This is a genomic window from Candidatus Poriferisocius sp. (genome assembly GCF_965219775.1).
Taxonomy (GTDB): Bacteria; Actinomycetota; Acidimicrobiia; order Acidimicrobiales; family Bin134; genus Poriferisocius.
Genome location: NZ_OZ244793.1, coordinates 173,015 through 403,700, shown reverse-complemented (window position 1 = coordinate 403,700; position 230,686 = coordinate 173,015). Strand labels below are relative to the sequence as shown.

At 67.8% G+C, this 230,686-nt stretch carries 208 protein-coding genes, 2 tRNA genes and 1 pseudogene (2 of these 211 cut by a window edge); 61 read left to right on the top strand and 150 right to left on the bottom strand.

Annotation, left to right across the window (positions count from 1 at the left end; all coding sequences use genetic code 11):
• Positions 1 to 162, bottom strand: the beginning of a protein-coding gene (locus ACOQPQ_RS01860; RefSeq protein WP_420637741.1) for a hypothetical protein. It extends 267 nt beyond the left edge of the window; only the first 162 of its 429 coding nucleotides appear in the window; its start codon is at positions 160 to 162; the stop codon falls past the left edge of the window.
• Between the two features lie 1,061 nt (positions 163 to 1,223).
• Between ACOQPQ_RS01860 and ACOQPQ_RS01855 the strand changes: the two genes are divergently transcribed.
• On the top strand, positions 1,224 to 2,024 hold the full coding sequence (locus ACOQPQ_RS01855) for a hypothetical protein (protein ID WP_420637740.1): 801 nt from the start codon (positions 1,224 to 1,226) through the stop codon (positions 2,022 to 2,024).
• Positions 2,025 to 2,184: 160 nt separating this feature from the next.
• Here the strand turns inward: ACOQPQ_RS01855 and ACOQPQ_RS01850 are convergent, their stop codons facing one another.
• The 3 genes from ACOQPQ_RS01850 to ACOQPQ_RS01840 form a co-directional block, all read right to left on the bottom strand.
• The gene (locus ACOQPQ_RS01850; RefSeq protein ID WP_420637739.1) at positions 2,185 to 3,108 is read right to left on the bottom strand and encodes a sterol desaturase family protein; all 924 of its coding nucleotides are present in this window, start codon (positions 3,106 to 3,108) and stop codon (positions 2,185 to 2,187) included.
• 75 nt (positions 3,109 to 3,183) lie between these two features.
• Positions 3,184 to 4,050, bottom strand: coding sequence for an SDR family NAD(P)-dependent oxidoreductase (locus ACOQPQ_RS01845; RefSeq protein WP_420637738.1), 867 nt, complete (start codon positions 4,048 to 4,050; stop codon positions 3,184 to 3,186).
• A 141-nt stretch (positions 4,051 to 4,191) separates the two neighbouring features.
• Positions 4,192 to 4,374: a hypothetical protein gene (locus ACOQPQ_RS01840; protein ID WP_420637737.1), complete on the bottom strand. Its 183-nt coding sequence runs from the start codon at positions 4,372 to 4,374 to the stop codon at positions 4,192 to 4,194.
• Positions 4,375 to 5,020: 646 nt separating this feature from the next.
• On the opposite strand from ACOQPQ_RS01840, the gene ACOQPQ_RS01835 reads away from it, so the two are divergent.
• The 4 genes from ACOQPQ_RS01835 (at position 5,021) to ACOQPQ_RS01820 (ending at position 10,912) form a co-directional block, all read left to right on the top strand.
• On the top strand, positions 5,021 to 6,874 hold the full coding sequence (locus tag ACOQPQ_RS01835) for an ATP-dependent nuclease (protein WP_420637736.1): 1,854 nt from the start codon (positions 5,021 to 5,023) through the stop codon (positions 6,872 to 6,874).
• Positions 6,849 to 8,339 carry a UvrD-helicase domain-containing protein gene (locus tag ACOQPQ_RS01830; RefSeq protein WP_420637735.1) on the top strand — a complete coding sequence of 497 codons (1,491 nt, stop codon included), beginning with the start codon at positions 6,849 to 6,851 and terminating at the stop codon, positions 8,337 to 8,339. Before ACOQPQ_RS01835 ends, ACOQPQ_RS01830 begins: the two co-directional genes overlap by 26 nt.
• 329 nt (positions 8,340 to 8,668) lie before the next feature.
• Positions 8,669 to 9,829, top strand: a complete 1,161-nt coding sequence (locus ACOQPQ_RS01825; protein WP_420637734.1) for an AAA family ATPase — start codon at positions 8,669 to 8,671, stop codon at positions 9,827 to 9,829.
• A 135-nt stretch (positions 9,830 to 9,964) separates the two neighbouring features.
• Positions 9,965 to 10,912, top strand: a complete 948-nt coding sequence (locus ACOQPQ_RS01820; RefSeq protein WP_420637733.1) for an isopenicillin N synthase family dioxygenase — start codon at positions 9,965 to 9,967, stop codon at positions 10,910 to 10,912.
• 1,006 nt (positions 10,913 to 11,918) lie between these two features.
• Here ACOQPQ_RS01820 and ACOQPQ_RS01815 read toward each other — a convergent pair.
• The 6 genes from ACOQPQ_RS01815 to ACOQPQ_RS01790 form a co-directional block, all read right to left on the bottom strand.
• Entirely contained in the window at positions 11,919 to 12,551 is a 633-nt protein-coding gene (locus ACOQPQ_RS01815; RefSeq protein WP_420637732.1) for a hypothetical protein, read from the bottom strand.
• Positions 12,548 to 13,969: an AAA family ATPase gene (locus tag ACOQPQ_RS01810; RefSeq protein WP_420637731.1), complete on the bottom strand. Its 1,422-nt coding sequence runs from the start codon at positions 13,967 to 13,969 to the stop codon at positions 12,548 to 12,550. The genes ACOQPQ_RS01815 and ACOQPQ_RS01810 overlap by 4 nt, the downstream gene beginning before the upstream one ends.
• A 101-nt stretch (positions 13,970 to 14,070) precedes the next feature.
• Positions 14,071 to 14,952 (bottom strand): VOC family protein, encoded by an 882-nt coding sequence (locus ACOQPQ_RS01805; RefSeq protein WP_420637730.1) that lies wholly within the window; start codon positions 14,950 to 14,952, stop codon positions 14,071 to 14,073.
• A 37-nt stretch (positions 14,953 to 14,989) separates the two neighbouring features.
• Entirely contained in the window at positions 14,990 to 15,796 is an 807-nt protein-coding gene (locus ACOQPQ_RS01800) for a 2-keto-4-pentenoate hydratase (RefSeq protein ID WP_420637729.1), read from the bottom strand.
• Positions 15,796 to 16,674 carry an alpha/beta fold hydrolase gene (locus tag ACOQPQ_RS01795; RefSeq protein WP_420637728.1) on the bottom strand — a complete coding sequence of 293 codons (879 nt, stop codon included), beginning with the start codon at positions 16,672 to 16,674 and terminating at the stop codon, positions 15,796 to 15,798. Before ACOQPQ_RS01795 ends, ACOQPQ_RS01800 begins: the two co-directional genes overlap by 1 nt.
• A 19-nt stretch (positions 16,675 to 16,693) precedes the next feature.
• Positions 16,694 to 17,881, bottom strand: a complete 1,188-nt coding sequence (locus tag ACOQPQ_RS01790) for a hydroxylase (protein WP_420637727.1) — start codon at positions 17,879 to 17,881, stop codon at positions 16,694 to 16,696.
• Between the two features lie 141 nt (positions 17,882 to 18,022).
• Here ACOQPQ_RS01790 and ACOQPQ_RS01785 point away from each other — a divergent pair, with 141 nt between their 5' ends.
• The 7 genes from ACOQPQ_RS01785 (at position 18,023) to ACOQPQ_RS01755 (ending at position 27,327) form a co-directional block, all read left to right on the top strand.
• Positions 18,023 to 18,973: a TauD/TfdA dioxygenase family protein gene (locus tag ACOQPQ_RS01785; protein WP_420637726.1), complete on the top strand. Its 951-nt coding sequence runs from the start codon at positions 18,023 to 18,025 to the stop codon at positions 18,971 to 18,973.
• Between the two features lie 165 nt (positions 18,974 to 19,138).
• Positions 19,139 to 20,956, top strand: coding sequence for an ABC transporter substrate-binding protein (locus ACOQPQ_RS01780; RefSeq protein ID WP_420637725.1), 1,818 nt, complete (start codon positions 19,139 to 19,141; stop codon positions 20,954 to 20,956).
• A 48-nt stretch (positions 20,957 to 21,004) separates the two neighbouring features.
• On the top strand, positions 21,005 to 21,955 hold the full coding sequence (locus ACOQPQ_RS01775) for an ABC transporter permease (protein ID WP_420637724.1): 951 nt from the start codon (positions 21,005 to 21,007) through the stop codon (positions 21,953 to 21,955).
• A gap of 83 nt (positions 21,956 to 22,038) precedes the next feature.
• A complete protein-coding gene (locus ACOQPQ_RS01770) occupies positions 22,039 to 23,034 on the top strand; it encodes an ABC transporter permease (RefSeq protein WP_420637723.1) in 996 nt (331 codons plus the stop codon).
• On the top strand, positions 23,031 to 24,047 hold the full coding sequence (locus tag ACOQPQ_RS01765) for an ABC transporter ATP-binding protein (RefSeq protein WP_420637722.1): 1,017 nt from the start codon (positions 23,031 to 23,033) through the stop codon (positions 24,045 to 24,047). The genes ACOQPQ_RS01770 and ACOQPQ_RS01765 overlap by 4 nt, the downstream gene beginning before the upstream one ends.
• Complete coding sequence (locus ACOQPQ_RS01760; RefSeq protein WP_420637721.1) at positions 24,044 to 25,042, top strand: ABC transporter ATP-binding protein; 999 nt, start codon at positions 24,044 to 24,046, stop codon at positions 25,040 to 25,042. The genes ACOQPQ_RS01765 and ACOQPQ_RS01760 overlap by 4 nt, the downstream gene beginning before the upstream one ends.
• On the top strand, positions 25,039 to 27,327 hold the full coding sequence (locus ACOQPQ_RS01755) for an arylsulfatase (RefSeq protein ID WP_420637720.1): 2,289 nt from the start codon (positions 25,039 to 25,041) through the stop codon (positions 27,325 to 27,327). Before ACOQPQ_RS01760 ends, ACOQPQ_RS01755 begins: the two co-directional genes overlap by 4 nt.
• Before the next feature lie 148 nt (positions 27,328 to 27,475).
• Here the strand turns inward: ACOQPQ_RS01755 and ACOQPQ_RS01750 are convergent, their stop codons facing one another.
• From ACOQPQ_RS01750 to ACOQPQ_RS01720, 7 genes are all read right to left on the bottom strand, one after another.
• Complete coding sequence (locus ACOQPQ_RS01750; RefSeq protein WP_420637719.1) at positions 27,476 to 27,991, bottom strand: RES family NAD+ phosphorylase; 516 nt, start codon at positions 27,989 to 27,991, stop codon at positions 27,476 to 27,478.
• On the bottom strand, positions 27,988 to 28,749 hold the full coding sequence (locus ACOQPQ_RS01745; RefSeq protein WP_420637718.1) for a hypothetical protein: 762 nt from the start codon (positions 28,747 to 28,749) through the stop codon (positions 27,988 to 27,990). Before ACOQPQ_RS01745 ends, ACOQPQ_RS01750 begins: the two co-directional genes overlap by 4 nt.
• Positions 28,750 to 29,087: 338 nt before the next feature.
• Positions 29,088 to 29,588, bottom strand: coding sequence for a TIGR03618 family F420-dependent PPOX class oxidoreductase (locus tag ACOQPQ_RS01740; RefSeq protein WP_420637717.1), 501 nt, complete (start codon positions 29,586 to 29,588; stop codon positions 29,088 to 29,090).
• 1 nt (position 29,589) lies between these two features.
• Positions 29,590 to 30,021 carry a Zn-ribbon domain-containing OB-fold protein gene (locus ACOQPQ_RS01735; protein WP_420637716.1) on the bottom strand — a complete coding sequence of 144 codons (432 nt, stop codon included), beginning with the start codon at positions 30,019 to 30,021 and terminating at the stop codon, positions 29,590 to 29,592.
• Complete coding sequence (locus ACOQPQ_RS01730) at positions 30,021 to 31,223, bottom strand: thiolase C-terminal domain-containing protein (protein ID WP_420637715.1); 1,203 nt, start codon at positions 31,221 to 31,223, stop codon at positions 30,021 to 30,023. The genes ACOQPQ_RS01735 and ACOQPQ_RS01730 overlap by 1 nt, the downstream gene beginning before the upstream one ends.
• Before the next feature lie 39 nt (positions 31,224 to 31,262).
• Entirely contained in the window at positions 31,263 to 32,807 is a 1,545-nt protein-coding gene (locus ACOQPQ_RS01725) for an AMP-binding protein (protein ID WP_420637714.1), read from the bottom strand.
• A gap of 300 nt (positions 32,808 to 33,107) precedes the next feature.
• The gene (locus ACOQPQ_RS01720) at positions 33,108 to 34,427 is read right to left on the bottom strand and encodes an ABC transporter substrate-binding protein (protein WP_420637713.1); all 1,320 of its coding nucleotides are present in this window, start codon (positions 34,425 to 34,427) and stop codon (positions 33,108 to 33,110) included.
• 208 nt (positions 34,428 to 34,635) lie between these two features.
• Here ACOQPQ_RS01720 and ACOQPQ_RS01715 point away from each other — a divergent pair, with 208 nt between their 5' ends.
• Positions 34,636 to 35,427: an enoyl-CoA hydratase/isomerase family protein gene (locus ACOQPQ_RS01715; RefSeq protein ID WP_420637712.1), complete on the top strand. Its 792-nt coding sequence runs from the start codon at positions 34,636 to 34,638 to the stop codon at positions 35,425 to 35,427.
• 324 nt (positions 35,428 to 35,751) lie between these two features.
• On the opposite strand, the gene ACOQPQ_RS01710 is transcribed toward ACOQPQ_RS01715, so the two are convergent.
• The 16 genes from ACOQPQ_RS01710 to ACOQPQ_RS01635 all read right to left on the bottom strand — a co-directional run bounded on the left by ACOQPQ_RS01710 (position 35,752) and on the right by ACOQPQ_RS01635 (position 48,859).
• Positions 35,752 to 36,123 carry a metal-sulfur cluster assembly factor gene (locus ACOQPQ_RS01710; protein WP_420637711.1) on the bottom strand — a complete coding sequence of 124 codons (372 nt, stop codon included), beginning with the start codon at positions 36,121 to 36,123 and terminating at the stop codon, positions 35,752 to 35,754.
• A complete protein-coding gene (locus ACOQPQ_RS01705) occupies positions 36,120 to 37,184 on the bottom strand; it encodes an amidohydrolase family protein (RefSeq protein ID WP_420637710.1) in 1,065 nt (354 codons plus the stop codon). Before ACOQPQ_RS01705 ends, ACOQPQ_RS01710 begins: the two co-directional genes overlap by 4 nt.
• A gap of 39 nt (positions 37,185 to 37,223) precedes the next feature.
• Positions 37,224 to 38,360 (bottom strand): thiolase family protein, encoded by a 1,137-nt coding sequence (locus ACOQPQ_RS01700; protein ID WP_420637709.1) that lies wholly within the window; start codon positions 38,358 to 38,360, stop codon positions 37,224 to 37,226.
• Positions 38,357 to 38,797, bottom strand: coding sequence for a Zn-ribbon domain-containing OB-fold protein (locus ACOQPQ_RS01695; protein ID WP_420637708.1), 441 nt, complete (start codon positions 38,795 to 38,797; stop codon positions 38,357 to 38,359). Before ACOQPQ_RS01695 ends, ACOQPQ_RS01700 begins: the two co-directional genes overlap by 4 nt.
• Positions 38,794 to 39,210 (bottom strand): nuclear transport factor 2 family protein, encoded by a 417-nt coding sequence (locus ACOQPQ_RS01690; protein WP_420637707.1) that lies wholly within the window; start codon positions 39,208 to 39,210, stop codon positions 38,794 to 38,796. Before ACOQPQ_RS01690 ends, ACOQPQ_RS01695 begins: the two co-directional genes overlap by 4 nt.
• Before the next feature lie 29 nt (positions 39,211 to 39,239).
• Positions 39,240 to 40,394 carry an o-succinylbenzoate synthase gene (gene menC, locus ACOQPQ_RS01685; protein WP_420637706.1) on the bottom strand — a complete coding sequence of 385 codons (1,155 nt, stop codon included), beginning with the start codon at positions 40,392 to 40,394 and terminating at the stop codon, positions 39,240 to 39,242.
• Positions 40,394 to 41,461: a branched-chain amino acid ABC transporter permease gene (locus ACOQPQ_RS01680; protein WP_420637705.1), complete on the bottom strand. Its 1,068-nt coding sequence runs from the start codon at positions 41,459 to 41,461 to the stop codon at positions 40,394 to 40,396. Before ACOQPQ_RS01680 ends, menC begins: the two co-directional genes overlap by 1 nt.
• Positions 41,458 to 42,345 carry a branched-chain amino acid ABC transporter permease gene (locus tag ACOQPQ_RS01675; protein ID WP_420637704.1) on the bottom strand — a complete coding sequence of 296 codons (888 nt, stop codon included), beginning with the start codon at positions 42,343 to 42,345 and terminating at the stop codon, positions 41,458 to 41,460. Before ACOQPQ_RS01675 ends, ACOQPQ_RS01680 begins: the two co-directional genes overlap by 4 nt.
• 1 nt (position 42,346) lies before the next feature.
• The gene (locus ACOQPQ_RS01670; RefSeq protein WP_420637703.1) at positions 42,347 to 43,054 is read right to left on the bottom strand and encodes an ABC transporter ATP-binding protein; all 708 of its coding nucleotides are present in this window, start codon (positions 43,052 to 43,054) and stop codon (positions 42,347 to 42,349) included.
• Complete coding sequence (locus ACOQPQ_RS01665) at positions 43,051 to 43,854, bottom strand: ABC transporter ATP-binding protein (protein WP_420640344.1); 804 nt, start codon at positions 43,852 to 43,854, stop codon at positions 43,051 to 43,053. The genes ACOQPQ_RS01670 and ACOQPQ_RS01665 overlap by 4 nt, the downstream gene beginning before the upstream one ends.
• A 17-nt stretch (positions 43,855 to 43,871) precedes the next feature.
• Positions 43,872 to 44,354 (bottom strand): pyridoxamine 5'-phosphate oxidase family protein, encoded by a 483-nt coding sequence (locus ACOQPQ_RS01660; RefSeq protein WP_420637702.1) that lies wholly within the window; start codon positions 44,352 to 44,354, stop codon positions 43,872 to 43,874.
• 2 nt (positions 44,355 to 44,356) lie between these two features.
• Positions 44,357 to 46,045, bottom strand: coding sequence for an AMP-binding protein (locus ACOQPQ_RS01655; protein WP_420637701.1), 1,689 nt, complete (start codon positions 46,043 to 46,045; stop codon positions 44,357 to 44,359).
• Positions 46,046 to 46,169: 124 nt separating this feature from the next.
• Positions 46,170 to 47,054, bottom strand: coding sequence for a helix-turn-helix transcriptional regulator (locus ACOQPQ_RS01650; protein WP_420637700.1), 885 nt, complete (start codon positions 47,052 to 47,054; stop codon positions 46,170 to 46,172).
• A 216-nt stretch (positions 47,055 to 47,270) separates the two neighbouring features.
• Positions 47,271 to 47,355: transfer RNA gene (locus tag ACOQPQ_RS01645), tRNA-Leu, on the bottom strand.
• Positions 47,356 to 47,459: 104 nt separating this feature from the next.
• Positions 47,460 to 48,341 carry a YceI family protein gene (locus tag ACOQPQ_RS01640; RefSeq protein WP_420637699.1) on the bottom strand — a complete coding sequence of 294 codons (882 nt, stop codon included), beginning with the start codon at positions 48,339 to 48,341 and terminating at the stop codon, positions 47,460 to 47,462.
• A gap of 53 nt (positions 48,342 to 48,394) precedes the next feature.
• Positions 48,395 to 48,859, bottom strand: coding sequence for an adenylyltransferase/cytidyltransferase family protein (locus ACOQPQ_RS01635; RefSeq protein WP_420637698.1), 465 nt, complete (start codon positions 48,857 to 48,859; stop codon positions 48,395 to 48,397).
• A 117-nt stretch (positions 48,860 to 48,976) separates the two neighbouring features.
• Between ACOQPQ_RS01635 and ACOQPQ_RS01630 the strand changes: the two genes are divergently transcribed.
• A complete protein-coding gene (locus ACOQPQ_RS01630) occupies positions 48,977 to 49,714 on the top strand; it encodes an SDR family NAD(P)-dependent oxidoreductase (protein WP_420637697.1) in 738 nt (245 codons plus the stop codon).
• 63 nt (positions 49,715 to 49,777) lie between these two features.
• Here ACOQPQ_RS01630 and ACOQPQ_RS01625 read toward each other — a convergent pair whose 3' ends face one another.
• From ACOQPQ_RS01625 to gap, 5 genes are all read right to left on the bottom strand, one after another.
• A complete protein-coding gene (locus ACOQPQ_RS01625) occupies positions 49,778 to 50,884 on the bottom strand; it encodes an acyl-CoA dehydrogenase family protein (RefSeq protein WP_420637696.1) in 1,107 nt (368 codons plus the stop codon).
• Between the two features lie 37 nt (positions 50,885 to 50,921).
• A complete protein-coding gene (gene secG, locus ACOQPQ_RS01620; RefSeq protein WP_420637695.1) occupies positions 50,922 to 51,155 on the bottom strand; it encodes a preprotein translocase subunit SecG in 234 nt (77 codons plus the stop codon).
• A gap of 100 nt (positions 51,156 to 51,255) precedes the next feature.
• A complete protein-coding gene (gene tpiA, locus ACOQPQ_RS01615) occupies positions 51,256 to 52,032 on the bottom strand; it encodes a triose-phosphate isomerase (RefSeq protein WP_420637694.1) in 777 nt (258 codons plus the stop codon).
• Complete coding sequence (locus ACOQPQ_RS01610) at positions 52,025 to 53,170, bottom strand: phosphoglycerate kinase (RefSeq protein ID WP_420640343.1); 1,146 nt, start codon at positions 53,168 to 53,170, stop codon at positions 52,025 to 52,027. The genes tpiA and ACOQPQ_RS01610 overlap by 8 nt, the downstream gene beginning before the upstream one ends.
• Positions 53,171 to 53,181: 11 nt before the next feature.
• Positions 53,182 to 54,192, bottom strand: a complete 1,011-nt coding sequence (gap, locus tag ACOQPQ_RS01605) for a type I glyceraldehyde-3-phosphate dehydrogenase (RefSeq protein WP_420637693.1) — start codon at positions 54,190 to 54,192, stop codon at positions 53,182 to 53,184.
• Between the two features lie 95 nt (positions 54,193 to 54,287).
• On the opposite strand from gap, the gene ACOQPQ_RS01600 reads away from it, so the two are divergent.
• The 5 genes from ACOQPQ_RS01600 to ACOQPQ_RS01580 all read left to right on the top strand — a co-directional run bounded on the left by ACOQPQ_RS01600 (position 54,288) and on the right by ACOQPQ_RS01580 (position 60,238).
• Complete coding sequence (locus tag ACOQPQ_RS01600) at positions 54,288 to 55,925, top strand: AMP-binding protein (protein WP_420637692.1); 1,638 nt, start codon at positions 54,288 to 54,290, stop codon at positions 55,923 to 55,925.
• A 15-nt stretch (positions 55,926 to 55,940) separates the two neighbouring features.
• Positions 55,941 to 56,402, top strand: coding sequence for a PaaI family thioesterase (locus ACOQPQ_RS01595; protein ID WP_420637691.1), 462 nt, complete (start codon positions 55,941 to 55,943; stop codon positions 56,400 to 56,402).
• A 43-nt stretch (positions 56,403 to 56,445) separates the two neighbouring features.
• Complete coding sequence (locus tag ACOQPQ_RS01590; RefSeq protein WP_420637690.1) at positions 56,446 to 57,606, top strand: zinc-dependent alcohol dehydrogenase; 1,161 nt, start codon at positions 56,446 to 56,448, stop codon at positions 57,604 to 57,606.
• Complete coding sequence (locus ACOQPQ_RS01585; RefSeq protein ID WP_420637689.1) at positions 57,603 to 59,126, top strand: class I adenylate-forming enzyme family protein; 1,524 nt, start codon at positions 57,603 to 57,605, stop codon at positions 59,124 to 59,126. The genes ACOQPQ_RS01590 and ACOQPQ_RS01585 overlap by 4 nt, the downstream gene beginning before the upstream one ends.
• A 530-nt stretch (positions 59,127 to 59,656) precedes the next feature.
• On the top strand, positions 59,657 to 60,238 hold the full coding sequence (locus tag ACOQPQ_RS01580; RefSeq protein WP_420637688.1) for a M23 family metallopeptidase: 582 nt from the start codon (positions 59,657 to 59,659) through the stop codon (positions 60,236 to 60,238).
• Between the two features lie 25 nt (positions 60,239 to 60,263).
• On the opposite strand, the gene ACOQPQ_RS01575 is transcribed toward ACOQPQ_RS01580, so the two are convergent.
• From ACOQPQ_RS01575 to uvrC, 3 genes are read right to left on the bottom strand one after another with little or no spacing between them, the layout of a single operon-like run.
• The gene (locus ACOQPQ_RS01575; protein ID WP_420637687.1) at positions 60,264 to 61,256 is read right to left on the bottom strand and encodes an LLM class F420-dependent oxidoreductase; all 993 of its coding nucleotides are present in this window, start codon (positions 61,254 to 61,256) and stop codon (positions 60,264 to 60,266) included.
• 9 nt (positions 61,257 to 61,265) lie between these two features.
• Positions 61,266 to 62,138: an RNase adapter RapZ gene (gene rapZ / locus ACOQPQ_RS01570; RefSeq protein WP_420637686.1), complete on the bottom strand. Its 873-nt coding sequence runs from the start codon at positions 62,136 to 62,138 to the stop codon at positions 61,266 to 61,268.
• Positions 62,139 to 62,186: 48 nt separating this feature from the next.
• On the bottom strand, positions 62,187 to 64,055 hold the full coding sequence (gene uvrC, locus ACOQPQ_RS01565; RefSeq protein WP_420637685.1) for an excinuclease ABC subunit UvrC: 1,869 nt from the start codon (positions 64,053 to 64,055) through the stop codon (positions 62,187 to 62,189).
• A 273-nt stretch (positions 64,056 to 64,328) separates the two neighbouring features.
• On the opposite strand from uvrC, the gene nadA reads away from it, so the two are divergent.
• Positions 64,329 to 65,423, top strand: a complete 1,095-nt coding sequence (nadA, locus tag ACOQPQ_RS01560) for a quinolinate synthase NadA (protein WP_420637684.1) — start codon at positions 64,329 to 64,331, stop codon at positions 65,421 to 65,423.
• A gap of 67 nt (positions 65,424 to 65,490) precedes the next feature.
• Here nadA and ACOQPQ_RS01555 read toward each other — a convergent pair whose 3' ends face one another.
• Both ACOQPQ_RS01555 and ACOQPQ_RS01550 read right to left on the bottom strand, forming a co-directional pair.
• A complete protein-coding gene (locus ACOQPQ_RS01555; RefSeq protein ID WP_420637683.1) occupies positions 65,491 to 66,660 on the bottom strand; it encodes an aromatic ring-hydroxylating oxygenase subunit alpha in 1,170 nt (389 codons plus the stop codon).
• A gap of 66 nt (positions 66,661 to 66,726) precedes the next feature.
• A complete protein-coding gene (locus tag ACOQPQ_RS01550) occupies positions 66,727 to 68,271 on the bottom strand; it encodes an AMP-binding protein (protein ID WP_420637682.1) in 1,545 nt (514 codons plus the stop codon).
• 149 nt (positions 68,272 to 68,420) lie between these two features.
• On the opposite strand from ACOQPQ_RS01550, the gene ACOQPQ_RS01545 reads away from it, so the two are divergent.
• Positions 68,421 to 70,781, top strand: coding sequence for a CoA transferase (locus tag ACOQPQ_RS01545; RefSeq protein WP_420637681.1), 2,361 nt, complete (start codon positions 68,421 to 68,423; stop codon positions 70,779 to 70,781).
• Between the two features lie 6 nt (positions 70,782 to 70,787).
• Here the strand turns inward: ACOQPQ_RS01545 and ACOQPQ_RS01540 are convergent, their stop codons facing one another.
• From ACOQPQ_RS01540 to ilvB, 5 genes are all read right to left on the bottom strand, one after another.
• The gene (locus ACOQPQ_RS01540) at positions 70,788 to 72,308 is read right to left on the bottom strand and encodes a hypothetical protein (RefSeq protein WP_420637680.1); all 1,521 of its coding nucleotides are present in this window, start codon (positions 72,306 to 72,308) and stop codon (positions 70,788 to 70,790) included.
• A 64-nt stretch (positions 72,309 to 72,372) separates the two neighbouring features.
• Positions 72,373 to 73,689, bottom strand: coding sequence for a bifunctional o-acetylhomoserine/o-acetylserine sulfhydrylase (locus ACOQPQ_RS01535; protein ID WP_420640342.1), 1,317 nt, complete (start codon positions 73,687 to 73,689; stop codon positions 72,373 to 72,375).
• A 164-nt stretch (positions 73,690 to 73,853) separates the two neighbouring features.
• A complete protein-coding gene (gene ilvC / locus ACOQPQ_RS01530) occupies positions 73,854 to 74,882 on the bottom strand; it encodes a ketol-acid reductoisomerase (protein ID WP_420637679.1) in 1,029 nt (342 codons plus the stop codon).
• A gap of 61 nt (positions 74,883 to 74,943) precedes the next feature.
• Positions 74,944 to 75,468, bottom strand: coding sequence for an acetolactate synthase small subunit (gene ilvN, locus ACOQPQ_RS01525; protein ID WP_420637678.1), 525 nt, complete (start codon positions 75,466 to 75,468; stop codon positions 74,944 to 74,946).
• Complete coding sequence (ilvB, locus tag ACOQPQ_RS01520) at positions 75,465 to 77,177, bottom strand: biosynthetic-type acetolactate synthase large subunit (protein WP_420637677.1); 1,713 nt, start codon at positions 77,175 to 77,177, stop codon at positions 75,465 to 75,467. Before ilvB ends, ilvN begins: the two co-directional genes overlap by 4 nt.
• Positions 77,178 to 77,507: 330 nt before the next feature.
• On the opposite strand from ilvB, the gene ACOQPQ_RS01515 reads away from it, so the two are divergent.
• The gene (locus ACOQPQ_RS01515; protein ID WP_420637676.1) at positions 77,508 to 78,071 is read left to right on the top strand and encodes a hypothetical protein; all 564 of its coding nucleotides are present in this window, start codon (positions 77,508 to 77,510) and stop codon (positions 78,069 to 78,071) included.
• 54 nt (positions 78,072 to 78,125) lie between these two features.
• Here ACOQPQ_RS01515 and ilvD read toward each other — a convergent pair whose 3' ends face one another.
• Complete coding sequence (gene ilvD / locus ACOQPQ_RS01510; RefSeq protein ID WP_420637675.1) at positions 78,126 to 79,802, bottom strand: dihydroxy-acid dehydratase; 1,677 nt, start codon at positions 79,800 to 79,802, stop codon at positions 78,126 to 78,128.
• A gap of 135 nt (positions 79,803 to 79,937) precedes the next feature.
• On the opposite strand from ilvD, the gene ACOQPQ_RS01505 reads away from it, so the two are divergent.
• Positions 79,938 to 81,275 carry an MATE family efflux transporter gene (locus tag ACOQPQ_RS01505; protein ID WP_420637674.1) on the top strand — a complete coding sequence of 446 codons (1,338 nt, stop codon included), beginning with the start codon at positions 79,938 to 79,940 and terminating at the stop codon, positions 81,273 to 81,275.
• A gap of 13 nt (positions 81,276 to 81,288) precedes the next feature.
• Here ACOQPQ_RS01505 and ACOQPQ_RS01500 read toward each other — a convergent pair whose 3' ends face one another.
• The 4 genes from ACOQPQ_RS01500 to gatC all read right to left on the bottom strand — a co-directional run bounded on the left by ACOQPQ_RS01500 (position 81,289) and on the right by gatC (position 85,919).
• A complete protein-coding gene (locus ACOQPQ_RS01500; protein WP_420640341.1) occupies positions 81,289 to 82,428 on the bottom strand; it encodes a nitroreductase family protein in 1,140 nt (379 codons plus the stop codon).
• A gap of 260 nt (positions 82,429 to 82,688) precedes the next feature.
• Complete coding sequence (gatB, locus tag ACOQPQ_RS01495) at positions 82,689 to 84,140, bottom strand: Asp-tRNA(Asn)/Glu-tRNA(Gln) amidotransferase subunit GatB (RefSeq protein ID WP_420637673.1); 1,452 nt, start codon at positions 84,138 to 84,140, stop codon at positions 82,689 to 82,691.
• Entirely contained in the window at positions 84,137 to 85,555 is a 1,419-nt protein-coding gene (gatA, locus tag ACOQPQ_RS01490) for an Asp-tRNA(Asn)/Glu-tRNA(Gln) amidotransferase subunit GatA (protein ID WP_420637672.1), read from the bottom strand. Before gatA ends, gatB begins: the two co-directional genes overlap by 4 nt.
• Positions 85,556 to 85,613: 58 nt before the next feature.
• Positions 85,614 to 85,919 carry an Asp-tRNA(Asn)/Glu-tRNA(Gln) amidotransferase subunit GatC gene (gene gatC, locus ACOQPQ_RS01485; protein ID WP_420637671.1) on the bottom strand — a complete coding sequence of 102 codons (306 nt, stop codon included), beginning with the start codon at positions 85,917 to 85,919 and terminating at the stop codon, positions 85,614 to 85,616.
• A 74-nt stretch (positions 85,920 to 85,993) separates the two neighbouring features.
• Between gatC and ACOQPQ_RS01480 the strand changes: the two genes are divergently transcribed.
• Positions 85,994 to 86,425 carry a hypothetical protein gene (locus ACOQPQ_RS01480; RefSeq protein ID WP_420637670.1) on the top strand — a complete coding sequence of 144 codons (432 nt, stop codon included), beginning with the start codon at positions 85,994 to 85,996 and terminating at the stop codon, positions 86,423 to 86,425.
• A gap of 31 nt (positions 86,426 to 86,456) precedes the next feature.
• On the opposite strand, the gene ACOQPQ_RS01475 is transcribed toward ACOQPQ_RS01480, so the two are convergent.
• Complete coding sequence (locus tag ACOQPQ_RS01475; RefSeq protein WP_420637669.1) at positions 86,457 to 88,388, bottom strand: protein kinase domain-containing protein; 1,932 nt, start codon at positions 88,386 to 88,388, stop codon at positions 86,457 to 86,459.
• Positions 88,389 to 88,538: 150 nt separating this feature from the next.
• Here ACOQPQ_RS01475 and ACOQPQ_RS01470 point away from each other — a divergent pair, with 150 nt between their 5' ends.
• Complete coding sequence (locus tag ACOQPQ_RS01470; RefSeq protein WP_420637668.1) at positions 88,539 to 88,958, top strand: hypothetical protein; 420 nt, start codon at positions 88,539 to 88,541, stop codon at positions 88,956 to 88,958.
• 53 nt (positions 88,959 to 89,011) lie between these two features.
• Here ACOQPQ_RS01470 and ACOQPQ_RS01465 read toward each other — a convergent pair whose 3' ends face one another.
• Positions 89,012 to 89,887 (bottom strand): hypothetical protein, encoded by an 876-nt coding sequence (locus ACOQPQ_RS01465; protein WP_420637667.1) that lies wholly within the window; start codon positions 89,885 to 89,887, stop codon positions 89,012 to 89,014.
• Positions 89,888 to 90,035: 148 nt separating this feature from the next.
• Between ACOQPQ_RS01465 and ligA the strand changes: the two genes are divergently transcribed.
• The 17 genes from ligA (at position 90,036) to ACOQPQ_RS01380 (ending at position 112,757) form a co-directional block, all read left to right on the top strand.
• On the top strand, positions 90,036 to 92,249 hold the full coding sequence (gene ligA, locus ACOQPQ_RS01460) for an NAD-dependent DNA ligase LigA (RefSeq protein ID WP_420637666.1): 2,214 nt from the start codon (positions 90,036 to 90,038) through the stop codon (positions 92,247 to 92,249).
• A gap of 92 nt (positions 92,250 to 92,341) precedes the next feature.
• Entirely contained in the window at positions 92,342 to 93,544 is a 1,203-nt protein-coding gene (locus ACOQPQ_RS01455) for an RCC1 domain-containing protein (protein WP_420637665.1), read from the top strand.
• Positions 93,545 to 93,556: 12 nt separating this feature from the next.
• A complete protein-coding gene (locus ACOQPQ_RS01450; protein WP_420637664.1) occupies positions 93,557 to 94,204 on the top strand; it encodes an HAD family hydrolase in 648 nt (215 codons plus the stop codon).
• 150 nt (positions 94,205 to 94,354) lie between these two features.
• A complete protein-coding gene (locus ACOQPQ_RS01445) occupies positions 94,355 to 96,919 on the top strand; it encodes an RCC1 domain-containing protein (protein ID WP_420637663.1) in 2,565 nt (854 codons plus the stop codon).
• Between the two features lie 190 nt (positions 96,920 to 97,109).
• Positions 97,110 to 98,039 (top strand): sugar phosphate isomerase/epimerase family protein, encoded by a 930-nt coding sequence (locus ACOQPQ_RS01440; protein WP_420637662.1) that lies wholly within the window; start codon positions 97,110 to 97,112, stop codon positions 98,037 to 98,039.
• Between the two features lie 36 nt (positions 98,040 to 98,075).
• On the top strand, positions 98,076 to 99,116 hold the full coding sequence (locus ACOQPQ_RS01435; protein WP_420637661.1) for a substrate-binding domain-containing protein: 1,041 nt from the start codon (positions 98,076 to 98,078) through the stop codon (positions 99,114 to 99,116).
• Positions 99,117 to 99,304: 188 nt separating this feature from the next.
• Positions 99,305 to 101,533 (top strand): ABC transporter permease, encoded by a 2,229-nt coding sequence (locus ACOQPQ_RS01430; RefSeq protein WP_420637660.1) that lies wholly within the window; start codon positions 99,305 to 99,307, stop codon positions 101,531 to 101,533.
• Positions 101,534 to 101,591: 58 nt separating this feature from the next.
• Entirely contained in the window at positions 101,592 to 102,371 is a 780-nt protein-coding gene (locus ACOQPQ_RS01425) for an ATP-binding cassette domain-containing protein (protein WP_420637659.1), read from the top strand.
• Positions 102,372 to 102,412: 41 nt separating this feature from the next.
• Positions 102,413 to 103,393, top strand: a complete 981-nt coding sequence (gene iolC / locus ACOQPQ_RS01420) for a 5-dehydro-2-deoxygluconokinase (protein WP_420637658.1) — start codon at positions 102,413 to 102,415, stop codon at positions 103,391 to 103,393.
• Between the two features lie 19 nt (positions 103,394 to 103,412).
• Positions 103,413 to 104,387, top strand: a complete 975-nt coding sequence (locus ACOQPQ_RS01415) for an NAD(P)-dependent oxidoreductase (protein ID WP_420637657.1) — start codon at positions 103,413 to 103,415, stop codon at positions 104,385 to 104,387.
• Entirely contained in the window at positions 104,384 to 105,559 is a 1,176-nt protein-coding gene (locus ACOQPQ_RS01410; protein WP_420637656.1) for a Gfo/Idh/MocA family protein, read from the top strand. Before ACOQPQ_RS01415 ends, ACOQPQ_RS01410 begins: the two co-directional genes overlap by 4 nt.
• A 13-nt stretch (positions 105,560 to 105,572) precedes the next feature.
• The gene (gene iolD / locus ACOQPQ_RS01405; RefSeq protein ID WP_420637655.1) at positions 105,573 to 107,465 is read left to right on the top strand and encodes a 3D-(3,5/4)-trihydroxycyclohexane-1,2-dione acylhydrolase (decyclizing); all 1,893 of its coding nucleotides are present in this window, start codon (positions 105,573 to 105,575) and stop codon (positions 107,463 to 107,465) included.
• Positions 107,466 to 107,490: 25 nt separating this feature from the next.
• Positions 107,491 to 108,942 carry a fatty acid desaturase gene (locus ACOQPQ_RS01400; protein ID WP_420637654.1) on the top strand — a complete coding sequence of 484 codons (1,452 nt, stop codon included), beginning with the start codon at positions 107,491 to 107,493 and terminating at the stop codon, positions 108,940 to 108,942.
• A complete protein-coding gene (gene iolG / locus ACOQPQ_RS01395; protein WP_420637653.1) occupies positions 108,939 to 109,946 on the top strand; it encodes an inositol 2-dehydrogenase in 1,008 nt (335 codons plus the stop codon). Before ACOQPQ_RS01400 ends, iolG begins: the two co-directional genes overlap by 4 nt.
• Positions 109,947 to 110,028: 82 nt before the next feature.
• The gene (locus tag ACOQPQ_RS01390) at positions 110,029 to 111,012 is read left to right on the top strand and encodes an SDR family oxidoreductase (RefSeq protein ID WP_420637652.1); all 984 of its coding nucleotides are present in this window, start codon (positions 110,029 to 110,031) and stop codon (positions 111,010 to 111,012) included.
• Positions 111,009 to 111,866 (top strand): 5-deoxy-glucuronate isomerase, encoded by an 858-nt coding sequence (gene iolB / locus ACOQPQ_RS01385; protein ID WP_420637651.1) that lies wholly within the window; start codon positions 111,009 to 111,011, stop codon positions 111,864 to 111,866. The genes ACOQPQ_RS01390 and iolB overlap by 4 nt, the downstream gene beginning before the upstream one ends.
• A gap of 42 nt (positions 111,867 to 111,908) precedes the next feature.
• On the top strand, positions 111,909 to 112,757 hold the full coding sequence (locus tag ACOQPQ_RS01380; protein ID WP_420637650.1) for a 2-deoxy-5-keto-D-gluconate 6-phosphate aldolase domain-containing protein: 849 nt from the start codon (positions 111,909 to 111,911) through the stop codon (positions 112,755 to 112,757).
• Here ACOQPQ_RS01380 and mnmA read toward each other — a convergent pair.
• The gene (gene mnmA / locus ACOQPQ_RS01375) at positions 112,730 to 113,878 is read right to left on the bottom strand and encodes a tRNA 2-thiouridine(34) synthase MnmA (protein ID WP_420637649.1); all 1,149 of its coding nucleotides are present in this window, start codon (positions 113,876 to 113,878) and stop codon (positions 112,730 to 112,732) included. The two genes, ACOQPQ_RS01380 and mnmA, sit on opposite strands and share 28 nt — an antisense overlap.
• A gap of 17 nt (positions 113,879 to 113,895) precedes the next feature.
• Positions 113,896 to 115,035, bottom strand: coding sequence for a cysteine desulfurase family protein (locus tag ACOQPQ_RS01370; protein ID WP_420637648.1), 1,140 nt, complete (start codon positions 115,033 to 115,035; stop codon positions 113,896 to 113,898).
• Between the two features lie 91 nt (positions 115,036 to 115,126).
• Here ACOQPQ_RS01370 and ACOQPQ_RS01365 point away from each other — a divergent pair, with 91 nt between their 5' ends.
• Entirely contained in the window at positions 115,127 to 115,582 is a 456-nt protein-coding gene (locus ACOQPQ_RS01365; RefSeq protein ID WP_420637647.1) for an SRPBCC family protein, read from the top strand.
• Here the strand turns inward: ACOQPQ_RS01365 and ACOQPQ_RS01360 are convergent.
• The 3 genes from ACOQPQ_RS01360 to murA form a co-directional block, all read right to left on the bottom strand.
• Positions 115,579 to 116,223: a rhomboid family intramembrane serine protease gene (locus tag ACOQPQ_RS01360; protein WP_420637646.1), complete on the bottom strand. Its 645-nt coding sequence runs from the start codon at positions 116,221 to 116,223 to the stop codon at positions 115,579 to 115,581. The genes ACOQPQ_RS01365 and ACOQPQ_RS01360 overlap by 4 nt on opposite strands.
• Before the next feature lie 74 nt (positions 116,224 to 116,297).
• Positions 116,298 to 116,570, bottom strand: a complete 273-nt coding sequence (locus ACOQPQ_RS01355) for a NifU family protein (RefSeq protein ID WP_420637645.1) — start codon at positions 116,568 to 116,570, stop codon at positions 116,298 to 116,300.
• A gap of 150 nt (positions 116,571 to 116,720) precedes the next feature.
• Positions 116,721 to 118,016: a UDP-N-acetylglucosamine 1-carboxyvinyltransferase gene (gene murA / locus ACOQPQ_RS01350; protein ID WP_420637644.1), complete on the bottom strand. Its 1,296-nt coding sequence runs from the start codon at positions 118,014 to 118,016 to the stop codon at positions 116,721 to 116,723.
• Positions 118,017 to 118,103: 87 nt separating this feature from the next.
• On the opposite strand from murA, the gene ACOQPQ_RS01345 reads away from it, so the two are divergent.
• Positions 118,104 to 119,684 (top strand): MFS transporter, encoded by a 1,581-nt coding sequence (locus ACOQPQ_RS01345; RefSeq protein WP_420637643.1) that lies wholly within the window; start codon positions 118,104 to 118,106, stop codon positions 119,682 to 119,684.
• A gap of 51 nt (positions 119,685 to 119,735) precedes the next feature.
• Here ACOQPQ_RS01345 and ACOQPQ_RS01340 read toward each other — a convergent pair whose 3' ends face one another.
• Positions 119,736 to 120,335 carry an alpha/beta family hydrolase gene (locus tag ACOQPQ_RS01340; RefSeq protein WP_420637642.1) on the bottom strand — a complete coding sequence of 200 codons (600 nt, stop codon included), beginning with the start codon at positions 120,333 to 120,335 and terminating at the stop codon, positions 119,736 to 119,738.
• Positions 120,336 to 120,362: 27 nt separating this feature from the next.
• On the bottom strand, positions 120,363 to 121,178 hold the full coding sequence (locus ACOQPQ_RS01335; RefSeq protein WP_420637641.1) for a hypothetical protein: 816 nt from the start codon (positions 121,176 to 121,178) through the stop codon (positions 120,363 to 120,365).
• Positions 121,179 to 121,266: 88 nt separating this feature from the next.
• Here ACOQPQ_RS01335 and glpX point away from each other — a divergent pair, with 88 nt between their 5' ends.
• Positions 121,267 to 122,226: a class II fructose-bisphosphatase gene (glpX, locus tag ACOQPQ_RS01330; RefSeq protein WP_420640340.1), complete on the top strand. Its 960-nt coding sequence runs from the start codon at positions 121,267 to 121,269 to the stop codon at positions 122,224 to 122,226.
• Between the two features lie 56 nt (positions 122,227 to 122,282).
• On the opposite strand, the gene ACOQPQ_RS01325 is transcribed toward glpX, so the two are convergent.
• From ACOQPQ_RS01325 to ACOQPQ_RS01220, 22 genes are all read right to left on the bottom strand, one after another.
• Positions 122,283 to 123,086 carry an SDR family NAD(P)-dependent oxidoreductase gene (locus ACOQPQ_RS01325; RefSeq protein WP_420637640.1) on the bottom strand — a complete coding sequence of 268 codons (804 nt, stop codon included), beginning with the start codon at positions 123,084 to 123,086 and terminating at the stop codon, positions 122,283 to 122,285.
• A gap of 17 nt (positions 123,087 to 123,103) precedes the next feature.
• Complete coding sequence (locus ACOQPQ_RS01320) at positions 123,104 to 123,361, bottom strand: F0F1 ATP synthase subunit epsilon (RefSeq protein ID WP_420637639.1); 258 nt, start codon at positions 123,359 to 123,361, stop codon at positions 123,104 to 123,106.
• A 46-nt stretch (positions 123,362 to 123,407) separates the two neighbouring features.
• Positions 123,408 to 124,835, bottom strand: coding sequence for a F0F1 ATP synthase subunit beta (gene atpD / locus ACOQPQ_RS01315; protein ID WP_420637638.1), 1,428 nt, complete (start codon positions 124,833 to 124,835; stop codon positions 123,408 to 123,410).
• A gap of 22 nt (positions 124,836 to 124,857) precedes the next feature.
• Positions 124,858 to 125,802 carry a F0F1 ATP synthase subunit gamma gene (locus tag ACOQPQ_RS01310; RefSeq protein WP_420637637.1) on the bottom strand — a complete coding sequence of 315 codons (945 nt, stop codon included), beginning with the start codon at positions 125,800 to 125,802 and terminating at the stop codon, positions 124,858 to 124,860.
• 46 nt (positions 125,803 to 125,848) lie between these two features.
• A complete protein-coding gene (gene atpA, locus ACOQPQ_RS01305) occupies positions 125,849 to 127,474 on the bottom strand; it encodes a F0F1 ATP synthase subunit alpha (protein ID WP_420637636.1) in 1,626 nt (541 codons plus the stop codon).
• Between the two features lie 23 nt (positions 127,475 to 127,497).
• Positions 127,498 to 128,022, bottom strand: a complete 525-nt coding sequence (atpH, locus tag ACOQPQ_RS01300) for an ATP synthase F1 subunit delta (RefSeq protein ID WP_420637635.1) — start codon at positions 128,020 to 128,022, stop codon at positions 127,498 to 127,500.
• A gap of 66 nt (positions 128,023 to 128,088) precedes the next feature.
• A complete protein-coding gene (gene atpF / locus ACOQPQ_RS01295; RefSeq protein WP_420637634.1) occupies positions 128,089 to 128,841 on the bottom strand; it encodes a F0F1 ATP synthase subunit B in 753 nt (250 codons plus the stop codon).
• Positions 128,838 to 129,095 carry an ATP synthase F0 subunit C gene (gene atpE / locus ACOQPQ_RS01290; RefSeq protein ID WP_420640339.1) on the bottom strand — a complete coding sequence of 86 codons (258 nt, stop codon included), beginning with the start codon at positions 129,093 to 129,095 and terminating at the stop codon, positions 128,838 to 128,840. The genes atpF and atpE overlap by 4 nt, the downstream gene beginning before the upstream one ends.
• A 21-nt stretch (positions 129,096 to 129,116) precedes the next feature.
• Positions 129,117 to 129,881, bottom strand: coding sequence for a F0F1 ATP synthase subunit A (gene atpB, locus ACOQPQ_RS01285; RefSeq protein WP_420637633.1), 765 nt, complete (start codon positions 129,879 to 129,881; stop codon positions 129,117 to 129,119).
• Between the two features lie 64 nt (positions 129,882 to 129,945).
• Positions 129,946 to 130,383 (bottom strand): ATP synthase subunit I, encoded by a 438-nt coding sequence (locus ACOQPQ_RS01280; RefSeq protein WP_420637632.1) that lies wholly within the window; start codon positions 130,381 to 130,383, stop codon positions 129,946 to 129,948.
• Positions 130,376 to 130,666, bottom strand: a complete 291-nt coding sequence (locus ACOQPQ_RS01275) for an AtpZ/AtpI family protein (protein ID WP_420637631.1) — start codon at positions 130,664 to 130,666, stop codon at positions 130,376 to 130,378. The genes ACOQPQ_RS01280 and ACOQPQ_RS01275 overlap by 8 nt, the downstream gene beginning before the upstream one ends.
• Before the next feature lie 74 nt (positions 130,667 to 130,740).
• A complete protein-coding gene (locus tag ACOQPQ_RS01270; protein ID WP_420637630.1) occupies positions 130,741 to 131,871 on the bottom strand; it encodes a glycosyltransferase family 4 protein in 1,131 nt (376 codons plus the stop codon).
• A gap of 36 nt (positions 131,872 to 131,907) precedes the next feature.
• Positions 131,908 to 133,155 carry a serine hydroxymethyltransferase gene (glyA, locus tag ACOQPQ_RS01265; RefSeq protein ID WP_420637629.1) on the bottom strand — a complete coding sequence of 416 codons (1,248 nt, stop codon included), beginning with the start codon at positions 133,153 to 133,155 and terminating at the stop codon, positions 131,908 to 131,910.
• 112 nt (positions 133,156 to 133,267) lie between these two features.
• Positions 133,268 to 133,723, bottom strand: a complete 456-nt coding sequence (gene rpiB, locus ACOQPQ_RS01260) for a ribose 5-phosphate isomerase B (protein ID WP_420637628.1) — start codon at positions 133,721 to 133,723, stop codon at positions 133,268 to 133,270.
• A 114-nt stretch (positions 133,724 to 133,837) separates the two neighbouring features.
• A complete protein-coding gene (locus ACOQPQ_RS01255; RefSeq protein ID WP_420637627.1) occupies positions 133,838 to 134,407 on the bottom strand; it encodes an L-threonylcarbamoyladenylate synthase in 570 nt (189 codons plus the stop codon).
• The gene (gene prmC, locus ACOQPQ_RS01250) at positions 134,392 to 135,288 is read right to left on the bottom strand and encodes a peptide chain release factor N(5)-glutamine methyltransferase (RefSeq protein WP_420637626.1); all 897 of its coding nucleotides are present in this window, start codon (positions 135,286 to 135,288) and stop codon (positions 134,392 to 134,394) included. Before prmC ends, ACOQPQ_RS01255 begins: the two co-directional genes overlap by 16 nt.
• 13 nt (positions 135,289 to 135,301) lie before the next feature.
• On the bottom strand, positions 135,302 to 136,387 hold the full coding sequence (gene prfA, locus ACOQPQ_RS01245) for a peptide chain release factor 1 (RefSeq protein WP_420637625.1): 1,086 nt from the start codon (positions 136,385 to 136,387) through the stop codon (positions 135,302 to 135,304).
• A 70-nt stretch (positions 136,388 to 136,457) separates the two neighbouring features.
• A complete protein-coding gene (locus ACOQPQ_RS01240) occupies positions 136,458 to 136,724 on the bottom strand; it encodes a type B 50S ribosomal protein L31 (RefSeq protein WP_420637624.1) in 267 nt (88 codons plus the stop codon).
• A 13-nt stretch (positions 136,725 to 136,737) separates the two neighbouring features.
• Positions 136,738 to 138,582: a transcription termination factor Rho gene (rho, locus tag ACOQPQ_RS01235; protein ID WP_420637623.1), complete on the bottom strand. Its 1,845-nt coding sequence runs from the start codon at positions 138,580 to 138,582 to the stop codon at positions 136,738 to 136,740.
• Positions 138,583 to 138,831: 249 nt separating this feature from the next.
• The gene (gene apgM, locus ACOQPQ_RS01230) at positions 138,832 to 139,977 is read right to left on the bottom strand and encodes a 2,3-bisphosphoglycerate-independent phosphoglycerate mutase (RefSeq protein WP_420637622.1); all 1,146 of its coding nucleotides are present in this window, start codon (positions 139,975 to 139,977) and stop codon (positions 138,832 to 138,834) included.
• Between the two features lie 117 nt (positions 139,978 to 140,094).
• A complete protein-coding gene (gene thrC / locus ACOQPQ_RS01225; protein WP_420640338.1) occupies positions 140,095 to 141,495 on the bottom strand; it encodes a threonine synthase in 1,401 nt (466 codons plus the stop codon).
• Positions 141,496 to 141,541: 46 nt separating this feature from the next.
• Positions 141,542 to 142,876, bottom strand: coding sequence for a homoserine dehydrogenase (locus tag ACOQPQ_RS01220; protein ID WP_420637621.1), 1,335 nt, complete (start codon positions 142,874 to 142,876; stop codon positions 141,542 to 141,544).
• A 146-nt stretch (positions 142,877 to 143,022) separates the two neighbouring features.
• Between ACOQPQ_RS01220 and ACOQPQ_RS01215 the strand changes: the two genes are divergently transcribed.
• The 3 genes from ACOQPQ_RS01215 (at position 143,023) to ACOQPQ_RS01205 (ending at position 148,208) form a co-directional block, all read left to right on the top strand.
• Positions 143,023 to 143,385, top strand: coding sequence for a hypothetical protein (locus ACOQPQ_RS01215; protein WP_420637620.1), 363 nt, complete (start codon positions 143,023 to 143,025; stop codon positions 143,383 to 143,385).
• Between the two features lie 120 nt (positions 143,386 to 143,505).
• Complete coding sequence (locus tag ACOQPQ_RS01210) at positions 143,506 to 143,775, top strand: WXG100 family type VII secretion target (protein ID WP_420637619.1); 270 nt, start codon at positions 143,506 to 143,508, stop codon at positions 143,773 to 143,775.
• Between the two features lie 56 nt (positions 143,776 to 143,831).
• Positions 143,832 to 148,208 (top strand): FtsK/SpoIIIE domain-containing protein, encoded by a 4,377-nt coding sequence (locus ACOQPQ_RS01205; protein WP_420637618.1) that lies wholly within the window; start codon positions 143,832 to 143,834, stop codon positions 148,206 to 148,208.
• A 26-nt stretch (positions 148,209 to 148,234) separates the two neighbouring features.
• On the opposite strand, the gene lysA is transcribed toward ACOQPQ_RS01205, so the two are convergent.
• Both lysA and ACOQPQ_RS01195 read right to left on the bottom strand, forming a co-directional pair.
• Positions 148,235 to 149,503, bottom strand: coding sequence for a diaminopimelate decarboxylase (gene lysA / locus ACOQPQ_RS01200; protein ID WP_420637617.1), 1,269 nt, complete (start codon positions 149,501 to 149,503; stop codon positions 148,235 to 148,237).
• A gap of 8 nt (positions 149,504 to 149,511) precedes the next feature.
• Positions 149,512 to 151,146: an arginine--tRNA ligase gene (locus tag ACOQPQ_RS01195; protein ID WP_420637616.1), complete on the bottom strand. Its 1,635-nt coding sequence runs from the start codon at positions 151,144 to 151,146 to the stop codon at positions 149,512 to 149,514.
• A gap of 173 nt (positions 151,147 to 151,319) precedes the next feature.
• Between ACOQPQ_RS01195 and ACOQPQ_RS01190 the strand changes: the two genes are divergently transcribed.
• Positions 151,320 to 151,392 (top strand) — tRNA-Arg (locus ACOQPQ_RS01190).
• A gap of 190 nt (positions 151,393 to 151,582) precedes the next feature.
• Here the strand turns inward: ACOQPQ_RS01190 and ACOQPQ_RS01185 are convergent.
• A complete protein-coding gene (locus ACOQPQ_RS01185; RefSeq protein ID WP_420637615.1) occupies positions 151,583 to 152,857 on the bottom strand; it encodes a DUF222 domain-containing protein in 1,275 nt (424 codons plus the stop codon).
• A 396-nt stretch (positions 152,858 to 153,253) separates the two neighbouring features.
• On the opposite strand from ACOQPQ_RS01185, the gene ACOQPQ_RS01180 reads away from it, so the two are divergent.
• Positions 153,254 to 153,571, top strand: coding sequence for an AAA family ATPase (locus ACOQPQ_RS01180; RefSeq protein ID WP_420637614.1), 318 nt, complete (start codon positions 153,254 to 153,256; stop codon positions 153,569 to 153,571).
• Between the two features lie 107 nt (positions 153,572 to 153,678).
• Here ACOQPQ_RS01180 and ACOQPQ_RS01175 read toward each other — a convergent pair whose 3' ends face one another.
• Positions 153,679 to 157,296 carry a S8 family serine peptidase gene (locus ACOQPQ_RS01175; protein ID WP_420637613.1) on the bottom strand — a complete coding sequence of 1,206 codons (3,618 nt, stop codon included), beginning with the start codon at positions 157,294 to 157,296 and terminating at the stop codon, positions 153,679 to 153,681.
• A 492-nt stretch (positions 157,297 to 157,788) separates the two neighbouring features.
• Positions 157,789 to 160,494: a S8 family serine peptidase gene (locus tag ACOQPQ_RS01170; protein WP_420637612.1), complete on the bottom strand. Its 2,706-nt coding sequence runs from the start codon at positions 160,492 to 160,494 to the stop codon at positions 157,789 to 157,791.
• Between the two features lie 15 nt (positions 160,495 to 160,509).
• Here ACOQPQ_RS01170 and ACOQPQ_RS01165 point away from each other — a divergent pair, with 15 nt between their 5' ends.
• Together ACOQPQ_RS01165 and ACOQPQ_RS01160 are read left to right on the top strand one after the other, a co-directional pair.
• The gene (locus ACOQPQ_RS01165; RefSeq protein ID WP_420637611.1) at positions 160,510 to 161,598 is read left to right on the top strand and encodes a hypothetical protein; all 1,089 of its coding nucleotides are present in this window, start codon (positions 160,510 to 160,512) and stop codon (positions 161,596 to 161,598) included.
• A gap of 320 nt (positions 161,599 to 161,918) precedes the next feature.
• Positions 161,919 to 163,049 (top strand): Coenzyme F420 hydrogenase/dehydrogenase, beta subunit C-terminal domain, encoded by a 1,131-nt coding sequence (locus tag ACOQPQ_RS01160; protein ID WP_420637610.1) that lies wholly within the window; start codon positions 161,919 to 161,921, stop codon positions 163,047 to 163,049.
• Between the two features lie 51 nt (positions 163,050 to 163,100).
• Here ACOQPQ_RS01160 and ACOQPQ_RS01155 read toward each other — a convergent pair whose 3' ends face one another.
• On the bottom strand, positions 163,101 to 163,469 hold the full coding sequence (locus ACOQPQ_RS01155; protein ID WP_420637609.1) for a hypothetical protein: 369 nt from the start codon (positions 163,467 to 163,469) through the stop codon (positions 163,101 to 163,103).
• Positions 163,470 to 163,582: 113 nt separating this feature from the next.
• Positions 163,583 to 164,257, bottom strand: coding sequence for a uracil-DNA glycosylase (locus tag ACOQPQ_RS01150; protein ID WP_420637608.1), 675 nt, complete (start codon positions 164,255 to 164,257; stop codon positions 163,583 to 163,585).
• 94 nt (positions 164,258 to 164,351) lie between these two features.
• Here ACOQPQ_RS01150 and ACOQPQ_RS01145 point away from each other — a divergent pair, with 94 nt between their 5' ends.
• The 3 genes from ACOQPQ_RS01145 to ACOQPQ_RS01135 are packed head-to-tail and all read left to right on the top strand — an operon-like array spanning position 164,352 to position 166,273.
• Positions 164,352 to 164,996 (top strand): MSMEG_4193 family putative phosphomutase, encoded by a 645-nt coding sequence (locus tag ACOQPQ_RS01145; protein ID WP_420637607.1) that lies wholly within the window; start codon positions 164,352 to 164,354, stop codon positions 164,994 to 164,996.
• 28 nt (positions 164,997 to 165,024) lie between these two features.
• The gene (locus ACOQPQ_RS01140) at positions 165,025 to 165,513 is read left to right on the top strand and encodes a DUF3090 family protein (protein ID WP_420637606.1); all 489 of its coding nucleotides are present in this window, start codon (positions 165,025 to 165,027) and stop codon (positions 165,511 to 165,513) included.
• 4 nt (positions 165,514 to 165,517) lie between these two features.
• Positions 165,518 to 166,273 (top strand): SCO1664 family protein, encoded by a 756-nt coding sequence (locus tag ACOQPQ_RS01135; protein WP_420637605.1) that lies wholly within the window; start codon positions 165,518 to 165,520, stop codon positions 166,271 to 166,273.
• Positions 166,274 to 166,321: 48 nt separating this feature from the next.
• Here ACOQPQ_RS01135 and ACOQPQ_RS01130 read toward each other — a convergent pair whose 3' ends face one another.
• Both ACOQPQ_RS01130 and ACOQPQ_RS01125 read right to left on the bottom strand, forming a co-directional pair.
• Positions 166,322 to 167,287, bottom strand: a complete 966-nt coding sequence (locus tag ACOQPQ_RS01130) for an electron transfer flavoprotein subunit alpha/FixB family protein (protein ID WP_420637604.1) — start codon at positions 167,285 to 167,287, stop codon at positions 166,322 to 166,324.
• A gap of 8 nt (positions 167,288 to 167,295) precedes the next feature.
• Positions 167,296 to 168,075, bottom strand: coding sequence for an electron transfer flavoprotein subunit beta/FixA family protein (locus ACOQPQ_RS01125; protein WP_420637603.1), 780 nt, complete (start codon positions 168,073 to 168,075; stop codon positions 167,296 to 167,298).
• Between the two features lie 87 nt (positions 168,076 to 168,162).
• Between ACOQPQ_RS01125 and ACOQPQ_RS01120 the strand changes: the two genes are divergently transcribed.
• A complete protein-coding gene (locus ACOQPQ_RS01120; protein WP_420637602.1) occupies positions 168,163 to 169,086 on the top strand; it encodes a diacylglycerol/lipid kinase family protein in 924 nt (307 codons plus the stop codon).
• A 124-nt stretch (positions 169,087 to 169,210) separates the two neighbouring features.
• Here ACOQPQ_RS01120 and ACOQPQ_RS01115 read toward each other — a convergent pair whose 3' ends face one another.
• From ACOQPQ_RS01115 to ACOQPQ_RS01090, 6 genes are all read right to left on the bottom strand, one after another.
• The gene (locus tag ACOQPQ_RS01115) at positions 169,211 to 170,521 is read right to left on the bottom strand and encodes a hypothetical protein (protein ID WP_420637601.1); all 1,311 of its coding nucleotides are present in this window, start codon (positions 170,519 to 170,521) and stop codon (positions 169,211 to 169,213) included.
• A 140-nt stretch (positions 170,522 to 170,661) separates the two neighbouring features.
• Positions 170,662 to 171,786, bottom strand: coding sequence for a DUF4062 domain-containing protein (locus ACOQPQ_RS01110; RefSeq protein WP_420637600.1), 1,125 nt, complete (start codon positions 171,784 to 171,786; stop codon positions 170,662 to 170,664).
• Between the two features lie 114 nt (positions 171,787 to 171,900).
• Positions 171,901 to 173,001, bottom strand: coding sequence for an RDD family protein (locus tag ACOQPQ_RS01105; RefSeq protein ID WP_420637599.1), 1,101 nt, complete (start codon positions 172,999 to 173,001; stop codon positions 171,901 to 171,903).
• A gap of 379 nt (positions 173,002 to 173,380) precedes the next feature.
• A complete protein-coding gene (locus ACOQPQ_RS01100) occupies positions 173,381 to 173,884 on the bottom strand; it encodes a nucleotidyl transferase AbiEii/AbiGii toxin family protein (RefSeq protein WP_420637598.1) in 504 nt (167 codons plus the stop codon).
• A gap of 101 nt (positions 173,885 to 173,985) precedes the next feature.
• Positions 173,986 to 174,801, bottom strand: coding sequence for a hypothetical protein (locus tag ACOQPQ_RS01095; RefSeq protein WP_420637597.1), 816 nt, complete (start codon positions 174,799 to 174,801; stop codon positions 173,986 to 173,988).
• Between the two features lie 143 nt (positions 174,802 to 174,944).
• Positions 174,945 to 175,661: a glycerophosphodiester phosphodiesterase gene (locus ACOQPQ_RS01090; RefSeq protein WP_420637596.1), complete on the bottom strand. Its 717-nt coding sequence runs from the start codon at positions 175,659 to 175,661 to the stop codon at positions 174,945 to 174,947.
• A gap of 103 nt (positions 175,662 to 175,764) precedes the next feature.
• On the opposite strand from ACOQPQ_RS01090, the gene ACOQPQ_RS01085 reads away from it, so the two are divergent.
• Positions 175,765 to 176,064, top strand: a complete 300-nt coding sequence (locus tag ACOQPQ_RS01085) for a WhiB family transcriptional regulator (RefSeq protein WP_420640337.1) — start codon at positions 175,765 to 175,767, stop codon at positions 176,062 to 176,064.
• Here the strand turns inward: ACOQPQ_RS01085 and ACOQPQ_RS01080 are convergent.
• A complete protein-coding gene (locus tag ACOQPQ_RS01080) occupies positions 176,051 to 177,544 on the bottom strand; it encodes a sensor histidine kinase (protein WP_420637595.1) in 1,494 nt (497 codons plus the stop codon). The genes ACOQPQ_RS01085 and ACOQPQ_RS01080 overlap by 14 nt on opposite strands.
• A 26-nt stretch (positions 177,545 to 177,570) precedes the next feature.
• On the bottom strand, positions 177,571 to 177,801 hold the full coding sequence (locus ACOQPQ_RS01075; protein ID WP_420637594.1) for a DUF3107 domain-containing protein: 231 nt from the start codon (positions 177,799 to 177,801) through the stop codon (positions 177,571 to 177,573).
• A 332-nt stretch (positions 177,802 to 178,133) separates the two neighbouring features.
• On the opposite strand from ACOQPQ_RS01075, the gene ACOQPQ_RS01070 reads away from it, so the two are divergent.
• Positions 178,134 to 179,420: a DUF222 domain-containing protein gene (locus tag ACOQPQ_RS01070; protein ID WP_420637593.1), complete on the top strand. Its 1,287-nt coding sequence runs from the start codon at positions 178,134 to 178,136 to the stop codon at positions 179,418 to 179,420.
• Between the two features lie 159 nt (positions 179,421 to 179,579).
• Here the strand turns inward: ACOQPQ_RS01070 and ACOQPQ_RS01065 are convergent, their stop codons facing one another.
• The 27 genes and pseudogenes from ACOQPQ_RS01065 to ACOQPQ_RS00935 all read right to left on the bottom strand — a co-directional run bounded on the left by ACOQPQ_RS01065 (position 179,580) and on the right by ACOQPQ_RS00935 (position 208,218).
• Entirely contained in the window at positions 179,580 to 180,353 is a 774-nt protein-coding gene (locus ACOQPQ_RS01065) for an SURF1 family protein (RefSeq protein ID WP_420637592.1), read from the bottom strand.
• A gap of 18 nt (positions 180,354 to 180,371) precedes the next feature.
• Complete coding sequence (gene dapB, locus ACOQPQ_RS01060) at positions 180,372 to 181,154, bottom strand: 4-hydroxy-tetrahydrodipicolinate reductase (RefSeq protein WP_420640336.1); 783 nt, start codon at positions 181,152 to 181,154, stop codon at positions 180,372 to 180,374.
• Positions 181,155 to 181,210: 56 nt separating this feature from the next.
• Positions 181,211 to 183,916, bottom strand: coding sequence for a polyribonucleotide nucleotidyltransferase (locus tag ACOQPQ_RS01055; RefSeq protein WP_420637591.1), 2,706 nt, complete (start codon positions 183,914 to 183,916; stop codon positions 181,211 to 181,213).
• A gap of 167 nt (positions 183,917 to 184,083) precedes the next feature.
• On the bottom strand, positions 184,084 to 184,353 hold the full coding sequence (rpsO, locus tag ACOQPQ_RS01050; RefSeq protein WP_420637590.1) for a 30S ribosomal protein S15: 270 nt from the start codon (positions 184,351 to 184,353) through the stop codon (positions 184,084 to 184,086).
• A 169-nt stretch (positions 184,354 to 184,522) separates the two neighbouring features.
• Complete coding sequence (locus tag ACOQPQ_RS01045; protein WP_420637589.1) at positions 184,523 to 185,632, bottom strand: LLM class flavin-dependent oxidoreductase; 1,110 nt, start codon at positions 185,630 to 185,632, stop codon at positions 184,523 to 184,525.
• Positions 185,633 to 185,682: 50 nt separating this feature from the next.
• Entirely contained in the window at positions 185,683 to 186,636 is a 954-nt protein-coding gene (locus ACOQPQ_RS01040) for a bifunctional riboflavin kinase/FAD synthetase (protein WP_420637588.1), read from the bottom strand.
• 94 nt (positions 186,637 to 186,730) lie between these two features.
• Positions 186,731 to 187,690 (bottom strand): tRNA pseudouridine(55) synthase TruB, encoded by a 960-nt coding sequence (gene truB / locus ACOQPQ_RS01035; protein ID WP_420637587.1) that lies wholly within the window; start codon positions 187,688 to 187,690, stop codon positions 186,731 to 186,733.
• Positions 187,687 to 188,118 (bottom strand): 30S ribosome-binding factor RbfA, encoded by a 432-nt coding sequence (gene rbfA / locus ACOQPQ_RS01030; RefSeq protein WP_420637586.1) that lies wholly within the window; start codon positions 188,116 to 188,118, stop codon positions 187,687 to 187,689. Before rbfA ends, truB begins: the two co-directional genes overlap by 4 nt.
• A 37-nt stretch (positions 188,119 to 188,155) precedes the next feature.
• Positions 188,156 to 188,449, bottom strand: coding sequence for a DUF503 domain-containing protein (locus tag ACOQPQ_RS01025; protein ID WP_420637585.1), 294 nt, complete (start codon positions 188,447 to 188,449; stop codon positions 188,156 to 188,158).
• 24 nt (positions 188,450 to 188,473) lie between these two features.
• Positions 188,474 to 190,324 (bottom strand): translation initiation factor IF-2, encoded by a 1,851-nt coding sequence (gene infB / locus ACOQPQ_RS01020; protein WP_420640335.1) that lies wholly within the window; start codon positions 190,322 to 190,324, stop codon positions 188,474 to 188,476.
• Between the two features lie 912 nt (positions 190,325 to 191,236).
• Positions 191,237 to 191,359: pseudogene (locus tag ACOQPQ_RS01015) on the bottom strand (translation initiation factor IF-2 N-terminal domain-containing protein); the annotation flags it as partial.
• Positions 191,360 to 191,468: 109 nt separating this feature from the next.
• Entirely contained in the window at positions 191,469 to 192,644 is a 1,176-nt protein-coding gene (gene nusA, locus ACOQPQ_RS01010) for a transcription termination factor NusA (protein WP_420637584.1), read from the bottom strand.
• The gene (gene rimP, locus ACOQPQ_RS01005) at positions 192,641 to 193,123 is read right to left on the bottom strand and encodes a ribosome maturation factor RimP (RefSeq protein ID WP_420637583.1); all 483 of its coding nucleotides are present in this window, start codon (positions 193,121 to 193,123) and stop codon (positions 192,641 to 192,643) included. Before rimP ends, nusA begins: the two co-directional genes overlap by 4 nt.
• Before the next feature lie 260 nt (positions 193,124 to 193,383).
• Positions 193,384 to 194,796 (bottom strand): proline--tRNA ligase, encoded by a 1,413-nt coding sequence (gene proS, locus ACOQPQ_RS01000; RefSeq protein ID WP_420637582.1) that lies wholly within the window; start codon positions 194,794 to 194,796, stop codon positions 193,384 to 193,386.
• Positions 194,797 to 194,839: 43 nt separating this feature from the next.
• Positions 194,840 to 196,063, bottom strand: a complete 1,224-nt coding sequence (gene ispG, locus ACOQPQ_RS00995; RefSeq protein WP_420637581.1) for a flavodoxin-dependent (E)-4-hydroxy-3-methylbut-2-enyl-diphosphate synthase — start codon at positions 196,061 to 196,063, stop codon at positions 194,840 to 194,842.
• 51 nt (positions 196,064 to 196,114) lie between these two features.
• Positions 196,115 to 197,410: a M50 family metallopeptidase gene (locus tag ACOQPQ_RS00990; RefSeq protein ID WP_420637580.1), complete on the bottom strand. Its 1,296-nt coding sequence runs from the start codon at positions 197,408 to 197,410 to the stop codon at positions 196,115 to 196,117.
• Positions 197,411 to 197,413: 3 nt separating this feature from the next.
• Complete coding sequence (gene dxr / locus ACOQPQ_RS00985) at positions 197,414 to 198,589, bottom strand: 1-deoxy-D-xylulose-5-phosphate reductoisomerase (RefSeq protein WP_420637579.1); 1,176 nt, start codon at positions 198,587 to 198,589, stop codon at positions 197,414 to 197,416.
• A gap of 21 nt (positions 198,590 to 198,610) precedes the next feature.
• Positions 198,611 to 199,891, bottom strand: coding sequence for a phosphatidate cytidylyltransferase (locus ACOQPQ_RS00980; RefSeq protein WP_420637578.1), 1,281 nt, complete (start codon positions 199,889 to 199,891; stop codon positions 198,611 to 198,613).
• 26 nt (positions 199,892 to 199,917) lie between these two features.
• On the bottom strand, positions 199,918 to 200,493 hold the full coding sequence (frr, locus tag ACOQPQ_RS00975) for a ribosome recycling factor (protein ID WP_420637577.1): 576 nt from the start codon (positions 200,491 to 200,493) through the stop codon (positions 199,918 to 199,920).
• Positions 200,494 to 200,535: 42 nt separating this feature from the next.
• Positions 200,536 to 201,258, bottom strand: coding sequence for a UMP kinase (gene pyrH / locus ACOQPQ_RS00970; RefSeq protein ID WP_420640334.1), 723 nt, complete (start codon positions 201,256 to 201,258; stop codon positions 200,536 to 200,538).
• A 23-nt stretch (positions 201,259 to 201,281) separates the two neighbouring features.
• On the bottom strand, positions 201,282 to 202,073 hold the full coding sequence (gene tsf / locus ACOQPQ_RS00965) for a translation elongation factor Ts (RefSeq protein WP_420637576.1): 792 nt from the start codon (positions 202,071 to 202,073) through the stop codon (positions 201,282 to 201,284).
• Positions 202,070 to 202,996, bottom strand: coding sequence for a 30S ribosomal protein S2 (gene rpsB, locus ACOQPQ_RS00960; protein ID WP_420637575.1), 927 nt, complete (start codon positions 202,994 to 202,996; stop codon positions 202,070 to 202,072). Before rpsB ends, tsf begins: the two co-directional genes overlap by 4 nt.
• Before the next feature lie 197 nt (positions 202,997 to 203,193).
• Positions 203,194 to 203,826, bottom strand: a complete 633-nt coding sequence (locus ACOQPQ_RS00955) for a murein hydrolase activator EnvC family protein (protein ID WP_420637574.1) — start codon at positions 203,824 to 203,826, stop codon at positions 203,194 to 203,196.
• 96 nt (positions 203,827 to 203,922) lie between these two features.
• Positions 203,923 to 204,831: a tyrosine-type recombinase/integrase gene (locus ACOQPQ_RS00950; RefSeq protein WP_420637573.1), complete on the bottom strand. Its 909-nt coding sequence runs from the start codon at positions 204,829 to 204,831 to the stop codon at positions 203,923 to 203,925.
• Positions 204,832 to 204,918: 87 nt separating this feature from the next.
• Complete coding sequence (gene dprA / locus ACOQPQ_RS00945) at positions 204,919 to 206,139, bottom strand: DNA-processing protein DprA (protein WP_420637572.1); 1,221 nt, start codon at positions 206,137 to 206,139, stop codon at positions 204,919 to 204,921.
• On the bottom strand, positions 206,126 to 207,661 hold the full coding sequence (locus ACOQPQ_RS00940; protein ID WP_420637571.1) for a YifB family Mg chelatase-like AAA ATPase: 1,536 nt from the start codon (positions 207,659 to 207,661) through the stop codon (positions 206,126 to 206,128). The genes dprA and ACOQPQ_RS00940 overlap by 14 nt, the downstream gene beginning before the upstream one ends.
• Positions 207,662 to 207,786: 125 nt before the next feature.
• Positions 207,787 to 208,218, bottom strand: coding sequence for a c-type cytochrome (locus ACOQPQ_RS00935; RefSeq protein ID WP_420637570.1), 432 nt, complete (start codon positions 208,216 to 208,218; stop codon positions 207,787 to 207,789).
• On the opposite strand from ACOQPQ_RS00935, the gene ACOQPQ_RS00930 reads away from it, so the two are divergent.
• Positions 208,218 to 208,349 carry a hypothetical protein gene (locus ACOQPQ_RS00930; RefSeq protein ID WP_420637569.1) on the top strand — a complete coding sequence of 44 codons (132 nt, stop codon included), beginning with the start codon at positions 208,218 to 208,220 and terminating at the stop codon, positions 208,347 to 208,349. The two genes, ACOQPQ_RS00935 and ACOQPQ_RS00930, sit on opposite strands and share 1 nt — an antisense overlap.
• A 30-nt stretch (positions 208,350 to 208,379) precedes the next feature.
• Here the strand turns inward: ACOQPQ_RS00930 and ACOQPQ_RS00925 are convergent, their stop codons facing one another.
• The 22 genes from ACOQPQ_RS00925 to ACOQPQ_RS00820 form a co-directional block, all read right to left on the bottom strand.
• Entirely contained in the window at positions 208,380 to 208,784 is a 405-nt protein-coding gene (locus ACOQPQ_RS00925) for a YraN family protein (RefSeq protein ID WP_420637568.1), read from the bottom strand.
• 68 nt (positions 208,785 to 208,852) lie between these two features.
• On the bottom strand, positions 208,853 to 209,197 hold the full coding sequence (rplS, locus tag ACOQPQ_RS00920) for a 50S ribosomal protein L19 (RefSeq protein WP_420637567.1): 345 nt from the start codon (positions 209,195 to 209,197) through the stop codon (positions 208,853 to 208,855).
• A 105-nt stretch (positions 209,198 to 209,302) separates the two neighbouring features.
• Positions 209,303 to 210,028: a tRNA (guanosine(37)-N1)-methyltransferase TrmD gene (gene trmD, locus ACOQPQ_RS00915; RefSeq protein WP_420637566.1), complete on the bottom strand. Its 726-nt coding sequence runs from the start codon at positions 210,026 to 210,028 to the stop codon at positions 209,303 to 209,305.
• 28 nt (positions 210,029 to 210,056) lie between these two features.
• Complete coding sequence (gene rimM / locus ACOQPQ_RS00910; RefSeq protein ID WP_420637565.1) at positions 210,057 to 210,512, bottom strand: ribosome maturation factor RimM; 456 nt, start codon at positions 210,510 to 210,512, stop codon at positions 210,057 to 210,059.
• A 37-nt stretch (positions 210,513 to 210,549) separates the two neighbouring features.
• On the bottom strand, positions 210,550 to 210,909 hold the full coding sequence (locus tag ACOQPQ_RS00905) for a KH domain-containing protein (protein WP_420637564.1): 360 nt from the start codon (positions 210,907 to 210,909) through the stop codon (positions 210,550 to 210,552).
• The gene (rpsP, locus tag ACOQPQ_RS00900) at positions 210,906 to 211,415 is read right to left on the bottom strand and encodes a 30S ribosomal protein S16 (RefSeq protein WP_420637563.1); all 510 of its coding nucleotides are present in this window, start codon (positions 211,413 to 211,415) and stop codon (positions 210,906 to 210,908) included. Before rpsP ends, ACOQPQ_RS00905 begins: the two co-directional genes overlap by 4 nt.
• Before the next feature lie 74 nt (positions 211,416 to 211,489).
• Positions 211,490 to 212,920: a signal recognition particle protein gene (ffh, locus tag ACOQPQ_RS00895; protein ID WP_420637562.1), complete on the bottom strand. Its 1,431-nt coding sequence runs from the start codon at positions 212,918 to 212,920 to the stop codon at positions 211,490 to 211,492.
• 62 nt (positions 212,921 to 212,982) lie between these two features.
• The gene (gene ftsY, locus ACOQPQ_RS00890; protein ID WP_420637561.1) at positions 212,983 to 214,008 is read right to left on the bottom strand and encodes a signal recognition particle-docking protein FtsY; all 1,026 of its coding nucleotides are present in this window, start codon (positions 214,006 to 214,008) and stop codon (positions 212,983 to 212,985) included.
• Positions 214,001 to 215,299 carry a S1C family serine protease gene (locus ACOQPQ_RS00885; RefSeq protein WP_420637560.1) on the bottom strand — a complete coding sequence of 433 codons (1,299 nt, stop codon included), beginning with the start codon at positions 215,297 to 215,299 and terminating at the stop codon, positions 214,001 to 214,003. Before ACOQPQ_RS00885 ends, ftsY begins: the two co-directional genes overlap by 8 nt.
• An 80-nt stretch (positions 215,300 to 215,379) precedes the next feature.
• A complete protein-coding gene (gene smc, locus ACOQPQ_RS00880; protein ID WP_420637559.1) occupies positions 215,380 to 218,868 on the bottom strand; it encodes a chromosome segregation protein SMC in 3,489 nt (1,162 codons plus the stop codon).
• Between the two features lie 70 nt (positions 218,869 to 218,938).
• Positions 218,939 to 219,784 (bottom strand): Fpg/Nei family DNA glycosylase, encoded by an 846-nt coding sequence (locus tag ACOQPQ_RS00875; protein WP_420637558.1) that lies wholly within the window; start codon positions 219,782 to 219,784, stop codon positions 218,939 to 218,941.
• A 21-nt stretch (positions 219,785 to 219,805) separates the two neighbouring features.
• Positions 219,806 to 220,483 (bottom strand): ribonuclease III, encoded by a 678-nt coding sequence (gene rnc, locus ACOQPQ_RS00870; RefSeq protein ID WP_420637557.1) that lies wholly within the window; start codon positions 220,481 to 220,483, stop codon positions 219,806 to 219,808.
• Positions 220,484 to 220,545: 62 nt separating this feature from the next.
• Positions 220,546 to 220,845, bottom strand: a complete 300-nt coding sequence (locus ACOQPQ_RS00865; protein WP_420637556.1) for a phosphopantetheine-binding protein — start codon at positions 220,843 to 220,845, stop codon at positions 220,546 to 220,548.
• 68 nt (positions 220,846 to 220,913) lie between these two features.
• Positions 220,914 to 221,909 carry a phosphate acyltransferase PlsX gene (gene plsX / locus ACOQPQ_RS00860; protein WP_420637555.1) on the bottom strand — a complete coding sequence of 332 codons (996 nt, stop codon included), beginning with the start codon at positions 221,907 to 221,909 and terminating at the stop codon, positions 220,914 to 220,916.
• A 31-nt stretch (positions 221,910 to 221,940) separates the two neighbouring features.
• Positions 221,941 to 222,120: a 50S ribosomal protein L32 gene (gene rpmF / locus ACOQPQ_RS00855; protein ID WP_420637554.1), complete on the bottom strand. Its 180-nt coding sequence runs from the start codon at positions 222,118 to 222,120 to the stop codon at positions 221,941 to 221,943.
• 140 nt (positions 222,121 to 222,260) lie between these two features.
• Complete coding sequence (locus ACOQPQ_RS00850) at positions 222,261 to 222,767, bottom strand: YceD family protein (protein ID WP_420637553.1); 507 nt, start codon at positions 222,765 to 222,767, stop codon at positions 222,261 to 222,263.
• A gap of 74 nt (positions 222,768 to 222,841) precedes the next feature.
• On the bottom strand, positions 222,842 to 223,432 hold the full coding sequence (locus ACOQPQ_RS00845) for a hypothetical protein (RefSeq protein ID WP_420637552.1): 591 nt from the start codon (positions 223,430 to 223,432) through the stop codon (positions 222,842 to 222,844).
• On the bottom strand, positions 223,425 to 223,904 hold the full coding sequence (coaD, locus tag ACOQPQ_RS00840; protein WP_420637551.1) for a pantetheine-phosphate adenylyltransferase: 480 nt from the start codon (positions 223,902 to 223,904) through the stop codon (positions 223,425 to 223,427). Before coaD ends, ACOQPQ_RS00845 begins: the two co-directional genes overlap by 8 nt.
• A gap of 39 nt (positions 223,905 to 223,943) precedes the next feature.
• Positions 223,944 to 224,468 carry a 16S rRNA (guanine(966)-N(2))-methyltransferase RsmD gene (gene rsmD / locus ACOQPQ_RS00835; protein ID WP_420637550.1) on the bottom strand — a complete coding sequence of 175 codons (525 nt, stop codon included), beginning with the start codon at positions 224,466 to 224,468 and terminating at the stop codon, positions 223,944 to 223,946.
• A 6-nt stretch (positions 224,469 to 224,474) separates the two neighbouring features.
• Complete coding sequence (locus tag ACOQPQ_RS00830) at positions 224,475 to 225,170, bottom strand: GNAT family N-acetyltransferase (RefSeq protein WP_420637549.1); 696 nt, start codon at positions 225,168 to 225,170, stop codon at positions 224,475 to 224,477.
• A gap of 51 nt (positions 225,171 to 225,221) precedes the next feature.
• Complete coding sequence (gene recG / locus ACOQPQ_RS00825) at positions 225,222 to 227,399, bottom strand: ATP-dependent DNA helicase RecG (RefSeq protein WP_420637548.1); 2,178 nt, start codon at positions 227,397 to 227,399, stop codon at positions 225,222 to 225,224.
• Positions 227,396 to 229,090, bottom strand: a complete 1,695-nt coding sequence (locus tag ACOQPQ_RS00820) for a DAK2 domain-containing protein (protein ID WP_420637547.1) — start codon at positions 229,088 to 229,090, stop codon at positions 227,396 to 227,398. Before ACOQPQ_RS00820 ends, recG begins: the two co-directional genes overlap by 4 nt.
• Before the next feature lie 126 nt (positions 229,091 to 229,216).
• Between ACOQPQ_RS00820 and ACOQPQ_RS00815 the strand changes: the two genes are divergently transcribed.
• Together ACOQPQ_RS00815 and ACOQPQ_RS00810 are read left to right on the top strand one after the other, a co-directional pair.
• Complete coding sequence (locus tag ACOQPQ_RS00815; protein ID WP_420637546.1) at positions 229,217 to 229,465, top strand: hypothetical protein; 249 nt, start codon at positions 229,217 to 229,219, stop codon at positions 229,463 to 229,465.
• On the top strand, positions 229,462 to 230,686 hold the 5' portion of the coding sequence (locus tag ACOQPQ_RS00810) for a phosphoenolpyruvate carboxykinase (ATP) (RefSeq protein ID WP_420637545.1). It continues 434 nt past the right edge of the window; only the first 1,225 of its 1,659 coding nucleotides appear in the window; the start codon lies at positions 229,462 to 229,464; the stop codon falls past the right edge of the window. The genes ACOQPQ_RS00815 and ACOQPQ_RS00810 overlap by 4 nt, the downstream gene beginning before the upstream one ends.

Genomic DNA, 230,686 nt, shown 5'->3' with positions numbered 1-230,686 from the left:
CGAACACCACTTCTCATCGTCATTGAGCCAGTAGGCCACGGGGAGCCGCAGATAGGGATGCCGTGATTCAGCAGGATGGACATAAGGATCCCCCGAACCGTCTTCTCGGAGCAGGGTGATGTTGGCAAGGCGCCCGGTACGGCCCCTCGAAACCAGCTTCATCCCCTCAAGCCGCCGCCAGATCTTCGAAACCGTCTGGGGCGAGGCCGTCTCGGAGCAGTGGCGAAGGGCCCGGGCCCAAACACTGGCGCTGCGATGAGAATTGTAGGGCGGCGAACTAGCGACCGCTTTGAGCATCAGATACAGATCGAGCCCGCGCTGGTCGCCGTTGTGGAGGAGTTGGGCGAGGACGCCAGGTGCAGGGGTAGACTGGGGGCCGAGTTGGACGAACTCGCGTCGAATCGGCACGGAGGCATTCAGCCCGCGGCGTCTCGCTGATGCGAGTAGGCTGGCGACCGTCTCGCGAGGTGTCGCAACATGATCTAATGACATGTTTGTAGTATGCCACACAGAGTAGCGTTTGCAACACAACAGCCTCAGGAACAGATGTCGCACGAGCGGTATTTATACAAGATCAGATCCTACTTCAGTGTCGCAGATCAGCTAGAAGGCCAGTCGTATTTCTTAGGGCCAGCCGACGCCGCAACGAATGATCACTACAGGAATTGCAAGAATTCGTAGCCGCCACAGATAAACCCCTCGCCGATTCAAGATCTTGCCGTTTGTCCGGCGTCGGAGTTCACCGGCCCGACGGCAACGGCTGGCGGCGCTGCAAGGCCCAACACCCAATTTCGTGACGGCCTGGCCGTTCGACTTGACCGAGAACCCTACATCGCGTGCGCGCTGGCCCCTTCTTGCCGCAGGAGGGAGCGAGTAGGCAATCGGCCAAAGGGCCTCTACTGGCCCGCTGTGTAGCTCAACCAGGCTGGTCGGCATGCCCACCACGACCTCATCGAGGGTGAGAGCATCCACATCACCCACGCCACTTTCCAGATGCGGTATCACCACTGAATCCATCTCACCACTGCGCGGCTACGCTGGCCGCCGCGCGGTTCCATTGGCCGCCATCGCCCGAATCCAAGAGACCATCGACAGCGCGCCTTCGGTCTTTGTGCTCTCCGTTGACGGGGCCGGACTCATGAGATGGCGTGGATGGGGATTGCGTTGGCGTCGGACGCGCTCGGCGCATCTGAGTGCCACAGGCTTCCCTAGAGTTGAGTCCCTTGTACGTAGCGATGACCATGCTTGTCCGCCGTCTCGCTGAGGGGGCGCTCGAGGGGACTTCGGTTTTAGACTCGGCATGCCCGGTACCGTTCTTCGGGGATCTGCCAGGTGCCTCGGTGGGGACCGTGGGACTGAATCCCAGCAACCTTGAGTTTGTCGACCGTGCTGGAGCTGAGCTCGCTGGTGCAGAGAGGCGTCTTCCGACGCTCAGCTCGATGGGGTGCGGGAGCTGGAATGAAGTCGACGCCCTGCAAGTCCAATCGATGGTCGCTGCCTGCTGCCGCTACTTCCACGGGAACCCCTACCACCGGTGGTTCGGTTCATTGGAGCGGATGCTGTCGGACTCCGGTGCGTCGTTCTACGGCCAACGTAGGAACATGGCCTGCCATCTTGATCTGGTCCCCTACGCCACCACAACCAAGTGGGGCAACCTCCCGGTGGCAGAGAGGCAACACCTGGTGAGGCTCTCCGCTGAGCCAATGGGGATGTTGCTGCGCGACTCCAGTCTCGGTCACCTCATCCTCAACGGACGCTCGGTCGTAGCTGCTTTCGAGCAGGTCGCAGGTACCGACCTGGAGGATCATGAGATGCCCGAGTGGGATCTCCCTAGGTCGAGAGGCGCCCCGGTGAAGGGTTACGCCTACACCGGCACGATTCGATCAGTGGGGGGCGTGAGCCTCGGACGCGACATCTACGTCGCCGGCTTCAATCACAACCTGCAAAGCAGCTTCGGAGTGACCAAGCGCGCCATCATGGCGATCGGTGCCTGGGTCGCCGACTTCATGGAGCCGAAAAGATGACGCGTGCTGGGGCAAGGTCGGATGGTGGAGCGTACGTGGTAGCTCATCACTCGGTGGTTTCGGTCTGGCTCAAGGGGTTGTGGCGAGGGCGTCGAGAGTCGGGACTCGAGACGCAGCCCACGCTGGCCAAGCTGAGGCAGTAACGGATACGACGGGAGTTTCATCCGCTGGCGACCGGGGCTCCTTCGAGGGCGGCCCTGGTCCGGGCCTCTTGGTGGGTTTGCCAGCCCGGTGGCCTCACGATGCAGTTGAGGACCTCTCGTGGGCCCGACGCCGTTCGAGTCTTGGTCCACAGGCGAGTGAAGCCGTTGAACCACACAATGAAGGGGTTGAACGAGTTAATCGGCTTCGTGATTCCGTAGATCGGGGTCTCGTGCTCCTCTTGGAACTGGCCGAATATGCGATCCCAGATGATGAGGATCCCGCCGTAGTTCTTGTCGAGGTACTTCCGGTCGGAACCATGGTGTACCCGGTGATGGGACGGCGTGTTCATGAACTTCTCCAGGAACCCGAGCTTGCCGATTTCGGGGTTGTGGATGAACGCCTGGTAGCCCTGGTTGGAGACGGCGGCAATGATGATGAGCCTCCAGTCGAAGAACAGGGCGAGCGGCAGGTGGGCGATGTCGTTCACGACCTTGTCGAGGGGGCCGAACCGGAACGCCATCGGGGTGTTGAAGTACGGGGAGCTGTGATGCACCGAATGCGTCGCCCACAAGAGGTTGACCCGGTGGAAGGCCCAGTGGATCAAGAAGTAGACGAGGTCCGCGGCGACGAACACCGCGATGAGCGCCCAGATGTTCATCCCGGTCTTCCAGATGGCCCAGTTGTCGTGGATGTGGCGCCCCACCGTGGCCAACAGGGTGAACACACTGACCAGGCCGAGCATGAAGAACGTCGCCCCCGACGAAAGCGAGTCGAGCGTGTAGGGCTTCATCGGCTCGCCCCGTCGCCAGCGCGCCCGGAACTCCCAGATCACGAACGCCGCGACGACGATGATCATGAAGAGCCCGAACCACTGGTACCACTCCTCGACGCGCCAAAAGAACACCAACTCGGATCCGCTCAGGCCATCGGTGTCCATCATGTGGCCAACTCCCCTACCTCGCCCTGGAGTGATCGCGCATCAGCGCCCGCTCCTCGCCCGACAGGCCCAACATGGTCATGGTCGGTCGCCTCCGGGGGCGATCAGGTAGGCAGTGTCGAACTCATGTGGCTGCCAGCCCTCGAGCAGACCGCTTCCGTCCAGCCGCATAACGGGTCGTTGCAGCCGGTGAAGCAGGGAGAGCGCGTACTCGACGCGGCCGGTGAACTCCTCGGGGTCTCCGGTGAGCAGCGCCCAGGCGGCCTCGGCCATCGTGTCGACGGGCTCGTTGGGGTAGGCCGACAGATCGACGAGGGCATCGCTGCCTTCGGTGATGACGGACGTGTCGGGCGAGAGGCAGTTCAGCGACACACCGGTGCCGTACAGCTCGGCAGCCGCACCGACCGTGGCCCGCTCCAGCCACGCCTTGGAACCACCGTAGGAGGTCGCGCCCCCGATCTGGGGTGCGACTTTGAACGGCGGGCCGGGAGGCATGATCGCCGTCTGCGACGTGAGGTTCAGCACCGAACCCGTGCCCCGCTCGATCATCCCCGGCAAAACGGCCTGGGCCAGCAGCCATGGTGCCACCACGTTCACCCGGAACGACACCTCCATCCGCTTGCGGGGCGTCTCGAGGTAGCTCGGGTAGAACGCCGCCGCCGCGTTGTTGACCAGGTAATCCACCGGACCGAGCACGATTTCGACCTCGCAGACCAACCCGTGGGCGTCGAAGTCCGGGGCCGAGAGGTCGGCGACGACGGCGTGGGCGCGTCCCCCCGCCTCCGTGAGGCGATCGACGGTTCGCTGCAACGACCCGTCGAGATGCGAGTCCCCCTCGGCCAACGTCCGGGCCACGCAGGCGACATCACAGCCCTCAGCCACCAGCCGCCGAGCAATGCCCGCACCGATGCCTCGGCTCGCCCCGGTGACGATCGCGACCGGCATTAGGAGGCGACGGCCAGGAGGTCGTCGTTCTGCTCGCCGACGTAGCCCATGTGGTCGGCGGTGAGTGCGAGGTAGATGGTCAGCGACCAGATGGCGTCCGATGGTGGAAGTCTCATGGCGACGACCCTACCGACCTGATCATCACCCGACCGTCACCACCAGCGACACCACCTCCGCCGGACCCACCTTGTCGACACCGAGCACTCCCGCCAAGCGTCTCGACCACACCAGCCTCCCGCTCCGCAGCACCCTCCACGCCTTCCCGCCAATGGTGCCCATCGACATCATCCGGGCCACGCCCGAGACCAGCTTGGAGGCGCTCATCGGCGCGGTGATCGCCGGCGTGGAGTCGTTCGCCAACTTGGCGGGGGCGCCGCCCAAGCGGCTCCACTTGGTCCGCATACGTGGTCAAGGAGCGGTACCGCACACGCCCAGGCCATCGCCGAGCACCTACGGGGTGGATGAAATCCCCGTCATCCTGCGGCACCGAGAGTTCACACCCGACGGCTGGCTCAGTCTTTGGATTGACAATGTCTTCGACCTGAACCTCGATCTCAGGGTCAATGGAACCATCGATTCCTTCACGGCTTCCCTGCCGGACCGATGCGCCTGCGACTCCTCAGTAGTGGTTTCGCCAGACCAGACAGCTGGGTGCCGGACTTTGCGCGGGTTGGGACCAGCGGAACCAGCATTCGCGTGCGCGTCGCAAGGGGCGCCTCCGGGAGCAGGAGCGTAATCGGGGGACTACCCAACCCCATGGAAGGGGAACGAGCAAACCTAACGCCACCAGGCCAACGCCCCCACCAGAGAGACGATCACCGAGCACAGATCGCGAGAAACCCAAAGCACTCACGGCCGTTCACCGCCCTGGAACCGCCGCAGATGAGAACCTGAGTCCAAATCCGCTGAGCCGTCTGTGCGTGCGCGACGATGGTGTTATGGAACAGCACGTCATGCACCACGAGCAGCGATGTTTCTGAGGCGCGTCGAGGTCAAGGGCTACCGGGCCGCCGTGGGTGGTGATCTCGTATGCGAGTTCCCCGGTCGTTTCAGTGTGCTCGTCGGAGCGAACGGGACAGGCAAGACCACCGTTTCTGAGGCGATGTATCTCTCCCACCGCCACGTGTTCCCTCAGATCCCTCGGCCTATCGCTGCGGCTCTCGAGCCGCGAGCAGAACGCTCTGTCGCGGTCCACTTCCAGTACGAAGACCCTGAGCCCCATCCACGATGGTCGATCGAGCGCAACAACGGCGAGGAGGCTCCGTCTCTTCGCCGTCAGCTCGAGCCATCAATGGGGCGCGTGCGGGCGAAGACGATCGAGGATGCACACGATGATGCGATCGACTCACTAGTCCTACTGTTTCTCAGGGCCGATCGACGTCCCATAGATGAACTGGCTGGACGAGAAGCCCGGCTCATCGTTGAGGCCCTTCGAGCTGAGATGGAGAGGCGCAGCGGTCACCGACAACTCACCGCGGTGCGGACGACCGTCGGCGCACTCTTGGATCAGCTCCGCGATGACCCACTCATTCAGAGCCTGGAACAACGGGTGCGAAGCGAGGTCAACGAACTCGCCGGCGCGGTCAGTCCGCACTTCCCGTTCCTAGGCAGAGCACACGTTGACGACGATCTGCTTGCTCGGGTTCTCGAGTTCGTCCTTGCAACGGTCGATGAGCGACACCTGGCCGAGCGTCTAGAAATATCGGCACTTGGCTACGTCAATCTTCTACACCTCGCGGTCATCCTGTCTGCGATTCCTGGAGGGGAACACAAAGCAGAGGAGTCACCCAAAGACACCCCGGGCATGGCCCAAGCTGGGGAGCCCGACGGTGATGCCACCGATGCCCAGATCGATGAGATCGAAGCAGCCAACGAAGAGTCCGAGACGGAGCTTGACTCGCTCTTTCCCCCATCGCCACACGTCACGGTGGTCATCGAAGAACCCGAAGCACATCTACACCCACAGCTTCAGCACGGGCTTGCACGCCACCTTCGACGTGTAGTGGAAAATCGGCCAGAGTTGCAGATCGTGATGACGACCCACTCCAGCGAAATCATCAGTGCCGCCAGGTGTGAGGAACTCGTGATCCTCCGTCGGTCCGGCGAGACGACTACGCCTCGGTTGCCAAGTGAGCTTCCGCTCGGTGAGAGCGAACGGGCACGGGTCCTGCGAATGGCCAACCGCCATCTCGACGTGACCAAGTCAGCGGCGCTCTTTTCGCCTATCTCTGTCGTCGTTGAGGGCATTACGGACGCACTTCTGCTCCGCGCTTTCGGCCATCGATGGGCGGCCAGCGATGAGCACAAGTCGCGGTTCATTGACTCGGTAACCATCACGATCGCAGGAGGCCGGATCGGCGACTGGATACCCCGGTTCCTAGCGACTCGCGACTTTGAACTCGTCGACGGGCTTGTCATTCTTGGCGATGCCGACAAACTGGGGACCCCCAGCTGGCTCGATGACTTCGACGAGCAAGTGGTTGCCTGCTTCCTCAGCGACCCGACCCTCGAGCCGTCCCTCGTCGCGGGCAACGAGCAACTTGTTATGGCAGCCCTCAAGAACATCGGAGCCGACTTGGGCAAGCTCAACCCTTCGACAGTCGCCGAGTACTTCGCCAAGGAGGGGCCTGGGTCCGGCAAGAAGGCAGACTTTGCCGAAGCTGTGGTTGACCTGCTTGAGACAAATGGCATCGAAGCGACTGCACCAGTCCACTTCTCCGACGCGTTTGACTTTCTTTGGGGACGATTCGTCGCGCGCAACTCGGGAGTGTCTGAAGACGAAGAGGAAGCGGACGCCGATGAGCCGACCGAGGCTGAGTGTTGAGCAGCGCAGCGCACTGCTCAACACATCGCAGCTGAGCTTCGTCGAGTCCGCCCCCGGCTCGGGCAAGACGACCGTTGCGGTAGAACGATTCGGAGTGCTTCACCACGCTCGTAGCAATGGGCTCGAGCCAAGAGGAATCATCTCTGTCTCTTTCGCCAGGAGCGCGGTAGCAGAGTTGCGAATCCGAACAGCAGCTCGTTGGGGCACCAGGAGTCTTCACTCTCCAAATCGGGTGGCCACGATGGACAGACTCCATCGCTGTGTGGTCGAGTACCTGCTCCTGACAGGCCTCGTCACCTGGCCGGTTGAAGTGAAGCGGCCCCAAGTGATCGATTCCTGGGCTAGACAGCGTGGCGCCACTCGAGTGTCGCCGGGCGGGCAGCAAGACCAACGCTGGGAGATCGGGATGAACGGCACGACCCTCGCTGCGGACTACCGGCGTGTCGAACGGGCTTGCTGGGGCATGCCCTACAGAAGGAAGGACGACTGGATGGAGCGCCTGTTGAATGGCGTCTGCACTCACGACGAGATCCGTCAGATTGTGGGCCTAGCTCTCGGGAAGCCTGATCTTCGACATGCTATCGACACCTACCTCGCGCGGACGTACCACCATCTGATCGTCGACGAGGTATTCGACCTCAACGGCCTTGATGCACACCTCGTGCGCCGGTGCATCGAGGCCGGGTTGAACGTCACCCTCGTCGGAGACCCGTGGCAGGCGCTCTACGAGTGGCGAGGCGCCCGCCCGGACATGGTTCACGACCTCCTCGATGACTACCCGTTTGACCGATATTCCATATCCAATTCGTTCCGCTTCAAGACGAGCGAGTCCATAGAACTCGCTCGATCGCTGAGGGCTCGAGAAGCCGTATCGATTCCGAACGCAATGACTCAGCCCGACGTCGTACTCGCAGCCGAATGGGACCACATTCCCGCCTCTGGGCCGGATGCGATTCCGTTGTCATTTGGTCAACTCGACTGCCAGACTGATGCGGCAATCGCCCTTCTCCTTAACGTTGTTGCACAGGCAAGGCTCGGCGTCGCAGCACTGGGGCAAGCAGAGGCTGCTCGGTGCCTCCGGCGCGACCGTGAAGAGATTGATCTGGACGTTCCCCTGCAACAGCTACGAGACCCCGCGGTCCCCCGTGAGGAAGTGATGGAGGCGCTTCGCGTCGCCACCAAGGTCGGCGGGGAGCGCAAGCCCGCCCTCCCTGCAGCACGACGCTCCAGCCGCCTAGACCGGCTTGACCTCCTCAGGTACTGGCTCCTTACCGAGAAGTGCTACGTCCCTGGGTTGACCTTCCACCAGGCGAAGGGCAAGGAGTGGCCACACGTTCATATCGCTCTCAATGTTGAATCCCGTGCAGCGTTGGCGCAGGGACTCGACCCGCAGATCGAGGACCATCGGAAGATCTACGTAGGTTCCACTCGAGGCATCCTGAGCACGCAGCTCCGCCCGCTCTAGCGGCCTGTCCAGACACCGAGGCGACTGTCCGGTCGTCCCGACCGCTGCGCATTCACACGCCCGAAATTTCGTAACGCCAGCCAGCGGTTAGGCACAGCAGCTCGGCGAGGTGGTCAGCGGTCCTTGGGAGGGCGGAGCTGCTGAGCCTCACCCCGGGGAAGAAGGCAGCACCCACGGCCTCCGGGCTCAGTCCGCTGCGGGTGCGGTGATGGGCTCCTAGAGCCGCCCCTTCGTGGACATGGCCAGGGGTGTGACCACAGTTTTTACCACTTGCTTGTGGTTCCTAGAGCACTATTTCCATTGACTGACCGATTCATACTGGTAAGGTCATGGCTATTGGAAATGACTCTTACCACTCACTTGAAGCGGCTCTCGTAGACCTGGTGAGGGTGGGCGTGGGCGGCAACGGAGCGGGTGTACGACAACTCGCCAACCGCATCCTTCGCTCCCTCCCGGAAGACCTGCCGAACAGAGAGCACCTCCGGCAGCGACTCGGAGAAGCAATCGTCGACGGCACGGCGCGAGCAAACCTGAGATCGGTGTCGGCTGAGCCACGACCAACCGAGCACCTCGTCGAGTGGTCGTCGCCGGACACCGCAGCCCTCCCGGCGATCTTCCTGGAGGAATCGGTACAGAGACTCCTTGACCAGTTGCTTGCTCAGTGGACTCAGCGGGAGCGCCTGGCCGAAGCGGGCCTCGCTCCGGCCAACACCGTTTTGCTGAGCGGCCCGCCCGGCGTGGGCAAGACACTCCTCGCTCACCACGTGGCCGCCGGTCTCGAACTGCCGCTGGCGACGGTCAACCTCGCCGAGGTCATCTCCAGCTTGCTAGGTGGCACAGGCAAGAACATGCGCGACGCCATGGGAGTCGGTCGAGACACGGACTGTGTGCTTCTGATCGACGAGTTCGATGCGGTGGGCAAACGACGCGACGACTCAACCGATGTCGGTGAGTTGAAGCGCATCGTGAACGTGGTGCTGATGGAACTCGACAACTGGCCTGCCAACCGCCTACTGATCGCTGCCACCAACCACGCCCACCTCCTCGACACTGCCGTATCCCGAAGGTTCGAGATGATCATCGATATCGATCATCCGAGGGACTCAGTTCGCAGACGCTTCCTCGAATCCCTGCTCGAGGGCTCCGGGGTTCCCGAGTGGGTCGCCACAATGATGTCCGACGCGACGGCCCGGCTGAGCCCGGCTGACATCGGGCGGGTATTCCGGTCCGCTCGTCGCGAGGCGCTCACCTCGGATGTGCCGTTTGATCGGTCGCTCCTCGAGCGCGTGCTGGAATCTGCTTCGCACGACTTCGACCGAGACCTTGCCATGAGTGAACTCAGTTCTCGGTGGAATCTCTCGAACCGCGAGATTGCAAGGGTCTTCGGAGTCTCCCACCCAACAGTTGGATCCGCCATCCGCCGTGTGTCCGAAAGAGCGACGGCATCCGCCTCACCCAAGCCACCACCAGAACGCAGGTCACACGACTGAGCGAACCCCACCAGCGAGCGGTTCGACTGGCCGCCTCCGAGCGAATCCCAAAGACCACTGACAGGTGGGCCGGTCTCACGCCTCCCCCGCCGGAATTGCTTCATCGATCTTGGATGTCGCTTAGCCTTGCCTCTCATGACGGCTCCTGCCGGTTCGATGAGGCTGGGAGTGGTTGATCTCGATGCGCCGATTGGGACGCAGGCTGCAGCGATGGACCGGGCGTGTTGCGACCTCGGCTTCTTCCGAGTTCCGATCGACGTCGTCGACGCCGAGGTCCGTGACGAGGCGTGGTCGGCGGCGATCCGGTTCTTCGACCTCCCTGACGAGGTCAAGCGAGCGATTGCTTTTCCCGAACCCGGCTACCCCTACGGCTACTCGGGGTTCAGGGCCGAGACCCTGGCCCGGTCGCTCGACGACGGCGAGGCGGAGCCCGACCTCAAGGAGTCGTTGGCGGTCGGCCCCGACTGCGGAGCACCACGCAAGCCACTGCCCGCAGAGGAGTGGATCTACTCCCCAAGCCTCTGGCCCGAACAGGTGCCCGAGATGCGGGCCGCGTGGACCGCGTACTACCAGGCGCTGAGCGCCGTCGCCGAGCGGCTGTTGCAGGTGATGGCGCTCGCTCTGAACCTGCCCGCGACCTACTTCGAGAGGTTCGTCGACCGGCCGATCACGTCCATGCGGGCGATTCGGTACCCGGCAACCTCGGCGCCCACGGGCCAGGCGCTGCGCGCCAGCGCCCACACCGACTACGGCACGTTCACGATCCTGCGCACCGACGATGTGCCGGGGCTGGAGGTCCAGGACGCGGGCGGCCAGTGGCGGTCCATCACACCCGACCCCGACTTCTTCGTCGTGAACCTGGGCGACACGATCGCACAGTGGACCAACGACCGGTGGCGTTCGACCCTGCACCGAGTCGTGCCGGGCACCCTGGAGCGGCACTCGTTCGCGTTCTTCCACATGGCGAACTGGGATGCCCGCATCGAGTGCCTCCCGACATGTCTAGAGCCGTGCGAGGAACCACGCCACAGTCCGGTCACCGCCGGGCCATGGCTCATGCGCAAGTTCCAGGCCACCGTCTGAATCGCCGAACACTCTCAGCAGAGTCGGAGACCTTCGGGGAGTGTGCCAGCTCGGGCTCCTGGCTCAAGAAAGGCGCCATTGCGGAGCACGCCTGGGTCGTTGCGGTGCGCAGCGCCTCGGTAATCCAGAAGTCCTTCTCAAGATGGGCTGCGGGAATCCCAGCGGTCTCCTCAATGCGCGACGCAGCGACGCCGATCGCACCAGGGTCGGTGAGCAGTTGCCAGGTCATGCAGCCGTTGGCGGGATGAGGCTTGGTTGCCCAACGATCAGCTCCTTCCATCGCTCGCGTGTGGCGCGGTGCGGCTCATCGCCGATCTGTTCCTCAACCATCTTCATCCGGATCGAACCCTCCGCGGCCAGCCGAGACGCGGTCACTCCAACCGACTCCCACGGACCGTCGACCACTGCCGGCCCTGCCCGCAAGACCTCGATGAGCGCTACCTCGGTGGGCGAGAGGTCGCGGAGCCGACGCGAGAAAGTGCGCTGACAGAACGTCACGGACCTCCACCCCTTGGGCGCGCGGATGGGAACCGCCGTGGCAAAGATCGCGGGAACCTGTGTCGTCAACCCCAACCAGCGCGCGGCCGCCACCCCCGCGGGGCCAGAACCGGGACCTGCGACCTCAAGCGCAACATCACCTGGCGAAGGACGAGACATGCCGAACGCAGTATCGGCACCCTTCCAATAGAGACCCTTGCGAACCCTCGACAGGGCACCAGCAGCGCACAGACGCGACAACGCAGTGTCCACCGGCCCGCGAGGCGCGCTGAAATCGCTGCCACGCACAAACGATCGCTCGGGTAGCGCAGCGACATCAGACGCCACCGTGGAGAACACTGATGGCTTCATGACAAAATAATGTAACGATTTTCCGTCACAGTGCAAGACCCGGGCGTGGACTGCACCGGGGATCCAAGCCGAATTCCGGGAGACTGCAGGCCGGACTTGCCGGCCATGTCAACCAGCTCGACGTGGGTGAACCCCGAGCACCCTGAGCTTCCGACCGCTAGGAGAAGCTCGCCAGCGCTTCGTCGAGGGATGCTTCGAGGGCGCGCCACGCGCACAGGTCTTGCACCGGACCATGAATGTCCAGTCGCTCCAGTAGGAGCCGACGGTGCTCCCCAAAGCGACTCTTGAACAGCTTCATTTTGCGGCCCTCAAGGCCTGAGGCAGCCTCGAGTACTTGCCTGAGCGTGGACTTCGGGTCGGGGAGCTTCTCGACTCTTGCCATCTGCGGTAGCCCGATGGGCATCCTGCCGTCGGGCTTGCCGGCTACGCGCCGAATGGCCGACTCGTCGAGCAAAAGCCACGCCTCGGTCATGCGAACCGGCACGACGGGTACGGCCGGAAGATCGGCGCGGACTTCGCGAACCGCCCGGCGTACTTCGTCGACCCGGACCTGCGGGTCTTGTTTCTCGGCGTCCCGGTGAACGAACACAAGATCGAACCCAGCCTCATCGAGCTGAAGTACTGCATTCAAGCGGTCAGCGACCCCATGCCCCGGATGCTTCGGGAGGCGCCTCAGGTCAGGAGTGGCTACCCGTACCTCGACACCGCGCTCAGCGCACATGGTCTCAAGGTGATCACCGAGAGGGACGTCGGACGATCCGTCAGCCAGAAAGACAGCACGGCGGATCATGCAGGGATGCTGTCGAGCCTGAGCTGTGAACCCGGAGGACTGGTCAAATACGGAAGAATTTCGGCCTTCGCGACTGGTGGCTCGGCTGACCGCTCGGCTCTCCACGTTTCGCTCAGCGGTGCCAGTCGCAGCACCCGGGCAACACCGTCCGCATCCTTAACGGCGCGAGTGGTTGCGAACAACAACTCCGCTGGTTCCAACAACTGAACGAGCGCGGGCGAGTGGGTGTTCACGATCACCTGGCGGAGGGGATTGTCATCGCCAGGGGGCTCCGTGGGATCAACAGCCAGGTCGCGCAGCAACTCGGCCATCGCCTCCAGGTTGGCAGGGTGGATCCCGTTCTCCGGCTCCTCCATGCAAATGACTCCTTCCGCTTCGGGATCCTCAAGCAGAACGGCCAGCGCCAGAAACCTCAGCGTGCCCTCCGACAAGGACCTGGCCGGGAGTTCAATCCCGTTCCGCTCCCTGAGCTTGAGAGTGAAGAGCTCCCGGGTGTCGTCGGTGTCGACGGAGATGCCCTTGACCCCTACGCCGGTGAGCGAGCCGAGTCGTGATGCGACCCGCGAGTAGATGGCCGAGGGTTCCGGTTCCCGTCCCTCCGCAGGGCGCCGAGTAGCAACTCTGAACAAGGTCCCGGGAAGATGGCGCCCGTTGACGGCCATCTGGCGCAGATCTCTGTATCCGTCCGAGGCGCGAAGCGCCGACGGCTCAAGGGCCAACCGTCGCCAACTCTGCATCTCACGTCGTGTTGCGAGAATGGTCGGATGCTCCGCACCGGTGATCGTGCTCACGACGGTCGCAGGCGCACGAGTCGCAGACGCGGGCTTCGGCTTGCCCCGGCTGCCACCGTCTTGATGGATTGTGATGATGCGATCGCCATCACGGTCTTCGGTAGAGATGATCGGGCTGCGGCGCTGTCCGGTGACGACCGCATCGCGAAACTTGGAGGCCCTGTGAGGGAACCCAAGGCGCTTGGGTCCCTCGCTGATTTTGATTGGTAGGAGCGACTCTCGAGCAAGGACCAGCCTCCCGAGCTTCTCAAGCCCACTCGGAGGTTCGTAGCCAATCTCAATCTCGTACCGGACGAACGTGATCGAGGCCTCGGCAACGCGGCCGAAGTCGTCCTCTACGGACCTCGGTAGGATCATCTCTGCCCCGAAGAACATTCTCGCGCGGCGGTCAGCGGCACCGCGCCAGAACAGGTCGCGTGGGTCGCCGGTACGGTCATCGCGAGTGGATCTCACCTCTTGGGCGGCTTCCATCAGCGTCCGAGAAGCAAGCAGGCTGAGAAACTCTATGGCGTCGAAGACGTTCGACTTGCCCGCACCATTCTCACCCGCAATGCAGGTGAACGGACCGAAGTCAATGCTCAATGATCGGAGGTTCTTGAAGCCGTCCACCTCGAGGCGAGTGAGCACGGATCGAGCCTACCCCGCCGCCCTGCCGTAGGGCCGCTCCCGGCACGCGGAGCGGATTGTTGGCGGGTCGGCGGGCCGGCACGGCAATCGCCGGCGTTGGGTCAGGGCCCGTCAGCGGGGGTCGGGAAGGGCCGGTGGCCCCAGAAGCTCGGGCGGGAGATCTGGTAGGTGCCGGCCTGCTCGGGATCCTCGACCCGGAGCCCACCCCATCCGAACTCGACCATCATCGGGTCGGGCGCTTGGCAATAGAAGGAGATCATCTCGTCGTTGGTGTGGCGTCCCAGGCACATGCGGACCGGCACTCCCTGGTCGAGGCAACGGTCTTGCGCCATACCGACATCGTCGATGGTGGCCGCTTCGACCATGATGTGACCGAGCGGATGGGTCCGAGGCAGACCGGCACCGATGCCGATGGTGTGGTGGCGCGGGTTGCAACCCAGGAACGCCATCGACATCCCACCGAGGTGCCAGGTGTTGCGCAGATGGAAGCCCAGCACCTCTCGGTAGAAACTCAGGACCGGCTCGAATTCTTCGACCTTCAAAACGGCGTGTCCGAATCCCATGTCTCCGGTCACGAAACTCGACACGAGGGGGGTCACCACCGGAAGGTCGTTGCGGATGGGGCCGTGGTAGAATTCCAGCGGCGTGCCCGCGGGATCCTCGAACGAGACGAAGCCGGTCACCAGACGGGCGGCGGCTTCCTCGTCGGAGCCCCGTCTCACGGCGACACCCGCCTCTTCGAGGCGAGAGACCTGCGCCCGCAGGTCAGTGTCATCGACGACCTCGAAGCCGATGGCGTCGACTCCCGCGGCGTCCGCTGCGGAGACGACCAGGCGGTAGGGGTAGTTGTCCCACCGGAAATAGGCCGCGGTCGCGTCGGGGCCGTGCGTGGGCATGAAGCCGAGCACGTCGGTAGCGAACTTCCGCCACTCGTCCACATGGGGACTGGCGAGCCGGACGTAACCGAGGGACAGGACGGACATGGTTGGCTTCCTTTTCGGAGGGGTCAGCAATCAGGTCTCATACGAAGCTCGCAGTGACGCTCCCGAGACCGGAGATCGACGCGTGGTACTCGGTGTCGCGCCGCGCGGGGACGAGGGGACCCAGGCTGCCGGAGAGGACCGTCTCGCCGGCCAGCAACGGCTCCCCTCGGGACGCGACCTGGTTGGCCAGCCACACCACCGCGTTGACCGGGTGACCCAGGCAGGCGGAACCTCGCCCCTCGCTCAACCGCTCCCCCGCGCTCGTCAGCGTCATCGCCATGTCCTTCAGGTCGTCGAGGTCGCGAAGGAGCCGGGGCGCGGATCCGGTCACGTACACGCCGGCCGAGGCATTGTCGGCGACGGTGTCGAAGATCGTGATGTCCCACTCGGCGATCCGGCTCGCGCAAACCTCGATCGCGGGCACCACGAACTCGGTGGCGCGGAGGACGTCGACGGCGGTGATGGGCCGGTCGGACAGATCGGCGCCGAGGACGAAGGCCACCTCGGCTTCGATCCGAGGCTGCATCAAGGTGTCGTAGGGGATCGGCTCGGCGTCGCCGAAGGCCATGTCGGCGAACAGGACTCCGAAGTCGGGACAGTCGACCCCCATCTGTTGCTGCACCGCCGCCGAGGTGAGGCCGATCTTGCGACCCACCCGACGTCGGCCGCGTCCGGTCTCCTCGTGAACGAGGCGCTGGACGCCGTACCCGTCCTCGAGGGTGCCCTCGGGCAGGAGGTCGCGAAGGGGAGCGCACGGGGTCGAAGTCGCCGCCGCGTCGATGAGCTGTTCCGCGCACACGGCCCACACCGGCCGGCGGTCCGCCACCGCTGCGGACGTGCCCATCAGGAACTCCCCGACCGGTCGCGGGTGAGGAACTCGATGACGACCAGCTCGAACTCCTCCTTGCGCTCGATCATCGTCCAGTGTCCACAGTTCGGGAAGATGTGGACTTCGCAGTTGCGGATGAGGCGCATTGCCGGGATGAACCCGTCCAAGGGTGTGACTCGGTCGTCTCGCCCCCAGGTGACCAGCGTCGGCGCCTGGATGCCGCGCAGCGTCACGAACTCATTGGTGTTGTCGAGCATCACGTCGCGCAAGAACGACAGCATCTTCCGGCTGTAGATCTGGCGAATGCCGGCCAGGGCCTCGGGCTCGGTCGCCGCCGCCCAGCGGCGCTCGATCATCTCTTCGGTGAGGATCGCAGGATCGAACACCATCGATCGCATCCAGGCGACGAGCAGGTCGCGGCTCGGGCTCTCCACAAAGTCGACGAGGCGGCTGATGCCCTCCGACGGTAACGGGCTGAACAGTGGGAGTCCGACCCCGCCGATGGTCACCAGCCGCCGCACCTGGTCGGGGTGGGCGGCCGCCACCTGGGAGGCGAACTTTCCACCGAGGGAGTTCCCGAGCAGCGAGAACGCGTCCAGGCCCAGGCCGTTGGCGAAGGCAACGACGGCTTCGGCCCCGTGCTGAACGGGATTGGTCGGCGGGGTGTAGCTGCGACCGAAGCCCGGCAGATCCAGCACGAGGCAACGGAAGTGGGGAGCGAACGCCGCGAGGTTCTCGCCGAAATTCGCCCAGCCGGTCACCCCAGGGCCGGAGCCGTGCAGCATGACCAACGGCGGGCCATGGCCCACCTCGTGATAGTGCAGGACGCCGTGGTCGACGCGCAGCGTTCGGCTGGTGTCCTCCTCGGTGAACGGTGTCCTCGGTGCGTTCATGGGCTCAGAACCAGCGCACTCAGATAATGACCGCGGCCGGACCGGAGGGCGGCAGCCCCATCAGGACCCCTCCGGCCAGATCGAGCAGCGGGCCTCGGGTGAAGATGCCGTGATGGAGCCCGGCGTGCATGCCCCGCCAGAAGCGCTGCACCGGCTTGTCCAGGCGGATCGCGTTTCCGCCGCAGATGCCATAGACGGTGTCGGCAGCCTCCGCCGCCCGCCACGCGGCGCGGACCTGGTCGCGTCGCAGCACAACCCGCTGGTCGATCCCGATCGTGTGGCCCGCCTGAGACGCTTCGAATGCCTCGCCCACGTTGTGGACCAACTGGATTCGAGCGCTGGCGATGTCGGACGCCGCTTCGCCGAGCACTCGACGGGAATGGGGGTCGTCGGCCTGCACGACACCGAGGTTCGAGACCCGACCCGCCTGGTACTCGATGCCTCGCAGCAGGACGCCCTCGGCGATACCGATCAGGCCCGCTGCCACCCCGCAGGGAAAAATGGCCGACCATGGCATGTTGAACAGCGGCTGGCCGCTGCGACCCGATTCCTCAGCAGCGCGACCGTCGAAGAGTTTGGCCACATCGAGCGTGCGATAGTCGGGCACGAACGAACCATCGACGATGACGTCCTTGCTCCCGGTTCCTTCGAGTCCGATCGTGTTCCACGAGTCCTCGACGATCTCGTAGTCGGCACGGGGCAACATCACGTGAACGCTGCCGGTCGGTGGGTCGTCCGGTCCGGCGGAGGCCTCCTTGACCATCGCACCCAGCACGATCCAGTCGCAGAGATCGGTTCCCGAGGAAAACGACCAGCGGCCATTGACGATGAAGCCGCCGTCCGTCGGCGTGGCAACGCCCGAGGGGGCGTACGGCGATGCGACCCAGGTGTCGGGGTCGACACCCCAGACCTCCTCCTGCAACCGAGTGTCATTGAGGGCCAGCTCCCAGGGGTGAACGCCGACCACACCGGCGATCCAGCCCGCCGAGGGACAGTGGTTCCCGACGTCCATCACGGCGTTGAGGAAGTCGCGGGGGTCGGCCTCCAGGCCCCCGAAGTCTCGCGGCTGCAACATCCGAACGACTCCGGTCTCCTTCAGCAACTTCCCCGTGTCATCGGGCAGCCGCCCGAGCGCATCGGCGTGGCTCGAGTGTTCGGCCAGGTAGGGCCCGAGTTCAGCGATCTGATCGATGGTGGGATGGGCCACGGGCGGCTCCTCCGGGTGGCGACGGGTCAGGGGGCAACGGCGCGGCTAAGCGCCTGGCAACTTTCGGGACAATGCGGTAAGCATAATGCGAATGGGCGGGCCGCCCATTGCGACGTTGAGCACGACGGGACGCAGACCTACATGAGCGTGATCACTGAATCCCAGGAAACGATGGATGCGGGTTACCGGCTCGAGGTGCTGCCGATGTCCCAGCACACGGGTGCCGAGATTCACGGTGTCGATCTCCGCGAACCGATGGATGAGGCCACGGTTCGCGCCATCCGCACCGCCCTTTTGCGGTGGAAGGTCGTGTTCTTCCGTGACCAGGAACTCACCCGAGACCAGCACGTGGCGTTCGGCCGCCGATTCGGACAGGTGAGCCCCGGCCATCCGACTCTGACACCGCGATTCCCGGAGCATCCGGAGATCGTGATGATCGAAAAGGAACACCACCGCGACAACCCCGACGCCAACGAGATCGAGCACCGCTGGCACAACGACTTGTCGTACATGGCCGCGCCGCCGATGGGTTCGATTCTTCGAGCGGTCTCCGTGCCGCCGTTCGGTTCCGACACCGAATGGACGAATCTCGCAGCGGCGTACGCCACGCTCTCTCCCCCCATCCGTGAACTCATCGACGAGATGACCGCGGTCCACCACAACGTCTTGCACGTGGTGCGGGGGGAACCGAACAAGCTCGCCCGCGACTTCATGTCCACCCGACTCCGCGCCCGGCACCCCGTGGTCACCCTGCACCCCGAGACGGGCGAGCGCCAGTTGTACGTCAACCCCGACTACACCAGCCACATCGTCGAACTCACCCGACAGGAGAGCGACCATCTGCTCGCCATGCTCAACGAACACGTGTGCAGCCGCGAGTTCACGGTTCGGTTCCAGTGGCGACCGGGCAGCATCGCGTTCTGGGACAACCGGGCGACGGCCCACATTGCGCCCGCCGACGTGACGCCGGGCCATCGGCGTGTCATGGAGCGCATCACGCTCGACGGTACTTCGTTCGTCGGCCCGACCGGCTTCGAGTCGGTGACGGTGGACGGGTCGGGTGCTGCTGTGCCCGACAACGGGAGTCCGTGAGCAACCCGGACCACACATTCACACGGAATCGACAGTTGGCCTCGTCGTTGCAACGACGAAGCCGGACGGGGAGGAACAATGCAGGGTCAAAGTGGTCGTCAACGGCGACACGGCGGGGCGTTTCGCGGCGGGCCACGTCGACGGGCGTGGCTTCTGTGCGCGCTGGTGCTCGCGCTCATCGCCGCGGCCTGCGGGTCCGACGGCTCCGAGGGACCCGACGGCGATGCCCCTGTAGGCACCGACACCGTCGCCCCCGAAACGTCCACCGACGCCGATCCGGCACCCGACGACGGCGACGATGGTGACGACGGTGACGACGGTACTGAAGGCGACGTCGCCGGCGACGACAGTGCTGCGGGAGAGGTCGCCGGCGACGAGGACTCCGAGGACGAGGGCGCAAGCGGCGACGACGCGTCTGATGCCCCCCTACAGGCGGTGGCCGGTGGAGAGATCACCGTGGGACAGTTCTCGCCGCCCCGCGGGTTCGACCCCATCATCGGGGGTGCGGCGCCCGGCGCGGTCGGCGGGATAGAGATGATGATGCTCTACGACACGATCGTCTCCTGGAACCCGGAAACCGGCGACTACGAGCCTCGCACCGCGGAGTCGCTCACACCCAACGACGACTTCACGGTGTGGACCCTGGTGCTCAAGGACGGCATCCGGTTCAGCGACGGCACCGCCTACGACGCCGAGGCTGTGCGGGTGAACGTCGAGCGACACCTCAGCCCGGCATCCCGTTCCCAGTCGCGCACCGCGCTCGCCGTCCTGCTGGACTCGATGACCGTCGTCGACGATCGCACGATCGAGTTCGCGTTGTCCCGACCTTGGGTCGGGCTCCCCTTCGTCTTCAGCATCGACGCCGGGATGATCGTCTCCCCCACCGTCCTGGAGAATCGGGGCGACGAATTCAACTCCGATCCCGAGGGCGCGGGCGCGGGACCGTACGTGCTCGCCGACTACCGCCCGGGAGAGGCCGCAGTCTACGAACGCAGTTCCACCTACTACGGCGAGCCGGCACTGCTCGACCGGATCACCTTCGTGCCGACGCCGGGGGGCCAAGAAGCCGCGTACGCCGCGGTGCGGTCCGGTGACCTCGACGCCGCCTACTTCCGCTCCGCTCGAGCACTCGCCGACGCCGCCGATGACGGACTCACCGCCCACACCGCCCGGATCGCGGCGGGGAACCTGCTCGACATCAACTCCGGGGTGTTCGTCACGTGTCAGGGAGGTCAACCGGCCGGGTGCGAATCGTCAGCCGACGGGGAGCGCGCACAGACCGATCCACCCGGTCGCGATCCCCGGATCCGCCGGGCCATCGCCGCCGCCGTCGAGACCGACCAGGTCAACCAACGCGCCTACGACGGGCTCGCGAAAGCCGGAACCGCTCTGTTCTCCGAAGACTTCCCCCTGTCTCCCGGGGTCAACGGGCCCGCCTATGACCCCGAACTCGCAGCCCAACTGGTCGAGGAGGCCAAGGCCGACGGTTGGGACGGCAAGATTCGCCTCTACTCGGTGACCGACGATGTCGGCCAGGCGCTGGGGTTGACGGTCGGCGCGATGCTCACCGCGGTGGGCATGGAGGTGGAACTCGACACCTCCTTCGAACCGCTTCCGCTGATTCTGGAGGTCCAAGTCCTGCGGAACTACGACCTCGTCATCTGGGGCAGTGGCATCGGGGAGAACCCCGACGGGATCTATGTGACGCACCTGGGCGGATTCAGCACCGGGGCCCAGCGGACCAACGCTCGTGGATTCTCGTCACCCGATCTGGACGCGGCCATCGGGGCCTTGGGTCTCGCCGACACCCCTGAACTCGTGACCGAGGCCTACGCCCTCATGGCCGCCGCCTGGCGCGAGGAGGTTCCCGGCCTGCCGCTGAACGAACTGCGCAACTCGCTGATCACCCGGCCCGACCTGATGGGCGTACAGCGAACGTCGCTGGCGTCTTTCCTGTTGGACAAAGCCTGGCTTGCCGGCTGACGATCATCGCCCTTCGCGGACGTTTCGCGTCGAGAAGGCGCCTCGGACATGGTGAAGTACGTCGCCACCCGCGTCGCCATGATCATCCCGGTGCTGCTGATCGTCAGCACCGGCACCTTTCTGCTCATCGAGTTGATTCCGGGCGATCCTGCCGTGGCGGTGCTCGGCCCGAACGGCACGCCGGAGGACTACGAGCGGATCCGGACGGAGATGGGGCTCGATGAACCGCTGATCACCCGCTACGTGGAGTGGCTGAGCGACATCGTGCTCCGCCAGGACCTCGGCTCCAGCCTCGTTCCCCCGGTCGAGCCGGTCACCGATCGCCTGGCCCGTGCGTTCCCGGTCAATGTCGAACTGGCGCTGCTCGCCCTGGCCATCGCAATCGCCGTGTCCCTCCCCCTGGGGATCCTGTCGGCCTACAAACAGGGCTCGGTGCTCGATCGCCTCGTGACGACGGCGAGCTTCGGGCTGATCTCGATACCGAGCTTCCTGGCCGGCATCGTGTTGATCCTGCTCTTCGCCATCCAGTGGGGGATCTTCCCGCTCGGGCCGTGGCAACGACCCACCGAGGCCGGGTGGGCGGCGAACCTCCACCACGCGATATTGCCCGCCATCACCCTCGCCCTGGCCGAGATCGGGACTTTCGCGCGCCTGGTGCGCAACGACATGATCGATACCCTCCAGCAGGACTACGTCCTGTCGGCCCGGGCCAAGGGCATGGGGACGCTGCACGTGCTCATCAGAGAGGCGTTGCGCCCGTCGTCGTTCTCCCTCCTCACCCTGGCCGGGGTCAACCTCGGCCGCTTGATCGGGGGCACGGTGATCATAGAAGCCCTCTTCTCGCTGCCGGGTCTGGGCCGGGTGATCGTCGAAGGGGCGCTCACGAGCGACTACACGCTGGTTCAGGGCGCAGTGCTCATCGTGGCGCTCAGCTACGTGCTGGTGAACCTGGTGGTCGACCTCCTCTACTACGTGCTCGACCCGCGGGTACAGCGATGACCACTCGTCTCCGGTCCACCGGACGGCGCGCCGAGCCGCGCCGGGCGAGGGTGGGACGAGGCCGCCGCGCCGCTGAGGGGGTCGTGCTCCTGGCTGTCGGCACGGCCGTTCTGTGGCTCGCCCTGGCGCCTCTCGGGGCTCTGCCCGGTCCGGTCAAGATCTCGGCCGTCGTCATCGGGGTCGCCGCGATGTACCTCGGGCTCCGGGAGGTGGGACGGGCGGTCTGGGGTCCGGAGTGGGACGGGGTGATGTGGCTCGCCATCGGGTGGCTCGCAGGGCTCTCGCTCGCCGCGGTGTTCGCCGACGCGCTGCCCCTGTCCGAGCATGTCGACATCTCCAAGACCCTGGCCGAACCGGGCAACACCCGACCTGACCTGCTGTCCGCGCATCCACTGGGCACCAACAACTTCTCGCTGGACCTGCTCGCCCGGTCGATCCACGGTGCGAGGATCAGCCTGCCCACCGCCATGCTGGCGATCAGCGTGACCCTGATCGTGGGTGGCTCGACCGGGATCATCGCCGGCCTGAGGCGGGGTTGGTTCGATCGCACCACGGGCATGCTCACCGACTCACTCCTCGCCTTCCCGGCCATCGTGCTCCTCGTGGCCCTCGCCACCATCGCGGGCATTCCCGACTCAGCGCCGGAAGCGATCTGGAAGAGCGGGGTCGCGCTGGGTTTCGTGGGCATCCCGACAATGGTTCGGCTGGCCCGTTCGCTCACGCTCGGCCTGGCCAACAGTGAGTTCGTCCTCGCCAGCCGAGTCCTCGGCGCCTCCCGCCGCCAGGTCGTCGTCGCCGACGTGTTGCCGAACGTCGCGCCCGCCCTGTTGTCCTACTCGCTCATCCTGATCGCCGTGCTGATCGTGGCCGAAGGCTCGTTGGCCTTCATCGGCCTCGGACTCCAACCGCCCACCCCGACGTGGGGAAGCATGATCGCAGAGGGCGACTTCACCACTTTGGCCGAACACCCGCACATCCCGCTCGTGCCCGGCGCCTTCATGCTGATCACCGTGTTGAGCCTGAACCTGCTCGGCGAACGGGCCACCGCCAAGTGGAATCCGTCGGAGTCCCAACTGTGAGCCTGCTGAGCGTCGCTGATCTTGCGACCACCTTCGACGCCCCCACCGGTCCGATCCGCGTGGTCGACGGGGTTTCGTTCACGTTGGCGCCGGGCGAGACCCTCGGCGTCGTCGGCGAGTCGGGATCGGGCAAGACGATGCTCGTGCGCTCGATCATGAACCTGCTGCCCCGGTCGGCCCACATCGCACCACAGAGCGAAATCCGGTTGGACGGCCGGGACCTCACACACATGAGTCGGGCGGAACTCTCCCGAATCTGGGGGCCCGAGATCGCCATGGTCTTTCAGGATCCGCTCACTGCCCTCAACCCGGTGCGCCGCATCGGCGTGCAACTCACCGACCCGATCCGGCGCCACCTCGGTCTGTCGAAGCGCGCCGCCCGGGCCCGGGCCGTCGATCTTCTGAACGAGGTCGGCATCCCCGAGCCGGAACGCAGACTCGACCAGTACCCGCATCAGCTCTCGGGGGGAATGCGTCAGCGGATCGTGATCGCCATTGCGTTGAGCTGCCAACCTCGACTGCTGATCGCCGATGAACCCACGACAGCGCTCGACGTCACCGTGCAACGTCAGGTCCTCGAACTCCTGACCCGGCTCCAGGCCGAACACCGGATGGCGATGGTGTTCATCACCCATGATCTGGGTGTCGTATCCGGTGTCGCCGATCACATCGCGGTGATGTACGCCGGACAGTTCGTCGAGACCGGCACCGCGCACGAGATCTTCGAGTCGGTCCACCACCCCTACACCGACGCCCTGCTTCGTTCCATCCCATGGGTGGAGCGGCCGAGCACAAGCGAGCTGTTCGCCATCAAAGGTCACCCCCCGGACCCGCGCCACCTTCCCCCCGGCTGCCGCTTCGCTCCCCGATGCGCCTATCGACGCGACGAGTGCCTGACCGGCACCGTCGAACTCACGCCGGCGACGCGCCCCCCGGCCGAGGTGCGGTGCCGGTTCCCGCTGACGCCGACCGACGAGGAGGGGCTGTCGGGCCACGAGCGGGGTGCCCAATGACCGGCACCGGTCACGCCCACCTGGGCCCGCGGGGCACCGAGTTGCTCCGAGTCGAAGACCTGGTCGTCGAGTACTCGACGCCGAAGGGCACCGTGTATGCGGTGTCGGGAGTGAGCTTCGATGTCCGGCCCGGCGAGACCCTGGGACTGGTAGGAGAGTCCGGGTGCGGCAAGTCGACGACCGGCCGGGCCCTGTTGCAGCTCCCGCCACCCACCTCCGGCACCGTGGAGTTCGAGGGTGTCGAGTTGACCGACCTCGACGAGCGAGCGCTGCGGTCGCGGCGACATCGAATCCAGATGATCTTCCAAGACCCACGGTCGTCGCTGAACCGACGCCGACGGGTGCGCGACATCGTCGGATTCGGACTCCGGCTCCAAAAGCAGCCGCGCCGAGACATCGAGGCAGCGGTCGACAACGCCCTGGCCGCCGTCGGACTCGACCCGGCGACCGTCGGCGACCGGCGGCCACCCACATTCTCGGGTGGACAGTGCCAACGGATCAGCATCGCTCGTGCGTTGGTCCTCGAACCACGACTGCTCGTGTGCGACGAACCGGTGTCGGGACTCGACGTTTCCGTACAGGCACAGATCCTGAATCTGCTCGCCGAAATGAAGCGCAGCTACGCGATGTCGCTGCTGTTCATCAGCCACGACCTCGGCGTGGTCAAGGCCGTCAGCGACCGCGTGGTGGTCATGTACATGGGCCGGATTTGTGAGGTCGCCACCACGGAGGCCCTCTTCGACAGTCCTCGACACCCCTACACCAGGACCCTGATGGACTCGATCCCCCGTTTGGGCGTGAGGTACGAAGCCCGGCCGGCGGACGTGGCCGTGGAGCTGCCCTCCCCGCTCGACCCACCCAGCGGCTGTCGCTTTCGAACCCACTGCCCCCTCGCCACCGATCGCTGCCGCGACGAAACCCCGACCATCCGCAGGATCGCCGAGGACCACTTCGTGGCCTGCCACCACGCCGAGCCCCTGGAGACCGCATCATGAACGACAACGATCCTGGCCGGCCGCAGCCCTTCGGCGGCCACATCGCCCGTCTCGCCGGCGACTCCACCCCGTGGTGGCCCGCACCGGTCCGGCCGGCCGAAGAAAGCCCCAACATCATCGTCGTCCTCATGGACGATCTCGGCTTTTCCGACGTCGGGCCCTACGGCTCGGAGATCTCCACCCCCACGCTGGACCGCCTCAGCGCCGGGGGCCTGCGCTTCACCAACTATCACACCGCCCCGCTCTGCTCACCAGCTCGGGCGTCCATTCACACCGGGCTGAACCCGCACCGGGCCGGATTCGCCGGGGTCGCCAACTTCGACCCGGGCTTTCCGGGATGGACCATGGAGATCGATCCCTCGATCGACACGCTGCCCCGGCTGCTCCGCAACGCGGGATACGCAACCTTCGCGGTGGGCAAGTGGCACTTGACCCGCGACAGCGCGATGCACGACGGTGCACCCCGCTTCTCGTGGCCGCTGCAGGTCGGCTACGACCGGTTCTACGGCGTACTCGAGGGCTGGACCAACATGCACCACCCGCATCGGCTGGCGCGCGACAACTCCCCGGTGGCGATCGACACGTACCCCGACGGCTACTACTTCACCGACGACATCACCGACGAGGCGATCACTTACCTGAAGGCGCTGCGATCCCACGACTCGACCCGCCCCTTCTTCTTGTACCTGGCCCACGGGGCGGTCCACGGACCGCTCCAGGCCAAGGCGAGCGACATCGCCGCGCACCGGGGCCGCTACCGGCAGGGATGGGACGAGGTCCGGGCACGCCGATTCGCCCGGCAGATCGAACTGGGCCTGTTCGACGAGGGCACCGCGCTACCGCCCCGCAACCACGAGGCCGGCTACGAGGTGGAGCCTTGGGCCGGCCTGTCCGCCGCGGCACAGGACATCTACGCGAGATACATGGAGGTCTACGCCGCCATGGTCGACAACGTCGACCAGAACCTCGGCCGCCTCTTGGCCACGGTCGAAGCGCTGGGCGACCTGGACAACACCGTCGTCTTGTTCACCTCCGACAACGGGGCGACCCGGGAGGGCGGGGCCCAGGGGACGCGCAGCTACTACCGGCAATTCGGAAACCCGGCAGGGTTCGGGCGCGACTTCGACGTCGAGCGTGATCCCGAGCTCATCGGCGGTCCTCGAGCGATGGTGCACTACCCGCGCGGGTGGGGGATGGCCTCGAACACGCCGTTTCGGCTCTACAAGTCCTGTACCCACGCCGGCGGGGTGCGGGTTCCCATGATCGTTTCCTGGCCCAAGGGCATCGCGGCGGACCGGGCAGGCACGATCCTTCACCAGTACCAGTACGTCACCGACCTCCTCCCGACGATCCTCGACCTTGCTCAGGTCGAGACGCCGGACGACCTCGACGGCGCCGGATTCGCACCGGCCATCACCCAGGGGGCCACCGAGAGCACCCACCCGGAGCAGTACTCGGAGTGCTTCGGCAATCGGAGCTTCTACCGCAACGGCTGGAAGCTCGTCACGCTCCACCGGCGTGGGGCGCCCTACGACGACACGGAATGGGAGCTCTACGACATTACGAGCGACCCCACCGAGGTCAACGACGTCGCCGCGGAACGCCCGGATGTCGTGGCGGAACTGGCCGCCGCCTGGGAACGCACCGCCTGGGACAACCAGGTCTTCCCGCTCGACGACGGCCTCGGGCTTCTCCAGGTCCTGCGCCGACCCGACGATGCGTCGCTCAACGAACCCGTCCGTCTTCTGGCGGGCACACCGTCGCTCGAGCGCTACCGGTCCCAGAAGCTCGTCACCCTCCGTGACTTCGACATCGAGATCGACATCGTGCACCACGACGCCGCCGACGGTGTCCTCGTCGCCCACGGCGACCAGGGAGGCGGCTACGTGGTGTACATCGAGGGTGGCATCTTGTGCTTCGGCTACAACGAGTACGGCGTCGAGAAGATCGCCGCCGCGGACTTCCTCCCGCCGGGCCGGCACCGGATCCGCATCTCGGCTCGTTGTGGTGAGCCCTACACGTTGGGCTTCACGATCAGCGTGGACGGCCAGCCGCAAGCCACCCTCGACGGGGTCGAGATGCTGATGGGCTTCGCCCCGTTCCAGGGCATCGACGTCGGCATCGATCGCCGCTCCCCCGTCCTCTGGTCAACCTTCGCCGATCACGGGGCCTTCCCCTACACAGGCGTCATCGAAGCCGTCACCTATCTCCCCGGCCCCCCGGCCCCCTACGACCCCGCCGAACTCGTCCAACAAATGCGCAACGCAGGCAGACGCACCGAATAGCTCCCCGTTCACGCTTCGGCCAGATACCCCCACCGCACCATCGGCCGCACCACACCCGCCGACGCCTACACCCGGCTGCCCAATGCCGGGCCCCCCGGCCGCCGGCGAAACTCGCTGGGCATTCCCGTTCTCATCGGCTTGAGCTCGCTCACCACCATCGATCGAAGGCGCGACGCGTGACTTCTTGCGCGGTCCGGTCGCGGGGGAACCAGGCAAGTTCGCGCACTCCCCCGTCAGCAGCCGATCGACAGTCGACGCCGTCGAGGCCGGCGTCGAACGCCGCCCGCCCGAGTGGTTGGCACACCCGATGGGGAATCGGGTCGCCTCGCGCGTCACGGGGGAAGCTGTTCGGTAGACCAAAGCTGACCAGGCCATCGTCGGTGTAGGCGTCCGCGGCCTCGCCGTCCGGCACCGCGACGTCGACGAGGACCGGTGCGGTCACCGGATCGAGATCCTCTGGCCCATAGGGCAGGCCATCGAACAACCGCGCGACGTTGGCGCGTGCTGTGGCGATGTCCGCGGCCAGATAGAGGCACGCAAGCCCGGGAGGGTTCCACCGTTGGCCCGGAGCAACAGAAGCGAACGAAGCATCGAGCGGGTCGGACCAGTCGGGATCTGCAACACGGTGGTAGGAGCCCCCGACCGGAACCGTTAGAATGTTCACGCGACCCGGCCGTAGTCGAAGCTCTCCCTGACGGATTGCAGGAGCCACTCGTGCTCATCCGCTGCGATCAACTCGAGCATGGTTCGGCCGCCGTATGCGTCAGCCCGACGTCTGGCCACAACCGCAGGCATTCCGGCACGCAAGCGATGGCGGAGAATGTCGGAGATCTCGCTGATGGCGCCGATCTTCCCGGACCGGTCGACGGGCGGCCCCGCGAAAAGCCACTTGTCGACGGCCTGGCGCTTCACTCCCATGAACTCAGCGACGTCACTGCTCGTCAGTTCCAGAGTTGTCATCGCCCGCCTCAGCGGCGAACTGCGCTCCTGTTCATACTCGACCTGGTCCATCGACTGGAGAAACCAGCGGAAGCGATGTTCATCAATGTCCGGCCGGGCCCTAACGCACTCCTGGGGAAGTCCAGCCGTGAAGCCGCGAAGACGGTCGACCAAGACCGTGACCAAACCGATTCCGTCTTGCGACGGCGCGACCCAAGGCAGTTCGGCAGTGTCGCGACGAAGCAACTCAAAGACGACAACGGACGGCGGAAGCGCATCGGGATTCCGCGCCGGCAGCGCGGTCAGCACCTGCGCCGCCTCGTGAACAAAGACCCAGTAGCGCCGCACCGAGGCCCGATCTCCCCCAACAAAGAGCTGAGGCATCAGCCGGTCAAGCGCGGCGACAATGTCGGGCATCACATCCGCCGCAGTGTTCGATGCTGCCGCAAGATCCTGTTCAAGCAGCTCTTCGATCTGCACCATACCCGGAGTCTATAGCAACTATTCAGCAACCACAATGGGTTGCAAAAACGCTTGCCAGCCGGAGCACCGCCTTGAGTCGCAGGCTACTCGGCGGGATGCAGGCAACCGCCCCCGCGCGGTCGAGACATCGTGCGGGACCGAATGGCGCGCTCGCAGGATGGGGCGTCGAAGCGAATCTACAAGAGGCAAGTGCTGCCTTGTATGCAAGCAAATGCTGGCTCTACGTCCCAGCTACGTCGCGTAGAGCCGCATAGGCTCTACGCGACGTAGTTGGGCGTGGGGTGGTGTAGGCGCTCTCGGGCTGCCCGGCGTGGACTCCGCCGACGGCTGAGACCCCCTTAGTCCTCCTGCTTCGCGGTGTCGGCTAGCGCCTTCTGCCAGGGAGTCGCCATCGGTAGCCCGAGGTCGTCCCGTTCGCTCTCCACCCATGGGCCAACGCCCTCGACCCGATCCACCTTGACACGGACCAGAGCGTGTGCTGGGGCGTCGGGTTGACGGAGATCAACGAAGAAGGCGTCGCGACCCAAGTAGAGCTGCGCATTCGCGTCCATGAGATCGGGGGACTCTCCTGGATGGATGGTCGCGGTGCCGTGAATCAACATGTACATCCCGAGACCCACGTGGTTTTTCTCGCGAGCGTCGATGGCGAGCACCGCTCGTGGATCCCGCTTGAGGTTGTACATCTTCTGTCGAGCCATTCCGCTGCCAAAGACGACGTCGTCACCAACCGCCGAGACCCAAACGGCCGACGTCTGCGCGCTGCCATCTGGATTGATGGTGGTCACGAAAGCGTCGAGCGGTTTCGCCAGTAGTTCGTGAGCGTATGAGTTGAGCTTCATGTCAGTACTCCTGGGGTCGTGGTTCGAAGACGGGCAGTGTGAAGCTGTCGGTGACGTCCTCATAGGCGACATTGACGGGCATGCCGATGACGAGATCCTCGTGGCGAATGCCGCGGATCGTGCTCACGATCCTGGGGCCTTCGTCAAGGGCGATCAGCGCGATGTTGTACGGCACCCAGGATTCGACGAGCGGATGCGCTGCGTGTCGGACCACAACGTAGCTGTAAACATGACCGCGTCCTGAGGCTTGCACCCATTGGACCTCGAACGAGTGACACTCCGGACAGATCGGAGAGGGTGGGTGCCACTTCGTACCGCAGACCCCGCAGCCCTGGATGAGAAGCTCGCGACGTCGCGCCCCATCCCAGAACTCGTCGCTGTCGTGCCCACGCTGTGGCTCGATGCGGGTCGGTGGACTATCCCCGGCGCTCATCAGTTCCTCAATATCAACGAGCTCGCGCCGGCGGCGGTGACAAAGGCGTATTGGGCGCCCTGAACCTGGTTGGCTGCGGATCCCCTCAACTGACGCACTGCTTCGGTGACCGTGTTGAAGCCGTTGATGTATCCCTCGGACAGCAACCCGCCATGGGTGTTGATCGGTAGCGAGCCTTGGAGGTTCTGCTCGCCGGAGGCGAGAAACTCGGCTGCGGTGCCTCGCTCACAGAAGCCAAAGTCCTCGAGCGCCAACGGGACCATCACCGTCGATGCGTCGTAGATCGCCGCAATATCGACGTCCTCAGGAGTGATGTCGGCTGCCGCGAATAGTTCGGCGGCTACGTAAGACGGCAGGAAAGACGCGAGGTCCTCTTTGTAGAGGTGGAGAGGCTCAGAGTAGCGCGACATGTGCTGCTGGGCTGCTGCGATCTGCACTGGCGGCTGGCGAAGGTCTCTGGCGCGATCGGCGGTTGTTACAATCGCTGCAACGGCACCGTCGGTCTCGAGGCAGAAGTCGTAGAGGCGCAAGGGATCGGCCAGAATCTGCGAGTCGAGGTAGTCGGCGAGCGTCAAAGGTCTTCCACGCAAGATGGCAGAAGGGTTCGCGTGTGCCAATTCGCGCTGGGAGACAGCTACGGCTCCCAGCATCCGAGCGGTTTGTTCGTCGTCCAACCCGTAAGTTTGGCTGTAGCTCCGGATCCACATCGCCATTTGGTGTGCGGGGGCCAGCAAGCCGAACGGTCCGGTGAGGGGGCTCCCTACCGTGATGTCGCTGCGGGCGATGCCGACACACGTATCAACGGTGTCGATGTAGTGACTTCCCTGGCCGAATCGCGTTCCTGACCTTCCGTTCAACGACCGATAGCAAAGCACATGGGTTGCCTGCCCGGCGCAGACCATCGCCGCAGCGTGGGCAATCACTCCGCATGAGCCAGAGCCTCCGTAGCCGAGCTGTCCGAAGTAGCGGAGGTCCCGCAGGCCCAGCGCCTCCACCAGATGCGCTTCCTCGGTGGCGTCCTTCTGGTACCGAGCGACGCCGTCAATGTCTGCAACGGACAGGCCGGCGTCTTCGACTGCGGAGAGTGTGGCTTCAAGCGCGAGAACGTGCTCGCTCCGTCCTGAGTTCCGTGAGAAGTCGGTTTGACCGATGCCGGCGATGGCGGCACGTGGACTGCTCACGACTCGTCTCTCGGGCTGCATGGATCCATCGGAACCCGCTGAGACGCAGCGCGACAGGGCTCAGACGGCATGGTCGTGCCCCTCCCAGTAATGGTCGCGAATCTCACGCTTGAGCACCTTGCCGGGTCCGCTGCGCGGCAGTGCCTCCCAGACGTCCACCGATTTCGGCGCCTTCACCGACCCGAGCCGTTCCTTGCACGCTCCGATCACGGCCTCCTCGGCCACGCGAGAGCCAGGGCGAACCTCGATGACGGCCTTCACAGCTTCACCCCACTTCGGATCGGGGACACCGACGACGGCTACATCGACTACCCCGTCGAGCTGATGGATCACCTGTTCGACTTCAGTCGGATACACGTTGAACCCGCCGGTAATGATCATGTCCTTCTTGCGGTCGACGACGTAGACATAGCCCTCCTCATCACAGACCCCGACATCGCCAGTCAGGTGCCATCCGTTGCGCCGCACTGCTGCGGTCGAATCGGGGTCATTGAAGTAACCAGGGCTGACGCCCTGTCCCCTCAGTGCGATCTCACCCCGCTCGCCGCAGGCGCACGGGCTGCCATTGTCATCGAGAATCGCAAGGCTGGTGAACGCCGTTGGGCGACCACAGCTCGCCAGCCGCTCCGGGTCCTGGCGCAAAGCGTCGGAATGCTCGGGTGCAGTGAGGATCGTGGCGAAGGGGTGCTCACTTTGGCCGTAGACCTCGGCCATCACCGGGCCGAAGACATCAATGGCCTCCCGAAGCTTCTCGGTGGCCATGGGTGCTGCCGCGTAGACGAAAGCACGCAGGGACGAATAATCATATTCGCGGACTTTCTGGTGGGCGAGGAGCTTGTAGATCGCAGTTGGCGGGAAGAATAGGTGAGTGACCTTGCGTCCTTCTATAGCATTGAGCACCGCCTCGGGATCGACGCCGTCGAGCATGTGAACCGTGGCTCCCGTCGCCAGGAAGCCAAGTGTCATGATGCCGGCGCCGTGGGTAATGGGCGCCGAGACCAGGTACACCGCGTGATCACAGCCGGGAAGGGCTGTGAGCTGGTTCGCCACCAAGGCCTCGAGGTTTGCGTTCGTCAGCATCACGGACTTTGCAGGCCCGGTGGTACCCCCCGTTGGGAGTAGGTACGCCAGGTCCTCGGGTGCATGAGGCAGCGAATCGGTCGTCTGGCCGACGCCAATGGCATCGCCAGACCAACGCTCCGCGGTGTCGTGTGTGTCGATCGTGATGATGTGGTTCAGCGTGCTGACCGCGTCGCTGAGTTGGCGGGCCTGCGCCTCGTAGCGGCTGTGGTAGTAGAGGATCTCGCACCCAGTCGACTCGAGCACTGCGGCATTGTCGGCCACGGCATTGGCCGTATTGACGGCGACATAAGTGCAGCCAGCTCTTGCGATCCCGAGTATGGCGATGAGCGCCGAGGGATGGTTAGGGCTGTAGACGCCGACCTTGGCGGTCGGCGTCGCCCCGGTGCCCGCGAGCTCACGAGCGACACCGTGTGTTGCGCGTGTCACCTCCCCGTAGGTCAGCGACTGATGATCTGTCGTGAGACATGCGCTCCCTCTGCCGGCGAGCATCGCGCCGCGGTCAAGGTAGTCACAAGGTCGCATCTCAGCCTCCTACATTTGACGGGGTCAGCGTTAGGCGCGGCTCGCTACTCGTGAGCGCGTAGGCGGAGCCAATCCATCTGCCGACGACGCCAGTTCCGACCTCGTTCAATGGCCGCGCAACGAACTCGCGGGCACCCTGGCCAGGCCATCGGCGCGGCGGCTCACTTTGGTCACGCTCGGGTCCGTTGCGTTCTCCGTGATCGGTCGATCCACGGCTGTTCCCTTCCGCGGTCAAGCAGGGCTGGACTCGTGGGACAGCAGGGAGGGGGCCGCCGCGACTTTCACGCGGAGCACGTGCCCCTATTCGAGCAACTGCCAGGACTCGCCTTCGAACTGGATCAGCTTCAGCTCCTCGATCGGGAAGTGATCTGTCCGCGTCGTGTTCAAAGTAATCCCGGGTAGGACGGTGTCAAGCTGGACTCCGTCAAGGCCGAGCGCGGCATCCAACACCGAGGAGCGGGTCGGCTCAGAGTTCTCCAATACGCTGACGGTGGCCTGTGCCTGGGCGAAGCCCCAGACGGCAAATCCGTCGTTGGGATCAATGCCAGCGTCGTTCATGACCGCCTGGTACAGCTCCATACCTGCATCGCCCTCCCAGGTCGGGTCGGACGCGTCCTTGAGGTAAGAAGCCGAGACCAGCCCCTGAGCGTTTTCGAGGCCCGCAGGTTCGAGCACCGAACCCACACCATTGGACACGAAGGTCAGATACTGGGCCTCCAGCTCCCATCCGAGCTCCGCCGAACGGCGGATTGCCTGGCTCGCGTGCGAGGCGGTTGTCACGATCATGAACGTGTCTGCGCCAGAGCTAGCCAGCCGGCTCACCTGAGCGTCCACCGAAGGCTCGGTGTTCTCGAACACTTCACTCGCCACGAGCTCGATGCCCGTTCCCTCAATCGCAGTCTCGAAGCCTTCCAGGAAGTCCGTCCCCGCGTCGATGTTGACGTACAGGAGCGCTGCCTTGGCGTCGGGATTCGTGTCCTTGAGGTACTGCACGAAGGTGCCAGCTTCGGAGATGTGCGTGGGGTTGAAGGCCACGGTCCAGGGGAACTCCTCGTAGTCAGCGCCGAACGTTGAAGCTCCGGAACCGGAGAATAGCTGCGGTACACACTCCTCATTGAGGAACTCGCGAATCGAGAGGTTGGCGGCTGTTCCGACCGCTCCTGCAACGATGAAGACCTCATCTTGTTCGACAAGTCGTCGTGCGTTGGTCAGAGCATTTGCTGCCTCTGCCGCATCGTCGAGCCCGATGAAGTCAATTGTCCGGGTGACACCGTCGGCCATCGTGACGCCACCGAACTCGTCGTTGAGGTAGTCGTAGTAAGCCTCCTGTGCGAGCTGGGTCACACCAACGGCAGCAGCGTTCCCTGATAGAGGAGCGGTCGAGCCGACCTTCACGCTCGTGTCGGTCACTCCAGTGGACACGGCCCCGCAATCATCTCCTGCTGCGCTGTCAGACCCCGTCGTAGCGTCTTCGGCATCGCCTTCGTCACCGGACGCCTCGTCCTCAGGTTCGGGCGCTGCCGTGTCGTCGGCCGGCTCACTAGCGCCGGCACCTGAGCTCGACGCGTTGCTGTCATCGTCGTCCCCGCATGCGGCTGCGACCAAGGACAGCAGGATCATGAGGGCCAAGAGCCGCAGCAACAATGCACCGGACCCCTTCCTGGCGGACTTCCGAGCTGACATGGGTTCTCCCTCTCTTGACTCCGCCGGGACGGATGCCCGGCTCAATGCGAGCCAACCAAAGGGAGGGAGCACCCTGCCAGTGGAGGTCGATCCTATGAATAGCGCTACCAGGCACGCAGGCGCGGAATGTCATAAGAACTGAACGATGGACAACGCAAGTGTACTCGTGCAGGCCCGCCACGGTGACGACCACGTCGTCGAGATCGTGATCAACCGCCCTGAGGAACTGAACACCCTCAACAATGACTTAGCGTCAGAGGTGATTGACGCATGCCGGACTGTGCGAGCGGACGAAGACGTGTGGGTCGTCCTATTGCGGGCGTCTGGTGAGCGTGCGTTTTGTGCCGGTGCGGACTTGAAGGAACGCAACTCGATGACTCCAGACCAGTGGTGGGAGCAGCGGGCGTTGTTCCGGGCCATGTATGCGGAACTCCGCAATATCCCGCAGCCGCTGGTGGCAGCCGTGCAGGGCTACGCTCTCGGCGGCGGCACGGAGCTAGCCATCAGTGCAGACATAGTTCTAGCGTCGGCCAGCGCGGTGTTCGGCCTGACCGAACCGCGGCTTGGCATTATCCCGGGCGGTGGCGGCACTCAATTGCTCCCTCGGCTGGTGGGCCTGGCGCGAGCAAAGCATCTGCTCCTGACTGGGACGCGGTTCAGCGCCGAGGAAGCGTTGCGATGGGGCCTAGTTGCGGAGGTCGTCGACTTCGGCGCTCTCGACGCGACCACCGATGCGTATGTGAGCGACCTATTGGCGTGTAGCCCAGTCTCGACGAGAGCGATCAAACGCGCCGTACACGAAGGTGCTGACGTGGCGCTCGTGGACGCGATGGGTATCGAGAACGAGGCCTACGAGCGGGTTTTGGAGTCCGATGACCGGTTGGAGGGAATCGCAGCGTTCAACGAACGACGCCAGCCTGCGTGGAGCGGACACTGACCGGCTCCTCGGAGCCACCCCAGACCGCAACTTGGTTGCCGCCAGTCCGGCGCCGTGCCTCTCTACTTGCCTGATCCAGCGCTTGACGGCAGTGGATGCGGACCTGCGGTCCGGCGTCGAGCAGGCCAGCTCCCAAGAACCGCCGGGACTACATTGTTCGACGGACGAGCATCTGGCTCCCAGAGCGGGTTCAAGACCGAATGGTGGGGCTCAGTCAAACCGCTCGCATCCAGGGCTCGGCCCCTTGAGCGCGCCGGCCAGCCCTCTTCCATGCGCACCGGGCCTGCGCCTTCGTTCCGCCATTGCAGAATCTCCGATAGTCCACTACCCATAAAGGGGTCGCACGGGCTCGCCCGCAGTCTCGGTGCGCCGTTGTTTCAGCCGGACGAGCGCAGCCGGTTCGATGTCGGCCTCGGTCCATGTCAGCTCATCGCTGATCCGTACTCTCACCGAGGAGACACCAGGCAATTGGGCCACCCTGTCCTCCACCTCTGTCGCGAAGATCGGAGCGAACAGACACTGCGGAGCGGTCACCCTCAACGTCACTGTGGCAGCACCACACTCATCGACGGCGATGTACTCGACCAACCCCATTTCCACGAGACTCAACGGTGTTCCAGCCGATTGGCTACAGGGGTCCATGACGTCGTGCAAGACCCTTCGGACCTGCTCTACGGTTTCGGATGGTGCGCTCATGCCGCTTGCCGCAGTGCGCTCCAGGGCGCGGCGAGCTTCCCGAGGCCGGTGAACTGGTCGTCGATTGCATTCACTCGGTCGGCGAGATCGAACCCGTGCATCCGTGCGAAGTTCTCACCGAGAATTTTGGCCTTGCGCTCCATGGTGAGCTCAGGATAGCCGTACCCCTGCACCAGGTGTTCAGGCATCACAAAGGCCGCAAGTGCCTCAACCATAGGGCGCGGATGGGCTGCCATGGCGCCGGTGGCCCAGATGATCTGATCTTCGGCGCCTGAGCGCAGTAGGGGGCCAATGATGTGCGCAAAGCGTTCGGGTGCCAGCCCAGCAAAGGCGGACGGCCCTTCGAGGTTGATGTAGACGTTCGAGAAGTTCTGTGCGAGCATCACCGTCTCCTCGACGAAGGCCCAGCCGCCGTGGACGATCTCGAAGTTGAGGTTCTTGAAGCTCAGGATGGCGCGTTCGAGGTCATCCAGCTTGAAGGGTTCGATGGGGCTGGGACCGAAGATCCATGCCTTGTGGATCGCGACTGTCTTGATCCCTCGATCGACTGCATGTTGCAGGATAGGGAATGTGATCTCTTCGTCATCGAGCCGAAGGCGGGTAACCTTCCCTTCCCAGACGTCGTTCGGATAGAGCTTGAGCCCGAGGATGCCCGTGTTCTCCAGCTGCTCATCGATCCGATCGATGGCGTTGGCCGTGTCGTAGGGTCGGACTGCGCCATAGAACAAGAACCGCTGTGAGGCGATTTCGGCTGCTGCCTCACCGATTGACATCGGTGAGCCCCCGTCGTTGACGAACCCAAATAGCGGGACCTCGTGATAGACAGCCAGATCTGTCTGGCTTTCCGCGAACAGACAGTTCACGAGCGTCTCCGGGCTGCAGGTGCGCAGGAACTCGTCCTTGGTCATGACAAAGTCGGTCCCGAGCGGCGAGATCATCTCGTGGATGTGTGGGTAGACAATCTCGCGGAACTTCTCGCCCACTCGTGTTGACCGAAAGTTGCTGATATCCCAGTTGTATCCGTGTGCGACGCCGTCGATGACATACATTCCGTCGATCATGGGTCTTCTCTCCATGTGCTGTTGGCGTGTTTCATTAGCTCATTTCGTCAGGATGTGAACGGAGCACGCCCCGCCCTCGATCCCTGTGACACCGCCCCCGAGCGCATGGGCTAGACCGACCCTTGCGTTCGGGACCTGCCGGTCTCCGGCCTCGCCCAGGAGCTGCCAGAAGATCTCAGCGATCTGAGCGGTTCCGGTGGCCCCGAGCGGGTGTCCCTTGGCGAGCAGGCCTCCCGAGGGTGAAACGGCCACGTCGCCGTCGATTTCCGATCGTCCATCTGCAGCGAAGCGGGCGCCTTCGCCGCGGGCACAAAAGCCAAGATCCTCGTAGTGGACGATCTCTGCGATGGAGAAGGGGTCGTGCGTCTCACAGACGTCTACGTCCTGTGGACCGATGCCGGCCGCCTTGTACGCGTCGCGGGCCGCACGTTCGCTCATCTCGGACACGATGTCGCTGATCCCGTACTTCGTGCGGAGCCCGCTGTTGATGACTGACGCTGCGAGCTTTGCGTGTCGGCCGTCGAACTCCTTCAGTAACCGCTCCGAGACCATGACGACGGCCGCGGCCCCGTCGGAGACCGGACAGCACATCAGGCGCCTCAGCGGTTCGGCTATGAGCGGGGAGTCGAGGACTTCATCGAGGCTGTGCGGTCTCGCGGCGGGGACTCTTGGGTTGAGCGAAGCGTTTCTGGAGTTCTTGACGCTCACAGCGGCCAATTGCTCGGCTGTAGCCCCGTACGTTTGCATATAGAGCTGGGCCATCATGGCAAACGCGGCCGGGAGGACGCGGCCTTGGCTGGATTCGAGGTCCTGGGCAACAACGGGCAGAAAGCCGCCGCCCCCTGTCAGCTTCTCTGCTCCCATGGCGATGCCGACATCTGCCTGACCCGCCATGATCATGGATGCCACAACGGCAGTAGCTTGGCCACCGCTCGCGCATGCGTTCTCGACGTTGATGATGGGGATGCCGGTGAGGCCCATGTCACCCAGAACCCGTTGACCGAAGCTCGGGCCCTGATACACGTGGCCGACAGCCGCGACGTCTACGCGGTCTGGATCGACACCGGCATCGGACAACGCGGCCCAAACTGCCTCTCGTCCTAGGGCAAAAGGCGAGGTGTCGGGCGCCTTCCCGAAATCGGTCATGCCTACACCGACGACGTGAACGGAGGTCACGCCTGGCCTCCTTCAGTAGTGGGCTTGAACTTGGGGCCGAAGACTGCGTCACCATCTTCGTCGGTTCTGATCACGCCAACGACGAACTCAACCGGCTGGCCGAGGGTCAACGCAGCCGAGTCCCAGTCCTCAAGTTGCGCGATGCAAGTCGGGCCTTCCTCGAGCTCAATGTTCGCCAGCGCATAGGGCGACGCGAACCCGGGTAAGCCGCGCTGGATCACGCTGAAAGACACAATCCGTCCGCGCCCACTCAAGGCGACGGATTCCGCTTTGCCCTGGAGCACCTCGGTCGGGCAATCCTTGACCGGGGGGTAGAAAGTGTTGCCACAGCTTGGACACCGCGAGCCAAGAAGGCGCGGCATCTCCCCCGAGCTGTCGACGAGCCCGTCCCAGATCCACTTCGTAGGCATCTGTGCCACGTTCTTGGCAGCAGTCATGAAACCGCGGGCCCGGCTGTGTCGGCATGAGCGGTCTTGCGGAGTTCAGCGTCAACCGCTGGGTCGTACCACTCACGGAACAACTCGATGCCTGCGGGCCCCACTCGGAGAATCGCGCAGTAGCGGTTGTGGTAGCGGCGCCGCTCTGCGTTGGCTTCCATCTCACTCTTGAACTCGGCGAAGACTTCTTGCGAGTCTGCGAAGTGCCTGAACGTCAGACCCGTGAAGGCAATCGGGGTCTTGGCTGCGAACGCCTTGACAAAGTAGTGCTCTATGTCCGCCCGGCCCACCACTCGTTCAGGTGCGCCATCGGGCGCGAACGGGAACTCGATGACGGCATCAGGCGCAAGCAGGGCGCCCACCTGGGTGGCATCTCGGCTCATGAGTGCGTCCAGAAACGCCTCGAACGCCACCTGGGGGTCGTTGGCTGGGGGCGGTGGGGTCATTGCCGGCCTCCTTTTCTTGCCTGGTTCGACACGTACTTCGTTGCCGTAGTCAGAACCTCGAGCATCTTCGGATTCGGTTCGATGCCAATCCCTGGCCCGGGGGGAATCTCAACCGCCCCCTCGACGACGTCGAATGGCTCGACGATGTCGGTCGTGAAGTAACGGGTGGGCGGGATGGTGTCGCCTGGCAACGTGCAGTTGGGGAGACGAGCCAACGCAAGATTGGCGCTGAGTCCGAGACCCGTCTCGAGGTGGCCGCCGACCCAAACCGGGACATCGTGACGCTGGCATACGTCGTGGGTGCGGATGGCTTCGAGGTACCCCCCGACTTGAGCAGGCTTGATGTTCACGATCGAGCAAGCACCCACTTCGATTGCCTGGCGGGCAGCGGTCGCAGACGTAATCGTCTCGTCGAGGCAGATGGGGGTCTCGAGTTTCTCAGCCAACCGCGCGTGGGCAAGGAGATCGTCGGGTGAAAACGGCTGCTCGAGCATCACCAGGCCGAGTTCGTCAATGGCCCGAAAGCAATCGGTGTCATCGCTGTGGTATGCACCGTTGGCGTCGGCCTCGAGCGCAGCGTCAGGCCCGAGATGGGCCCGGAGATGTCGGAGTGGCTCGATGTCGAACCCTGGCATGATCTTGAGCTTCACACGCGCGAATCCCGCGTCGAGGTGACCGCGAGCGATCTCGGCCAGCTCATCGAGATCGTCGTTGCGGCCGAGGGTGACCCCACAGGGAACAGGGGATGCATCCACGTCGAGGAACTTGGTCAGCGATAGCCCGTCTGCACGGAGTGCAGCGTCGAGCACCGCCATTTCCAATGCACTCTTGACGGTGTTGTGCCCGGCGATGTCGGCGAGTACGACGCCGACCTGCTCTGGCGTCAGCCGCTCTCGCGAGAATAGCCCAGGGATTGCGAAATGCTCGAGCACCAACTCAGCGCCGTCGATGAACTCCGAGGAGTAGGTTGGGGCTCCGAGGGCGAGGCACTCCCCCCAGCCGTGGGCGCCCTCGGTGTCCACCCGTAGCACCAGCAGTTCTCGCTCGTACAACGTTTCGTACGAGGCCACGAACGGGGCCACGAACGGCAGGCGCACCCGCCGTAGCTCGATTCCTCGGATCTTCACATCTGGCAGATGGGAGCGGCTCATCACGGTGTGCCCTCTTTTGCCGGCTCGTCTGTGGGTACCTCCGTGGTCTCAGCGCGGTCGGCGCCCGCAGGACCGACTGCGACGGGATGGCGCACTACGACGACCCTCGAGACTTGCCGCTTCACGAAACCTGTCGCCCCGGCGGGGAAGAAGATCATCACGACAATCAGAACGACACCGAAGAGCACTCCGGCAAATGCGTCATTGACATCGGAAGCCCAGACGGGAAGAAACTCGATGAACGAGGCGCCGAGGATTGCGCCGGGTATGGCGACGCTGCCGCCGACGACCAACGCAGCCAGGAGCTCGATCGAAATGAGCAGGCCAAAACTGTCGGCGGCCACGAACCCGACAGCGATGGTGAAGAGCCCGCCTGCCACGCCGGCGAAGCCTGCGCTGGTCGCGAAGGCCAGGGACTTGAGGCGAGCGACGTTCACGCCCATGGTCTCGGCGACGAGCTCGGAATGGCGCAAAGCATTGAGCGAACGGCCGACGCTGCTCTTGATAATGTTGTGCGCAAGGACGAACATGACGACGGCAACGGCGACGGTGATGGAGAAGATCCAGGTGTCGTCGCTCATACCCGACCACGACGGGGCGTCGGGTTGGGACGCGAGTTTGCCTTGATTGCCGCCCGTGAGCCCGTCGTAGCGTTTGATGAGGGGCACGATGATGATCGCGAAAGCCATGGTGACCAGGGCGAGGTAGAGCCCCTTCAGTCTGAGCGCGGGCAAGCCGAGAGCAAGGCCGATGACGAACGAGATGCCGGCGCCAACTGGGAGCGTCAGAAGATGGTTCCAGCCGTGGTCTGATACAAGGATGGCCGTGGTGTATGCACCGATCGCGAAGAACGCGTTCTGAGCCAGGGAAATCTGACCTCCGAGGCTTGTGACCAGCGCCAAGCCGATGACGGCGACAGCGGCACCGATCGCCAGAGTCATCTGGAACAGCCTGAACGACGGCAGGGCGTTGGGGATCCAGATGACGAGTGCAGTCAATGCAACGCCCATGGCTGCAATGAGGTAGCGATGTATGGCGCTGCCACGGGTGATGACTTTGGGCTTCATACTCGAGCCACCTCCGCGCTTCCGAAGAGCCCGTTCGGACGAACGAGCAGGACGACGATGATGAGTGCGAGTGCGACGCCGATTTTGAGGTCCCCGCCGACGAAGTCGATGTAAGTGCTCGCCAGGTTCTCCGCTACTCCGACCGTCAGGCCGCCCACCACGGCACCGATCGGGCTGTCGAGTCCTCCGAGGATTGCGGCGGCGAACGAGTAGATGAGAACACCGAACATAACGCTCGGAGATAGGAACAAACGTGGAGTGACGAGCACGCCTGCGATCGCACCGAAGGCTGCCGCGAGGCCCCACCCGATCATGAGCATGCGGGTCACGCTGACGCCGCACAACTCCGCGGACTCCGGATTGTCCACCGCCCCGCGCATCGCCAGGCCGACTCGGCTGCGCTGCAGCAGCAGCGTCAAGAGGGCGACTTCCGCTATGAGCACAAGGACCGTCCCCAGCGCCAGTGCTGTGACGCGGACGTCGTCCAACGACAAGACCCGGTCCCCGAACACGCTTGGCACGACCTGGCCCTGATAGGTCCATTGCCAGCCCGCGATGTTGTTGATGATGAAGAAGATACCGAGTGTCACCATGATCTGCGTGAGGTGATCGGCGCCTTCGACCGGGCGGATAACGGTGGCCTGTATTGCAGCTCCAGCGACAAACGACAGCAGCACCGTGACGAACAGTGCTAGGAGGATTCCGACGCCCCATTCAGTGAGCTGCCACGCGATGTAGGTGGAGAACATCGCCATCTCGCCCTGCGCGAAGTTGATGATGCCTGTCGAGCGGTAGATCATGACCAGCGCCAGCGCCAGCGAGCCGTATATGGCACCGGAGGCAAGACCGTCGACAACCTGTTGAAAGAACAAGGTGAAGTCCATCTCAGACCCCCAGATAGGCGCGTCGGATCGAGTCGTCCGAGCTGACGCTTTCGGCAAGACCCTCCACGACGATCTTGCCTGACTCCAGGACGTACGCGTAGTTCGCGATCTGGAGCGCGAGGTTGGCGTTCTGCTCGACGATGAGCATGGTGGTGCCTACGTCGTCATTGAGCGATCTGAGCAGCCGGAAGAGATCCTGGGTGATCGTGGGTGCCAAGCCAAGAGAGGGTTCATCGAGCAGCAGCAACTGCGGCTGCATCATGAGCGCACGTGCGAAGGCAAGCATCTGTTGTTCACCGCCGCTGAGGCTGCCAGCCTTCTGCGTTCGGCGCTCCCCCAACACCGGAAAGAACCCGTACCACCGATTCAGCTCAGCATCGAGCCCTGCCGCGCTCCGGGAGTGAGCTCCGATCTTGAGGTTGTCTTCGACGCTGAGGTTCGGGAAAGTCCCACGGCCCTGGGGTACGTGGGCGATCCCGGCCCGAACGAACGATGCCGGCTTGCCCGAGAGCGCGGCTCCCTTGAAGGTGATCTCACCACGGTCCGGCGATATCATCCCTGACAGCGCTCTGAGGGTTGTTGTCTTCCCGGCGCCGTTGGCACCCAGCATGACCACGATCTCGCCCTCCGGGACCTCTAGGGACAGCCCATGGAGCACCGACACCGGCCCGTAGCCGGCATGCAGGTCTTTGACTACTAGCAGACTCATAACTCGTCACCTCCCAGATAGGCGCTTACAACTTTCGGATCCTGCGAGACTGCGGCTGGAGCCCCGTCTGCGATCTTCTGACCCAGGTCGAGCACGACCACGTGTTGGCAGATGGACATCACCATTCCCATGTGATGCTCGACGAGAAGCACGGTGAGGTCGAAGTCATCCCGGATACCGACGATGGTCTCGGCAAGCTCCTCGACTTCGGAGTGCGTGAGACCATTGGCGGGCTCATCGAGTAGGAGGAGATCGGGCTTCGTCATCAAGGCTCGCGCCAGCTCGATGCGCTTCTGTGTGCCGAACGGAACATCGCTCACGATCGCGTCTCTGATCTCGAGGAGGCCGAGCCGCTGAAGGATCTCGTCCGCTTCATGGATCAGGCGACGCTCCTCTGCACGGACAGAGCGAGTGCGCAATGCCGCGGTGAGCATGTTTGTGCTTGTGCGATGCGTGGCCCCCAGCAGCACGTTCTCCAACGTGCTCAAGTCGGTTAGCAGACCCAGGTTTTGGAAGGTCCTCGCGATTCCGACCTCTGTTATCTGATGGCGCCGTCGGGCCAGGAGGTCGAGCCCGTCATACGTGATCGACCCGTGGTCTGGCACGTAGATGCGCGTAACGCAGTTGAAGAGCGTGGTCTTCCCTGCACCATTGGGTCCGATCAGACCGCAGATCTCGCCTCGTTCGACATCGAAAGTTGGGCCAGCCAACGCGACCACCCCACCAAAGCTCAGACGGACATCGTTGATCTTGAGCAACGGATCGCCGGACAAGCCACCAGTCATCTGCTGTTCTCGCAGTTCAGGCTCCGTCGTCACTATGCGCCATCCTCTGGAGCCACGCCGCCGGTCCCGTAGGAGGTCGTCATGCCCTCCACCCACGGCCCCACCCCGCCGACCTGGTCGACTGTGACCCTGACCAGCGCTTGAGGCGGCGAATCGGGGGCCCGCAGGTCGGTCAGCGGGAGGTCAGGTACACCTAGGTACTTCTGGGACATGACGTCCATGAAGTCGGCCGCCAGACTTTGGTCATCAACGACTTGCGCGGTGCCTCGCAGCAGCAAGTGTTGGGTCAACCCGGCGTGGTTGGTCTCGTCGTCCTCGATGGAGATGATTACGCTGGGATTCGAACGTAGGTTCTTCACCTTCGGGAGCCAACTTCCGCTCGAATACAACACTTGATCGTCGTCGCGACCGACCCATACGAGCGACAGTTGTGGTGCGCCGCTGGGGTACAGGGTAACGACATGTGCTGGACGCGCCTTGTCGATGACCCGCTTTGCGCTATCCGGAAGCGTCATGACTAGCCGACCTCCTGATGCTCGGGCATGTAGCCAGCCGCAGTCACGCGTCCTGGCGATCTGTCGAGTCGAGTCGCACGTCGACCGGCAACCTGTGCATCCCACGCACGAGGGAGGATGTCCATTTTGACAAGCTGCGCCTTGTTCACACGACCCGTCTGAGTGGTGGGCACCTCCGCAGTGACATACACGTACCGTGGGACCATGAAATGGGGTAGACGTCTATCGCACTGATCGAACACCAGCTCTGCCGTCATCTCGCGATCCCCCGAGGGCACGACAACGGCGAGAATCTCGTCCTCGCTCAATTCCGCGGGTACTGCAACTACAGCCGCATGCTCCACGCCGGCAAGCGAGAGGATGGCCTGCTCTACCTCAAAAGACGAGACGTTCTCGCCCTTGTGGCGAATCACGTCTCGTTGACGATCGACGAAGTAGAGATACCCGTCGCCGTCCTGGCGGGCCAGATCGCCCGTATGCCACCAAAGGCCTCGCATGGCTTCCACCGACGCTTCGGGGTTGTCGAGGTAACCGGCACACATGATGTGTGGCAGCTCCGGCCGGTAGCAGATCTCGCCGACCTCTCCCAGCGGTACGGGCGCATTGCTCTCGTCGAGGAGCGCGATCCGGCCGCCAGGAGTCGGTTGCCCGAAGGAGCCCGGGCGCCGGTCGCCGTACGGGTTGGCAGCGATCATGCCGAGCTCGGTCGTGCCGAAGGCTTCGATGATGTGGCCGCCGAACCGTCTTTCGAACCGCATGAGTATGTCCGCCGGTACCGGCGCGCCCATCATTACGCGGACGTTGTGGTTGCGATCTTGCTCAGTCGGCGGTGCAGCCAGGAGAACATGTGCCATCGTGGACAGGAGGTTGAACTGGGTCGCACCCGCAGCACGAATCTCGTCCCAGAACGTCGTTGCGCTGAACCGGGGAGAGATCGCCACCGAAGCCCCGACAGTCATTGCGGCGACGACGCTGGTCAACTGTGCGTTGCCGTGAAAGAGCGGCAGGACCGTGAACAGGGTGTCCTGCGACGTGAGCCGCTGAACCGCGGCGGACGTTGCACCCATGTGGAGGTGGTGTCCATGAGGTGCCACGACCCCCTTGCTACGGCCAGTGGTTCCCGACGTGAACAGGATTGAGGCCACGTCCCCCGTCGAAGCCGGCGGGGCGGTGAATCGGGAGCGTGACCGCGAAATCCAGTCGCTCCAGACCTCTCTCCGCAGCGATCTCCGGATGCCAGGAGGTAGGTCGGCAATTGGTTCGACGCTGCTTGCGTTCTCCACGACGACGACGTGTTCGAGATCGTCGAGCCCATCTACGGACGCCGCCAGCGCCGGGAGGAAGGCCCGGTCGATGATGATCGCCCTACTCCTGGTCAGCCCTAGGACCCACTCAAGGTGGTCCTTCTTGTAGGACGTATTGACCGGGACGTGTATATGGCCGCCTCGTGCAATGCCGAACCAGGCGTCGAGGAAGGTAAGAGAATTGGGCAGCATGGTCGCAACCCGGTCGCCGGGCAGCAGACCATTTGCGCTCAACGCCGAGGCGACAAGGTTCGCCGACCGGTCCAGTTCTTCGTACGTCCGGGCGTCGTCGCCGCACGTCGCGAACGGCTCGTCAGCCAGTTGGTCGGCTCGCACCCTCAGCAGCTCGCCGAGCGTCCCCTCGACCTGACTTGCATCCGTCGCCACGTGTCCTCGTCCCCGTAGGCGGCTTCCATTCCGCCCTCAGTGAAGAACGAGTTGCCTGACAGGACCAGAGCGGCAACATCCTAGGAGTCACGCTAACACCCAAGGCCCGAGTGGCCGACCTACGTCATCCGACGACACCTTCCGGCGAGGCGAACTCCTCGGGATAGCCCCTCTCCGAGGAATCCAGCTCGGCCAAAAGAGAGTGCACGAGAGCTTCCGTCTCGTCGTCGGCTGGGGCCCAGATAATCAAGCGGGGGAATCGGGCGTCATGCGAACGCAGGGCGAGCACCTCGAAGGTGAGATTTCCGGCCGGATGGTGCACCCGGCGTACCTCCGGCTCCCGCCAGGCGACCTCTTGGGCCGCCCACATTTCACCAAACTCGGGGGACAGATCGTGAAGTTCGGCAACCAACTCGTTCGCCACGCTCCAGTCCGCAACCTCGGCGTACGCAGCGCGGAACTGGCCGACGGCTGTTCTGGCGACGTGCTCCCAATCAGGGATGAGGTCGTGTATTGCTGAGGTTTGGAACAACAGCCAGAGCATGTTCCGGCGGTCGGGCGGTAGCTCCGCATAGGCGGGGCCCAAGACCGCCACGACAGCCCGATTCCACGCGAGGTAGAACCACCAGCAGTCCATGATTGCGGCCGGGGCCGGCAACATGTTGATCATCCGATGCATCGAGGCCTCGGGCCACTCGGCAGGCAGGTCGCTTACGATCTCCGGGTGTGCGAGTTCCAGGACGTACCGGCGCTCGGCGGGCGTCAGTGCGTACACGCGCGCCAAGCTGTCGATCACCTGCACCGACGGGGTGACGTCTCGGCTCTGCTCAAGCCAGGTATACCAGCTTGTGCTGACCCCAACCAGCACCGCCACCTCTTCGCGGCGCAACCCTGGCGTCCGCCTGCGACCGGAATGGGCAAGTCCAAAGTCGTCGGGGCTCAGCGTAGCTCGACGCTGCCTTAGGAATTTCGCAAGTGCTTGGTGCCGTCCCTGCACCGACTTACCCATTGACCCCCTCCAGCACGATCTCAAGACTAGCGGCTCAAAGCGTTGGTGCTGGGACGTCGGGTTCGGACGCTTGTGACGGGTCGGGTTTGGTAGGGGTGTTGTCCGGTTGCAAAGAGGATTCGGAGTCGGTAGTTGGTGAGCCGTTGGAAGCCTTGGGTGTCCCCCCACACCATCCCCCACCCAGCTACTTTGCGAAGAGCCAGCTCTCGCGCTACGTGTCGGAGGGGGGACTTGAACCCCCACGCCCGTATTGGGCACTAGCCCCTCAAGCTAGCGCGTCTGCCAATTCCGCCACTCCGACGTGGGCGCCGTGCGTTTGGCGCAGAGAGCACCCTAGCGCGCCCGGCTCCCGATGCACGACGGGATTGCCCTCCACCACCCACAGCCGGTGGACGGGTGCCGGGATCAGGGCGTACGGGTGAAAAACAGTTGCATCTCGATGGTGCCGTGGTCCTCGGCCGACAAGACGATGGGCACCCGGGGCACACTTACGTCGTAGTCGGCGAACACCACTTCCGTGGAGCCCACCACCACCACGGTGTCGTCCACCAACTGGGCCTGCAGGGCCACCTCGACGGGCCGGGTGATGCCCTTGACGGTGAGTTCACCGACGGCGGTGGCCGACACCGGCTCCCCCGAAGCGGGATCGTCGCCCAGGTCGATGGGCTCGGTGAGCTCGAATACGGCTATGGGGAACTCCCTGGTGTTCAACGCCCCCTGAACCGGACGGTCGCGGCGGGCATCGTCGGTGGTGATGGCCGACATGTCCGCTTCCACCCTCACTGCGGTCACCGTCTCGCCGTCGATGGTGATGGAGCCGCTCACCTCCGGCGTGCGGCCCACCGCGGTGGTGGCACCGATGCCGGCCAGCTCTTCGTCCACTCGGAAGCCGATGAAGGTGCCGGTGGAATCCTCGTAGGTGAACTCCCCGATGGACGTGTCCACCGTCCACACGCCGCTCACCCCGTCGGGCGCCTGGGCATCGGGGGGATCGGCCACCGGTTCCTCGGGGTCGGTCGTTGCCGGGGCGTCGGTGGCTGGTTGCGCGGCGGCGGGCTCGCCGTCGGTGGGTTCGGCGTCGGTCGGCTCCGAGGGGGCCTCCGAGGTCACCGGGGTGGCGTCCTCGTCGTCCCCGGCGATGCTGGACGCGGCGGCCTCCAGGTCGACCGCGGGCGGGGCATCGTCCCTGGTGAACCACCAGATGCCGACCGCGGCCAGCACGACCACCACCACGAGCACCGCCAGCGTGACCCACAGGATGCGGCGTCGCCGTTGAGCTGGGAGCATGGTGGGACAGTACTCGCCCCGGCGGCCCCCGACCGTGGCGGCGGCAGGGCTGTTCAGGCGGGGTCGTCGGCCAGGCCGAGTTCTTCGATGAGCCGGCTGGAGGAGTCGCGCTTAGTGGTGCCGCCCACGTCGAAGCGCATTTCGATGCCGTGGCGGGCGCACACCTCGGCCTCGGGCACGGCCGCGCTGGTGTCGCGGTCTCCCCCGTTGCCGAAGATGATGCGGCGGTCGGAATGGCGCTCGGCCACCAACTCCAGGGTTCGGCACACGGTGGCGTCGTCGTCCACGGCAACCATGGCGTGATCCACCGCTCGAAGGGCCGACACGATGCGCAGTCGATCCTGCTCGTCGAGGATCACCTTGCCCTTCTTCATGATCTGCTGGGCGTTGTTGTTCACGATCACCAACAGCTCGTCGCCCAGCGACGCGCCCCCTTCGATCATGTCCAGGTGCCCGCAGTGCAGCGGGCTGAAATACCCGCTGATGACCACCAGGGTGGGTTGCGTGCCTGCTGCCACCGCCTCGACGCTATTCGACGCTGCCGGTGACCATGAAGGTCGAACGGGCAGGGAAGACCAAACGAGTAGGGTCCAATGCGTGGGGACTCCCCCACCACTCTCGGAGGTGGCAGGCTGATGTTCAAGCTCGACGGTCGGATCGCACTGGTCACCGGTGCGGGACAGAACGTGGGTACCGGGATCGCCGAGGCCTTGGCCTCCCGGGGCGCCCGTGTGCTGGTGAACGACATCGACGAGGCCCGAGCCGGCGCCGTGGCCCAGCGGATTCGGGACTCGGGGCACGCGGCCGACCCGTTGGCGTTCGACGTGACCGATGGGGAGGCGGTGCGGGCCGCCATCGGCGAGCGGCCCGTCGACATCCTGGTGAACAATGCGGGCAACGCCGGGGCCGAGACCATGCGGGTGGCGCCGTTCGCCGACACCGAACCGGCCGACTGGATCGGCACCCTGGCGGTGAACCTGGGCGGCGTGATGCACTGCACCCACACCGTGTTGCCCGGCATGATCGAGCGGGGCTGGGGGCGGGTTATCGGCATCGTGTCGGGGGCGGGCACCGTGGGGGTGGACATCGGGGTGGCGGCCTACTCGGCGGGCAAGGGGGGCGCGGCGGGCCTGTTGCGGTCGGTGGCCCTGGAGGTGGCCCGCACCGGGGTGACGGTGAACTCGATTGCGTTGGGGCTGATGGCCAACACCGAGGGCGGGGACCACACCGCCCGCCTGGCCCGGAGCATCCCCACCGGGCGGCTGGGCACCCCCGCCGACGTGGGCGCCCTGTGTGCCTACCTGGCCTCCGAGGAGGCCTCCTGGATGACGGCGCAGACCATCCCCCTGGCGGGCGGGGCCATCACGAGCTGACCTGGTCCGCTCCGGCGGCGAGGCCGGGCGGGAGCCGAGGTTGCCGCCCGGGGGGCCACAGCCTCAGCGGGGTTCACGGGGCAGACCGAGCACCCGGTCGCCCAGGATGTTCCGCATCACCTCGGAGGTGCCGCCGGCGATGGTGTAGGAGGGGGCGTACAGCACGCCGGTGGTCCACGGGCTCTCGAGCATGGCAGCCGGTCCCAACTGGGCCGCCGCGAACCAGGCCACCCGCTGCTGGTGTTCGGTGCAGAACGCCTTGGTGGCCGCGCTGAATCCGTCCGGGGCCTGGCCCAACGCCTCCCGATACACCAACAGCCGACCCACCCGGAACTCGGCCTCCAGGGCGGCGATCTGCTGGCGGACCCGGGGGTCGGCGCGGTCGGCCCGGGAGCAGGCCTCCACGAACAGGGCCCGGTTGGACACCAGCCGGTCGATGCCGCCCCGCTCGTGGGCGAGCTGGACCATGGTTTGGCGGAAGGCGTCGCCCTCCACCCCCACCAGGTGGTCGGCGGGCACCCGCACACCGGTGAAGTAGATCTCGCAGAAGTGGCGGTTGGCGATCATGTCGGTGATCGGGCGGACCTCGATGCCGGGAAGATCCATGGGCACGATGATCTCGCTCACGCCGCGGTGGGGCAGGCCGGAGTCATTGGTGCGGCAGATCAGGTAGCAGTAGTCGGCCAGGTGGCCGAAGCTGGTCCAGATCTTCTGGCCGTCGATCACGAAGTGATCCCCGTCGCGCACCGCCCGGGTGGCAATCGACGCCAGATCGGAACCGGCATCGGGCTCGCTCATGCCGATGCACCAGGTGTCGTCACCGGACAGCATCCCCGGCAGGAACGCCGTCCGCTGCTGCTCGGTGCCGTAGGCGATCAGCGAGGGGCCCATCTGGCGGTCGGCGAACCACATGGCGGCCACCGGCGCCCCGGCGCTGATCATCTCCTCGGCCACGATCAGCCGCTCGATGGCGGGCCGGGCCTGCCCCCCGTACTCGGTGGGCCACCCCATGCCGATCCAGCCCTCGTCGGCCATCACCCGGGCGAACTCCTTGGAGTAGCCGTTGATCCACGAGTCGTTGTGGCGCCCGAATGCGGCCACCCCGTCGGCGGCCACCGCCCGCGCCCGGTCGCGCAGCGCCAGCAACTCCGGGCTGAGTGCGAAATCCAACCGACTGCCAGAGGCGGGGGCCAGCAGCGGGCGGCTGCTAGCTGGAGTCCAGCAACAGGGCCAGCGCCAGGGTGCAGAAGGCGAAGATCAAGGCGGCCACGATGGTCAGCCGGTCGAGGTTCTTCTCGATCACTGTCGACCCGGCCGCCTGCGTGCCGAAGCCGCCGCCGAACATGTCGGACAGGCCACCACCCCGACCGCTGTGCAACAGCACGAGGAACAACAGCCCCAACGCGGAAATCACGTCGATCACCACCAGCGCAATGGTCACAGCCGACCATGCTACCCACTGGGTACGCCCTTTGGCCCACCCGCCGACGGACGGGCCGACGGCCACGCCACAGGACGCACCGACGGCCACGCCGCTCGGGCTATTGCATCCGGAAGCGGACGATCCGGGAGAAGCTGTCGGCCTCCAGCGACGCCCCGCCCACCAGGGCGCCGTCGATGTCGGGCTGGGCCATGAGCTCGGCCACGTTGACGGGCTTGACCGACCCTCCGTACTGGATGCGCACCCCGTCGGCCGCGGCGGGGCCGAAGTCGGCCCGCACCCGCTCCCGGATGACCGAGCAGCCCGACTGGGCGTCGGCCGGGGTGGCGGTGCGACCGGTGCCGATGGCCCACACCGGCTCGTAGGCGATGACCATGGCAGCCACCTGATCCCGCTTCAGGCCGGCCAGCCCGGCTTGCACCTGGGCGTTCAGGCGGGCCTCGGTCCGGTCGGCCTCCCGCTCCTCCAGGGTCTCCCCGCAGCACATGATCGGGGTCATGCCCGCCCCCAGGATGGCCTTGAGGCGTCGGTTCACGTTCTCGTCGGTCTCCCCGAACAGTTGGCGGCGCTCGGAGTGGCCCGCGATCACGTAGCTCACCGCCAGCCTGGCCAGCATGGTGGGCGACACCTCCCCGGTGAACGCCCCCTTGTCGTCCCAGTGGCAGTGCTGGGCCCCCAGGGCGATGGGGATGCCGTCGGCGTCCAGCACGGTCTGGGCCGACCGCAGGTTGGTGAACGGCGGATGGATGGACACGTCGGCTTCGGCGTAGTCGGCCCGGTCGAGGGCGTAGGAGAGCTTCTGGATGAGCTGGATGGCCTCCAGGTGGTTCAGGTGCATCTTCCAGTTGCCGCTGATCAACGGCTTTCGCTCAGCCATGGTGTTCCTCCTGTTGTAGGGGTGCCGACTGTTGTGGGGGAGCCGATTCCCGCAGCGCCCGCAGGCCGGGCAGGTCGCCCCTTTCGATCAGCTCCAACGATGCCCCGCCCCCGGTGGACACGTGGTCGATCTCCCGGTCCAGACCGAACTGTCGGACCGCGGCCGCGCTGTCGCCCCCGCCCACCACGGTGAAGGCCCGGCTGTCGGCCAGGGCCTGGGCCACCACCTTGGTGCCGGCGGCGAACCGGGGATCCTCGAACAGCCCCATGGGGCCGTTCCACAACACGGTGCCGGCCTCGGCGATGAGGTCGCTGAACTCGGCGGCGGAGCCGGGGCCGATGTCGAGACCCCGCCAGTCGGGGCGCAAGTTCACCCCGGCCTGAACCACCCGCTCCCCCGGTGCCAGTGCGGTGATGTCGGAGGGGAGCCGGATGGCCGCCCCCGAGTCCAACAACCGGGCGCAGGCCTCGATCTGGTCGACTTGCAGCAGCGATTCGCCCACCTCGTGGCCGGACGCGGCCAGGAAGGTGAAGCACATGCCCCCGCCGATCACCACCTCGTCGGCGATGTCCAACAGGGCCCCGATCACGCCGAGCTTGTCGCTCACTTTGGCCCCGCCCAACACGGCCACGAACGGCTGCTTGGGTTTGGCGCGCAGCCCCAGCAGCACCTCGGCCTCTCTGGCCAGGAGCCTCCCCGCCGCGCCGGGCCGGTACCGCGGCGGCCCCACGATGGAGGCATGGGCCCGGTGCGACGCCCCGAAGGCATCGTTCACGTAGCCGTCGCAGCCCTCGATCAACTGCTGCACCAGCCGGTCGTCGTTGGCGGTCTCCCCCGGATCGAAGCGAAGGTTCTCCAGCAGCTCCACGCCGGGGGCCACCTGTGCCAGGCGGGCCCGGACCGGGGCCAGCGAGTACCGGGGCTCGGGCCGGCCGTCGGGGCGGCCCAGGTGACTGCACGCCACCACCGAGGCACCGCCCTCGGTGAGCCACCGAATGGTGGGCAACGCGGCAGTGACGCGGAAGTCGTCGGCAATCCGGCCCGCGGCGTCGAGGGGTACGTTGAAATCGGCCCGCAGCAGGATGCGACGGCCGTCCAGGCCGCCGAGGGACTCCCGCAGCGTCTCCAGCGTGGGCAGCACTCCGGTGCTCAGCGGCCTGCCCGGCCCACGATGGCCACCAGGTCGACCAACCGGTTGGAGTAGCCCCACTCGTTGTCGTACCAGCCGGACACCTTCACCAGGTTGCCGAGCGCCATGGTCAACCCGGAGTCGAAGGTGCAGGAGGCGGGCGACCCACAGATGTCGGCGGACACCAGGGGGGCCTCGCTGTAGTCCAGCACCCCGGCCAGCGGTCCGTCGGCCGCCGCGGCGGCGAAGGCGGTGTTCACCTCGTCGGCGGACGGCTCGCCCCGCACCACCGCCGTGAAGTCGGTGAGCGAACCGTCGGGGATGGGCACCCGCAGGGCGATGCCGTCGAGCAGCCCGTTCATGGCCTCCAGCACCAGCCCGGTGGCCCGGGCGGCCCCGGTGGAGGTGGGCACGATGTTCACCGCCGCGGCCCGAGCCCGGCGCAGATCCGAGTGGGGTCCGTCCACCAGGGCCTGGTCGCCGGTGTAGGCGTGGACGGTGGTCATGAGCCCCCGCTCCACCCCGAAGGCGTCGTCGAGCACCTTCACCATGGGCACGAAGCAATTCGTGGTACACGAGGCGTTGGACACCACCCGGTGCCGGTCGGGGTCGAACTCGCCGTCGTTCACCCCCACCACGAAGGTGGCGTCGGCCCCCGACGACGGCGCCGAGACGATCACCCTCGGAGCCCCGGCGTCGAGGTGGGCGGCCGCCTTGTCGCGGGCGGTGAAGAACCCGGTGGACTCCACCACCACGTCCACCCCCAACTCCCCCCAGGGCAGATCGGCCGGGTTGCGCTCCGACAGCACCCGCAACGTGCGCCCGCCGATGTCGAGCCCGTCGTCGGTCACCGTCACCGGATCGGCGAACCGGCCCATCACCGAGTCGTAGGCCAGCAGATGGGCCATGGTCTCCAGGCTGCCCAGATCGTTGACGGCCACGAACTCCAGGTCGGCCCCGGCCTGGCGGGCCGCCCGAAAGAAATTGCGCCCGATGCGACCGAACCCGTTGACCCCTACGCGAATGCTCATGTGCTGCTCCTTCGTCTCTGTCCGGCGGCGGGGGCGTGCCGAGCCCCCGGACTCCGACCGGTGTGACTCCGGGGCCGAGACTAACGTGGCCCGTCGTGGCCGTACGCACCTACCGGGACATCCGCCCCACATTCGCCGACCGCAGCACCTGGACCACCCCCCAGGTGTTGGCCCACCGGGCCGAAAGCCACGGCGACGCCGTCTACCTGGACTGCCCCGAGGAGGGGCGCACGTGGACGTACCGGGAGATGTTCGAGGCGGCTCGCCGGGTGGCGGGGGCGCTGTCGGAGGCGGGCGGCGGGCCGGGGGAGCGGCTGCTGGTGATGCTGCCCAACTCGTCGATGTTCATCCGCACGTGGCTCGGATCGCAGGTGGCGGGCATGGTCGAGGTGCCCATCAACACCGCCTACCGGGGCCAGTTCCTGGAACACCAGGCCTCCACGGTGGCCCCCAAACTGGCGGTGATCGACGGGGCCTACGCCGAGCGGTTCGTGGAGTCGAAGGCGGCCTGCGAATCCATCACCCGCTTCTGGGTGGCGGGCCCCGACACCGACGCGGCGGTGGCCACCCTGCGCCGGGCGGGCTGGGAGGCCGAGCCGTGGGACGCGCTGGAGGCCGCCGATCCCGTCGAGCCGGTGGCGGTGGCCCCCCACGATCTGGCGTCGATCTTCTTCACCTCGGGCACCACCGGTCCCTCCAAGGGGGTGATGATGCCCCAGGCCCAGATGTACTTCTTCGCCGATGAGTGCGTGTCGCTCACCCGCCTCACCGACGCCGACACCTACATGGTCACCACCCCGCTGTTCCACGGCAACGCCCAGTTCCTGGCCGCTTATCCGGCCCTGGTGGCGGGCGCCCGATTCGTGCTCCACAGCCATTTCTCGGCCAGCCGTTGGATCGACCAGATACGGGCGGCGGAGGCCACCGTCACCAACTTCCTCGGCGTGATGATGGACTTCGTGTGGAAGCAACCGGCCCGTCCCGACGACGCCGACAACCGGCTTCGGTGCATCTTCGCCGCCCCCACCGCCCATTCGATCCTGGGTGCGTTCAAGGCCCGGTTCGGGGTGGACGCCTTCGTGGAGGTGTTCGGCCTGACCGAGACCTCGATGCCCATCCTGTCGCCCTACGGGGAGGACCGTCCGGCGGGCGCCGCCGGGTTGATGGCCGAGGACTGGTTCGACGTTCGCCTGGTGGACCCCGTCACCGACGAGGAGGTGCCCGTCGGCGAGCTGGGCGAGCTGGTGATCCGACCCAAGGTGCCGTGGACGTGCTCGCTGGGCTACTACGCCATGGCCGACAAGACGGCCGAGGCGTGGCGCAACCTGTGGTTCCACACCGGCGACGGCCTGCGCCGTGACGCCGACGGCTGGTACTACTTCGTCGACCGCCTGAAGGACGCCCTGCGGCGCCGGGGCGAGAACATCTCCTCCTACGAGGTGGAACAAGCCCTGCTCGGCCACCCCGACATCGCCGAGTGCGCGGTGGTGGCCGTCAAGGCCGACATCGAGGCCGGTGAGGACGAGGTGATGGCCTGGATCGTGGCTCAGGGCCCCGTCGACGTGGACGCCCTGTGGGCCTGGGCCGACACCCGGATGCCCGCCTTCGCCGTGCCCCGGTTCATCGAGATCGTGGACGAACTGCCCAAGACCCCCTCCGAGCGGGTGCAGAAGATCAAGCTGCGAGAGCAGGGCGTGTCGGCCTCCACCTTCGACCGCACCAAGCGGCCCTGAGCGGGATGTGGCGTGGTGGCCGAGCAGGAGCACACCAATCGGAGCAGTCAGGGTGAGCAGACCGACGAGGTCATGCGGTCCAAGATGCTGCACATCATGTTCACCCGGGTGCCGTTCAACACCGCCCTCAACATCACGCTGGAGGAGGCCGCGCCCGACGGGGTGACTCTGCGGATGCCCTTCAGCGAAACGGTGGACAATTCGGGGGGCACGTACCACGGGGGCGCGGTGGCCGCGTTGATGGACAACGCGGGGGCGGCGGCCGTGTGGGCGGGCCACGATTTCTCCCAGGGCACCCGGGCGTCCACGGTGAGCATGGCCATCAACTACGTGGGGGCGGGCCGAACCAGCGACCTGATCGCCCGGGCCCGATGCGTGCGCCGAGCCAAGGAACTCAACTTCACCGAGATCCAGATCGAGAGCGACGACGGCCGACCGGTGGCCAGCGGCGTGCTGGTCTACCGCATCGCCCCGTGACGTTGCTTTGCGCCGAAGCCCCAATGGGCAGGAGGAAATCGGCGTGACCACCGCGTCGGCGCTGGTGCTGGTGGGCGCCGGACGACTGGAGGCTCGGGAGATCCCGGTGCCCGACCCGGCGCCGGGTGAAGCCGTCTTGGCGGTCGAGGCCTGCGGACTGTGCGGCACCGACCACGAGCTCTACTCCGGCGTGCTGGCCACGCGGTTGCCGCTGGTGCCGGGCCACGAGATCGTCGGCACCATCGGCGAGGCCACCCCCCAATTCCTGGAGGCCCGGGGCCTGGCGCAGGGGGATCGGGTGGCCGTGGAGGTTTTCCAGCGTTGCGTCCGCTGTGAGGCCTGTTCGGCGGGCAACTACCCGTTGTGCCGCTACCACGGGCTGGGCGACTCCTACGGCAATCGGCCCCTCGAGGAAGGGTCGGGGCTGTGGGGTGGGTACGCCACCCATCTGGTGCTCACCCCCGATTCCATGGTCCACCGGGTGCCCGACCACCTCGACCCCCTCACCGCCACGCTGTTCAACCCCTACGGCGCGGGCATCCGCTGGGGCGTGACCCTGGGCGGCATCGGGCCGGGCACCACGGTGGCGGTGTTGGGGCCGGGCCTGCGGGGCCTGGGGGTGGTGGCCGCCGCCGTCGGGGCCCGAGCGGGCTACGTGATGCTCACCGGGGCGGGGCCGGCCGACGCCGACCGGCTCGCCACCGGCAAGGCGTTCGGCGCCCACCGGACGGTGGACGTGCACGCCGAGGATCCCCGTCGGATGCTCAAGCAGGACACCGGCGGCCTGGCCGACGTGGTGGTCGACGTGACCGCCAATGCCCCCGAGGCGTTCGTGCAGGCGATCGACCTCGCTCGCCCCGGCGGCACCATCGTGGTGGCGGGCACCCGGGGCCACCACACCCTCCAGGGTTGGAACCCCGACCGGCTGGTGGGCAAGGAGTTGCGGGTGCTGGGCGCCCTCGGCGTGGACGGCGCGGCCTACCGGGCGGCCCTCGACTTTTTGGGCGACAACCCCGTCCTGGGTCAGGTCAGCCGCCGGGTGGTGGGACTCGATCCCGACGAGGTGGGCGGGCTGCTCCATCAGATGGCCCACGGCCCAGACCGCCCCCTCCACGGCGTGGTGGCCGCCCGCCCGATCGGCGATCCCGGTCGAAGTCAGGGTGGCCAACGGCATGGAAACGGGCACGGCATGAGCACGGCATGAGAATCGTCGACCTGCTCGAGCGCAACGCCACCCTGTACCCGCACAAGACGGCGGCCGCGGTGGTGGCCGGCGGGCCGTCGCTGACCTACGGCGAGCTGCGCAACCGGGTGCGACGGTTGGCCGGGGGCCTGGAGGCGGCCGGGGTGGGCCCCGGCGACCGGGTGGCCCTCATGGCCGACAACGGTCTGGTGTATTTCGACGTCTACCTGGCGGTGGCCTACCTGGGGGCCGCCGCCGTGCCGCTGAACCCCCAGCTTGCCGACCCCGAAGTGGCCTACATCCTGGGCGACGTCGACCCCCGCCTCACCGTGGCCACCGCCGACCACGTGGAGCGGCTGGGGGCCGTGGGCGGGCACGGCACGCTGATCGACGCCGCCGGCGACGCCTACCGGAAACTCCTGTCCGGCGAACCGTTCGCCGATTTGGAGCGCGCCACCGAGGACGACGTCGCCCTCATCATCTACACCAGCGGCACCACCGGACGGCCCAAAGGGGCGTGCCTCACCCAACGCGGCCTGGTGTTCAACGGGCTGACCATGGCGTTGGTGCAGCAATTTCGCCCCGACGACGTGTTCCTGTCGACCACGCCCATGTGCCACGTGGCCACCGGCACCCGGGTCGTCTCCATGCTGGCCGACGGCCAGACCTACGTGGTGATGCCCACCTTCTCCCCCGAGGCGTTTTTCGCCGCGGTGGCCGAGCACCGGGTGACCACCACCATTCTCATGCCGGTTCAGATGCGCCGGATTCTCGACCACCCCGGCTTGGACACCGCCGACCTCTCCAGCCTGCGCTTGGTGGTCTACGGGGGGGCGCCCACCCCGGAGCCCCTGATCCGACAGGCCCACGACCGCTTCGGATGCGGGCTCTACCAGTCGTACGGCATCACCGAGTGCGTCTCCAACCTCACCGGGCTCCTGCCCGCCGACCACGAGACGGCCATGACCGAGCGGCCCGAGCTGCTGGAATCCTGCGGACGGGCCGTGCCCGGCGTGCGGGTCGATCTCCGTGACGCCGACGGTGCCCCGGTGGACCCAGGGCAGGTGGGTGAGATCTGGGTGAAGACCGAGAAGGTGATGGCCGGCTATTGGCGCAACCCCGACCAAACCGCCGAGGCCGTGGTCGACGGTTGGTTCCGCACCGGCGACCTGGGCCGCATGGACGCCGACGGCTACCTCATCATCGTGGGCCGATCCAAGGACATGTTGATCAGCGGCGGGGTCAACGTCTACCCGAGCGAGATCGAGGCGGTGCTCGGCGATCACCCGGCGGTGGCCGAGGCGGCCGTGGTGGGTCGCCCCGACGCCCGCTGGGGTGAGCGCCCGGTGGCATTCGTGGAACTCCGCCCCGACGGAACCGTCGATGGCCTGGCCGACTGGTGTTCCTCCCGATTGGCCAAGGTCAAGGTGCCCGACGAGTTCATCGCGGTGGAGGGCTTTCCCCGTACCTCCACCGGCAAGATCCGCAAGGTTGAACTGCGGGAGCGGTTCGGCAACGCCGGTACGCTGGAGTTCCCGTGAGCACGAAGTGGCTGGGGAAGCTCCGTCCCCACCAGGCTGTCCACTGGCTGCGAGCCATATGGCAGGCCATCAGAAACCTGCGCCCCCGCCGGGCCGTCAACTGGCTGCGAGCTATATGGCAGGCCATCAGAAACCTCCCTCCCCGCCGGGCCATCGTCTGGCTGCTGGGGCTCGGTGTGGTGTTCGGCCTCGGGATCGTGACATCCCAGGCGTGGCCGTCGGGCAACTCCAACAACGCCGCTGCGCCCGATCCCAACACATTCCCGACTGATCCGCCGCCGACATCGCCGACTGCCCCGGCCACGACGCCAAGCCCGACCAACAGGCCGGTGCCGGACCCGTCGCCCGATCCCGAACCGGAACCGACACCGGCGCCGCCCACGCCAACGTCACCAACGCCGACGTCACCACTGCCGACGGAACAACCATCACCCACCGCGCCGGCGACCACTGCCACCCCTGAGCCCCTTCCCACCCCGGTCTTCATTGTTCTCGACCGGCAACCGCCGACGTTCGGGGAAGCCCTGGAGGTGGCCTCAGTGTTGGCCCCCCACGTGGTGGAACCCAGCGATTGCCGGTCACCCCTCCCCCACCCCAACCTCATGCCCAACTGGCCCCGCACCTATCGGTCCGGCACCCATCAGGGCCTGGACTACCAGTGCTTCATGCGAGGTCGGATCGCGGTGGCCGCCATGGACGGTCGGGTGGCCGTGGCGGTGGGCGACTTCGACGACCCCGCGCCGGACGACCGGGATGCCCTGCTGGACACCGCCGCGCAACTCGACCGCACGCCACCCCATACCCTGACCATGTTGTACGGGAACTACGTGGTGCTCGACCACGGGGTGATCGACGGGGCAGGCCACGTAGTCACCATCTACAGCCACCTGGAAGCCGTGAACTCCAACCTCCGGATCGGGCAGATGGTGTCCGCCGGCGACCGACTGGCGACCATCGGCAACCGGGGCACCTCGGCCGCCGCCGCCGGGGACTTCGACTTCGACCCCCACCTCCACTGGGAACTCCACGTGGACGACCTCTACCTCGCCGCCGGCCTCACCCCCGACCAAACCCGCCAGGTATACGAAACCCTCTTCTCCGACTCGGGGTAAACGGGGATCACCTCGCGGTTGCCCATCAGGGCGGCGACTGTGCTGGCTGATTGTCGGGAGGATCGCTCAGGCTGCTCGGGTGTGGGCAGTGGGGGGAGAGGGTTTGGGCGGCGGTGAGGGTTTCGGTGGGGTCTTGGGAGACCACGATGATGTTGACCACGTCGGCGCCGGCGTTGGCCAGCTCCGCCAGGGTGGCTTGGGTGGCGTCGGGGTCCGCAACGTCGAGCACGCCCGGCGGGGCCGGGCCGACGGCGGCCGGGCAGTTGACGGCCACGGTGAAGGGCTGGTCGGCCCGGGGGGATTGGGCGCGCTCTTGGCGGAGGAAGGCCACATGGGTGCCGAGGTCGTCCGGGGTCATGCGGGCGGCCAGCCAGCCGTCACCCATTCTGGCCGCTCGGCGCATGGCCGGGCGGGAGTGGCCGCCCACGTAGATGGGCACCGGCGACTGCACCGGCTTCGGGCGCATGTGCAGGGGCTCGAACGAGTACGTCTCCCCGTCGTAGGAGGGCTGATCGTGCTCCCAGATGGTGCGCATGATCTCGATGCCGTCCTCCAACAGCGGACGCCGCCGGTCGAAGTCAGCCCCCAGGGCGTGGAACTCCTCCCGAAGCCAGCCCAGCGTCACCCCGAAGACCACCCGACCCCCCGACAGGTGGTCGAGGGTGGCCACTGCCTTGGCGGTGATGACCGGGTTGCGTTGGGGCAACACACAGGCATTGACGGCCAGTTTGATGATGGACGTGGCCCCCGCCACGAAGGCCAGGGTGGTGAGTGCCTCCAGCCGAGGGTTGTCGGTGGGGTACGGATACCTGCCGTCGGCCATGGTCGGATTCTGTGAGGTGAACTCCACCGGGAAGGCGATGTGGTCGCCCACCCACACCGAGTCCAGCCCCGAGGCCTCCGCCGCCCGGGCGACGGCCACGATGTCCTCGGCCGAGGCCGAGCCCTCGTAGGGCAAGCAGAGGCCGATCCTCGGGCCCGCGGCGGTGTGAGAGGGCGATCCCGCGGGGCCGGCCACCACGCCCCCCTAGCGGTCGATGTCGCGGTGGACGACCATGGGGCGGATGCCCAGTTCGGGATCCTCGGCGAGACGGACGCCCATGTTCTCGGCCACGAAGACCGACCGATGGCGCCCCCCGGTGCAGCCGAAGGCGATGGTCAGGTACGACTTGCCCTCGATCACGTAGGCGGGCACCAGGAGCCTGAGCAGGTCCTGGGTCTTGGCCAGGAACGTCTCGGCCATGGGCTGGCCGTTGAGCAGGAAGTCCTTCACGGCGTCGTCTTGGCCGCTCAAGGGCCGCAATTCCTCCACCCAGTGGGGGTTGGGAAGAAAGCGGCAGTCCAGCACCAGATCGGCGTCGAGGGGGATGCCGTGCTTGTAGCCGAACGACATGATCCGGGTGGTCACCGACCCCGGTCCGGCGTCCAGGTCGAACACCTCGTCGATGAAGCGGTGGAGTTGGTAGATGCTGTACTCGGAGGTGTCCACCACCACGTCGGCCTCGCTGCGCAGGTACCCCAGCGCCTCTCGCTCGGCCTCGATGGCGTCGGACACCCCCATGGGCGAGATGCTCTCGAACGGGTGGCGGCGCTTGGTGCTCTCGAACCGCTTGACCAACACCGGGGTGGCGGCGTCCAAGAACAGGATCCGCACCGAACCCTCGGCCGAGGCCTTGAGGGCGGTCAGGGCAGGGGCCACCTGCTCGTGGAAGAGGTTCAACCCCAGCACCAGGCCCACCCGGGCGATGCCGCTGTCGGGGGTTTCGGCGAACTCCCGCACCCTGGGCAACAGGGCGGGCGGGAGGTTGTCCACCACGTACCAGCCCAGATCCTCGAAATGGTTGGCGGCCTGCGACCGACCGGCCCCCGACATGCCGGTGATCACCACGAACTCGGCCACCCCCCCAGGTTAGTGACCCGCCAGCGACGGGAAAGACCTTGAGGCCCCTCAGCCCCGGCCGCCGGGGGCGTGGAGCTTCTCGTACACCGAATGGGCCACTGCGTCGGGCAGCCAGCTCAGCGCCAGCAGGTCGTCGAGCGAGGCCCGCTCCACGGCCCGCACCCCGCCCAGCTCCTTCACCAGGCGGGCCTTGCGGGTCGGCCCGAGACCGTCGACGCCATCCAATGACGACCGAGTCATGCGCTTGCCCCGCAGCGTGCGGTGGTAGTCGTTGGCGAAGCGATGGCTCTCGTCACGGATGCGCTGCAGCAGGTACAGGCTCTCCGACGGACGGGGAATCTCCACCGGATCGGCCCGACCGGGCACGAAGACCTGCTCGAACTCCTTGGCCAACCCGGCCGGGAAGATCTCCCCGTCGAGGCCCAACTCGGCCAGCACCCGCTCGGCCACCCCGAGTTGCCCCTTGCCCCCGTCCACCACCAGCAACTGCGGCGGGTAGGCGAACCGCCCCCGATCCTCCACAGGGCGCTCCCGCTCGGCCAGGTAGTTGGACAGCCGGCGGGTGAGCACCTCCTCCATGGCCGCGTAGTCGTCGTTGCCGTCCACGGTGCGCACCTTGAACCGCCGATATTCCGACTTGCGGGGCAGCCCGTCCTCCACCACCACCATCGAGCCCACGTAATCGGACCCCTGCAGATGGCTCATGTCGTAGCACTCGATCCGCAGGGGGGCCTCGGGCAGGCCCAGATGGTGCTGCAGGTCGTTGAGGGCCCGGGCCCGGCTGTTGTGGTCGGAGGTGCGCTTGAGCCGATGGCGGGTGAAGGCGTCGGCGGCGTTGCGGGCCACCGTCTCCTGGAGCTTGCGCTTGGCCCCCCGCTGGGGGACGGAGATGCCCACCCGAGAACCCCGCTGGTGGCGCAGCCACTCCTCGTAGAGCCCCTGGTTGTCGGGCAGGTCGGGAACCAGCACCTGCTTGGGGGAACCCAGGGGGTTCTCCTCGAAATACAGCCGCTCCAACACCCGGCTCACCAACTCGGCCCGTCCGAGTTGGCCGGCCTTGTCCACGATGAAGCCCCGGCGGCCCATCACCTTGCCCTTGCGGACGTAGAACACCTGGCAGGCCGCCTCCAGCTCGTCGTCCACCAGACCGACCACGTCGTAGTCCTCCGAGCGGGTCCCCACCATCTGCTGGGTCTGGATGACCTTGCCCACGCTGGCCAGCCGGTCGCGGCAGCGGGCGGCCTGCTCGAACTCCAGGGCGGCCGCGGCGGTGGCCATGTCGTCCTCCAGCTTCCGCACCACCTCGTCGGTGTCGCCCCCCAGAAACGACAACAGGTCGGCCACCATCTGGTCGTACCGGTCGCGCTCCACCTCGCCCACGCACGGGCCGGCGCACTTCTCTATGTGGAACAACAGGCACGGGCGCCCCAGGCGGGCGTGGTGGTTGAACTTGTTGTCGCTGCAGGTGCGGATGGGGAAGGTGCGCAACAACTGATCGAGGGTTTCCCGAATGGCGTAGGCGTGGCCGTAGGGGCCGAAGTAGCGGTTGCCCTTCTTCTTGCGGCCCCGGATGACCATGGCCCGCGGCCACTCGTCCACCATGGTCACGCACAGGAACGGGTAGCTCTTGTCGTCCCGGAAGCGCACGTTGAACCGGGGCTGGTGCTGCTGGATGAGGCTGTACTCCAACATGAGCGCCTCCACCTCGGTGTCCACCTGAATCCACTCCACCGACTCGGCGGCGGCCACCATCTGGGCCGTGCGGGCGGGCAGGTGGGCCGGGTCCTGAAAGTAACTGCCGAGCCGGGACCGCAGGTTCTTGGCCTTGCCCACGTAGATGATCCGACCGTGCCGGTCCTTGAACTGGTAGGAACCGGCGGCGTCGGGAATGGTGCCGGAGGCAGGGCGGTGCAACATGGCCCCTCCATCCTAGGAAGCAGGGGCCGCCGGTTGTTCCCACCGGCCCCGACGGCCCGTCCGGGGGTGGGTTGGGGGCCCGTTGAGCGGCCATTCGGGCGGAGGGGCCGTCATCTTTTGCTCGACCGGTCGGGCGGGTATACTTTCCTCCCACGCCGGCCGGGTATCCGGCGACATATCGAACTTTGAGGCCGACATCCCCGTGGCGAGGCGACCCGGCTGCCCCCACCGGCCGCAATCGGAGTTCCCGTACCTCACGGAGGTTCTCACAATATGTTGCGCGTGCAGCGACCGCTCCCCGAGCGGTACTCAACGGCATCGCCGGAGCAGTTGGCGGGCTGGATCGGCGACGCGAAGACGGCCCTCGGCGACCGACTGTTCATACTCGGCCACCACTACCAACGAGACGAGGTCATGGCCTGGGCCGATGCCCGAGGGGACTCGTTCCGCTTGTCGGTGCTGGCCCAGCAACACCCCGAAGCCGACTACATCGTGTTCTGCGGGGTTCACTTCATGGCCGAGTCGGCCGACATCTTGACCGGCGACCACCAGCAGGTGGTGCTGCCCGACCTGAACGCAGGCTGCTCCATGGCCGACATGGCCGACATCGACCAGGTGGAAGAGGCCTGGGAGGAGCTCGCCCGGGTGGTGGACATCGACCGGGTGGTGCCCATCACCTACATGAACTCGGCCGCCGACCTGAAGGCGTTCACCGCCCGCCACGGGGGCGCCGTGTGTACGTCGTCCAACGCCCGGGCGGTGCTCACCTGGGCCCTGGACCGGGCCGACCAGGTGCTGTTCTTCCCCGACCAGCACCTGGGCCGCAACACCGGTTACGACCTGGGTTACGGCGAGAGCGACATGGCGGTGTGGAATCCCCGCTTCGACCGGGGCGGGCTCACCGAGGCCCAGTGCAAGGAGTCGACGCTGCTGCTGTGGAGGGGGCACTGCTCGGTCCACCAGCGGTTCCAGCCCGAGCACGTGGCCGCGTTCCGGGCCGAGCACCCCGACGGGGTGGTGGTGGTGCACCCGGAGTGCAGCCGGGAGGTGTGCGCGGTGGCCGACCAGGTGGGCTCCACCGACTACATCATCAAGGCTGTGGCCGCCGCCCCCGCCGGTTCGGTAATCGGCGTGGGCACCGAGATTCACCTGGTCAACCGGTTGGACAACGAGACCCCCGACAAGACGGTGGTCTCGCTCGATCCGCTGATCTGCCCCTGCTCCACCATGTTCCGCATCGACGCCGCCCACCTGGCCTGGACGCTGGAGGGCCTGGTGGAGGGCAAGGTGCGCAACCGCATCGTGGTGGAACCCGACATCGCGGCGGAAGCCCGGATCGCCCTCGACCGGATGCTGAGCATCACCTAGTGGGCAGGCACCTCGGCGGGCGATGGCCTCGCCGGGCGTCAACCCACCGGCCGTTGCCCAACGAGATCTAGCTGCGGCGGCCGTTTCCTGCGGGTTCGGCGTAGCGCGCCACGGCCCGGTGGTAGTGCTGCAGTGAGGGCTCGTTGCGCCCGAACAGCACCTCGGGGGTGGCCCCGCTCTTGAGGGCGTTTTGGATCTGGAAGCCCACCCAGTAGTCCTCGTCACGCACCGCTCGCAGCACCAGGGCGCTGAACTGCTCGGCCATCTGGCGCTCCTCCTCGCCGGCGGGCTCGTGGCGGCACAACACGGTCTGCACGGTGGTGCTGGCGTCGGCGGTGGGACCGGGGTAGAGCTGGCTGAGCAGGCAGTAGTCCCCCAGGATCCCGGAGATGGACACGTTGGGGAAGATCGAGTGGATCAGGCGGATGTGGCGGTCCAGGTCCCACTGCTCCTCGGACACACCGACCAACTCGGGCAGCGACTTGCGGCCGAACACGATGCGCTGGTGCGGACCCCAGGTGTCGTGGGCCATGAGGTTGCCGATGGTGTTGAGGCCCACCGTCTGGGGGTGCAGGCGCTCCTGGTGGTAGCCCTCCAGGTAGCCGTCCCAGGCCACCTTCCAGCCCGGCCCCTCGAGGGTGCGCTGCTCGAAGATGTGCCACTGGTCGAGTTCCAGGGCGGCCACGTAGGGGGCGAAGTCGCCCAAGAAGGCGTCGATGTCGAAGGTCACTCCGGGGGTGAGACTGGCGAACACGAACCCGGCGGCTTCCGCGCAGGCCAGCGGGGTCAGCGAGAGGTGGTCGCGGTCCACGTCGCCGAAGGTCTGGGCGCCGAACATGCCCACCAGGTCGCCCGACAGGTCGTACACCCAGGCGTGGTACGGGCAGCTCAGGCGACGGGCCGAACCGGAACCGGGCTCGCACAGCGGCGACCCCCGGTGCTTGCACACGTTGAGGAACGCCCGGGCGGCCCCGTCGGCGCCCCGGGTGAGCAGCACCGGCACCCCCAGGGCGTCGACGGCCTTGTAGGTGTTGGGGCCGGGAAGCTCCGAGCCGAGGGCCAAGGCCAGCGGCAGGCGCTTGAAGATGCGATCGGTCTCGTACTCGAAGCGGTCCTGGTCGAGGTAGGCCTGCACCGGCTGGGCCATGACGTCGGGGGCCAGATCGGTGGTGTCGCCCTGCCACAGATCGAACACCCGGCGGGTCAAGGCCAAGATGGCGTCATCGGAATAGGCCATCGGATTACCCTACCGGCGGGGCCGAAATCATGAGAGACCGGCGGACCGGGGGCTACGACCGTCGGTCTAGGACACTCGGTCGAGGTATTCCTGGCGCAGGGGCTTCTTGTAGAGCTTGCCGGTGGGCAGGCGGGGCAATTCGGCCCGGAAGTCCACCACCCGAGGCACCTTGTAGCCCGCCAGGTGCTCCCGGACGTAGGCCCGCAGCTCCTGGGCCAGCTCGTCGGTGGCGTCGACCCCGGCCTCGGGCTGCACCACCGCGTGCACGTACTCCCCCATCTCCTCGTCGGGCAGGCCGAACACGGCCACGTCGGCCACTTTGGGGTGCAGGGCAAAACAGCTCTCGATTTCCTGGGGGTAGATGTTGACCCCGCCGCTGATGATCATGAACGTGGCCCGGTCGGTGAGATAGAGATAGCCCTCGTCGTCCACGTAGCCCACGTCGCCCACCGTGGTCCAGCCCGGATGGTCGGGGTGGCGGGAGTCTGCGGTCTTCTCCGGGGCCCCGTGGTACTCGAAGGTGGCGGCCTCCTGCTCGAAGTAGACCAGGCCGGCCTCGCCGGGCCCGAGTTCGGCCCCGTCGTCGTCGCAGATGTGCAGGATGCCCGAGATGGCCTTGCCCACCGACCCCCTGTGCTCCAGCCAATCGGGTGAGCTGATGAAGCACACCCCGTTGGCCTCGGTGGCGGCGTAGTACTCGTGGATGATCGGGCCCCACCACTCGATCATCTTCTCCTTGACCTCCACCGGGCAGGGGGCGGCGGCGTGGACGGCCATCTTGAGCGACGACACGTCGTAGCGGCCCCGGACCTCGTCGGACAGCTTGAGCATGCGGATGAACATGGTGGGCACCACCTGGGTGTCGGTCACCCCGTAGCGCTCCACGCAGTCCAGAAAGCCCTGGGCGTCGAAGCGGTCCATGATCACCAGGGTGCCCCCCAGCTCGTGGACCCCGGCGCTCCAGATCAGAGGGGCCGAGTGATACAGGGGCGCGGGTGTCAGGTACACCGAGTTCTCGTCCATGCCCAACAGCAGGTTGGCCAACATGCCGATCCCGGAGAGGCCGGCGTCGTCCACGTTCAGGCCGGTCAGCGGGCGCAGGATGCCCTTGGGCCGGCCGGTGGTGCCCGAGGAGTACAACATGACCTCACCCTTGGGAAGACGGGGCCGGGGGGCCGCCGACAGGGGGGCCACCGCCTCCTCGTAGGATTCGTAGCCGTCGATGACGCCGTCCATCATCAGCCGGTGCGGGCAGCCGTCGATGAGGCTCGACAGCTCGGCGGCGGTGTCGGCCATGGCCGCGGTGGTGATCAGCGCCACCGAGCCGCTGTCGTTCACCACGTAGGCTGCCTCGGCGGGCGACAGGTAGCGGTTGACGGCGGTGAGGTACAGGCCCGAGGTCATGGCCGCCCAGTACACCTCGAAGTAGCGGCGGTGGTTCTCGGCCAGGATGCAGAGGTGATCGCCCTCCCGCAGGCCACGCTCGTGCAGGAGCCGGGCCAGGCGGTTGACGGCCTCGTCCAACCCCCGGTAGGTGGTGACCTCCCCGGTGGCGGCCATGATCTGGGCCGCCTTGTCCGGGGTGGTGCATGCGTGTTGTCCTGGATACATGGTCGGCCTCTCCTTGGTGCCGGTTGGCCCGGCCAACGGGCTTGATGGCCGGGCATCGTAGCGGCCTCCACCGGCCGGCCATGGCAACCTTGTCGTTGCGCTTGAGTAATCTGCCCGGCGATGGCTGAATTCGACCCGACGGGGGGCCCGTGATCCTCTCGCATCTGCGGGCCGTGGAGGTGGGCGGGGGCATCGCCGCCTCCTATGCGGCCAAGCTGCTGGCCGACGCCGGGGCCGACGTGATCAAGATCGAGCCGCCCGGCGGGGACCCCCTGCGCTCGTGGTCGGCCTCCGGGGCCGATCTGCACGACGAGGACGGGCCGCTGTTCCGGTTCCTGAACACGTCCAAGCGATCCCACGTGGCCGATCCCGACGACCCCGACGACCCGGCGCTGGCCCTCTTGCTGGCCACCGCCGACATCCTCATCGACGCCACCCCCCAAGGGCTGCCCCCGGCGAGCCTGGCGGCGGCCCGCCACCAGAATCCGGCGCTGGTGGTGGTGTCCATCTCCCCGTGGGGACGGTCCGGCCCCTACGCCGACCGGCCGGCCACCGAGTTCACCCTGCAGGCCGAGTGCGGTGGCCTGGGCAAGCGGGGCAATCCCGAGCGTCCGCCGGTGCAGTCGGGTGGGGTCATCGGTGAGTGGACGACGGGCATCTACGCCGGCGTGGGGGCCCTGGCCGCCGCCCGGGCGGCCGGACGCAGCGGGCACGGCGATCACGTGGACGTGTCGATGTTCGAGACCATGGTGATGACCATGAACACCTACGCCTGGATCATGGGGACCTTCACCGGCGACACCCACCCCGAGCGGCCCGGGCGCACCGTGGAGCTTCCCTCCATCGAACCCACCGCCGACGGCCACGTGGGGTTCTGCACGGTGGCCGGGCAGCAGTTCCTGGATTTCCTGGCCATGATCGGCCGGCCCGAGTGGGCCGACGATCCGGACATCTGCGGCCCCGGCGGTCGCTGGCGGCGGCGTGAGGAGTTCCGGGCGGCCGTACACGCCTGGACAACCCGACGGACCACCGCCGAGATCCTCGCCGAGGCGTCGGCCCGGCGCATACCGGTGGCCCCCATCGGCGACGGGGCCACCGTGCCCACCCTGGAGGCGTTCTCCGGCCGGGAGGCGTTCACCACCAACCCCTCCGGGGGCTTCACCCAGCCCACGGTGCCCTACCGGCTCCACGGCGCCGACGTCCGGGCCTTCGAGCCGGTACCCGCACCGGGGGAGCACACCGGACAGATCGAGAGCCGAGCACCCCGTCCGCCCGGGACCGAGCCCGCCGCCCTCCCCCTCCACGGCGTGCGGGTCATCGACTTCACCGCCTGGTGGGCCGGCCCCATTGCCAGCCACTCGCTGGCCCTGCTGGGGGCCGACGTGGTCAAGATCGAGTCCGTCCAGCGGCCCGACGGAATGCGCTTCGCCTCCACCCGTCCCCCGACCAGCGACCAGTGGTGGGAGTGGGGCATGGTCTTCCACGGGGCCAACACCAACAAGCGGGCCATCACGCTCGACCTGCGCTCGCCGGAGGGGGTGGCGGTGGCCGAACGGCTGATCGCCGACGCCGACGTGGTGATCGAGAACTTCACCCCCCGGGTGATGGAGGGGTTCGGCCTGACCTGGGAGCGGCTGTCGGCCCTGAATCCCCGGCTGATCATGACCCGGATGCCCGCCTTCGGCCTGGACGGCGCCTGGCGGAACAACACCGGGTTCGCCCAGACCATGGAACAGCTCACCGGGATGGCGGCCATCACCGGCTATCCCGATGAGGATCCCCAGATCCCCCGGGGTCCGTGCGACCCGCTGGCCGGGATGCACGCGGTGTTCGCCACGCTGGGCGCCCTGGAGGAACGGGACCGAACCGGTCGGGGACGGCTGGTGGAGGTGACCATGGTGGCCGCCGCCCTCAACGCCGCCGCCGAGCAACTGGTGGAGTACTCCGCGCTGGGCCGCCAACTCCCCCGCACCGGCAACCGCGGTCCCCGGGCCGCCCCCCAAGGGGTGTATCCGGCGGCCGGCACCGAACGGTGGGTGGCCGTGGCCGTGGCCGACGACCGTCAGTGGGCGGCCCTGTGCGGGCTGCTGGACCGCTCCGACTGGGCCCAGTACGGGTCGGCGACCGAGCGGCAGGCCGCGGCCGACGCCATCGACGCCGGCCTGGCCCAGTGGATCGCCGCCCGAAGCGACGAGGACGCGGTGGCGGCCCTGGTGGGCGCCGGGGTGCCCGCCGCGGTGGTGGTGCTCGGCGCCGAAGTGGGCGACCACCCCCAACTGCGGGCCCGCTCGTTCATCGAGCCCGTCCAGCACCCGGTGTGCGGTGAGGTACCCGCCGCCAGCCTGCCGTTTCGGTTCGACTCGGTGCCCGGTCCCTGGACCCGAACGCCCGCCCCCCTGCTGGGTGAGCACAACCGGGAGGTGCTGGGCGAAGAACTCGGCCTGTCGGATGCGGAGCTGGCCGAACTCCAGGCCAAGGGCGTGATCGGCTCCCGCCCGGCGGGGCTCTAGCCGGCTCTAGCCGGACCGCCCGGCAGCCGCGCGGTCGGAGGGGCTGGGGTTGACGCCCAGGGTGGCCGATTCCACCAGGCGCACCAGATTGTCGGACTCGCAGTCCAGCGTGCCCTGGGTGAGGGGATGACGGCGGATCCAGCCGCTGGGGGTCGGGCTCACCAGCATGAAGCAGGGCGACGGAATGCCCTCGGCGGGATTGGTCGTGCCGTGCAGGCCCCGGGCGTCCCATTCGGTGATGGTGCCGGCCGCCTCGATCACCAGGTCGCGGGTCAGCCCCCCGCCGCTGGTGAACATGGCCCGATTCACCGCCTCCTCGAACAGGAGGGCCGACGCCCAACTCGACAGGCCGATCAACTCCAACTCGGCGTTCTCGTCGACTTCCTCCCGCAGGAAGAGCACGTATCGCACCAACTCCACGTTGTCGCCCGGCTCCTCGAACGGCAGCATCGAGATGCTGACCCACAGGTCGGTGCCCAACTCGGCGGCCTCGGCGGTCCAACTCGGGCCGTAGCAGTCGGCCGAGCAATGGACGAACTCCAAGGCGGGGGGGCTCGGTTCCGGCGCGGGCTCTTCGGCCTCGTCGGATCCTTCGTCGCCGGCGTCGCCGGCCTCCTCGCCGTCCTGGGTCGGTGCCTCCACGTCGGCGGGATCCGGCTCTGGTTCATCCGGGGGCTGTGAGGCCTCGATGGCCGCCAGTTCGGCGGTCAGTCGGGTCCAGGCGCCCAGCAACTCCTGGAGCCGGTTGCTGTCGGCCGACCAGGAGAGGGCCCGAACCTCCGCATCCACCAGCGCCGCGGCCAGGCTGTCGTGGTCCTGGTCGACGATCTCGGCGGTGGCCTGGAAGGTCACGTCGAACCCGTTGGCGGTGGACGCCTCGATGTCGCGTTGGGCCCGGTAGAAGGCCTCCGGGAGGTCGATGACCACGGTGCCCACCGCGGCGGCCGCCTCGGGAAAGCGCTCGCTCAGGTAGCGGGCCGGACCGGCCTGCCACACGTCGTTGGCGGTGGGGTTGGACACGAAGGTCACCGGCGACTCCCGCCGGGCCGGGGTGAGCGCGGCCGCCGGAAAATCGGGCAGGCGGCAGGACTCGTCGTTCAGGATGTCCACCCCGTCGCCGTCGAACACCGCATGCGACCCGACCAGGGCGAAGATGTCGCTCTCGCAGGCTTCCTGCACGGCCTCCCGGTGGTCGAAGACATTGGAGTTGATGAGCACCACCTCCACATCCCGGCCCCCGAGCCCGCCGGTGCTGTTCACCGCCTGGGCCCAGGCCCGCATGGCCAGCCAGGCGGCCTCGCTGCCGGTGGACACCGAGTTGCCCGCCACCGCGTCGGCGATCACCCCGACCCGGATCACGTCGTCGGTGACGCCGGTGTGGGTCGGCTCGGCGGTCGGTCCCGGCACCACCGGGTCCACCGTTTCGGGGGTCGGGGTGGGTGTGACCAGATCGGGTGACGTCACCACCGGCCCCGACAGATCGGGCGTCTTGCAGCCCACCGCCACCAGCGCGACGGCCGTGGCCAACAACGCAAGAGCACGAGGGCGCAAGACGACGCGCCTCGGGGTGGCCCGAACGCCGGAGGCGGGCTCAGGCTCGGGCAGCCGCGAAGCCCTGCTCGAGGTCGGCGATGATGTCGTCCACCGTCTCCAGGCCCACCGACAGCCGGACCAGGCCGGGATACACCCCGGTGGTGATCTGCTCCTCCTCGGTGAGCTGCGAGTGGGTGGTGGAAGCCGGGTGGATCACCAGGCTGCGCACGTCGCCGATGTTGGCCACGTGACTGTGCAGGTCGAGCGCGTTCACGAACTTCTCGCCCGCGTCGCGCCCCCCCTTGATGTGGAAGGCGGGTACCGAGCCGTGGCCCCGGCCACCGCCGTAGTGGTTCATGCGGTCGTGCCACGGGCTGGAGGCCAGCCCGCCGAACTGCACCGACTCCACCTGGTCGTGGCCGTCGAGGTACTCGGCCACCGTCTGGGCGTTGGCGAAGTGCCGGTCCATGCGCATGCTCAGCGTCTCCAGGCCCTGCAGGAAATAGAAGGCGTTCTGCGGGGAGATGGCCGCCCCGATGTCGCGCAGGAGTTGCACCCGGGCCTTGATGATGTAGGCGCCGTGGCCGAGCGCGGGCCAGAAGGCCAGGCCGTGGTAGCTGGGGTCGGGCTCGGTGAAGTTGGGGAAGCGTCCGCTGGCCCCGTAGTCGAAGGTGCCCCCGTCGATGATGACCCCGCCGATGGAGTTGCCGTGTCCGCCGATGAACTTGGTCATCGAGTGGACCACGATGTCGGCGCCGTGGGCCAGGGGCTGCATCAGATAGGGGGTGGGCACGGTGTTGTCCACCATCAGGGGGATGCCGGCGGCGTGGCCCACCCCGGCGACCCCTTCGATGTCGAGGCAGTCGTTCTTGGGATTGCCGATGGTCTCGGCGTAGAACACCTTGGTGTTGTCCCGGATGGCGCCCCGCCAGGCGTCCAGGTCGTCGGGATCGTCGATGAACGACACCTCGATGCCCATCTTGGGCAGGGTGTAGTGCAGCAGGTTGTAGGTGCCCCCGTACAACGAGGCCGACGACACCACGTGGTCGCCGGACTCGGCCAGGTTCAAGATGGCCAGCGTCTCGGCGGCCTGACCCGACGACAGGGCCAGCGCGCCGGGAATCCCGATGGCGGTCGCGGTGCCGCCCTCCAGGGCCGAAAGCCGGGCCTCCAGCACCATCTGGGTGGGATTCATGATGCGGGTGTAGATGTTGCCCACCTCGGCCAGGCCGAACAGGGCCGCGGCGTGCTCGGTGTCGCGGAACACGTAGGAGGTGGTCTGGTAGATGGGCACCGCCCGTGATCCCGTCGCCGGATCAGGCTCCTGCCCGGCGTGGATTTGCTTGGTCTCAAAACCCCAGTTGTCGCTCACGATTCCTCACTCTCCCTTTCGGTGGGACCGACGTTGCGTGTGGCCGAACGAATACTACCGACCGACGGCCCCCGATCAGCCAGTGTGGGCCGAATCCTCGGCCCATAGGCCCCCGGACTCCACCTATTGGTCCCCGGACACAGGCCTACTGGCCGCCGGACACAGGCCTATTGGCCGCCGGACACCGCCTGGACGCTCTGGCGGCCCTCGGAGATCCAGGGCATCATGGCCCGCAGTTCCGAACCCACCTCCTCGATGGGATGTTGGCGACCCTCGGCCTCCATGCGCAGGAAGTTCGGGCGGCCGCTGCGGCTCTCGTTCATCCACTCCTCGGCGAACGACCCGCTTTGGATCTCGTCGAGAATCTTCTTCATCTCCGCCCGGGTCTCCTGGTTGATGATGCGGTCGCCCCGGCTCAGGTCGCCGTACTCGGCGGTGTCGGAGATGGAGTAGCGCATACCTCCGATCCCCTCCTCGTACATCAAGTCCACGATGAGCTTTAGCTCGTGGAGGCACTCGAAGTAGGCCACCTCGGGCTGGTAGCCCGCGTCGCACAGGGTCTCGAAGGCGGCGGTGACCAGCGAGGTCAGGCCGCCGCACAGCACGACCTGCTCGCCGAACAGGTCGGTCTCGCACTCCTCGGCGAAGGTGGTCTCGATCACCCCGGCCCGGGCGCCGCCGATGGCATCGGCGTAGGCCAGGGCCAGCCCCTGGGCGTGGCCGGTGGCGTCCTGGCCCACCGCGATCAAACAGGGCACCCCGCCGCCTTCCACGTAGGTGCGCCGCACAAGATGGCCCGGACCCTTGGGGGCCACCATGGCCACGTCCACCCCGTCGGGCGCAGAGATCAGATCGAACCGCACGTTGAAGCCGTGGGCGAACAGCAGGGCGTCGCCCGCCTGCAGGTGGGGCTCGATGTGGGTCCGGTAGATGTCGGACTGCTCGGTGTCGGGCAGGAGCATCATGATCACGTCGGCTTCGGCCGACGCCTCGGCCATCGACATCACTCGCAGACCGGCCTCGGAGGCCTTGGCCGCCGAGGACGACCCCTCCCGCAGCCCCACCCGCACGTCGATGCCCGAGTCCTTCAGGTTCAGGGCGTGGGCGTGGCCCTGGGATCCGTAGCCCAAGATGGCCACTTTGCGGCCGGCGATGTGGTCGCGGTCCACGTCCTTCTCATACAACACGGTTGCCATGGGCTGTCCTCACAGTCGTCGATGGTTCTCGGTAGATGGTTCTCGGTACTCGCCGGACCGGTCAGGGGTCCAGGGGGTCGGGGGCCGCTTTGGCCAGTTTGGGCAGGGCCACCTTGCCGGTGCGCTGCACGTCCACGATCCCATAGGGTCGCAGAAGGTCCTCGAAGTCATCCACTCGGCTGGGCGACCCGGTGAGCGACACCATGATCTCCTCGTAGCCCACGTTCAGCACCGCGGCCTGGAAAATCCGCACCAGGTCCAGGATCTGCCCCCGGATCTGGGGATCGGCCCGGACGGTGGCCATCAGCATCTCCCGCTCCACGCTGACCGAGGGGTTCAGCTCGCGGATTTCCACCACGTTGACCAGCTTGTCGAGCTGCTTGACCACCTGCTCCATGGGGGCGGCGTCCACCCCCACCACGATGGTGAGCCGGCTGAACCGCTCGTCGGCGGTGGGGGCCACGGCCAGCGACTCGATGTTGAACCCCCGTCGGGCGAACAAACCGGCCACCCGGGCCAGCACCCCGGCCTTGTTCTCCACATGGACCACCAGCGTGGTGGTGCCCGAGCCCTCCGGGGCCGTCATCGGGGGCGGTCCTGCTGGGAGGGGTCCACCACCACGTCGCTGTTGGACTTGCCCGCGGGAACCATGGGGTAGACGTTCTCGCCCGCCTCGCAGCGGAACTCCACCACCACCGGGCGGTCGTCGATATCGTTGGCCCGGGCGATGGCCGGGGCCACCTCCTCGGGCGACTCCACCCGCAGGCCCTCACAGCCCAGGGCCTCGGCCCACAGCTTGTAGTCGGGCACGTCGCGGCTGAGGTAGACCTCGGAATAGCGCTCCCGGTAGAACATCTCCTGCCACTGGCGCACCATGCCCAGATAGGCGTTGTTCATCAGGGCCACCTTGATGGGGAAGCCCTCGGTGGCCGCGGTCACCAGCTCCTGGGCGGTCATCTGGAAGCAGCCGTCGCCGTCCACCGCCCACACCATGCGGTCGGGCCGGCCCGCCTTGGCCCCGATGGCCGCGGGAATGGCGAAGCCCATGGTGCCCAGGCCGCCGGAGTTCACCCAGGTGTAGGGGTGGTTGAACTTCCAGTACTGGCTGGCCCACATCTGGTGCTGGCCCACGCCCGAGGCCACGATGGTGTCGTCGGGGGTGGTGTCGCGAAGCTGCTCCAGCACGTACTGGGGCTTGAGCAGTTCGTCGGGCTGGGACGGCTCGTAGGTGAGGGGGAACCGTTCCTGCCAGCCGCTGATCCGGGAGCGCCACGGGTTGCGGTCGGGCTGGGCGTCGGCGCCGCCCATGCCCTTGAGGGCCCCGACCAGCTCCTCGATGACCAGCTTGCAGTCGCCCTGGATGGCCACGTCCGGTCGGCGCACCTTGCCCAGTTCGGCGCTGTCGATGTCCACGTGGATGACCTTGGCCAACGGGGCGAAGCCGGCCACGTTGCCGGTGACCCGGTCGTCGAAGCGGGCCCCCAGCGCGATGAGCAGGTCGGCCTCCTGCATGGCGGTCACCGCGGTGTAGTTGCCGTGCATGCCGGGCATCCCCAGACACAGGGGGTGGTCGTCGGGGAATCCCCCCCGGTTCATGAGCGTGGTCACCACCGGGATGCCGGTGAGTTCGGCCAACTCCATCAGGGCCTCGGCCCCCCGGGACTTCAGGATGCCGCCCCCGGTGTAGAGCACGGGGCGCTCGGCCTCGCAGATGAGCTTGGCCGCCTGGTGTACCAGCTCGGCGTCGACCCCCAGGTTGGGGTGATAGCCGGGCAGGTCGTGACCGCTGGGGGTCTTCCAGTCCAGGGCGGAGCGGGGGTTGTTGGGGTCCACGATGTCCTTGGGGATGTCCACCAGCACCGGGCCGGGGCGACCGGTGGTGGCGATGTGGAAGGCGTCGTGGATCACCTGGGGGATGTCGGCGGCCTCGGTGACCAGGTAGTTGTGCTTGGTGACCGACATGGTGATGCCGGTGGTGTCGCACTCCTGGAAGGCGTCGGTGCCGATGGCCGCGTAGGGAACCTGGCCGGTGATGACCACCATGGGGATCGAGTCCATGTAGGCGTCGCAGAGGGGGGTGACGATGTTGGTGGCCGCCGGTCCCGAGGTGACCATGGCCACGCCGGGGCGACCGGTGGCGTGCGCGTATCCTTCGGCCATGTGGCCCGCCCCCTGCTCATGGCGCACCAGCACGTGGCGGATGGACGACTCGATCAGCGGGTCGTACACCGGCAGGATGGCCCCACCGGGCAGCCCGAACATGATCTCCACGCCCTCGTTCTCGAGGGCTTTCATCAAGGCTTGTCCGCCGTTCATTCGCATGTCGGTAGACCCTTCATTTCGTGGTGGTGTTGTCTGTCATTGGCTTGGGCAGGAGCCCGATTGCTCGGGCGTCCGGGGAAAAAGAAAAACCTCCCGCAGCGGGAGGTCGAAGCGCACGGTCCCTCGGCTGAGCCGGGACCGTGCACTAGAGGCGTACGACGAGCGTCGATCCGGTGGGGAAATGGCGCTTCATAGAACCCCACCAGTATGAACGGTGGCGGCTGTCGGTGACAAGACGATGACCCCGAGACGATGACCCCGATCAACCCAGGACGCGCCAGAAGCGAGAACAGCGAGGCCAACGTGTCGAATCGTCGAATCGGGGTGTATCCCGGCTCGTTCAATCCCCCCACCATCGGCCACCTGGCCATCGCCCTGGCGGCCCGGGACCAGCGGGGGCTGGACCGGGTGGATCTGGTGGTGTCGCGCCGGGCGCTCGGCAAGCAGGTGACCGAGCGGCCGTCGTTCGAGGAGCGCGTCGCCGTATTGGAGGCGTCGGTGGCCGACGTCGACGGGTTGGGGGTGGTGGTGACCCACCACCAGCTCCTGGTGGACATCGCCGAGGGGTACGACGTGGTGGTGATGGGGGCCGACAAGTGGGCCCAGGTGTTGGACCCGGCCTTCTACGGCAACTCGGTGCGGGCCCGGGACCGAGCGGTGGCCGCTCTGCGGCGTCGGGAGCTGGCCATCGCCCCCCGGTCGCCCTTCGAGGTGCCCGCGGGGGCCGAGCTGATCGTCGCCGCCGAGCTGGACGGCGTGTCGTCCACCGGGGTGCGCCGGGGGCGCCGGGAGTGGATGACGCCGGCCGCTCGGGCCTTCGACGACGCCACCGGCGCCTGGTCGGACCCCGGCGGGTACCCCCGGTAGACCATCCGGAGGGGCGCGCCTCCCGTCCCCGTTGGACAAGCTGGACGGGGCGGCTCAAGCCTCGGTGACCGCGCCCTTTTCGGCCCCCTGGGCCAAGCGGGCGTACTTGGCCAACACCCCTTTGGTGTAGCGGGGCTCGGGGGGCTTCCAGTTGGCCCGGCGCTCGGCCAGCTCGGTCTCGCTCACCAACAGGTCCACGGAGTGGTCCCGCACGTCGATGCGAATGGTGTCGCCCTCGGCCACCAGGGCGATGGGACCGCCTTCGGTGGCCTCCGGGGCCACGTGGCCCACGCAGAACCCGTGGGTGCCCCCGGAGAACCGTCCGTCGGTGATCAGGGCCGCGTCCGCCCCCCGACCGGCGCCCTTCATGGCCCCGGTGATGGCCAGCATCTCCCGCATGCCCGGTCCGCCCCGGGGCCCCTCGTAGCGGATGACCACGATGTCGCCCGCACCGATTCGGCCGCCCAGCACCGCGTCCATGGCGGCGTCCTCGCCGTCGAACACCCGGGCCCGGCCCTCGAAGTGGTCGAAGTCGATGCCCGCCACCTTGAGCACCGCCCCGTTGGGGGCCAGCGACCCCGTGAGCACGGCGATGCCGCCGATGTCGTGCAGCGGGTTGTCGAAGCGGTGGATCACCTCGCCGTCGGGGGCCGGGGGGTCGATCATGGCCAGGTTCTCGGCCATGGTCCGACCGGTGACGGTGATCTCGTCGCCGTGCAGCAGCCCCTCGTCCAACAGCATCTTCAGCACCACCGGAACCCCGCCGATGCGGTCGATGTCGGCCATGTGATACGAGCCGTGGGGTTTGGTGTCGGCCAGATGGGGCACCTTGGCGGCCACCCGGTTGAAGTCGTCCAGCTCCAGGGTGACCCCGGCCTCCCAGGCGATGGCCAGCAGGTGCAACACCGCGTTGGTGGACCCGCCCAGCGCCATGGTGAGGGCGATGGCGTTCTCGAACGCCCCCTTGGACATGATGGTGCGGGGACGGATGTTGTCCCGCAACAGGCCGATCACCGCGGTACCGCTGGCGTAGCTGTAGTCGTCGCGGCGGCGGTCCACGGCGGCGGCCGACGCGCTCCCCGGCAGCGACATGCCCAGCGCCTCGCCGATGGAGGCCATGGTGTTGGCGGTGAACATCCCGGCACACGAGCCCTCGGTGGGGCAGGCGTTGCGCTCGATGGCTTCCAATTCGGCGTCGTCGATGTCGCCCACCGCATGGGCGCCGACCGCTTCGAACACGCTGACGATGTCAAGCACCTGGCCGTTGTGGCGGCCGGGGAGGATGGAGCCGCCGTAGACGAACACCGACGGGAGGTTGAGGCGGGCGGCGGCCATCAACATGCCGGGGAGCGACTTGTCGCAGCCGGCAAAGCTGACGAAGGCGTCCAGCCGCTCGGCGTGCATCACCGCCTCCACCGAGTCGGCGATGATCTCCCGGCTCACCAACGACGCCCGCATCCCCTCGTGGCCCATGGAGATCCCGTCGGACACCGCGATGGTGTTGAACTCCAGGGGGAAGCCGCCAGCGTCGCGCACCCCTTGCTTGGCCCGCTTGGCCAGGCGGTCCAGCGGCAGGTTGCAGGGGGTGACCTCGTTCCACGACGACGCCACCCCCACCTGGGGCTTGTCCCAGTCGTCGTCGGTCATGCCCACCGCCCGGAGCATGGCTCGGGCCGGGGCCCGCCCGGCCCCCGAGGTGACCTCGTGGGAACGCAGCTTCATATCGCTCATGGCCCCAGAGTAGTGGGGTGTCGGTGGAGGTCGACATCGGTACTGCCCGGTGGAGAGCTCGCGTCCAGTGGTCCGCGGTAGGGCGCCCACGGCGAAGCCCCAGTGGCACGGCCCCTACGGCAAGAATTGAGCGCCATGGGGCGAATCAGCGGGCTGGGGGCGGTGCGGCGGTCACCCTACGACGCCGAGATCGCCCGACTGGCCGTTCCCGCGCTGGGCGCCCTCATCGCCGAACCGCTCTACACGCTGGCCGACACCGCGGTGGTGGGGCACCTGGGCACACCCCAGCTCGGCGGGCTGGCGGTGGCCTCCCAGGTGTTGCTGGGGGCGCTGTCGCTGTTCATTTTCCTGGCCTACGGCACCACCGCGGCGGTGGGCCGACTCATCGGGGCGGGCGACCGGCGCCGGGCCGCCCAGCAGGCGGTGCAGGGGCTCTGGCTGGCTGCGGCGGTGGGAACGGTGCTGGCCGTGGCCGCCTGGGTGTTCGCCTCTCCCCTGCTGCGGCTGTTGGGGGCCGACGGCGAGGTTCTGACCCATGGGCGGGTGTACCTGCGCATCGGGGTGTTCGGCCTGCCCGCCATGCTCATCACCCTGGCCGGAGTGGGCTATCTGCGCGGGCTGCAGGACACCATGCGACCCCTGAAGGTGGCGGTGGTCACCGCGGCGATCAACCTGGGGTTGGAACTGGTGTGGATCTACGGGTTCGGGTTCGGCATCGGGGCCTCGGCGTTGTCCACGGTGGTGGCCCAATGGCTGGCGGCGGGGGCCTACGTGTGGTGGATTCGCCAGGCGGTGGCCGCCCACGGGGTGACGCTGGCTCCGGACCGCTCCATGATCGGACGGTTGGCGGTGGTGGGGCTCGACTTGTTCCTGCGCACCGCCGCGCTGCGGGCGTCGTTCACCGTGTCGGTGGCGGTGGCCGCCCGGTTGGGCGGCGTGGAGTTGGCCGCCCACGAGGTGATCTACCAGCTCATGTTCTTCGTGGCGCTGGCCCTCGACGCGGTGGCCATCGCCGGACAGGCCATGATCGGGCGCTACCTGGGGGCGGGCCGACCGGAGCAGGCCCGGGCGGCGGGGCGCCGCATGATCGAGTGGGGGCTGGCGTCGGGGCTGGTTGCGGCCGCGGTGCTGCTGATCACCCGACCCTGGCTGCCGTTGGTGTTCACCGGGGATGAGGCGGTGATCGCACTGGTGGGATTCCTGCTGTTGCACCTGGCCCTGATGCAGCCGGTGAACGGGGTGGTGTTCGCCCTCGACGGGGTGCTGATCGGGGCCGGGGACATGCGCTTTCTGGCCGTGGCCATGGTGGGGGCGGCCGGGGTGTTCATTCCCCTGGCCATGTGGGTCTTGGCCGCCGGCGCGGGCATCGGCTGGCTGTGGGGGGCCATGTGGGCCCTCATGGTCACCCGCCTGATCAGCCTGCTCGCCCGCTTCGCCGGCCGCCAATGGCTCGTCCCCGGCGCCACCCGCTGAGCAATTGGCGGGACTACTGGAGGTGGTCCCGGATGCCGTCCACCACCCGCTGCATGTTGACCCGGTGATGCTGGAGCCGATTGACGATCATCCCGTGCTCTTTGTCCGGGTTCTGCTCGATGAACATGGTGAGGCCCGAAGGGCCGGGGCCGAGAAACAGTCGAAACAACAACCGGGTGCCACCCCCCACCAGGGGCTGGATCTCGAAGCGCCACCGGGCGCCGGGGTTATCGGGGTCGGACGTACACCAGCCGAACGCACCATTTGGCTCCAGGACATCCACAAAGCTGGTGACTTCCCAGTGGCCCAAGGCCTCCAGGTGGTTGCGGCCGGTAAAGGTTGCCCCGAGTGCGGGCCCGTCGAATCCCTCGTCCCAGTCGGCGCCGTTGAACTCGTCGGAGAACTGGGCCGGCAGGTTGATGTCGGTGATCGCGGCCCACACCACGTCGGGATGGGCGGCAATGTCGACTTCCACCACCATTCCCGGGCCGTCTGCCATCCTCAGTGCCGTTCCCGGCCCCGATTCGCAGATGCGGCCGTAGCCGTCGAAGAAGGTGATCTCCCGGGCCGGGGAGCGGGGTGCAGGACGAAAATCGGTGCCCTTGGTCCAGGCCACGGGGAGCATGGCGATCTCGGTCACCCCATCGGGAATGCCCAGCAACTCCTTCAGTTCAGGGGCCTTGGCCAAGACGGCGGTCGTCCAGGTGCTGCCAAGACCTCGGGCCCGCAGGGCCACGCAAAAGCTCCACGCACTCTGTATCACCGAGTCGAACAGGCCCGGGGCGCCGCTTCCGTCATGGCGGCCAACAATGACGGGAATGACGATCACCGGTACCTCAGCCAGATGCTCGACCAAATGGGCCGCTGAACGCATCATCGGCTCCCGGGGATGGCCTGTGCCCTCAAGCTGGTCGCGGGCCTCGGTGAAGAACAGACCTCCGGCCTCTTGGTACAGGCGGGCCAATTCCTGTTTGATCTCGGGGTCGCGCACCACGATCCACCGCCGGCTGGACTGGTTCCCGCCGGTGGGGGCCTGCTCGGCAACGTCGATGCAATCCAGGATGATCTGGTCGTCGACCGGCCGCCCGAGATCAAGCCGCCGCCGCACCGCCCTGGTGGTCTTCAACGCCCAATCCACCGACTCCGTGTCCATTCGCACGGTGCCCACCCTAGTGGTGTGTCGCAGTGGCAACTGCCGGCCCCAATTCTTCGCGGGTATGACTGGGCCGGGCGGGGCTGGAGGGGGCTGCTAGTGGTGTGTCGCAGAAATAGCGACGTGGCATGCGACGGCAGCGGGGTTCCTCGCAAGGCGCGACGACGAAGCCATACTCCCTGCGTACGGCAAGGAGACGCAACGCAGCGAGGGGCGCCGATGCCTAGCAGGACATGCGCGATTATTTCTGCGACACACCACTAAGGGCGGCGGGTGTGGAGGAGGTGGGTGACGGCTTGGCCGTCGGCTCGGCCTCGGGTGGCCTTCATGACCCTCCCGACGAAGAAGCCGGTCAGCTTGTCGTCGCCGCCGCAGAAGCGGGCCCACTCGTCGGGGTGGTCGGCGATGAGCCCGTCCACCAGGGCGTCCAACTCGGCGGTGTCCATGGCCTCGAATCCCAAGGACTGGGCGACTTCTCGGGGTGACCCCCCGCGCTCCACCAGGGCGGCCAGCACTTTCTTGGCCTGCGTGGCGGTCAGCTCGCCCGCCTCCTCCAGTCCGATCAATTCGGCCAGCCCGTCGGGCTCCAGCAGGCCCACGCCGTCGGCCAGATTGTGGACCACATGGGTCATCACCCGCTCGGGGGCGCCGCCGGCGCCGATGGCGACCAAGGCCAGGTGGTCCATCGAACGCTCCACGGCCAACGCAACGTGGCCGGGGGTGGCCTGCGGGGCCGCCTCGGCCAAACGCCGGCGGCGGTCGCGGGGCAGCGGGGGCAGATCCCGGCGGATCTGTTCCACCCACTGGGCGCTGGGCTCGAGGGGCAGCAGGTCGGGCTCGGGGAAGTAGCGGTAGTCGTAGTCGTCCTCCTTGGACCGCAGGGCGTGGGTGCGTCCGTCGTCCTCGTTCCAGTGCCGGGTTTGCTGGGGCACCGGGCGGCCGGCGGCCAACTCGTCGATCTGGCGGCGGGCCTCGTAGTCGATGGCCCGGCCCAGCGAGCGCAGCGAGTTGACGTTTTTGATCTCGCAGCGGGTGCCCAAGGCGCGGCTGCCCACCGGACGGACCGACACGTTGCAGTCCACCCGCAGCGACCCCTCCTCCATCTTGCCGTCCGATGCCCCCACCGCCACCAGGATCGAGCGCAGCTCGGCCACGTACTGGCGGGCCTCCTCGGCGGTGCGCAGCTCGGGGCGGCCCACGATCTCCAGGAGGGGAACCCCGGCCCGGTTGTAGTCCACCAGCGAGTAGCCGGCCTCGTGGATGCGGCCGCCCCCGCCCACGTGGGTGGTCTTGCCGGTGTCCTCCTCCAAGTGGGCCCGTTCGATGCCGATGCGCCGCCCCGACGGCAACTCCAGCCCGCCGTCGACGCAGATCGGCTGGTCGTACTGGCTGATCTGGAAGTTCTTGGGCATGTCCGGGTAGAAGTAGTTCTTGCGGGCGAACACCGACGGCTGGATCCGGCAGTCGAGGGCCACGCCCACCCGGATGGCCAGCTCCACCGCCTTCTCGTTGAGCGACGGCAGCGATCCGGGCAGGCCCAGCGACACCGGATCGATGTGGGTGTTGGGGTCGCCGCCGAAGCGGTTGGGGCTGGCGCTGAAGAGCTTGGTCTCGGTGGCCAACTCGGCGTGGACCTCCAGGCCCACCACCGTCTCCCAATCGGCATCGGCCGGGGTGCCCAGGCCGGGGATGCTGGATGGCGCCGGGCTCACGGCAGGCTCGCTTCCAGCACGGCGGCCGCCCGGAACATGGTGGCCTCACCCAACGCGGGGGCCAGGATCTGCACCCCCACCGGCAATCCGTCGTCACCGATGCCGTAGGGAACCGACATGGCCGCCTCGCCGGTGAGGTTCACCGACACCGTGCAGACGTCGCTCATGTACATGGCCATGGGATCGGCGGCGCGCTCGCCGAGGGCGAAAGCCGTGGTGGGCGAGGTGGGGCTCACCAGCAGGTCGAAGTGCTCCCAGGCCGAGGCGAAGTCGTTGATGATCAGGGTGCGGACCTTCAGCGCCTTGCCGTAGTAGGCGTCGTAGTAGCCGGCCGACAGGGCGTAGGTGCCGATCATGATGCGACGCTTGACCTCGTCGCCGAAGCCGGCCGACCGGGTGGCGGTGTTCATCTCGGTGGTACCCGCCCCGTCCAACCGCAGCCCGTAGCGGACGCCGTCGAAGCGGGCCAGGTTGCTGGAGGCCTCGGCGGGGGCGATCACGTAGTAGGCCGACAACCCGTAGACCGCGGCGGGAACCGAGGCATCGGCCACCTGGGCCCCGGCCGACCGCAGGGCGCCCACCGCGGCGTGCAGCCGGTGGGCCACGTCGGGGGCGATGCCCTCGCCGCTCAGCTCCCCCAGCACCCCGATCCGCAGCCCGCCGACCCCGACGGCCAGCGTCTCGGCCACCGGGGGCTGGGGCTCGGCGATGCTGGTGGCGTCCCGTGGGTCGGGGCCGCCGATCACGTCGAGCACGGTGGCGGCGTCGGCCACCGTGGCGGTCAACGGCCCGATCTGGTCGAGCGACGAGGCGAAGGCCACCAGGCCGTAGCGCGACACCAGCCCGTAGGTGGGTTTGACCCCCACCACCCCGCACAGGGCAGCGGGCTGGCGGATGGACCCCCCGGTGTCGCTGCCCAACGCCACCGGAGCGAAGCCCGCGGCCACCGCGGCCGCGCTGCCCCCGGACGATCCCCCCGGTACCCGGTCGGGGTCGCACGGGTTGGCGGTGGGGCCGAACGCCGAGTTCTCGGTGGAGCTGCCCATGGCGAACTCGTCCATGTTGGTCTTGCCCACTACCACTGCCCCGGCCTGGTGCAACGACTCCACCACGTGGGCGTCGTAGGGGGGCTCCCAGCCGTCGAGGATGCGGGACGAACAGGTGGTGGCCACCCCCCGGGTGCAGAGGTTGTCCTTGAGGGCGACGGGCACGCCGGCCAGGGGGCCCGGGTCCTGGCCCGCGGCCACCTCGGCGTCGATCTGGTCGGCCCGTTGGCGGGCCTGTTCGGCGGTGACCAGGTTGAAGGCGTGGACCCGAGCGTCCCCGTCGGTGATGGTGCTCAGATACCCGTCGACCACCGATCGGGCTGTTCGGCGTCCCGCCCGCACATCGGCGGCGATCCCCACCGCGCTCACGGGGCGTCTTCCCGAGGGCGACCCCGAAGGGACCAGTCGACGGTGATCGGCCCAGGGGTCACGGGGCGTCCCCCAGCACGGGGGGAACCCGGAACAAGCCGTCCTCGGCCAACGGTGCCTGCTCCAGCACCTCGGTGCGGTCGAGGCCGTCCGCGGGGGTGTCGGGCCGCAGTCGGTTGGGCAGGGCCAGGGCGTGCAGCGTCGGGGGGAGGTCGTCCACATCGAGGGCCTCGACTTCGGCCACGTGGTCCAACAACTCGTCGAGCTGGCCGGTGAATCGGTCGAGCTGCTCGTCGGTCAGCTCCAATCGGGCCAGTGAGGCCACGTGGGCGCACTCCGAGCGGGTGATGCGTTGGCGGCTCATAGCGAAGCGCCATGGTACCGCCCGTCGTGCTCGGTTCCCGCGCCGGAGTCACCGCCGGGCGGTACCTTACCGAGATGGGACCGCACCCCTTCCTGAGTCCCGAATGGGTGGACGCTGCCCTCACGTTGCGCGAGGAGTTGGCGGCCTCCCCTCCGGCACCGGGCCGTCGGGCGCGGGTCAACCTGGTGGTCACCGGCACCCCCTTCGGGGACGGTGAGTTTCGGGCCTGCGTGGACACCGACGCCGGGAGTCCGCTGCCCGTCCCGGGCCGGCTGGAGGACCCCGACGCCACCGTGCAGATGGACTACCCCGCCGCCCTGGCCGCGTTCGTCACCGACGACCCCGACACCGTCGCCCACAGTTTCTTGACGGGTGATCTGCGGGTGGACGGTGACCTGGCCCTGGTGCTCACATTGTTCGGCGAGGGAATGACCGACGAGCAGGCCGCGTTCGCCCGCCACGCGCAGGCCCGCCTGCAGTCCATCACCCTGCTCGACGGCGGCTGAGCGGCTTCGGCCATCAGCGCATTCTTGGCCGTCAGCCGTTGTCGGTGTCGTCTCCCGGTTCCTCATCGGGCCGGGTGACCAAATCGACGCAGGTACCGAAGTCAACCACGGCCTCGGCGGGCGGATTGGAGGTCAGAATCTCCGCGTCGGGCGGCCCGTCGATCTCGCCCCCGCACAAGCCGATCTCCTCCAGGAGGTCGATGGCCTCCGGGGGCTGCAGGGTGGCCAGAAGGGGCACCCGGACTCGTTCGGGGCCATCCGACACCACCACGGTGATCACCGCGTCGGCAGGCACCTCGGTTCCCGGTGGGGGTTCGAGTCTCACCACGTGGTCGGCGGCCACCTGGTTGTCCGGTACCCGCCACTCCAACCCCTGCAGGCGGAGTTCCTCCAGCCGCTCCTGGGCGACCACCAGCGGGGTGCCGGTGACCACTTCGGGCACCGTCCGGGGCGACGGCCCGAGCGACACCAACAGGTCCACGGCGGCGCCCGGTTCCACTTGGGAGAACAGCTCGTCCACCTGCACCACCGCCCCGGCCACGATCACCTCGTCGTGGCGGCGGGTGATCTCCCCCACCACCAATCCCACCTGTCCCAACAGGGCTTCGGCATCTTCGGTGGCCAATCCGACGAGGTTGCCGGGAATGACCACCAGCTCGTTGCCCAGCGACACCCACACGGTGAGGGTCTCGCCCCGGTCCAGTTCCGTACCCGGCGGGGGGTCCTGATCGAGCACGGTGCCCGCCATGGTGCCGTCCTGGCGTCGTTCGAGGCGGTTGATCTCCCAGCCGAACTCACTTTGGATGCGGGCCAACGCGGCATCGTCGGCCCCGGCCAGGTCGGGCACGGTCGGGCTCTCCCCGCCGAATGGGTTCTGCCACAGGGCATAGGCCCCGAAGCCTGCGGCCCCCACCAGCACGAAGGCCACCAACGCCCACCGCAGTCTCTTCGTGGACGTCCTCGTGGACCGGCTCGTGGACCGGCGATCTCGGCTTCGGGCCGGGCGCGCCTGCGCTGGGGGCTCGACTGGGGGGGTGGCGACCCCCACCGGCTCGGGCACCTGCCAATCCCGTTTGGTCAGCGGTAGGGGTTCCGGCGGGGGCAGGGACTGCGCCGAATCCAGCAGCTCCTTGGCCAATTGCCCGGCGTGGGGTCGGCTGTGGCGGTCCGGTCGGGCAGCGTGCTCCAACACCCGGCCCAGGCGGCCGAACTGGCCGGCCAGGTCCAGTGGCCTGCTCATCTTGGCCATTTGGGTGTAGTCCGGGTCGTCGGAATCGAACGGCACCCGGCCCGAGAGCGCCTCGGTGAGCACCAGCACCAGGGAGTAGACGTCGCTGGTGTGGTCGGCCATCAGGCCATGGGCCTGTTCGGGAGAGGCGTAGCGCACGGCGTCGTTGGCCGAGAACACCGACCGGGCCACCAGCGCCTCCTCGGTCTCCGACGAGGTCATCACCCACGATGTGCCCAGGTCAGCCAGATGGGCCTGACCCTGGCCGTCGAAAACGATGTTGGACGGCCGGATGTCCCGATGAACCAGACCGTGTTGGTCGACGGCGACCAGGCCCCGAGCCAGTTCCAGCCCGACCATCAGGGCCTGGGAGGGCGACAGCAGGTTCCCGGCGTCCAGCATCTGCTGCAGGCTCCCGCCGTCCAGGTACTCGCTCACCACGTACAGGCCGAGTTCGGACGCACCCCAACCGTGGACGGTCACCAGATGGCGATGCCGCACGGCAGCGGCCTGTTCGGCGGCCTCGCGAAATCGGCGGGCGTAGATCCCTTCGGACGACCATCCGTCGGGCAGCACGTCCTCGTTGGGCAACTTGACCACCACCTGGTCGGTGGTCGACAGGTCGTGGGCCACGTACACGTTGGTGAATCGGCCCGAACCGAGAAAGGCCAGCAGCCGGTACCGCCCGCCCAGAACCTGACCGATCACCCCGGTATCGCCGCTGCTCTGGGCCACACGTGGAGGGTACCGCCTGCCCTGAGCCTGCTTGTGCCTCCCCGCAATGAGATCTCAGCTCGCCTCCCTGCCTCCCCGTGATGAGTCCGCGGCCTGGCGGGGTGCCTCCCCGCGGTGTGATCGGGCCTTTCCGGCGGGCACACTAGGGGCGTGCTTGAGTCCATCGTGTTGCGCCGGGTGCTGCTCGGGGTGGCGGCTGTCGCCGGGGCCGGGGCCATCGTGTTGGCGCTGTTGCTGGCCGACACCGACAACACCGACGTGTCGGTGACCGGCAACGCCGCCGTCGACGAACTCATTCCCCCGCGCGGCGCCGAGGTGCTCTCCCAGGAGACCGTGGGCATCGACCTGGCCCCCGGCTACGACGCCCGCCTGTACATCAACGGTGAGAAGATCCCGGAAGACCAGGTACGGCACCAGCCCAACATCAACCGCTTCACTTTCCGCCCCGACCAGGGCAAGGTGATCGAAAGCCTCCAAGCCGAGCAAAACTGCGTGGTGGCCGAGTATTGGCCACAAGCATCCGGACCCGCCGAAGCCGCCACCTTCTCCTGGTGCTTCACCGCCGCCTAGCGGTGCTTCAGCGGTTCAGTCCCTCCCCGCCGGGTGGTCCCGGCAAGTTCTGGCTATACCAGTCGGCGGTGGTGGGCCAGGGTGACGGTGAGGCCGGGGCGTGACGGGGCCACCAGGATGGCATTGGCTCGGACGTCGCCGGATTGGCCCTTGGTCCTCTTGGGCGGGGTCAAGGTGATCGGTTGGCTCATGGTCATCTCCAGGATCAGGCCGGCGGCACCCTGGCTCAGATCCAGGGCTCCCGAGCCATGGGTGGCCGGCTCCACCCCGGATACGGCCCGGCGGCGCAACAGCACCGGGTCCTGTACGGCCAGATGGTCGTGGAGCACCACTCCGGCGGGCACGAACACCAGCCAGCGGCGGGTGAGCGAGTGGAGCGACCGCATCCCGAAGACGGCCATCACTCCCCCGATCACCGTGACCGCGCCGCCCAGCCACCACCGTTCACCGGCCAGCAGGAGCGGCCCGCTCACCACCCCTCCCACGGAGACGATGGCCGCCGCGGGCAGCGGTCCGGCCAACAGCACCGCCGGTGGTCGCAGCAGCAACCGCACCTCGTCCCCGTAGGAAATGCCATTGACGAACACCTGGCCGACCGGTGCGCTCAGCGCCACGGCGGCAGCCCCGCCGGTGATGGCCGCCACCAAGGCCACCTCGCCCCAGTCGGCCCCGCCGGCACCCGCCCACACCAGCGCCACCACCGCCGAGAGCATGGCCAGGCGCACCAGCACGAGGGTCATCGGATGCGCCACCATCACCCCCACCATCACCGCAGCCCACAACGCCCACAGCCCGATCGACGCCGTGGATCGCCAGGCCGGCGAGGTCCCCTGGAGCCCGTCGGCCAGAACCGGCCCGGCCACAAGGGCCATGGCGGCCCACCACAGCCGCACCCCCCACACCATCACCCGATCCAGCCGCCGAACCATCCCCTCCACTACAGCACTTCCCCCCACCACCGCTCCGACCGGAGCACCACATCCCAACCCGCGGGCGGCGCCGACGTACTGCCGGCACCCCGGTCTGCTGGCACAACCCGAGGAGTTCCCGCCACCAGTCGGCGGTACTATCCCGCAGGTGACGTCGGGAGCCGAGGACCGCATCGCTGAGCTGGTCCAACTCGTTGAGTATCACAACCAGCGGTACTACGCCGACGACGCGCCCGAGATCTCCGACGCCGACTACGACGAGTTGATCCGGGAACTGCGGGAGTTGGAGGCGGCGCATCCCGATCTGGCCCGACCCGACTCCCCCACCCAGCTCGTGGGGGCCGACCCGTCCACGCTCTTTGCCCCGGTGGAACACCGGATGCCGATGATGTCGCTCGACAACGCCTTCGACCGTGACGAACTCACCGCCTGGGCCGACCGGGCCCGCCGCCGGCTGGCGACCGTGCAGTCGCAGAGGACGGAGGTGGACACCGGAGACCAGGGCGTGCTGCCCCTGTCCGGCGAACCGCAGGATGCGGCGGAAGAAGGACGGCCCGACCTCGATGAGTCTGAGGACGATCAAGCCTCCACAGAGCAGGAGCACGATGGAAGCTCCGCCGGTACCGGCTCCGACGATCTACCCCCTGAACTGGGCCAATTGGTGTGTGAGCTGAAGTTCGACGGGCTGGCGGTGTCGCTGCGCTACGAGAACCGCGAATTGGTCCAGGCGGCCACCCGAGGCAACGGCCGGGTTGGCGAGGACATCACCGCCAACGTGGCCACCATCAAGGGCATCCCCCATCGGCTCCCTCCGGGCGCTCCCGAGGTGCTCGAGGTGCGGGGTGAGGTGTATCTGCCGCTGGCCGCCTTCGAGGCGCTCAACGCCGAACAGGAGGCGGCGGGCAAGCCCCGGTACGCCAACCCCCGCAACACCGCGGCAGGTTCACTGCGGCAGAAGGACCCGTCCATCACCGCCACCCGCGGGCTGGCCGTGTGGTGCTACCAAACCGGGGAGATCGTGGGAGGGCCGCCGCTGGACACCCACTCCGCCACGCTGGAGTACTTGACCGGTCTCGGCTTGCCGGTCAATCCGAAAACCACCACGGCAAGCTCCGTGGACGAGGCCTGGCGGTTCATCGAACAGTGCGAGACCGTGCGCCACGACTTGCCCTACGAGATCGACGGGGCCGTGATCAAGGTCGACCGCCTCGATCTCCAGCAAGCCCTGGGCGCCACCAGCCGGGCGCCGCGCTGGGCCATCGCCTACAAGCTCCCCCCCGAGGAGCGAACCACCACTCTGGTGGACATCCAGGTCTCCATCGGGGGCAAGGGCAAGGCCACCCCGTTCGCCGTACTCGAACCGGTGTTCGTCGGCGGCTCCACCGTGGCCATGGCCACCCTCCACAACGAAGATCAGGTGCGCGAAAAAGATGTCCGACCCGGCGACACCGTGGTGGTACGCAAGGCCGGCGACGTGATTCCCGAGGTGCTGGGACCCGTCCTCGCCGACCGCCCCGTTGACCGAGCCCAATGGAAGTTCCCCGACATCTGCCCCTGCCCTCACCAGCAGCCGCTCATCCGCCAAGAGGGCGATGCCGCTCACTACTGCCGATTCGCCCGGTGCCCGGAGCAGCTCCGGGGTTGGATCGAGCATTTCGCGGCCCGGGGCGCCCTCGACATCGAGCACCTCGGCGAACAACGGGTCCGCTTGTTCATCGAACTCGGCCTCATCGCCGATGTAGCCGACCTCTACACCCTGGACTTCGACCGCATCCAGGAATTGGAGGGCTTCGCCGAGCAGTCGGTGGCCAACCTGAGGGCCGCCATCGAGGCATCCAAGCAGCAGTCGCTGGCCCGGCTGCTCGTCGGGCTCAACATCCGCCATCTGGGCGACACCACCTGCGAGCTGTTGGCCGACGCCTTCGGGCACTTGGACCGGATCATGGAGGCCTCCACCGAGGAACTGGCCGCCGTCGACGGCATCGGCCCCATCATCGCCGAGAGCGTCCACGAATTCTTCCGGTCGGACCTCAACCGGGAGATCATCGAGAAGCTCCGACAGGCAGGCCTCAACTTTGCCAACGACGCCAACAGCGGCGAGGACCAAGCGCTGCCCCAGACTCTCGACGGCATGACCATCGTGGTCACCGGCGGGCTCGAGGGCTACACCCGTGACGGCGTGGCCGCTACCATCAAGGCCCGAGGGGGCAAATCCCCCGGTAGCGTGTCGTCCAAGACCACCGCCCTCGTCGTCGGCGAGAACCCCGGCACTTCCAAACTCGACAAGGCCGAGTCCCTCGACATTCCCGTCCTCAACGAGGCACAATTCCACCACCTCATCTCAACCGGAGAACTCCCATGACCGGAACGCCTGGCAGAGGCTCATGAGGTAGTGGACTTGCTCAAGCTCCACAAGGCAGAATGCCACCACCTCGTATCGACTGGAGGGTTCTCATGATCGCATCGTTGAACGGCCTGGTGGCCAGGATCCTGGCGGTCGCGGTGCTGTGCACCGGGGTCATCGCCGTCAACACCACTGTTGCGGCCGCCCAGAGTGAGGATGTGCCCTTGGAGCACGTGCAGTTGAGGGATGACCTGATTGCCGCTCAGGAGTCGCTGCTCAACGTCTATCGATGCCGGTTCGACATCGACACCCAGCAGGTGCCCGGCGGATGCCGTGATGGCGAGCCCTCCCAGGGCAGCACCGACCCCGGTGCCTTCACCGGCACCCCCACCACTAACGACATCCTCGTTCGCGACGAGCTGATCACCGCCCAAGAAGCCCTGCTCAACGTGTACCGATGCCGATTCGACATCGACACCCAACTCGTCCCCGGCAATTGCAGCAGCAAACCGGACCCCGTATTGCTTGATGTTCCTGAGACTGCCTTTACGGCAATCTCCGCGAGCTTGAGTTCGACCTGCGGGCTCAGGTCAGACGGGCGCTTGCACTGTTGGGGTAGCAATGCTACCGGCCTGCCCCATGGCTCTTCGGCGCGCTATGAGACTGTAGCTGTTGGCCATGTACATATTTGTGCCATTCGGCTGGATGGAACCCTGGACTGCTGGGGCTCCAACGATGAGGGTGTGGTAAGCCAGGCACCTGAGGGACAATTTGTGGATGTAGCTTCAGGTCAGTGGTTGAGTTGCGGACTCAGAGATGATTCTACTGTTCAGTGCTGGGGCTTCCAGGGCTCAGGGGCTATGATAGCCCCTGACGAGGAATTCAAATCTGTGGATGTCGAGATCGACTATGCTTGTGGCCTACTTGCTGACAACAGTGTTACATGCTGGGGATTGAGAGATTATGTCTGGGACAACGCACCCAGCGGCGAGCTTATGGCAATTGCTGTGGGACCCAACCACGTCTGTGGGCTTCGGAAAGCGGGCAATGTCCACTGTTGGGGCATGGACCACCTTGGTGATCTATATGAAGTGCCAAAGGGTTCATTCACTGCCATCTCCTCCGGCAAGGACTACTCGTGTGCACTTCAGGAAGAAGGGTCCATCAAGTGTTGGGGATACAATGATGACGGGATACTCGACAACATCCCTCATGGCAGCTTCATGGCCATCGCTGCTGGTGTCTCACATGCTTGTGCGTTGCGGGAGGACGGGGCGGTTCGTTGCTGGGGGTCGCAGTATGCTGCGGCTTGAGGTTGAGGTGCTGTGATAGAGGCGGTCTTTTGGGACTTTGGGGGGGTGTTCACGGGGTCGCCATTTCGCCTCGATGGGTACGCCCGGTCCTTGGGCACCACCAATGAGCGGCTTCTGGAGCACGTCTTCGGACGGTACGAAGCCAATGGCGACCACCCGTGGCACCGCCTGGAGCGGGGTGAAGGCACCCTGGCCGAGGCGTTGGAGGCCGCCACCGAGGCGTGCCGGTCCGACGGCATCGAGGGGTTCAGTGCCGAGGGTTTCTTCAAGGCCATGGCCGGGGACGACAGCGACGAGCGCCGGGAACAGGCCGTGGCCAAAGTGCGGGAGTTGAATCACGCTGGCATCAGGCAGGCCATCATCACCAACAACGCCAAGGAATTCGGCACGGCATGGCGGGGGCTCATCCCGGTGGACGAACTGTTCGAGGACGTGATCGATTCCAGCGACGTGGGCCTGCGCAAGCCCGATCCCGCCATCTATCACCTGGCCCTGGCCCGCCTGGATGTCACCACCCCCGCAGCCACCGTCTTCCTGGACGACTTTCCCCCCAACGTCGCCGCCTCCCGCAACCTCGGCATGCACGGCATCCTGGTTGAACACGACATCACACCCGCACTCACCGAACTACACCAGATGGTGCTCAGTTCCCTGGAGTGAGTCCCCCTTCTCAGCAGTTCCTTAACCTGTGGATAAGATCCATTTGTCTATCCCATGACCGGAACGCCTGGCAGAGGCTCATGAGGTAGTGGACTTGCTCAAGCTCCACGGGGCAGAATGCCACCACCTCGTATCGACAGGAGGGTTCTCATGATCGCATCACTGAACGGCCTGGTGGCCAGGATCCTGGCGGTCGCGGTGCTGTGCACCGGGGTCATCGCCGTCAACACCACTGTTGCGGCCGCCCAGAGTGAGGATGTGCCCTTGGAGCACGTGCAGTTGAGGGATGACCTGATTGCCGCTCAGGAGTCGCTGCTCAACGTCTATCGATGCCGGTTCGACATTGACACCCAGCAGGTGCCCGGCGGATGCCGTGATGGCGAGCCCTCCCAGGGCAGCACCAACCCCGGTGCCTTCACCGGCACCCCCACCACCAACGACATCCTCGTTCGCGACGAGCTCATCACCGCCCAAGAAGCCCTGCTGAACGTGTACCGATGCCGATTCGACATCGACACCCAACTTGTCCCCGACGGATGCGTTCCGTCCTCTCCTCCCTCGTTGATTGACATTCACCTGTTCTATTGTGTTCCAGAGAGCGCTGCCACCACTTCGGACCAATTGCAAGCTGAAGCCGCTCGGCTCAATGAGACTGTCGGTAGTTTCTTCTTGAGAGAATCGTCTGCGACCGAAGGAATCAATTTCATTCCCGCCACCATTTTGAGACCCAATATCGATTGGGAAACTGAGAACATAGGTAGCCATGAGGGCCCATTAGAAGAAAGGCCTTGCATTTCTGATGCAAGAGAGACCTCAAACTTTGATAACGGCCTGATCCTGTGGGATGACCCATCGGAGTTTGGTACAAATGTGTTCATCCTTGAACATATTTTGGTCATTCCAACTCTGGAATCTTACGGAAATGAAGATCAGTACCATCTAGCTATCGCACGTCAACTCGGCCGCAGCCTATTTGACCTAGATGAATTCTCACCCTACCCGTCCATCATGCTATATACCGAGTACATTCCCCTCGATAACAATCGGATTGCATGCGATGCCCTCTTAGGTCTCGACTGGCCACTCCACGACCGTTGTCGACTTGAACATCTTCAACCACCCACTGGACCCTTCAGCGCTGTGGCCGTGAATACCTACCATGGCTGTGGTATCCGCATTGACAAGTCTGTGCAGTGTTGGGGCAGTAACTTTGTTGAACCGATGAGGTCACCATCAGGGGACTTTACTTCCATCACTGTGGGCAAGTTCCATAGTTGTGGATTGCGAGTTGATGGCAGTGTCACTTGCTGGGGACGGGATCACCGTGGCCAACTAGCGGTGCCAGATACCTCCTTCCAAACAATAGCGGCAGGAGACAACTTCACCTGCGGGCTTCGCGCTCAAGGCTCCATCAGGTGCTGGGGAGAGAATTTCTTCAATGTGACTAATGCGCCTGCAGGTCAGTACAGCAACTTGGATGTTGGGGACCAGCACGCCTGCGCGTTGAGGGCCAACGGCACGGTGCGCTGCTGGGGACGCAATGACGTTGGGCAAGCTACACCTCCTGCAGGGAGATTCCAGTCGGTCTCCGCTGGTGGCGATCACTCTTGCGGTATCCGGACTACGGGTGCCTTGGTATGCTGGGGTGACATCCTGGGGACACCCATGGATATGTTGGATGCAGCCGGAGATGGGGATGTAGGCCAATTCGAAACAGTGTCTTCTGGCACGAGACACTCCTGTGCCCTCACCACAGATGGGGAAGTGATGTGCTGGGGTGGTGGCAGCGGTGCCCAAGATGGCGTGCCCGAGGGAGTCTTCCAAAGTATCGATGCCGGAGGAGACTATATCTGTGGCCTGAATGCTATTAGTGCGATCGATTGCTGGGGTGGCGACTACTTCAGAGGACTTGACGTCCCTGGGGGTAGCTTTGCGTCCATTGACGCTGGTCGGAGCTTCACCTGTGGTATACGACCCGACAATGAGGTTGATTGTTGGGGTAGTGGCGCTGGACAGTCAGGAGGCAATGTATCCGGCAAGTTCAAACAAGTTGCAGCGGGTCACATTCATACCTGCGCAATCTTGCTGGACGATACGGTAGACTGTTGGGGTTCTGATGATTCTAATGTTGTCAGTAACTCACCCTCTGGAGAGTTCGTTGATATTTCTGCCGGTACCTGGTTGAGTTGTGGACTCAGGACCGACTCCACGGCTGAGTGCTGGGGCTATCTGAGTTCAACTTCGCTCCGGGCACCTGCTGGGAAGTTCGCCTCCATCGACACCAGCCAAAATTATGCTTGTGGTGTGCTCTTGGATGGCACAGCCAGATGCTGGGGGACAAACAGGCTCTTGTGGGCTGCCCTTCCGGCTGGCCCCTTCATCGATCTCTCCACTGGTCTTTCCCACATTTGCGGCATTCTCGAGAATGGCAGGATTGCCTGCTCAGGCAGCAACTCGTATGGGCAGCTCAATGGTGTGCCTCAGGGTAAATTCACCGCCATCTCCGCTGGCCAAGACCATACTTGTGCTTTGCGGGAGGACGGGTCGCTCGCATGCTGGGGTTCCAATGGTGACAGATTCGACGGCGTGACCGGCCAGTTGGACAATATTCCTGAGGGTACCTTCACTGCGATCTCCGCGGGGGACTATCACACCTGTGCGTTGCGGGAGGACGGGGCGGTTCGTTGCTGGGGGTCGCAGTATGCTGCGGCTTGAGATTGAATCTCTGGGATTCAGGCAGAGACCGTTGCGGGCCGGGGGTGAGCCTTGGCTGTGGGGGTCGATGGGGGGCCGGGCGGTACGGGGGTCGGCTTGACCATGGGTTGAGCACGCTCAAGAATGAGCGGGTGGAGGGGTGCGAGCAGGGTCGCTCAGAGGGCATTGCCGCGGACGACAGGGCGCGCCCATGAAGCTGCTGGAGCGGATCGCCACCGCACCGATCAGTTGGGGGGTCTGCGAGATGCCCGGCTGGGGCCATCAGCTTCCCGTGGACGCGGTGCTGACCGAGATGGCGGCGGCGGGATTCACCTACACCGAGTTGGGTTCGCTCGGCTACCTGCCCACCGATCCCAGCGAGCTTCGCGCCGTGCTCGACCGTCACGGGCTGTCGCTGCTCGGAGGCTTCGTCCCCCTGGTGCTGCACGAACCGGCCTTGGCCGCCCGGACCCGGGCCGCCGCCGAGGAAGCGGCCACCCTCATCGCCGGAGGCGGCGGGCGCTTCTTCGTCTCCTGCGCCGTGAGCCACCCCCACAACTGGCGCCTGGTGCCGCTGGCCGACCACCAGTGGTCGGTGGTGGCCGAGTCCCTGGGCGAGGTGAGCCAAATCGCCGCCGACCACGGGCTCATCCAAGCCCTCCACCCCCACTTCGGGTCCCTGGTGGAGACGGCCGCCGAGACCGAGAGGGTGCTCGACGCCGGCGATACCCCACTGGTGTTCGATTCCGCCCACCTGCACCTCGGCGGCGGTGACATCGCCCGCCAAGCCCGGCGCTACCTCGACCGGATTGCCCTGGTCCACCTCAAGGACATGAACCTGGCCACCGCCGATCAGGTGACCTCCGGACAACTCTCCCTGATGAAGGGAGTGCAGCAGGGCCTGTTTCCCCCCTTGGGCCAGGGCGGGTTGCCCATCGCCGACATGGTGGAACTCTTCGAAAGTACGGGGCACCAACCCTGGTATGTGCTGGAGCAGGACGCGGCCATCGCCGAAGGCGACCCCACCGCTCTGGACCGATTGCGGTCGGATGCCCACCAAAGCGTCGCCTTCCTGCGCAGCCTGGAACCAGCGCTCGCCGGGACCCGGGCCGGTCCCGTTACCTCGACTGAAGTAAGCTAGAACCTTTGACACTACTTTGAGAGGAGTAGCTCAATCATGAGAAACCTATGGAAATTGCTGGCCGTGGTGTTGGCGTTGGTGCTCGTAGGCGCGGCCTGCGGCAACGACGACGACAGCAGCGAGCCCGCTCCCAGCGAGCCGACCCAGGAAGCGGCCCCGGCCACGCAGGCACCCGAGCCCACCGAGGTGGTCGAGGTGCAGCCCACCCAGGGCTGTGACCACACCTACCACGTGATCACCCACGGTGATTCCGGCGTGTTCTGGTCGGTGGTCGAGGTGGCCGTGAGGGACGCCGCCGCCGCCATCGGCTGCGAAGTGGTCTACATCGGATCCAACAACGACGCCGTGAAGCAAGCCTCCGACATCCGGGCGGCCATCGCCGCCGGTTCCTCCGGCATCGCCATCTCGCTGGCCGACCCCGCGGGCGTCGAGGGCGCGGCCCGGGAGGTAGTGGAGGCGGGCATCCCGCTGTACACCCTCAATTCCGGGGTGAACAACTACAAGGACCTCGGTGGGGTCACCCACATCGGCCAGACCGAGACCGTGGCAGGGAACGGCGCCGGTGAGCGGTTCAACGCGCTGGGCGCCACCCACGTGCTGTGTGCCCGCCAGGAGCAGTCCAATGTGGCCCTCGAAGAGCGTTGCAACGGCCTTGCCGAGACCTTCAACGGCGAGGTGACCTCGGAGTTCGTCGGACTCGATGCCGAGCCCGAGACCCAGCAGAACCAAATCGCCGCCATCCTCCAGGGTGACTCGAGCATCGACGGCGTGCTCGGCGTGGGTCCGAACCTGCCGCTGCGAGCGCTGGAGGCGGGTGAACAAGCAGGGCGCGACCTCGTCATCGGCGGCTTCGACCTGTCCAGCGACCTGATCGACGAGATCGAGGCGGGCAGAGTAGCCTTCACCGTTGACCAGCAGCAGTACCTGCAGGGGTACCTGCCGGTGATCCTGATGCACCTGCAGGCCACCAACCAGAATACCGCCGGTGGCGGCCTTCCCATTCTCACCGGTCCGGGCTTCGTCGACACCGCCAACGCATCGGTGGTCAAGGCGCTGGTGGCCGAAGGAACCCGCTAAACCCACACGCTGACCCTCAGCGCCGCGCGGGCGCGCGATAGAAGCTGAGGGGCACCAGTACAACTCGGGGAGCGTCGTCCGGCATGATCCGGGCGGCGCTCCCCTTTTTTCGTCTACAGTGAGCGCTACTTGGTCAACTCGCTGAGGTGAGCCCTCGGCGCACAACGACACAGTGGAGGGGGGCTTTCGTGGCCGAATCAACCACCACGAACGGCGCGGCGGCAACGCCATCGCCCGCCGGAGACGAGCGACTGGCCCATCGGGGCCCGGTCCAGCAGTTGCTCACCCGCCCCGACATCGGGGCCCTGATCGGCGCCGTCGGCGTCTGGGTGATGTTCTGGCTGGTGGCCGAGAGCTTCGGCCAAGTGGGGGCCACCGCCAACTATTTGGACGTGGCCGCCACCCTCGGCTTGATGGCGGTACCGGTGGGTCTCTTGATGATCGGGGGGGAGTTCGACCTGTCCTCGGGGGCCATGACCGGGGCCACCGCCATGATCGTCGTGCTGTTGAGCAGCGACACCGCCACGCTCGGTGGCGCCGGGCTCAGCCTCCATCTGGCCGTGCCGTTGTCGCTGGCCTTCGCCTTGGCCATCGGCTGGTTCAACGGCACCCTGGTGGAGAAGACCTCCCTGCCCAGCTTCATCGTCACCCTGGGCACGTTCTTCATCATCTGGGGGGCCAAGGCGGGCTACGCCAAACTCTTCACCAACAAGGTGATAGTGGAAGGGCTGGACGAGTCCAGCGGCTACAGATTCTGGGACAACATCTTCGGTGCCCGATGGGTGCGCAACGAGCACATCTGGGATGGTCGCGACTGGGCCTGGGCAGGCCTGCTCATCATCGGGGGGGTGGTGTTGCTGGTGGGCACCATGGAGTTGGCCTACGCCCGTCGGGAGCATTCCAATCCTGTCGGCTACCTGATCGCCCTCATCGGCACCCTGGTGGCCACGTTCGGCTTCCTGTTGTTGTTGACGCAGGACGGCACCTCATCCAACTGGGTCTTCGGCGTCGTCACCGGCGCCGGGGTGCTCCTCGGCGTAGCCGGCTGGTGTCAGGCCCGGTACCAGCCCGCCCAACGAGAAGCAGCGGAATCCCGCCGCGACCCGCAAGTCCTCCGCTATCTGGGAGTGGGGATCGTGGCCATCGTCGGGGCCATCCTCATCGCCGCGGTGATGGACGCCGACAACGCCAACCAGCTCGACTTCTTGAGCGGGGCCGCCGGCCGGACCATTCTGGCCCTGGGCATCGGGGCCACCGGGGTTTTGGCCGTGCTGGCCGCCCTGGGCAAGGTGAGCGCCAAGTACCCGGCCATTGGCGCGGTGGTTGCTCTCATACCGGCCATCAGCTACATGATGACCGTCCAGGGTGCCCGGGCGGTGCTCTTCGGCGGCTTGGCCTTGGCCGGCGTGGTGATGGTGAGCCTGGCGGCCAATCGTCGAGGTCAGACGGTGGCGCTCAGCCTCCTGACGTCGGTGGGCATCGTGGTGCTGGCCTTCTTCATCCGGTCGGAGGCCGACTCCCGAAAGCTCCGGGTGGAGTTGTTCACCGCCCTGCTGCTCATCGCGTTGCTCCTGGCGGCCTCCGCGGTGTCGCGCATGATCGCCGCCCGACGCACCTCGGCACCGCCGCCAGCGCCCGCCTCCCCGTTCGTTCGCCAAGTGGGGGTGGGGCTGGGCGTGCTCGCCGGGCTGGTGTCGATGATCCTGGAGCTGGCCGACGGGGACGGCATTCTCTACAGCATGATCACCGGGGTGGCCAAGGGCGGCATCGTGGTCTTTGCCGTACACGCGTTGGCCACCGTCGGCCGCACCCTGTTCACCTCCGACCAGAGCGTGGGCCGCTCGCTGGTGGGGGTGGGCCTGGGTTCGGTGGGTCTGGGTCTGGCCGCCAAGATGCTGTTCATCACCCAGGCGGAGTTCGAGGCTACCCGAGCCAAGACCAGTTTCGGGGTGGGGGTGATGCTGTTCATCCTGTTCGCCGTGGTGGGCGCCTGGGTGTTGGCCCGCACCCAATTCGGCAACTGGATCTTCGCGGTGGGGGGCAACAAGGACGCCTCCCGCTCGGTGGGGGTGCCCGCGGGCCGCACCAAGACCACGCTGTTCATGCTGGTGTCGGCCTCGGCCTGGGTCACCGGCATGGTGCTGGCCTTCGAGCTGAACTCGGTGCAGGCCGACCTGGGCAACGGCAAGGAGTTCCAGTACATCATCGTGGCCGTGGTCGGCGGCTGCCTGCTCACCGGGGGCTACGGATCGGCCATCGGGGCGGCCATCGGCGCCGTCATCTGGGGCATGATCAGCCAGGGCATCGCTTTTGCCACCTGGAACAGCGACTGGCGCTTCCTGGTGCTGGGGGCCCTCCTGCTGGTGGCGGTGCTCGTCAACAACTACGTGCGCCAGCAAGCGGAGAAGTCCCGATGACCGCCACTGGCTCCGTCCTGCACTCTGTATTCGAAACCCACGGCAAGGAGACCTGCTGATGGCCGACTTTCTCGAACTCCAGAACATCTCGAAGTTCTACGGGAACATCATTGCCCTGACCGGGGTGACCACCACCGTGAACCCCGGCGAGGTCACCTGCGTGCTCGGCGACAACGGGGCGGGCAAGTCCACCTTCATCAAGATCCTGGCCGGCGTGCATCAGCACGACGAGGGGCGGCTGCTCATGGAGGGCCAGGAGGTGCGCTTCAACTCACCCCGCGAGGCCCTGGCCCGGGGCATCGCCACCGTGTACCAGGACTTGGCCATGGTGCCGCTCATGTCGGTGTGGCGGAACTTCTTTCTGGGCTCCGAACCCAAGACGGGCATCTGGCCCTTCCGCCAGATCGACATCGAGGGGGCCAAGCGCATCGCCCGGGAGGAGATGGCCAAAATGGGCATCGACATCCGTGACGTGGAACAGAGCGTGGGCACCCTCTCCGGCGGCGAGCGGCAGTCGGTGGCCATCGCCCGGGCCAGCTACTTCGGCGCCCGTGTGCTGATCCTGGACGAGCCCACCTCGGCGCTGGGGGTCAAGCAGTCGGGGGTGGTGCTGCGGCGCATCATCGAGGCCCGCGACCGGGGGCTGGCGGTGATCTTCATCACCCACAACCCCAACCACGCCTACCCGGTGGGCGATCGCTTCGTGATCCTCAACCGGGGCCAATCCATGGGCAACTGGTCCAAAGAAGAGCTGTCGCAGGCCGAGCTGACCCAGCTCATGGCGGGCGGGGCCGAACTGGAAGCGCTGCAACACGAACTGGCCCAGGCCAACGTCTAGTGGTGCGTCGCCGGAACGAGCGCGCCACTAACCTGGATTGAGTGCCGGACGCACCCGCGGCGACCGCCGACGTGCCGCAACCCGACCCCGAGGTGCTGACCATCGGCCGGGTCAGCGTCGACCTCTATCCCCAACAGAGCGGCGTGCCCCTGAGCGAGGTCCAGTCGTTCGCCAAGTCTATCGGCGGCTCCCCCACCAACGTGGCCGTGGCCTGCGCCCGGCTGGGCCGTCGGGCCGCGGTGGTCACCCGGGTGGGCGACGACGGCTTCGGCCAGTACATACGCACCGCGTTGGCCGAGGAGTTCGGCGTGGACAACCGCTTTGTGTCCACCGACCCCGAATTGCGCACGGCGCTGGCCTTCTGCGCCCTCGATCCCCCGACCGACCCCCCGCTGCTGTTCTACCGGGAACCCCGGGGCGCCGAGATGAACCTGCAGCCCACCGACATCCCCGATCTGGCCGCCACCGTGCCCGTGCTGTGGACCACCGGATCCCGGTTCGCCCAGGAGCCGTCCCGCTCCACGGTGCGCGACGTGCTCCAGCGGCGGGCCCGACGTCCCCACACCGTGCTCGACCTGGACTACCGGCCCAGCTTCTGGGTATCACCCCACCAGGCGAGCGAGCACATCGGCCCGGCGGTGGAGATGGCCACCGTGGTGGTGGGCAACCGCACCGAGTGCGACATCGCGGTGGGCACCGCCGACCCCCACGGGGCCGCCGACCGGCTGTTGGAACGAGGGGTGGCCATGGCCGTCGTGAAGCAGGGGGCCGACGGCGTGCTGGTGGCCACCCCCGACGGACGATCCGAGATTCCCCCCATCCCGGTGGAGGTGGTGTGTGGGCTCGGGGCCGGTGACGCCTTCGGCGGATCGCTGGCCGACGGCCTGCTGAGCAACCTCGACCCGGTGGAGATCGTCACCCGGGCCAACGCCGCCGGGGCCATCGTGGCCGGCCGCCTGGCCTGTTCCCACGCCATGCCCACCCCCGTTGAGATCGACGAGATGCTGGCCCGAGCACGATGAACCTCCCCCCACCACCGACATGAGCGACTCCCCGCAGCGCTTTCGCATCTGGGTCGACCGACCCATCCCCCCGGGCGTGAACGTTCCCGCCGACGTGGAGTTGGTGTCGGGCCCCGAGGACGCCGACGGCGTGGTGGTGGGGGCCGATCAGCCATGGGATGACGACGCCTGCCGTAGGCTGCCCCGCCTCAAAGTGGTGGCCCGCTCGGGCATCGGCTACGACAACGTGAACCCGGCGGCCTGCGCGGCCCACGGCGTGGCCACCTGCAACGCCCCCGACGCCCCCACCGTGTCCACCGCCGAGCACGCCCTCGCCCTGATGCTGGCGGTGACCAAACGGCTCAAACAATCCGAGCGGAGCCTGACCGACGGGAACCCTCGCGGCCCCCGAGCGGGCTCGGGCACCCGAGCGATGGAGCTGGACGGCCGCACCCTCGGCCTGGTGGGGGGAGGGCGGATCGGCAGTCGCCTGGGCTGCTACGCCGAGGCCCTGGGCATGACCGTGCTCCTCAGCGACCCCTACCTCGACGCCGCCCCGGTGGGCGAGCTGGTCGGCCTCGACCGCATCTGGGCCGAGGCCGACGTGGTGTCGCTGCACGCCCCGGCCACCCCCGAGACCCGCCACCTGGTCAACGCAGCCTCGCTGGCCGCCATGCAACCCGGCGTGGTGATCGTGAACTGCGCCCGCGGAGCGCTGGTGGATCACCCGGCCCTGGTGGCCGCCCTCGACTCCGGCCACGTGGGCGGCGCGGGCCTCGACGTGACCGATCCCGAACCCCTCCCCCCCGACCATCCCCTACTGGGACGGGACAACGTGGTGGTGACTCCCCACGTGGCCTCCTCCACCACCGTGGGGGTGGTCCGGCTGGTGGGCCACGCCCTGGAGCAGGTACTGATCTGGCTGCGGGGCGGTACCCCCGAGCACCTGCTCGACCCCGGCGCCACCCACCCCGCCGTGGATCGCCGCTTCATCGACCCCGCCACCATGCCATGAGCGCCCGGACCCGCCTGGGACTGGGGGTGGTGGGCTTCGGTTGGATGGGCCAGGCCCACGCCCGCTCCTGTCTGCGGCTGCCCACCCTGTTCGACGACCGGGCCTACGACCTGGACCTGGTGATCTGCTCGGACACCGTCGACGCCCGGCGACACACCGCCACCGACTCCTTCGGCTTCCGCACCGCCGCCGACGACTGGCGGGCGGCCATGGAGCACCCCGACGTGGACGCCGTGTTCGTGTGCGCCCCCAACATGTGGCACGAGCCCCTGGTGACCGCGGCCGCCGCCGCGGGCAAGCACGTCTTCTGTGAGAAGCCGGTGGGCGGCACCCCCGCCCAGACCGCCCGCATCGAACAAGCCTGCCGCCGGGCCGGGGTGATCACCGGCGTGGGCTACAACTACCGCTTCGCCCCCCTGGTGATCCACGCCCGCCACCTCATCGAATCCGGGGAGCTGGGCCGGATCACCAACTACCGGGGCCGCTTCTTCTCCATGTACGGGGCCGACCCGCTGGGCCTGTTGTCGTGGCGCTTCCTTCTCGACCAGGCCGGCCACGGGGCCACCACCGACATCATGAGCCACGCCATCGACCTGGCCCTCTTGCTCAACGGCCCCATCACCCGGGTGGTGGGCACCGGGGAGACCTTCATCACCGAGCGACCGCTGCCCGCCGCAGCGGGCACCCACTACGACCGGGGCCACCCCGACGACCCCACCGGCGAGGTCACCAACGAGGACTACTTCGGCGCGTTGGCGGTGTTCGCCAACGGCAGCCACGGGGTGTTCGAGGCCGGCCGGGCCATCGTCGGCCCCCAAAGCCAGATGGCCTTCGACGTGTACGGCACCGAGGGGGCGCTGAGCTGGAATCACGAGACCCTCAACGAGCTCCAGGTGTTCCGGGCCTGCGACCCCCACCAGGGCTACACCACCGTGCGGGCGGGCGAGCGCCACCCCTTCCAGCGGGCCTTCGTGCCCGGCGACGCCAACTCCATCGGCTTCGAGGACATGGTGGCCATCCAGGACCACGAGTTCCTCACCGCGGTGGCCGAGGGCCGACCCCACCACGCGGGCATGGAGCAGGCCCTGGACTGTGTGAGCGTGCAGGCGGCCATGCTGAAGAGCTGGGAGTCCGGAACCTGGGAAGATGTCGTGTCGCTGAGGATCGACTGAAGGGAGGCGAACCATGGAGACCATCCGGCTGACCACCTCCGGCGCCATCGTGCGCTACCTGGCCGCCCAGCGCATCGAGGTCGACGGCCACACCGTGCCCCTGTTCGCCGGGGTGTTCGCCATTTTCGGTCACGGCAACGTCACCTGTCTGGGCCACGAACTGGAACAAGCGGGCGAGGCGCTTCCCACCTGGCGGGGCCAGAACGAGCAGGGCATGGCCCTGGCCGCGGTGGCCTACACCAAGGCCAACCGGCGGCAGCGGATCATGGCCGCCACCAGCTCCATCGGCCCCGGTGCCACCAACATGGTGACGGCGGCCGCGGTGGCCATGGCCAACCGCATGCCGCTCTTGCTCCTGGCGGGCGACACCTTCAACAGCCGGGTTCCCGACCCGGTGCTCCAGCAGGTGGAGCACTTCGGTGACCCCACCGCCACCGTCAACGACGCCTTCCGACCCGTGGTCCGCTACTGGGACCGCATCACCACCCCGGCCCAGGTGGTGCACTCCCTGCCCAATGCGGTGGCCACCATGCTGGACCCCGGCGACTGCGGGCCCGCCTTCATCGGGCTCCCCCAGGACGTGCAGGCCGAGGCCCACGACTACCCCGTCGGCTTCTTCGAGGAGACCGTCCATGAAATCCGCCGTCCCCGGCCCGACATCGGGGAGCTTCGCCGAGCAGCGGCCGCTCTGGCCACCGCCGAGCGACCACTGATCGTGGCGGGCGGCGGGGTCCACTGGTCACTGGCCGAGGACCAATTGCGGGCCTTCGCCGAGATCCACAACATCCCGGTGGTGGAGACGGTGGCCGGGCGCACCTGCCTGGTGGCCGACCACCCGCTCAACTGCGGGCCCATCGGCGTCACCGGCTGCGCCTCGGCCAACGCCATGGCCGCCGAGGCCGACGTGGTGCTGGCGGTGGGCACCCGTTTGGGGGACTTCGTCACCGGTTCGTGGACGGTGTTCGGCGGTGGCCGGGATCTGCACATCATCGGCCTCAACGCCGCCCGGTTCGACGCCACCAAGCACCGCAGCCTGCCCCTGGTGGCCGACGCCCGCGAGGGACTGACCGAGTTGGGGGCCGCCCTCGGCGAGTTCCGGGCCCCCGAGCAATGGTCCGACCGGGCGGCGGCGGAGACCTCGCAGTACCACGCCTACATCGACAAGATCGCCGCCCCCGAGACGGTCACCTCGACGGGCGCATCGGACGACGACTACCCCGACGACGGCCGGGCACTGCCCACCTACGCCCAGGTGGTGGGGGTGGTGGACCGGGCCGCCGACGAATCCACCTACGTGCTGGCCGCCGCGGGCGGGTTCCCCGGCGAGCTGGTGAACGGCTGGCGGGGCCGTCACGTGCATTCCTTCGACTGCGAGTACGGCTACTCGTGCATGGGCTACGAGATCTCCGGCGGGTGGGGGGCCAAGATGGCGCTGCCCGAGCGGGAGGTGGTGGTGCTGGTGGGCGACGGCTCCTATCTGATGATGAACAGCGACCTCTACAGCACGGTGCTCTGCGGCCACAAGCTCATCGTCATCGTGTGCGACAACGGCGGCTACGCCGTCATCAACCGCCTGCAACTGGCCCAGGGCGGGGTGGGGTTCAACAACCTCATCGCCGACGCCCGGGTGCAGGAGGCGACCCCGGTGGACTTCGCCGCCCACGCCAGGGCCATGGGGTGCCAGGCCGAAACGGTGTCCACCATCGCCGAGCTGGAGGCCGCCTTCGGTCGGGCCCGGGCCGCCGACCGCACCTACGTGATCGCCCTCCACACCCACCCCGAGCGCTGGACCGAGGGGGGCTCGTTCTGGGAAGTGGGCGTGCCCGAGGTGAGCGCCCGCCCCCAGGTGACCGCCGCCCGAGCGGCCATGGACGCGGGCAAAGCGGCCCAGCGGGTGGGATGGTGAACCCGACACGCCGGGAGGCACCGCGGTGGTAGCGGGGCGCGACTACCGGGTGGGCGGCCCCGAAGCGCCACGGGCGGCGGCCGCCGGCCTGGTGGAGGCCGAGTGGTTCCGCCCGCCCATCGACCCGGAGCGCCTGCGCCAACTGCAGGTGCGGGGCAACGCCCGGGCAGCCGTCGACACCGCCGCCTGGTTGGGGCTCTTGGCCGGGTTCGGCTACCTGGCCTTCATCTCGCTGGGCACGTGGTGGGCCATCCCCGCCTTCGCCGCCTACGGCGCGCTCTACGGCGGCGCGGGCGACTCCCGCTGGCACGAATGCGGCCACGGCACCGCCTTCAAAGCCAAATGGCTGAACGACGTGGTGTACTACCTGGCCTCGTTCATGCTGCTGCGCCAACCCACCCTGTGGCGCTGGTCGCACGTGCGCCACCACACCGACACCATCGTGGTGGGACGCGACGCCGAGATCATCTTCCCCCGCCCGTCCTCGCCCCTGTCGGTGGCCCAGGTGTTCCTGCCGGTGCTGAACGTGCCCAGGATGGTGGTACGCACCGCCAAACACGCCCTGGGCCGCATCGACGACGAGGCCCGCTCCTTCGTCCCCGCCGACGAGTTGGGCAAACTGCGCTGGGAATCCTGGGCCTACATCGCCGTGCTGTCGGGGGCCACCGCCTGGTCGGTGGCGGCCTGGACCATCGTGCCGTTGCTCTACGTGGGGCTGCCCACCATCTACGGCGCCTGGCTGATGGCGTTCTTCGCCATGACCCAGCACGCCGGACTGCAAGAAGACGTGCTCGACCACCGCCTGAACACCCGCACGGTGTACATGAACCCGGTGCTGCGCTTTCTCTACTCCAACATGAACTACCACGTTGAGCACCACATCTTTCCCACCGTGCCCTACTACGCCCTGCCCGCCCTGCACCAGGAAGTGCGCCACCACCTGGCCCCGGCCGCGCCCAACACCTGGTCGGCCTACCGCGACATCGCGACCACCATGCGCCGCCAGTGGCGCGACCCCTCCTACGACACCCCCCGGGACGAACTCCCCACGCCGCCCGGCGGCGGCCGGGCCTTCGTGAACACCGGGCACAATGTGTGGGCGGGCGACCACCACGACGGGATGTTCGACCTCGGACCGGCCGGCGAACCCGCCCCCGGCGGCGGGCGGCGGGTGGACGTGGGCGACGACACCTACGCCCTGTTCCGACTGGACGACGGCACCCTGGTGTGCAGCCAAGGACGGTGTACCCACGGCCAGGCCCACCTGGCCGAAGGGGCCGTGATGGGCGATGAGGTGGAATGCCCCAAGCACAACGGCCGCTTCGACCTGCGGTCGGGCCAAGCCGTGCGACGACCGGCCACCGTGCCGCTGGCCCTGTATCCGGTGGAGATCCGAAACGGCCGGGTGGTGTCGGCCCTCCAGGCCCAACCGGCTCCATCGGCCCTCCAGCCCCAAACCAAGAGCGTGCCGACATGACGCCGGTGCGCATCGGAGTGCTGGGTTGTGGGCGGATCGGCCGGATGCACGCCGAGCTGATCGCCCGGCAGGTGCCCGGCGCCGAGGTGGCCGCCGTCCACGACGTGGTCCCCGACGCAGCCGCCGCCCTGGCCCGGGACCTGGGCGTCCGCCAGGCCACCGAACCGGCCGAGGTTTTCGAGGCCGACGACGTGGACGCGGTGGCCATCTGCTCGTCCACCCACACCCACATCGACCTGCTGGTGGCCGCCGCCCACGCGGGCAAGGCCGCGTTCGTGGAAAAGCCCCTGGCGTTGAACCTGGCCGACGTGGACCGGGGCATCGCCGCCGCCGAGGCGGCCGGCATTGCCGTGCAGGTGGGCTTCAACCGGCGCTTCGACCCCAGCCACCGTTACGTGCGCGACCGGGTGGCCGGCGGCGAGATCGGCGACGTGCATCTGGTGCGCATCTCCAGTCGTGACCCCGAGCCGCCCCCGCTGATGTACCTGGACGAATCCGGCGGGATCTTCTGCGACATGACCATCCACGATTTCGACATGATCCGCTACATCACCGGCAGCGAGGTCACCGAGGTGTACGCCACCGGGGCGGTGCTGGTGGACGACGCCATCGGCGAGGTGGGCGACCTGGACACCGCGGTCATCGTCTGCCATCACGCCAACGGGGCCATCAGCACCATCGACAACAGCCGCCAGGCCGTGTACGGGTACGACCAGCGGGTGGAGGCCTTCGGGTCGGCCGGGATGGCCGCCTCGGAGAACCCCCTCACCGCCACCGCGCTCACCCGCACCGCCGAGGGCGCGCAAGCCCCGACCCTGCCCTACTTCTTTCTCGACCGCTACATCCCCTCGTATCTGGCCGAATGGGACGCCTTCACCGCCATGATGTCGGGGGCGCCCTCGCCGGTCACCCTGGCCGACGGACGGGCCCCGCTGGTCATCGGTCTGGCCGCCTGGCGCTCGGTGCGCGAGCACCGCCCCGTCGGCATCCACGAGATCACCTGAAGGGAGTCCCCGTGTCCCCCAACCGCCAACACCGACCAATCCGGCCCCGGCCCCCGGGCCGACCGCCCCACGGGGCTGCGTGATGCGGGCCTACATCACCGGGGGTACCGGCTTTGTCGGGGCCAACATCGTGAAGGTGTTCGCCGAGCGTCACCGGGCCACGGTGCACTGCCCGGTCCACTCCTTTGTCCCCAACCACCCCGAGGGCTACACCACCGAGCCGCTGGATTTGCTGGACGCCGAGGCGGTGCAGGCCAGCGTGGACAACTTCGCCCCCGACGTGATCGTCCACGCCATGATCCTCAACGACCTGGCCGGCATCTACGCCCAGCGGGACCTGGCCTGGCGCAGCTACGTGGAGGCCACCTTGACCATGGCCGAGACGGCCAACCGGGTGGGGGCCAAGCTGATCGTGGTGTCCACCGATTGGGTGTTCGACGGCACCCAGGCCGGGGCCGACGAGCACACCCCGCCCAACCCGGTGAACTACTACGGGGTTCTCAAGGCCATGAGCGAGCAGGCCGCCCTGCTGCGGGCCGACCGAGCCGCGGTGGCCCGGGTGTCGGCGGTGAACGGGGTGCATTGGGCCCGGACCGAGATGCCCCGGGGCCAGGATCCCGGCTTCGGCTACTTCGTGTCCTCGGTGCTGGACGCGGTGTCGCAGGGCCGGACCTTCGGGGTGTGGGAGAGCGACGACATCAACATGAGGGCCACCCCCAGCCTGGCCAGCGAGTGCGCCGAGGCCATGTGGCTGATCGCCGCCGACCCCGACGCCCACGGCGTGTTCCACTGTTGCGGGGCCGAACCGGCCGGTCGCATGGCCCTGGCCCGAACCGCCTGCGAGGTGTTCGGCCAGGATCCGTCGCTCCTGCGGTCCATCCCCCCCGACCCGGAGATGATGGCGTCGCTGGCCGGGGCCCGCATCCCCCGCGACAGCACCATCCGCCCCGTGCGCACCGCCGAGGTGCTGGGCTACGAGCCGTTGGGCACCCGGGCGCTGCTGGAGCGGTTCAGGTACCAGTTGGACACCGGCTACCTCGACCCGACCCCAGGAGGACACCCATGACCACCGGCCCCGCATCAGGTCCCATCCGACCCCAGCCGGGGCCGGGGCGGGTGCTGGACGTCACCCCGGCATCGGCCGGGTGGAAGAACGTGGCCTTCTCGGTGGTGGAACTCACCCCGTCGCACCCGTGGTCGGGGCAGGAGGCCGACCGGGAGACCGCCATCGTGCCCCTCTCCGGCGCCGGGCGGGTGCAGGCGGGCGACATCGACACCACCATCAGCCGCACCTCGGTGTTCGAGGAGTTGGGTCGGGTGGTGTATCTGCCCCCCGACACGCCGTTCGCCCTCTCCACTGAGGACTCGCTGGTGGCCGCGGTGGGGTCGGCCCCGGCCGAGGGTCGCCACCCGGCCCGGGTCATCGAACCCGACGAAATGCGGGTGGAGATACGGGGCGGCGGCCAGGCCTACCGCCAGGTGGTCCACACCCTGGCCCATCCCCTGCCCGCCGAGCGTCTCATCCTCTACGAGGTGTTCGTACCCCGGGGCACCTGGTCGGGCTGGCCGCCCCACTGCCACGACGGCCGGGACGGCTCGCCCTACCTGGAGGAGGTGTACTACTTCCGGCTGGACCGCCCCGAGGGCTACGCCGTCCACCGCAACTGGCGCACCGAGGAAGGGTTCGACGAGGCGGTGGTGGCCCACGACGGCGACGTGGTGTTGGTGCCCAAGGGGTACCACACCTCGACGGCGTGTCCCAGCGCCAACATGTACTTCCTGAACTACCTCGCCGGGGAGCTCTACGACGACGAGCGCCGGACCCCGCCCTGCTTCGCCGCCGAGCACACCTGGATCGAGGCCGACTGGTCGGCCGGGGCCTGGCAGCTCCCGGTGGCGGGCGCCACCCCCTCCCCGTGATGTGCCGATGGCCGCACCGACGGCCGACGTCAGCCCACTGACATGAGCGTCGCCGACCTGACCCACGAAGGACACTTCGCCGTGCTGGCCATCGACCACCGCGACTCGCTGCGACCGGTGCTGGGCCCCGACAATCCCGAAGCGGTGACCACCGAGGCCATCGTGGCCTTCAAGCGCGACCTGGTGTCCGGGCTGGCCGCCGGCGCCACCGGGGTGATGCTGGAACCGGAGTACTCCATTCCCCACCTTCTCGACGGCATCCTGCCCCCTCGGGTTGGTTTCACCGCCGCCCTGGAGGCCCAGGGCTACCTGTCCGACCCCGAGGCCGCCCCGGTGGCGGTCCTCGAGGGCTGGTCGGTGCAGGCGGCCGCCGACTGCGGGGCGGCCGCCGCCAAACTACTGGTGCTGTACCGGCCCGACCGCCCTCACGCCGCCGCCCAGGAGCAGGCGGTGGGCGCCATCCTGGAAGAATGCCGCCGGGTGGGGATTCCCCTGTTGCTGGAGCCCATGTTCTACGGCCTGGACGGCCCGGCGGCCCGCACCCGCATCGTGCTCGACACCGTGGACCGGTTCGCCCCCCTGGGCCCCGACGTGCTGAAACTGCCCTTCCCGGTGGACGGGGAGCACGACCCCGACCGCAGCCGATGGGCGGCGGCCTGTTCGGAGATTTCCGCCCGCTGCGACATGCCGTGGACGCTGCTGTCGGGCGGCGGCTCTTACGAGGCGTACCGGGACCAACTCGCGGTGGCGGTGGTGTCGGGCTGTGCGGGCTTCACCGCCGGTCGGGCGCTGTGGGGCGACGCCGCCCGGGCCTCCGCCGCCGAGCGACCCGCCGTCATCGCCGAGGTGATCGCCCCTCGGCTTCAGGAGCTGCGCGCGATCGTCAATTGAGACTGGGCGGCGTGAGACTGAGTCGACTCGGACGGGGCGGCTGAAGTCCGGGTGGCCACCGCCCCGCCGACCACCAGATCACCCTGGTAGAACACCACCGCCTGGCCGGGCGCCACCCGACGCTGGGGTTCGTTCCAGCACACCGAGCCCGAACCCTCCGGCCGCGACGGGGCGGCCACCACCCTCCCGGCGGCCGGGGTGCCGTGGGCGCTGACCTGGATGTCAACCGGGCCCTCCACCGGGCGGTCGGTCCATTGGATGCCCGTGACGTTCTGGGTGGTGGTGAGCAGATCGTCCCGTCGCCCCACCGTCACCCGGCCCGCGGCGATGTCCACGTCGGTCACGTAGCGGGCCTGGTCGGTTCCGCCCAGGTTCAGGCCCCGCCGCTGGCCGATGGTCACCGTCTGCGCCGCGTCCACCGATCCCAACACGGTGCCGTCGGCGTCCACCACCGTGGCGGGCACCGACTCCAGTCGGCGAGCCAGAAACCCGGATCGCCCCCCCGTCCGGTTGGCGATGAAACACACGTCCTGGCTGTCGGGCTTGGCCGCCGTGCGCAGGCCCAGCGCCTCGGCCCGCTCCCGCACCTGGTCCTTGGTCAGATGGCCGATGGGCAACAGCAGCCGGTCCAACTGGCGGCGGCCCAGCATGTACAGCACGTAGGACTGGTCCTTGGCCGCGTCCACCCCCCGCTGCACCCGGTACCCGTCGCCCGAGCGCGCCAGGCGGGCGTGATGCCCGGTGGCCACCGCATCGAACCCCAACGCCTCGGCCCGCACCGTCAACTTGTCGAACTTGATGTGACGGTTGCATTCGATGCAGGGGTTGGGAGTCAAGCCGGCGGCGTGGTCGTCCACGTACGGGGTCACCACCAGCCGAGTGAACTCGTCGCCGAAGTTGAACACGTGGTGCTGCACCCCCAGGCGATCGGCCACCCGGCGGGCGTCCTCCACGTCCGACACCGAGCAACACCCGGTGTCCGACTCCCCGCCCCACAGCTTGAGGGTCACGCCCACCACCTCGTGGCCCTGCTCGGCCAACAACGCGGCGGCCACCGAGGAGTCCACGCCCCCCGACATGGCCACCAACACCCGCATCCGCCGGTCCTGATCCTCCGCCATGGTCCGACCCCTAACCGTTATCCGTGGCCGTAGGCCCGCAGTCGGGCCACCGCGTCGGGGATCACGGCCAAGGCCCGGTCGATGTCGGCCTCGGTGGTCTCGTAGCCGAGCGACAGCCGCAGCGACCCCCCGGCCAACACCCGGTCGTAGCCCATGGCGGCCAGCACGTGGGAGGGATCCTGGGCCCCGCTGGAACACGAGGACGCCGCCGAGGCGTACACCCCGGCGTCCTCCAGCAGAAACAGCAATGCCTCCGACTCGATGCCCGCAAAGCACAGGTGGGCCGACCCGGCCACCTTGCCCGCCCGCACCCCGGTCTCGGTGGTGCCGTCCACCGCGGCCAGCACCCCGTCCACCAATCGGTCGCGCAGCCCCGCCAGCCGTTCCACCTGCTCGGTTCGGGTCTTCTTCACCACCTCGGCGGCCGCGGCCATGCCCACGATGCCGGCGGCGTTGTGGGTGCCCGAGCGCAGCCCCCGCTCCTGGCCCCCGCCCAGCAGCACCGGGGCCAGCTCCACCCCGCTGCGCACCACCAGCGCCCCCACCCCCTTCGGACCGCCGAACTTGTGGGCACTCACCGAGATCAGATCGGCGCACTCGGCCACGGACGCCACGTCCAGCCAGGGAAAGGCCTGCACCGCGTCGGTGTGCAGCACCGCTCGGGGCGCTGCCGAACGCACCACCTCGGCCACGGCGGCCAAGGGCTGGATCATGCCGGTCTCGTTGTTGGCCAGCATCACCGACACCACGGTCACGTCGTCGTCCAGGGCGACCCGCAAGGCGTCCAGATCGATCACCCCGGAGGCGTCCACCGCCGCCACCCGCCCGCCCAGTTGCTCCACCGGTGCCAGCACCGCATGGTGCTCCACCGCCGAGCAGACGGGCGCGCCGCCGGCCTGCAGGTGGCGACCCACCACCGCCAGGTTGTCGCCCTCGGTGCCCCCGCCGGTGAACACGATCTCGCCGGGCGACGAGCCCAGGGCGTCGGCCATCACGTCCCGGGCGTCGTCGATGCGCCGACGGGTGTCTCGGGCCATGCGATGGGCGCCGGTGGGATTGGCGTACAGCTCCCGGTGCAGCGGGGCCATGGCCTCGACCGCCTCCGGGCACAACGGCGTGGAGGCCGCATTGTCCAGATAGGCAATCACCTCGGGCACAGGGAAAGCCTACGCCGCCACGGTGACAGCCACGAGGGGTAATTCCCCGGTGGCGGCGGGGGAAGCCTGCCGGCACCCTTACACTGGAGACATGGCCCGGATTCGAGTCTCCACCACCATCGAGGCCCCGGTGGACGAGGTGTGGGAGTACGTGCGGCACATCGAACGCCACACCGAATGGATGGCCGACGCCGAGTCGATTTCCTTTCGGGGGGACCAGACCGAGGGGGTGGGCACCGACTTCGAGTGTCTCACCAAGATCGGTCCGGTGCGGCTCAACGACGTGATGGTGGTCACCGAGTGGGTGGAACAGGAGGTGATCGGCGTGCGCCACACCGGCCTGGTCACCGGTCAGGGCCGCTTTACCCTGACCCCTGCGGGCACCGACCGCACGGAGTTCTGCTGGACCGAGGAGCTGCAGTTCCCCTGGTGGATGGGGGGTCGGCTGGGCGACGCGATCGGCGCCCGACTGCTGGAGTGGGTGTGGCGCCGCAACCTGGCCACTCTGCGCCGACGGTTCCCGCCGGGAGACGGGGAAACCGGCTAGATCGTGTCGGGCCAGCGGCTTGCGGCCCACAAGGCGCCGAGGAACGAGGCGGCGGCCACCACCACGGCCACCCCGACCACCAACACGGTGGTGGGCTGCTGTCGGCGGATGGCCAACGCGGCCACGCCCCCCACGATGAACCCGCCGACCAGGCCGCCGACGTGGCCGCCCAGAGACACCGCCGGAACGGTGAAGCTGATGACCAGATTGATAGCCAGGATCGGCCCCAGCGGGGTCCGGAACAACCCCACCCCCTGCGCCAGCGACAGGGCGGCGTAGGCCCCCAGCAGACCGAAGATGGCCCCCGAGGCCCCGGCCACCAGCGAATTGGGCGTTTCGATCAACGCCCCGAACGACCCGCTCACCAACGAGGCCAGGTACACCGCAGTGAACGACGCCGCCCCCAGCGTCCGCTCCAACACCAGGCCCAGGATGTAGAGCGAGTACATGTTCACCGCCAGGTGGATCAGCCCGTGGTGCAGGAATCCACCGGTGAACACCCGCCACCATTCGTCGAACACGTCGATCGGCCCACCCCAAGTGGAGGCATGGTAAATCAGCCCGTCTCGGTTGAGCGCGTCACGGGAACTCATGCCCCAAAAGCCGTCCCCCAGGGCCACGCTCACGATGAACACCACCACGTTGGCGACGATCAGCCCCTGGCTGACCGACCAGGCGGCGGTACGGCTCGGAATCAGACGTTGATCGTCGATGGCTACAGCCCCACGGGCGAGCCGTCGCTCAGCAGGTTCTGGCCCATGTTCACCACCTCGGTGACGCCCTCCACCCGCTGCTTCAGGATCCGCTCCACCCCCGCCTTCAACGTGACCGTGGAGGCCGGACAGCTCACGCACGCCCCCACCAGCTCCACGGTGACCACGCCGGTCTCCTCGTCCACCTCCCGCAGGAAGATGTCCCCGTCGTCGGCCTGTACCGCAGGGCGGATGGCCTCGATCACCTGGGCGACGGCGTCGTACACGCCCCCCATTGTCTCAACCCGCGGCCCTCACGCCAACCTGTTCGATCCCCCACCGGTGGTCTGTCAGACTCAGAGCCGTGGACGTGCTGGCCCACCAGGGCGGTTGGGACGAGATTCTCCTGGTGGCCGTGCCCCTGGCGCTGCTGGCCTGCTTGCTGGTCATGGCCAATCGGCGGGCCTCTCGCGGCGGACGTCGGCGCCCAGAGCGCTGAGCTTGCCCGCGAAGTTCTCGTAGCCCCGGTCGATGTGGTGGGGGTCGGACACCACGGTCACGCCGTCGGCGGCCAAACCGGCCACCACCAGGGCCGCCCCCGCCCGGATGTCCGGCGCCCGCACCGGGGCCCCGCTCAGCCGATCCACCCCCCGGATCACCGCGTGATGGCCTTCGGTGCGGATGTCGGCGCCCATGCGCACAAGTTCGTCCACGTAGCGGAACCGGTCGGAGAACAGGTTCTCGGTCACGATCCCCACCCCCTCGGCCACCGACAACAGCGCCACCAGCAGGGGCTTGCAGTCGGTGGGCAGGCCGGGATACGGCAGAGTGGACACATCGGCCGACCGCAGCCGCCCCCGGCTCATGGCCCACAGCCCGTCGGGATCCGATGAGGTCCGCACCCCGATCTCCCCGAGCTTGCGGCACAGCATCGCCATGTGATCGGGCCGCGCCCCTACCAGGGTGATCTCGCCGCCGGCCAGGCCCAACGCGGCCAGGAACGTGGCTGCTTCGATGCGGTCGGCCACCACGGTGTGCTCCACCGGGTGCAGTTCCTCCACCCCCTCCACGACGATGGTCGATGTCCCCGCTCCGGCGATCTGGCCCCCCATGTGGTTGAGGAAGCCGGCCAGGTCGGCGATCTCCGGCTCCCGGGCGGCGTTGTCGATCACCGTGGTGCCCTTGGCCCGCACGGCGGCCATCATCACGTTCTCGGTGGCCCCCACGCTGGGATACTCCAACAGCACCGGGCTGCCCACCAGGTTGTCGGCGATGGCGTGGACGTCGCCCCCGGAGATTTCGAACCGACAGCCGATGGTCTCCAACCCGGCGATGTGCATGTCGATGGGCCGGGGGCCGAAATCGTCACCGCCAGGCAACGCCACCCGGGCGTGGCCCACCCCGGCCAAGAGCGGCCCCAGCACGGCGGTGGAAGCCCGCAACTGCTCGGTCAGCTCGTAGCGGGCCTCGGGGACGATGGTCGGGGGGCGCTCGATCACCAGGGCGTCGTCCGACCGGTCCACCGCCACCCCCATGGCCCGCAGCACGTCGGCCATCACGGCCACGTCCTCGATGTCGGGCACGTTGCGAATCACGAACGTGCCCTCGGCCAGCAGACAGGCGGCCATCAGCTTGAGCACCGAGTTCTTGGCCCCGCCGATCACCACCGACCCCTCCAGCGGTCCGCCGGCCCGCACCTCGATCCGGTCCTGCTGCGGGTCGCGGTCCACGGGATTCACCACCCGACAAGTATGGTGCCTCAGGGGCCGCGGCGGCGACCGGCCAACCCCAAGGGCCGGGTTTGCCGAAAACTATGCTGCGCCCAGCCCATGCCCCGTCTGATCTCCCGCCGCGTCCTGAGCGCCGACGACGCCCACGGCGTGCTCCACGGCCCCGACGGCCTGCTCTCCCCCCGCTCCGACATGGTGCTGGAGCAGCCCGACGACGACGAACCCACCCCGTCGCCACCGGACGCGGCACCAGCATGGGGGCCTCCCAAGTCCAGCACCGCCTTTGTCGCCGTCGAGGGACCGGTGCAGCACTACCGCCGCACGGTGACGGTCACGCCATTGGGCAACAGGTTGGTGGTGGTCACCGAGCAGTTCGACTATCAACTGGCCATCCCGGTGTGGCGGCTGCTGTTCGCCATCCCCTTCCGCCGGGCCCTGGTCCGGGAGCGGACCATCCCCTGGTGGCATCCTCCTGACCGGCTCACCGCCCGGCAGGCCCAAGTGGTGGCCCTGCTGGCCACCCTGTCGGTCGTCGCCGGATTCCTGGGCACCCTGCTCGGCCAGACCATCACCTTTGCCGCCGACGAATTCGGCGTGGGCGAGTCGGCCCAGGGGCTGGCCTTGGGCCTGGCCCGCTTCAGCATCCTGCTCACCCTGGCCATGGCCGTCCTGGGCGACCGGATCGGACGACGGCGGACGCTGTTCGGGGCCGCCATCGGGGCGATCCTGGCCTCCGCGGCCACCTCGCTGGTGGTCAACCTGGCCCTGCTGGCCACCGTGCAGGCCGTCTCCCGGGGGCTGTCCCACGCCTTGGCCCTGCTGGTCTTCGTGTTCGCCATGGAAGAGGCACCGGCGGGCGCCCGGGCCTACGTGATGTCGATGCTGGGATTGGCCGCCGGTTTGGGCTCCGGGTTGGCGGTGGCCTGCGTTCCCCTGGCCGACCTGGGGCTCTCCGCGTGGCGGCTGGTATTTGTGGTGGCCTTGGCCTTCCTGCCGGTGGTGGTGACAGCCGCCCGGCGTCTCCCCGAGTCGGAGAGGTTTGAGGCCGCCCGGCGTCGGCCTCCGGCCCAGACCCCGGAGCAGTTCCGCTTCCGACTCTGCCTGTTGGCCGTCACCTCCTTTGCCGTGCTGGTCTTCTCGGCACCCGCATCGCAGTTCCAGAACGAGTTCCTGAAGGAACAACGTGACTTCAGCGCCACCAAGATCACGGTGTTCACCCTGCTCACCGTGTGGACGGCGGGTCCGGGGATGTTGATCGCGGGCCGGTTGGCCGACGTCCGGGGCCGCCGGGTAATCGCCTCGCTGGGGGTGAGCGGCGGGGCGGTGTTCGCCCTCTGGCACTTCACCGTGGCCGGTTGGCCCATGTGGGTGCTGATCGCGGCGGGGGCCTTGATGACCTCGTCCACTGTGCCATCGCTGGGGGTGTACCGGGCGGAGATGTTCGGCACGGGTCGGCGGGCCCGATCCAACGGGCTGCTCGGTGTCGCCGGGGTGTCCGGGAGCGTGGTCGGCCTGGTGGTCGCGGGCCACATGATCGAAACCTACGGCTACGGCACCGCGTTCTCGGTGCTGTTGATGGGCCCGATACTGGTGGCCCTGCTGGTGCTGTTGTTCTACCCCGAGACCACCCGCCGGTCCTTGGAGGAGCTGAACCCCGAAGACGAGGAAGGCCTGTGGTAAGGGCCGCGACGCGCGGTGGGACGATGCCGTGAGGCGAAGCCGCTACGCACGCTAGGCAATAGTGTCCAACCAGGTGGCCACCGCGGCCAGGATTTCCTCGTCGGCCTTCTTCGGGTCGTGGCCCTCGCCGGGGAGCCACACCGTGGTCACCGGGCCTCCAATGGCCCCGAGGTGCTCGTCGAACTCCTCGGGGGTTCCGAAGGGGTCGCGGTCGCCGGAGATGAACAGGCAGGGCACGTTGACGTCACCGAAGTGGTCGGTCCGGAGCTTCTCGGGCTTGCGGGGCGGGTGCAGCGGATAGCTCAACAGCACCAACCCGGCGGCCGCCATCCCCTGGGCCACCGCCATCGAGCACATTCTCCCGCCCATCGACCGGCCCCCCAGCACCAGCCGGCCGGGCTCGGTCCCCCAGCCGTCGGCGATGACCGGAATCACCTCCTCCAGGTGGGCCAGCAGCTTGGGCGCCCGGTCGGGGGGTCGTCGTCCCTGGTCGCGGTAGGGGAAGTTGATGCGCTCCACCGGCAGCGGGGCCAGGCCCTCGGCCACCGCCACCAAAGTGTGGTGGTGGCGATCCCCGCCCGCACCGTGGGTCAGGACCATGCCCGCCACGTCGCCATGGCCCATGGCTCCCGGTTCGGCCGGCCGGCTCACCACCGCTCACCACCACCCAACCTGATGCTACATGTAGCGGCGCAGGAGATCCCGCAGCGCCACCGCCGCCTCCACGGTGGGGGCGTCGCCCTCGGTCGGGTGGGGTCCGGCCAACAGGGCCTCCCGCAGGTCGTCGGCCGCATCCAGCATCGAGCCCCAGAACTCGGCGTCGTAGCCCCAGGGCAGGCTGAGCTGCACCACTTGGTCGTGGGCCACGGCGAAGGTCTCCACCGCCTTGGAATCCACCGAGTTGCGACGCAGCCGGTCGGACGACAAGAACAGCCCCTCCAGCACCTCGTAGGGTTCCACACCGGGCAGCCCCGGACCGAACCGGCGTTGGGAGGCGGCCCCGGCCAACCGGTCGAACACGGCGTCCACCGCCTCCTCGTCGGCCTCGGCCACCACCAGGTTGCCGGCAGCGTCGAAGTCGTGGGCGATCGACTCGCTCAGCAGTTCGCCCACCACATCGGCGGTGTGGGATTCGTCGAAGTCGGTCATCTCGTACACCACCGTGGGCCCGCTCTTGTCGAGCGCAGGCAACCGGGCCCGCAGCACCGACTCCACCGCCTGGTCCACCGCCTCCTCGTCGGCCTCGCACACGATCAGCGTGGGTCCCAACCACCCGTGCTCGAGCCCCTGGTCGCGCAGGGCTGCCTCCAGGCGGTTGCGGGCGTCGTAGCCCCACTCGTGAAACTCGTAGGCGAGTTGCTCGTCCTCGGGCCCGCCCACCTCTTCCACCGCGCGGGGCGGGTCGGGGAACGTGGCCACGCCGCACTCGGCGCACTCGGCCACGTCCTCCTCGAAGGAGGCACCGCACTGGAAGCACCAAACCATGCCGAACATGCTGGCAGAAGAGCGCCGCCCGACCGCAACGCGGCTACGGTTGGGCAACGTGGAATCCTCGCCGGAAACACCCGATCGCAACTTGGCCATGGAGCTGGTTCGGGTCACCGAAGTGGCGGCCCTGGCCGCTTCCCGGTGGATGGGTCGGGGCAACAAGGAGGGGGCCGACAACGCCGCGGTGGAGGCGATGCGGGTGCTGTTGCGCACCGTACCGATGGACGGGGTGGTGGTCATCGGCGAGGGCGAAAAGGACGAGGCCCCCATGCTCTACAACGGCGAGTTGATCGGTGACGGCACCCCGCCGGAATGCGACATCGCCGTGGATCCCATCGACGGCACCACCCTCACCTCACTGGGCCGGGCCAACGCCCTGTCGGTGATCGCGGTGTCCGACCGGGGGACCATGTTCAACCCGGGCCCGTGCGTCTACATGGAGAAGATCGCCTTCGGGCCGGAGTGCGCTGACTCCGGCATCTCGCTGGACAACTCCCCCACCGAGAATCTGGAGCTGGTGGCCGCGGCCAAGAGCGAGTCGGTGCGGGACGTGACCGCGGTGATCCTCGACCGCGACCGCCACGCCGAGCTGATCGCCGAGGTGCGCGAGGCCGGGGCCCGGATCCGCCTCATTCCCGACGGCGACGTGGCCGGGGCCATCTCCACCGCCTGGTCCGATGCCGGGGCCGACATCCTGTTCGGCGTCGGGGGGACGCCCGAGGGGGTCATCGCGGCGGCCGCCCTCAAGTGCATGGGGGGTGAGTTGCTGGGCCGGCTGTGGCCCCGCAACGACAAGGAGCGCAAGGCGGCCGAGAAACAGGGCATGGACCTGCACGCCGTGCTCACCGCCGACGATCTCGTCCGGGGCGACAACTGCTTCTTCGCCGCCACCGGGATCACCGACGGCGACCTGCTGAAGGGCGTCCACTACAGCAAGAAACACGCCAGCACGCAGTCGCTGGTCATGCGCTCCAAGTCGGGCACCGTGCGGCTGGTGGACGCCGACCACCAACTGGACAAGCTGAACAGCTTCTCGGCCATCGAGTTCGGTTAGCAGCCAAAGGCCCCCCACCCCAACGGGCGGGGCTCGCAGCTCTTTTGGCGGTTCGGCTAGCGGCGGCGGGCGGCCCAGCCGATGAGCGATCGGCGCAGCCCACGCGGGGATTTGCTGGTGAGCACGGCAAAGAACCGGTTGAGCCGCCCGGTGACCACCTCGGGCCGGGATTTGGCCGCGGCCCGCAACGCTTCGGCGGCCACCTCGTCGGCGTCCTGCCAGCCCACCGAGGGCCACCGCTCCAGGTCCCAACGCCCTCGTTCGTGGAACTCGGTGCGGGTCAGCCCCGGCAGCACGGTGGTGACCACCACCCCGGTGCCCTTCAACTCCTCGTACAGGCCCTCGCCCAGGCTGGTGATGAACGCCTTGGTGGCCGCGTAGACCGCGGTCATGGGCATGCCCTGCAGCGAGGCCATCGACGACACCAGCATCACCTGGCCCCGGCCCCGGCCGGCCATGGCCCCCACGGCGGCATGGGTCAGGCGCACCAACGCCACCACGTTCACCCCGATGGTCTCGGCCACCTCCGACGGATCCTGATCGACCAACGGCCCCTCGTAGCCCAGTCCGGCGTTGTTCACCACCAAGTCCACGGGGTCCTGGTCGGCCACCACCCGGGCGGCCACCGCGTCCACCCCCTCGGGCGTGGACAGATCGGCCACCAACACCTCCACGCTCGGCCCCGAATCGCCCGCCTGCAGTTCAGCGGCCAGGGCCTCCAGTTGGTCCCCGCTGCGGGCCACCAGCACCAGGTCCACGTTGGCCACGGCCAGTTGTCGCGCCATGGCCCGACCGATGCCCGCCGATGCCCCGGTGACCAGGGCCCGCTGCCAGGGCCACGGTTGCCGACGGCGGCTCATGGACCAGCCGAGGCGCGTCAGGAGACGACGGCGGTGTCGCTGAGGAGGGCCACGTTGTCGTGGGACACCTCCACGAAGCCCCGCTCCACCGCGATGGTGGTCTTCTCCCCGTCGGCGGTGTAGACCCGCACCTCGCCGGGCACCAGGACCCCGAGGAAGGGCACGTGGCCGGGCTGGAAGGCGATCTCGCCGTCGGTGGTGCGGGCCACCACCATCTCGGCTTCGCCGGTGTAGATGATCTCCTCGGGGGAGACCAGTTCAACCGTGAGGGCCACGACTAGGCCGCCTGCTCCGGTGTCGGTGCCGGGGGAACCGTCACCGCTAGGCCGCCTGGACCTCGAGTTCGGCCGCCTTGCGCTGGGCGTCCTCGGCCCCGCCGACCATGAAGAAGGCCTGCTCGGGCAGGTCGTCGAGGTCGCCGTTGACCAGGGCCTCGAACGAGTCCACCGTCTCGGTCACCGGGGTGAAGACCCCGCTCATACCGGTGAACACCTCGGCCACGAACATGGGCTGCGACAAGAAGCGCTGCACCTTGCGAGCCCGGGACACGATCACCTTGTCCTCCTCCGACAGCTCGTCGAGGCCCAAGATGGCGATGATGTCCTGCAGCTCCTTGTAGCGCTGGAGAATCTCCTGTACCCGACGGGCCACGCCGTAGTGGCGATCCCCCACCACCTCGGGGGTCAAGATGGTGGACGTGGAGGCCAAGGGGTCCACCGCCGGGTAGATGCCCAACGCGGCGATGTCCCGGCTCAACTCGGTGGTGCCGTCGAAGTGGGTGAACGAGGTGAACGGCGCCGGGTCGGTGTAGTCGTCGGCGGGCACGTACACCGCCTGCAACGAGGTGATGGAACGCCCCCGGGTGGAGGTGATGCGCTCCTGCAGCTCCCCCATCTCGTCGGCCAGCGTGGGCTGGTAGCCCACCGCGGAGGGCATGCGGCCCAACAGGGTGGACACCTCGGAGCCCGCCTGCACGAACCGGAAGATGTTGTCGATGAACAACAGCACGTCCTGGTTCTGCACGTCGCGGAAGTACTCGGCCATGGTCACGCCGGCCAGTCCCACCCGCAAGCGGACGCCGGGGGGCTCGTCCATCTGGCCGAACACCAGGGCGGCCTTGTCCAGCACACCCGACTCCTCCATTTCCAGGAACAGGTCGGTGCCCTCCCGGGTGCGCTCGCCCACGCCGGCGAACACCGACACACCGCCGTGCTGGGTGGCCACCCGGTTGATCATCTCGGTGATGAGCACCGTCTTGCCCACACCGGCGCCGCCGAACAGGCCGATCTTGCCGCCCTCCTTGTAGGGGGTGAGCAGGTCGATGACCTTGATGCCGGTCTCAAACATGCGGGTGGACGGCTCCAGCGAGTCGAACGACGGGGCCGGCCGGTGGATCTCCCACTCGTCGCCCACATCGAGGGTGGCGCGGTCGGTGTCCAGGCACTCCCCCACCACGTTCCACACGTGGCCCAAGGTCACGTCGCCCACCGGCACGGTCATGCCCTGGCCGGTGTTGCGCACCACGGTGCCCCGGGTGAGGCCGTCGGTGGGCTTGAGGGCGATGGCCCGTACCCGGCCCTCACCGATCTGCTGGGCCACCTCGGCCTTGACGGTCACGCTCTCCCCGTCCACGTTCACGTCGAACTCCAGAGCGGTGTTGATCTCCGGCAGGGCATCGGGCGGGAACTCGGCGTCGATAACCGGGCCGGCGATGCCCACGACCCGACCGTCCTTGAGGTTCTCCGACATCTGTACTTCTCCTACTGGTTTCCTACTGGTTGGCGAAGGCAGCGAGATGGTCGGCGACGTCGCCGCCGTCGGTTTCCGCTTCTTCCTGGAGGGCTTCGGCCCCGCCCACGATCTCCATGATCTCGGTGGTGATGGCGTCCTGGCGGGCCCGGTTCATGGCCCGGGTGAGCTTGGTGATCAGCTCCTCGGCGTTGTCGGTGGCCGCCTTCATGGCCCGCTGGCGGTTGGCGTGCTCCGAGGCGGCTGCGTCCAACAGGGCCGAGAACAGGCGGGATTCCACGTACCGGGGCAACAGCGACTCCAGCACCCCCTCGGGCGAGGGCTCGAACTCGAAGGCGGCCCGCAGCTCCCCCGACCCCGAGGCGGCGATCACCTCCATGCTCTCGAGGGGCAACAGCCGCCGCACCGCCACCCGCTGGGTGCCGATGGTGACGAACTCCATGTAGGCCAGGATGACCTGATCGATGTGGCCGGACTCGAACCGGTCGGCCACGATCTCGGCCACCCGGCGGGCATCCTCGTAGGCCGGGGTGTCGCTCATGCCGGTGAAGGACTCATCGATGCGGTAGTTGCGGAACCGGAAGTAGTCCTGGCCCTTCTTGCCGATGAGGATGAGCGAGTAGTCCTGGCCCTTGGTCTGGGCGTCCATCAGCTCCCGCTCGGCTGCTTTGATCACCGAGCTGTTGTAGGGCCCGGCCAACCCCCGATCGGAGGTGATGACCACGAACCCGGTCCGGGCGATGGTGGACCGCCGCTCCAGCAGCGGGTGCGAGGCCTCGGCGCCCCCGGCGGCCACGTCCTCGATCACGCTGGTCAGCTTGGTGGAGTAGGGGCGGGCGGCGTGGGCCCGCTGCAGGGCCTTGACCACGCGGGTGGCGGCGATCAACTCCATGGCCCGGGTGATCTTCTTGGTGGACTGCACCGACGAGATACGGCGGCGAAGGGATCGTTCCTCACCGCCGGGCATGGTGCTCCCCTCGGCCCGTCGGCGGCCGACCAGAACGGGTCATCAATCAGTCATCCTCGGGACGCTGAATGTCGGTCTCCGGCAGGGTGTGGTCGGCGTCCACCACGCCCGCAGCCGCCTCGGCCTGGGCCTCGGCGTCCGGCTCGTCGCCCTCGGGCTCGGCCGACGACTCGAACTGGGCGGCGTAGGCGGCCACCGCGGCCTCCAGGGCCTCCTCGTCGGCCGCCCCGGAGTCGGCAATCGACGACAGCAGGTCGGCGTTGCGGGCCCGGACCCACTCCAGCAAGCCGGCTTCAAAACGGGCCACGTCCTCCACCGGGATGTTGTCCAGATAGCCGCGGGTGCCGGCGTAGAGGGACACCACCTGCTCGTGGACCGGCATGGGCGACTGGATGCCCTGCTTGAGCAGTTCGGTCAACCGATAGCCCCGGTCGAGTTGTGCTTGCGACACCGCGTCCAGATCGGAGCCGAAGGCGGCAAAGGCCTCCAACTCCCGGAACTGCTGCAGGTCGGCCTTGAGCGTGCCCACCGCTGTCTTCATGGCCTTGATCTGGGCGGCCGAGCCCACCCGGGAGACCGAGATGCCCACGTCCACCGCCGGCCGCACCCCCGACTTGAACAGGTCGTCCTGCAAGAAGATCTGCCCGTCGGTGATGGAGATCACGTTGGTGGGGATGTAGGCCGACACGTCGCCCGCCTTGGTCTCGATGATGGGCAGCGCGGTCAGCGACCCCGCCCCCCGGTCGTCGCTCAGTTTGGCGGCCCGCTCCAGCAGGCGGCTGTGCAGGTAGAACACGTCGCCGGGGTAGGCCTCCCGGCCCGGCGGACGGCGCAGCAGCAGCGACATCTGGCGGTAGGCCTCGGCCTGCTTCGACAGGTCGTCGTACACCACCAAGGCGTGGCCGCCGTTGTCCATCCAGTGCTGGCCCATGGCGCAACCGGCGTAGGGGGCCAGGTACTTGAAGGGGGCCGGATCGGAGGCAGGGGCCACCACCACCACGGTGTAGTCCATGGCCCCCCGCTCGGCCAGGGTGGCCACCGCCTGGGCCACGGTCGAGGCTTTCTGTCCGATGGCCACGTAGATGCACTGCACCCCTTGGCCCTTCTGGTTCAAGATGGTGTCGAGCGCCACCGTGGTCTTGCCCGTCTTGCGGTCGCCGATGATCAGCTCCCGCTGACCCCGACCGATGGGGATGAGCGAGTCGATGGCCTTGATGCCGGTCTGCATGGGCTCGTGCACCGGTTTGCGTCCGGTGATGCCGGGGGCCTGCACCTCCATGCGCCGGGTCTCGGCGCCCACGATGGGACCCTTGCCGTCGACCGGCTCGCCCAGGGCGTTCACCACCCGGCCCAACAGGGCATCGCCCACCGGCACCGACAAGATGTCGCCAGTGGAGCGGACGGCTTGGCCCTCCTCGATCTCGTCCACCTCGCCGAGCACCACCGCGCCGATGGAATCCTCGTCGAGGTTCAGGGCCAATCCGATGGTCCCGTTCTCGAACTCCAGCATCTCGTTCACCGCCGCGCCGGGCAGCCCGGAGATGCGGGCGATCCCGTCGCCCACCTCGGTGATCCGCCCCACCTGGGCCAGCTCCACCTCGGGCTGGAACCCCTCGAGGTTGCGGCGGATGGCCTCGGCGATGGCGCCGGTGTCGATGGTCAGCTCTGCCATGGCACTCCTGTCTCGGCTCCTGTTTAGAACGTGTCGCGAAGCTGGCTGAGGCGGTGGCGGACCGAGCCGTCGATCACCTCGTCGCCGATGGTGGCCACCACACCGCCCATCACGGCGGGATCGACGATCACCTTGATGTCCACCTGGTGGCCGGTGGCCGCGCTCAAGGCGGCGGCCAGCCGTTCGGCCTGATCGCCGGTGAGGGCCACCGCCGTGCGCACCTGTGCCACCGAGCGGCCTCGGTCACGGGCGTTGATCTCCACCGTCTGGCGGGCGATGTCGACCAAATCCCCCGCCCGCCCGGCGGCCACGATCATGGACACCACTGCGGTGGTGGTCTCGGCTGCCTGGCCGCCCAGCAGGTCTTCCACGATCTGCTGGCGGCGGGCCGCCGGGATCAACCGGTCGGACAGCGTCATGCGCAACTCGTCGGAGCCCTCCAGGGCCCGGGCCACCCGGAACAGCTCGTCGGCCACCACGTCGAGAGTGCCCTCGGCTCGGGCCACCGCGGCCACCGCGTCGGCGTAGCTGCCGGACCGCTCGGTCATCGCCCCAGCCTCTCGGCGGGGCGGACCAGGCCACGGGGCGTCACCACGGATCGCTCCACCATCGGCCTAGTTCTGGCCCGCGCCCACGCGGGCGATGTAGTCGTCGATGAGCCCGCGTTGGACCTCGGGATCCTCCAGGCTGCGACCCAGCACGGCCTCGGCCGCGCCCAGGGCGATGTCGGACACCTCCGACTGCAGGTCGGCCACCGCTTGGCGCTTGGAGGCCTCGGTGTCGGCCGCGGCCCGCTCCCGCATCTCGGCGATGTCGGCCTCGGCCCGGGCCTGAAGATCGGCCCGGACGGCGGCGGCCTGCTCGCGGGCCTCGTCCACGATGCGGGTGGCCTCGGTCTTGGCGTCGGCCAGTTCCGCCTCGTAGCGGGCCCGGACCTCGGCGGCCTCGGCCCGCTCCCGGTCGGCGTCGTCGATAGCGCCTTGGATGCGCTCGGTGCGCTGCACCATCAGGTTCCTCACCACCGGGAACAGCTTCCAGCTCATCAGGGCCAACAGCACCACGAAGGCGGCCCCGCCCCAGATGACTTCCTTCCATTCGGGAATAATCGGGTTGGGGGCTTCCAGGCAGCTCTCCAGGTCTTTCTCGAAGTCCTTCTTGACCTCTTCGGCCTGTTCGTTGCCCGCGGAGTACTGCTCCTTCAGCTCCTTGACGGCGGCAAAGCCCTCGCCCTCGATGCCGTCGAACTGAGCTGTACCCAACTCGTCAAAGATGCAACTGCCCACACTCTCGGCGGCATGAGCCCCCGAGGCGCTGAGCGCAACCGCGGCGACCACGACGGCCGCCGCGGCCCAGAGCCGGCGGCTCATGGCAGAAGGAGGATGAAGACGACGAATCCGATGAGGGCCAGCGCCTCGGTGAAGGCGATGCCCAAGAACATCGTGGTCCGAGCCACACCGGCCGATTCGGGCTGGCGAGCCATGGCGGTGATGGCGTTGCCCACCACGATGCCGATCCCGACACCGGGGCCGATGGCCGCCAGGCCGTAGCCGAGCCCCGCGCCGATGGCGCTCAGGCCTGCCTCACCGTCACCGGTCAACTGGGCAAGGATGGTGGAAATCAGTGCAAGCAAGGTACGTGTCTCCTAGTGCTCGGGGTGTAGGGATCCGCCGATGTACACGGCGGTGAGAATGGTGAAGATGAAGGCCTGCAGGGCCGAGACGAAGATCTCGAATGCCGTGACCAGGATGAGGGCGGCGAACGGCAGCACTGCGGGAACATAGAGCGTGCCCCACAACGCGGCGGACAGCACCGCGAAGGTGACCAGCAAAAGGTGCCCGGCCACCATGTTGGCCCAGAGCCGGATGGCCAGCGACAGGGGGCGGATCAACAGGATCTGGAGCAACTCGATGGGGGCCACCAGGATGTAGAGCGCCACGGGCACGCCCGGTGGGAACAGGGCCGACTTGAAGTAGTGAAAGAAGCCCTGGGCGCGAATGCCCACGTAGTGGTACACCGCCCACACCACCAGGGCCAGGGTCAAGGGGATGGCCATGCGGGAGTTGGCCGGGAACTGGATGAAGGGAATGACCTCGAACATGTTGCTGAACAACACGAAGAAGAAGATCGTGGTCAGAAACGGCAGGTACCGGCGCCCTTCGGGGCCGATGGTCTGCATGATGATGTTGTTCTCCACGAAGTCGATGCTCGCTTCGACCACCGTCTGAGCCCCGGTGGGCACCAGCGACCGGCGCCGCCCCGCCGCCCAGAACAACCAGACGGTGAGCAGCAACGAGGCCAGGTAGATGATCCCGGTCTTGTTGAGGGCCCAATTGGTGTCGGAGAACAAGATGTCCGGCCACTGAAACAGTTGGGAGACCGGCGGGAAGTCCAAGGCGAGCACGTTCACCGGGGGCCTCCCTGCCGCCCGAGCACCCGGCGCTGTGGCGGCGGGAATTTCAGGTCATCAATGGTCACGTGCGGGCTCCTTGGGGCTTCAAGCCGGGATGAGCGAGGGACAGGGAGACGAACCGGGTCTCCCAAACGAGCAGAACAATATGGGCCGCGGCCAGCGTGATGACAAACGGCAGGGCCTCAAACCAGCCGGTATTTCTCACCAGGAAGAAGGCCCCGGTGAGAATGGCCAGGCGGATGAAGTAGCCGCCCATCACCCCGGCCATCACCATGGTGGGCGAAATCCGCATCGACCAGGTGATGAGCGAGGCGGCCAGCCAGAAGTTGAACAGGATCAGGCCGAGGGCGTAGCCGCTGGACCACAGTCCGTCGAACCCCCACACGCCCGCGCACACCCCGATCAGCACCGGGCCGCCGATCAGACCGCGGCGAACGATGTCGAGGGCAACGGCCCGCTCGGGCGCCTCCTCGGCGGGCACGGTGGTCTGCTCAGCCATCGGCGTCTTGCTGCCGGGCCTCGGCCCGGCGGCTGGGCAGTTGAGCGTCGAGGGCGTCCATGCGCTCGCCGTACAGCTTGAACGTCTTCCATCCGGTGTAGCACGCCGTCACCAGACACAACCCCAAGGTGAACGCGGGCCGGGTTCCCACCGCCCCGTCGATCAGCCAACCGAAGAACCCGAACAGCGCGGGGGTGGCCACCAATTCGAAGGCGATGGACAGGGCGTCGCCCGAACTCTGACGCTGGTGAAGGTGGCTTTTCTCAGTGGTTGCCGCTGGCACGAAAGGGGGCCCCTGAAGGGAGTGGACTGGCCTCTCGGAAATGGTCTCGCGTGCCCAAAGGGCGAGCCAAATCCTCAGGCCGGGCGGCCACCGGCCGACAACGGGGCCCGGCGCCGCAGGATGGGGTGGAACACGGTGTAGAGCATGAGCACCAACACCGCGGCGGCGGGCACCATGATGGCCTCCCCCTCGCCGGTGTAGGTGGGGTACAGCACCAGCGTGGACATCAGGGCGGTGAACAGCCACAGGATGAGCACGCTGCGCCGGTGGCCGTGGCCCAGGCTCATCAGCCGGTGGTGCAGGTGCTCCTTGTCGGGGGCGGTGATGCTGGTGCGGGCCCGGGTCCGCCGCAGCACGGCCCACAGCACGTCCACCACCGGCACCGCCAGAATGATGAGAGGAATGAGCATGGGGGCGAAGAAGAAATAGGTCTGACCCGCGAAGGGCTCGCTGCTGCGCCCCCCCATGGAGACGGTGGACGCGGCCAGCAGCGTTCCCAGGAAGTAGGCCCCGCCGTCACCCATGAAGATGCGGGCCCGATGCACGTTCTGGGGCAGAAAACCCACGGCCACCCCGCCGGCGATGATGGCCACCAACGGCCCGATGTTGTTGGGCAACAGCACCTCCTCGTCGGCCAGCTTGATGGAGTACACAAAGAAGGTGATGCCCGCGATGGCGACGATGCCCGCGGCCAGCCCGTCCAACCCGTCGATCAGATTGATGGCGTTGGCGATGGCCACCAACCACACCACCGTCACCACGAAGGCCAGATCCTGCGACAGGATCAGCGCGTCCAGCACCGGCAGCCGCAGGTTCAGCACGGTCACCCCGGCGAACGACAGGATGCTCCCGGCCAGCACCATGGTGGCCACCTTGGCCGGTGCCGACATCTCCCGCACGTCGTCGTAGGTGCCGAACACGATCATCACCAGCGCGGCGATGACGATGCCCAGCGGCTCCGAGGCGGTGGCGAACACTACGTCGAAATCGCTCATCCACCAGGCCACCCCCATGGCGGCCAGGAACCCGAGGAACATGGCCACCCCGCCCAGCACGGGGGTGGACCGCTCGTGGACCCGCCGGGCATCGGGCTCCACCATGAAGCCGTACCGCTCGCTGATGCGGCGCACCAGCGGCGTGGCCACCAACGTGATCCCGGCGGCCACCGCGAACACGGTCAGGTAGCTGTCGACACCCGGGGCCATGGCAGTCGAGGGTGCCCTTTACGGCGACGAGACCGGCTAGCCGGCCGACGGGTAGGGCGTGTACCGCCGGCAGAGGTCGGCCACCTCGGCTCGGACCTCGGCCACGGCGGCCTCGTCGTCGCGCCGGCGGAGGGTCCGACCGATCAGACCGGCAATGGCGGCCATCTCCTGCGGGCCCATGCCCTGGGTGGTGGTGGCCGGGGTGCCGATCCGCACCCCGCTGGTCACGAAGGGGGAACGGGGGTCGTCGGGGACGGTGTTCTTGTTGAGGGTGATCCCGGCCCGGTCCAGCACTTCCTGGGCGGCCTTGCCGGTCAGGTCGTCGTCGAAGGTGCGGAGGTCCACCAGCAGCAGGTGGTTGTCACTGCCTCCCGACACCAGGCGGAAGCCCTCGGCGGCCAGCCCTTCCACCAGGGCATGGCTGTTGGCTACGATGCGGGCGGCGTAGTCGGCGAACTCGGGGGCGGCGGCCTCACCGAAGGCCACCGCCTTGGCCGCGATCACGTGCTCGAGGGGGCCCCCCTGCAGGCCGGGGAAGATGGCCTTGTCAATGGCCCCGGCCAGATCCTGGGTACACAGGATGGTTCCGCCCCGGGGGCCCCGCAGAGTCTTGTGGGTGGTGAAGGTGACGATGTCGCTGTGGGGCACAGGGTTGGGGTGCACGCCCCCGGCGATGAGCCCGGCGATGTGGGCGGCGTCGAACATGAACAGGGCCCCCACCTCGTCGGCGATGGCGCGGAACGGGGCCGGGTCGATGATGCGGGGATAGGCGGTGGCCCCGGCCACGATGAGGGAGGGCCGGTGTTCCCGGGCCAGGTCCCGCACCCGGTCGTAGTCGATGCGTTCGTCGCTGGGGGTCACCCCGTAGGCCACGAAGCGGTAGGTGCGCCCGCTGATGTTCACCGGGGAGCCGTGGGTGAGGTGGCCGCCGTGGTCCAGGCTCATGCCCAGCACGGTGTCGCCCGGCTCCAGCACGGCCAGGTAGGCGGCCACGTTGGCGTTGGCCCCGGAATGGGGCTGCACGTTGGCGTGGTCGGCGCCGAACAGGGCGGTGGCGCGGTCCCGGGCCACGGCCTCCACCTCGTCGATCACCTGGTTGCCGCCGTAGTAGCGGCGGCCGGGGTAGCCCTCGCTGTACTTGTTGGTGAGCACCGAACCGGTGGCGGCCAGCACCGCGGGCGAGGTGAAGTTCTCCGAGGCGATGAGCTGCAGGGTGGTGTTCTGACGCTCGGTTTCCCGCCGGATCATGTCGAGGACCGGGTCGTTGCTGCTGTCGGGCCACATCACGGGCTCCCTCTTCTCATTGGCTCTACTTGTGGGCTCTCATCGGTTTGTCTCATGGGCTCTTCTTGTCGTGGACTCGGCTCATGGGCGCTGCTCGTGGGTGCCGCCGGCATCACGGCCGGGGGGTTCCGGGCAACAGGGCGTCGATCTTGGCCACCCGGGCGGTGTGGCGGCCCTGCTCGAAGGACGACGCCAAGAAGGCGTCCAGGGCCTCTTTGGCGGGCTCGGCGCCGATCAGGCGCTCCCCCAGGCAAATGACGTTGGCATCGTTGTGCTGTCGGGTCAGACGGGCCGAGGTCACGTCGTGGACGGTGGCCGCCCGCACGCCGGGCACCTTGTTGGCCGCCATGGCAATGCCGATGCCGGAGCCGCACACACACAGACCCAACTCGGCCTCGCCGCCCGCCACCTTTCGGGCCACCGCCTCCCCGTAGTCGGGGTAATCCACCCGGTCGGGGCCGTGGGTGCCGCAGTCGATCACCTCGTGGCCCAACTCCCGCAGATGGGCCACCAGGGCGTCCTTCAGCTCCACCCCGGCGTGATCGGCGCCCGCGGCGATTCGCGTCATTGCCCTGCAATCTACCCGGTCGGCCCGTCCCGTTGGTGGCCCTGATTCCGCCCGCTATGGCGGCCGGCACGGCCCGGCGTGGCGTGGCCTGTCGTGGCCGGACGCCGACGCGGCTCAAAGCCCGGCAACCGCCCCCCGGACGGCCTCAGCGGGGATGGCACCCTCTCGTAGCACGGTGACCCCCGATTCGGTCACCTCCACCACGGTGGACGGGGCCGACCGGCAGATGCCCCCGTCCACCACCACGGCGACCGCGGGAAACACCGCCCCGGCTTCCGCCGCCGTTGCCGCGGTGGGGGCGCCGCTCAGGTTGGCGCTGCTGGTGGCGATCGGTCCCACCGCTCGGGCCAGGGCCTGCACGAACGGGTCGTCGGGACAGCGCACCCCGTGGCCGTCCTGGACGATGGTCAACGCCCCCGGCCAGAACCGTTCCATGAGCCGCCGCGTCGGGCCGAGCGGCTCGAAGAACGTCTCGGCGTCACCAGCGGCGGCCACCAGCAGGGCGACCGCTTTGTCCTGGGGGCGGTGCTTGAGCTGGTAGAGCAACTCCAGATTGTCGGGCAACACCGCCAGCCCGTACACGGTGTCGGTGGGGATGACCACGGCCCGACCGGACCGCAATTCCTCGGCGGCCTCGGCCACGACCGCGATCGGGTCGGCCGAGACCTTCAGCAGCTTCGACACTGCAGTACCCGCGGTCGACCGGCCAGGTCGGGGTGGACGGCCTCCACGGCCAATCCGCCCGCTTCGGCGATGGCCGAGGCCGTGTCCATCTGGTCGGGCGAGAGCTCCACCAGCACCGTTCCCCCCGGACGCAACCACCGGCGGGCGCCAGCCAGGATGGGCCGGGCGCCGTCGAGTCCGTCGGGGCCGCCCCGCAGGGCCACCTCCGGCTCCCAGTCGGCCACGGCGGCGGGCAAATCTTCCTGGTCGCCTACGTAGGGGGGGTTGGCGGCCACCACGTCCACCGCGCCGACCAGGGCATCGGGCAGGGCCTCGTACCACCACCCCAGATGGGACGAGACCCGCACCGCGGCCCGCCCCAGGCCGGCCAGGTTGGCTCGAGCCACGGCCAGGGCCTCCGCCGATACATCGGTGAGCACCACCCGGGCGGTGGCGCATTCCGCGGCCACGGCCAGGCCGACGGCCCCGCTGCCTGTTCCCAGGTCCACCATCAGGCCTCCAGGTGGTTTGCGGCGGGCCAACTCGGCGATGGCCAATCCGGCCAGGGTTTCGGTTTCCGGGCGAGGTATCAGCACCGCCGGGTTCACCATGAGGTCCAACCCACGGAAGCCCCAGCGACCCAACACGTACTGCAGGGGCTCCCCGGCCAGTCGACGCTCCACCATGGAATCCAGGTGGGCCAGTTGGCGAGCGGTGACCGGCTGGGTCAGGCCGACCGCGTACTGGTCGCCCTCGTACCCCGAGGCCTCCTCCACCATGCGGCGGGCCTCCACCTTGCCGTCTCCTGCGCCCAGGACCATGCCTGCCTCCGGGCCTGCGGACCTGCCCTCTTCGGCCAGGCGGCGGGCCACCTCCACCACCACGTGCCCCCACTCCTTCACGACGGCAGCACGATTACGAGGAGACCTCGAGGCGTTCGGCTTCGGCCAGGGCGTCCACCACCTCGTCGAGGTCGCCCGCCAGGATGCGATCCAACTTGTACAGCGTGAGGCCGATCCGGTGGTCGGAAACCCGGTTCTCCTTGTAGTTGTAGGTGCGGATCTTCTCCGACCGGCCGCCGCCACCCACCTGGCCCCGGCGTTGTTCGGACAGATCATCCTGTCGGCGCTGCTCCTCGGCCTGCAGCAGTCGGGCCCGCAGCACGGCCATGGCCTTGTTGCGGTTCTGAAGCTGGCTCTTCTCGTCCTGCATGGACACCACCAAGCCGGTGGGCTTGTGGGTGATGCGCACCGCCGAGTCGGTGGTGTTCACCGACTGACCGCCCGGCCCCGACGACCGGTACACGTCCACCTGGAGGTCCTTCTCGTCGATGTGCACCTCCACCTCCTCGGCCTCGGGCAAAACGGCCACGGTGGCCGACGAGGTGTGGACCCGGCCCTGGGATTCGGTGACCGGCACCCGCTGCACCCGGTGGGGGCCGCCCTCGTATTTCATCTTGCGCCACACGTCGTCGCCCCGCAGCAGGAACACCACGTCGGTGAAGCCCCCCATGTCGGAGTTCTGGGCGTTCATCATCTCCAGCTTCCAGCGGCGGCGGCCGGCGTAGGCCGCGTACATGTCGAACAGGTCGCGGGCGAACAGGTTGGCCTCCTCGCCGCCCTCGGCGCCCTTGATCTCCACGATCACGTTCTTGCCGTCGTTGGGATCCTTGTGCTCCATGAGCCGGGCCAACTCGGCGAACAACCCCACGGCCGCCTGCGTGGCCGCCTCGATCTCGGCCTCCAGCAGGCGCCGCTCCTCGGCCTCGGCCTCGTCGTGGGCTTCGGCCTCGGCCTCGGCCAGCATCTCGGTGGCCGCCTCGATGTCCTCCTGGTGGCCCCGCAGCGCCCGCACCACCAGGGCCTTGGCCTCCAGCTCCTTGTAGCGGCGGGCCACCGCGGTGTAGGCCTCCTGGTCGGCCAGCAGGGCGGGATCGGCCAGCCGCTGTTCGAGCGCGTTGAACTCCGCTTCGATCTCCTCATGGGCGGCGTTCAACTGCATGGGCTCACGCTACCCCCGCACCCCGAGGGGTGGGTGGGCGATAACGCGCCGTGGCCGGCGACGGCGCCGATCAGCCGGACTGGGCCGAGCGCTTGCGCTGACCGTAGCGACGCTCGAATCGCTCCACCCGTCCGGCGGTGTCCACGATGGTCATCTGGCCGGTGAAGAACGGGTGGCTGGCGCTGGAAATCCCCACCTTGGCCAGGGGGTACTCGTTGCCGTCCTCCCACACCACGGTCTCGTTGGTGTCGATGGTGGAACGGGTGAGAAAAGACGTTCCCGCGGAGGTGTCCTGAAAGACCACCATGCGGTACTCGGGATGGATGTCGGGCTTCATGTTCCTCCTAGCCTCACACCCCGGCGGGGCCCTTGGCCACTTCCTCCAGGAAGGCCGCGTTGTTGGGGAATGTCCTCAGGCGGTCGATCAGCAGCTCCAACCCGGCGGCCCCGCCTCCGTTGCCGTCACTGGAGATGCCGTTGAGCACCCGGCGCAGCTTCCACACCTGCTGGAGCTGGCGGCGTTCGAACAGCAGCTCCTCGTGGCGGGTGGAGGAGGCGTCCACGTTGATGGCCGGATAGATGCGCCGCTCGGCGATGTGGCGATCCAGGCGCAACTCCATGTTGCCGGTGCCCTTGAACTCCTCGAAGATCACCTCGTCCATGCGGGATCCGGTTTCCACCAGCGCGGTGGCCAGAATGGTGAGCGAGCCGCCCTCCTCCACGTTGCGGGCCGCGCCGAAGAACTTCTTGGGCGGGTACAGCGCGCCGGTGTCGATACCGCCCGACATGATGCGTCCGGTGGCGGGCGCGGCCAGGTTGTAGGCCCGCGACAGTCGGGTGATCCCGTCCAGGATGATCACCACGTCCTCGCCCCGTTCCACCATGCGCTTGGCCCGCTCGATGGTCATCTCGGCCACATGGGTGTGCTCGTCGGCGGGCCGGTCGAAGGTGGACGCCGCCACCTCGCCCCGCAACAGCCAACGGCGCATGTCGGTGACTTCTTCGGGCCGCTCGTCCACCAACAGCACCAGCAGATGCACCTCGGGATTGTTCAGCTCGATGGAGCGGGCGATCTCCTTCATGATGGTGGTCTTGCCCGCCTTGGGGGGCGACACGATCAGCCCCCGCTGGCCCTTGCCGATGGGCGACAACAGGTCGATGATCCGACAGGTCATGTTGGCCGGATCGTCCACCCGCTCCAACCGGAGGTTCTCGTCGGGGAACAGGGGGGTCAGATCCTCGAACTTGGGACGCTGCTTGACCTGCTCGGGGGCCAGACCGTTCACGCTGTCGATGTGCAACAGGGCCGGGTTCTTCTCGTTGCGGGTGGCCGGGCGGCACCCCCCGGCGATCAAGTCACCCTTGCGGAGCCCGAACTGGCGGACCTGCTTGACCGACACGTAGGCGTCCTGCTTGCTGGGCTGGAAGCCCTTGGTGCGCAGGAAGCCGTAGCCCTCTTCCCGTAAGTCCAGGTGGCCGGAGATGGCGATGGGATCGCCCTCCCACGGCTCCTCCGGTCGCTCCCGATCATTGCGACCCCGACGCCGACGACGGCGGTTGCCGATTTCGGGCTGCTCGTCCTGCGAGCGAGACCGGTCCCCTTCCCGGCGGTCCCCCTGCTGGCGGTCGCCTTCCCGGCGGCCCCGGTCCCCTTGGTCCCGGCGGGCTTCGCTCTGGTCGCCGCGGTCGCCCCGGTCCCGACGCGGCTGGCGAGCGTCGCCATGATCGCCTCGGTCGCCTCGGTCACCCCGGTCCCCTTGGTCACGACGGGCCTCGGCCTGGTCACCCCGGTCTCTGCTGCCGCGACGGGCCTCGGCCTGGTCGGTTTGGTCTTCGCCCTTGTCCTGGCCGTCGCCCCGATCTTCGGTTTCCTGGCCGGCCTCGGCCCCGTCAGTGGCTTCATCGGTGGTCTCGTCCTTGGCCCCGACGGTGGCCGTACCGTCGCCCGCATCGGAGATTGCCTCGGCCTTCGCAACGGGGGCGGCCCCGTTGCCGGTCGGATCGGTCTCCGGCTGGGCGGCGCCATCGGCGCCATCGGCGTCGATGCCGGCCAGGTCGAGGATCATGTCCACGATGTCGGCCTTGCGGGCCTTGGCGTCAGGACGCCCGCCCATGGCCTGGGCAATGGTTTGAAGCTGCGCTCGGTCTTTGCGCTGCAGTTTCGACCGAGAGAGTTCAGCGGTCTCTACGCTCACGTTTCTCCCCAGAAATGCCACGTTGGAGAGGGCATTTCGTTTTGTTCGGCGCGCCGTCCGCCATTGTGGTCGGCACGATTGGAATCACCATTGACCACCGGGACGCTGACGAATTGAAGTCGAAATCGACCGGGCGATCAGAAGGCTTCCCGAGGGGTCTGCACTCAACCGCGCAACCCCAACGGCCAAGAGGATACTGCACGCCACCCCACCGGGCAACATTGCCCAGCGAGTTGTGGGATCGCCCCGTTACGTGTGGGCCAGCAGCTCCTTGATGAGCAGATGGCCGGCCACCACCTCCGACGAGGCCGCCCCCTTTTCGGTGTAGACGCCGCCGGGGCCGTCCACCTTGGAGTCCACCAGCAGGTAGGGAACCGGATCGTCGGTGTGGCCCCGCAGGGTCAGCGGGGTGGCGTGATCGGGCAGCAGCAGCAGGCGCCACCGACCCATCCGGTCGAGGCCCTCGACCAGGCCGGTCAGAATACGGGCGTCCCAGTTCTCCAGACACCGGACCTTCTCGGCCACGTTGCCCTCGTGTCCGGCCTCGTCGCTGGCCTCCACGTGAATGGCGAACAGGTCGGCCCCGGCGGCCAGCCCGGCCAGCGCGGCGTCGCGCTTGCCCTCGTAGTTGGTGTCGTACCAGGCGGTGGCGCCGGGGACGTCGGGAATCTCCATGTCGGTGAGCACGCCGATGCCCCGCACCAGGTCCACGGCGCTCACCATGCCCGCGTCCACCCCGTGCATCTCCCGGAAGGAGGGCATCTTCGGCTGAAAGCCCTGCCCCCACAACCACACCTGGGTGGCGGACAGATCGAACCGCGCCAGCACCGCCCTCGAGGCCTCCTCCAGGGCGGCCAGCTTGGGACCGGCCGGGCCTCGGGGGCCGACCACCGGTCGGTCGGACAGATCGTGGGGCGGCGTACACTCGGCGTCGGCCCACTCGGCCGGGGCGACCATGGTGTGGCGGTACTGCACGCCGGCGTGGAAGCTCACCTCGCCGCCCAGCTCCTCGTCCAGGGCGGCGATGGCCTCGGCCGCCTCGGCCGAATCGGGGTGCCCCCCGGAGAAGTCGGCCATGATGCCGTCGTCGGTCACCGTCACCAGGTTGCAGCGGTAGGCCACCTGTTCGGGGGTGAGGGTCAGCCCCAGGGCGGCAGCCTCGATGGGCGAGCGGCCGGTGTGGTAGCAGGCGGGGTCGTACCCGAAGATGGACATGTTGCCCACGTCGCTGCCCGCGGGCATGCCCGGAGGGATCACCCGGGCCAGTCCCACCCGCCCCCGGGCGGCCAGCGCATCCAGTACCGGGGTGTGGGCCACCTCCAGCGGAGTGGCCCCGTCCAACTCGGGGACCGGCAGATCGGCACACCCGTCGGGAATGCACACCACGTACTTCACTGGGCCCTCTTCACCGGGTCCGATTCTTCCAGATCATCCCGGCCTTGCTCCATCCAATTGCCGAGGCCGCGCATTGGTGTCGTGCAACTATCTTCACTGGCCATCCTCGGGCCCTGGCTAACCACCGGCCGGGGCCGCGCAACGGGCCACGTGGGCCTTCACCGTCGCCAGGTCGTTGGGCAAACGCACCACGTGTTCGGGGCGGTCGGCCAACGCGGCCAGCGCCGGCGGCATCGGCGGGGGCTTGCCGATGGCGGCGGCCACCGCGTCGCCGAATTTGGCCGGGTGGGCGGTGGCCAGCACCACCATCGGCCCCGATGACGGGCCCCGGGCCCGGCGGGCGGCGGCCAGCCCCACGGCGGTGTGGGGGTCGATGATCCGGCCGGTGGAGCGGTACAGCTCGGCGATGGTTTCGGTGGTCTCGGCGTCGTCCACCCGAACCCCGGTCCAACCCTGGCGGAGTCGGGCAGCGATGGCCGGGTCGAGCTGCATCCCTCCGTCGGCCCGGAAGCGCTCCAGCACCGCGGCGGTGCGGTGGCCGTCTCGATCCAACAGCTCGAACAGGAACCGCTCCAGGTTGGACGACACCTGGATGTCCATGCTCGGCGACAGTGTGGGCTGCACCTCGGAGATGGCCATCGCCCCGGTGGTGAAGAACTGGGTCAAGATGTCGTTGCGGTTGCTGGCCACCACGAACCGGTCCACGGCCAACCCCATGTGGCGGGCCACGTGGCCGGCCAGCACGTTGCCGAAGTTCCCCGTGGGCACCGAGAAGGCCACCGGCACCCGTTCCAGGGCGTTCACCGCGGCCACGTAGTAGGCGGTCTGGGCCATGACCCGGGCCCAGTTGATGGAGTTGACCGCCGACAGTTTGTGCTCGGCCCGGAAGTCGGGATCGACGAACATGGCCTTCACCAGGTCCTGGCAGTCGTCGAACGTTCCCTCCACGGCAATGTTGTGGACGTTGGCGCTGTCCACGGTGGTCATCTGGCGGCGCTGCATCTCCGACACCCGACCGTGCGGGTGCAGGATCACCACCTGGATGTTGTGCCGGTCGCGCACCGCCTCGATGGCCGCCGACCCGGTGTCGCCCGAGGTGGCCCCCACGATGGTCACCCGCTCCCCTCGCCGGGCCAACTCCTCGTCGAACAACCGTCCCACGAGCTGCAGGGCGATGTCCTTGAAGGCCAGGGTGGGCCCGTGAAACAGCTCCAGGAGCCACAGGTCGTCGTCCAGCTCCACCAGGGGCACCACGTCCGGGTGGTCGAAACCGGCGCAGGCATCCCGCACCAACTCGTCGAACCGAGTCCGGGCATAGGTGCCGGCCACGAACGGCCACATGACCTCGGCGGCCAGATCGGCGTACCCTCCCCCACCGGGGCGTCCGGTTCGTGCCGCGGGTGACAGCGTCGGCCAGCGGTCGGGCACGTAGAGCCCGCCGTCGGCGGCCAGCCCGGCCAACAGCACGTCCCCGAAGTCCAGGGCGGGCGCCTGCCCTCGGGTGCTGACGTAGCGGATCGCCGCGGGTGCGTCCCCCATGGCCCCGGCGGTCACCACGCCCGGGCTACCGGCCGACGACCCGTAGCAGTCCGGGCACGCCCCGCACCGCCTCCAGGTCGCGCAGCTCGCCCAGGGTGGCCTGCACGGCCCGCTCGGTGGCCTCGTGGGTGATGAACACCAGCCGGGCCTGGTCGCCCAGCCCCTCCTGTTCCATGGAGCGGATGCTGACCCCGTGGCGTCCGAATACCCCGGCCACCGCGGCCAGCACACCCGGCCGGTCGAGCACCTCCATGTTGATGTAGTACTCCGACTCCAGGTCGTCGATGGGGCACACCACCGCTTCGGCCAAGTCGCCGATGGGTGTCCACGTGCCCCGGCACCGGTTGCCCGCTGCGTCGATGAGGTCGCCGAGCACGGCGCTGGCCGTCGGCCGCCCACCGGCCCCCCGGCCGTACAGCATCAACTCGCCCACCGCCTCCCCCTCCACGAACACCGCGTTGAAGGAATCCCGAACCGAGGCCAGCGGGTGGTCGGCGGGCACCATGGCCGGGTGAACCCTTACGGCCAACTCGGGCTTGCCCGGTGCGCCCCCCACCTGCTCGGCGATGGCCAAGAGCTTGACCACGTAGCCCAGTCGATGGGCGTGGGCGATGTCGGCCGGGCTGACGGCGGAGATGCCCTCCCGGTACACGCTGCCCGCCAGCACCCGGGCGCCGAAGGCCACCGTGGCGATGATGGACGCCTTGGCGGCGGCGTCGAACCCCTCCACGTCGGCGGTGGGATCCCGCTCGGCGTAGCCCAGCGACTGCGCGTCGGCCAGAGCGTCGTGATAGTCGGCGCCCGACTCCGACATCTGGCTCAGGATGAAGTTGGTGGTGCCGTTGACGATGCCCATGACCCGGCGCACCGGTTCGGCGGCCAACGACTCCCGCAGGGCCCGTATGAGGGGGATACCCCCGGCGACGGCCGCCTCGAAGAGGAGATCCACCCCGGCGGCATCGGCGGCGGCGTACAGCTCGGCGCCGTAGTTGGCCAGGAGTTCCTTGTTGCCGGTGACCACCGGCTTGCCCTGCTTGAGCGCGCCGGCCACCAGCTCCCGGGCCGGCTCGATGCCCCCGATCAACTCCACCACCACGTCCACCTGGGGATCGTTCACCACCGCGGCGGCGTCGGTGGTCAGCACGCCGTCGGCCAGGGTCACGTCGCGGTCACGCGACGCGCTGCGCACCGCCACTTTGACCACGTCCAGGATCAGACCGGTGCGCTCGGCGATGGCCGGGCCCTGCTCGGCCACCAGGTTGACCAAGGCCGAGCCCACGTTGCCGCAGCCCAACACGCCCACACCGATCCGCAAGTCCGAAGTGCCGCTCACCGCCCCCACCGTACCGGCTCGACCCATCGGGCCCGACACCAATAGGGAGACCAACAATGGGGTTACCGGTGAACGAGTTACGGAGGGTGGCCGCCGCCGGACGGCCACCGGCCCCGACGCCACCGCCAGAGCTTTGGTATTTTTTGATAGGTTCTGTGTATATTCCTGTATTGATGACTGCTTACGATCTCTTCGCGGTAGCCAGTGACCTTCGCCGTCGGGCCGAGGCCTGCGAGCGGGTGCGCATGGACGTGGACGCCATCTGGCGGGGACTCGATCTCCTGCTGGAGGGGCCGGTGGCCCGTCATCAGCCAGCGGTGTGGCAGTCGGAGGCGGCCGACGCCAGCCGCCTGCGACTCCGCCACCAGCACACCCACCTCATTCGGCTGCGCCACGAGGTCGAGCAGGTGGCCCGCCGGCTGCAGGCCCGAGCCGACCAACTGTTCGCCGATGCCGCCCAGGTGGAGATGGCCGCCGAGGCTGCCCTTCTCCAGGAGGGCCGGGAACTGGCCACCCAAGCCGCCTACTTCCGGTAGGGCATCGGGTAGCGACCAGGCTCACTAGATATGATTTCAGTATATTTATTGCTATTCTGATTGGTCGCCACTACCCTTGCCCGCAGTGGCGACCAATAGCCAGAGACAGAAAGGCCCGCCGTGTCCGTACTCACCATGAACACCGAGGAGATGGACCATCTCCAGCAGCAATTCACCGCCTTCGCCGGCCAGGTGGAGGATCTCCGCTCCCGCCTGTCGGCCACCCTGGAGGGCACCACCTGGACGGGCAGCCGCTCCGAGCGGTTCCGGGGGGCGTGGCACCAACAGTGGTCACCCTCGTTGGGACAGCTTCAGGAGGCTCTGACCGAGCTGGCCACCGCCGTCAGCCTGGAACGCCAGAACACCATCGCTGCCCTCGACTCCTTCTGAGGGCTCCACCCGCGCCCTGACGCCGCCCAACCGGTCGCCCACGGTTGCTGTCGCCGGTGCGCCTATTCGTCGACGGCCCCGACGGTGGTCGGGAGGTCAGCATCATCGGCGCGGCGCCCCGCGACGTCAGAGAGCTGGCCGAGATCCTGGGCCTGCCCGAACCCACCGACGGACTGTGGGTCGAGGATCAATGGGTGGACGCCGACCGGCGGCTCGACAAAGCCGGGGTGTGCGACGGCGCCCGGGTGGGACTCCGACCGGGTTCGGGCCCGGACCAGCCCGGCTGGACCCTGGAGGTGGTGGGCGGCCTCAACGCCGGCCACCGGCATCCGGTGCCGGCGTCCGGGCTGAGTTTGGGCCGCGCCCCCGACGCCGACTTGTCCCTGACCGGCGTGGGCCTGCGGCCCCACCACGCCCGTCTGGAGTGGCGAGAGGGCCGGATCGTCATCCACATCGGCGACGGGCCGTCCGGCGACCGGGAACCGCCGGAGCCAATGGTCCTGGCGCCGTCCACGCCGCGGCGACAGGGCCGGGCCCTGGTACAGGTGACCGACGCACCGGACGACCGGCCCAGGCGCCAACTCGACCCCCAAGCCCTAACCGCCGGCGGAAAGATCGCCTTCAATCGCCCGCCCCGACCGGAACCGACCGCCACGCCCCCGCCCATCCCGGCCCCGGCCCAAGGGTCGCCGCGAACCACCCGGGCCACGGCCTTCGGCTGGGCCGCGCTGGCCGGGCCGCTCGTGGTCGGCCTGCTGATGGCCGTGCTCTACAGCCCGTACATGGCCCTGTTCGCCCTCCTCAGCCCGCTGATGGTGGGGGCCACCTGGTTCGACAACCGCCGCCGCGACCGATCCGAGGGCCAGCGGTGGCGCCGCCAGGCCCACGCCGCCCTGGAGGAGTTTCGGGCCGCGGCCTCCGACGCCCACCGGGCCGAACTCCGCCGCCTGCGCGAGCGGCATCCCCACCTGGGCGAGGCGGTGCGGCGGGTCCGCCAACCCAGCATGCGATTGTGGGAGCGGCGTCCCACCCACCCCGACTTCATGGCGCTGGTGGCCGGCCACGGCGCCCGGCCCTTCGAGCCCGATCTGGTGGTGGACGGTCCCCGACCGGCAGAGGCGGTCGCCGGTGTGCTGGACGATCTCGGGCCGCTGCTCGATGCGCCCCTGGTCGTGGGTCTGGGACCGGGCCGACTCCTGGGCTTGGTCGGACATCGCCAGGTCACCACCGCCATCGCCCGGGCCCTGCTCATCCAGGCGGTGGCCCATCACGGCCCGGCCGATCTGGCGGTGCTGGTGGCCGCCGACGAGGTCACCGCCCCGGCCTGGACATGGACCTCGTGGCTCCCCCACCTTCGCCACCCGGCCGTCGGCCGAGACCGGCTGTTGGCGGCCCATCGCCAAGCCGCGGCCGATATCACCGCCGAGATCACCGAGGCCTGGGACCGAAACGGCAACGCGCCCTGGCCCCAGCTTCTGGTGGTGGCCGACGGCGATCAACTGGCCACCGGCCGAACCCCACCGTTGCGCTCCCTGCTCCAGGGATCGGCCGGGCCGGCCTCGGGCATCGTGTTGGCCGACGGCCTCGACCAACTCCCCGCCGCCACCACCACCGTCCTCGACGCCATCAATGCGAACGGCATCGTCGATCTGACCGACGCCGGGGTGACCGTCGGATCGGTGTTGGCCACCGGCATGAGCCTGGACCTGGCCCGAACGGTGGCCCGTAAACTGGCCCGCTACGACGATCCCGAGCAGTCGGGCGACCGCCTCGGCATCGCCGACCACGCGTCGCTGATCTCCCTGCTCGACCTGCCTGTTCCCGACCAGACCGGCACCTCCGAGGCAGCCGCACCCGAGGGAGCCATGTCCGAGGCTCTTTCTGAGGCCGTGGCCGCCCGCTGGCACCACAGCACCCCCACACACGGCCTGGCGGCCCCCATCGGGGTTGACCACCAGGGGCTGCTCCTGATCGACCTGGCCGCCGACGGCCCTCACGCGTTGGTGGGGGGCACCACCGGGTCGGGCAAGAGCGAGCTGCTGCGCACGTTGGTGGTGTCGCTGGCGGTCACCCACTCTCCGGAGAAGGTCAACTTCGTTCTGGTCGACTACAAGGGGGGCAGCGCCTTCGACGCCTGCGCCGGCCTGCCCCACGTGGTGGGGATCGTCACCGATTTGGACGACCGGCTGGCCGAACGGGCCCTGCGCTGCTTGGAGGCCGAACTCCGTCATCGGGAAGAGGTGTTGCGCCGCCGAGGGGCGGCCGACCTGGACCATTACCGGGCGATGCAGCAAGCCACGGACCAGCGCGGGGAGCCGGGCGAGGAGCCCCTGCCCCGGCTGGTGGTGGTGATCGACGAGTTCGCCACCCTGGTGGCCGAGTTGCCCGGCTTCGTGGACTCGCTGGTGAGCGTGGCCCAGCGGGGTCGCAGCCTGGGCATCCACCTGGTGCTGGCCACCCAGCGGCCGGCAGGGGCGGTCAACGCCAACATCCGCACCAACACCGCCCTGCGCATCGCCCTGCGGGTGCTGGACGCCGCCGACTCGGTGGACGTGCTCGACAGCCCCGAGGCCGCCGCCATCGGCCGCCACCAACCCGGTCGGGCCTTTGCCCGCTTCGGCCCCGGCGAGCTGGTGGAGTTCCAGAGCGCCCTGGTCACCGGGGTCACCGCCGGTTCGCCGGGTCCCCAGGTGGTGCCCGCCCCCGACGGCCTGCCGGTGGCCCCGCCAAAGAAAGACAGCGCCGCCAACACCGCCAACGAGAACCCCGCCAACCGCCCCGCCGACAGCGCCAACGAAATCACCGACGACATAGCCCACGAGATCGCCCCCGACAGCCCCGACGACCTGACCCGACTGGCCGAGGCCGCCTGCACGGCTTGGGCCAACGGCAAGGGCAGGCCGCCCCGCCGTCCCTGGCCCGATCCCCTGCCCGCGCGCGTCTCACTGGAGTCGCTCGAGGCCCTGGAACGACGCAGCCCGGACCCTGACGGCGTGGCTTTCGCCCTGGCCGACGACCCCGACGGCCAGCGTCAGTACCCCCTCATCTGGGATCACCGCCGGAGCAATGTCTTGTTCGTGGGCACTCCGGGCAGCGGCACCTCCACCGCCCTGGGATCGCTGGCCGTGGCCTTGGCCGGCCGCCACCCGCCCGGTGCGTGCCATCAGTACGCCGTCGACTCCGGATTGGGGGAGTTGGCCCCCCTGCGAAGGCTTCCCCACTGCGGGGCCGTGGTGGGGCCGGCCGAGCGCGACCGGATTGCCCGGCTGATCCGCCGCTTGGAGGGCGAACTCGACCGCCGCCGGAGCGGTGGGCAGAGCTTCCCCTCCGCCGCCTCCGGTCAAACGCCGGCACCGTTGGTGGTCACCCTCATCGACAACTGGGGTGGCTTGGTCAAGAGCCTGGACAACGTGGCCGACCTGGCCCTGCTCACCGCCTTGGAGTGGGTGTGGGCCGAGGGCCCCGCCGTCGGTCTGAACCTGGCGGTGGCCGCCGACCACCTCGGGCAGGTCAGCCGGGCTGTCCAAGCCGCCACCCCCCAGACCTACGTGTTCCGCCTGGGCGACCCCGCCCTGTACCGCCAGTGGGGCGTGGCCGTGGACGATCCGGGGGCCTTGCCCCCCGGTCGGGGCTTCGCCGTCCCCTCCGGGCTGGAGATCCACGTGGCCGTCCCCGACGGAGGCTTGGACGGAGCCATTCACACCGTGGCTGCTCGCCAGCCACCCCAGGGCGGCCCCCCACCGGTGGGGATCCTGCCCGCCACCGTGGATGCCGCCTGTTTGGACCCGGCCCGCCTGTCCGGTGCCCCGGTGTATCTGCCGCTGGGGTTGAGCGACGACACCTTGGCCCCCACCGGGCTGGTCCTGCACCCCGCGGAGCACGCCCTGATCGTGGGGCCGGCCCGCTCGGGCCGATCAACGGCTTTGACCCTGGTGGCCGCGGTGGCCCGAGGTGCCGGGGCCCACGTGGTGGCCCTGGCCCCCGAAGGGTCGGCGCTGGCCCGCTGCCCCGATGTCCACGTGGCGCTCCGCACCACCGACGACCTGGTGGCCGCCACCCGGTCCATTGCCACACCATTGCCGACCCCGCTACCGTCAACCGTGCTGGTGCTGATCGACGACGCCGAAACGGTCATCGACCACGGCGGCCACCTCAAGGCCTTGGCCGCCGACCCGCCCGACGGCCTGCACATCGTGGCCGCGGGCAACGCCGACCGCCTCCGCACCGCCTACGGCCACTGGACCGCCGAGATCCGCTTCTCCCGCACGGGAGTGCTGCTGCAGCCCAGCCCGCTGGACGGCGACCTGTTCGGCCTCCAACTCCCCTCCCGCCCGGCAATGGCCTCTCCGGGCACCATGGCCACCACCCCCGGCCGCGGCTACCTCGTCCACAACGCCCAACCCACCGTCATCCAACTCGCCCACCCCTCCTGAACCGGAGAGAGCCGCCCAGCCCCCCCTCAGAGGTCGTTGCGGAGGAGGTCGTCGTAGGTCTCGCGGCGCACCACCAGGCGGGCGTCGCCGCCCTGGGCGAACACCACCGCGGGGCGGAGCACCTTGTTGTAGTTGGACCCCATGGAGTGGCCGTAGGCGCCGGTGACCGGGGTGGCCAGGATGTCCCCCACCCGGATGTCGTTCGGCACCCACCCCTCCCGCACCAACAGGTCGCCCGACTCGCAGTGCTTGCCCACCACCCGCACCGCCCGGTCGCGTTCGCCGTCGGTGGCCCGAGGAAGGAACGTCTCGTAACCGCTGCCGTAGAGCACCGGGCGGGGGTTGTCGCTCATCCCCCCGTCCACCGCCACGTAGGTGCGAATGCCCGCCAGCTCCTTGACGGTGCCCACCTCGTAGAGGGTGACCGCGGCAGCCGCCACCAGGGACCGTCCCGGCTCCACACTCACCGGGGCATCGAAGCCGGTGGCCGCACATGCCTCGGTGATGGCCGTCGCCCATTCGGCAATGCTCGGCGCCGACTCCCCGGCCACGTAGGCCACGCCCAGGCCGCCCCCCAACGACAGCTCGGGCAACCCGTAGGGCCGGGCGAAACCGGCGATCACCTCCACCGCCCGCTGAAACGACGCCAGCTCGAACACCTGGCTTCCGATGTGGGCGTGCAGGCCCACCAACTCCACCGAGCGCGCCTGTTCCGCCCGGCGGATGGCGGCGTCGGCCACCCCGGTCGAGGCGGTGAAGCCGAACTTGGTGTCGTCTACCCCGGTGGTGACGTATTCGTGGGTGTGGGCCTCCACGCCGGGCGTGATCCGCAACAACACCTGGGGGCGGATTCCGGTCACCGAGTAGAGCGAGTCCAGGCGGTCGAGTTCGTCGAACGAGTCCACCACGATGCGGCCCACCCCGGCGTCGAGGGCGGCGGCCAACTCCGGGGTGGACTTGTTGTTGCCGTGCATCACCAGCCGCTCGCCGGGCACCCCGGCGGCGGTGGCCACGTGCAGCTCCCCGCCGGTGGCCACGTCGAGGTCGAGCCCCTCCTCGTGGACCAGCCGGGCCATGGCCAGGCACAAGAACGCCTTGGCGGCGTACGCCACCGACCCGGCGAAGGCCGCCTGGGCCTGTCGACAGCGCTCCCGGATGTGGTCCTCGTCGTACACGAACAACGGGGTGCCGAACTGTCGGGCCAACTCCAGGGTGTCGCATCCGGCAATGGCCAGCCGACCGGTGTCGTCCACCGAGGCGTTGTCGGGCAACAGAGACCGGGGAAGCGCCGACACCGCCGCCCCTACATGGCCTCGGGCGCGCCCACACCGAGGCTGTCCAGGCCCGCGGCCAGGCCCACCCGGGCGGCGTCGGTCAACACCAGCCGGGCCTGGGTGAGCTCGGGGGCGACGCCGGCGCCCAGCACGTGACAGTCGTGGTAGAAGCCGTGGACGCAGGAGGCGAAGTCCCGGAGCCAGGCCACCATCCGGTGGGGGGCCCGCTCGTCGGCGGCTGCCGCCAGCACTTCCCCGAACACGGAGAGCCGCCGCATGATCTCCAGCTCCCGCTCGTGGTCCAGCACCCCCAGGTCCACCTGGTCGACGGTTTGTCGCACCACCCCGTCGGCGTGGGCCCGGCTTGCGATGGAGCACAGCCGGGCGTGGGCCATCTGCACGTAGTGCACCGGGTTCTCCATGGCCTGGGAGGCCACCAGGGCCAGATCGAAGGTGGGGGTGGAGTCCATGGACTGGAGCAGGTAAGTGAACCGGGCGGCGTCGGCCCCCACCTCGGCGATCACCTCCCGCAGCTCGATGAGGTCGCCGGTCCGCTTGGACAGCTTGACCTCAACCCCGTCGCGCACCAGGCGCACCAACTGGGTGACCTCCACCTCCAGCCGCTCGGGGTCGCCGCCGAGGGCGGCCATGGCCGCCTTCATGCGGGCCACGTAACCGTGGTGGTCGGCCCCCCACACGTTGATCAGCAAGCCGTCGGGCCCGGCCCGGTCGAACTTGTCCCGGTGGTAGGCGATGTCGGGCAGCAGGTAGGTGTACTGGCCGTCGGACTTCACCAACACCCGGTCCTTGTCGTCGCCGAATTCGCTGGACCGCAGCCACCGGGCCCCGTCGGCCTCGTAGGTGGCCCCGACGGCCTCCAGCGCGCCCAGGGTGTCGTCGATGGCCCCGGCGTCCACCAGGGCCTGCTCACTGGACCAGGTGTCGAAGGCCACCGCCATCGAACCCAACACGTCGCGCTGGTCGGCCAACGCCCGTTCCCGCCCCCACGGGCGAGGGTCGGCCTCCGCGGGCATCTCCGCCGCCCACTCCGTGATGTACTGGCCGTGGTAGCCGTCCTCGGGGGCCGGTTCCCCGGCGCGGGCCGCCGCCAAGGATGCGGCGTACAGGTCCATCTGCGTGCCCCGGTCGTTGATGTAGAACTCCCGCTGCACGGTGTGGCCGCAGCGCTCCAGCAACCGGGCCACCGCGTCGCCGTAGGCGGCACCCCGGCCGTGCCCGGCGTGGACCGGACCGGTGGGATTGGCGCTCACGAACTCCACGATGACCGTACGTCCCCGGCCCAGATCAAGACGGCCGAAGTCGGCCACGCCCTGCGCCACCGCCTCCCGGATCACGCTGTGCAACCAGCTCGGCGCCAGCGTGAAGTTGACGAACCCGGGGCCGGCGGTGCTGACCTCGGCCACGTGTTCGGGCCGGTTGGCGTCCAGCCAGGCCACCAGCTCCTCCGCCAGTGTCCGGGGATTGCGCCCGGCACGCTTGGCCAGGGCCAGGGCGGCGTTGGACGACCAGTCGCCGTGTTCCCGGCGGGCAGGCCGCTCCAAGCCGGCCACAAAGCCGTCCGGCACCACCACGCCGGCGGCGGACAGGGCCGATCCGAGGGCGTCAGCCAGAGAGGTGCGGATGTCGGCCATGAACGGGGACATGGTACCGGCCCCCCATCGGCCACACGCACCCGGTTACCTAGCCCGCGAACTGGGCACGATCGGCAAGATGACCATATTCACGGAGTCTCCAGCCCACTGCCGGGGGCTATACTCTCTGGGAATCCCTAGGCACCCATTGGGCACTCACTTGGTCGGGTACTCACTGGGGCGTTGCCCACGTAGCTCAGGGGATAGAGCACTTGCCTCCGGAGCAAGGGGCCGCAGGTTCGAATCCTGCCGTGGGCGCCCAGTCAACCTCTCAACGGAGACCTGCCCGCGCCAACCACAACGGGTTCGCGGATCGGGACTTGCAGGCACTGAGCCACCCCTGACCTGCCAAGTGGGTTTCCCACCGACGCCGACCTGTCAGCCTTGCGGCACGGGGTGTGGGCCTCTTGGAGCATTCAGGCATTCAGTTTCGGCGGCTCGACTCGGGTCAAGAGAGTGAGACGGTTGTGTGCTTCTCGGCCGGGTCGGGGGGCTTGTCGCAAGATTCGGCCGGCCGGGACAGCTTGTGCCTGCGCCGCTTGTAGTAGGCGTGTTGGTGGTCGTCGCGGTGGGCCCGGCGGTGGCACCTCGGGCAGAGCAAGACGAGGTTGTCGATGTTGGTGGGTCCGCCTTGTTCCCAAGGGAGGATGTGGTGCACTTCGCACGCCTGGGCGGCGAGGCCGCAGTCGACGCAGTGTTGGTCTCTGGCGAACAAGGCCGTCCGTTGGGCTTGGTTGGGAGCACGCTGGGTGCGACCCAAGTAGAGGGGTTGACCATCGGTTCCGAAGATGGCCGGGATGATGTCGGCGTCACAAGCCAGGCGGCGCAGTTCTTCGATTTCGATGGGGAAACCGTCGATGAGCTCGGCGTCTTGGAGCACCCCGTAGATGGGGTCCCACTCAGCAGTCACCACCAACACCGTCTTCTGCGGCGCCGGTTCAGCAACCACACGATCTGCGACCTCACCTCCGGGGCTGCCCAGGCCGTGACCTGGCCCGTCGGCTGCGGGCGGCAGGGACAATCCATTGGCTGGCTCACCCTGCCCGCCGGCCTGGCCGGCGGGTTGTTGGGTCATCAAAGCCACCAGGGCATCGGCGTTGCGTTGGTGGAAGTTGCGTTCGTGGCCGGCCTTGGTGTCGTGGTGGAGCAGGCGGGTGTTCATGGCCGAAAGCGCGGTCTTGACTCGTTGGCCTGCGATGGCGTCGAGTTCGGCGTGGAGGATGACCATGTCGTCGTCCCCGTCGAACACACTGGCGGTACGCCGGGCCCGTTGGCGTTCCGTACGCGAGAGCCCGTCGACCGAGGCCCGCTGGTCCTCGCGGGTGGCCAGTGTCTTCTTGAACTGGTCGCAGTCCAGGCGCATAGCCTCCATGATCAACTCAACGTGTTCACCGTCGCCCAACGGCGCCCGGGCGTGGGAGGCGGAGATCATCTCGGCGTGGTCCATGGAGATGTACCCGTCCTTGACCGCCCCCAACACATCGGGCAACGCCCGCAACCCCGAGGCCACCTTGGCCTGGCGGTTGGCCTTGTGGGCCTTGATCCCGAACTGCTTGCACACCGCGAACATGGCATCGTCGCCTTCGAGGTCGCCGAACCGGCCCAACACCCCAGCCAGGTACCCGTCCAACTGACGGCGGGCCACATCACCCTGCAACGCCACCTTCATCAAATCCGACGACCCCAACCCCGAATAATCCACCAACTCAAAACCAGCAATCACCGGCTGACCGGCACCACAAGTACAGCCAGGCTCGGCGGCAGAATCCCTGCTAGCAGTACCTTGATAAGAACCAACATCCATACATGACAGTATACCAACCCCGGTGACAACACCCCCCTGAATTTCTCAATTGATGCTCGATTTATCTGTCCATTTGAGCCACTTTCTCCATAGAGATAGAGCTGTATCCCAAGGCCATACTGCTACAGTTGCATCATTGGGTGCATGGAACCGGAATGCCCATCACGCACTCCTCCCACTACAACGGCTGGGCTGCTCCTCGGGGTGTCGGGAGCGAGAGCAAAGAGAGGCGCCTTGCGGGAGGGTGCCGTGGGCCGGGGGTGGCTGATTCAAAATGTGACTTTGAATTAGCAAGGCTGGGTTAGGCTGGGGGCCATGACCATTGAGCGTGATCTGGCGCCCCGGCTCGTCCGGGCGGCGCAGGCTTCGCCGGCCATCACCCTCACCGGGCCCCGCCAGAGCGGCAAGACCACCTTGTGCCGGTCGGTGTTCCCCGAGCACCCTTACGCCAGTCTGGAGGCCCCCGACGTCCGATCGTTCGCCACCGACGACCCTCGGGCGTTCTTGGCCCAATTCCCTTCCGGGGCGATCATCGACGAGGTGCAGCGGGCCCCCTCGACCAACAGCTCAGCCCAGTCCCCCATCCCCGCCTCACCGGCAGCCTCTTCCGCCGGCGCAGCCGGCACATTCTGATCAGTCACAGACATGATCCTTCCCGGCCCGCAACACCAAGCCGCGGACACTCAGACCACGCCCGATACACAAAATTCCTGACAGACCCCTCTTGGGTTTGGGCGGGGTCAGGTGGGGGTGGGTTGGGTTCGGTGGGGGGCGCATTCGTCGGTGGCTTCTTGGGCGGGTTCCCCGTAAGTTTCTTTGACCCTCTGGCATTGTTGGGCGAGGAGGATGTCGAAGAGGTGGGAGTTGTTTCGGGCGAGGGTTTCGAGGGCCTGTTGGCGGGCGATGGCGGCACGGCGGGTGCGGGGTAGTGAGCAGGTGTCGGCGATGCCGTCACTGTTGCTGTCGAAGGGGTAGGTGGTGGCCCCGCCGAGGCTGCGGTTCACGCAGAAGTCGGGCCCGGTGATGATGCCGGTGTAGAAGTCGGAGCCGGGTTCGGCGGGGTCCGGTTCTTGGTCGTTTGACGGTTGGGTGGCGGTGGTGGCGCCGCGGTGGGGGGCGCATTCGTCGTTGGCTTCCTGGGCGGGTTCCCCGTAAGTTTCCTTGACCTGTAGGCATTGTTGGGCGAACAGGGTGTCGAAGGCGGTGGGTTGCTGGGCGGCGAGGGTTTCGAGGGCTTGTTGGCGGGCGATGGCGGCACGCCGGGTGCGGGGTAGTGAGCAGGTGTCGGCGATGCCGTCGCTGTTGCTGTCGAAGGGGTAGGTGGTGGCCCCGCCCAGGCTGAGGTTCACGCAGAAGTCCGGGCCGGTGATCCCACCGGAATAGAACATCTCCTCGGCCGCTTCTTCCTCTGTGGTCTCCTCGGTCTCGTCGGCTTGGTCGTCCTCCGTGGCCTCGTCGGCTTCGTCGGTGTCGGTGGGTGCGGGGGTCGGGTTGCTGGGTGCTGTGGGTGGGGCCGGCGGGGGACGGAAGACGGGTGGTGGCGATACGGGTGCCGGTCTTCTGGGGGTGGCGGTGATCTCGTCGGAGTCGGCGTGGTCGCCGAGGAGGTTGGTGGCGCGGAGCTGGATCGAGTGGGCGGTACCGTTGGTGAGCCCGGTGAGGGTGTGGCGACTGTTCCAGGAAGAAATGGTGGTCCAGTCCCCGTAGTCCCCGTCCTGGACCTTGAGGCGGTACTGGATCAGGGTGGCCCACCCCAGGGGGTCCCAGGAGATGGTGATGCGCCCGTTACCCACGGATCGCACCGCCAGTTGGGGTTTGGTGGGGGTGGTGGCGACGGTCACGGTGAACCGGGTGGAGACCTGGTCATCGCGGTCCGCGGCGGTGATGGTGATGGTGGCGGTGCCGTCGGCTTGGCCGGTGACGGTGACCACACCATCGGCCACGGTGACACTGGCCACGTCTGCGGTGTCGGAGAGGGCGGTGTAGGTGAACTCCGGGTTATCGGGGTCGGAGAAGACCTCCTTCCCGTCGGCTTCCAGGTCCAGCGTCCAGGTCTCGCCCGGGGTGAGGGTCCGGTCGGCGACGGGATTGGCCACAGCAGACGGGCAGTTGACCGGTTGAGGGCCCAGTTCCGTCCACGTGGCGGTGCCGTCACCGTTCGTGTCCACGACAAGGGCCGGATAGTGGCAACTCAATCCGAAGTCCCAGGTGGCCTTGTGCCAACCGGTGTAGATGCCGGTGTAGTCGGCGGCGTCCACCGCGGTCTCGGTGTCAGTCTGCAACTCGGCGGTGGTCTTGGCCCCGGCATCGGGGCTGCCTGCGCTTTGGGTTTGGCCGGTGGTGGTGGTGTCCCAGTAACCGTGGGTGACCGTGCCGTCGTTGTGGCCGACCAGGCCGCCCACCGACTCGTCGGTGCTGTCGGCGTGGGTGAAGACCTTGCCGGTGGCATAACCCGTGGCGATGGTGCCGCCGGTCCGGTTCGAGCCGACCAACCCGCCGACCGCGGTGATAGCCACAGAGGTGTCACTGGTGGTGCCGCCGGTGACCGGCCCGGACGCATACGCGTCGGCTACGGCCCCGCTGTTGCTACCGATCAGGCCGCCGGCGGTACCGGCTGAGCCTCGGCCAGCGACCGCGGCCAGGGAATAGCTGGTGGCAACCGACGCCGGATCATCGGCCGCATTGCTGTGGTTGCGACCGACCAGGCCGCCGACCACATCACCGTCACCCACCGCGGCCACCCGACCGGTGGCGTACACCCCGGAGACCGTGCCCCTGTTCGACCCGGCCAGCGCACCCACATACGAGGTGGCCGTCGCGCTGTCGCCGTCCTGCGGGCTGCCGGCGGTGATGCTCACGCCCTCGATGCCGAGGTTGCCGACCGTCGCCGTGGACCCCAAACGGGCGAATAAACCGAAATAATCGGACTGGTCGGCACCAGCCGCTACCCCACTCCGGTCGACGCTGATGTGCAGGTTCTCGACCGCGAACCCGTTCCCCTGGAAGGTGGCCGCGAACGGCTCCGCAGCGGGACCGGTCTCCGCGGTACCCGGCGTCCGGCCGACCGGCTCCCACCCCCGCCCCGAGTTCCACCAGGCGCCCCCGTGGTCGTCGGCGTCCACGTCACCGTCCCCGTCCGAATCGAAATCCAGCGAAGTAGTCAGCTCGTAACCGGTGCAGCCCGCCGGGGGGCAGCCCATCCCGTCCACCGCTTTGGTGAACGCCGCCAGATAGTCGGCTTGGGATGCCGGGTCCACAATACCGTCCCCGTCGAGGTCGTACCGGACGGCGTCGAGCTGGGCCAGGGTGGAGATCTCGATCAGGCCGTCGTCGTCCACGTCGTACTCGATCACGTCGAGGGCCTCCAGCACCGCGAAACCGTGACCCCACAAGTTGTTCGGATCGGGCATGGTGTCGGGGTCGTCCGGGGTGATGTCACGCTGAACGGCGCTGTCCTGGATATAGGACACGATCTCCTCGGGCGTGTCGTACGCCTCATTTCCGGCGAAGCGCTGCCTGACCAGCGCCACCAACCCGGCCACATGCGGCGACGCCTGACTCGTACCCCACATCCAACACGGATGCTCCCCCCGGGCAAAGACAGCCCGGGAGGTGATCCGGGCACAATCCACCCCCACCACATCGGGCTTGACCCTCCCGACCACCGTCGGACCCCGATTGCTGTAGGGCTCCACGGTCATCGTGTCGTAGTATGGGGCCGCCCCCACCGTCAACATCCCCGGATTGGTGCTGTCGGCCGGAGTCACCAAGTGTCCCCACTCAGAAGCAGGCCCCAACTTTTGTCTGCCTAGAATGACCATCTGAAACCACTCGGGATACTCCTCGCACTCCTCGTCCACCTGCACCCGCAACTCGTAATCGGCATTGGCATTGTCGGCTTTCCTGGTGTAGTACAAGTCATCGTATTCGAATTGATCCTTTGTGCGTTGCTGACGCCTGCTGTATGACACCAATTCGCCGGTTTCCGCGTCATACAGGTACATCCCCAGACCACACTTTACGTCGGACCAATCCTCCTCCCCCTGCCGCATGGTGACGATGATTGTCTCTTCTGAGTCGATGTGGAGGTCATTGCTGAAATCAGGTTCATCCGCGGTGCCGAAATTGTGGATGACTATGGTATCGCCCTCATCATCGGTCACTTCGGTCGGCTGGAACTCGCTGTACCATGTCTTTTCGGCATTATTGCCGGCAATGTTCACCCACACTGCCCCACTCTCCACTACCAAGTCGATGGCCGCGTAAAGGCTGTCCCAGTAGGGTGATGTCCCGTCGCCGGGGCCCTCGAAGCCAACAGTAACGGAAAAGTTGACGACATCAACTCCTTGCTCAACCATCCACTCAGCCACAGGGTATGGCCGGGAGCCACCCGTTATCCGACCGACATACAAGGTCGCCTTGGGCGCAATGTCCATCAGCGACTCGGCCACCGCAGTTGCATGCGAAGCGGTATCAGGGAATGTGCCGCAATCAGATACGTCGTTGGTTTCAGTCCCATCATGGCAGCGGATGGTGACTTGTTCCGGCAGTTCACCCGATTCCTGCAGCGCGGCGAACTGTCCCAAGCCGAGATCGATGACCCCCACCTTCACCCCCTGACCCAAGTATCCGGCCCGGTGCCACGTGTCCGCATTGGTCAGCCACACCGCCTGGTTGCCCACCCCCGAATCATCCTGTCGGGCAACCCCCTCGCCCGACGCCCGCGCCTCCCCCGCCCAAACCAACACCAGGAGTACGACGGCAGCGGCAAGCACCAAGGCCAAGGGGACTGAGAGGCCCACCGCAGGGGCCACCGAACGAGCAGATCTCATCGCTTGGTCCTCACCCTCTCAGGTGAGGGTGTCATTCACCCAGTTGGGGGCGCACTCGTCGGTGGTTCGCCGCCCACATCCCGACCCCGCGCCGGCGCTTTCCGGAACATCCGAACGGTGGGGGGCGCACTCGTCGGTGGCTTCTTGGGCGGGTTCGCCGTAGGTTGCCCGGACCTGTTGGCATTGGCGGGCGAACAGGGTGTCGAAGAGGTAAACATTGTCTTCCGCCAAGGCTTCCAGGGCTTGCTGACGGGCAATAGCGGCGCGCCGGGTGCGGGGCAGCGAGCAGGTGTCGGCGATACCGTCACCGTTGCTGTCGAACGGGTAGGTGGTGGCCCCGCCCAGGCTGAGGTTCACACAGAAGTCCGGGCCGGTCACGCCCCCGGAGTAGAACTCGGGGCCGGGTCCGGTGGAAGCCGGTTGGGGGGCTGTCGGACCAGTGGAGCCGCCTCGGTGGGGGGCGCAGTCGTCGGTGGCCTCCTGGGCGGGCTCCCCGTAGGTTTCCTGGACCCGTTGGCATTGTTGGGCGAACAGGGTGTCGAAAGCGGCAGGGGGCAGGCCAGCCAGGGCTTCGAGGGCCTGTTGGCGGGCGATGGCGGCGCGCCGGGTGCGGGGCAGCGCACAGGTGTCGGCGATGCCGTCGCCGTCGCTGTCGAAGGGGTAAGTGGTGGCCCCGCCCAGGCTGCGGTTCACACAGAAGTCCGGGCCGATCACAACCCCGGAATGGGACGCCACTGCGGATTCGCTGACCTCCTGGGGATCGCTGACCTCCTTGGGCTCGCTGACCTCCTGGGGATCGCTGACTTCCTGGGGCTCGTCTCTCTCGACGAGATCGGAGGGCGATTCGTCGGACACGGCCGAATCCTCCTCGACCGCCGATTCCGGCGTGACGAGTTCGGAGGGGTCGGAGGGCGAGTCAGGAGACGCGCAGGCTATGGGTTGCCTGCCGTCACCGCCGGTGAGGGGCACAATCGCCGGATAGTGGCAGTTGAGACCGAAGTGCCAAATGTCCTTGGGCCAATCGGCATAGATCCCCGCGTAGTCGGGGGCGTCAACGAGGACCTCGGTGTCCTGTCGCAGCTCGACGGTGGTCTTGGCGGCGGTGTCCGGACTGCCCAAGCTGCTGGCCTGCCCGGTGGTCTCGCTGTTCCAGTAGCTGTTGGTGACGGTGTTGGAGGCCCCGTCAGCCACGAGCCCACCGGTGTCCCGGGTGCCGCTGACCACGGTGGTGGCGTAGCTGTTGGCGATGGTGCCCGACCAGGCCACCGCCACCAACCCGGCGGCGTCCACACCGGTGGCGGACCCGTGGGCGTAGCTGTCGGTAATGGTGACCTGCGAGACGGTGCCCACCAATCCGCCCGCAACCCGGCCGGAGGTGACGGTGCCGTTGGCGAAACTGCGGTTGATGTTGGCCAACGGGGAGTAGCTCGATCCGATGAGGCCCCCGGCGTCGTCTCGAGCGGTGACGGTGACCGCCGCCGAGCTGTAGCTGATGGTGCCGGTGTTGCGCCCGGCCAGACCGCCGGCTTCATCAGTGCTGCCGTCAGCGGTCACGGTTCCGGTGACGTGCACGTTGGTGATGGTCCCGTGATTCTCACCGACCAACCCACCGGCGTAGTAGCCGTCCGTGTTGTAGAAGCCGTCCGAGTTGTACCGGCCAGCGGGGCTCTCCACGGAGATCGACACGTCGGTGACGTTGAGATTGCGGACCTCTCCCTTACCGAAGAACTTGCCGAACAAACCGAAATATTGGAGCGGCTCACGATCATCAGCCGCTCCCACCGGGACACGGTTGGTGATGTGCAGGTTGGAGACGGTATGACCGTTGCCCTCGAAGACCCCCTGGTAGGAGCCCGGCCAGATAAGACTCACCAGGCCGTCCGAGATCGGCTCCCACCCCGCCCCGTCGTTCCACCACGCGCCGTCGTGATCCTCGGCGTCCACGTCGCCGTCACCGTCGGAATCGAAGTCCAGCGAAGCCGTCAGCTCGTACCCCACACACGCCGGATCGGCCTCATCCTCGTTGCAGCCCATCCCCGGCTTCGCCCCCCCGAACGCCGCTCGAAACACGTCGGCCTGCTCGGCGGTGATATGCGCGTCGGGGGTTCCGTCGACATCCAGATCGTAGCGCACGGCGTCGAGTTGCCCCAACGATCCCACCTCGATCAGGCCGTCGTCGTCGGTGTCGTAATCCCTGGTGAAGCTGTTGGGCAGCGTTGCGAAGCCGTGACCCCAGATGCTGTTGGGATCGGGCGAGACCCGTTGCGTCGCCTGATTCTTCAGAAACGCAGCCACCTCCGCGGGGGTGTCGAAGCCTTCATCGTCGGCGTAACGCTCCATCACCAACGCCGCCAGACCGGCAACATGGGGTGCCGCCTGCGACGTGCCACAAAAGCCCTTGATACCCTCCCTTGCGCTGGAGGAGGTGGGAGCACAGTCGGCAGCCACGATGTCGGGCTTGACTCGCCCGTCGCCCACGGTGGGGCCACGGTTGCTGAAGTCCTCCAACATGAAGGGGTTGTCCCACGGTGCCGCTCCAACCGCCAACATGCCCGGGTTGGCACTCTCCGCCGGGTTGCCGATCGTATGGGTGGAGGACAACAGGGTGGGGGAGATCGGCAACTTGGGTCGGGGCCACAACTGCATCCACGACGGTGGACTCTCACAATCCCTCATGCGAATGCGGAACTCATAGTCATCAATGTCGGTGAGTTTGTGTTGCATCTCCTCCAGGGGAACGTGACCCGGATCCCCGGATTGTTCGTTGTCAGCGATCGCAACCACCTGGTCTTGGTCGGGTCGGTACAGCTCCAGGTCGAGATCGCACTCGGCGCCAACATCGTCCTCGTCAACGGCCCAGTTGTCCTCCCACCGAAAATAGGCAAGCCAAGTCTCGCCGAGCGAAAAAACTGTTCTCGACGGCAGGCCGTATACCGGATCCGAAGCGGTACCGAAGTTGTGCAGATCACTGTTGTCCCCTTCGCCGGGCACAAAGGGCCCATGCCACATCTCCTGGCTCTCGTTGCCGGCCGCATTGGTCCACAGGATGCCAGCCTCTACTGCGGTATCAATGACATTCAGGGGGCTGTTCGACACCGGCGAAGTGCCATCGCCGGGTCCGTCGAATGGCCATACGATAGAGTGGTTGATGATGTCCACCCCTTCCTCGATCATCCACTTCACAGATTCCAGAAGCTCTCCTTGGCTTTCGATGTGAGCGAGATAGTACTCCGCCTGGGGAGCTATTTTGTAGATGGACTCAAAGGTGTCAGTTCCATGGGTGGAATGATTGCACTGCCACATCATGGGTTTGACAACCCGAACCACCTTGCCCTTACTATCGCTGTTATCCTCATCTGCATAGCAACGGACAGTGGCTTGTGGTATCACCCCAAGTTTGCTCAAGTATTCGTAGTCGGCGAAGCCAAAGTCAATAATGCCGATCTTTACACCCTCACCGGTGATGCCAGCATGATGCCAGGTATCGGCGCCGTGGACGCGCGCCCCCTCGCCGACCGGAAGAGAGGACCAATCCTGTTGTACAGGGATCGGCTTGGCGGTCTCGGTGATGCGCGCCACCCCATCGACGTCCGACAATTCCGCCAACAAGCCCACCGGGACATCGGCCTCGATGAAGTCCACACCCACATGGCGTGGGAGCACTCCTTGCTCGCGCAGCCAGGCGACAATGTCTCCGACTGCATCGAACGAGTACACCGTGATGAGCACCGTCTCCTCCTCGGAGAGCAGCGCCGGATTCACCACGTCACCGTCCGGAATCCCGCCGCCGCCTCCTGGAGATTGGCCCTGGCCGTTCCCGGCCACTAGCCGACGGAGCACCGAGTCAAGCCGGGAATATTCATGTTTGGGCGGGGTGCCTTCACCGTTGGCTTGTCCGGTGCCGTCCTGCCATTGGCTAGCTGTGTCGGGATCCGAGCCGGATGACTGAGGGTTGCCCTCGGGGTCGGCCGCGGCAATCGGCGCCGTCACTCCGGACGAAATCACCACCACCGCGGCGGCGGCCAACGCCGACCGCGCACGATGTCTGAGCACCCCCATACCCATCTATGGTATGTCACGCCCTTGCTCCCACCGGTAACCGGTGTGTGAATGCACCTTGAACATGGCAGACGTGGCAGAGTCTCTCCATGGCCGAGACCAAGGTTCGCTGGACCCACCAGTGGAAGGAACTCTACGAAGAGGTCGTCGACAGCGGGCTGTGTACCGGCTGTGCCGGCTGCGTTATCGCCTGCCCGCACGACGTGATCGGCTACCGCCATGAGCCCGGCCAATACAAGCCGTTCCATCTCGAAGAAGAGCTGGGGCTGTCCGACTGTATTCACGGCCAGAAGGGCTGCACGTCCTGCACCCGGGCTTGCCCTCGTTTTCGCACCTGGGAGGCCGAGGCCGACGAGCACCTCTTCGGACGCATCCGCAACTCCGAGGAGGTGTCGGGCATCTTCAGCGACATCCTGCTGGTTCGGGCCAGCGACGACCACGTGTACGAGGTGGGCCAGGACGGCGGACTGGTGTCGGCCATCCTGATCTGGTGCCTGGAGAACGACGTGATCGACGGGGCCCTGACCTCATTCCTGGAAGGCGGCGACACCGACGGCTGGAAGGCGGTCCCCGGATTGGCCGTCAACCGGGAGGAAGTGCTGCGGGGCGCGGGCAGCCGCTACACCTACTCGGCCAATCCGTTGGCCTACCGGGAGGCCAAGGAGCAGGGCCTGGGTCGCCTGGCCCTGGTGGGCATGAGCTGCCAGACCTCCATCGGGCCGGTCATGTGGAATCGCAAGGTGGGCAAGGTGGGTCGGCCCATCAAGCTGAACATCGGGCTGTTGTGCTCCAAGAGTTTCGACGACTCCATGTTCGAGGAGCTGCTGTGGGTGAAGTACGGCCTGGCCACCGACCAGATCGCCAAGATGAACATCAAGGGCGTGTTCCAGGTGTGGATGAAGAACGGCGACTACCACGAGATCAACCTCAAGGAGTGCCACGCCTGGACCCGGGAGGGCTGCAACCACTGCCCCGATTTCGCCGCCGAGCACGCCGACATCTCCACCGGCGGCATCGGCGACGCCACCGACTGGACCCTCACCGTGGTGCGCACCGAGTTGGGCCGCGCCGTCATCAACGCCATGTTGGACGACGGGGTGATCGAGGCCCGACCGGGTGACGACGACCCCGCCGCCGTGGCCCTGATGCACAAGCTGGCGGCCAAGAGCCGCCAGCGGTGGCCCGAGTGGGCCGAGAGCACGGTGCGGATCGGCGCCTGAGCAGGCCAGACCCGCCCGGCCGGCGCCCGCCGCCGGCCGCACCCCAACCGATCAGACGCCCGATTCCTCCAAGATGCACTGGCGCATGATGGCCCTCACCGTCTCGGTGAGGTCGGCGTTGATGTTGCTGCGCAGATCGTCATCGAGTTCCTTGAACTCGTCGAAGGTCAGCTCCTGTTTGATCCGGTCGTAGCCGCACTTGCACACGTCGGCCAGGTTCTGGGTGACCCGCTCGTCCAGGTCGTCGAGGCCCGCTTGCTCGCACCCGTCACGGAAGTTCCGCTCGGCCTGGCCCACGTTGGGCACCCCCCGGTACTCGGCGGGGTTGTCCTCATAGGAGATGGGGGCGCCGGAATTGCCACAGGCGGCGGCCACCAACATCAGCGCCACCACCAACACGAACATCCGGCCCTTCGTCACGGCCCCAAAACTACCGCCCACCCCGGCCCGGTCGCGAACCATTGCCCACCCGGGGCGCCATTCGGCCCGGTCGCAAGCCATTGCCGTTGCGAATCCCCGAGACTCCCGGTGGGTCAACCGGCAGGGGCGCCCGCCAGCTCCAGGGCCCGGGCGAACACCTCGTCGAGCATGTCGGGGGTGAGCCGACCGGTGAAGGTGTTCTGCTGGCTCACGTGATACGAGCACAGCACGGTGGCCCCACCGGGAGCGGGTGCCGCCAGGCCGTGGGCGAAGGCGGGCCGGGGCCGGATCCCCAACTCGGCGGCCAACGCTCCGTACCCGATGGCCCCCAGGGCGACGAACACCCGGACCTGGGTCAACAGCGCCAGCTCCCGCATCAAGAAGGGGCGGCACGCCTCCCGTTCGGCCGCCGTGGGCTTGTTCTGGGGCGGGGCGCACCGCACCGGCGCGGTGATGTACACGTCGTTCAGCACCAGGCCGTCGTGGCGGTCGGTGGCGTCGGGCTGGTTGGCCAGGCCCATCCGGTGCAGCGAGGCGTACAGGAAATCGCCCGACCGGTCACCGGTGAACATCCGCCCGGTGCGGTTGGCCCCGTGGGCGGCCGGGGCCAGGCCCACCACCACGATGCGGGCCTCGGGGTCGCCGAAGCCCGGCACCGGCCGGCCCCAGTACGTCCATTCCCGATAGGCCGCCCGCTTGACGGCGGCCACCTCCTCCCGCCAGGCCACGAGTCGGGGACAGGCCCGGCAGGCGATAACATCTAGGGCCAGTTGGTCCAACGAATCCACCACCGGGAAGCTAGCCCCACGGCAGGCACCACCGGCCACCGGCCCACCACACCACCGGGTTGAGCGATTGTTGAGCAAGCCAGGTATCACAACGATGGCAGAGAAATCCCGCAAACCCACCCTGATGCTGTTCGTGCGCCACGGCCAGACGCCCACCACCGGGGCGGTGCTGCCCGGCCGGGCGCCGGGCCTGCACCTGAGCGACCAGGGCCGCCGCCAGGCCGAGCACGCCGCCGAGCGCATCGCCGCCCTGGGGGCCAAGCGCATCGGGGCGGTTTACGCTTCGCCCATGGAGCGGGCCCAAGAGACGGCCGCCCCCATCGCCCGAGCGGTGGGCCGCCGGGTGCGGGTGCTCGACGGCCTGAACGAGTGCGACTTCGGGAAGTGGACCGGCCGCCGGCTCGGCGATCTGCGCCGCCGCCGGGATTGGCAGCAAGTGCAGCGCAACCCCAGCAGCTTCCGCTTCCCCGGCGGCGAGTCGTTCGCCGAGATGCAGAACCGGATGACCGACGCCGTGTACCACCTGGTGGCCCGCCATCCCGGTACCACCGTGGTGGCCGTCTCCCACGCCGACACCATCAAGGCGGCGGTGTCGCACGCCTCTGGCGCCCACCTCGACATGTTCCAGCGCATCGTGGTGTCGCCCTGTTCGATCACCGCGGTGCTCTACGGCACCGGCGACCCGCTGGTGCTGGCCACCAACAGCACCTCCGACCTCACCGCGTTGGTGCCCTCATGACCGGCGGGCGCCAGTCAGGGAGCAGACCATGAGCAACTCCTACGAACTGAGCAACCTCGAGCACTTCACCGTGGGCGCGGTGGGGCCGCCCGGCCAGCGGGTGTTCTACCTACAGGCGGGCATCACCGGCACGGTGGTCTCGTTGAAGATGGAGAAGCAGCAGGTGGCCGCCTTGGCCGAGTACCTCAACGGCGCGCTGCGGGAGGTGAGCGACAGCCCCGACGACATCATTCCCGAGGCCGACATCGGGCTGATCGAACCGGTGGAGCCCGAGTGGACGGTGGGCGACATCGGCATCGGCTACGACGCCGAGGCCGAGGTGATGTTGGTGATGGCCACCGAGATACCCGACGCCGACGACCCCGAAGAACCGGCCACCGCCCAGTTCCGCATCACCCCGAGCCAGGTGGCCGGGTTCGTCAACCGGGCCCGCCAGGTGGTCTCCGCCGGTCGGCCACCCTGCCCCTACTGTGGTGCCCCCCTCAACGACGACTCCTGGTGCGCGTGCTCCAACTAGTGGCGTGACCACGTCGTCTGCCGAAAGCGAATCCCCGTTCCGGGCGCGGCCGGCGTTGAGCGACGAGGTGGCCGTCGGCTTGCTGTGCCGGGGAGAACTCGACGTGCTGGGGCGCATGCCGTGGAGTTCCAACATGACGTTCCTGGTCGACGTCCACACCCCCGACGCCCCCATCGTGCAGGGGGTGTACAAGCCGGTGGAGGGCGAGCGGCCCCTGTGGGACTTTCCCGCCGGGCTGCACAAGCGGGAGATCGCCGCCTTCGAACTGTCCCGGACCCTGGGTTGGAATCTCATTCCCCCCACGGTGAACCGGGACGGTCCCTTCGGCGAGGGCTCGGTGCAGCTCTACGTGCCCACCGACTACGACGAGCACTACTTCACCCTGCGGGAGGAACCCGCCCACCACCCGTGGTTCCAGCGGCTGTGCGCCTTCGACTTCATCATCAACAGCACCGACCGCAAGGGGGGCCACATCCTGCTCGGCGACGACGGGCGGCTCTACGCCATCGACAACGGGCTGGCCTTTCACGACGAGTTCAAGCTGCGCACCGTGATCTGGGAATGGGCCGGTGAGCCGTTGCCCGACGACCTGGTCGCCGACGTGGCCCGGCTGCTGGAGGGGGGCCTGCCCGCCGCGGTGGTGGATCTGCTCTCGGGGGCCGAACAGGAGGCGCTGTTGACCCGAGCCGGCACCCTCATCGGTCGGGGCCGGTTCCCCACCGATCCCAGCGGTCGCCGCCACCCCTGGCCCCTGGTCTGAGACCCTCGCGGGTTGCCGTAGGAGCGCCCCCGCGTCGGGGGATCGGGCCTACGAGCTGCGGGCCTGGAGGGCCTCGATCAGCTTGGGAATCACCTTGTGGACGTCACCGACCACGCCCAGGTCGGCAATGCCGAAGATGGGGGCCTCGGCGTCCTTGTTGACGGCGATGATGTTCTTGGAACCCTTCATGCCCACCATGTGCTGGGTGGCGCCGGAAATGCCGCAGGCCACGTACACGTCGGGCTTGACCACCTTGCCGGTCTGGCCCACCTGGTGGGAGTAGGGCACCCAGCCCGCGTCCACGATGGCCCGGGAGGCGCCGGCGGCACCCCCGAGGAGCTGGGCCAGTTCCTCGATCATGGCGTACTTGTCGGCGTCGCCCAGGCCCCGCCCGCCTGACACCACCACCCCGGCCTCGTCCAGCTTGGGGCCGCTGGCCTGCTCGGCGAATCGGTCCACCACCCGGGCCGCCCCGGTGGCCCCCAGGTCGGGAACCGGCAGCGCCGACACTGCCGCCGGGCCGCCGCCGCTCTCCTCGGCAGCGAACGACTTGGGGCGCACCAGGAACAGGCCCACCCCCGACCCGTTGAACCGGGTGCTCACGTTCACGGTGCCTCCGAACACCGGTTCGGTGCCCACCAGCGAGCCGTCGGCCTGCTCCAGTTCCACGATGTTGGTGATGACCGGCGCACCCAGCTTCACCGAGAGCCGCCCGGCCACGTCCCGCCCGTCGTAGGTGGTGCCGAACAACACGGCGTCGGGGCCGGCCCCGCCGTCGATGGCCGCGGCAATGGCCGAGGCCACCGCCGGACCGGCCAGACCGCCGCCCAGATCACCGGTGGCGTGAACGGTGGTGGCCCCGTGCGCCCCCAGCTCGGCGGCCATCGGCTCCCCGTCGCCCCCGACCACCGCTTCCACGGTGTCGGCCAACTGCCGGGCCCGGGTCAGAAGTTCCAGGCTGATGGAGGCGACCCCGCCCCCGGATGATTCGGCGTGTACCCAGATGGTTCCCATGACCACTCCTAGACGATTCTGAGTTCTTCGAGCAGGGCGATGATGCGTTCGTGGGCGTCACCCTCGTCGGTGATGATCTCACCGGCTTCCCGCTCGGGGGCGGGGGCCACGTCGACGATCTCCTGGCCGCCGCCGGCCCAGCCCACCTGATCGGCGCCGATGTCCAGGTCGCCGATGCCGAGCTGGTCCATGGGCTTGGACTTGGCCGCCATGATGCCCTTGAACGACGGGTAGCGGGGCTCCACCACCCCGGCGGTCACCGAGACCACCGCAGGAAGCGGGCAGCGGACCTCGTCGTAACCATCCTCGGTTTGGCGCTTCACCACCACTTCGCCCGCTTCGGCCTGGATTTCCTTGGCGAAGGTCACCGACGGGAGGCCCAGCAACTCGGCCACCTGTTCGGGTACGGTGCCGGTGTAGCCGTCGGAGGATTCGGTGGCGGCCAGGATCAGATCGGCCTCCACCCGGCCCACGGCCGCGGCCAACACCCGGGCGGTGCCCAGGGCGTCGGTACCGGCCAGGGCCTCGTCGCTCACCAGGATGGCCTTGTCGGCCCCCATGGCCAGGGCCGATCGCAGCCCGTTGACCTCCTCGTGGGGGGCCATGGAGACCAGCGTCACCTCGCCCTCACCGGCGGCATCCCGCAGTTGCAGGGCCATTTCCACCCCGTAGGAGTCCGACTCGTCCATGATGAGCTTCATGTCCCGCTTGAGGGTGTGGGTTTCCGGGTCGAGTTCCCCGGGATCGGCCGGATCGGGGATTTGCTTTACGCAGACCACAATGTCCATAGCGTGCAAGTCTCCCATCACGCCGATGGCGCGCAAAACCAAACCCGGCCCGGCGCTGATCGGCCACCGGCACCAGGCGGTAGCGTGGTGGGCCTGAACGTTCACCTGGTCGTCAACCCCCATGCATCCTCGGTGACCGCCCGAGTGCAGGTGGTGATCCAAAAGGCCCTGGCCGCCGACCACGAGGTCACCCTGGCCACCACCCACCGGCGGGGCCACGCCTCGCGCCTGGCCAACGGGGCGGTGGCCGCCGGGGCCGACGTGGTGGCGGTGCTGGGGGGCGACGGCACGCTGAACGAGGCCATCAACGGCCTGGCCGGTTCCGACGTGGCCCTGGCCCCCCTGCCCGGCGGATCGACCAACGTGTTCGCCCGGTCCATCGGGCTGCCCGACGACCCGGTGGAGGCGGCGGCCATGCTGCTGGAGACCTTGGCCGACGGCAACTTCCGGCGCATCGGGCTGGGCGAGGTCAGCGGGAGGTACTTCTTGTTCCACGCCGGGGTGGGTTACGACGCCGCCGTGGTGCAGCAGGTGGAGCGCCGGGCCGGGCTCAAGCGGTACGCCAATCACGCCCTGTTCGCCTTCGCCGCAGTGGACACCTGGTTGCGTCACTACGACCGGTCACGCCCCCGATTCACGGTGTACCACGCCGACGGGGAGACGGTGTCGGGCCAATTCGCCATCTGCCTCAACACCGATCCCTACACCTACCTGGGTGCCCGCCCCTTCAACGTGGCCCCCGGCACCTCCTTGGACGGACCCCTGTCACTGGTGACCCTGCGCTCGCTGCGTGCGGCAAGACTCCTGCGGGTGGCCGCCGGAGCCCTGGGGTTCGGCCCTCCGGTCTCGTCCTTCCGCCACGTCCACTCCCGTGCCGAAGTGACCCATGCCATCATCGCCGCTGACGCCCCTTTCCCCTACCAGCTCGACGGTGACTACCTCGGCGAAACCACCCGCCTGGAGTTCCACCACGCCCCCGACACCCTCACCCTCGCCCTGCCTATCACCTGACCGGCGAAAAGGGGTGCTTCCAGCTTTCAATGCGCCTCGCATGGGTGTTCTCGTTCAGACCAGCATCCATCCGCGACTCTTCCCAACAATGCTGGCGCACGACTTCCCATCGCCGAGGCGCTGACTACGTGCTCCCGGGAAAGATGCACTCATAGAATGCACCGAGCCAGCCCGAACCATTACGCCAAATGTCCCCACAGTACTTTCCTCCACCCACGAATACACCCCCCGAAATACGAGCCAGGTGATAAACCAAAGCACCCCCAGCCACATGTGACCCTCCCCACACCTTGGCCCTTCCAAATATGTTTGCATAGCCGTAGATCTCTGTTTGCCGCACCCTGCCCATACGAGCTTCGAGTTCATCATCCTGAGCAATACAACTCCTATTGTTTTGGTCATCCCGCACCCTTCCACCTGGCCCAGCGGTCCAATAGCAATCTCCATTTTCGTCGATGACCACATCGACGTGGTGCGCCTGCGCAGTCCAACCGAACCATCCTTCGGGGTGGGCTGTTGTCCATATCTTCCTGGCCACATCGTCTTCTGAGAAGATCGGGAGCAGTTCAACCTGCCCGTCCTCGGATGGCTCACCGGCCAACTTGGACCAGGAAAACTGGAACACCAACGCGTTCCCGTGTACCGCTGCCTCACCATGCACACGGCTGTCGTCGAACACCTGAGCGGAATCGAACACCGTCGACCGCTCGAACACCTCCGCTTCGCCGAACACCCGTCCGCTGTCAAACACCCGACCCTGACCGGAGACAACGGCATCGCCGAACACCCACCCACCGGTTTCCTCAGCCCCGAGCCTCTCGGCAACAGGGCGGATTCCCACCTCCGACCAGCCCTGCACCCATCTCACCATGCCCCCATACCCACCCAAATCAACAGAATCCGACCGATGCGAGAACATGAAGTTCCTCGGCACCCACCCGCACACCACCGCGTCATCGGACACCACCGCCCGCTCGAACACCCGGGCCCCCGAACACACCCGAGCATCATCTCCTATTCGAGCCCGGCCCGACACCACCGCCCCGTCGTACACCCACGCCCGCCCCGACACCACCGCATCCCCCTCCACGCGGGCACCGTCGAACACCCGGGCATCACCACCCACCCACGCCGAACCCTCCATCCCCAGACTCTCCTCCCCCTCCACCCAACCCCCGACATCCCCCCGACCGGCCACCAACACCGACTCGCCATCCACCTCCACCGTCACATCCCGCAACGCCCGCACCCGCAACAACCCGGAAGGACCGCCGTCAGGATCAGCAACCAAACAGAACTTGTCGTTCCCCGGCGACGACACACACGACCCCACCACCTCATCCCCACCACCCGACATCCCACACCCAACCCCCACCAACCCCAACACCACCACCAACAGCCCCACCCGCCCCAAGCCCAACGCACGCCTGCCCATCAATCCCAACCCTACACAAGTGCCTCCACGCAGTACCGTGAAACACGTGAGCAGCGTGGACAACGAAATCCGCTCCCAACTCCTAACCGATCTCCGCTCCGCCCACCAGGCCGAAACGAGCTGCGTCCCTGACTCCGGTGCTACCGGTACGGGCTCCTATTGGCCTTGCGGCTCAGCAGAGCCGTGAGGTCTTCCGCAAGGCCATTAGAGTCGCTCAAGAGTTCAGCACGCGCCCTGGTCGTCGGTGACAGTGAGACTTCTACCCGGTTCTGGCCAAAGGGGTTCATGGTGGCCTCGCTCGTATTTCCAGCTTGCTCCTGACGGGTAGTCCAACCGAGGAAGCCTGCATTGGCCAGAAGGGCGGCTGCCGATATGTGGCTGATTCTGCGCTGCGGATCGACGTGGTCGAGCACCCGTCCGGCGAGGCGCAGGGCGCGTTCGATTCGCTCTGCAATATCCTCTTTCACGATCACGGGGACGAATGAGGCCCGGTGATCGCCCCCGGTTGCGGACTGGGCGACGACAACACTGCCCGATTCGTGTAGCGACACCCATGCGCCATCGTGGGGCTGATGCAGCACCATGGCATTTCCCTGGATCAGTTTCTCGGTTCCCGATGAGAGATCCAGCGCGGCCTCGGGGCCGGCGAGCGCCTCCCTTTGGAGGAATTCGAACAGGTCTCGGTCTCCGATAGTGGCAGGGCGGATGACCGTCTGTATGGGACCGCTGGCAATCGCCACAACCAACTGCGCCTGGCTTGAGTGGGACTGCTCGGGTAGGAGCGCCCGAGCCCGGCTTGCAAGCTCGCCGTCATCGAGTGGCGATGTTGTCCGTGCTAGAGCAAGCCGGTGAAGGCCTCGCGTGACCTTGGCCCTCAAGTCCTCTGCCTCGGTGAACGATTCTGTGTACTGGCCGTGGATCCAATTCCTCACCTCACTGACGAAAGCCGCCTGCTCACCAACCGGCTCAGCACTCTCTTCGATGAACGCCAAGACCGGAAGGCTCAGGTGTTTCGCCTCAAGGTACTCCTCATGAGTGGCTGACTTCCCAGACTCTTGCAGGCTCCCGTACTCGGCACCCAGGATCAGAACGACAGTGCCAGCAGAACGCACCTCGCTGAGACAGGCTTCACGCGGGCTGTCGGCGGAGACTCTGAAATCCTCGGCTCGCACGACCTGGTAGCCCAGTGCTCCGATCCCGGCAGCAGCCGCTTCTCGCAACGAGCCGAAGTGCCCACCCATCAGTGAGCTGACGAAGACCTTCACGTCCCCATCCTATACGCTGAACTGAGGAATGCCCGAGCAGATAAGGACCATGCATTGCCATGCGCCAGTGGACGATACAATTGGGGTGCTTTCACCATCAAGACAAAGTCCTCTTTACATGCCAGAGGCGTCTTGGTCACCTGTTGGGGAAGGGGTAGGCGCATTTGCCTCTCCAGTTTCCTCTTTCACACTGACGGACACAGTGCCACACAAGAGATCGAGAATCCCTTGCCCATGGGCGTGAACATTCCGCAGGAGAGTATAGCTCAGCAGCCCAGCGCATAAGGCCAAGAATGCCGTAGCAGTGGCAGCCGACAGGGCTACATCTCTGATGCCAGTGACATCCGACTCTATGCCCAAAGGATACTCAAATTCAAACACATAAAACAAGTAAATGAAGCTCAAGGGAAGGGATGTCCTAAAGCCAGCCTGTTGCCATTGTAGAGGCCTTCCAGTGGGCACCTTCAGAATCTGGACCCTAGCAAGTTGTTGTCCAAGAGTTTGCCTTCGAAAGCCAAGCATACAGACCTGCATAATATGGAACAGGGCCGTTCCATTCAATACAATCCAGAAATAAGTCGAGCCCGTTCTTTGTGAGCCAGTTGTGGCCATAACCAAGAGCCAAAGGATGGCGACTAGCAACAATAGCATAAGCCAGACTACTATATCAATGACCCACGCACTTCTTTGAAATAGTGTCAACACTTTTGCCCCAACTTGGTTGTCCCTTATGAACTTCTCATAATCAGCAATCAGGTCTCGTCCGAAGGTAACTAGAACAATCACAACGAGGATTATAACCAAGATAAGAGCACCAATAGCTTGTCTAATATCTCCTTCAGGTACAACCTCAAGATAGATGATAAGAAGGAGCGAGATACCAGCATACTTTGCAACCATAGACGCTATTCTAATGGTCATAGAGTTATTGCTACCTTCACCAAATGAGGCACTCTGACCAGCAAATTCAGATATCAAATACAGGCCCCCAATCGCAAGGAAAACAGAGAGGGGACTCACTGCGACCCTTAAGGCATTGCGTATTCCCTCGTCATCAACATAGGTATATAGCACAGCAAAGGCTATTGATGCCGGTAGCATGAGAAGGAAGATCACACCTTGAAACGTGCTAGTTAGCCCCTTCAATCCTAGTATCTCTGCATCGACTCTGCCTTGATAGTCGACCATTCTCCTACCGGATCTGCCTGTTTCCATCCCCGAATCATACCCCTATATGGGGCTAACGTCAAGAGGAGCAATGGCGTAGAAGGCCACTAGGGTATCAAGGGCCACAGCCATAGTTAGCATATCATCCCTGGTCGGGGCGGCTGAAGGGTGTCTGCTACTCGTTGAGATCCTGGATTTGGGTGGTGGTGAGATGCTGCAGGGCGTTGTGGATGGCCTCGAGGACTGGTTCGAAACCGAGGTCTGGGTCTCCGGTCATCCCGGTTGCTGCCAGCGTGTCCCATCGGTAGTTGAGTTCTTCGAGGTTCTGGTAGGCGTTGGCGAGTAGGACTTCGATCCAGTCGGGTTGAGGTGGCTGGTTAGGGTTAGCGACGGTGTGGCGTTCGGCGAACTCGGTGAACGCAGTGTCCTAGTCGATGCTGTCGTCTTGCAGCAGGTGGAACAGGTCGTAGTAGTCACGGGCAGCCAGGCGTGACGGGTCGGCGATGCAGCTCAGCTTGGCAGCCAGCATCGATTCGGACGAGTAGCCCATAATGGGGACCGAGACGTCAACTCTCTGGTGTCTGTCCAGGATGGTCCATGCGATCGTGGTGGGCTCGACGCCTCGAAAGTCACGGCCTTTGACGTCAGTGGAGATGACGCCGGTCTGGCCGTCCGGCAATTTCCACTCCAGGTTCAGCTTGTTGGCTCCCCACCTGGTCTCCAGCAGAGTGCCGTAACGATTGGTTACCTTGGTGGCGACGTCGTCGAAGAACTCCTGGATGGCCTGCTTGCTGGGGTCCGGGTGAATCCAATCGAAGTCGAGGTCTTCGGAGTACCGGTAGTCACGGCGGTAGCAGAGCCTCAGAAGGGTCCCGCCCTTGAATACCACCCGAGCACGGCGCTGCTGGCGGGCCGCAATGGTTGAGACCACCTGGTGCTGTACCAGATCGGCCGGTTCCCATAGGCGATGTGGGTCTCGCCGGCTCTCAGCTCCTGCCTGCGGGTGTTGGCGGCGCGGGTTGGGGGGTGGGTTCATGTGGAGGCTTGGCGGGCGACGGCTTCGGGGGTGGCTTGCCAGCGGACACGGCGGGCGACGTCCCGGTGGGCGTCGCCGGGTGGGTTGTGTGTCCGGTAGAGGGGGGCGAGGTGTATCCATTGGTCGCCTCGGCCGGCCGTCTGGCACAGCCTGGCCCAGTCGGGGTCGACGTCGAAGCCGATTTCCCACCCCGCCGCGCACGTGATCAGCCCTTCGGCCAACGAGGACAGCCTCCGCAGTCCGGCCCGCCACCCCAATTCGTCGGCGACCGCGGCAACCTCGTCGGGTGAGCACACGTCGAAGCGGTTGGTGATCATGCGGGCGATGTGTTCTTCCCAACGGTGGGACCGATACGGGTACTGAGCACACTCCAAGACCGCCCGGGCAGGGGTGGACACCCACGTGTGGTCGGTGATCCGTGAAGCCTGGGCCAACAGGGTTCCCGCCCCCTCGCTCCACGACCTGAACCCGAACCCACTGGTGTCGATGGCGACGCCATCCTCCACGCAGACCTCGGGCCGACACACCACCGGAACCCCGGCCATGCCGAGGGCGGAAAGCCCCGACACCCTTCTGGGGGCGTCCCCGTAGGCCGCCTGCAACTCCACCTCCCATTCCGGCGACCAGTGATGCGATACCGGGCCGGGTTCCAGCAGCCACTGATCTGCCGCGGGCCATGGCACTGCGAAATTGCGCCACGTCGCCCTCCTGATCTTGCCCACCAAGCCCCGCACCGCGAACTCGCCCAACGCCCGCGACGCCGACGACGGGCGCACCCCTGCGGCCCGCTCGAAATCCCCCGTCGTGAACACTGGCGGCAATCCTGCCAACACTCCTGCAGAACTCACATGAGAAGATTACCAGAACCTACCTGAGAACTACGCCAGAATTGACCCCCGAACCATACACCTTGACCGACGCTCCTACCGCCAGCACCTGTTCGGAGCCACCAGGCTCACGATGGGCTCGAAGCGAGGGTGGTGCGGGCGATGTCGGGGACGTCGGTGATGACGGCGTCGACGCCCATGGCGGCTAGTTGGGTGATTTGGTCGGGGTCGTTGACGGTCCACACGTTGATCTCCAGGCCGGCTTCGTGGGCGGCGTCCACCAGGTCCTGACTGGTGGAGGCCACGTACGGGTGGATGGCGGTGTGGCCGGCGGACACCACCCGGCTGACCAGGAGGTCGGGCGCCAGCACCTCGAACGTCAAGTAGGCGGTGGCGATCCCGGCGTCGACGGCCCGGATGCGGTTGATCGCCTCCATGTCGAACGACGACACGATGGCCCGGCGGTCACCCTCCCCGAACCCCCAGCCCAGGATCAGCCCCGCCACCGCGGTCGACACCTGATACTCCTCGTCGTAGTCGGGTTCACCGAGGTTGCTCTTGATCTCGATATTGACCAGGAACTCCCGATTGGCCTCGGGAACCTGGCACACGTCCATCACCTCGGCCAGCGTGGGAACCCAGCCGGGCAGTTGGTCGTCCTGCAGTTCCACGATGGCCCGACCGTCGGGCAGGTGGGCATCATGATGCACGGCCAGCACCCCGTTGGCGGTGCGCCGCACGTCCAACTCCACCCCGTCGGCGTTGAGCCGCACTGCGGCCCGAAACGCCTCCAGGGTGTTCTCCCGCTCGGCCACCGAGGCCCCCCGATGGGCGATCACCCGCACGGCACCCCTCCCCCGTCAAATGTTGACTCCAACATTTTCACCATCAGCCCCTCTTGCCACATCAGCCAACCCCCTCTATCCTTGTGCTCCCGTGAATGCCAAAATGCTGCTGGAACTCCGAGAGGCCGACGCCGACGCCGGCGACTGGCGATGCCAGGCCGCTTGTCGCGACACCGACCCCGACCTCTTCTTCCCCATCGGCAGCACCGGCATGGCCCTCGAGCAGATCGAGTCGGCCAAAGTGGTCTGCCGAGCCTGCGCCGCCCAAGCGGCCTGCTTGGAATTCGCCCTGGCCACCAACCAGGACTCCGGCGTCTGGGGCGGCACCTCCGAGGAGGAGCGTCGCGCCATCCGCCGCCGACGGGTGGCCGAGCGGCGCCGGTCGTCGATCATCTCGGCCTAGCCCCGTCTTGCTGGGCAACCGCCCCCAATAGCGGGATCGACACCTCCACCACAGTACCGGGACGAGGAGACCCACCCGGCCCCCTGCTCATGGTGATGCTGCCCCGCAGATCGGCCCCCACCAGGTTGCGGATGATAGCGATGCCCAGTCCGTCGGCCCGTTCCACGTCGAAGTCCGGCGCCACCCCCACCCCGTCGTCCACCACCCGCACCTGCACCCGGTCGCCGTCGTTGTCCAGCTCGATCAGCACGTGCCCACCGGGCGGCTCGGGATAGGCGTGATCCATCACGTTCTGCAGGCACTCATTCAGCACCACGGCCAACGGGGTGGCCACCTCGGCGGCCAGCTCACCGGCGTCGCCGGTCACCTTGAACTCCACCGGTCGGTCGGGACCGGTCAGACCCTCCTCCACCATCCGCACCAGCGAGCGCACGATCTCCACGAAGGGCACGTCGCTGTGGGCATCCCGAGACAGAATCTCGTGGACGATGGCGATGGCCCTGATCCGCCTCACCGACTCCTCGATGGCATCCCGAGCCTCGGCGGCGGTGGCCCGGCGCCCCTGCAGACGCAACAGCGAAGACACCGTCTGCAGGTTGTTCTTCACCCGGTGGTGGATCTCGGCGATGGTGGCGTCCTTGGACATCAGCAGTCGATCCCGTCGCCGCAGCTCGGAGATGTCCCGCATCAACACCAGGGCGCCGGTCAACTCCCCTTTGCCGATGAGCGGCAGACACCGCAACACCACCGTGCCCCGGTCACCGTGTTGGATCTCCTCGGTCTGCGGAAGACGGGAGGCGAACGCCGCCCGGATGGCCCGCTGCTCCAAGCCGATCTCCACCAGCCGGCGGCCCTCCACCTCGCTGTGCAGGCCGATGCGGTGCAGCGCCGACGCCGCGTTGGGGGAAATCAGCCTCACCCGGCCCGAGGCGTCCAATAGCATCAGCCCGTCGCCCACCCGGGGGGACTCCTCGGTTTCGATGTCGTCGACGGGGAACGGGTACTCCCCCTCGGCGATCATGGTGGCCAGCCGCCGGAACAGCTTGAAGTAGCTCAGCTCCAACTCGCCGGGGTTTCGCTGGGCGTCGGGATCGAACTCCCGGGCCATCACCGCCACCACCTCCCCGTGGCAGTTCACCGGAACGGTCAGCGTGCGGATGCGGGGCTGGTCGGCGTGGCCGATGCGGCCGCCGTCGGTGATGCGCCCTTCCCGGTAGGCCACGTCCACCAGGGGGCGCTGCTCGGTGGTGAACACCGCCCCCTCCAGATTGTGGCGATGAACGGATCGGGCGGTGGTGGGTCGGATCTGACCGGCGATGGCGTAGCTGGTCGGGCTGTGGGCCTGCCCCCCCGAGGGCACGTACAACAGGAGGTCGGCAAAGGAGATGTCGGCCAGGGGCGCCCAGGTGCGCATGAGCCGCTGCAGATGGTTGCGGCGCGATTTGGCCAGTCCGGGGGCCAACTCCTCCAGGCTCGCCATCGGACAAGTCTATGCCTGCGGCTGATTCAGCTCCCGAAGCCGATGGAGCGGCCGGTGGCCGACGGATCCAGCTCCACGTAGGCCACGGCGTTGGCGGGCACACCCACCTCTCGGCCCCGACTGTCGGTGAGCCACAGCATCTCGCCCGATGACAGACCCTTGGTGATGGACTTCTTCAACGACTCCAACTTGGTGGCCGGATCCAGCTCCACCTCGATTTCCTTTTGGCTTCGGATCACGCCGATTCGGACAAGCATTGATGATCTCCTTGGGATCGGACCTCGCAGGCGGTGTGCCTCCGCCATGATCGCGCGTGGCCCCCTGGCCGAAAGACTTGGGGGTCGACGACAGGCACCGGGTCAGGCGGCATGCTCCTCTCTGGGCTCGGCACCGGACCGGTCCGTCCGGCTGACATGGAGTGCATCGTCAAGACCCTGAGCTCGAAACCGCACGGGCAGCGTCCTGCAGTGCCCAGTCTTTTGCACTTATACTGATCTTTTCTAATAAAATCTGATCTTTTTTCAGATTTGTCCAGAATATTCCCTAATTCTGGGGGGTTGTTGTCACCGGGGTTGGTATACTTGCATGCATGGAGTTTGGTTCTTCTGACAGCACTACTGCTGATTTGCCGGTCGGGGTGCGGGATGCGGTGGTGGCGATGGTGGCTGAGTTCGAGTTGCAGGATTATTCGGAGTTGGATGCCTCTGGGGTGATCAAGAGGGTGTTGGAAACCGACACGGTCCGCCGTCAGATCGAAGCGCACCTGGCCGGGTTGTTGGTCCGGTTGGGTGAACTCGCCGGAGACGACACCGTGGAGGCGGTGTGCCAGCAGTTCGGTTTGCCTTCTCGCAAGGCCAAGCGTCAGGCCAAGACGGCCAAGGGGTTGCGGGCACTGCCGGATGTGCTCGATGCCGCCCGCGACGGGTTCATCACCATGGACCACGCCGAGTTGATCGCCGCCTCCCACGAACGCGCCCCCCTCCGTGACGGGGACGGGTACGAGTTGGTCAAGTTGGCCCTGACCCAGTCTTTCGACCGGTTCCGCCGGTCGTTGGCAACCATGGAGAACCAACGCATGGCCGCGGACGGGATGACCCGCACCGAACGCCAACACGCCCGCCGCACCGCCAGCGTGTTCGACGGGGACAACGACATGGTCATCCTCCACGCCGAACTCGACACCATCGCAGGCCAACGCGTCAAAACCGCCCTTGGGGCCATGAACACCCGCCTCCTCAAGCACGACTCCACCGTCGGCCAAGAACGCACGTTCGAGCAACGCAACGCGGATGCCCTCGTCGCCCTCATCACCCAACAACCCGCAGCAAGCCGCCCCGACACCGACAGTGAGGCTTCCAACGGAACCGAGTGCGGGCCTACCCCGCAGAAGACCACGCTGGTTGTCACCGCCGAGTGGGATCCGATCTACGGGGTGCTCCAGGACGCCGAACTCATCGACGGCACCCCCATCGACATCGAAGACCTCCGCCGCCTGGCCTGTGACGCCGACATCATCCCGGCCATCTTCGGCACCGACGGCCAACCCCTCTACCTCGGCCGCACCCAACGAGCCCCCAACCAAGCTCAGAGGATGGCCCTGTACGCCCGAGACCAGGCCTGCGTCGACTGCGGCCTCGCCGCCCAAGCCTGCGACATCCACCACATCCAACCCTGGGAACACGGCGGCCCCACCAACATCGACAACCTCGTCCTCCTCTGCCCCACCTGCCACCGCAAAACCCACCGCAACAACCACCCCACCGGACACCGACAGAGTCGCCACAGACGGCACCACCACCGATCCCCGACACGAGCCGAGACTCCGACCCCCGCTCCTGGCACCAAAGCCGGCTCCGGGCTACCCCTCATCTGCTGACAGCTCCAGGAGCCTTCGAACCAGTGGCCAAGCGGAGTGCTGGGGTTGGTCGTCGCTACGCACCCAGGAGTGATACAGAGTCCAAGTGACCGGGCTGGCCCTGGTGGGCCGGTCGTGATTTCGGGCGGCGTTCTTGCCGATGGGAGGAGTGGGCCCTGGTCAGAGGGTGTCGGCGGTTTGGGGCTCTGGTGAGAGGAGAGCTTGGGGCTGGGGGCGGCCGAGGCGGCGGAGGATGAGGGGGTAGCCGACCAGGGTGATGGTGGCGAAGACGAACCATTGCACGGCGTAGGCCAGGTGGGGGCCGTTGTCCTGCTCGGGGGGTGGAACGGGAACAGGGAGAGTGCTCACCGGGGGGGACTGGGCCTCGAGTTGTACGTAAACCGGAAGTAGGGGCCCATCGAGTTGGCGGGCCAGGCGACCCAGGTCAGGGCGGGCCATCTCGGAGAGGGTTCCATCGGCCGGGTCGGGCTGCTGCAGGCCGGTGGCGGTGACGGTGTCCCGAACCAGCCCGGTCACCACCACCTCCCCCACCGGGGGAGCGAACGTCGCCGGGGAGTCACCGGTGCCGGTGGCGTGGGGTATCCAGCCCCGGTTGACGGCCACCAGGGCACCGGTCCGGAGCCGCATCGGGGTGAGCACCCAGTACCCCGCCGAACCCTGGTAGGTGCGGTTGCGAACGAGCACCTGTGCGGCGGGCTGGTACACGCCGACGGCCCGAACCGGCCGGTACTCCAGGTCGCCCCCTATCTCGAAATCGTCGCCGATTCTCACAAGATCGTGAACGTCGGCCACGGGGAGTCGGCCACGGTCGCTGATGGCGCGGTTCTGGTCCTGACGCTCGGACAACCGGTGGAGCTGCCAGAAACCGGCGGTGACCATGGCGATCACCCCCAACCCCACCACGCTGTGCATCACCACTCGCCGAAGCGTCACGGCGTCGATGAGCTGGTTCTAAATGTCCAGCAGGGCATCGAGGCCGACGACGAGTCCGGAGTGTTCGGAAGCATGTTTCACCGCCGTGAGCACGCCGGGCATGAACGACGACCGGTCGGTGGAGTCCTGGCGGATGGTGAGCGTCTGCCCTTGGGCGCCGAGGATCACCTCGTGGTGGGCCACCATCCCCCGCATGCGCACGGAATGCACCCGAATCCCGCCGGGGCCTTCGCCCCCGCGCGCCCCGGCCACCTCTTCGTGCTCGGTGGGATCAGGAGCCCAGTGATCCGACGCCGCCGCCATCTTCTCCACGGTGAGCCGGGCGGTTCCCGAAGGGGCGTCGATTTTGGCATCGTGGTGCAACTCGATGACCTCGGCGGTATCGAAGTAGGGAGCGGCCATTTCGGCGAACCGCATCATGAGCACCGCACTGATGGAGAAATTGGGGGCGATGATGCACGCCCGCCCGGCTCGGGAAAACGCCGCCTCAAAGCCGCTCAGGTCGTCGTCGGTGAAGCCGGTGGTACCCACCACGGCATGGATGGCCTGATCGGCCAACCACAGCAGGTTGTCGCGGGCGGCGTCGGCGATGGTGAAGTCCACCACCACATCGGCACCGGCATCAGCCACGGCCTGCCGGTCGGCCACCGTGACCAGGTTGCCCGCAGGCTCGCCTACCGGCAGCCCCACTCGGTGGGGATCAACGGCGGCCACCAATTCCAGTTCGGGATCGCCGGCCACCGCCTCACAGACGGCCAAGCCCATGCGACCCCCGGCACCGAACACCCCTACCCGTTGCATGATCCCCACGATATCGGGCACCAACGGGACTCAGGAGACGGGCAGCAGAAACACCCCTAGCGGGACTCGCGGTCGCGATCCCGGCCGCGGCCACCGCCTCGGCGGGGGGAGCTGCTGCTGGGGCCGAGGTCGCCGAACTCGTCACGAAGTTGGGCCTCGAAGTCGTCCTCGAAGGATGCCGCCTGCGACGGTCCGCCGCGGTCGTTGCGGTCGCGCCCTCCTCGGCCGCCCGAGCGACGGCTGTCGCCGTCGTCCCGGCCCCGGCGGTCGTCGCGGCCCCGCCGGTCATCGCGCCGGTCGTCTCTGCGATCGTCCCGACGATCGTCCCGACGATCATCCCGCCGGCCGCGATAGTCGTCCCGATCCCGCCGGTCATCCCGATCCCGGCGATCATCCCGACGGTCGTCCCGGCGACCCCGGTAGTCATCCCGATCCCGGCGGTCGTCACGACGGTCATCTCTGCGATCGTCCCGACGGCCCCGGTAGTCATCCCGATCCCGGCGGTCGTCACGACGGTCATCGCGCCGACCCCGATAATCGTCACGATCCCGACGATCGTCCGACCGGCGGCTGTCGCGGTCACTGCTGCTGTCGTCGCCGACCAACTTCAGGCTGATCTTGCCGTTGGGGTCGATGTCCTCCACCACGACCTCGAGATCGTCGCCCAGAGCCACCACGTCCTCGACCCGGTCCACCCGCCGGCCCCGTCCCAGCTTGGAGATGTGGACCAAGCCGTCGCGGCCGGGGAGGATGTTCACGAAGGCGCCGAAAGCGGTGATGTTCACCACTTTGCCCTGGTAGACCTCCCCCACATCGGCGGTCGGCGGATCCAGGATCAGCCGGATCTGCCGCTCGGCCTCGTACACGCAGTCGCGGTTGGTGGAGGAAATGGTGACGATGCCCGAATCCTGGTCGTCGTCCACGTTCACCTCGGCGCCGGTCTCGGCCTGAATGGTGTTGATGACCTTGCCCTTGGGCCCGATCACCTCGCCGATCTTGTCCACCGGGATCTCGAACTTGATGATCTTGGGGGCGTTAGGCCGAACGTCGTCGCGGGGGGCGTCGATGGCCCCGGCCATCACCTCCAGGATCTGGAGACGGGCGTCGCGGGCCTGATTCAACGCGCCCGCCAACACGTCGGCGGGCAGTCCGTCGATCTTGGTGTCGAGCTGCAGGGCGGTCACGAAGTCGGCCGTGCCGGCCACCTTGAAGTCCATGTCGCCGAAGGCATCCTCGGCGCCCAGGATGTCGGTGAGCGTCACGTAGCGACCCTCGTCGAACACCAACCCCATGGCGATGCCGGCCACCGGCGCCTTGATGGGCACGCCCGCGTCCATGAGCGACAGCGTGGACGAGCACACCGACGCCATCGAGGTGGAGCCGTTGGAGGACAGCACCTCCGACACCAGCCGCAGCGTGTAGGGGAATTCGTCCATGTCGGGCACTACCGGAACCAGGGCCTTCTCGGCCAGCGCCCCGTGTCCGATCTCCCGTCGCTTGGGCCCCCGCATGAAGCCGGTCTCGCCGGTGGAATAGGGCGGGAAGTTGTAGTGGTGGATGTAGCGCTTCTTGTCCACGGGATCGATACCGTCGATCATCTGGTCCATCCGGGCGGTACCCAGCGTGGTGATGTTGAGAACCTGGGTTTCCCCCCGCTCGAACAAGCCCGACCCGTGGGCGGTGTCCACCACCCCCACGTCGGAATCCAGGGCCCGCAACTCGGCCGCCCCCCGACCGTCGATCCGCACGCCATCGGTCACGATGCGGTTGCGCACGATGCGCTTGGTCAGCGAGCGCACCGCGGCGGAGATCTGCTTGTCGGCCCCCTCCACTTCCGCGAACCGGTCGGCGAGAGCGGCGACAATCTCCTCCTTGGCGGTGGTTTCGGCGTCCTGGCGGGCCGTCTTGTCGGCGATGGACATGGCCGCCGCCAGCTTCTCGGTGCCGGCCTCGGCCACCGCCGCCTCCACCTCAGGGCTGTAGTCCACCTGGAGTTCGTACTCCAACGGCGGCTTCACCCCGGCGGTGGCGATGAGCCGACGCTGCAGACCGACCGCCTCTTTGATCCACTCCTTGGACCGCTCCAGACCCTCGGCCAGCACGGCTTCGTCCACCTTGGGGGCGCCGTCTTGGTACAGGGACCAACTGGCCTCGGTTCCGTTGGCCTCCACCATCATGATGGCCACGTCGCCGTCGTCCAACACCCGACCGGCCACCACCATCTCGAACGTGGAGTCGGCCCCCTCGGCGTAGGTGGGATGGGGAATCCACTCCCCGTCGCTGGTGTGCGCCACCCGCACCGCCCCGATGGGGCCGGCAAACGGGATGCCCGACAGGCTGAGGGCCGCCGAAGCCCCGTTGATGGCGATCACGTCGTAGGGGTTTTCCTGGTCGGCCCCCAACACGGTGCCGACAACGTGGACCTCGTTGCGGAATCCGTCGGGAAACGAGGGCCGCAACGGCCGGTCGATCAACCGGCAGGTCAGGATGGCCGACTCGGGGGCTCGGCCCTCCCGGCGGAAGAACGAGCCCGGGATCTTGCCCGCGGCGTACATCCGCTCTTCGATGTCCACGGTGAGGGGGAAGAAGTCCGTCCCCTCACGAACCCGGCGGGCCGCAGTGGCGGTCACCAGGATGGTGGTGTCGCCCATGCGGGCCACAACGGCGCCGTCGGCCTGAGCGGCCAGACGTCCGGTTTCAAACGACAGGGTCTTGTGTTCCGCTCCGCCGACCGCGGCTGAAACGGTGAATGGCTCCGCCATGTTTTCTCCTCTCCGGGCCTCAGGGGACCCGAGCAGGCCACACGGAGCCAGTTCCCAGTTGAAGAGGCCCAGCCGTACTCGGCCCCTTCAACTGGCAGCTAACTCTCACGGCCTGCGTGTGCTTTTCTTGTATGCCTTTCGATGGCCGCCTGGGCCATGCCCGTTCGTCAGCGGCGAAGACCGAGTGCGGCGATGATGCCGCGGTACCGCTCCACGTCATTGTCCTTGACGTAATCGAGCAGCCGCCGCCGCCGTCCCACCATGGTCAACAGGCCTCTCCTGCTGTGGTGGTCCTTGACGTGCACCTTCAAGTGCTCGGTGAGGTGGTTGATCCGCTCGGTGAGCAAGGCGATCTGCACTTCGGGTGAGCCGGTGTCGGTGTCGTGAAGGCGATGCTCCTCGATGGTTGCGGCCTTTGTGGCTAGCTTCTCTGCCATCCCTACTCAGTGGGTCGTCGATCAGAAAGCGGGCGATCGCACAGCACCTTGCCGCGCTTGTGCCCGGGTGACCTCCATACGCTACCACCCACACCCATAGGACACCTACCTGTGCGTCACCCAGAATGGCTCAGCCGCGGAGGGTGAGGTACGCCGTCCGGCGAGCCGCTCAGCCGCGGAGGGCGGGCATGACGTGTTCGGCGGTCAGGCGCAGGCTCTGCATCACCTTGTCGTGAGGAATGGCGTAGGGGTTCATCATGCACAACAAGAGGTCGACGCCGATGTCGGCAAACCCTTGGCACAGTTCGATGCACTGGTCGGGGTCACCGGCCACGGCCACGCCCTGGGCCACCAGGTCCTCCACGCTGAACGTGGTGTCCCAATCGGCCTCCCGGGTCATGCCCGGCAGGTAGCGGAGATAGTTCCAGTCGCCGAGCTCCTCGTCGGTTTCCTGGAGCATCTCGGCCACGCTGGCCACCAGCTTGAAGGCCACCGTGGGGTACCACCAGAACGACTCCCGGGCGTTCTCGTAGGCCTCCTCGGTGGTGGGGGCACAGTGGAACATGGCAAAGGTGGCCACCCGGTCGTTCACGTACCCGCCCACCGGTTGCGCACACGCCGCTACGGCCCGACGGTACAGATCGACCCGCAGGGCCAGCTCCTCCAGCGACACCCCCGCGCTGAACGACAACAGGCCCAGACCCAGCTCCCCCACGAGCTGGTGGGTCTCCCGGCTGCCGGTGGCCGCCCACAGGGGCGGGTGGGGCCTTTGCACCGGCTTGGGCAGCACCCGCCGCCGGGGCATCGACCAGTACTCGCCCTGGAACTCGTGCTCGTCGTTCAGCCAGCAGCCGGCGATGTGCTCGACCGCTTCGGCCCACATGGCCCGGGTCTCCCGCGGATCGATGCCGAACCCCTCCAGCTCGGCCCGGGTGGTGGACCGACCGGTGCCGAACTCCACCCGCCCGCCGCTGATCACGTCCAGCGTGGCGGCCGACTCGGCGCTGCGCACCGGATGGTTGTACGGCCGGGGGGTGAGCCGCACCCCGTATCCCAGACGGATTTGCTCGGTGAGCGCGGCCACTGCCCCGTAGAGCACCTCGGGATTGGAGCTGTGCGACATCTCCTCCAGAAAGTGGTGCTCCACCGTCCAAAAGCTGTGATACCCGAGCTGATCGGCCAGCACGGCCTGCTGGATCAGCTCTTGATAGCGGAGGCGCTCGCTGTCGGGGTGCCAGGGACGAGGCACCGGTATCTCCGAGAACAAGGCAAACTCCACGGCCGGCAATTCCTGTTCAGCAAGGCCCAAGCAAGGGTTCGCTCCACCCGCTAGTGGGAGGATTCCGCCGTCAGGATCTCCCGAGTGAGGGCCACGTCCACCCGGAGCTGCCTCACCAGGGAGTCGATGCCGTCGAATCGATGCTCACTGCGCAAGAGTTCGACGAACTCCACCCTGGCCTCCTCGCCGTAGAGGCTGCCGTCGAAATCCAACAGGTGCGCCTCCAGCAGGGACTCCTGGGCGTGCTGGTAGAAGGTGGGGCGGCGGCCGATGTTGATGGCCGCCATGTGGCGTGACCCGTCGGGTCGGGTGTACCAGCCGGCGTACACCGCGTCGGCCGGCCAGGCCATCATCATCGACACCGGGATGTTGGCGGTGGGAAAGCCGATGGTCTTGCCCCGCCGGTCGCCCAGCACCACCTTGCCCCTGATCTCGTGGTACCGCCCCAGCATGGCCGCCGCGGTTCGCACGTCGCCGCCGGCCAGGGCTCGGCGCACCGCGGTGGACGACACCGGCTCGGGCCACTTCTCGTCGTGGTGCAACAGGGTGACCGCCTGCACGTCGAAGCCCATGGCGTGGCCGAACTCCCGCAGGGTGTCGATGTTGCCCAACCGGGCTCGCCCGAAGTGGAAGTCCTCCCCCACCACTACGCTCTGCACCCGCAGCCGGTCGACGAACACCTGGCGCACGAACTCCTCGGGCATGGTGTGGGAACGCTCGGGCGAGAACTTGATCAGGTACACGAATTCGATCCCGGCCGCCTCCAGCAGCTCGAGCTTCTGGTCAAGGGAGTTCAGCAGCTTGGGGGCGTTCTCGGGCCGCAGCACCAGGGCGGGATGGCGGTCGAAGGTGACCACCGCGGGGGCCACGCTGCGGCGGTCGGCCTCGCCGAGGAGCTGTTTGATGACGGCTTGATGCCCGAGGTGGACGCCGTCGTACACACCGATGCTGGCCACCGTCTTGTGATTGCCGTCCAGGTATCCGAAGTCTTCGATGACCTGCACCGGACTGCACGGTAGCGGCCACCGCCACACACCGGACAATTGCCGACCGGGTGCCCGACGCTCCCCGCAGCAGGCCCGACCAGGGCCCGGATGGCTACCGGGGCGACGACAAGGGGATGACCACCGCCGGTTTCACCCGGTCCGGGGCGTGGGCTTGGTACACGGCCAAGAGCAGGCCCTGCGGCCCGACCACGGCCCACGGCCCCGTTCCCTCCACCCCCAACTCACGGGTGGCCAACACCTGGCCCTGGCTCACCCGGCGGGCCAGGGGCTCGTCGACGGCCACGGCGGGGTAGTCGCGCAGCGCCTCGGCCATCGACAACAACTTGGGCATGGTGATGGAACCGGCCTCGGCCCCGCTGCTTGAGCCTCCGGAGTCATCACGAGGCCCGGCGAACGCGCCGATGGGGTGGGCTTCGGCCTCGGTGAACGAGCCGATACCCCGGCGCCGCAGGGCCCGCAGGTGCCCCCCGCCCCCCAGGGCGGCCCCGATGTCGGCGGCCAAGGATCGAATGTAGGTGCCCGAGGAGCACTCCACGTCGAGCCGGTAGATGCCGACGGTGGCGTCCACGGGAGCCACGTCCAGGCGATGGACGGTGACCGGGCGGGCCTCACGGTCCACCTCGATGCCCTGGCGGGCCAGCTCATGAAGGCGTCGACCCCCGACTTTGACGGCCGACACCATGGGGGGGACCTGCATGATGGGGCCCACGAAACCTGCGGCGGCGTCGGCCACCTGCTCGGGGGTCACCCCGGCCATGTCGTGGACGGCGGTCACCTCGCCGGATGCGTCCAGGGTGGTGGTCTCGGTGCCCAGCACCAACTCGCCCACGTAGTGCTTGGGCAGCGGGGTGACGAAGCGCAACAGCTTGGTGGCTCGGCCCACTCCGAGTAGCAACACCCCGGTGGCGTCGGGATCCAGGGTGCCCGCGTGTCCCACCTTGCGGGTGCCGAACACCCCTCGGGCCTTGGCCACCACATCGTGGGACGTCCAGCCTGGTTCCTTGTCGATCACCGCCAACCCGTCGGGGCCGGCGGCCCCACCGGGACTCACGCCCGCGCCCCGCCTCCACCGTCGGCGTGATCTTCGCCCGGGGGCGCCGTCGGATCCGGGGGCTGATCCTGGGCCAAGTCCCGCAGGATCCGGTCGATCCGCTCGCCGGAGCTGATGCCCGGATCGAGGGCGAAGGCCAGATCGGGCACCTTGCGCACCGCCGCCGACCGGGCCACCGCCTGTTTGAGCACCAAGCGATGTTCCTCCAACGCCTCCAGGGCCAAAGCCGCGGCCTCGTCGTCGAGGGCGCTGATGAACACGGTGGCCCGACTCAACTCCACGCTGGTCTCCACCCCGGTGATGCTGGCCAGCGCCAAGCGGTCGTCGTCGATCTCGGCCATCTCGGAGGCCACGATCTCCCGCAGCAGCTCCCCCAGCCGAGCCGAGCGCGAGTAGTGGGAGGGGCGCGAACTCCGTCTGCGGGCCATGGCTACTCGGGGGGGTTGAGCCGGTGGGTCGTCATGGCTACTCGTTGGTGTTGAGCCAGTGGGTCGAGCTGTCCACCACCTCGATCTCGGGTATCGACCACAGGAACCGGTCCACCCCGTCGGCCAACGTCCGGCAGTGACCGGGCTCACCCGACACGACCGCCACCCCCACCTCGGCCCGCTGCCAGGTATCGGTGGGGCCGGTCTCGGCCACTGACACCCCGAACCGGTGGGAAACCCCGGAGATGACCGGACGCAGAACCGACCGCCGCTGCTTCAGGGATCGGCAACCGGGCAGGTGCAGGTCGTAGACCATGGCCAAAACGTGCATCAGTCCACGGGGTCGGTCACCCGATCACACTCGGGCGACTTCCCGCTCCTCGAAGGTCTCGATCACGTCGCCCTGCTTGAGATCCTGGAAATCGGACAGCCCGATGCCGCACTCGTAGCCGGACTGCACCTCACGCACGTCTTCCTTGAACCGCTTGAGCGACGACACCGTGCCCCGCCAGATGACGGTGCCGTCCCGCAGGAACCGCACCTTGGAGCCCCGGCTGATGGCCCCGTTCAGCACGTAGCAACCGGCCACCGCGCCCACCCGGGGCACCCGGAACACCTCCCGCACCTCGGCGTCGCCGGTGACCACCTCTTCGAACTCGGGGGCCAACATGCCGACCATGGCGTTCTCCACGTCCTCGATGAGGTTGTAGATGATCTCGTAGGTGCGGATCTCCACCTTCTCCTGTTCGGCCTGCTCCCGGGCCTTGCGATCAGGACGGACGTTGAAGCCGATGATGGTGGCGTTGGAGGCCGCCGCCAATTGGATGTCGTTGGCGGTCACGCCGCCCACGCCCCGATGGACGAAGGCCAGCTTCACCTCGTCGCGCCCGAGGCGCTGCAGGCTGTCGACCACCGCCTCCAGCGACCCGTTCACATCGGCCTTGACGATGAGGTTCAAGGTGGCGGTTTCGCCCGCCTGGATCTGGCTGAAGATGTCCTCGAGGCGGGCACCCCCGGCGGTGGCGGCGGCATCCCGGCCCAGGCTGGCAATCCGCAGGGAGTGCTCACGGGTCTGGGCCACTTTGGCCGCCACCTTCTCGTTGGGGGCCACCACGAACGAGTCGCCGGCGTTGGCCACGTCGGAGAGCCCCAACACCTGCACCGGCGTGGAGGGCAGGGCCTCGGTGATCTGTCGGCCCCGGTCGTCGAGCAGGGCCCGAACCCGGCCCCACGACGCCCCGGCCACCACCGGATCGCCCCGCCGCAGGGTGCCGTGCTGCACCAGGAGCGTGGCCACCGGGCCTCGGCCGATGTCCAGGTTGGACTCCAACACCACGCCCCGGGCCCGGCCCTCGGGGCCGGCCCGCAAGTCCTCCACCTCGGCCACCACGGCCAACTGCTCCAACAGGTCGTCGATCCCCAGGTTCTGCAGGGCGGAGAGCTCCACGGTGATGGTGTCGCCCCCCCACTGCTCGGGCACCAGATCGTGCTCGGCCAGTTGTTGCATGGTCCGGTTGGGATCGGCGTTGTTGCGGTCGATTTTGTTGATGGCCACCACCATGGGAACGTCGGCGGCCCGAGCGTGGTTGATGGCCTCCAGGGTCTGGGGCATCACCCCGTCGTCGGCGGCCACCACCAGCACCACGATGTCGGTGGCATCGGCCCCACGGGCCCGCATGGCCGTGAACGCGGCGTGGCCCGGGGTGTCGATGAAGGTGAGGGTTCGCCCGCCCTTCTCCACCTGGTAGGCGCCGATGTGCTGGGTGATGCCCCCGGCCTCGCCCTCGGCCACGTTGGCGTTGCGGATCTGGTCGAGCAGCTTGGTCTTGCCGTGGTCCACGTGGCCCATGACGGTGATCACCGGGGGTCGCACCGGGGTGTCCTCTTCCAGTTCCTCCTCGGTGAAGTCGGCCTCGAGCAGCTTGAGCAGCTCGTTCTCCTGTTCCTCACCGGGATCCACCAGACGGATCTCGGCCCCCACCTCGGCGGCGAACAGCTCGATCATGTCGTCGGTCAGCGACTGGGTGGCGGTGACCATCTCCCCCTGCTGCATGAGGAAGCGGACCACGTCTGCCGCCGTCTGGTTCAGCTTGGGGCCCACCTCCAGGGGGGTGGAGGCCCGCTCGATCACCACTTCGCCGACCGGGGCAGCCGCTTCGGTGGGCGTGTAGTCGGGAATGTTCAGCGGCTGGAGATCCTCGGCCACCCGCCGCCGACGCCTGCTCTTTCGCCGCCGCTGTTGCGGGCGCTGGGGACCGCCCCGTCCCCGACCTCCCGGACCGCCGGGTGCGCCGGGACCGCCGGGAGGCCCAGCCAGGCCCCCGCCACCGGGACCACGGGCGGCCAGGGGTGTGGACGACCGGCCCGGTGCCGATCCGCCGGGCCGTTGGCCCCCGCCCGCCGGACGAACCGGGCCGCGAGGACCGCGGCGTGGGCTCGGTGCCGGACCTCGCCCACCTCGCCCTGGAGGTGGCGGGATGGGCTTGCCCGACGACGACATGGGCGGGCGTCCCGGAGGCGGGGGGATGGGCTTGCCCGACGACGAGAGCGGTGGGCTGGTGCGAGCACTGGCGGCCGGTTGGACGGGCTGTGGATCGGGGGCGGGCCTGGGTCCGGGTCGGGGCTCGGCGGTTGGTCGCCCCGGCCCGGGCTCCGACGGGGGTGCCGGTGGTCGGGTTCGGGGGGCCATGCTCCCACTGGAGGTGACCACCCGGGAGGGCTTGGGCGGTGCCGCCGGTGCTTCGGCGGTCGGTGGTTCGCCGGCGGGTGCCTTGGCAGCCGGTTCGGGCTCGGGTTCCGGCTCCGGCTCAACCGCCACCGGCTCCGGCTCCGGTTCCGGCACCTCGGCCACGGGCTGGGGTTCAACGGCCACCGGCTCCGGTTCGGGCTCCGGCTCGGGTTCGACAACCTCGGGTTCCGGTTCAACGACCACCGGCTCCGGCTCAACCGCCACCGGCTCGGGTTCCGGCTCCGGTGCATCCACCACTGGCTCGGGTTCGGGTTCCGGCTCCGGTGCAACGGCCACCGGCTCCGGTTCCGGCTCGGGCTCGGGTTCCGGCTCCGGCGGGCGTACCAAACCGTCTCGATGGGCACGGCGACGGACACGATCGGCTTGGGCATCCACCACGCTCGAGGAATGGCTGTTGACGCCGATCCCCAACGCAACACAGAGATCAAGCGTCTCCTTGTTCGTGAGGCCAAGCTCACGGGCAAGCTCGTAAACCCGAATCTTTGCTGGCAAAAGGCTCTTTCCTCGTCCGTCCGCGAAGCGCGGCCGACCCTGACGGGTCGGGCTCCTATATTCTCACGCCCGGCCTGCGGATTTCGAAGTCAATCCGAGGCCGTGGCTTCTACCCCACCTGGGGGGCCTCCTCCGAAACTTCCGGCGCAGGGCCTTGTTCCTGCTCCGGCGGGGTGTCCTCGCTGCCCTCGGCCGCCCACTGGTCGGCCGACAGGGCCGGTCCACCCTCGGCGGGCCGCCAGACCTGTTCGCCGGTGGTCTCGTCCACCACCCATTCGCCCTCGGCCCAGTCCATCTCGGCGTAGGCTGCCTCCTGGGCCAGTTGGCTCTCGCTCTTGATGTCGATGCGCCAACCGGTCAGTCGGGCGGACAGGCGGGCGTTTTGGCCTTCCTTGCCGATGGCCAGTGAGAGCTGATAATCGGGCACCACCACCACGGCCACCCCGGTCTCCTCGTCGATGGAGACCTCTTTGATCTTGGCCGGGGACAGCGCCTTGGCCACGAAATCGGCGGGATCGTCGGAGTAGGGAACGATGTCGATCTTCTCCCCCCGCAACTCGTTGACCACCATGCGCACCCGGGCCCCCCGGGCTCCCACGCAGGCCCCCACCGGGTCGACATTAACGTCGCTGGAGGCCACCGCGATCTTGGTGCGATGTCCGGGCTCGCGGGCACAAGCCCGGATCTCCACCACCCCGTCGGCGATCTCGGGCACCTCCAACTCGAACAGCCGCTTGATCAATCCCGGATGGGTGCGGCTGACCACAATCTGGGGACCCTTGGCCGTCTTGCGCACCTCCACGATGTAGGCCTTGAGTCGGCTGTTGGCGTCGGGGCGCTCGAAGGGCACCTGCTCGGCCTGGGGCAACAGTGCCTCCACCCGGCCCAAGTCCAACAGGGTGTAGCGGGCGTCGTTCTGCTGGATGATGCCGGTGACGATGTCGCCCTCCCGGCCCGCGTACTCCTCGTACTTCAGCTCTCGCTCCACCTCGCGAATCCGCTGCAACATGACCTGCTTGGCGGTCTGGGCGGCGATGCGGCCGAAGCCGTCGGGGGTGACGTCGAACGACTCGCCCACCGGCTCGCCGTCCTCGTCGAGCTTTTGGGCGAACACCCGGATGTCGGCCGTCTCGGGGTCGATGGTGACCCAGGCGTATTCCTCGCTGTCGGGCATCCGCTTGTAGGCCGACTCCAGGGCGTCGGCCAGGGCGGCCAACAGGGCATCCACCGAGATTCCCTTGTCGGCGGCCAGGGCTTGGAGGGCTTCCAGCATGTCGGGATTCATCGGCTGCTCTTCTCCTTGATCGTGGGCTTGGGCGTCGGACCCCAGGCAAACACGGTCCGAGCCTTGGCAATGTCGCTGAACGCGAGCTGATGGGTGCCGCCGTCGCTCTCGACGGTGATCCCCACCTCGTCACACCCCACCAGCACCCCCTGAATCCGACGCTCACCGTCCACCTGGGGTCCGAGCTTCACGGCAATGGTCTCGCCCTCGGCCCGGACGAAGTGCTCCGGGCGACGCAGCGGTCGCTCCAGGCCGGGACTGGTCACCTCCAGGGTGTAGCGGCCGGGTACCAGATCGCTGTCGTCCAGCAGGCGGGAAACCACCTTGGAAACGTCGGCCACCTCGTCCAGGCCGACCCCGCCGGGCTTGTCCACGATGATGCGCAGCACGCCGCCGCCATGGGTGAGGTCGTAGAGGTGGAGGCCCCTACCCTGGAACAGGGGCGTCAGCAGGTCGCGCACGTCGTCGGCAACGGACATCTCGCCCCTTTCCTGGTTGGTGATCGGTCGGTTTTGTCGCCGTTCCCCTGTGGCTGCCCAAAATGCCGGCCCAAAGCCAGAAGGCGTGGGCCGAAACCCACGCCTCACCCAAGCTTGGTACCCAACTTCTGAGATCGACACTTCGGAGAACGACGATGCGCCCTCCAGCCTACCCCCTCGACACCGCTTTGTCGTTTCATCAGCCCCATGTTCTGGGGTGCCGACGCGCTCGCGGGGGCCAGTGGCTCCTCAGTGGCTCCTCAGTAGCTGCGGCCGCAGACGGCCACCAGGTCGGGCTCGTCGTCGCCCAGGGGCAGCGAACCGTCGGGGCGCTGCAGGCACCGCACGGTGATGGCGTCCTCGGCCAGGGCGGCTTCCCCTTCGGGGCCCAGGGTGGCCCAGGGTATCCGGGCGAAGCCGGTGGCCGCGGCCTCCCGCACCTCCTCGGTGGTGGCCACCTCCACGATGTGGGCGTCCCGCCAGGCCACGGCCTCGTCGAAGAGGCGCTGTTGGGCGGCCTCGAGCAGCTCTTCGATCCGCGACGCCGCCTCGGTGAGGGCCACCGTCTGCTTGTCGCCCCCCACCCGCCATGCCAGCGTGGCCTGGCCCTGCTCCAGGTCTCGGGGGCCGATTTCCACCCGGACGGGCACGCCCTTGAGTTCCCAGTCGGTGGCCCGGCGGCCGAACCCGGTACCGGTCCGGTCGTCCACCCGCACCCGTACCCCCGCGGCGGACAGCTCGGCGGCCAGAGCGTGGCAGGCCTCCACCACCCCGTCGTCGTCGCGCACGGCGATCACCACCGCTTGGATGGGGGCCAGACGAGGGGGCACCACCAGGCCCTGATCGTCGCCGTGGGCCATGATCAGCCCGCCCACCATGCGCGACGACACCCCCCAGGAGGTCTGCCACACCAGGGACTGGTTGCCGTCGGCGTCCAGGTAGGTGATGTCGAACATGGTGGCGAACGTCTGTCCCAGCTCGTGGGAGGTGCCCATCTGGAGGGCCTTGCCGTCGCGCATCATGCCCTCCAGGCACATCGAGTTGATGGCCCCCGGAAACCGCTCGGCCGCCGTCTTGTAGCCGATGAGCACCGGGATGGCCAGCACCGACTCCATGAACTCCAAGTACACCTCGTGGAGAATCCGGGAGGCGTAGTCACGGGCCTCCTGGCGCGTGGCGTGAGCGGTGTGGCCTTCCTGCCACAGGAACTCGGTGGTGCGCAGGAAGATGCGGGGGCGCATCTCCCAGCGGACCACGTTGGCCCACTGGTTGATCAGAAGCGGCAGGTCGCGGTGGCTCTGCACCCACTTGGAGAAGTAGGCGTTGATGATGGTCTCGCTGGTGGGCCGCACCACCACCGGTTCGGCCAACTCCCGGCCCCCGCCCTGGGTGACCACGGCCATCTCGGGGCTGAAGCCCTCCACGTGGTCGGACTCCTTGTTCAGGTAGCTCTCGGGGATGAACAGCGGGAAGTAGGCGTTGTCGGCGCCCGCCGCCTTGATGCGCTGATCCACCTCGGCCTGCATCCGCTCCCACAGGGCGTAGCCGTAGGGGCGGATCACCATGGTGCCCCGAACGGGACCGTTGTCGGCTAACTCGGCCTTGTTGAGGATGTCCTGGTACCAGCGGGGAAAGTCCTCGTGCTGGGGGGTGAGCACGCCTTTGCGGGCCATGGTCAGGCTCGCTCCCGGATCATCTCGAAGTCTTCGGCCATGGTCAGGCCCGTTCCCGGATTTTCTCGATCTTCTCGCCGGCCTGGTTGGCGTCGTCGCCCTGATCGGCCAACAGGCGGCTTCGGTCCCGTTCGGCCTCCCGGGCGGCGGCCACCGTGTCGGCCCGGGCCAGGGCCGCTTCCGGGCCGTGTTCGTGGATCAGCTCGGCCCACTCCACCAGGGACGACACCATGTCCTCCTCGGCCACCACCGCCACGTTGCGCCCCTTCACGAATAGGTGGCCCCGCTTGTTGCCCGCGGCGATGCCGATGTCGGCGTCCCGCGCCTCGCCGGGACCGTTGACCACGCAGCCCATGACCGCCACCTGCAGGGGGATTTCCCGGTCACCGAAGGCCTCCATGGCCTGCTCGGCCACCGCGTAGACGTCGATCTCGGCGCGACCGCAACTCGGGCAGGCGATGAGATCCACGTTCTTGCGCTCCCGCAGCCCCATCGATTCGAGGAGCTGGCGGCCAGCTTTGGCTTCCTGCACCGGATCGGCGGTGAGGCTGTAGCGGATGGTGTCGCCGATGCCCTCGGCCAACAGCGTGCCGATCCCCGCGGTGGACTTGATCAGCCCCACCGGGGGCGGTCCGGCCTCGGTCACCCCCAGGTGCAGGGGATGGTCGGTGACATCGGCCAACTGCCGGTAGGCCTCGATCATCAGCGGCACGCTGGAGGCCTTGACCGAGATCTTGACGTCCCGGAAGTCCACCTCCCGGAAGTAGTCCAGCTCCATCTGGGCCGACTCCACCATGGCCTCGGGCGTCACCCGGTCGCCGTACTTGCGGTACAGGTCGGGATGCAACGAGCCCCCGTTCACCCCGATGCGGATGGGCACCCCTCGGTCGCGGCACTCCGAGGCCACCGCCCGGATGTGCTCGGGCTTGCGGATGTTGCCGGGGTTCAACCGCAAACAGTGCACACCGGCATCCAGGGCGGCCAGCGCCATGCGGTACTGGTGGTGGATGTCGGCCACGATGGGCACCGGCGACCGGGGCACGATCTGGGCCAGGCCCTCGGCCGCCTCGATCTCGTTGCAGGTACAGCGCACGATGTCGGCCCCGGCAGCGGCCAGGGCGTAAATCTGCTGGAGGGTGCCCTCCACGTCGGCGGTGCGGGTGGTGGTCATCGACTGGACGGTGATGGGCGCGCCGCCGCCCACGGCCACATTGCCCACCTGGATTTGGCGGGTGGTGCGGCGCGGGAATGCGGCCTGGACTTCCACGGCTTCAGCTTGACATGTCCGACCGCCGGCAACCGCAATTGCCCACCACGGTCACGGAATCTCCACCGGATCGGTGATGTCCAGGTACAGCGCCCCCAGGCCGACCACCACCAACAGCACCACCACGGCGTAGGCCACCGGCACCATCTTGGTCACATCGGCGGAGTAGCGACGGCCCCGTCGGGAGCGCAGGCGCTCGTAGGTGGCGATGACCACGTGGCCCCCGTCGAGGGGCAACAGCGGAATCAGGTTGAAGACTCCGATGAACACGTTCAGCAACGCCAGGAACAACAGCAGGCTCTTGTAGCCGAACTCGGTGAGATCGGCGCCGATCCGCAGCGCCCCGAAGATGGAGATCACCCGATCGCCGTCCTCCTGGGGGCCGACCGTGGAGATCCCGGTTCCCGCCGGGGTGCTCGCCTCCGGGACGGGCTGGTCGGTCACCTGGCGGAAGAAGTCGTTGAGCCCGCTGGGCGAGAAGAACCGGCCGATGGCCAGCACCGACTCCTTCATCAGGAACCCGAATTCTCTGAAGGTCTCGGGAACTGCTTCGACGTAGCCCACGCTGATCGAACGGTTCTGCCAGGCCGACCCCGAGGCGATGCCCAGATAGCCCCGTTCGGAGTCCTGGGGGTGGGCGGCGAGGACCAGCGTGCGGGCCAGCAGGTCGTCGCCCCGTCGGATTTCCAGGCGCACCTGGGAATCCGGTCCGGGCAGCACCCCGATCATGTCGTACATGGTGCTCACCGGGGTGCCGTCCACCGACACGATGCGGTCTTCGGGCAACAGCCCGGCGGCCTGGGCCGGTGAACCGACCAGCACGCTGGAGACGGTCCATTCCGGGGAGGGCACCCGCTCGTTCTTGCCGCCCGCCACCAGGAACGAGAAGATCAGCACCAGGGCCAACAGGAAGTGCACGGCCGAACCGGCCACCGCCACCGACAGCCGCCGCCAGTAGGGCTTGCTGCGGTACGTGCGGTGCTCCTCGTGGGGAGGCACCTCCTCCAGGTTGTTCATGCCGATGATCCGCACGTAGGCCCCGGCGGGAATGGCCTTCAGGCCGTACACCGTCTCCCCCCGGCGCATCGACCACAGTCGGGGTCCGAAGCCCAGGAAGAACTCCGTGACTTTCATGCCCGCGGCCCGGGCGGTGACGTAGTGGCCCACCTCGTGCAGGAAGATGATGCCGATCACGGCCAGCACCACGATGAGCATGGGCAGGCCCCCGGCCCACAACACCACGGCCAACAAGGCGACGGCCAAACCCAAGCCCCCCCAGCCCTGAGCCTCGGCCCGAGGTCCGGTGGGCGGGGCCGGTGACGCCGGCTCGATTGTGGGGTTGGTCATGGCTCAGGTGCGGAACTCGTGGCGGTCCACGATGTGTTCGGCCGTGGCCCGGGCGCGTTCATCGACCTCCATCACCGCCTCCAGGGAGTCGGCCTCGGTGCCGTCGTGACCGGCCAGGACCTTCTCCAAGATCTTGGGAATCGAGTTCCAGGCTATCCGCTCTTCCAGAAAAGCCCCCACGGCCACCTCGTTGGCCGCGTTCAGCAGGGCGGGGGCGGTCTCCCCCATGCGCCCGGCGGCGTAGGCCAACGCCAGACAGGGGAACGCCTCGGTGTCGGGAGGCTCGAAATCCAATCGACGGAGCTCGGCCCAGTCGATGCGACCGAAGGGGGTGGCGATGCGGTCGGGATAAGCCAGGGCGTAGCCGATGCACAGCCGCATGTCGGGTAGGGAGAGCTGGGCGATGGTGGCCCCGTCGGTGTATTCCACCATGGAGTGGATGACCGACTGGGGGTGGATGACCACCTCGATGCGGTCGTAGCCCACCCCGAACAGCTCGTCGGCCTCGATGACCTCCAGCCCCTTGTTCATCAGGGTGGACGAGTCCACCGTGATCTTGGGGCCCATGCTCCAGGTGGGGTGGGTCAAGGCGTGTTCCACCGTCACGTCGGCCAACTCCTCGGCGGTGCGCCCCCGGAACGGGCCCCCGCTGGCCGTCAGCACGATGCGCTGCACGCGATCCATGCCCGCCGGTTCGGTGAAGGCGTCGTTGGCCCGCAGGCACTGGTGGACCGCGCAGTGCTCGCTGTCCACCGGGAGCAACTCCGCACCGGGGGTGGCGCGGGCCCGCTGCACCACCGGTCCTGCCGCGATCAATGACTCCTTGTTGGCCAGGGCCAAGCGGCGGCCCGCCTCCAGGGCGGCCAGCGTCACCGGCAGCCCGGCAAACCCGACCACCCCGTTGACCACCACCTCGCCCATGGCGGCGGCCTCGGCCAGGGCAGCGGGCCCGCAGGCCACCGCCACCCCCGGCAGGGCCTCTCGGACCTCCGGCACCCGGTTCTCGTCGCCGACCACCACCACCTCGGGCCGAAACTCCCGAGCCTGGTCAACCAGTTGGGCAACCGAGCGGCCCGCCCCCAGCGCCACCACGTCCCATGCGTCGGGTTCGGCCCGAACAACGTCCAGCGTCTGGACGCCGATGGAGCCCGTCGAACCCAAGAGCGACAGGGAAGACACGATGCGAAAGTGGCCGCTCGATCAGATGACGTCGAGCATCAGCGCCGTGAAATAGGTGGCGGGCAGCACGAACAGCAGGGCATCGATGCGGTCCAGCATCCCCCCGTGGCCCGGCAGCAGCGTTCCCATGTCCTTGACGCCCAGATCCCGCTTGATGGCCGACTCCAGCAGGTCAGCCAGCGGCGCCACCACGGCCACCACGATGCCCAGGATCACGCCGTCGGAACGCGACCCGGTGGGCGAGCCGAAGGGCCCGATCTCCAACACGGAAATGAACACCAGGGCGGCGGCGATGGTGAGGATGGTGCCCCCGATCAGACCCTCCACCGTCTTGTTGGGACTGGCCTGCGAGAGCGGCGTGCGGCCGGCGGCCCGCCCGACGGTGAACGCGCCCACGTCGTGGGCCACGGTCAGGATCACCGCGCTCAGCACCAACTCGGCCCCGTCGGGGCGATCCAAGAGCAGCCCGCCGAAGGCCCCGGTCACCCCGATCCAGGTGATCCCCAGCATGGTCACCCCGAGATTGGCCAGCGGCCGGTCTTGGCCCACCCCGCCCAGGTACCACAGCCCGGCCCCGAACAGGGCGAACACCAACACCATCACGATGCCGTCGGCCCCTCGCCAGTAGGCCGCCACCGGCATGGCCACCACCGCCACGAAGCCCACCAGCGTGGGAGGCTGGTAGCCCGATTGACGCAGGGTGGTGAACCACTCCGCGGCCGCCAGCAACAGGGCGATGGTCAGCACGGCCAGCGCCATGCGCTCGCCGATGGCCACCGCGGCCAACACGATGCCGCCCAGCACCAAACCGACCACCAGGCCGGTCAGGGTGCTGCCACCGGCGGCGGACGACGGCCCCCCTCCTCGGGGGGATGATTGCGTCGGGGGCGGACCGTAGGGGTCGATCATGTCCGAGTGAATCGGCGCGTCGGGACTGTCGAGCAACAGCACTTCGTCCACCCGGTCGAGCGACGGGAACTCCACCGACTCGGTCGGCTCCAAGTCCTCGAACACACTCACCCCCTCGGCGGCGGTGCCGATGGCCGTGGGAAGGGCCACGTCGGCCACGGCCTGCTCGGCGGAGTCGTCACCCCACTGGGGGGTGGCCTCGGACAGGCTGTCCCACGCCGGTTCCTCGTCCGAGGTCTCGCTTGCGAACTCGTCCCACCGGGGAAGGTCGGCGGCGTCGTCTTCGTCTTCGTCGAACAGCGCCGTCAGATCGTCCAGGAACATGGCCTGTTCGTCATCAGGCGTTGCTTCGGCATCATCGTCGGGTCGCTTGAAAGGATTGTTGTCGTCCACTGGCCCCTCCAGGTGCTCCAGTCTGCTCAGATCTCCAGTAGTTCCTGCTCTTTGGCGCCGAGGGCATCGTTGATGAGCTGTTCGTGTTCATGGGTGATGCGGTCGAGTTCCTTTTGCGTCCGGCCGGCCTCGTCCTCGGACACGTCACCGTCCTTGCTGAGGTGGTCGATTTCCTGGCGTCCGCTGCGGCGGGCATTGCGAACCGCCACCCGGCCCTCTTCGGCCATTTGCTTCACCACTCGGACCAATTCACGGCGGCGCTCCTCGGTCAGCGGGGGGAAGTTCAGCCGCACCACGTTGCCGTCGTTGCTGGGGTTGAGGCCCAGGTCGCCTTGGATGATGGCCCGCTCGATGGCGGCAATGGACGCCTTGTCGAACGGAGAGATGACCAGGAGCTGGGCCTCGGGAACGCTGAAGCTGGCGAGCTGTTGGAGGGGAACCTCGGTGCCGTAGTAGTCCACCAGGAATCGCTCGAACAGGGCCGGAGAAGCCCGTCCGGTGCGGACCGAGGCAAACTGCTGGCGGGCGTGCTGGACCGCGGCCTCCATGCGGCCGCCGGCCTCTTCTACTACCAGGTCGGTCAGCTCATTGCCGGTGGTCATGCGCGCGGTGCCCCCGACGAATTACGGCTGTCGAACAGCTCCTCATGACACCAATGTACCGATCGGCTGGCCGTCGAGTATGGCACGCACGTTTCCCGGCTCCATGAGATCGAAGACCACGATGGGCAGCTTGTTGTCCATGCACAGGGAAACCGCGGTGCTGTCCATCGCCTTCAGGCCTTGGGACAGCACGTCCAGGTACGGGACGTGTTCGAGCCTCTGGGCGTCGGGGTCGACGCGGGGGTCGGCGGTGTACACCCCGTCGGTGCCGCTGTGGGTGCCCTTCAGGAGCGCCCCGGCTTCGATCTCCACGGCCCGCAGCGCCGCCGCCGTGTCGGTGGTGAAGAAGGGGTTGCCGGTGCCGGCGGCGAAGATCACCACCCGACCCTTCTCGAGGTGGCGAATGGCCCGGCGCCGGATGTAGGGCTCGGCCACCTGGGCCATGCCGATGGCCGTCTGCACCCGGGTGGGCTGGTTGAGCCGCTCCAGGGTGTCCTGGAGGGCGAGCGCGTTGATGACCGTGGCCAGCATGCCCATGTAGTCGGCTTGGGCCCGGTCCATGCCTGCGCCGGCGCCGATCATTCCCCGCCAGATGTTGCCCCCGCCCACCACCACGGCCACGTCCACGCGGAACTCCTCCCGCACCTTGACGATTTCGGTGGCGATCTGGGTGGCAATGGCACCGTCGATGCCGTAACCGCCCTCCCCGGCAAAGGCCTCGCCGGAGAGCTTCAGGACGATCCGATTCCACCGTCCCGGTCGCAACGTGCCGCCGTCGGTGGTCACGGTCAACTGCCGATGGCCGCCAACTCGAACCGCACGATCTCCCCGTCGCCCAGCCGCGACTGCACCGTTTCCTTCTCGCCGAACATGCCCTGTTCCAACAGCACCCGCTCGGCATACCAGGCCCGCAGGCGGCCGGTGACGATCTTGTCCCACGCCTGCTCGGGCTTGCCTTCGGCCTTGGTCAACTCCAGCAAGGAGGTGCGTTCCCGTTCCACCTCGACGGGATCGACCTCGTCTCGATGCAACACGGAGGGCTTGGCGAAGGCGATGTGGAGGGCCACCTCATGGGCCAGATCCCGGGACAGGCCCGAGCACTCCACCACCACCGCGCACGTTCCCCGGCCGTCCTGGGAATGGAGGTAGGTGTCCAAGATGTTGCCCTCGGCGGCCTCGATCCTGGTCACCTTGCCCAACTGGACGTTTTCCTTCTTGGCCAGACTGAGATCCTCCAGGGCGCCCTGGCGATCGGACACCGCGGCCTCCCCCTCGGCCAGGACCAACTGGGCCAGCTCGTCGGCCAGGGAGGTGAAGTCGTCGGCCTTGGCCGAAAAGTCGGTTTCACAGCGGAGCTCCACCACGGCGGCGGCATCGCCGGCCACCGCCAAGGCCACGGTCCCCTGATCGCTGGCTCGGTCGGCCCGGGCGGCCGCCTTGGCCATGCCCTTCTCGCGCAGGGCCTGGGTGGCCGCTTCCATGTCGCCGTCGTTGTCGGCCAGCGCGCGCTTGCAATCCATCATCCCGGCCCCGGTGGCCTGGCGCAGCGCCTTCACGTCTTGAGCGGTAAACGAACTCACTTTTGCTCCTCGGTCTCCACGGCGGTCTCCTGGGCGGCCGCGGCTTCTGGCGGTTCCGCCGCGGGCTCGGCCGCCTCCTCTGCCGGTGCCGCTTCGGAAGGGGCAGCCTCAGAGGCAGAAGGCGCCTCGGACTCTGCGGGGGCCGTAGCTGCCACAGGCTCGGCCGGTGCCGGCGTGGGCTCTGCGGGGGCCGTAGCTGCTGCAGGCTCTGCGGGAGCCGCCGCGGCTTGGCCCCGGGCCATGAAGCGCCCCTCGATCACGGCGTCGCTCATGATCCGGCACATCAGCTCGCCGGAGCGTATGGCGTCGTCGTTGCCGGGGATCACGTATTGGATCACGTCGGGATCGCAGTTGGTGTCCACCACCGCGATCACCGGCAGATTCAACTTGTTGGCCTCGGCCACCGCGATGTGCTCCTTTTTGGTGTCGAGCACGAATACCGCGTCGGGCGGGCGGGTGAGGTCGCGAATGCCGTTGAGGTTGCGTTCCAGCTTGGCCAATTCCCGGGAAATGAGCAGGGCCTCCTTCTTGGGCATCACGTCCAGCTCGCCGGAACTGCGCATCCGCTGGAACTCCTTCATCTTGCCCATGCGCTTGGAGATGGTCTCGAAGTTGGTGAGCAGCCCGCCGAGCCACCGCTCGTTCACGTAGGGCATACCCACCCGCTCGGCGTAGCTCTGGACACTGTCCTGGGCCTGCTTCTTGGTGCCCACGAACAGCACCTGCCCGCCACCGGCCACCAGATCGCGCACGTAGGTGTAGGCCGCCTCGATGCGGGCCAGCGTCTGGGTCAGGTCGATGATGTAGATGCCGTTGCGCTCACCGAAGATGAACCGCTGCATCTTCGGGTTCCACCGGCGGGTTTGGTGGCCGAAGTGGACCCCGGCGTCGAGCAGTTGACGCATCGTCACGACAGGCGCCATGGCGTTCTCCTCTCCCAACGGTTCAGCGAAACCCGGGGTCAGCACCTCTTGGCGACCGTGGGATGCCCCGGGCGGTGATGTGGTCCGGCCGGGACGGGATTCCCGACCGGGCCAAACGATAGCCGTTCCGTTCCCCGCCGCCCTAGGCAGAAAAGCAGGCACCCGGCCTCCTGGTGCTCTTTTGTCGGACGATCCGGCTAACCGCCGCCGTGGGCGAGAAGGCGACGGGCACCCTCGGGCTCGTGGTGGGGCACCAGCCGCACCCGCCCGGCCCTCAGGATGGACGCCGGGTCGAGATAGTCGTCCCCGTTTCGCACGCTGAAGAAGAACCGCTCCGAGGTGGTACCCAACCGCTGCCCGGCGACCACCCGGTCGCCCTCCTGCACGGCGATCCACCCCAGGTAGCCGTAGCTGGTGCGCAACCCGTTGGGGTGCTCGACGGTGACGAACCGGTTGTAGACCACGGTCCCGGCAAAGACCACCTCGCCGTCGGCCGACGCCTGCACCGGCTGTCCGGGGTGAGGATCGTATTCCCACCCCCGATTGCCCGGGGCCCCCACGTGCGCCGGTGGCCGAAACCAGTCGATCACCGGGGCGTCCACCGGGGGCCGATGCTCCTCGGAGTCCGTCGGGGCAGTCCCCGATGGGGCGAGTTGCTCCACGGGGTTCGGGGGAGCCCCGGCAGGCTCGGCGGCGGCCACCAGGGGGGGCGGGTCCGCCGAGGGCGAGGGGACCGACCCCGACCAACCGGACGACACCGCCGTCCACGCCGCCACCCCGGCCATCGCCGCGGCGACAACCGGCACGGCGATCGGCATTCCCTGCGCCATGTCGCTCCTTGGTGCGCACGCGTTCAGCAGTGGCGGGGGAAGCCGCCTCAGCCTACCGCCCGGTCTTGGGATTGCGGGAGGCGGGGTCGCCGCCGGTCACGCCCGAGGGTGGGTGTCCTGGATGACCCGGCGGAGCCGATCTCGACTGACGTGGGTGTAGATCTGGGTGGACGCCAGGTCGGCGTGTCCGAGGACGTCCTGCACGTGCCGCAGGTCGGCCCCCCCGTCCAGCAGGTGGGTGGCGAACGTGTGGCGCAGCGCGTGGGGGTTGGTCTTGGTGGCGGCCCGGCGATCCACCAGCCTGCGCACCGCCTGGGTGTTCAGGGGTCGGCCCCGCAGGTTCACGAACACGGCGTCGCCGGCACAGGACGGATCGGCCATCTCGCCACGACCGTGGGCCAGCCATCCGGCCAGGGCGTCGGCCGCCGGTTCGCTCAACGGCACCAGACGCTGCTTGGCCCCCTTGCCGCTCACCGTTAGGCGTCGGCGCCCCAAGTCCACGTCCCCCAGTCGAATGGCGCACACCTCGCTGACCCGAAGGCCGCTGCCGTAGAGCAACTCCAGTACCGCATCGTCGCGTTGGCGGCGAGCCCGGCTGTCGTCGGCCACCACCGGTCGTGGGGTGTCCAAGAGCGTCTCCAACTCCTCGGCCCGCAGTACCCGCGGCAAGCGACGCCCGCGGACCGGGGTGACCGCGCCCACGGTGGGGTCGGCCGCCACCCGACCGGTTCGTTCCGCCCAACGGAAGTAACGGCGCAGCGACGAGGCCTTGCGGGCCACCGTCTTGCGGGCGTAGCCCTCGGTGCTCAGATGGGCCAGGTAGCGGCGCACCAATCGGAGATCCACGTCGGCCGGTTCCGGTGCGGGCGAGGCCGGTCCCTCCGGGCCGCTGAGACGGCGGGCCAGCCATTGGGCAAACGCCTCCACCTCCCGGCAGTACATGGCCGAGGTGTCGGGGTTGACCGACGCGGTCGAGGCGGCAAAGTCCTCCAGATCCCACCCCATCACCTCCCAGGGTAGAGGCCACGCGGTCGCTCACCGGGGAATGCCCACCCCGGTCGGCCCCCGTGAATCACCTGCGAGTCCAGCCCGTCAAGGGGAAATGCCCACTCGCTCGATCCAACGGCCGGTGACGGCCACCCAGCCGTCCACCCGGAGCCGTTCCAGGGCGCCGGCCACCTCGACCATGGTCAGACCGGTGCGCTCCCTGATCTGTTCGGCATCGGCGGGTTGCCATCCCAGCGCCTCCAGCACCTGCAGGCCGATGACGTCGGGCTCCGGGCGGACGTCCGTCGGGGCGGACTCGGCGCCGGACATGCCCAGGGCCAACAGCACATCGGAGGCGTCGCCACAGGGCGCGCAACCGTCGGCCAGAAGCTCCAGGCAACCCTTGGATGCCGAACTGCGCACCGGTCCGGGCACGACCAGCACCGGTCGATCCCGGGCCGCCGCCTCGGCCACGGTGTGCATCGACCCGCCGGTGGCATGGGTCTCCACCACCACTACGACGTCGGCCAGTGCGGCAATGATGCGGTTGCGCGCGGGAAAGCGCCACCGCTCGGGGGCCGAGCCCAGCGGGGCTTCTCCCAGGATCACGCCGTGCTCGGCCACCGCCCGCCACAGGGCCCGGTTGCGCTTGGGGTACACCATGTCGAGGCCGTTGCCAACCACCGCGATGGGCCCGGCGGCTCGGGCCTCCAGAGTACCCGCGTGAGCGGCGGCGTCGATGCCCAGCGCCAATCCCGACACCACGCCCACTCCGGCCGAGGCCAGGTCGCGGCCCAGTTCAAAAGCGACATCGCTGCCGTAGCGGGTACACCGCCGGGTGCCGACAATGGCCACCCGCGGGCCGTGGACCGCCTGGGGATCTCCTTGGTGAAACACCACCGCCGGGGGATCCACGTCGCCGGACAAAGCCGACGGGTACCCCACCGTGCCCAGCGCCGCCACCCCGACCCCGAGTTCCCGGTGCCGCTCCCACAGCCGGGCCACGTCGAGGCCCGCAGCCGTGGTCTGCCACTCCCGGTACAGCTCGTGGCGGCCCGCCAGGCGAATCAGGCCGGGCGTCGGCGGACCCTGCAGGTCGGCCCAGACCGCAGCGGGGGCGCCCAGGGCCAAAAGGCCCCGCAGTCGGGTCGGCCCGACCGCGGGCAACGACGCCAACGCCGCCAACCACGCCTCCATGGGCAACTCGGGTGCTTCTGGGGCGCCGACGGGCTGCCCGCACGTGCTCGCGAATCCCAAGGCCACCTGCTCCGGATCGGCTGCCGGGGCGGCCGGCTTCTCGCTGAACGCACGCTCATACCGGGACATCGGCGCGGCTCCAGGGATCGTGGGCAACGGTCACCGGTTCGGTGCGCAAGAAGAGCGCTTGGGCCACGATGCCTCCGGTCAGGGGAGGATCCTGGCCGGCCAGGTCGGCCAGGGTGAGGGCCACCCGGCGGACCCGCTGGAACCCGCGGGCCGTGAGGCGGCCTTCGGCGATGGCGTGGCTCAGGAGGTGCTTGGCCTCGGGGTCCAGCGGAGCGAACTCATCCAGCGCGTCGTCGGGAAGCTCGCTGTTGCAGACCACCTCCCGTCGGCAGGCTGCCGCCCGAGCCCGGTCCACCCGATCCCGGACCGCGGCCGAGGACTCCCCCGGCGCCGGATCGAACAGGTCGCTGACCTCGGGCCGCCCCACGTGAATTCGCAGGTCGAAGCGGTCCAGCAAGGGGCCGCTCAGCCTTCGGGCGTAGCGCAACCGGGCCAACGGTGTGCATCGGCACATCCCCGGCTGCCCGAGCTCGCCGCACGGGCACGGGTTCATGGCCCCCACCAGGAGAAACCGGGCGGGAAAGGAGGCGGCCGCCGTGGCCCGGTGTACCCGGATCACCCCTTCCTCCAAGGGCTGGCGCAACGCCTCCAGGGCCTGGGGCGCGAACTCTCCCATCTCGTCGAGGAACAACACCCCACCGTGGGCGCAACTGATGGCCCCCGGCCGCACCGCTCGGCTCCCTCCTCCCACCAGGGCGATCATCGAGGCCGAGTTGTGCGGCGCCTGCCACGGGGCCCGACGGATCAAACCCGACGCAGGCAAGCCCAACCCGGCGGCCGAATGCACCATGGTGGCCTCGACGGCGGTGGCCTCGTCCAACGCGGGCAACAGCCCGGGGAGTCGCCGGGCCAGCATGGTCTTGCCCGCGCCGGGCGGGCCGATCAACAACAGGTGATGGCCACCGGCGGCGGCCACCTCCAAGCCCAATCGGGCCATGTGCTGGCCCTTCACGTCGGCCAGGTCGGCGGCGGTCTCCGGGAGATTGGCCGCCACCGACGGGGGCACGTCGGGCCACTCCTGGTTGCCCTTGAGGGCGTCGATCAACTCCTGCAGCGTGGCCGGGGCTCGGACCACCGGACCATTGGCCAACGCGGCCTCCGGAGCACTCTCGGGGGCGACCACCACCGTGTTGGTGTCCAGACACCGCACTTGGGGCAGGATGCCGGGCACGGCTCGGAGCCGACCGTCGAGGCCCAGTTCGGCCAGGAAGGCCATGTCGTCCACCAGGGGGGCCTCGAGCTGGTTGTCGGCCACCAGGATGCCCAGGGCGATGGCCAGATCGAGCCCCGGACCCTCCTTGCGGATGCCCGAGGGCGCCAGGTTGACGGTGATGCGCCCGGGAGGCCAGGTGACCTGGCTGGACACCAGAGCGGCCCGAACCCGGTCGCGCGCCTCTCGACAAGCGGCGTCGGGCAGGCCGACCACGGTGAAGGCGGGCAGGCCGGTGGACACGTGAACCTCCACGTACACCGGGTGACCGGTGATGCCGGAAAGGACGGAAGCAGGGATGGCGGCCAGCACGATCGCTGCCTTCTCGAGGGCGATGCCTCGTGGTGGGGGGGTGATCCCTATTCGCTGATCACAGGCGTGTTCGGACTCTAGCGAGGTGGGGTGACACATGGAACCCCGAGTCCCGGACTACTCCGTCAGAGCACCTCGTTGACGTAGCGAAGAACGGCGGCGATCTCGTCGGCGGTCAGCAAACCGGCAAACCCCGGCATCCGGTTTCGGCCCTCGGCCACCACCGCGGCCAACTCGTCGTGAGCGGCGTACTTCTCCCGGAGTCGATCGGCGTCCAGCCCCGGTCCGTCGCCCGTCCCGCCACCACCGGCCCCGTGGCACGACGCACACCGGTCGATGAACACCTCGCGCCCGGCCACCAGCACCGGGTCAGGGGTGCCCTCCGGGCCCGCGGCCACTTCTGGGGAATCCCCCGAGCCGCAACCCGCGGCCAGGCTCGCGCCCAGGACGACCGCCAACCACCAGGCGGCCACCATGACCAACGGCCGCTGGCCCCCGGTTCGGGAACCAGCCCCCACCGCCGACGCCATCGCGAACTGGGCTTCTCCGTCGGCCATTGAGGCGACGATACTGGGGCATCGGCTTTGATCCCACCCGACAGCAGCGGCGCTCCCCGTTCGACTACTGGTACGTGGCCGTCGGCCTGCTGGTGTGCCTCGGGTTGCTCCTGTGGGCCCTCCTGGGCTGACCATCGGCAGCCACCACTAGCTCAGCCGAGTCAGAAGGCCGATTCGATGACCCGGATCTTGCGGCCCAGCACCTCGGCCACGTCGAAGCGCAGTTGCACGGCCCCCGAGCGCTCGTGCTCGGACAGCCACTGAGCGGCCAGACGGCGAATGCGCTGCTGCTTCTGATAGCCCACCGCCTCGGCCGGTCGGCCGTAGGCCAGCGACGTCCGGGTCTTGACCTCGCACACCACCACCAACGACCCCTGTTGCACGATGACGTCCAGCTCCCCCCGGCCACTCCGCCAATTGCGGTCGAGCACCCGGAACCCCTGGCGTCGGTACCACCGGGCCACCCGATCCTCCCCCCATCGTCCCAACGCCTGCCGGTCCCAGGCTTGCTCGTTGGCGGCGTGCCCGCCGGGGGACAGCCGCTTCGCTTCCCGTTGCTGCGTCATGCCCCGACCCTAGGAGCGAGGGGTGACAGTTGGTCGCGGGCCCGGCCGATGCGCCGGGCGAAGGACGGCTAGAAGCGCTTTTCCTTTACCCGGGCGGCGCGGCCGACGCGGTCGCGCAGGTAGTAGAGCTTGGCCCGGCGGACATCGCCCCGGGCACCGACCTCCACCTTGGCGATGATCGGGGAATGCACCGGGAAGGTGCGCTCCACGCCCACGCCGAAGCTCACCTTGCGGACGGTGAAGGTCTCCCGGATGCCGCTGCCCTGGCGGCGGATGACCACTCCCTCGAACACCTGGACCCGCTCCCGGTTGCCCTCCACCACCCGGACGTGCACCTTGACCGCGTCGCCGGCTCGGAACTCGGGGATGTCGGTGCGCTGGGTGTCGCGATCAACGATGTCGGTGGGGTTCATGTCACGCCTCTTGTTGCTCGTTACGCCGTCTGCCGGGAAGGTCTGCCGGGAGGAACGCGCCCAACTCCGGCAAGGGGGCGCGACGGGAGAGTTTACCCGGCCCGCTCAGTCGAGGCCGAACTCTTGGAGGAGGGCACGGTCGTCGTCGCTCAGCCCGCCCCGGGCGGCCATGAGGTCGGGGCGCAGGGCCGCCGTTCGGGCCAGGGACTGGGCCCGGCGCCACCGGTCCACCCGGGCGTGGTGACCCGACCGCAGCACCTCGGGTACCGAATGGCCCCGGAACTCGGCCGGCCGGGTGTAGTGGGGATACTCCAACAGACCGTGATGGCTGAAGGATTCGTCGGCCACCGACAGCTCGTTGCCCAACACGCCGGGCACCAGCCGCCCCACCGTCTCGATGACGGCCATGGCCGCCACCTCCCCACCGGCCATCACGAAGTCGCCCAGGGAGAGTTCGCCGTCCACCAGGTGGTCCCGCACCCGTTGATCCACCCCCTCGTAGCGACCGCACAACAGCGAGAAGCCGTCGCCCGCCACCAGCTCCCGGGCCACGTTCTGGTCGAAGACCCGACCGACGGGCCCCAACAGGTACAAGGGGCGGGGCGGATCGGCCTGTTCCACCGCCCGGAACAGCGGCTCGGGCATCATCACCATCCCGGCCCCACCCCCGAACGGGGCATCGTCCACCGACCGGTGAGGATCGCCGGCGGCGGCCCGCAGATCGTGAACCCGCACCGCCAGGCGACCCTGCTCCACCGCACGGCCGATCACGCCGAACTCCGTCACCGCGGTGAACATCGACGGGAAGATGGTGAAGACGTCGATGCGCACCCCGAGCCCCTGTTGCGACGGTGGGTACCTAACCGCCGTCGGCGTCGAACAGGCCCGCAGGCCCGTCGATCACCAGGTGGTCTGCGGTCTGGTCGACCAGGAAGGTGAGGGGCACCAGGGCCCCTGAATCCAGGACCAACAGATCGCTGGCCGGGTTCGACTGCACCGAATCCACCCGACCCCGCTGCGTGCCGTCGACCTCGCACACCGCCTTGCCGATCAGCTCGTGTACCCACAGCTCGTCGGGGTCGAACACCGGCTCGGCCCGCAGCACCCGGCCTCGCAGGGCCTCCGCCGCGTCGCGATCCCCGATCCCGGCGAACCGCACGAGCCAGCGCTGTTGGAAGGCCCGGGCGTCGGCCACGGTGAGCGGACCGGCATCGGTGGTCAGCTCGGAACCGGGGTCCAGCCGCTCGACGCGGTTGGTCCACAGGGTGACCACCGTCTCCCCCCGAATGCCGTGGGCCCGATCAATGCGGCCCACCTCGAGCCATTGGGGTGCGCCCGACACCCCCGGTGGGTCAGTCGACAAACTCGACGTCGACGGAACTGCCATCTTTGCTGGCCGCGGCCCGCACGACGGCTCGGATGGAGTTGGCCACCCGTCCCCGCCGACCGATCACCCGCCCCATGTCGCCTTCGGCCACCGTCACCTCCAGGGTGACCGAGCCCCGCCGCTCGACGACCTCGATGTCGACACCGTCGGGGTGCTCCACCAGGGCCTTGACCAGGTACTCCAGCACGTTGCGAGCGGTCGGAACCTCGATGGTGTTGATGTCGTCGTCATCGTCGTGGAGGTCGTCATCGGCGAGGTCGTCGTCGTGGTTGTAGTCGTCGTCCTCGAATTGGTCGTCGTCGGTGTCGAAGTCGGTGTCGCTCATGATGCCCTGCCTCCAACGGTCTCGGCCTCGGCCTCGGCGGCCTCGCCATCCGGGGCGTCGGCCTCGGCGCCCTCTCCGGCTTCGGCCTCGGCGTCGCCAGCCTCACCGGTGTCCGCCTCCGCCTCGGAAGCGTCGGCTTCGGTAACCGAGGCGGCGGTGGTCACCACCGGGGGAGGCTGGTCGGCCTTGGTGGCCGGGGCCTCGTCGCCGGTGAACTCGGCCCACGCACCGGAAATCACCAGCAGCTTCTGCACCCGCTCGCTGGGTTGGGCACCGTGGCGCAGCCAGTGCAGGGCCCGCTCGTTGTCGATCTCCACCAGGGACGGCTCCTGGCGGGGATTGTAGGTACCCACGACCTCGATGAAGCGGCCGTTGCGAGCCTTGCGGGAATCGGCGGCCACCACGCGGTAGGTGGGCTGCTTCTTCTTGCCCATCCGCATCAGCCGGAGTCTTACTGCCACGAGCCGGTCAGCCCTTCCGTCGTCCAGGACCCAGCGGCCCTTCATCAGTGCCCATCCAGGCAACAACCGGCGCCGACCGCCGGAATGGGAAAACTCTACCGGCAATCCGCCGTCAGGGGCTACCTCAGCGAGGAGAGATCGAACTGCCCGTCTTCCAATCCGGGCAGGGTCAGCTTGGGCTTGCCCGGGCGCTTGTTCTGACTGCCGGGTGGGGTCACCCGACTCCCCTTGCGGCCCTTCTTGGGCTTCTTGCGGGCGGGCCCCGAACTCTTGCCCCCCATGCGCTTCATCATCCGCTGCACGTCGCCGAACTGCCGAAGGAGCTGGGAAACCTCCGAGGGACGGGTACCGGAACCGGCGGCAATCCGCTGACGGCGGGAGCCGTCGATGAGGCGGGGCTGAGCCCGCTCGTCGGGGGTCATCGAACAGATGATGGCCTCGATCTGGGTGATCTTCTCGTCCTCGATTTCGGCCTTGCGCACCTCGGGCGGCATACCGGGGAGCATCCCCACCAGGTTCTGCAGCGAGCCCATCTTCTTGAGCTGGCGCATTTGCTCCAGGAAGTCCTCCAGGGTGAACTCCCCCTCCAGGAGCTTGGCGGCGGCCGCCTCGGCCTCGGCCTCCTCGTAGACCTGCTCGGCCTTCTCGATCAGGGTGAGCACATCGCCCATCCCCAGGATGCGGTTGGCCACCCGGTCGGGATGGAACACCTCGAACTCGTCGATCTTCTCCCCGGTGGAGGAGAAGGCGATGGGCCGACCCACCACCTCCTTCACCGACAAGGCGGCGCCTCCCCGAGCGTCGCCGTCCACCTTGGTGAGGATCACCCCGTCGAGTTCCAGGGAGGCGTGGAACGACTCGGCCACGGTCACCGCGTCCTGGCCGGTCATGGCGTCCACCACCAGCAGGGTGTAGTGGGGCTGGATGGCGCCCGAGATCTTCTCGACCTCGGCCATCATCTCCTCGTCGATGGCCAGGCGACCGGCGGTGTCGCAGATCACTACGTCGCGGTTGGTGGCCTTGGCCTCGGCCACTCCCCGTCGGGCCGTCTTCACCGGGTTGGAAGGCTCGCTGAACACCGGCACCTCGATGGCGGCGCCCAGGGTACGGAGCTGCTCGACGGCGGCGGGACGCTGCAGGTCGGCCCCCACCAACAGGGGGTTGCGGCCCTGCTGCTTGAACCAGGAGGCCAGCTTGGCCGCGTTGGTGGTCTTGCCCGACCCCTGCAATCCGGCCAACAGCACCACGGTCGGGGGCTTGGCCGGATGGGTGATCTCCAGGGCCTCACCACCCAAGATGGCGATCAGCTCCTCGTGTACGAACTTGATCACCTGCTGGACGGGGTTGAGCGCCCGGTGGATCTCGGCGCCCACACACCGGTCGCGGATCCGGTCCAGGAATACCCGGACCACCTGGAGATTCACGTCGGCTTCCAGCAGGGCCAGGCGAATCTCCCCCAGCACCTCGTCCACATCGCCCTCTTTGAGGGTGCCCAGGCCCCGGAGGCGCTTGAAGATCCCCTCGAACCGGTTGCTCAACGCGTCGAACATCAGCCCCTCAACCTAGTGGTCCTCGTGGTGGACGGCAGAAGCGGCGCGGTGGACGGGCGCCGTCACGACAACAGGGCGTCGACGAAGTCGCGGGCGTCGAAGGGCACCAGGTCGTCGATGCCCTCCCCCACCCCCACCAGCTTCACCGGGATGCCCAGTTCGTGTTGCACGGCCAGAACGATGCCCCCCTTGGCCGAGCCGTCCAGCTTGGTCAGCACCACCCCGGTCAGCTCGGCCGACTCGGTGAACTTGCGGGCCTGCGCCAGGCCGTTCTGGCCGGTGACGGCGTCGATCACCAGCAGCACCTCGGTCACCGTGCCCGGCCCTTTGCCCGCCACCCGGTGGATCTTGGCCAGCTCCTCCATGAGATTCGTGCGAGTGTGCAGCCGTCCGGCAGTGTCGGCCATCACCAGGGGCACACCGGTGGCCGAGGCGTGCTCGATGGCGTCGTAGATCACCGAACTGGGGTCGGCGTTGGTGGCGCCCTGCACCAACTCGGCCCCCGACCGGTCGGCCCACTGGCCCAGTTGCTCGACGGCTGCGGCCCGAAAGGTGTCCCCGGCGGCCAGGATGACCCGGCGACCGCTGCGGGCCTCCCGAGCGGCCAACTTGCCGATGGTGGTGGTCTTGCCCACGCCGTTCACCCCCACGAACAGCCACACCGCGGGGTTCCCGCCGTCGCGCAGCTCCAGGTCGCCGCAGGTCAGGCTCGCGACCATATGGTCCTTCAGCAGCTCCACCAGGGCTTCGGGATCGGTGATCTTGCGCTCGGCGGCTTCGGCCTTGAGGCGGTCCAACAGCGCGGTGGCGGTGCCCACCCCGGCGTCGGCCAGTATGAGGGCCTCCTCCAGCTCCTCCCAGGTGGCGTCGTCCACCCCCCGGGCGGTCACCGAGCTCAAGAACGAGGAGAACGCTCCCCGTGCACCGGCCAGCTTGGCCCGCAAGCCGCCCCGTTCGGGGGACGACTCCTCGGGCGCTGCCTCCCGAGGTGCCGCTTCGACCGGCGCCGTCTCGTCCGGCGCCGTCTCGGGCGGTGGCGTCTCGTCAGGTGATGACTCGTCGGATCGCCTTCGCCACCTTCTAGCCATCGTCGGGCGGGGCTTCGAGTTCTTCGACCGAGGGACGATCACCGACGACGATGGTGAGGGTCACGAGTTCGCCGTCGCGCAGCAGTTCGAGCTCCGCCTCGGTTCCGGGAACCCGGAATTGGATCTTGGCGGCCAGCTCGGTGAACGTGGACACCTCTTCGTCGTCGATGTGGATGATCAGGTCGCCTTCTCGCAACCCGGCCCGGTCCGCCGGGGTACCCGGCACCACCTGCAGGACCAAGGCCCCAGGTCGGCCCACGTCGGGGTCGGCCCCCCACACGCCCAGGTACCCGAATTCCGTGCTGGCCCCGGTCAGGATGCGCTCGGCGAAATTCAAGGCGATGTCGGACGGGATGGCGAAGCCCAACCCGATGTTGCCGAATGAGCCGTCGGTCTGGATCAGGGTGTTCATGCCGATGACCTGACCGGAGCGGTTGGCCAGGGCCCCTCCCGAGTTGCCGGGGTTGATGGGGGCATCGGTTTGGATCATCTCCACGATGGCCCGATCGCTGCCTCCCCCGGAGATGGCCCGACGCACCGCGCTGACCACCCCCGACGTCACCGATTGGTCCAATCCGAACGGGCTGCCCACGGCCACCGCCAACTGCCCGACCTCCACCGTGGATCGATCGGCGAAGGTGGCGGGCGTGAGGTCGAGGTCGGTGTCGGCCCGCACCAGGGCCACGTCGCTGGCCACGGCCGAGCCCACCACCTCGCCCTCGGCTCGGGTCCCGTCGGCAAATTGCACGGTCACCTCGTCGGCGGTGCCCACCACGTGGGCGTTGGTCAAGATGAGTCCCGATTCGTCGTAGATGATCCCGGAGCCCTGACCGCGTGGTCCCACCTCGATGAGGACCACCGAAGGAATGACCGCCCGAGCCACCTCCACCACCGGGTCCGCGGCCGGTGTGGGGTCGCCGGGGGGAACCGGACTGGGGGCGGCGGCCGCCGGTGGTGGTTGAACGTCGCCGGCCGGCTCATCGGCGGGGGCGACGGCCAACTGCGGCGGGGTGACCACCACCACCTCGGGGGCCGGGGTGTCCTGGTTGAAGAACACGCTGCCCACGCCGATCCCGATGCCCACCAGCCCCACCACGGCCAGGAGCACCGAAGCCACCAGCATCCCCAACGCCGGGGAGCGGGGCGGGGGAGGAGGATCGTCCGGCGGCGTCCAGGTCACCACCTCGGCCACGAGGGGCACCGGCAGGCTGTTGGACGGCCCGTCCGGCTCTTCCATTTCCCACCCCAGGGGATCCCACTCCGACCGGGGATCTTCGGGCCCGCTGTTCATCGCTGGTGGTGTGTCCTCAGTGTTTGCGACGGCAATCCGACGAGGGACCGACGAGTCCTCTCGGATCAAGTCCTCTCGAATTATCCGACAAGTACCTTGGACTTCGAGGCTACCACCACTTTTTCGGAAAGCACCTTCGAACTCTCGCCCGGTTTCATCGACACGCCGTACAGGCAGTCGGCGGCCTCCATGGTGCGCTTTTGGTGGCTGACGATCAGCAATTGGGCCTCGGCCCGAAACTCCTCGATGAGCTGAAGGAACCGGTGCAGGTTGACGTCGTCCAGGGCGGCCTCCACCTCGTCCATCACGTAGAACGGCGAGGGGCGACTGCGGAACACGGCGAACAGGAAGGCCAGGGCGGTCAGCGAACGCTCCCCGCCCGACAGCAGGCTGAGGCGGCGAATGTTCTTGCCCGACGGACGGGCCTCGATCTCCACCCCGGTGTCCAACAGGGCATCGGACTGGGTGAGCCGCAACTTGCCCTCGCCGCCGGGGAACAGGGTCTGAAACAGTTCCTCGAAGTTGCGGGCCACGTCGGCGTAGGCCGAGGAGAAGACCGCCACGATCTCCTGGTCGATCCGGCGGATCACCTTGCGCAGTTCCCGACGGCTCTGGCGGATGTCGTCGATTTGACCTTGGGTGAACTCGTGGCGCTCCAACAGGGCTTCGTACTCCTGGAGGGCCAGGGGGTTCACCGGCCCCATGATGCGCAGTTCCTGCTCCAACGCCCGGATCCGCTCCGCCGGAGTGGTACCCGCCTCCAACGGGGGGCACTCCACCGCGACCGCCTCGGCGGGCTCGCAGTCCAGTTCCCGGCGGCAGCGGTCCACTTCGGCTTCCAGACGGATGTTGGCCTCGGCCAGCTCCAACTCGGCGTTGCGGTCCCGCTCCCGGCACTGGCCGAGCCGGGTTTCGGCCTCCTGCCGCTGGCGGCGCAGGTCCTCCAGCCGCTGGGCGGCCGCCCGAGCGGCCTGGGACTCCTGGTCCCGGCGACGACGCAGCTCGGCGAGCCGTCCGCCCACCTCCTCACCCCGCCGGGCAACCAACTCGATCAGCTCGTCCACCAGGGCCAGGCGAACGTCGAGCGATTGTCGTCGGGAGGCGGCCTCGGCCCGGGCCTGGGTCATTTGGCCCAGCCGGCGCTCGATCTCGTCCCGCTGGGCCCCCAGGAGTCGGCGGCGCTCCTCCAAGCCCGCCGATCGCACCTGAAAGTCCGATCGGCGCCCGGCCACGGCCTGCGACTTCTGGGAGAGCTCGTCGCGGGCCCGACGCCTGGCCTCGGAGCGGGCCTGCTGGTCGGCCTCTTCGGCTTCGTGGGCGGGCAGTTCCCGGCGCAACACCGCCTCGCGGCGGCGATCCTCGGCGAGGCGGTCTTCCAGCTCCTGCACTCGGGGGCCGGAGGCGGCGATCCCCACCTCGGCGTCGCGCAGTTCCCGCTCCACCGCGGCGGCCCGGGCCTGGACCGCGGCCAACGCCTCGGCCAGAACCGCGACGTCCCGGCGGGCCTGGTCCTCGGTGCGTTCGGCCTCCTCAAGGCGACGAGCGGCCTCGGCCGACGCCCGTTCGGCGGCGTCCACCTCCTCGGACGCCCGCGCCGAGGCCTGCTCGGCCTCCTCCAACATGCCCTTGGTGGCGGCGGAGTTTCGGACGCCCACCCGCCAGCCCGACGGGGAGAACCGGTCGCCCCGACGGGTGACCACCACCGCGGTGGGATCGGCAATGGCTGCGGCGGCCGCTTCGGTGCTGACCTCCACCACCCCGACGTGGCCCACCAGGGCGTCCAGCAACTGGTCGACACCGTTGAGCGAGGAGCGCACGTGGTCCCGGAGGGGCACGCCCACCGCCGGGGCCCGCGGCGGCACGCCCGGTCGGCCCAGGGCCAGCACGGCGCCACCGGCCTGGTCGGCCTCCAGGGTGGCGATGGCCCGCATGGCCACTTTGGTGTCGGTGGCCACCACCGCGGCCACGGCCTCCCCGGCCGCAGCCTCGAAGGCGGCCTCCCATCCCCGATCGATGTCGACCACCTCGAGCAGGGTGCCCACCACCCCCTCGACACCGGCCAGACGCTGGGCGCCGGACCGATCCCGGGCCTCGTCCAGGGCCAACAGCAACGCCTCGCGCCGCGCCTCCCACGCCTGCCGTTCGGCGTGGGCGGCGGCGCGAGCCTCCCGGGCTTTTTGACTGGCCGACCGGGCCGACTCCACCACCCGTTGTGCCTCTTGGTGGTCGCCCTGGCGCGACTGCAGGGCCGCCTCGGCGTCGCCGACCTTCGCCCAGCATCGCTCCAACTCGGCAACCAAATCCCGCCGACGCCCCTCCAACGCCGCCAGTTCCCCGGCCAGGCGCGACGATTCCACCTGATCTCGCTCCAGCGAGGCTTCCAAGGCCCGCAGCTCGCCGCGAATCCGAGACCCGTCGGAGGTGGCCACGGGCTCGTCCTCGTCACCCCACTGCTCGGCGAACGAGAGGCGGAGCTGCTCCAACTGGTGCTCGGCGTCTCCCAGGGCGGCGGCGTCGGGGGACAACCCCTCGATGGAGGCCTCCACGTCGCCCAATTCCCGACTCAGCCGGTCGGACTCGGCCTCCAGCGTGGCCACCACGTTCTCGTCCACCCCCGCAGCCCGGTCGTGCTCCAACCGAAGGCGGCGTTCCAACAGCAACGCCTCCAGCCCCTTCAGACGCTCATTGAGGCCCTCGAAGCGCACCAGCGCGTCGCCGAGGTCGGTGCCGTCCGCGGCGGTGAGCTGGGCTTGGGCGGCGGCCAGATCCCGATCCAGCGCCTCGGCCCGCAACCCCAGCTCGCGCATTTCCCGGCGGTCGGCGGCCTGCCCCTGGGTGAGCCGGCCGATCCGCTCACGCAGCTTGGCGATCTCCTGGCCGGCCAGGAAGCGCCGCAGGCTGGTCAACTCGGCCACCAGCCCGCCGTGGCGTCGGGCCGCTTCGGCTTGGCGCTCCAAGGGCCGCAACTGCCGGCGCATCTCCCGCACCACGTCGGAAAGGCGGGCCAGGTTGGCCTCCGTCGCGGTCAACCGGCGCTCGGACTTCTCCTTGCGGCGGCGGTACTTCAACACGCCGGCCGCTTCTTCGATGATGGCCCGCCGGTCCTCGGGTCGGGCGCTCAGCACCCCCTCGATCTGGCGCTGGGAGATGATCACGTGCTGTTGGCGGCCCACCCCGGAGTCGCTCAGCAGTTCCTGGATGTCGAGCAGTCGACAGGGCACGCCGTTGATGGCGTAGGTGCTGTCCCCGCTGCGGAACAGGGTACGGGTAATGGTGACCTCTTCGAACTCCAGGGGCAGCAATCGGGCGGCGTTGTCGATCACCAGCGACACCTCGGCCCGGCCCAAACCCGCCCGGGCGGTCGTCCCGGCGAAGATCACGTCGTCCATCTTGGCCGAGCGCACCGAGGTGGGCGCCTGGGCCCCGAGAGCCCAGGCCACCGCGTCCACCACGTTGGACTTGCCGCTGCCGTTGGGCCCCACGATGACGGTGACCCCCGGCTCGAACACCAGCGAGGTGGAATCGGCGAAGGACTTGAACCCCTTGAGCGTCAGCGCCTTCAAGAACACGCCTGCGACCCTACCCAGCGGGGAGCCCGAACATGTGGAACTCAGAGCGATTTCGCGACTCGGGCGACCCTCAAATCTGGCACTGCTCGCAGTAGTAGGTGAACCGACGGCGGAAGCGGTAGCTCTGGATGGGACGGTGGCACCGGGGACAGGGACGCCCGCTCTTGCCCGCCTGCTTGTACACGTTGATGTACTCCTCGTAGCCCCCCGGCTCACCGTGGACGTCGACGTAGTGGCCGTCGGCCAGGGTGGCTCCCCGATGCTTGGCCGCGTCGTGCAGCGTTTCCACCATGGCCCGGTGCAGCCGCCGCACCTCCTGGGGCCCCAGCGAGCTGGGCAGCCGGTCGAACCGCAGGCCGGCGGCAAAGAGAATCTCGTCGGAGTACATCTCCCCGAGGCCGACGACCACGCTGTCGTCGGTCAATATGGCCTTCAGCTTGGCGTCCTGGGCCAGGAGCCGCTCGCCGAACATCCGCCACGGCACCGGCTGATCCAGGGGATCGATGCCCATGACCTCGAGTTCGGGCACGGCATCCACCAATTTCTCGGCGTTGGCCAACCACAGGGTGGCGTCCTCGGCCCCGTCCACCAACCGAAGCTGCCCGCTCTTGGTGAACGTCATCGACATCACGGTGTTGGGTTCCACCGCGTCGCGGTTGGCGTGGCGGCGCAACCGCCCGCCCGTCCCCAGGTGGGCGACCAGCACGTCGTCGGTGTCCAGGTTCAGGATCAAGTACAGGCCCCGCCGACGCACGTTGGTGATCTTCGCCTTCTCCAGTCGGGCGCTCAGCTTCTTTCTGCCGCCCAGTCGCCGGGCCAGCCCGGCGTCCATCACCTCCACCGTCTTGATGCGAAGACCGGAGACCTCCCGGTCCAAGTCCCGGCGGATGGTTTCCACTTCCGGCAGTGCGATCATCGGGTCACTCCTCTTCGGGGGTCATGGGGCTGCCTCGGCGGGCACGGGCGCAGCCCGGTCGGCATCGCCGCACCCGACCGGGTCGAGGGTTTCCCAGGCAGCGGCCGCCGCGGCCTGCTCGGCCTGCTTCTTGGAGCGGCCCTCGCCCCGCCCCCGCTCCTGGCCGTCGAGATGCACGACCGCCAGGAAGTGCTTGGCGTGGTCGGGACCCTCGTCGAAGAGGCGGTAGTCGGGGGCGCCCCGACCGTGGCGGGCACAGTATTCCTGCAGGCGGGTCTTGTAGTCACGGACACCGGGGCTCTGGGCGGCGGCGTCAATGCGGTCGGCCAGCCACCCTTCGACCACCTCCACCACCACCTCCCAGGGAGCGTCCAGGTAGATCGCCCCGATCACCGCCTCCATGGCGTCGGAGAGGATCGACTGCTTCTCGCGCCCCCCGGCGTGCTCCTCGCCGCGACCGAGGCGCAGCGCGGCCCCGAGTTGCAACTCCTGGGCGAGGCCGGCCAGTGCTTCGGCCCGCACCACCTCGGCCCGCAGCGGGGCCAACTCGCCCTCGGCCATGTCCGGGAAGGCCTCGTAGATGCAGTTGGTGACCACCAACGCCACCACGGCGTCGCCCAGAAACTCCAGGCGCTCGTTGGACGAGCTCCCCGGATGTTCGGCACACCAGGAGCGATGGGTCAGGGCATTGTCCAGCAAGCTGGGCTGGATGAAGCGATAGCCGAGGCGGTCGGCCAGCGCGTCGAGATCCGGTGCCGAAGTCAGGAGCTTCGGCTCAGACGGCCGTGGACATAGTCAACCGCGTCCCGCACCGTCTTCAGATCCTCCAGATCCTCGTCGTCGATGCTGAAGCCGACCGTCCGCTCGCTCAACTCCTCCTCCAGGGTCTCCACCAACTCGATGAGCGCCAGGGAATCGGCGTCCAGGTCGTCGGCAAAGGCCTGGCCTTCGGTGATTCGATCGGGTGAGATTTCCAGGATGTCGGCCAGGCACTCGCGGACCAGGGCCAGCACCCCGTCCCGATCCAGCGGGCTTTGTTCGACATGGGTTTCCGATGGCACGGCGTCTCCGGGGCGGTTCGCAATGGGCGCTGTGCAGTATACGCCGGTCGGCGGCGGGCCCGGAACTCCTACCCGGACGACAGAATCCGCCGCAAGGAGCCCACGGTGCCCCGTTGGGCCAGGTCATGGGCCACCTGAATGGCGTTGGCCACCGCCGTGGGCGACGAGGCCCCGTGGCTGATGATGCTCACCCCGTCCACCCCCAACAAGATGGCGCCCCCCACCGAATCCGGGCTGAACTCGTCGTACAACGGGGCCAACGCCGGGGCCAGAAGCTCCGCCCCCCGCCGGGCGTCGGGCGAGGAGTCGAAGGCGGCCAGCAACGCCCTGATGAGCTGTTTGGCCACCCCTTCGGCGGTCTTGAGGGCCACGTTGCCGGTGAAGCCGTCGGTGACGATCACATCCACCAGGTCGGCCAGCAGATCCCGGCCCTCCACGTTGCCCGCGAACACCGCCCCGCTCTGGGACTGCCACGCCTCGTCCTCGAGCAGCTCGAACGTCTCTTTGACCCGGGGGGAGCCCTTGCCCGCTTCCTCCCCGTTGGAGAGCAGGCCCACCCGGGGCTTCTCCACCCCCCACCGGTCGCGGCAGTAGACCGCGCCCATTTGGGCGAATTGCACCAGCCACTCGGGGTTGCACTCGGTGTTGGCCCCGGCGTCCAGCAACACGTTGGGCCACGCCCGGCCGGGCACGATGATGGGGACGGCGATGGCGGGCCGGGCCACCCCGCGAATCCGGCCCATCCTCAGAAGGGATGCGGCCATGGCGGCGCCGGTGTTGCCGGCGCTGACCATGGCCGAGGCCCGGCCGTCGCGCACCGCCTCGGCCGCCCGCACCATTGAGGAGTCCTTCATCTTGCGCACGCTCTGGGCGGCGTCGGCCCCCATGGCGATGACCTGCGACGCCGCAATCACCTCGAAGCCGTCGGCGGCCTCGAGCCGCTCCGGTTGGCCCACCAGCACCACGGGTATGCCCCGCTCGACGGCCAGGCGGGCGCCGTCCACCACCGACCAGGGGGCGTCGTCTCCCCCCATGGCGTCCACGGCAACGGGAAGCGAGGTCAACGCCGGCCCTCCCAGTGGCCCTCAGGTGTGCTCAGGCCACCTCGACGGCATCACGACCGGCGTACCAACCGCAGGCCCCGCACACCCGATGGGGGCGTTTGGCGGCACCGCAACGGGGGCAGGTGCCCATGGCCGGTGTCGACAGTCGCCAGGCCGCGGCCCGGCGACTGCGGCCCTTGGCCTTGGAGGTTTTCTTCTTGGGAACAGCCATCGATCGGTCCTGACGTGACGAAGAGGCACCACCCGTCGGCCACATCCGACGCCGGCGCAGCGTTCCAACTTACCGGCCGCTGATCGGCACGTCCAACGGGGCCCGGCGGGGCGGCCCTGGGGGGCCCGGCCCACTGGCGCCTACTGACCGGTGCGCAGCGCGTCCAACGGGGCCCAGCGGGGATCCCGGGGTTGCTCCTCTTCGGCGGTGCCCGGCTGGTGGACGGGATAGGAGTCGGGCGCCGGACCGGCACAGTCCGGTGCGCACAGCGGGGCGATGGGCAGGGCCAGGATGAGGCAGTCGTGGACCATGGGGGTCAGGTCGGCCTCGCTGTGGCGAATGGGATAGATCTCGTCGTCGGCCGGTGCGGGGCTGAACATCTCCCGCACGGCCTGCTGTACCGACTGTTCGATGGGGGCCAGGCACCGGCGACACGACCCCTGCCAGGCGGCGCTCACCGTGCCGGTGACCTGCACACCGCCGGCCACCGATTCCAAATGGAGCTGGAGGTCGACCGGGCCGTGGACGGCGGCATCGGTGGTGGCCAGGCCGTCGACGTCGGCGTGGATCGACAGGTCGCGTTGCGCGCCGACCCGACGCAGCAACTCCCCCACCGCCACGATCATCGGATTGGCGTTCTTGACCATGTCGCCTCCTCCCGCACCGATCCGGGGGCCCGGGGCCCGATTTCTCGTCCGGGACCGGGCCGCCTCCGGTGGGGCTAGCCCAGCGTATCCTGATCGAAAAAGCCGTCGTCGACCGCTTGTTCCGGCTCGGGCTCGTAGGCCCGGACCAAGTCGGACAACGGGTCGCCCTGCAACCGGGACCGGGCCTCCTTGACCGTGCTCAGGATCCGCTCCAAGGCGTTCTCGAAGCTGCCCAGCTTGGTGTCGCAATAGTCCTCGGTTTCCAGGCGGAGTCGTCGGGCGGTGGTCTCGGCCTCCTCCACCGTGCGTCGGGCCCGCTGCTCGGCCGCTTTGACCACCTCGGTGCGCTGCACCATGGTTTCGGCCTGCGATCGGGCGGCGGCCAGAATCTCGTCGCCCTCCCGGTGGACCCGCTTCAAGAAGTCCTCGCGCTCCTTCAGTAGCCACCGGGCCGCCCGCATCTCCTCGGGCAGGCGATGCAGGCAGTTCTGCAACAGGTCGAGCACTTCTTCCTTGTTGATCATCGAGGACGCCGACAAGGGCATGGGACGGGCCGAGTCCACCAGCTCGATGGCCCGCCGCAACAGCAGGTCGAACTCGGGATCGACGAAGGTTCCCCCCACCGGATAGTTGGAGGCCGTGGCGGGGGGATTGATGTCAGCCATCTTGGTACCTCTCGGTGAGTCGTCGGGCCACGGGGGCGGGGACCATGGTGTCGATCTCCTGCCCGAAGCGGGCCAGCTCGCGGATCAGCTTGGACGCCAGGAACGAGTGCTTGCTGGCCGAGGGGATGAACAGGGTGTGGACCCCGGAGATGGCCTGGTTCATCTGGGCCATCTGCAGTTCGTTCTCGAAGTCGGACACCGCCCGCAGACCCTTCACGATGAAGTCCACGCCCTCCTTTTGGGCCAGATCCACCACCAGGCTGGCAAACAGGGTGGTGCGCACGTTGGGCAGGTGGGCGAAGCACTCCTCCAACATGGCCTGGCGGTCGTCCAGGTCGAACAGGGCCGTCTTCTGGGGGTTGTGGACCGCGGCCACGATCACTTCCTCGAACAAGCGAGCGGCGGTTTCCACGATCTCCAGGTGACCGTTGTGAATGGGGTCGAACGATCCGGGAAACAGGACACGGGTCACAGAAAGTACTCCTGAGGTAGGTCGTGAGGTCGGTCGTGACTACCGCCGGGCGGCGATCACCACCACGGTACCCGCGTAGCGACGCTGTTTGATGACTTCCCACGCCGATCCGGGCACCACCGGGCGATCCGCCTCGGCCACCACCACGTCGGCGGGGATCCCGGCCAGCAAGTCCTCCCAGGCGTCGAATCGGTAGGGAGGATCGCACAGGGCGACGCCGTAGTGTCGGCCCAATCGGGGCAGCTCGGCCATCACGTCACCGGCCACCACCCGGCCTCGGGCTTCGTAGCCGGTGGTGGCAAGGTTGGCCCGCAAGGCGGTCAGCGCGGCCGGGTCCCGCTCCACAAAGGTGGCCGACGCCGCCCCCCTCGACAGGGCCTCCAACCCCAGGGCCCCCGTTCCGGCGAACAGGTCCAGCACCTCGGCACCCTGCAGACGACCCTGGCTGTGCAGGGAGTTGAAGGTGGCTTCCCGGACCCGGGCGGTGCTGGGGCGTACGTCCGACCCGGCGGGGGTGTGCAGGGGGCGGCCCCGAGCTTCCCCGGCGATGATGCGCAGCACCATGGGCGTTCAACTTTGGGGGGGCCGGGGCGTTCTAGTCATCAGGGTGACCAGGACGGTGTCGTCCAGCACCAGCTCTCCGGTGGTCTCGAACCCGTGGCGTCGGTAGAACGCAATGTTCGCCGGATTGCTGGACTCCAGGTAGGCCACCGTGGCCGTCCGATCGCAGCGTTCCAGCATGGGGGCCAGCACCTTGCCGCCCAGGCCCCGCCCCTGTTGGTCGGGAGTGGTGCCCAACACGGCCAGATACCAGTGGGGGTCGGGCAATCGGTGCTGGTGGATGCGGCCCAGCATCTCCATCCGGGCCGGGGCCTCGTCGCCCACCAACTCGGCCATCATGGCGGCAAACGCCCGGTGGCCCTCCGACTCCCCGTGATCGACCTGATCGGGTCGGCCCTCCGACTCGCCGGCATCGGCCTCCTCGGGCTCCGACGACCCGTGGAGGCTTCTTCGGGGTGGCTGCCAGTAGGCCACGCATCCGTCGGCTCGTGATCCGTGCAGTTCGGCGCCGGAGGGGAGATGGCCGAGGGTGAAGTCCCACCAGCGCAGCAGCGAGGCCCGGCGGGTGTTGTCGTCGGCAAACAACCAGTTCATCAAGGGATCGGCCCAGAAGGCGTCGGCCCAAATCGCCGCGATCCGCTCCCGCCGTTCCAGCCCCATGCGGACGATGTCCAGGGCGTTCAGCCCGCCGTCGGCATTGGTCATGGCGTCACAACCGAGTTCATCTCCGCATTGTTCATCTCCGCAGTGTTCATCTCAGCTTTTCATCAGATAATCGGCGTCGTCGTCCACCAGGAACAACTCCACCTCGGCGGCCAGCTCGGCGTGATCGGCCAAGCCGGGATCGGCATCCAGAATCTCGGCGGCGGCCCGGCGGGCCCCCACCACCCACTCCTTGTCACGGCGCAATGAGGCCAGTTGCAGATCGTTGCGGCCCTTTTGGCGCTCGCCCAGGATGGTGCCCTCCCCCCGCAGGTCCAAGTCGGCCTCCGCCAGCTCGAACCCGTCGGTGCTCTCCACCAGGGCCCGAAGCCGCTCGGCGGCGATGCCCACCGCCTCGGCGGAGAGCAAACAGCACGTGGACTCCTGGGCGCCCCGACCCACCCGGCCCCGGAGCTGGTGAAGCTGGGCGATCCCGAAACGGTGCGCGTCCACGATCACCATCATGGTGGCGTTGGGCACGTCCACCCCCACCTCGATCACGGTGGTGGCCACCAGCACGTCGATCGACCCCTGGCGGAACAGGTCCATCACCGTTTGCTTCTCGGCCGGGGTGAGCCGCCCGTGCAAAAGCCCCACCCGCAGGCCGGCCAGCTCGTCGGCCTGGAGCCGCTCAAACGTCTCGGTCACCGACCGGGCCTCCACGCTGTCGGACTCGTCGATCAGCGGGCACACCACGTAGGCCTGGCGACCCTGGGCCACCTCGGCGGTGACCTGGTCCCACACCTCGGCCTCCTCGGCGGCGGTCCGGGCCCAGCGGGTGGCGATCGGGGTGCGCCCCGGCGGCAGCTCGTCCAGGGTGGACACATCCAGGTCGCCGTACACGGTCATGGCCGCGGTTCGGGGGATGGGGGTGGCCGTCATCACCAGCACGTCCGGGGAGGCCGCCTGGGCGCCCTTGGCCCGCAGCGCCGCCCGTTGCTCCACCCCGAAGCGGTGCTGCTCGTCCACCACCACCACTCCCAGCGAGGAGAACTCCACCCCCTCCTGGATGAGGGCGTGGGTGCCGATCACGATGTCGATGTCCCCGGCGGCCAACGAGGCCTGTATGCGGGTGCGCTCCGCCCCCAGCACCTGGTTGGTGAGCAGCGCCACCTGCAGGGGCCGCTCGCCCGACAAGCGGTCGGCGGCGGGCACCGACAGATCGGCCAGCAGAGCCCGAACCCCCAGGTAGTGCTGGGTGGCCAGCACCTCGGTGGGGGCCATCAGCGCCCCCTGGTGGCCTCCCTGCACGGCGGTGAGCATGGCGGCCACCGCCACCACCGTCTTGCCCGCCCCCACATCACCCTGCAGGAGGCGGTGCATGGGTACCGGTCGGGCCAGGTCGGCGGCCACCTCCTCGATCACCCGTTGCTGCGCGCCGGTCAGGGGAAACCCCAGGCTGTTCGTGAACCGGTCGACCAGTTCCCCGCCGGTGTCGTGGCCGATCCCGAAGGCGGCCCGCTCGGCGGCCCGCTTGCGCATGATCAACTTGAGCTGAAGCCGGAGCAGCTCGTCGAACACCAGCCGGTTGCGGGCGGTGAAGACATCGTCCATGGTCTCCGGGCAGTGGATGGCCTCGATGGCCTGATGGCGCCCGATCAGGCCGTGCTGGGCCAGCAGGGCCTGGGGGACCGGTTCGCTGATGCCCCGCGCCCGGGACCGCCGCAGGGCCTCCTCCACCCACCGTCGCACTTCCCGGGTCTGGAGTCCGGCCTTGGCCGACTGGGGGTAGACCGGCACGATGCGCCCGGTCTCATCGCCCACCAAATCGACCACCGGATTGGTCATCTGGTACTGGCCCCGATAGCGGTCCAGCTTCCCGAACACCACCACCTCCTGGCCCTCGGCGAGCTGTCGGTCCCGCCACGGCTGGTTGAAGAACACCAGCCGCAGCCGACCCGAGTCGTCGCTGACCGCCACCGACACCAGCGAGCGGTTGCCCTGCAGCTTCTTGGCGAACACGCTGTCCACCCGGGCCATCACCATGGCCTCGATGCCGTCCTCCAGGTCGGCGATGGCCGCTCGGTTGGTCCGGTCGATGTAGCGCCGGGGGTAGTAGGTCAACAGATCCAGCACCGAGGTCACCTCGAGCGACGCCAGTGCCTTCCCCCGCGAGCGGCCCACCCCGCTCAGCACGTCCACCGCCATGGCACCGAAGTCGGCCATGGTCAGCGGGGGTCGGGCGGCCGCCTGATGGGGCAGTTCCTCCGCCGCGGCTTCGGTGCCGATCACTCCACCCCGAAGTAGAACGGATAGAGCGGCTGGTCTCCCTGGTGGACCTCCACCTCCACCAGGGGATGGTGTTGGGCCAGCCAGTCGGTCACCGCCCCCACGTCGCGCTGGGCGGCGTCGGCGCCGCAGATCACGGTGACCAACTCGTGATGGTCGTCGATGAGTTCGCCCAGAAGCTCCACCGCGGCCTCGGCCGCCCCGTCGGCAACGGCCCGCAGCCCCCGGCGGTCCAGGCCCAGCCATTGGCCCGCGGCAATGGGGCCGACGTCGCTCTCGGTGTCCCGCACCGCCTGGGTGACCTCCCCGGTCACCACGTCGGCGGCCGCGGCGGTCATGGCCGGGGCGTTCTGCTCGGCCCCGGCCGACGGGTCGTAGGCCATCAGGGCGGCCAGCCCTTCGGCGATTCCCACCGTGGGCACCACCCGCACGGTGGCGTCGGTGCATTCGTCCACCTGCTCGGCCACCGCCACGATGTTCTTGTTGTTGGGCAGAAGCACGATCTCGTCGGCGTCGAGGGCCTCCACCGCGGCCACGAAGTGCTCGGTAGAGGGGTTCATGGTCTGCCCGCCCGCGATCACCGCCCGCACCCCCAGCGACTCGAAGATGCGCTGCACGCCCGCGCCCACCGACACGGCCACCACCGCGGTGCGAACCGGGGCACCGGCCACCACGGTGACCGCCCCCCCGATCTCGGCGCCGGTCCCCGGAGCACCGGCGGCACCAGTGGCGGCCACGGCCATCGACTCCACGTGTTCCACCTGCTCGAACAGGTCGGTCACCCGAATCTCGTAGGGCCGCCCCACGGCGATGCCCGCTTCGATGCTGCCCCCGATGTCGTTGCTGTGGATGTGGCAGTTCCACAGGCCGTCGCCCCCGACCACGGCGATGGAATCCCCCAGGTCCTCCCACGCGGCGCGAAACTCGGGGATGCGTCCGTCGTCAGCCTCCAGAAAGAACATCACCTCGTAGCGGGTGGCCCCGGAATCGTCACCGGTGGGCTGCTCCGGCGAGACGGCGGCCAACGCCGAACCCACCCCGGCGTCGGCGGCCACCGCGGGCGGGTCGGGCAGGGGACGGCCGTCCAGGGTGGTGGCCAAGGCGTCCAGCAGCAGCAGGAATCCCGCCCCCCCGGCGTCCACCACGTTGGCCCGGGCCAACTGGGGCAACAGCTCCGGGGTGCGGTCCAGCGACTCCTGCCCGGCCCGCCGGCACTGCTCCACCAACCCCAAAAGCCCGTCGACCCCCTGTTCCACCGTGGCCCCTGCGGCGGCGGCCACGTCGCGCACCACCGTGAGAATGGTCCCCTCCACCGGGGTCGACACCGCTTGGTCGGCCGCCTCTGACGCCTGCCGGAGGGCATCGGCCAGCACCGGGGGATCGACCCGGCCGGCGGCCGCCACCACGTCGGCCACCCCACGCAGGATTTGCGAGAGGATCACCCCCGAGTTGCCTCGGGCGCCCATGAGCGAGCCGTGGCTGATGGCCCGGCACACCTCGGCCATGCCGTCGCCGGCCCCGGTCACCTCGGCCACCACCGACTCGAGCGTCAGCGCCATGTTGGTGCCGGTGTCGCCGTCGGGCACCGGATATACGTTGAGCTGATTGATCACGTCGCGGTGCCGGGCCAAGGCGTCCCGGAACCCCTCCATGGTGGCCCGCACGCCCTCGGCACCCAAGTGGTCGGCCGACATGGACCCCGATGTTACCGGGCCACAATTGCCCGACTCGCGTACTGCCCAAATCAGCCGTTACCCTGCCCCTACTCCCGGTCACCGCCACAAACCGCCACCAGGATCCCCGTGCAGGAAGGAGCCCCCGTGCAGGGTGTGATCAAGGCTTACGACCCCACAACCGGTCTCGGCGTCGTCGTGCGCGACACCGACATGGCCGAATTCGACCTGGCCTCCGACGCGCTGGAGGGGTCGGTGTTCCGGATGCTGCGCCAGGGGCAACGGGTGTTGTTCGACCTGGAGGACGAGCAGGCCACCCGTCTGCGGTTGGGCTCGGAAGTGGACTTGGGCACCCCGTCGTTCCTCACTGCCGCCGGGGATTCGGAGCCGGGGTGAGCCTTTCGGTTGCCGAGCAGTTGCGCGTCCGATTCGGTTTGGACGCGGTGAACGTCAAGGCCGGTCTCTCCCAGGACGAACTGTTCGCCGCGGCCGTGGCCGGCGACCGGGGGCGGACCCGCACGGACGGCGGTGACCACGAGCCCAAGGCGTTCGCCACCGCCCGGGGGTCCGACGGTCCCCTGATCTTCTACTCCGACCCCACCTGCACCGGCCGGCCCGTCCAGGACACCTTCGCGGTGGCCTGGCCCGAGGTGGAGGACCACCTGTGGTGGAAATCCGACTTCAACCGCTTGGATCCCGACCACCACACCGCGTTGGTCGACCGGGTGCTGGCGTATCTGAACGAGCAGCGGTCCACCCTCTACTCCGCCGACGTGTTCTGTGGCTGGGATCCGGCGTTCGCCATCCCCTACCGGTTGATCAGCGAGTACGCCACCCACGCCTACTTCGCCAACATCATGTTCCCCAAGGGGGTGCGCGACGACGCCGAGCGCGACTCCATCGGCTGGACCATGATCAACGTTCCCAGCTTCCGGTGCGACCCCGACCGCGACGGCACCCGCTCCGACCGGGCCGTCATCATGGACCTGCGCAACCGGATCGGGCTGGTGCTGGGCCGGGCCGACTACTGCGGCGTGGTCAAAAAGACCATGTTCACCGTGATGAACTACGTGTTGCCCGACGCCAAGCAGCTCACCATGCACTGCTCGGCCAACGTGGACGACGAGGGCAACAGCGCCATCTTGTTCGGGCTCTCCGGCACCGGCAAGACCACCCTGTCCGCTGATCCCGACCGCCAGTTGATCGGTGACGACGAGCACGTGTGGACCGAGTCCGGGGTGTCCAATTTCGAGGACGGCTGTTACGCCAAGCTCATCGACCTCGACAAGGACGCCGAACCGATCATCGCCGAGGCCCTGGCCACCAGGGGCACGCTCATCGAGAACGTTCCCCCCCTGCCCGACCGTGACCTGGCCGACACCGATCCCCACGAACTCGACCTGACCGACGACTCCATCACCGAGAACACCCGGTTGGCCTATCCGCTGTCGTGCAATCCCCACCTGGCCCCCGGCGCCAAGGGACCCCATCCCCGGACCATCGTGTTGTTGACCGCCGATGCCTTCGGGGTCCTGCCCCCGGTGTCACTGCTCGACCGGGACGAGGTGATGTACCACTTCGTGATGGGCTTCACCTCCAAGCTGGCCGGCACCGAGG

What these genes read in the sequence shown, in the direction of transcription:
- ACOQPQ_RS00925 (WP_420637568.1), bottom strand. Translation starts at nt 208,784, where the DNA reads ATGACGCAGCAACGGGAAGCGAAGCGGCTGTCCCCCGGCGGGCACGCC.
- rplS (WP_420637567.1), bottom strand. Translation starts at nt 209,197, where the DNA reads ATGAACCCCACCGACATCGTTGATCGCGACACCCAGCGCACCGACATC.
- ACOQPQ_RS01660 (WP_420637702.1), bottom strand. Translation starts at nt 44,354, where the DNA reads ATGACGCTTCCGGATAGCGCAAAGCGGGTCATCGACAAGGCGCGTCCA.
- ffh (WP_420637562.1), bottom strand. Translation starts at nt 212,920, where the DNA reads ATGTTCGACGCGTTGAGCAACCGGTTCGAGGGGATCTTCAAGCGCCTC.
- ACOQPQ_RS01815 (WP_420637732.1), bottom strand. Translation starts at nt 12,551, where the DNA reads ATGATCCGCCGTGCTGTCTTTCTGGCTGACGGATCGTCCGACGTCCCT.
- ilvD (WP_420637675.1), bottom strand. Translation starts at nt 79,802, where the DNA reads ATGAGCGATATGAAGCTGCGTTCCCACGAGGTCACCTCGGGGGCCGGG.
- ACOQPQ_RS01480 (WP_420637670.1), top strand. Translation starts at nt 85,994, where the DNA reads ATGGGACCGCACCCCTTCCTGAGTCCCGAATGGGTGGACGCTGCCCTC.
- ACOQPQ_RS00990 (WP_420637580.1), bottom strand. Translation starts at nt 197,410, where the DNA reads ATGACCAACCCCACAATCGAGCCGGCGTCACCGGCCCCGCCCACCGGA.
- atpD (WP_420637638.1), bottom strand. Translation starts at nt 124,835, where the DNA reads ATGTCGGAGAACCTCAAGGACGGTCGGGTCGTGGGCATCGCCGGCCCG.
- ACOQPQ_RS01145 (WP_420637607.1), top strand. Translation starts at nt 164,352, where the DNA reads ATGGCAGAGAAATCCCGCAAACCCACCCTGATGCTGTTCGTGCGCCAC.
- ACOQPQ_RS01720 (WP_420637713.1), bottom strand. Translation starts at nt 34,427, where the DNA reads ATGATCCTGCTGTCCTTGGTCGCAGCCGCATGCGGGGACGACGATGAC.
- ilvB (WP_420637677.1), bottom strand. Translation starts at nt 77,177, where the DNA reads ATGAAAGCCCTCGAGAACGAGGGCGTGGAGATCATGTTCGGGCTGCCC.
- rpsP (WP_420637563.1), bottom strand. Translation starts at nt 211,415, where the DNA reads ATGAAGGGCCGCTGGGTCCTGGACGACGGAAGGGCTGACCGGCTCGTG.
- nadA (WP_420637684.1), top strand. Translation starts at nt 64,329, where the DNA reads ATGTTGCGCGTGCAGCGACCGCTCCCCGAGCGGTACTCAACGGCATCG.
- gatC (WP_420637671.1), bottom strand. Translation starts at nt 85,919, where the DNA reads ATGAGCCGCCAACGCATCACCCGCTCGGAGTGCGCCCACGTGGCCTCA.
- nusA (WP_420637584.1), bottom strand. Translation starts at nt 192,644, where the DNA reads ATGAATCCCGACATGCTGGAAGCCCTCCAAGCCCTGGCCGCCGACAAG.
- ACOQPQ_RS01270 (WP_420637630.1), bottom strand. Translation starts at nt 131,871, where the DNA reads ATGGCCCCGGGTGTCGACAGCTACCTGACCGTGTTCGCGGTGGCCGCC.
- mnmA (WP_420637649.1), bottom strand. Translation starts at nt 113,878, where the DNA reads ATGGCGGAGGATCAGGACCGGCGGATGCGGGTGTTGGTGGCCATGTCG.
- ACOQPQ_RS01840 (WP_420637737.1), bottom strand. Translation starts at nt 4,374, where the DNA reads ATGAGCGCCTCCAAGCTGGTCTCGGGCGTGGCCCGGATGATGTCGATG.
- ACOQPQ_RS01500 (WP_420640341.1), bottom strand. Translation starts at nt 82,428, where the DNA reads ATGGACACGGAGTCGGTGGATTGGGCGTTGAAGACCACCAGGGCGGTG.
- menC (WP_420637706.1), bottom strand. Translation starts at nt 40,394, where the DNA reads ATGAGCCGCTCCCATCTGCCAGATGTGAAGATCCGAGGAATCGAGCTA.
- ACOQPQ_RS01180 (WP_420637614.1), top strand. Translation starts at nt 153,254, where the DNA reads ATGACCATTGAGCGTGATCTGGCGCCCCGGCTCGTCCGGGCGGCGCAG.
- ACOQPQ_RS01105 (WP_420637599.1), bottom strand. Translation starts at nt 173,001, where the DNA reads ATGGAAACAGGCAGATCCGGTAGGAGAATGGTCGACTATCAAGGCAGA.
- ACOQPQ_RS01025 (WP_420637585.1), bottom strand. Translation starts at nt 188,449, where the DNA reads ATGCACGTTTTGGCCATGGTCTACGACCTGCACCTGCCCGGTTGCCGA.
- gap (WP_420637693.1), bottom strand. Translation starts at nt 54,192, where the DNA reads ATGAGCATTCGCGTAGGGGTCAACGGGTTCGGTCGCATCGGGCGCAAT.
- rpiB (WP_420637628.1), bottom strand. Translation starts at nt 133,723, where the DNA reads ATGACGCGAATCGCCGCGGGCGCCGATCACGCCGGGGTGGAGCTGAAG.
- ACOQPQ_RS01390 (WP_420637652.1), top strand. Translation starts at nt 110,029, where the DNA reads ATGCGGGCCTACATCACCGGGGGTACCGGCTTTGTCGGGGCCAACATC.
- ACOQPQ_RS01055 (WP_420637591.1), bottom strand. Translation starts at nt 183,916, where the DNA reads ATGGCGGAGCCATTCACCGTTTCAGCCGCGGTCGGCGGAGCGGAACAC.
- iolB (WP_420637651.1), top strand. Translation starts at nt 111,009, where the DNA reads ATGACCACCGGCCCCGCATCAGGTCCCATCCGACCCCAGCCGGGGCCG.
- ACOQPQ_RS01345 (WP_420637643.1), top strand. Translation starts at nt 118,104, where the DNA reads ATGCCCCGTCTGATCTCCCGCCGCGTCCTGAGCGCCGACGACGCCCAC.
- ACOQPQ_RS00885 (WP_420637560.1), bottom strand. Translation starts at nt 215,299, where the DNA reads ATGAACAGCGGGCCCGAAGATCCCCGGTCGGAGTGGGATCCCCTGGGG.
- ACOQPQ_RS00845 (WP_420637552.1), bottom strand. Translation starts at nt 223,432, where the DNA reads ATGGCTGACATCAATCCCCCCGCCACGGCCTCCAACTATCCGGTGGGG.
- atpH (WP_420637635.1), bottom strand. Translation starts at nt 128,022, where the DNA reads ATGACCGAGCGGTCCGGCAGCTACGCCGACGCGGTGGCCGCGGTGGCC.
- ACOQPQ_RS01650 (WP_420637700.1), bottom strand. Translation starts at nt 47,054, where the DNA reads ATGGGTAAGTCGGTGCAGGGACGGCACCAAGCACTTGCGAAATTCCTA.
- ACOQPQ_RS01440 (WP_420637662.1), top strand. Translation starts at nt 97,110, where the DNA reads ATGAAGCTGCTGGAGCGGATCGCCACCGCACCGATCAGTTGGGGGGTC.
- dprA (WP_420637572.1), bottom strand. Translation starts at nt 206,139, where the DNA reads ATGTCCCGGTATGAGCGTGCGTTCAGCGAGAAGCCGGCCGCCCCGGCA.
- ACOQPQ_RS01550 (WP_420637682.1), bottom strand. Translation starts at nt 68,271, where the DNA reads ATGTATCCAGGACAACACGCATGCACCACCCCGGACAAGGCGGCCCAG.
- rpsB (WP_420637575.1), bottom strand. Translation starts at nt 202,996, where the DNA reads ATGGCGCCTGTCGTGACGATGCGTCAACTGCTCGACGCCGGGGTCCAC.
- rpsO (WP_420637590.1), bottom strand. Translation starts at nt 184,353, where the DNA reads ATGGCAGAGAAGCTAGCCACAAAGGCCGCAACCATCGAGGAGCATCGC.
- ACOQPQ_RS01335 (WP_420637641.1), bottom strand. Translation starts at nt 121,178, where the DNA reads ATGTTCGGCATGGTTTGGTGCTTCCAGTGCGGTGCCTCCTTCGAGGAG.
- ACOQPQ_RS01760 (WP_420637721.1), top strand. Translation starts at nt 24,044, where the DNA reads ATGACCGGCACCGGTCACGCCCACCTGGGCCCGCGGGGCACCGAGTTG.
- ACOQPQ_RS01140 (WP_420637606.1), top strand. Translation starts at nt 165,025, where the DNA reads ATGAGCAACTCCTACGAACTGAGCAACCTCGAGCACTTCACCGTGGGC.
- ACOQPQ_RS01820 (WP_420637733.1), top strand. Translation starts at nt 9,965, where the DNA reads ATGACGGCTCCTGCCGGTTCGATGAGGCTGGGAGTGGTTGATCTCGAT.
- ACOQPQ_RS01675 (WP_420637704.1), bottom strand. Translation starts at nt 42,345, where the DNA reads ATGGACTTCACCTTGTTCTTTCAACAGGTTGTCGACGGTCTTGCCTCC.
- prfA (WP_420637625.1), bottom strand. Translation starts at nt 136,387, where the DNA reads ATGCAGTTGAACGCCGCCCATGAGGAGATCGAAGCGGAGTTCAACGCG.
- ACOQPQ_RS01670 (WP_420637703.1), bottom strand. Translation starts at nt 43,054, where the DNA reads ATGAGTCTGCTAGTAGTCAAAGACCTGCATGCCGGCTACGGGCCGGTG.
- ACOQPQ_RS01415 (WP_420637657.1), top strand. Translation starts at nt 103,413, where the DNA reads ATGAGCGACTCCCCGCAGCGCTTTCGCATCTGGGTCGACCGACCCATC.
- ACOQPQ_RS00830 (WP_420637549.1), bottom strand. Translation starts at nt 225,170, where the DNA reads ATGACCAATGCCGACGGCGGGCTGAACGCCCTGGACATCGTCCGCATG.
- ACOQPQ_RS01445 (WP_420637663.1), top strand. Translation starts at nt 94,355, where the DNA reads ATGATCGCATCACTGAACGGCCTGGTGGCCAGGATCCTGGCGGTCGCG.
- ACOQPQ_RS01795 (WP_420637728.1), bottom strand. Translation starts at nt 16,674, where the DNA reads ATGAACGCACCGAGGACACCGTTCACCGAGGAGGACACCAGCCGAACG.
- ACOQPQ_RS01835 (WP_420637736.1), top strand. Translation starts at nt 5,021, where the DNA reads ATGTTTCTGAGGCGCGTCGAGGTCAAGGGCTACCGGGCCGCCGTGGGT.
- ACOQPQ_RS01240 (WP_420637624.1), bottom strand. Translation starts at nt 136,724, where the DNA reads ATGAAGCCCGACATCCATCCCGAGTACCGCATGGTGGTCTTTCAGGAC.
- ACOQPQ_RS01425 (WP_420637659.1), top strand. Translation starts at nt 101,592, where the DNA reads ATGGCCGACTTTCTCGAACTCCAGAACATCTCGAAGTTCTACGGGAAC.
- uvrC (WP_420637685.1), bottom strand. Translation starts at nt 64,055, where the DNA reads ATGTTGCACCGCCCTGCCTCCGGCACCATTCCCGACGCCGCCGGTTCC.
- ACOQPQ_RS01705 (WP_420637710.1), bottom strand. Translation starts at nt 37,184, where the DNA reads ATGATCGACGGAATGTATGTCATCGACGGCGTCGCACACGGATACAAC.
- ACOQPQ_RS01195 (WP_420637616.1), bottom strand. Translation starts at nt 151,146, where the DNA reads ATGTCCCCGTTCATGGCCGACATCCGCACCTCTCTGGCTGACGCCCTC.
- ACOQPQ_RS01745 (WP_420637718.1), bottom strand. Translation starts at nt 28,749, where the DNA reads ATGGTGCAGATCGAAGAGCTGCTTGAACAGGATCTTGCGGCAGCATCG.
- ACOQPQ_RS01800 (WP_420637729.1), bottom strand. Translation starts at nt 15,796, where the DNA reads ATGGGCACGTCCGCAGCGGTGGCGGACCGCCGGCCGGTGTGGGCCGTG.
- ACOQPQ_RS01115 (WP_420637601.1), bottom strand. Translation starts at nt 170,521, where the DNA reads ATGGGCAGGCGTGCGTTGGGCTTGGGGCGGGTGGGGCTGTTGGTGGTG.
- ACOQPQ_RS01280 (WP_420637632.1), bottom strand. Translation starts at nt 130,383, where the DNA reads ATGGCTGAGCAGACCACCGTGCCCGCCGAGGAGGCGCCCGAGCGGGCC.
- rpmF (WP_420637554.1), bottom strand. Translation starts at nt 222,120, where the DNA reads ATGGCTGTTCCCAAGAAGAAAACCTCCAAGGCCAAGGGCCGCAGTCGC.
- ACOQPQ_RS01075 (WP_420637594.1), bottom strand. Translation starts at nt 177,801, where the DNA reads ATGCTTGTCCGAATCGGCGTGATCCGAAGCCAAAAGGAAATCGAGGTG.
- ACOQPQ_RS01585 (WP_420637689.1), top strand. Translation starts at nt 57,603, where the DNA reads ATGAGAATCGTCGACCTGCTCGAGCGCAACGCCACCCTGTACCCGCAC.
- ACOQPQ_RS01630 (WP_420637697.1), top strand. Translation starts at nt 48,977, where the DNA reads ATGTTCAAGCTCGACGGTCGGATCGCACTGGTCACCGGTGCGGGACAG.
- ACOQPQ_RS01215 (WP_420637620.1), top strand. Translation starts at nt 143,023, where the DNA reads ATGACTGCTTACGATCTCTTCGCGGTAGCCAGTGACCTTCGCCGTCGG.
- ACOQPQ_RS01755 (WP_420637720.1), top strand. Translation starts at nt 25,039, where the DNA reads ATGAACGACAACGATCCTGGCCGGCCGCAGCCCTTCGGCGGCCACATC.
- ACOQPQ_RS01080 (WP_420637595.1), bottom strand. Translation starts at nt 177,544, where the DNA reads ATGGCGAGCCTGGAGGAGTTGGCCCCCGGACTGGCCAAATCGCGCCGC.
- proS (WP_420637582.1), bottom strand. Translation starts at nt 194,796, where the DNA reads ATGGCCCGCAAAGGCGTGCTCACCCCCCAGCACGAGGACTTTCCCCGC.
- ACOQPQ_RS01805 (WP_420637730.1), bottom strand. Translation starts at nt 14,952, where the DNA reads ATGTCCGTCCTGTCCCTCGGTTACGTCCGGCTCGCCAGTCCCCATGTG.
- tpiA (WP_420637694.1), bottom strand. Translation starts at nt 52,032, where the DNA reads ATGGCTGAGCGAAAGCCGTTGATCAGCGGCAACTGGAAGATGCACCTG.
- ACOQPQ_RS01825 (WP_420637734.1), top strand. Translation starts at nt 8,669, where the DNA reads ATGGCTATTGGAAATGACTCTTACCACTCACTTGAAGCGGCTCTCGTA.
- ACOQPQ_RS01850 (WP_420637739.1), bottom strand. Translation starts at nt 3,108, where the DNA reads ATGATGGACACCGATGGCCTGAGCGGATCCGAGTTGGTGTTCTTTTGG.
- ACOQPQ_RS01310 (WP_420637637.1), bottom strand. Translation starts at nt 125,802, where the DNA reads ATGCCCGGCGGTGAGGAACGATCCCTTCGCCGCCGTATCTCGTCGGTG.
- ACOQPQ_RS01740 (WP_420637717.1), bottom strand. Translation starts at nt 29,588, where the DNA reads ATGAAGCTCAACTCATACGCTCACGAACTACTGGCGAAACCGCTCGAC.
- ACOQPQ_RS01070 (WP_420637593.1), top strand. Translation starts at nt 178,134, where the DNA reads ATGGAGTTTGGTTCTTCTGACAGCACTACTGCTGATTTGCCGGTCGGG.
- rimP (WP_420637583.1), bottom strand. Translation starts at nt 193,123, where the DNA reads ATGTCCGTTGCCGACGACGTGCGCGACCTGCTGACGCCCCTGTTCCAG.
- ACOQPQ_RS00820 (WP_420637547.1), bottom strand. Translation starts at nt 229,090, where the DNA reads ATGTCGGCCGACCACTTGGGTGCCGAGGGCGTGCGGGCCACCATGGAG.
- ACOQPQ_RS01365 (WP_420637647.1), top strand. Translation starts at nt 115,127, where the DNA reads ATGGCCCGGATTCGAGTCTCCACCACCATCGAGGCCCCGGTGGACGAG.
- ACOQPQ_RS01845 (WP_420637738.1), bottom strand. Translation starts at nt 4,050, where the DNA reads ATGCCGGTCGCGATCGTCACCGGGGCGAGCCGAGGCATCGGTGCGGGC.
- ftsY (WP_420637561.1), bottom strand. Translation starts at nt 214,008, where the DNA reads ATGGCTAGAAGGTGGCGAAGGCGATCCGACGAGTCATCACCTGACGAG.
- ACOQPQ_RS01325 (WP_420637640.1), bottom strand. Translation starts at nt 123,086, where the DNA reads ATGAGCCGCCGTCGGCAACCGTGGCCCTGGCAGCGGGCCCTGGTCACC.
- ACOQPQ_RS01220 (WP_420637621.1), bottom strand. Translation starts at nt 142,876, where the DNA reads ATGGGTCGAGCCGGTACGGTGGGGGCGGTGAGCGGCACTTCGGACTTG.
- ACOQPQ_RS01695 (WP_420637708.1), bottom strand. Translation starts at nt 38,797, where the DNA reads ATGACTGCTGCCAAGAACGTGGCACAGATGCCTACGAAGTGGATCTGG.
- ACOQPQ_RS01735 (WP_420637716.1), bottom strand. Translation starts at nt 30,021, where the DNA reads ATGAGCGCCGGGGATAGTCCACCGACCCGCATCGAGCCACAGCGTGGG.
- ACOQPQ_RS01785 (WP_420637726.1), top strand. Translation starts at nt 18,023, where the DNA reads ATGAGCGTGATCACTGAATCCCAGGAAACGATGGATGCGGGTTACCGG.
- ACOQPQ_RS00955 (WP_420637574.1), bottom strand. Translation starts at nt 203,826, where the DNA reads ATGGCGCAGGGAATGCCGATCGCCGTGCCGGTTGTCGCCGCGGCGATG.
- ACOQPQ_RS00935 (WP_420637570.1), bottom strand. Translation starts at nt 208,218, where the DNA reads ATGGCCGACGGAGAAGCCCAGTTCGCGATGGCGTCGGCGGTGGGGGCT.
- ACOQPQ_RS01435 (WP_420637661.1), top strand. Translation starts at nt 98,076, where the DNA reads ATGAGAAACCTATGGAAATTGCTGGCCGTGGTGTTGGCGTTGGTGCTC.
- ACOQPQ_RS01680 (WP_420637705.1), bottom strand. Translation starts at nt 41,461, where the DNA reads ATGAAGCCCAAAGTCATCACCCGTGGCAGCGCCATACATCGCTACCTC.
- ilvN (WP_420637678.1), bottom strand. Translation starts at nt 75,468, where the DNA reads ATGACGGCCCCGGAGGGCTCGGGCACCACCACGCTGGTGGTCCATGTG.
- dapB (WP_420640336.1), bottom strand. Translation starts at nt 181,154, where the DNA reads ATGCAACGGGTAGGGGTGTTCGGTGCCGGGGGTCGCATGGGCTTGGCC.
- ACOQPQ_RS00875 (WP_420637558.1), bottom strand. Translation starts at nt 219,784, where the DNA reads ATGATCGCACTGCCGGAAGTGGAAACCATCCGCCGGGACTTGGACCGG.
- ACOQPQ_RS01710 (WP_420637711.1), bottom strand. Translation starts at nt 36,123, where the DNA reads ATGAGCGCACCATCCGAAACCGTAGAGCAGGTCCGAAGGGTCTTGCAC.
- glyA (WP_420637629.1), bottom strand. Translation starts at nt 133,155, where the DNA reads ATGTGGCCCGACAGCAGCAACGACCCGGTCCTCGACATGATCCGGCGG.
- ACOQPQ_RS00950 (WP_420637573.1), bottom strand. Translation starts at nt 204,831, where the DNA reads ATGGGGTGGGATCTGGAGGACTTTGCCGCCTCGACCGCGTCGGTCAAC.
- atpF (WP_420637634.1), bottom strand. Translation starts at nt 128,841, where the DNA reads ATGAGCCGCCGGCTCTGGGCCGCGGCGGCCGTCGTGGTCGCCGCGGTT.
- iolG (WP_420637653.1), top strand. Translation starts at nt 108,939, where the DNA reads ATGACGCCGGTGCGCATCGGAGTGCTGGGTTGTGGGCGGATCGGCCGG.
- ACOQPQ_RS00905 (WP_420637564.1), bottom strand. Translation starts at nt 210,909, where the DNA reads ATGAGCGACACCGACTTCGACACCGACGACGACCAATTCGAGGACGAC.
- ACOQPQ_RS01355 (WP_420637645.1), bottom strand. Translation starts at nt 116,570, where the DNA reads ATGGGGGGCGTGTACGACGCCGTCGCCCAGGTGATCGAGGCCATCCGC.
- ACOQPQ_RS01730 (WP_420637715.1), bottom strand. Translation starts at nt 31,223, where the DNA reads ATGCAGCCCGAGAGACGAGTCGTGAGCAGTCCACGTGCCGCCATCGCC.
- ACOQPQ_RS01465 (WP_420637667.1), bottom strand. Translation starts at nt 89,887, where the DNA reads ATGGTTCGGCGGCTGGATCGGGTGATGGTGTGGGGGGTGCGGCTGTGG.
- ACOQPQ_RS01380 (WP_420637650.1), top strand. Translation starts at nt 111,909, where the DNA reads ATGAGCGTCGCCGACCTGACCCACGAAGGACACTTCGCCGTGCTGGCC.
- ACOQPQ_RS01830 (WP_420637735.1), top strand. Translation starts at nt 6,849, where the DNA reads ATGAGCCGACCGAGGCTGAGTGTTGAGCAGCGCAGCGCACTGCTCAAC.
- frr (WP_420637577.1), bottom strand. Translation starts at nt 200,493, where the DNA reads ATGACCACCGGCAATGAGCTGACCGACCTGGTAGTAGAAGAGGCCGGC.
- ACOQPQ_RS01175 (WP_420637613.1), bottom strand. Translation starts at nt 157,296, where the DNA reads ATGGTTGAGCAAGGAGTTGATGTCGTCAACTTTTCCGTTACTGTTGGC.
- ACOQPQ_RS01775 (WP_420637724.1), top strand. Translation starts at nt 21,005, where the DNA reads ATGGTGAAGTACGTCGCCACCCGCGTCGCCATGATCATCCCGGTGCTG.
- ACOQPQ_RS01555 (WP_420637683.1), bottom strand. Translation starts at nt 66,660, where the DNA reads ATGGCCTATTCCGATGACGCCATCTTGGCCTTGACCCGCCGGGTGTTC.
- rsmD (WP_420637550.1), bottom strand. Translation starts at nt 224,468, where the DNA reads ATGGTGCTGCGCATCATCGCCGGGGAAGCTCGGGGCCGCCCCCTGCAC.
- ACOQPQ_RS01715 (WP_420637712.1), top strand. Translation starts at nt 34,636, where the DNA reads ATGGACAACGCAAGTGTACTCGTGCAGGCCCGCCACGGTGACGACCAC.
- rbfA (WP_420637586.1), bottom strand. Translation starts at nt 188,118, where the DNA reads ATGGCCCGCAGACGGAGTTCGCGCCCCTCCCACTACTCGCGCTCGGCT.
- ACOQPQ_RS01130 (WP_420637604.1), bottom strand. Translation starts at nt 167,287, where the DNA reads ATGGGAACCATCTGGGTACACGCCGAATCATCCGGGGGCGGGGTCGCC.
- ACOQPQ_RS01085 (WP_420640337.1), top strand. Translation starts at nt 175,765, where the DNA reads ATGCTGCTGGAACTCCGAGAGGCCGACGCCGACGCCGGCGACTGGCGA.
- ACOQPQ_RS01170 (WP_420637612.1), bottom strand. Translation starts at nt 160,494, where the DNA reads ATGCAACACAAACTCACCGACATTGATGACTATGAGTTCCGCATTCGC.
- ilvC (WP_420637679.1), bottom strand. Translation starts at nt 74,882, where the DNA reads ATGGCAACCGTGTTGTATGAGAAGGACGTGGACCGCGACCACATCGCC.
- ACOQPQ_RS01505 (WP_420637674.1), top strand. Translation starts at nt 79,938, where the DNA reads ATGGGGCGAATCAGCGGGCTGGGGGCGGTGCGGCGGTCACCCTACGAC.
- ACOQPQ_RS01455 (WP_420637665.1), top strand. Translation starts at nt 92,342, where the DNA reads ATGATCGCATCGTTGAACGGCCTGGTGGCCAGGATCCTGGCGGTCGCG.
- ACOQPQ_RS01410 (WP_420637656.1), top strand. Translation starts at nt 104,384, where the DNA reads ATGAGCGCCCGGACCCGCCTGGGACTGGGGGTGGTGGGCTTCGGTTGG.
- ACOQPQ_RS01725 (WP_420637714.1), bottom strand. Translation starts at nt 32,807, where the DNA reads ATGCGACCTTGTGACTACCTTGACCGCGGCGCGATGCTCGCCGGCAGA.
- ACOQPQ_RS01160 (WP_420637610.1), top strand. Translation starts at nt 161,919, where the DNA reads ATGGCCGAGACCAAGGTTCGCTGGACCCACCAGTGGAAGGAACTCTAC.
- glpX (WP_420640340.1), top strand. Translation starts at nt 121,267, where the DNA reads ATGGAGCTGGTTCGGGTCACCGAAGTGGCGGCCCTGGCCGCTTCCCGG.
- ACOQPQ_RS01640 (WP_420637699.1), bottom strand. Translation starts at nt 48,341, where the DNA reads ATGCTCCCAGCTCAACGGCGACGCCGCATCCTGTGGGTCACGCTGGCG.
- ACOQPQ_RS00850 (WP_420637553.1), bottom strand. Translation starts at nt 222,767, where the DNA reads ATGGTCAAGAACGCCAATCCGATGATCGTGGCGGTGGGGGAGTTGCTG.
- atpA (WP_420637636.1), bottom strand. Translation starts at nt 127,474, where the DNA reads ATGGCAGAGCTGACCATCGACACCGGCGCCATCGCCGAGGCCATCCGC.
- ACOQPQ_RS01125 (WP_420637603.1), bottom strand. Translation starts at nt 168,075, where the DNA reads ATGGACATTGTGGTCTGCGTAAAGCAAATCCCCGATCCGGCCGATCCC.
- iolD (WP_420637655.1), top strand. Translation starts at nt 105,573, where the DNA reads ATGGAGACCATCCGGCTGACCACCTCCGGCGCCATCGTGCGCTACCTG.